A 220,563-nucleotide genomic window follows, 5' to 3' on the forward strand; every position below is an offset into this window, starting at 1 on the left:
CCAGGGCGCGGCCCTCGGAAAACTGCGGGTGCTGCACCAGGCTGCTGAGTTCGCGCAGGTTGACCTTGTCCACCCGCAGCGGCTCGGGCTCGTCACCCGGCAGGCTTTCCTCGTACAGGTCGCGGGCCAGCACCACCTGGATCTTCTGGCTCATGTAACCGGGCGACAAACTCAGCTCGGCGATCAGCTCGAGGCGGTGGGCGCCGAAGCCGGCTTCTTCCTTGAGTTCGCGATTGGCCGCATCGAGCACGTCTTCGCCGGGCTCGACCAGGCCCTTGGGCAGCGACAACTGGTAGTCGTCGGTGCCGCCACAGTATTCCTCGAGCAGCACCGCGTGCTCGGCATCGAGCAGTGCCACGATCATCACCGCGCCATAGCCCGAGCCTTTGCCGACCAGGCGTTCGTAAGTGCGCTCGACCCCGTTGGAGAAGCGCAGCTGCAGTTCTTCGACGCGGAACAGGCGGCTGCTCGCGACTATCTCGCGGGCCAGCACGACAGGTTTCTCACGCATGGGCTCACTCCTTGATACGAACGGGTATCATACCCCGCCCACCCGAATTGTCCGCGTGGGATATTGCAGCGCGACACACTCCGTCACCTTTCACGCCAGAATCCGCCATGCCGTTACTGCCCTGGGCCGACATCGACAGCGTCCTCCTCGACATGGACGGCACCCTGCTCGACCTGCACTTCGATAACCATTTCTGGCTCGAGCACCTGCCGCAGCGCTACGCCGAGCTGCATGGCATCAGCCGCGCCGCCGCCGATGCCGAGCTGCTGCCGCTGTTCCGCCAGCATGCCGGCACCCTGCCCTGGTACTGCACCGACTTCTGGAGCCGCGAGCTGAACCTCTCGGTGCGCGATCTCAAGCGCGAAGTCGCCGAGCTGATCGCCCTGCGCCCGCATGCCGACACCTTCCTCGCCGCCCTGCGCGCCGCCGGCAAGCGCGTGGTGCTGATCACCAACGCGCACCGCGACTCGCTGTCGCTGAAGCTGGAAAAGGTCGAGCTGGCGCCCTGGTTCGATCGCCTGATCAGCTCCCACGACTATGGTTTTCCCAAGGAAGACCAGCAGTTCTGGTTTGCCCTGCAGCAGGACTGCCCCTTCGACCCGGCACGCAGCCTGTTCATCGACGACAGCCTGCCGATCCTGCGCAGCGCCCAGCGCTTTGGCGTCGCCCACCTGCTTGGCATTCGCCAGCCGGATAGCCGCAAGGCGCTCAAGGATACCGAGGAGTTTGCCGCCGTGGATGACTACCGGCAGCTCTGTGAAGGGCTCGCCCAAGGCCTGCAGAAGACCTCGGGCTAAGTCTGGCTGACCCCACACAAGCCGCACAGTTCGCTGCCTGCGGCTTTTTTTTCGCCGGTTGTGAAGGCATTCGCAGGGTCGGCAGCCAGAGCTTGTCGGCAGCGCTGACGCTGGCAGGATCTGCTGCGAGTTCCCTCGGAGGTCTGTAGTCATGAAGTATTCCTCGCTGTTCCTGCTCACTCTCAGCCTGGCCAGTGCCAGCGCCTTCGCCGGCAACACCTCGGCGGGGGTCGGCGGCGCCCTCGGCGGCGTGCTGGGCTCGGTAGTAGGCCAGCAGATCGGTGGCAGCACCGGTGCCACCATCGGTGCTGGCGTCGGTGGCGCAGCCGGTGGCGCAGTTGGCGCCGACAAGCACAGCCGCACCGAAGCGGCGATCGGCGGCGGCCTGGGTGCAGCCGGCGGCAGCGCCATCGGCCAGCAGATGGGCGGCACCACCGGAGGCCTGATTGGTGCGGCGCTGGGTGGCGGCGCCGGTGGCGCACTGGGCAACAACTACGGTGATGGCAACCGCGACGATGACGACCATGATGGCTACCGTCGGCATTACCACGAGGACAACGGCCACCACTATGGCGAACGCCGTCACCACCACGGGCGCAAGCACAAGCACTGGCACGACTGACCCGGCCGTCGCGCGCGGGTACGCGCGGCTTGCCTTGGCGCGCCATCTGCGCCACGCTCCGCGCGCATTTTTCCTGAGGTTTTCCCATGCGTAGTTCCCTTTCCCTGCTGGCCCTCGGCGGCCTGCTGCTGGCGCAACCGCTGTACGCCGGCGACACCACCAAAACCGCCATCGGCGGTGCCCTGGGCGGCGCCCTGGGTACCGTGGTCGGCCAACAGGTTGGCGGCAACACCGGCGCAGCCATCGGCGCCGGGGTCGGCGGTGCGGCCGGCAGTGCGGTCACCGCAAAGGACGGCCGCAAGGTCGAGGCAGCCGTCGGCGGCGGCCTCGGCGCGGCCGGTGGCGCCGTGCTCGGCAACAAGGTCGGCGGCTCCACCGGTGCAGTGATCGGCGGCGCCCTGGGTGGCGGCGCCGGCGGCGCCCTGGGCAGCAACTTCGCGGGTGATGACGACGATGACGGCCATAGCCATGGCAAGAAACACAAGAAGCACAAACATCGCGACTAAACGCCAGATATGAAAAAGCCCGCAGATGCGGGCTTTTTCTTGGGCGCTGAACGGCTCGTGGGGAGTCGCCTCAGATACCTTCGCGACGTAGCGCAGCGGCGGTGAAGTCGCCCTTGTTCAGCTTGACGTTGAAGTCGTACATCGGCTCGTTGTTGTCCAGGCCGTCGACGTAGTAGCGGCTGCCCTTGAAGTCGTAGATGGTCTCCAGGGTGCTGCCGAACATCGGTACGTCGTAGTAGCTGATCGGGTGGGCTTCCTGCAGGCCGACCAGTTCGCCGCTCTTGTCGTACAGGTCGACGGCGAGGATCTGCCAGCTGTCCTCGTCCAGGTAGAAGCGGCGCGCGCCGTAGGGGTGGCTGAAGCCGGTACGCAGGTGGGCCTCGACTACCCATACGCGGTGCAGCTCGTAGCGCAGCAGCTCGGGGTTGACGCTCTTCTTCTGCAGGATCTGCTCGTAGGGGATGCCTTTCTGGTGCACGGCATAGCTGTTGTACGGCATGAGCATTTCCTGCTTGCCGATCAGCTTCCACTCGTAGCGATCCGGGGCGCCGTTGTAGGCGTCGACCACGTCGGCGGTGGCCATGCCGTTGGTGTCCGGCTGCATGGCGTCATAGGCCAGCATCGGCAGGCGCCGCACGCGCCGCTCGCCACGGCTGAAGCGCCAGGCCTTGCGGATCGCCAGCACCTGGTCGAGGGTTTCCTGCACCACCAGCGAGGAGCCGGCCAGCTTGCTCGGCGCGGTGACCACGTACTTGTAGTAGAACAGGGTGTTGTCCAGGTCGGCCGGGGTCACGCCTTCGCGACCATAGACGAACATCACGTCACGCTCACGCTTGAGCAGGGTGTAGTCGCCGTTGGCCAGCACTGCCGCCTGGTTGGTGATCATGCGGATCTGGTCGCCGCGGTAGCGGGCGATGTGGTTCCAGATCGCCTCCTGGCCGCTCTGCGGAATCGGGAAGGGAATGCCGGCGGCAGTGCCTTCGATGCCGTTACCGCCGGAAATCAGTCCGGCATTGGTGGCGTTGTAGCGGGTGGCATCGTAGATGCGCTGCGGCGCTGCCGCACTGCGGTGAGTCGGGTAGACGCGCAGGAAGTAGCCCGGGTGCTTCTCCAGCAGCTTCTGGAAGCCCGGCGCCAGCACGGCCTTGTACTGGCCGGCATTGCTCGCATCGACACGGTACAGCTCCTTGTCGGCGGCATAGGGATCGGGGTGGTGCATGCCCGGCTGGTAGCCGCTCGGGCCGGCAGTCAGGCCGCCATCCCAGGCCGGGATGGTGCCGGCAGCATTGCCTGCGCGTTCGCCACCCAGCGGCATCAGGTCTTGCCCCAGGCGAGCGGCCTGAGCGGCATCGACCCGCGCTTGGGCCGGCAGCGCAGCGGCCGCCAACATCAGGACTGCAATAATTCTCAACACAGCGTTCTCCTCGCGGGTTTTTACGCGCCGCCATTCTTATTCGTACGACCAGTGTAGGCCGCATCTGCATATTGCCGTCGGGGTGAGGATGCCTTCCTGGCGCCGGGTGATCCCGGTCATGTTGTAACCCTGCTCCGCAGGGCCTTGATCAGTCGATGCGCTGGAACTTGAGATCCCACACACCGTGGCCGAGGCGTTCGCCGCGTCGCTCGAACTTGGTTACCGGGCGCTCGCTGGGACGCTCGACATAAGTGCTGTCGGCGGACAGGTTATGGTAACCGGGCGCGGCGCTGAGTACTTCCAACATATATTCCGCGTATGGCTGCCAATCGGTGGCCATGTGCAGCACGCCGCCGACCTTGAGCTTGCGGCGCACCAGCTCGGCGAAGCTCGCCTGGACGATGCGGCGCTTGTGGTGACGGGCCTTGTGCCAGGGATCGGGGAAGAACAGCAGGACGCGATCCAGGCTGGCATCGGCAACACAGTCGCGCAGCACTTCCAGGGCGTCGCAGCTGTACACGCGGATATTGCTCAGGTTCTGCGTCAGCATGCCGTTGAGCAGGGCGCCGACGCCCGGCTTGTGCACTTCCACACCGATGAAGTCCTGCTCGGGGGCGGCAGCGGCCATCTCCAGGGTGGCGTGGCCCATACCGAAGCCGATCTCGAAGGTGCGCGGCGCGCTGCGGCCGAACACCTGGTCGAAGTCGCGCAGGCCGTCCTCCAGCTGCAGGCCGTATTTCGGCCAGCCCTGATCCAGGCCACGCTGCTGGCCTTCGGTCATGCGCCCGGAGCGCATGACGAAACTCTTGATGCCGCGCAGCGGCCGCTCGGCAGCGCTTTCGTCTGCCGGCTCGATGATGTCGCTCATGAAATTCTCTTACTTGATCAGGCCGTCCAGCGGCGAGGAGGCGCTGGCATAGAGTTTCTTCGGCATGCGCCCGGCCAGGTAGGCCATGCGCCCGGCGATGATCGCGTGCTTCATCGCCTCCCCCATCAGGATCGGGTTCTGCGCGTGGGCAATAGCGCTGTTCATCAACACCGCCTCGCAGCCCAGTTCCATGGCGATGGTGGCATCCGACGCGGTGCCCACACCGGCATCGACCAGCACGGGAACGGTGGCCTCTTCGAGGATGATGCGCAGGTTGTACGGGTTGCAGATGCCCAGCCCGGTGCCGATCAGGCCGGCCAGCGGCATCACCGCGATGCAGCCCATGGCCGCCAGTTCGCGGGCGATGATCGGGTCATCGCTGGTGTAGACCATCACGTCGAAGCCTTCCTTGACCAGCACTTCGGCGGCCTTGAGGGTCTCGATCACGTTGGGGAACAGGGTCTTCTGGTCGGCCAGCACTTCCAGCTTGACCAGCTTGTGGCCGTCGAGCAGCTCGCGGGCCAGGCGACAGGTGCGCACCGCTTCCTCGGCGTTATAGCAGCCGGCGGTGTTGGGCAGGATGCAGTACTTGTCCGGCGAGATCACGTCGAGCAGGTTCGGCTCGCCCGGGTTCTGCCCGATGTTGGTACGGCGCACGGCCACGGTGACGATCTCGGCGCCCGAGGCCTCGATGGCCAGGCGGGTTTCCTCGAGATCCTTGTACTTGCCGGTGCCCACCAGCAGGCGCGACGCATAGGTGCGCCCGGCCAGGGTGAAGGGTTTGTCGATGATCGCGCTCATGGCTGCTCCTCTCGGGCGACTAGCCGCCGCCGATGGCGTGGACGACTTCCAGCTGGTCGCCGTCGCGCAGGACGGTCGTGGCATGCTGGCTGCGCGGCACGATGTCCAGGTTGAGTTCGACCGCCACCCGCTTGCCCACGGCATCCAGGCGCACGAGCAGCTCGGCGACGGTAGCGCCGTCCGGCAGGTCGAAGGGTTCGCCGTTCAATTGGATGTGCATGGCTGGGCAGTCAGAACATGAAAGGGTCGGCATTCTAGCCCTTTAGCCAGCATCGACCAAGGTACGTGCGTGCCATTTGTCCCTTAGTCGCTCAGCGCGCCCGCCAGGCCGCCAAACCCAGGCACAGCCAGCCAGCGAGAAAGGCCAGGCCGCCGAACGGGGTGATCATGCCGAGCCGGCTGATACCGCTCAGGGCCAGCACGTAGAGGCTGCCGGAAAACAGCAGGATGCCTAGGGCGAACAGACTGCCAGCTGCGCCCAGCAGGCGCCCCGGCAGCTGGCGGGCCAGCAGGGCCACGCCGAACAGGGCCAGGGCATGCAGCATCTGGTAGTGTGCGCCGGTCTGGAACACCGCCAGGTATTCGGCACTCAGCCGCGCCTTGAGGCCATGGGCCGCGAAGGCCCCCAGGGCCACCCCGGTGAAACCGGCAAAAGCGGCCAGCAACAGAAAGATGCGCGACATGAATCACCCCAGACAGACGGAAAGCGGCCGCTATAATGGCCCGCTCATCCCCCGGGGCCAAGCCATCCATGCTGCGCAACCTGTTTCGCCGCCTGTCCAAACTGCTGCTGTGGTTCGCCATCGGCTCGGCATTGCTGGTGCTCGCCCTGCGCTGGATCGACCCGCCGGGCAGCGCGCTGATGGTCGAGCGCAAGATCGAGTCGTGGGTCGACGGCGAGCCGATCGACCTGCAGCGCAGCTGGCGGCCGTGGAAGGAGCTACCGGACAACCTGAAGATCGCGGTGATCGCCGCCGAGGATCAGAAGTTCGCCGAGCACTGGGGCTTCGACGTCGCCGCCATCCGCCAGGCCCTGGCGCACAACGCCGATGGCGGCAGCCTGCGCGGCGCCAGCACCATCAGCCAGCAGGTGGCCAAGAACCTGTTCCTCTGGTCCGGCCGCAGCTGGCCGCGCAAGGCGCTGGAAGCCTGGTTCACCAGCCTGCTCGAACTGTTCTGGTCGAAGCAGCGGATTCTCGAGGTCTACCTCAACAGCGTCGAATGGGGCGACGGGGTGTTCGGTGCGGAAGCCGCCGCGCGCCATCACTTCGGCATCGGCGCGCCCTACCTGTCGCGCCAGCAGGCCAGCCTGCTGGCCGCCGTGCTGCCCAACCCGCGGGCCTGGAACCCGCGCCGGCCGGGCCCGCATGTCAGCCGCCGGGCCGGCTGGATCAGCCGCCAGGCCTACCAGCTGGGCGGCAGCCACTACCTCAACCAGCTGGCGCCGTGGCGGCCCGACTGGCTGCAGAGCCAGCGCTGAGGCGCAGCAGGCCCCAGGCGATCAGGGTCTGGCCGCTGAAGTAGCAGAGCACGATCAGCGTCACCGCATGGGGGAAGGGCTGGATGAACTTGTTCAGCCCGATCAGCGAGTCGGCCAGCAGGAACAGGCTGGCGCCCAGCCACAGCGGCCCCGGCCGCGACTCCACCCGCGCCGCGCTGCACACCATCGCCAGCAGACAGCAGAAATACAGCGCCAGCGGCACCTGCAGCCCCGGCGCCGCCGGCAGCATCCACGCGGCCATGGCCGTGCCGTAGAACAGTGCCGGCACACTCCACAGCAGGCGCCAGGAACGCCCGCGAGCCAGCAGGCCGAAGCCGCGAATAAAGGCCAACTGGGTCAGCAGAAAAGCCCCCAGCGCCTGGCGGAACAGGCCGTCGCGGTTGCCATAGTCGAGAAAGAAGTCACCCAGCCCGGCCGCCACGAACCCCAGAGCCAGCCAGCGCCCTGCGGCGCCCGGCAGGCTGCGCCAGGCCAGCACGGCGTACAGCAGCATCGGCAGGGGCTTGAGCAGCCAGCCCAGCGGGTAGGGCTTGAACGGCAGCAGGACGATGTACAGATAGCCGAGCAGGACGGCCAGGATGAACGCAAAGCGCTGGGCGGCGGGCATGGATGCTCCTCGGGTGGATGACAGCTGAGCCGCATCCTGCCTCGCCGAACCCGCCCGGCGCCACGCCGCACACGCCAGCGCCGGCGGCGCCGGGCGTCAGTGCTGCAGCAGGCTGCGCGGCACCGCGTGGAGCAGCTGCAACTGCTCGGCCGCCAGGTGAGCGGTGAGGCCCAACTGCGGATAGACCCAGGCCTCTCCCGCTGGCAACTGCAGGCGCAGACGCGGCTCACCCAGGCTGGCGGCCAGGCGCGCCGCGCCGATCTCACCCTGCGGGCGCAGCTCCAAGGCACCGATCGGGTAGCCGCCGAGGTGCTCCTGCAGCGCCGCCGCCAGTGGCTGCTCGGCATCGCGCGGGCCCAGCCCGGTGGCCTGGCCCAGACTAGTGCGCTGCGCCTCGCTCAGGGTCAGCTCGGCCTGCAGACGCCAGGATAGGTCGTCCGCCAGCAACTCGCCGCGGTACAGCAGGCGCAGGCCATCCAGCCGCGGCTGTACCCACAGTTCACCATCCGGCAAACGTTCGCGCAGCTGTCCCAGGTTCAGCTGGCCCTCGGCCAGCGGCTGCAGAACCTTGCCCTGCCACTCGCCCAGCCAACCCAGCGGCTCTGCCGGGCGCTGCCACAGGTAATTCAGCCCAAGGGCCAGCAGGCAGGCAAGCAGCGCGACGCCGGTGAACAGCAGCGCGGGTGGGCGACGACGCAAAGCCGGCAGGGCCATGGAAATTCTCCGGACAGAAAAAAGCCGCACCTGGGTGCGGCTTTTCGAGGTGGGGCAATTTACGCTTGGATCGAGCCTTTCAGCTTGTTCATGGCGTTCTTCTCCAGCTGGCGAATGCGCTCGGCGGAGACGTTGTACTTGGCGGCCAGGTCATGCAGGGTCGCCTTCTCCTCGGCCAGCCAGCGCTGGTAGAGAATGTCGCGGCTGCGCTCGTCGAGGCCTTCCAGGGCTTCGTGCAGGCTGGCGGTGGAGCTGTCGCTCCAGTCGGCATCCTCGAGCTGCATGGCCGGGTCGTAACGGTGGTCTTCGAGGTAGTTGGCCGGCGACTTGAAGGCGCTTTCGTCGTCATCTTCCGCTGCCGGGTCGAAGGCCATGTCCTGGCCGGACAGGCGGCTCTCCATCTCGCGGACTTCACGCGGCTCCACGCCCAGGCTCTCGGCCACGGCGTGTACTTCATCGTTGCTCAGCCAGGCCAGGCGCTTCTTCTGGCTGCGCAGATTGAAGAACAGCTTGCGCTGCGCCTTGGTGGTGGCGACTTTGACGATGCGCCAGTTGCGCAGGATGAACTCGTGGATCTCGGCCTTGACCCAGTGCACGGCGAAGGACACCAGGCGCACGCCCATTTCCGGGTTGAAGCGCTTGACCGCCTTCATCAGGCCAACGTTGCCTTCCTGGATCAGGTCGGCCTGGGCCAGGCCGTAGCCGGCGTAGCTACGGGCGATATGCACAACGAAACGCAGGTGAGCCAGCACCAGCTGGCGGGCGGCCTCGAGATCCTGTTGAAAGTAGAGACTTTCGGCCAGCTCGCGCTCCTGCTCGGGCGACAGCAGGGGAATGCTGTTCACCGCATGCACATAAGCCTCCAGGTTCGCGCCTGGGACTAGAGCATGGACAGGTTGCAGAGAAGTGGTCATGAAAAACCTCCGGAATTACAAAGCTCGCGCAGTCTAGCACTGCCGATTCTGAGCAGGGAACCCGTGGAAAAGTTCCCTTACAGTTGAGCAAAATTTGATCTAAATCAATGCTCTTCTAGCGTGGCGCAAGCTCGCTCAGATGCCGCGCCACCGCCAGCCAGGCGCCAATATAGCCGAGCAGCACCGCCCCTGACAGCAGCGACAGACCATCGGCAACCGGTACCCCGTGCAGGGTGAAATCGCTGCCGTATAGCCCAGCCAGGCGCACCACCGCGTCGTTCAGCCAGTCCAGGCCGAAGGCCAGCAGGCCCCAGGCCAGCAGCCCGGCGCCGACGCCATAGAGGGTGCCCATATAGAGGAAGGGCCGGCGTACATAGCCGTCGGTGCCGCCGACCAGCTTGATCACTTCGATCTCGTTGCGGCGATTCTCGATATGCAGGCGGATGGTGTTGCCGATCACCAGCAGCAGAGCCATGACCAGCAGCAGGGTCAGGCCGAAGACGAAGCGATCGCCCAGGTTGAGGATCGCCGACAGCCGCTCCACCCACTGCAGGTCGAGCTGTGCCTGCTCCACGCCGGGCATTTCCGAGAGGTTCTGGCGTAGCGCTTCCAGGGTGGCACGATCGACCTCATGGGGGGTCACCACCACCACGCCGGGCAGCGGGTTGTCCGGCAGCTCGCGCAGCGCCTCGCCAATCCCGGACTGCTGCTGGAATTCGGCCAGGGCCTGCTCGCGGCTGATCCACTGCGCTTCCGCCACGTCGGCCATGCTGGCGACCTCGTCGCGCAGCTGCTGGCCAGCGGCTTCGCTGGTATCGAGCTTGAGGTACAGGGAAATCTGCGCCGCGCGCTGCCAGGAGCCGCCGAGGCGCTCGACGTTGTTCAGCAGCAGCGACAGGCCCATGGGCAGCGATAGGGCCACCGCCATCACCAGGCAGGTGAAGAAGCTGCCAATTGGCTGGGTGGCCAGGCGGCGCAGGCTGTCGACCAGGCTGGCGCGGTGGCTTTCCAGCCAGGCGCGCAGCAGGGTGGAGAAATCCGGGCCTTCCTTGATCGGCTTGTCGGCCTTGCTCTGCACCGCGCCGACCCGCTCGGCGGCCTTGAGGTTGCGTTGCGTCTCGCTCATCAGCTGGCTTCCCCGTCGCCGATCAGGCGGCCACGTTGCAGGGTCAGCATGCGGTGGCGCATGCGCGCGATCAGCGCCAGGTCGTGGCTGGCGATCAGCACCGTGGTGCCCAGGCGGTTGATGTCTTCGAACACGCCCATGATCTCGGCGGCCAGGCGCGGGTCGAGGTTACCGGTGGGTTCGTCCGCCAGCAGCAGGGCCGGGCGGTGTACCACGGCGCGGGCGATGCCGACACGCTGCTGCTGGCCGGTGGACAGGTCGGCCGGGAACTGCTCGGCCTTGTCGCTCAGACTGACCCGCTCCAGCGCCGCGCCGACCCGCTTGGCGATGTCCGGCTTGGACAGGCCGAGGATCTGCAGCGGCAGGGCGACGTTATCGAACACCGAGCGGTCGAACAGTAGCTGGTGGTTCTGGAACACCACGCCGATCTGCCGGCGCAGGAAAGGGATCTGCGCGCTGGTGATGCTCGACAGATCCTGGCCGGCCAGCAGCAGCTTGCCGCTGCTCGGGCGCTCCATCGCCAGCAGCAGGCGCAGCAAGGTCGACTTGCCAGCGCCGGAGTGGCCGGTGACGAAGAGGAACTCGCCCCGGCGCACACGGAAACTCAGTTCGTGCAACCCGACATGGCCGTTGGCGTACCGCTTGCCGACCTGCTCGAATCGAATCATGCGTGCTCCCTTTCGGCGAACAGTGCCTGGACGAAATCCTGCGCCACGAAGGTGCGCAGGTCATCGATACCCTCGCCGACCCCGATATAGCGGATCGGCAGGCCGAACTGCTTGGCCAGGGCGAAGATCACCCCGCCCTTGGCGGTGCCGTCCAGCTTGGTCAGCGCCAGGCCGGTGAGGGCCACGGCCTGGTTGAACTGCTTGGTCTGGTTGATGGCGTTCTGCCCGGTGCCGGCATCCAGCACCAGCAGCACTTCGTGCGGCGCCGTGTCGTCGAGCTTGCCGATCACCCGGCGCACCTTCTTCAGCTCTTCCATCAGGTTGTCTTTGGTGTGCAGGCGCCCGGCCGTGTCGGCGATCAGCACGTCGATGCCACGGGCCTTGGCCGCCTGCACCGCGTCGAAGATCACCGAGGCGGAGTCGGCGCCGGTGTGCTGGGCAATCACCGCGATGTTGTTGCGCTCGCCCCACACCTGCAGCTGCTCGACGGCGGCCGCGCGGAAGGTGTCGCCGGCGGCGAGCATGACCTTCTTGCCCTCGCCCTGCAGCTTCTTGGCCAGCTTGCCGATGGTGGTGGTCTTGCCGACGCCGTTCACCCCGACCACCAGGATCACGTAGGGCTGTTTCTCGGCGGGAATCGTCAGCGGCTGCTCGACCGGTTTGAGCAGGCCGGCCAGCTCTTCCTGCAGCGCCTTGTACAGCGCGCCGCTGTCGGCCAGTTCCTTGCGCGCCACGCGCTTGGTCAGGTTGCTGATGATCGCGCTGGTGGCCTCGACGCCGACATCGGCGGTGAGCAGATGGGTTTCCAGGTCGTCGAGCAGGTCGTCGTCGATCGCCTTCTTGCCGAGGAACAGGCTGGCCATGCCCTCGCCGATACTGGCACTGGTCTTCGACAGGCCCTGCTTGAGGCGGGCAAACCAGCCCCCCTGGTTATCGCCAGGCTTGTTCTGCTCGACTGGCGCGGCAACCGCCGGGGCAGCTTCAACAGCAGCGGCCGGGACTTCGGCAAGCGGAGCCTGCACGGCGTGGGTGACTTCGCTGCCGGCATTGATGGCAAAGCGCGAAACAGCCGGCTTGGGCGGCTCGACCGGTGCGGCCACGGGGGCTGGCTCGCTCGCCAGCGGCGCAACAACCTCGGCCACCACAACGGGCGCCGGCTCGACCGGCGCAGGCGCGGCAACAGCAACGACAGGCTCTGCCGCAGCAGCCGGCGGCTCCACTGGCGTTACCGCCGACGGCTCGGCAGCGGGCGGTGCGACCACTGCAGGCTCGCTCACCGCAACGGGTGCGGCCGACTCCTGGGGCGCAGCGCTAGGCTCCTGCGGTTTCTTGCGCAGCCAGCCGAACAGCGATTTCTTCTCGCCGGCCTCGGCCGGTGCCTGGCCAGCCGGGGCTGGCGACTTCTTATCGTCGTTGGAACCAAACATGGGTCGCGTGCATCTCAGATGAGCTGCGCGGCAGGGCCAGTCAGGCCGCCGCGCCGCCCCGGAAAAGGATGGGGTATCCTAGCACCTCTTCGCCCGCCGGCGGTACGACCGCCCGGGCTGTCCGACAGGTCCCGAATCGATGAATCGACTAGCCCGCCGCTGCGCCGGCCTGCTGCTCCTGAGCTTGTGCGTGTCCGCGACAGCGATCGCTGCCGAAACCCAGCCCACCCACGAGTTCACCCTCGACAATGGCCTCAAGGTCATCGTCCGCGAGGATCACCGCGCCCCGGTGGTGGTGTCCCAGCTCTGGTACAAGGTCGGCTCCAGCTACGAGACGCCCGGCCAGACCGGCCTGTCCCACGCCCTCGAACACATGATGTTCAAGGGCAGCCGCAAGCTCGGCCCCGGCGAGGCCTCGCGCATCCTCCGTGACCTCGGCGCCGAGGAAAACGCCTTCACCAGCGACGACTACACCGCCTTCTACCAGGTGCTGTCGCGCGACCGCCTGGAAGTCGCCTTCGAGCTGGAAGCCGACCGCCTGGCCAGCCTCAAGCTGCCGGCCGACGAGTTCGCCCGCGAGATCGAGGTGATCAAGGAAGAACGCCGCCTGCGCACCGACGACAAGCCCAGCGCCCTGGCCTTCGAGCGCTTCAAGGCGATGGCCTACCCGGCCAGCGGCTACCACACCCCGACCATCGGCTGGATGGCCGACCTCGACCATATGCAGGTCGAGGAGCTGCGCCACTGGTACCAATCCTGGTATGTGCCGAACAACGCCACCCTGGTGGTGGTCGGCGACGTGACCCGGGACGAGGTGCAGACCCTGGCCCAGCGCTACTTCGCCGCCATCCCACGGCGCGACGTGCCGCCGGCGAAGATCCCCTCCGAGCTGGCCGAACCCGGCGAGCGGCGTACCGTCCAGCATGTGCAGACCCAGTTGCCGAGCCTGCTGATGGGCTTCAACGTGCCGGGCCTGGCCACCGCCAAGAACCCGCGCGACGTGCACGCCCTGCGCCTGATCAGCGCCCTGCTCGACGGCGGTTACAGCGCCCGCCTGCCAGCCCGCCTGGAGCGCGGCGAAGAGCTGGTGTCCGGCGCTTCCGCCTGGTACGACGGCTTCGCCCGCGGCGATAGCCTGTTCATGCTCTCCGCCACCCCCAACGTGCAGCTGCACAAGACCCTGAAACAGGTGGAAAGCGGCCTCTGGCAGCAGCTCGACGAGCTGAAGAAGACCCCACCAAGCGCCGAGGAGCTGCAGCGCGTACGCGCCCAGGTGATCGCCGGCCTGGTCTACGAGCGCGACTCGATCACCAGCCAGGCCACCACCATCGGCCAGCTGGAAACCGTCGGCCTGTCGTGGAAGCTGATGGATCAGGATCTCGCCGAACTGGAAGCGGTGACCCCCGCCGATATCCAGCGCGCCGCCCAGACCTACTTCATTCCCACGCGCCTGTCGGTCGCCCACATCCTGCCCGAGAAAGCCGCCATTGAAGGAGCCCAGCCATGAGTGAGCGCAACAGCCTGCGTTACACCCTGCTCGGCCTCGGCCTGATCGTTCTGATCGGCCTGCTGACCTATATCGCCAGCCGCACCGCCCAGGCGCCCGTAACCACCAGCGACTCTGCCGATCACCTGCAGTCCCTGGCCGCCCTCGAAGGCAAGGCGCCGAGCCGGCGCAGCCTGGATATCCAGACCTGGCAGACCGCCGAAGGCGCCAAGGTGCTGTTCGTCGCCGCCCCCGAGCTACCGATGTTCGACCTGCGCCTGACCTTCGCCGCCGGCAGCAGCCAGGACGACGGCGTGCCCGGCCTCGCCGCCCTGACCAACGCCATGCTCAACGAAGGCGTGCCCGGCAAGGACGTCAGCGCCATCGCCGAAGGCTTCGAAGGCCTCGGCGCCGAGTTCGGCAACGGTGCCTACCGCGACATGGCCATCGCCAGCCTGCGCAGCCTGAGCGCGCCGGAGCAGCGCGTACCGGCCCTGCAGCTGTTCGAGCAGGTGATCGGCCAGCCGACCTTCCCGGCCGACTCCCTGGCGCGGATCAAGAACCAGCTGCTGGCCGGCTTCGAATACCAGAAGCAGAACCCCGGCAAGCTGGCCGGCCTGCAACTGTTCGAGCGCCTGTACGGCAACCACCCCTACGCCCACCCCAGCGAAGGCAGCGAACAGTCGATCCCCGGCATCAGCGCCGCCCAACTGCGCGCCTTCCACGCCAAGGCCTATGCCGCCGGCAACGTGGTCATCGCCCTGGTCGGCGACCTCTCACGTGCCGAGGCCGAGGCCATGGCCGCCGAGGTCTCCGCCGCCCTGCCCAAGGGCCCGGCGCTGGCCAAGATCGACCAGCCGCTGGAGCCCAAGGCTGGCCCCAGCCATATCGAATACCCGTCCAAGCAGACCCACCTGATGCTCGCCCAGCTCGGCGTCGACCGCCGCGACCCGGACTACGCCGCACTGACCCTGGGCAACCAGATCCTCGGCGGCGGCGGTTTCGGCACCCGCCTGATGGAAGAAGTGCGCGAGAAGCGCGGGCTGACCTACGGCGTCTACTCGACCTTCAGCGCCATGCAGGCGCGCGGGCCGTTCATGATCAACCTGCAGACCCGTGCCGAACTGAGCGAAGGCACCCTCAAGCTGGTGCAGGACATCCTGCGCGACTACCTGGCCAACGGCCCGACCCAGACCGAACTGGACAACGCCAAGCGCGAGATGGCCGGCAGCTTCCCGCTGTCCACCGCGAGCAACGCCGAGATCGTCGGCCAGCTTGGCGCCATGGGCTTCTACGACCTGCCGCTGACCTACCTGGAAGATTTCGTCGGACAGATCCAGGCGCTCGACGTGGCCCAGGTCAAGGCGGCCATGGCCAAACACCTGAACCCCGATGCGCTGGTCATCGTCACCGCCGGCCCGAGCGTGGCCCAGCAGCCGCTGCCGCCGCCCACCGCCAAACCCGCCGAGCAACCCACCGGCGTTCCGGAGCACTGATGCGCAAGTCCCCAGGCAAGAAACCCGCAGAGCACAACGGCAGCGGCCAGCTGCGCATCATCGGCGGCGAGTGGCGCAGCCGCCAGTTCAGCTTCCCCATGGCCCACGGCCTGCGCCCGACGCCCAATCGCGTGCGCGAAACGCTGTTCAACTGGCTGGCGCCCTATGTCGAGGGCGCCCATGTACTGGACTGCTTCACCGGCAGCGGCGCACTGTTTCTCGAAGCCCTGTCGCGCGGCGCCAGCAGCGCCCTGGCCCTGGACAGCAACAGCAACGCCATCGCCAGCCTGCGGCAGATCCTCACCACGCTGAAATGCAGCAACGGCCAGCTGCTGCAGACCAACGCCCTGCAGCATCTGGAAAACCAGCCGCCGCGCCCCTACGACCTGGTCTTCCTCGACCCGCCGTTCGGCCAGGAGCTGCTGGCCCCGGCCTGCGCCCTGCTGGAAGAAAAAGGCTGGCTGGCCCAGGACGCCTGGATCTACACCGAAAGCGAAGCGGCGCCCTCGAGCCTGGCCATGCCCGGCAACTGGCGCCTGCACCGCGAGCAGAAGGCCGGCCAGGTGTACTACGCCCTGTGGGCGCGCCTGGCCTGACGCCCACCACCTAGAGAGTCCATAGGGTGGATGGCGCCTTGCTCATCCGCCACTACCCGCTCAGTGGATCGATGGGGCCTGGTTAACCCTGCGCTACCCCCAAGCATTCGTCGGGCCAATGGTGCTTCTTTTTTGCCCGACAAGGCTCTAGCCTGAGTCTTCTATCGCTCCAGTACGACCCCCCATGACCGCCGACTTCCAACCCGCCTGGTGGCTGCCCAGCCCGCACCTGCAGACCCTGTGGGGCTCGCTGTGCCGCCGCGCGCCGCAACTCGAGCGCCAGCGCGAACGCCTGTGGCTGGAGGATGGCGACTTTCTCGACCTGGACTGGCACGGCCCGCACGAGGCGGCGGCGCCGCTGGTGCTGGTGCTGCACGGGCTGACCGGCTCCTCCAGCTCGCACTACGTGCTCGGCCTGCAGCAGCAGTTGGCCGCGCGCGGCTGGGCCAGCGTGGCGCTGAACTGGCGCGGCTGCTCCGGCGAGCCCAACCTGCTGCCGCGCGGCTACCACTCCGGGGTCAGCGAGGATGTACTCAGCGTGGTACGCCACCTGCAGGCCCAGCGCCCACTGGCGCCGCTGTATGCGGTGGGCTATTCGCTGGGCGGCAATGTGCTGCTCAAGTACCTCGGCGAGAGCGGCGCCGACTCCGGGCTGCAGGGCGCGGTGGCGGTGTCGGTGCCGTTCCGCCTGGATCATTGCGCCGAACGCATCGATCGCGGCTTCTCCAAGGTCTACCAGGCGCACTTCATGCGTGAACTGGTGGCCTATGTGCGCGACAAGCAGCAACGCTTCACCGACGAGGGGCACCATGAGCGCCGGGCGGCCCTGGAGGCTCTCGGCCCACTACAGGGCATGCGCACCTTCTGGGACTTCGACGGCCGCTTCACCGCGCCGCTGCACGGTTACGCCGATGCCGACGACTACTACCGGCGCGCCTCCAGCCGCTACTTCCTTGGACAGATCCGCACGCGCACGCTGATCATCCAGTCCAGCGACGACCCCTTCGTCTTCCCCCACAGCGTGCCGCAGGCCCACGAGCTGTCCTCCAGCACCCAGCTGGAACTGCATGGGCGCGGCGGGCATGTCGGCTTTATCGGCGGCTCGCTGCGCCAGCCGGAGTTCTACCTGGAGCGGCGCATCCCCGCCTGGCTCAGCAGCGGCCGCTAAAGGTAGTTTGCAACGACCTGCTAATCGGCCCAGGCGTTCAGCCAGGCCCAGCGGTGCGGGAAGCGTGCGACCAGGCCGAGGCGATCGATGCGCCACTGCTCCGGCAGCTCGCCCTGCAGGCGCGCCAGCACCCGCAGGTGGCGGCTCGGCGCACTGAAGGCTGGCTGCAGCTCGGCCGGCACCGCGATGCTGTCCTCGACCCGGCGTACCACCTCGGCCGGCAGAAGGCTGCCATCGGGCATCAGCAGGCGGAAACGCTGGCCGGGCACGGCATACTCGGCGTTGCGCGGGTCGAGATAGACCCACAGCTGCGCCTCGTCCAGGCGATGCTGGCGCAGCAGCAGGGTGCCGGGGCCGACATTCTCGCCCTCGGCCACCAGCACCTCGCTGACCACCCCCGGCGCCGCGGCTTCCAGGGTCAGGCCCTCGAGACGCGCCTGCAGCCAGGCGCGCTCGAGCTGGCGCTGCTGCTCGCCGGCATCCGGCACCGCCACTACCTGTTGCTGGCGCTCGAACTGCAGCAGGTCGCGCTGGCGACGATCACGCTCGTCGCGCGCCGCCTGCACCTCGCCGCGGGTGGCGGCGCCGGCCGCCTGCAGGCCGGCCAGCTGGCTCAGGCGCTGTTCGGCGCTGGCCAGCAGGCGCTGCAAGGCCGCGCGTTCACGGGCGCTCAGGACGTCGTTGGCCGGCACCACCGGCGGTGCCGCCGGCTCGGCCAGCAAGGCCAGGCGCGCGCGCCACTCCGGGTTGTCCAGGCGCACCAGCACCTGGCCTGCCGTCACCCGCTCGCCCGGGCGTACCAACACCTGCTGCACCTGCCCCGGCTCGCGGGCACGCAGCTCGCTGCTGGCCAGTTGCAGCTGGGCCGGTGCCTCGATCAGCCAGACGCTGAGCAGCGCACGCCCGACCAGCCACAGCAGCGGACTGGTGACGGCGAGCAGGATCAGGTACCAGCGCAGCTTGAATGCCAGGCGCTTGCCCGGTGCATAAAGCACCTGCAGGCCGTGATCCTGGGTGGGTTGTTGTTCCTTCGAACTGCTGAAACGGATCTTCATGGAAGGCTCAATGGGGGTAATGAATCCAGTCCTGCCAGTCGATGCCGGTGACACCCACCGGCTGCAGGCGCACACGCCAGCGTTCGACCTGCTGTTGCAACTGGCGCGGCGGTACACCGGCCCAGCTTTCCTCGGCGGGCAGCTGCGGCTCGACGCTCTGCGCCAGGCGGAAGTGCAGGGCCGGCCAGCGCTGGGCGATCTGCTCGGCCAGCTCGGCGCTACGCTCGGCATTGCGCGTGTAGATCATCAGGCTGACCTGCTGCACGCCGCGCTGCGGCAGGGCGCAGGGCACGCAGGTCTGCCCGGCGGCCGGCTCGGCGAACCAGCGATGGTGGCTGGACAGCTCCAGCGGCCAGGGATTGAGGCTGGCCACTGCGGCCAGGGTGTCGAGCCAGTCCTGCAGGCGGCTGTCCGGTACTGGCCAGCCCAGCTGCTCGACTTCCAGATCCAGGTGCAGGGCATCGAACGGCAGGCCTTGCAGCTGACCGAGCAGATCGAGCAGGCCCTGGCGTCCGGCCGGCTCGATCCAGGCCGGGTCACCGAGCAACAGGCCGACCTGCAGACCCTGACCGTGGGCCTCGTCGAGGCTGCTCTGCAGGCGCTGGCGCAGGGCCGGGATATCCGCCACCTGGGCGGCGGACAGGCCGATATAGATGCGCTGCATGCCGGCCCGGCGCAGGTCACGCAGCTCGGTGCGGCGACTGGAGGCCTGCAGCAGGCGACGGCTGTCCCACACATAGGTGCCCTGGCTCCACTCGCCGGTGCTGGCGGCCGCCAGGCTCCAGCGCTCGCGGCTATCACCGAGCAGGCCAGCCAACGCACCGTCGTCCTCGACGAACAGGCGCAGCGCCGCCTCGCGCAACCAGGCCGCGTGCCAGGCAGCAATCAGGCGCAGGCCGGCGCCGTACTGCTCCAGCTCGGCGGCCAACTCGCCCTGCACGCCACGCTCCAGCTCGGCGTCGCGGCGCAGGCCCTGTTCGTGGCGCGCCTGTTCGGCCGTACTCAGCTCTTCGCGGGCACTCGCCAACTCGTCCATGGCCGTGCGCTGGGCACGCAAAGCCTGGCCGAGGCCGAGCAGCAGTTGCTCGCGCTCGGCCTCCAGGCGCGCCAGGGCGGCCTGATGGCGGGCCTCACCCTCGCGACCGCGGGCGCGGCCGTAGTTGAGCAGGTCGAAGGGCGCGCTCAGGTTGATGCTGGCCACCAGGCCGTCACCGGGCTTGTCCGCACCGCTGCGATCTTCATAGCTCTGCGCCAGGCTGAAGCTGGAGTCCACCGCGGAATACCAGGGCGACTGGCGATTGCGCTCGGCCTGGCGCAGCTCGTCCTGGCGCTCGCGCAAGCGCGGGTGGCCGTCCAGTGCCTGCTGCCAGGCCGTGAGCGGGCGCACCTGCGGCGCCAGCGGCTCGGCCTCGGCCTGCTGCCGGGCGTCGATGGCCTGGCCAGCAATGCCGGCAAGCGCGCCACGGGTCTCTTCCACCAGTTCCGGGGCACGCTGGCAACGGCGCTCCAGCACCTGCCACTGCCCCTGCTGCAGGCGCGCCTCGGAGGCCAGCAGCCAGCCTGCGCGCTGGCGCCGCTGCAGCTGCGCGCGGGCCTCGCGGGCGGCCGGCAGCAGGTCGCCGCACCAGCGCTGTTCCTGCTCGGCGCGCCACCAGTCGGCATAGGCGCTGCGCAGGGCCAGGCGCTGCTCGGCGCGGCGCAGCAGGTCGCGGGCCTGCTGGCGCTGCTGTTCCAGCTCGACCGCCTCGACCGCCTGCACCTGGCGGCGCAGGCTGCCGAGCAGCGGGTGGCGCACACCAAGGGCCAGGTCACGGCCGTAGTAGTCGTCGCGCACGTCCTCGGTGACCAGTTCGCGGTAGTGGCCGGTGCTGGCCGAGGAGTACCACTGCCAGCCGGACTCGGCCTCGCGCTGCTCGCGCTGGGCCTCCAGGGCGTCCTGCTCGGCACGCCCGGCGCGGGCCACGGCACCGTCGTCGAGACCGGCCAGCAGGCTCTGCAGCGGCAGCGGTTCGGCCCGTGCCAGGCCGGCGGCCAGCAGCAGGCCGATCAGGGAAAGGGTACGCAGCATCTAGAACCTCTTGGCCTTCTTCAGCACCCACCAGGGCGCCATGCTGCTCTCCTCGTGGCCGCGGCGCAGCGCCTCGTTGAGCATCGCCACGGCACTCCAGCAGCGCATCACCAGCATGAACAGGGGGAATAGGAACACGATAGGCAATAAGCGCAGATCCTGGCGCGGCCGCTCGGAAACCATGGCCAGCATGGCCAGGTACATCAGCAGGGTCGTGCCCAGGTACACCAGGTAGATCAGCCCGCTCAGCGCCAGGTAGTTGGCCAGCGGCAGGACGAACACGCCGGCCACCAGGTAGCCGAAGATGATGAAGGGCAGCACCAGCTGGAAGAAGAAGCCGCTGACCAGGGTCATCAGGAAATTCGGCCAGCCGAGCAGGCGCGGATTGAAGCTGTGGCGGTGCTTGCGGATGTACAGGAAGTACAGGTCGCCGTCCCAGCGCAGGCGCTGCATGAGGAACTGCTTGAAGGTGGTTGGCGCGTCGGTGTGGCCGATGGCACGCGGCTCGAAGGGGATGCGCAGGGGCTGGCGGCCGAAGTAGTTCTTGATCCGCAGGGTGATGTCGAGATCCTCGGCGGTGTGGGTGTCCCAGCCGCCGATCTTGTCGAGGAAACTGCGGCGGAAGGCGCCGAAGGCCCCGGATACGTTATTGACCAGGTTCCACTCGCTGAGGCCGATCTTAGCCATGTGGATCGACAGCAGGTACTCCAGGCCCTGCATGGCCGCGGTCAGCGAGGCTTTCCAGTTGCGCACCCGCAGGCTGCCGGCCACGGCCGGTACACTGGGATCGGCGAAGTGGCGAACGATGTTGACCACCATGTCGTTGTCGAACGAGGTGTCGCCGTCCAGGGCCATGACGATCTCGCCGGTGCAGTGGGCCAGGCCGGAGTTCAGCGACGACACCCGGCCGCCGCGCTGCCACTTGGCAATCGGCCGTAGCAGGCGCCGCGGGTAGAGCACGCGGTCGACGCGGAAATCGCGCACCGCCTGCATGGTCGGCTTGTTCACCGCGGCACCGTCGACCACCGGGATCATCTCGATGTCGCCCTCATAGGTCTGCTCGCACAGACTGCGCAGGGTGCTCTGCACATCCAGCCCTTCGCTGTAGCAGGTGATGATGCAGGACACCCGCGGCCGGTAGCCGTTGCCCGGCGGCAGCTCGAAAGGCTTGCGCACGAACCAGCGCAGCACGCCGAGCAGCACCAGCAGGTTGAGCGGCACTTCCAGCAGCAGGAAGGCCGGCAGCAGGGTGACCAGCAGGCGCACCAGGCCGTCGCTCTTGCCGAGCTCGGCGAACAGCTGCAGCCACTGCTGGACGACGGCTTCCATCGGCTCAGGCCAGCAGGCCGCCCAGGCGGGCGAGGAGCAGCGCGGCGTCTTCCTGCTCGACCAGTTCCTCGGGGGCGACGAAGCCGACCTGGCGCATCTCGACATGCGTGTCGGTATCGGCAGCCAGGCGTTCACTACCCTTGGCCAGACGCTTCTTCACCACCTCGAGGCCGGCCGCATCGGTGTGCGGCATCAGCAGCCACAACACTTCCTCGCTCAATCGGCAGCAGCGGTCGGTCTCGCGCACCGCTTCCTGCAGGCGCTCGACCAGGCCGTCGATCAGTGCATGGCCACGCATCTCGCCGAGGTGTTCGAGAGTTTCCAGCAGGTTGACGAAACGTACCCCGAGCAGGGCGAAAGGCGGTGTCTTGTGTCGCCGCACCAGCTGCAGCTGCCACTCCAGCAGCTCGTGGAAGCTACGCTGCGACAGCAGGTTGAGGCGGCCGAACTGGTCGCTTTCGGCCGGGCTGGTGTTGAAGCCCTGGCGGCAGCGCAGGCGCCCGGCCTCGGCCAGGCGGAAGTGGCGTACCTCGCGCACGCGCAGCTTGTCCGGCGCATGGTGCTCGCCACAGTCGAGGCAGCGCGCCTCCACCGCGGCATCGACGAAGAACGCCTGGCAGCTGCGGCAGCGATAGTTCTCCAGCGGCCGGTCGTAGTCGCTGCCGATGTGGCGCAGGCGGCTCAGGCAGTTGGGGCAGAGCAGCAGGCCGTCCTTGAGGAAGTGCTCCTGGGCGCCGACGTGCCCGCAAGTGAAGCAGTGCAGCGACGGCTGGCGGGAGATGTCCAGGGCCTGGCACTCGGGGCACACGTCGACATAGTTGAGCCGACCGGAACCGCAGTCGGTGCACAGGCGCAGGCGGTCGAGCAGCGCGCCCTCCTCCAGCCAGCCATGCTGCAGCATCAGCTGCAGCCAGGAGAAATCATTGATCGTCTCGCCGTCGCTGAGCACTTCCAGCAACGGGTAGCGGTAGTGCTGAGCCACGCTGGCATCGCGCACCGCGTGCACGTCGCCGCGCGAGCGCAGCCACAGCCAGGCCAGCACCCGTGCCTCGAAACGCTCCGGAGCCACGCCGCGGTTGAACAGGGTGAAACGCTCCTGCCACAGGCGCCACAGCGGTGTGATGGCGCCGAGGTCGGCCGGCGGGCGGCCGTCGCCGAGGGCCTCGCACCAGCTGTCCTGATCCTGGCAGCAGTAGATCAGGGCGAAGCGATAGTGCCGTTCCAGACGCAGGCTGCGCAGCAGCTGGCCGGCAGAAATGCCAGGCAGGTCGATCAGCAGCACGTCGTAGGCGGGAGCTGCCAGCAGGCTGGCCAGGTCGGCAAAACGATCCGGCTCGAGGCCATGAAAACGCGAAAAGGCAGCGCCCAGGACGGCGACTCGGGGCGTGGTGGTCGGCATGCGTGCAACTCGGAGATCGGCAGAGGCGGCTAAACCGCCGCCAGACAATGTCCAAATTTAGCATGGCGCCGGTTTAATGACGATTTTTCTGACGCCTTGTTCAGTTAGTGACGCAGTCGACACGAAACCGACACAGATTCACTCCAGCACCACTGCCGCCATCGGTACGTGCAAACGCTGCAGCAGGGCCTGCACCGCGTCGCGCGCGCCCTCGGTGACATAGCCGCTCTCCAGCGCGAGGATCTGGTACACGCCGCGGCGCATCAGCTCCTCGCTGAGGTCGCCGGGGTTGCTGCGGATGGTGCAGAGAAAGCGCACCCAGGAGGTGAGGATGATCCAGCTGTTGAGCACCAGCGCCTCGATCTGCTGATCGTTCATGGCCAGGATGTCGGCAGCGGCGAAACCGCGGTAGATATCGCCGGCGGCCTGCAGGCAGCGATGGGCGAAGGCCTGGTAGCGGGCGGCCAGTTCGGCGTCGCTTTCCAGCAGGTGTTCGAGGTCGCGGTGGAGGAAGCGGTAGTGCCACATGGCCGCCAGCAATGCCTCCAGGTAGAAGGTCTTGTCGTCCACCGTCAGCGCGCGGCCGGCGGGCGGGCGCAGGAACACGGCGACGCGGTCTTCGTACTGGGCGAACAACTCGGCGATGATCGCCTGCTTGTTGCGGAAGTGGTAATACAGGTTGCCCGGCGAAATGCCCAGGTGCGCGGCGATGTGGTTGGTGGTGACGCTGCGCTCGCCCTGGGCGTTGAACAGCTCCAGGCTGGCTTCAACGATACGGGCGCGGGTGTTGATCTTCGGGGCCATGGTTCGGCTCGGCAAGGCAAAGTGGCAAAAGTACGGCAAAGCGCCGCGCCTGACGACCGTCGGCGCGCCGATTTGACAGTTTAGAGCAATTACTCTAAAAATCGCAGCTACCCAACCTCCATTGTCTCCAGGGAGACTCCGCCATGGTCGCCGACATCGCCTACCTGCAGCAGGCTCAGCAGCAGATCAACCAACTGCAGCCCCTGCTGGCCAGCCAGCGCAACGCCTTTCGCAGCAACCCGATGCCCAGCGCCGAGCAGCGCCGCGCCTGGCTCAAGGCCCTGCGCGAGCTGATCCTGAGCGAGAAGCAGGCGCTGGTCGCCGCCGTCTCCAGCGACTTCAGCAACCGTGCCGAGAGCGAGACCCTGCTGGCCGAGATCATGCCCAGCCTGCACGGCATCGACTACGCCAGCAAAAACCTGAAGAAGTGGATGAAGCCCTCGCGCCGCGCGGTCGGCGTGGCCTTCCAGCCGGCCTCGGCCAAGGTGATCTACCAGCCGCTGGGCGTGGTCGGCATCATCGTGCCGTGGAACTACCCGCTGTTCCTCGCCTTCGGCCCACTGCTCGGCGCCCTGGCCGCCGGCAACCGGGTGATGATCAAGATGAGCGAGTCGACCCCGGCCACTTCGCTGCTGGTCAAGCAGCTGCTGGCCAAGGTCTTCCCCGAGGATCTGGTGGCCGTGGTGCTGGGCGAGGCCGACGTCGGCCAGGCCTTCTCCCAGTTGCCGTTCGACCACCTGCTGTTCACCGGTGCCACCAGCATCGGTCGCCATGTGATGCGCGCCGCCGCCGACAACCTGGTGCCGGTGACCCTGGAGCTGGGCGGCAAGTCGCCGGCCATCGTCAGCCACGACGTGCCGCTGGCCGACGCCGCCGAGCGCATCGCCTTCGGCAAGACCATGAACGCCGGGCAGACCTGCGTGGCGCCGGACTATGTGCTGGTGCCGCAGGAGCGGGTGGAGGACTTCGTGGCCGCCTACCGCGCCGCGGTGCAGCGCTTCTTCCCGCAGCTGACCGACAACCCGGACTACACGGCGATCGTCAACGAGCGCCAGCTCAGCCGCCTCAAGGGCTATATCAGCGACGCCGAAAGCAAGGGCGCGCGCATCGTCCCGCTGTTCCCCCAGGATCAGGGCCGGCGCATGGCCCACAGCCTGGTGCTGGAGGTGAACGACGAGATGAAGCTGATGCAGGACGAGATCTTCGGCCCGCTGCTGCCGATCGTGCCCTACCAGCGCATCGAAGAAGCCTTCAGCTACATCAATGACCGCCCGCGGCCGCTGGCCCTGTACTACTTCGGCTACGACAAGGGCGAGCAGCAGCGCGTACTGCACGAGACCCATTCCGGTGGTGTGTGCCTCAACGACACCCTGCTGCATGTGGCCCAGGACGATATGCCGTTCGGCGGCATCGGCCCTTCCGGCATGGGTCACTATCATGGTCATGAGGGCTTCCTGACCTTCAGCAAGGCCAAGGGCGTGTTCATCAAGCAGCGCTTCAACGCTGCCAAGGTCATCTACCCGCCGTATGGCACCGGCCTGCAGAAGCTGATCCAGAAGCTGTTCATTCGCTAAGGCGCGAGGCCATAACCACAATGAGCGATACCTCACTCACCGCGCCGCCGCTGTCGCGGCGCAACCTGCTCAAGGTCGGCCTGGTCGGCTCGGCCCTGCTCGCCACTGCTGGCGTCACCGCCAGCCTCAGCGGCTGCTCCAGCGCCACCACGGCCGCCGGCTTCCAGGTGCTGCGCGACAGCGACCTGCCCTTTCTGCGCGCATTGATCCCGGTAATGCTGGCCGGCGCGGTAGGCAGCGACGCCATGGCGACGGCCACCCACAGCACGCTCAAGGGCATCGACCACAATCTGCATCACCTGTCGCCGGAGCTGCTCAAGCTCACCCAGCAGCTGTTCGACGTGCTCGCCATGGCCGTCAGCCGCGGCCCGCTGACCGGCATCTGGGGCAGCTGGGACAACGCCGATGCTGCTGCCATCGGCAACTTCCTCAGCCGCTGGCAGAACAGCTCGCTGAGCCTGCTGCGCATGGGCCATGCCTCGCTGCTGCAGCTGGTGATGATGGGCTGGTATGCGCAACCCGAGTCCTGGGCCCACTGCGGCTACCCGGGGCCGCCCCAGTACGTCCTGTAAGCCCGCGCACGCTCCCATAACAAGAGAATCGACATGCCCGTACCTGATGTATTCCGTGACGGCCTGGCCCGCGGCTGGACAACCTACGACGGCTCGCGCCTGGACAAAGACCTGCTGCTGGAAGCCGACGTGGCCATCGTCGGCAGCGGCGCCGGCGGTGGCACCACGGCGGAGATCCTCAGCGCCGCCGGCCTGCGCGTGCTGCTGATCGAGGAAGGCCCGCTGAAGACCAGCAGCGACTTCAAGATGCAGGAGGCCGACGCCTACCCGCAGCTGTACCAGGAAGGCATCGGCCGCATGAGCAAGGACGGCGCCATCACCATCATGCAGGGCCGTGCCGTGGGTGGCACCACCCTGGTCAACTGGACGTCCAGCTTCCGCACCCCGGAGCCGACCCTGCAGCACTGGGCCGAGGCACACGACGTCAAGGGCCACAGCGTCGCCGAGATGGCCCCCTGGTTCGAACAGATGGAACAGCGTCTGGGCGTCGCGCCCTGGGCCATGCCGCCCAACGCCAACAATCAGGTGATCCAGGACGGCTGTACGCAGCTCGGCTACAGCTGGCACGTGATCCCGCGCAACGTGCGCGGCTGCTGGAACCTCGGCTACTGCGGCATGGGCTGCCCGGTCAACGCCAAGCAGTCGATGCTGGTCACCACCATTCCGGCCACCCTCGACAAGGGCGGCGCCCTGCTCTACCTGGCCCGCGCCGAACGTCTGCTGCTGGATGGCGAGCGGGTGGTCGGCCTGGAGTGCCTGGGCATGGACGAGCGCAGCGTGGCGCCCAATGGCCGGCGCATCATGGTCAAGGCACGCCACTACGTGCTGGCTGGCGGCGGCATCAACACCCCGGCCCTACTGCTGCGCTCCCAGGCCCCCGACCCGCACGAGCGGGTCGGCAAGCGCACCTTCCTGCACCTGGTGAACTTCTCCGCGGCGCAGTTCGACAAGGTCATCAACCCCTTCTATGGTGCGCCGCAGTCGGTGTACTCCGACCACTTCCAGTGGCAGGACGGCGCCACCGGACAGATGTCCTACAAGCTCGAAGTGCCGCCGCTGCAACCGGCCCTGGCCGCCACCATGCTCGGCCGCTACGGGGTCGACAATGCTCTGCGCATGGAGCAGCTGCCGCACACCAACGTGATGCTGGCGCTGATGCGCGACGGCTTCCACCCGGACAGCGCCGAGGGCACGGTGGAGCTGCGCGGCGACGGCACGCCGGTGCTCGACTACCGGATGACCGACTACACCTGGGCCGGCATCCGCCGGGCCTTCCACAGCATGGCCGAGATCCAGTTCGCCGCTGGCGCCAAGGCCGTGCTGCCGCTGCACGCCGATGCCGACTACGTGAAGACCCCGGCCGAAGCCAAGGCACTGATCGACCGCCTGAACCTGGAGCTGTACCGCACCCGCCTGGGCAGCGCCCACGTGATGGGCGGCTGCGCCATGGGCGAAGACCCGACCCGCGCGGTAACCGACAGCCTGGGCCGCCACCACCAGCTGGAGAACCTGTCGATCCACGACGGCTCGCTGTTCCCCACCAGCATCGGCGCCAACCCACAGCTGTCGATCTACGGCCTCACCGCCAAGCTCGCCAGCCTGCTGGCACAGCGCCTCAAGGCCTGAGGTCGCAGCCATGAGCAAGCTGATCGCGCTGCTGTTGCTGGTCGCCGGCATCATCCACCTGCTGCCGCTGTCGGGCGTGCTCGGCGGGGCGCGGCTCAGCGCGCTGTACCAGCTGCCGCTCGACGAGCCCAACCTGCAGCTGCTGATGCGCCACCGCGCCGTGCTGTTCGGCCTGCTCGGCACCTTGCTGGTGGCCGCCGCGTTCATTCCGGGGCTGCGCAATCTGGCCCTGCTCGGCGGCCTGCTCAGCGTCGTCAGCTTTCTCCTGCTAGCCTGGAGCGCACCGCTCTACAACGAGGCTTTGCGCCGTGTGGTGATAGCCGACTGGGTGGCCCTGGGCTGCCTGCTGCTGGCCACGGTGCTGCACCTGCGTACGGCCTGAGGCTTTTCCCGCGGGGAAGCGCTGCGCTACCATCCGCGACTCTTACCGCTCCGAGCAGGACGAGACGATGAATCGAGTGTTGTACCCAGGCACCTTCGACCCCATCACCAAGGGCCATGGCGACCTGATCGAGCGCGCTGCGCGCCTGTTCGACACCGTGATCATTGCGGTGGCTGCCAGCCCCAAGAAAAACCCGCTGTTCTCCCTGGAACAACGGGTCGAGCTGGCCCGGGAAGTCACCAAACATCTGCCGAACGTCGAAGTGGTGGGCTTCTCCACCCTGCTCGCGCACTTCGTCAAGGAACAGAACGCCAACGTGTTCCTGCGCGGCCTGCGCGCGGTGTCCGACTTCGAATACGAGTTCCAGCTGGCCAACATGAACCGCCAACTGGCGCCGGACGTGGAGAGCATGTTCCTCACCCCGTCGGAAAAGTACTCCTTCATTTCCTCGACCCTGGTGCGCGAAATAGCGGCCCTGGGTGGTGACATCAGCAAGTTCGTCCACCCCGCCGTGGCCGAGGCCCTGGCTCAGCGTTTCCCGCGCTGAGCCCCGAAGGGGGCTCCGCGCATGGCGCCCACGGCGCCAATCCGGCACAATTCCCCCATCGATTGCTGAAAGTGTCATGGCCGTAGCCATGGCAGGAGTTGTTCCATGTCCCTGAAAATCACCGACGACTGCATCAACTGCGACGTCTGCGAACCCGAGTGCCCCAACGCCGCGATTTCCCAGGGCGAGGAGATCTATGTGATCGACCCCAACCTGTGCACCGAGTGCGTCGGCCACTACGACGAGCCGCAGTGCCAGCAGGTCTGCCCGGTGGACTGCATCCCTCTCGACGAGGCCCATGTCGAGAGCAAGGACGAGCTGATGCAGAAGTACCTGGCGCTCACCGGCAAAAAAGCCTGAGTACACCTCGCCCCATCCCCGGCTACCCCCTCCTGAGCGAACTCCGCTAGGCTGTTGCTCCATCGCGCAGCCTGACGATCACCCGCATGCTCAGAAAAGCCCTTGCCGCCTGCCTGCTGCTGGCCTGCGCCCTGCAGCTCCAAGCTGCCGCGCTCAAGCCCGACCAGGCAGCCGTCGCCACCGCCCACCCGGCCGCCACCGTGGCCGGCCTGGAAACCCTGGCCCTGGGCGGTAACGCCTTCGATGCCGCCGTCGCCATCAGCGCCGCCCTGGCCGTGGCCGAGCCCTATGGCTCGGGCCTCGGCGGTGGCGGTTTCTTTCTCCTGCGCCAGGCCGGCGAACAACCCACCTACCGCTTTCTCGACGCCCGCGAGCGCGCGCCGCTAGCGGCCAGCGCCGACCTCTACCGGCGCGACGGCCAGGTGCAGCCTGAGCTGTCGCTGAACGGCCCGCTGGCCGCCGCCATTCCCGGCCTGCCGGCGGCCCTGGTGGTGCTGGCCGAACGTTACGGCAAGCTGCCGCTGATCGACTCGCTGACCCCCGCCATCCGCCTGGCCCGCGACGGCGTCGGCATCGACAAGGTCTACCGCGAACGCGCGCAATGGCGCCTGGAGGCCCTGCGCGCCGATCCGGCCAGCGCCGCCATCTTCCTCGAACAGGGCAACGTGCCTGGCGAATTCGGCCTGCTGCGCCAGCCACAGCTGGCGCGCACTCTGGAGCGCCTGGGGCGCGACGGCCATGCCGGTTTCTATGCTGGCGAGACGGCGCAGCTGCTGCTGGATGGCGTGCGCCGTGCCGGCGGCATCTGGAGCGCCCGCGACCTGCGCGAATACCAAGTGGTAGAGCGCCAGCCGCTGCGTTTTGCCCTGGCCGACGGCCGTGAGCTGATCAGTGCACCGCCACCCTCGGCCGGTGGCGTGGCCCTGGCGCAGAGCCTGGGCATGCTGCAGCAACTGCCCTGGCAGCAGGCCGGCGAGCTGCAGCGCAGCCACTATGTGATCGAGGTGCTGCGCCGCGCCTACCGCGACCGCGGCCTGCTCGGCGACCCGGACAGCCTGCGCAATCCGCTGCCGCAGCTGCTCGCCCCGACCTACCTGCAGGGCCTGGCCAAGGGCATCGAGCTGCAGAACGCCACCCCCAGCGCCAGCCTGCCGCCGGCACCGGCCTGGCGCGAGGGCGACCACACCACCCACTTCACCGTGCTCGACCGCGACGGCAATGCGGTGGCCGCCACCCTGTCGATCAACCTGCCGTTCGGCGCCGCCTTCACCGTGCCCGGCACCGGCGTGGTGCTCAACAACGAGATGGACGACTTCGCTGCCGACCCGCAGGGCAGCAACGTCTACGGCCTGGCCGGCAGCCAGGCCAACGCCATCGCGCCGGGCAAGCGCCCGCTGTCCTCGATGAGCCCGACCTTTATCGAAAGCCCGGCGGAGCTGGCCTCCTTCGGCACGCCCGGTGGCAGCCGCATTCCCAGCATGGTGCTGCTGGCGATCCTCGACTACCTGGACGGCAAGCCGGTGGCGCAGTGGCCGGCCACTGCGCGCTACCACCAACAGTACCTGCCGGATGTGGTGGAGTACGAACCGGGCGCCTTCACCGCGAGCCAGATCGGCGCCCTGGAAATGCGCGGCTACCGGCTGCAGCCAGTCGACCGCCGCTACGGCAACCAGCAGGTGCTGCGGTGGCGCAAGCAGGACGGCACGGTGGAAGCCGCCAGCGACCCGCGTGGCGTGGGCCGCGCCGAGCTGCTGGGGCCGCTGCCGTAAGCGGCGGTCACTCGACGACGATCAGCGGCGTATTCTCCATCGCCACCTGGCGCAGGCCATACAACGGCCCCTGCTCCTCGGCCAGCAACAGGACATTGCGCAGGCTCTGGAAAATGCGCCCGACGTAGCCCAGATCGTTCATCAGCGAGCTGGTCTGCAGGCCGTCCAGCTGGCCCTGGCGCACCATGGCGAACAGGCGCTCGCGATAGGTTCGGTCGAACTCCGCCGCCTCGTCGTCGAGCAGATGCAGGCGTGCGCTCCAGGCCTCGTCACTCAGCTCGGTACGCGCCAGCTCATGCAGGTCGTGCAGCAACGCCAGCAGGTGTCCGCGCAGCTCGACATAGGCACCGCGCACGGTGGAAGGCGGCTGGCGCAGCTGCTGGCCGAGGTTCTTCTGCAGGTGCTTGGCGTCCTTGACCGCATCCACTAGTTGCAGGGCGGCCAACTGGGCGGCCAGCCAGAACTGCCGGTGCGCCTCGTCCAGCGGCAACTCCAGGCGGCCCATGAAGCTCAGCAGGTCGCCGTACACGCCCTTGATATGGCGCTGGTACAGCGCCTCGGCGTCGAGGGCGCGGGCATCCGGCGCGGCGCGCAGCAGGGCTTCGTCGACACGGGCCTGAGCCAGCTGCGCTACCGGCAGGTACAGGGCGTGGCAGATCACCTCCAAGCTCAGGCGGCCGAGGTGTCGCAGCTCCTGCATCACCGCACTGGCAGCCGCATCCACCGAGTCCAGTGCCTGTTCGCTGAGGTAGCGCGCGCGGGTGAGCGGTGGCTCCTGCGGGCCCGGTGTGGCCAGTTCGGTGATCAGCACCTGCGGCTCCACCGACTCCGGCAGCCAGCGCACCAGCAACTGCGCCAGACGCCCCTGCCAGGGCCAGAACAGCAGCACGCCGAAGGCATTGAACAGGCTGTGGAACAGTGCCAGCTGGATCAGGCTGTTGTCGCCAAAACCCGCCAGCCCGGCCAGCCACAGCACCAGCCCGGTGAAGGGCGCCAGCAGGACGAAGGCCAGCAGCGCAGTAACCACATTGAACAGCACGTGGGCCAGGGCCAGGCGCTGGCCACTGCGGTTGCCGCCAAGCGAGCCGACCACCGCCGTACTGACGCTGCTGCCGACGTTGGAACCGATGGCTATGGCCAGGCTCTGGCCCAGCTCCAGCTGGCCGCCAGCCAGGGCGGCAAGGGTCAGCATCAGGGTGGCATGACTGGACTGCAGCACCACGGTGCCCACCAGGCCGATGGCGCTGAACAGCAGCTGCCCGCTGAGGCCTTCGACCTGGTAAGCGCCCATGTCCAGCTCGCCACCGAAGCTGGCGAAGCCTTCCTTGATCTGGTCGATGCCGAGGAAGATGAAGGCGATGCCCAGCACGATGCGCCCGGCCGCCTTGCTCTTCGCCCCGTTGAAGCCGGCCAGCACGCCGAGTACCAGCAGCGGCAGGGCCAGCGGACTGAGACTGAGGTTCTGCCCGGCCATGGCCAGCAGCCAGATGCCACTGGTGGCGCCAAGGTTGGCGCCGAACAGGATGGCGATGCCGCCGGCCAGCTGGATCAGCCCGGTGCTGATGAAGGCGATGGTCAACAACGACACCAGGGTGCTCGACTGCAGCAGCATGGTGCCGCCAATGCCGAACAGCATGGCCTTGCCCGGGGTCGCCGTGCTGCGCCCGAGCAGCTGTTCCAGTTTGCTCCCCGCCAGCTGGCGCAGGCCTTCTTCCAGGCACTGCATGCCGAACAGGAACAGCGCCAGGCCGGCACACAGCTGCAGCCAGCCGGCGCTGGCCCAGAACGACCAGGCCAGCGCGGCGACCAGCAGTACCAGCAGGATCGCACGTCCGTAGAGTTTCACCCGCACACCTCCCGCTCCACCCTGCCGCCAATACTAGTCGCGGAAACGAAAAAGCCCCCGGCACTCGCATGCCGGGGGCTTGTTCCTGCAGGGCTGAAAATCAGTCCTTCTTGTAGCCGCTCTCGGTGCAACCCAGGCAGCGCACGAAGGCGGACATGCCCGGCTCGATCACCAGCGCCTGACCGGCTTCCTTGACGTTGCCGCCAGCGGCGCTGAACGGCAGGCTGATCAGGAACAGGCCGGCGCCGATAATGGTGCCGGCGATCAGCAGCGGGCGGGCGATGATCAGGTCACCAGCCATGGCATAGCCGGCAGGAGCCTCGACGGTGTAGACGGGGTCGCCGCTGGTGTTCTGCTGCACCACTTCCGCCTGCGCAGGCAGTGCCAGCAGGCCAGTGGTCAGAGCCAAGACAGCGGCGGTGGTACGAAACAGATTCATGGCGCGATCCTTCATTGTGTAGTTATGGCAGAACGATACGGCTAACTATAACAGCGCTCGCGTAAATGTCAGCGTGAACGCCGTCAATCGCCGTGGTATGCGAATTGTGGCTTTTTCGGTACGTAAGGCCGGAAGAATGCCAGCAGCGTGCGCAGATCCGCTTCGGCATCGCCGCTCGGCTGCAACGGCTGGCCGATCACCACGCGGCGGTTCCCGTAGTCCAGGGCCGCCGGCACGATCGGCACGCCGGCGCCCAGGGCGATATGGTAGAAGCCCATCTTCCAGCGCTCCACCTTCTTGCGCGTGCCTTCCGGCGACAGCACCAGGATGAACTCGCGGTTGCCCCGAAAGCCCTGGATCGCCTGTTCCACCATGTTCAGGCGCAAGTGGCGCTGGATCGGGATGCCGCCCCAACTGCGCAGCAGCGCGCCGAACGGCCAGATGAAGATGCTGTGCTTGCCGAACCAGCGGGCATTCAGGCGCAGCACGAACTTCAGCGCGATGAACAGCACGAAGTCCCAGTTGGAGGTGTGGTGGGCGCCGATGGCGACGAACTTGTCGAGGGCCGGGAGCTGGCCCTCGATGCGCCAGCCCATGAGTTTCAGAGCGGTACGCCCGACCCATTCGGCGAACGGGTTGGGCGGCAGGTAATTGCCGTACATCGTGGTTCCTAGTGCTTGTTCTTATTCTGGGGGACTTGCGATCAGGCGCGCAGCGGCCTCAGCGCTGGCATTTCGGGCAGTACACGCTGGCGCGCTGGCCCAGCTTCACTTCGCGCAGGGTGCTGCCGCAGCTCTTGCAGAACTCGCCACCGCGCCCGTAGGCGAACAGCTCCTGCTGGAAGTAGCCCGGCTGGCCATCGCCGCCGACGAAGTCGCGCAGGGTGGTGCCGCCACGCTCGATGGCATGGGCGAGGATGCGCTTGATCTCCAGCGCCAGCGCCACATAGCGCGCCCGCGAGATGGAGCCGGCTTCGCGGCGCGGATCGATGCCGGCGGCGAACAGCGCCTCGGTCGCGTAGATGTTGCCCACCCCGACCACCACCGCGTTGTCCATGATGAACGGCTTGACCGCCATCGAGCGGCTCCGCGACTGCTGGTACAGGCGCTCGCCGTCGAAGGCCTCGGTCAGCGGCTCCGGGCCGAGCTTGCTGAGCAGCTCGTGGTTGAGCGGGTCGCTGCTCCACAGCAGCGCGCCGAAGCGCCGCGGATCGGTGTAGCGCAGCGCCATGCCCGACTCCAGCTCGATGTCGACATGCTCGTGCTTGGCCGCCGGGGTGCCCACCGGCACCAGGCGCAGGTTGCCGGACATGCCCAGGTGGCCGATCAGGGTGCCGCTCTCGGCCTTGATCAGCAGGTACTTGGCGCGTCGTTCGACGGCCTCGATGCGCTGCCCGGACAGGCGCACATCGAGGTCTTCGGGAATCGGCCAGCGCAGCCGGCGTTCGCGCACCAGCACGCGGCTGACACGCTGACCGACGAGGTAGGGGGCGATCCCCCGGCAGGTGGTTTCGACTTCAGGTAATTCGGGCATTCACGCACTCGCGGGGTACAACTGAGCGGAGTGCCACCCTAGCAGGAAAGCTACAGGGCCGGGAGATCCGCTCAGAGCCTGTTTACGATCTTCTGAATTAGAGCCAGACAAGGCAAAAACAGGCGAGGGAGCGGAGTTTACAGTTGTAAATGAGCATCCCAAGCCTGTTTTTAACATCGTATGGCCGCGAGTCAGGAGATCGTAAACAGGCTCTCAGCCGGCACCCAGGTCGTGGATGCTCTCCTTGAGCGTCTGGAAGTCGTACTCGGTGAGGCCGACGTACTCCAGCACGTGCTGCTGGATGCTGTCCCACTCGTGGTCTTCGTCCTGATTGCCCAGCACCCGATAGCTGCCACAGATGTGCTCGGCCATCTTGAGGATCGCCATCAGGGTTTTCAGCTGGGCATCGCGGCCGGTGTCGTCCTCGAAGAACGACAGCGCGTTGTGGTGGTTGGCAATCGCCTCGCACAGGTGCAGCGGCAGGTTCCACGACTTGGCGGTGAAATAGCCGACCACCGCATGGTTGGTGTTGAGCAGGCGGTTCTCGGTGTCCACCACGCGGCGCTCGCTGCTGGCGTTGTAGTACGCCTCCTCCAGCACCGTCATGTAGTCGGGGAAGCGCTTGAGCATCAGCGGGATGCCGCAGTTGTGGAACAGGCCGAGGGTGTAGGCCTCGTCCGGTGCCTGGTAGCCGATGCGCTTGGCCAGGGTCAGGCAGGTCATGGCCACGTCCTGGGCGGTGTCCCAGAAGCGGTTGAGGATGACGATGGTCTCGTCGCTCATCTCGCCCTTGATCGACTGCGCGTTGATCAGGTTGATCACCGAGTTGCAGCCCAGCAGGTTGACCGCCTGCTGGATCGAGGCGATGCGGTTGGACAGGCCGAAGAACGGCGAGTTGACGATCTTCAGCAGCGCGCCGGACAGGCCCGGATCCTGGCTGATCAGCTTGGCGATGGTCTTCAGATCCGGATTCGGCAGGAACTGCTCCATCTGCAGATCGACCATGATCTGTGGCTGCGGCGGTACGCTGATGCCCTGCAGCACCTGCTGGATCTGTTCGGCGGAAAGGTCGTGGGCCATGGGAGCGGCTACTGGAATTGAGAGACTGGGCACAGTTTAGCCAAAGCATTCCCGACTCCGCAGCCAACTTTTGTAACCACTGTGTTGCAGCCACTCACCCTTTCCCGCGCGAGCCCGAACGCTTCGACGCGGACGACCGCCCGCGCAACAATCCGGCGCCACTACCGGTGGCCTTCCAAGGCTATAATTCCGCTCTTTTTCGCGGAGTAGCCCCTGATGTCCCTGCCCAGCCTGCGCCTCAAAGCCAACGCCGATCGTCGCCTGCGCGCCGGCCACCTGTGGGTCTACAGCAACGAGATCGACGTGGCCGCCAGCCCGCTGCACGGCTTCCAGGCCGGCGACCAGGCCATCCTCGAAGCCGCCGGCGGCAAGCCGCTGGGCATAGTCGCGATGAGCCCGAACAACCTGATCTGCGCCCGCCTGCTGTCGCGTGACGTCAAGCACGTGCTGGACAAGTCGCTGCTGGTGCACCGCCTCAACGTCTGCCTGTCGCTGCGCGAGCGCCTGTTCGACAAGCCCTTCTACCGCCTGGTCTACGGCGATTCCGACCTGCTTCCCGGCCTGGTGGTCGACCGCTTCGGCGATCACCTGGTGGTGCAGCTGGCCTCGGCAGCCATGGAGCAGGCCAAGGACGCGGTGGTCGAGGCCCTGGTGCAGGTGCTCAAGCCGCGCGGCATCCTGTTCAAGAACGACTCCGCCGCGCGCGATGCCGAAGGCCTGGAGCGCTACGTCGACACCGCCTTCGGCCAGGTGCCGGACTGGGTCGATCTGGAAGAGAACGGCGTGAAGTTCCAAGCCCCGGTGCTGGACGGCCAGAAGACCGGCTGGTTCTACGACCACCGCATGAACCGCGCGCGCCTGGCGCCCTACGTCAAGGGCAAGCGCGTGCTCGACCTGTTCAGCTACATCGGTGGCTGGGGCGTGCAGGCCGCGGCCTTCGGCGCCGGTGAAGTGTTCTGCGTCGATGCCTCCGGCTTCGCCCTCGACGGCGTGGAGCGCAACGCCACCCTCAACGGCTTCGCCGAGAAGGTCACCTGCGTGGAAGGCGACGTATTCGCCGCCCTGCGGGAGCTGAAGTCCGCCGAAGAACGCTTCGACGTGATCGTGGCCGACCCGCCCGCCTTCATCAAGCGCAAGAAGGACATCAAGAACGGTGAGGCCGCCTACCGCCGCCTCAACGAAACGGCCATGCGCATGCTCAACAAGGACGGCATCCTGGTCAGCGCCAGCTGCTCCATGCACCTGGAGGAAGACCACCTGCAGAACATCCTGCTGACCAGCGCCCGCCACCTGGATCGCAACATCCAGCTGCTCGAGCGTGGCGCCCAGGGCCCGGATCACCCGGTGCACCCGGCCATCGCCGAGACCCGCTACATCAAGAGCCTGACGGTACGCCTGCTGCCCAACACCTGAGCCGGCCCCAGCACCGCCCGTGCAACGCGGGCGGCGCAATGGCAATACGCCACACCACCCGCAATTGTCCTTATACTGCGCGCCCGCCAAGCAGGCGGGAGACGGCGCACGCCCGGATTCGGGCCACAGCAGCCGCCCTACAAGAACAGAAACAGCAGCCAGACCATTGCGGAGATTCATCATGGGGAGCATCAACAAGATCATTGGCGCCAGCCTGGCGCTGGCCAGCCTCGGCCTCGCCGGCGCGCCCGTGCAGGCCGCCGACAATACCCAATGGGAAGGTTTCTACCTGGGTGCTGCCGCCGGTAACCGCGAGCAGAAGATCGACTGGGAACAGCGCGACATCAGCTTGCCGTTCTCGGGTTATCCCTCGATTGAACTGCAGGGCGTGGACGACTCGTCGAAAAGCGACAACGGCTACTTCGCCCTGTATGGCGGCTACAACTGGCTGCTGAGCGAGCGCGTACTGCTGGGCCTGGAGCTCAGCGCCGGCTATGCCGACAGCCAGTCGCAGAAATACGCCGTCGACTTCAGCGAAGGCCAGGGCTACCCAAGCGCGACCACCACCCGCATCCAGGCCGACTGGGATGCCAGCCTGCGAGGCCGCGCCGGCTACCTGATCACCCCGAGCCTGCTGGTCTATGGCGCCGCCGGTATCGCTGCCACCCGCCTGGAGTCGAGCACCACCTGCCCGAGCGACGGCTATGTCTGCAGCCCCTACTCCCCGGCCCGCCATGAAAGCCACGACGAAACCGTGTGGGGCTGGACGGCCGGCCTGGGTCTGGAAGCCAGCCTGAGCGAGCACCTGCTGGCCCGCGCCGAGTACCAGTACAGCGACTACGAAAGCACCTCGTTCGACACCATGAGCCAGGAAGACTACGAGGCCTTCGGGGTCAAGAGCGAAGTGGACAGCCGCAGCCAGACCCTGACCCTGGGCCTGGGCTACAAGTTCTGACCGGCGCCGGCGGGAGGCCCAGGCCGCCCGCAGCACCCCGGCGCCAGCGCGCTCACTCCTCGGGCGGCAGCGGCACCAGCAACTGCTGACCGACCCGCAGGCTCTGGTAGCGCGGCGCCACCTTCTGCACCGTGCCCGCGCGCGCCGCCTCGATCAGCTCCTCGGTCGAGTAGACCTGCTCGAAACGCCCTGCCACTTGCCACTTGCCCTGTTCTGCGCGAGCGAAGAACAACAGCGCGCTGCCATAGTGCTGGGTCGGCAACAGCAGCACCTCGTTGCGGCCGTCGCCATCCATGTCCACGGCCCACAGCAGGCAGCCGGCGAAGTCGCATTCATCCTTCAGGCTCTGCTCGTCCACCACCCGCTGTGTCTCATCCTCGGCCGGGCCGATCCAGGCCAGGGTCTGCGCCGGCATGGCCGGTGACGCATCCGCCAGCTGTCCCGCACGCCCCTGCTCGACCACCTGCTGCATACGCGCCAGCAACTGGCTGCGCTGTTTGCCATCGAACAGCTCGCCAGCCTCCAGCCGCGCCTGCAGGGCATCGAAATGCTGGCGCCCCGGCCGCCCCAGTTCATAGCGCAGATGATCGAGATCGAATGCCTCGGTACTGACCTGCCCAGCCAGCAGGCGCTGCACCTGGCTGCGCGCGCTGAGCTCCAGCGGATTCAGCCAGGGGCTGTGCAGCACCACCAGCAGGGCACACAGCAACAGGGCAATGGGTGGATTGCTGCGGCGCAGGCTGCCCAGCCACACCGCCTGCCGGGGGCGCAGGGCCCAGAGCAGCGCCAGGGCATGCACGCCGCTCACCAGCACCAGCAGGGCGGCATAGACCCGCTGCGGGGTCAGGCCGTACTGGCCGATGCGCAGATACAGCGAATAACCGGCGATGGCAGCCAGCGGCACCAGGCAGAGGATCGCCAGCTCCACCAGCCGGCGCAGCGGACGCGGGTAGGCCTGCGCCTCGCCACCGTCCTGGAACACGCCATTGATGAACAGCAGGTTGAGCAAGACCAGGCACAGCAGGATCGCCGTCGAATGGCCGGTGCTCCAGATCGCCTGCAACCCGGTGAGCGGCAACGCCAGGCTGAACAGCACGGCGATCAACGCACTGAGCGGCAGGAGGAAACGGCACAGCGCCAGCAGCACGCCGCGCAGCAGGCCGATCACCCGCTCATTGGCGTGGCCCATGCGCACGCCCACGGCGAATACCAGCAACGGGCTGATCGCCATGAAGCCGCGGGAGGAGAACAGGTCGCTGAACAGCTCGATGCCGAGCATGACGAACAGCCCGCCCCAGAGCCCCAGCAACAGGCAGAAGATGCCCACCAGCAACAACGCCAGAAGCAGGATGAAGACGTTGTTCCAGGCATGGCGGAACAGATCCTCGTAGCGCAGGCGCCCCTGGGCACGGGTCGGCCAGCTGAGGATAAAGGCGATGCCGATATAGCCCAGCACCTGGGCGCACAGACTCCAGCTGACCAGCAGCTGGGCGTCGTCGCTGCCCGAGTCGTCGAACGGCCGGGCCTGCCAGAACAGCCAGCCGCTGATCAGCGCCATCAGCCCGGCGAGAGCGGCCAGCAGGGTCAGCGCGCCACGCTCGCGACTGTGCCCGCCGAGCAGCTGCAGGCCCAGGCCGCCGACCAGGCTCAGGGTGATCAGCGCGCAGGCCAGGCTGGCCAGCCAGCGCGACGCATCGCCCAAGCTCAGGCCCCACCAGAGCAGCAGGCCCTGGGCCAGGCCGATGGCCAGATAGAAAAACAGGGATCGGGAGGGTGAAACGCTCATGCCGGTCATCCTTGCAGGCGGGATTGTGCAGAGGCGCAGTCTAATCCAGCTGCCGCCGCAGCACTGCGCACTGCCCCGGCAAAGCGGCTGGCGACGACCATTCGGCCTGCGGCCTTTCGTGTTTTCCGCGCCAGGGATTAGAATCGCCACTCCCCTGCCACACCCTCAGGCGGGCCAGTGAGCCCCGGCCGGGCGCGCGGTGATCCCGCGGCGCCATCACGCCATCGCCCACGCAGCGACCATTTATCGCTTGCCGCCGGCACCCACCGCGCTCACCCTAAGACCATCACCTGATTAGCCTGCAGGAACGCCGCAATGCCCGATTACCGCTCGAAGACCTCCACCCACGGCCGCAACATGGCCGGCGCCCGCGCCCTGTGGCGCGCCACCGGGATGAAGGACGAAGACTTCAAGAAACCGATCATCGCCATCGCCAACTCCTTCACCCAGTTCGTGCCCGGCCACGTGCACCTGAAGGATCTCGGCCAGCTGGTCGCCCGCGAGATCGAAAAACACGGCGGCGTGGCCAAGGAATTCAACACCATCGCGGTCGACGACGGCATCGCCATGGGCCACGACGGCATGCTCTATTCGCTGCCGAGCCGCGAGATCATCGCCGACTCCGTGGAGTACATGGTCAACGCCCACTGCGCCGACGCCATCGTGTGCATCTCCAACTGCGACAAGATCACCCCCGGCATGCTGATGGCCGCCCTGCGCCTGAACATTCCGGTGGTGTTCGTCTCCGGCGGGCCGATGGAAGCCGGCAAGACCAAGCTGGCCAGCCACGGCCTCGACCTGGTCGACGCCATGGTGGTCGCCGCCGACGACTCCTGCTCCGACGAGAAGGTCGCCGAGTACGAGCGCAGCGCCTGCCCGACCTGCGGCAGCTGCTCCGGCATGTTCACCGCCAACTCGATGAACTGCCTGACCGAAGCCCTGGGCCTGTCCCTGCCGGGTAACGGTTCGACCCTGGCCACCCACAGCGACCGCGAGCAGCTGTTCCTGCGCGCCGGCCGCCTGGCCGTCGAGCTGTGCCAGCGCTACTACGGCGAAGGCGACGAGTCGGTGCTGCCGCGCAATGTCGCCAGCTTCAAGGCGTTCGAGAACGCCATGGCCCTGGACATCGCCATGGGCGGCTCGACCAACACCATCCTGCACCTGCTGGCCGCCGCCCAGGAGGCGGAAATCGATTTCGACCTGCGCGACATCGATCGCCTGTCGCGCAAAGTGCCGCAGCTGTGCAAGGTGGCGCCGAACATCCAGAAGTACCACATGGAAGACGTGCACCGCGCCGGCGGTGTCTTCTCCATCCTCGGCGAACTGGCCCGTGGCGGCCTGCTGCACACCGACGTGCCGACCGTGCACAGCCCGAGCATGGCCGACGCCATCGCTCAGTGGGACATCACCCAGACCCAGGACGAGAAGGTGCACACCTTCTTCAAGGCAGGCCCTGCCGGCATCCCGACCCAGACCGCGTTCAGCCAGAGCACCCGCTGGGACAGCCTGGACGATGACCGCGAGAACGGCTGCATCCGCTCCGTCGCCCACGCCTACTCGCAGGAAGGCGGCCTGGCCGTGCTGTACGGCAACATCGCCCTCGACGGCTGCGTGGTGAAGACCGCCGGCGTGGACGAGTCGATCCACGTGTTCGAAGGCACGGCGAAGATCTTCGAGAGCCAGGACAGCGCCGTTAAGGGCATCCTCGCCGACGAAGTGAAGGCTGGCGACATCGTGATCATCCGCTACGAAGGCCCGAAAGGCGGCCCGGGCATGCAGGAAATGCTCTACCCGACCTCGTACCTGAAGTCCAAGGGCCTGGGCAAGGCCTGCGCCCTGCTCACCGACGGCCGCTTCTCCGGCGGCACCTCGGGTCTGTCGATCGGCCACGCCTCGCCGGAAGCGGCAGCCGGCGGCGCCATCGGCCTGGTACGCGAAGGCGACAAGATCCTGATCAATATCCACGAGCGCACCATCAACCTGCTGGTCAGCGACGAGGAAATCTCCCATCGCCGCCACGAGCAGGACAAGAAGGGCTGGAAACCGGTAGCACCGCGCGCGCGCAAGGTGACCACCGCACTCAAGGCCTACGCCCTGCTGGCCACCAGCGCCGACAAGGGCGCTGTGCGCAACAAGGCGCTGCTTGACGGCTGAAGCTGCGCCGCCCCACGCCCCCTCTCCCTCCGAGAGAGGGCCGGGGTGAGGGACTAACCAGCCTGCACTCACATAAGCCCGGCCCAGCGCCGGGCTTATGCTTTGTAGGGCGGGTGCAACCCGCGAACAGCAACGTAGGTTGCCCCCTACGCGGAGTCAGCATGAAGATCGGCCTGATCAGCGATACCCACGGCCTGCTGCGCCCCGAGGCGCTGGCGGCGCTGAGCGGCTGCGCGCATATCCTGCATGCCGGCGATATCGGCAAACCCGAAATATTGGACGCACTGCGCCAGCTCGCTCCGCTAAGCGTGGTGCGCGGCAACAACGATGAAGGGCTGGACTGGGCCGCCGGACTGCCCGAGCGGGTCGAGCTGGAGCTGGGCGGCATCGGCATCCACCTGGTACACCAGGCGGATCAGGTGCCGGCACAGCTGGCCGACTCCATCCGCGTGGTGGTCACCGGTCACTCGCACAAGCCGCTGCTCGAGGAACGCGACGGGCGCCTGTGGATCAATCCCGGCAGCGCCGGGCCGCGGCGCTTCAAGCTGCCGATCGGTGTCGGCCTGCTGCATATCGAAGCTGGCGCAGTGCGCGCCGAATTGCTCGAGCTTCAGCTGACCCCGACATAGCGGTCGGAGCGGTGATTGAGCGCCAGCACCAGGTTGAGCATCACCGCGCCCAGCACCGACAGGGCCACCTTGTCCGGCGTCACCACCAGCACCGCACCGAGCACGATAAGCGCATCGAGGCCCATCTGCACCGCGCCGGCGCGCAGGCCGAAGCGCTCCTGAAGAAACAGCGCGAGGATATTCACCCCACCCAGGCTGGCCCGGTGGCGGAACAGCATCAGCAGCCCCAGGCCCATGGCCGCGCCACCGAACAGCGCGGCGTACAGTGCATTGAGGTGGGCGAAGGCGACCCAGCGCGGGGTCAGCTCGGCCAGCAGCGACACCAGCAGCACCGCGCAGCCGGTACGCAGGGTGAAGCCCCAGCCCAGGCGCCAGATGCCGAGCAGGTAGAACGGCAGGTTGACCAGGCAGAACACCAGGCCGAACGGCCAGCCGGCCAGGTACTTGGCCAGAAAGGCGATGCCCACGGTACCGCCGGTGAGCAGCCCGGCATGGCCGTAGAAGGCAATGCCGAGGGCCACCAGGGCGGTGCCGAACAGCAGGGCCAGGGCATCCTCCCACAGCGGGTGGCGGACGAAGATGGCGGCGACGGTGTCCGCCGCAGGCGTTTCGATAGGGTCGGTCATGGGCTGATCTTGGCGGGTAAAGGCAAAAGCATAGAGCGCCGCCTGCGGTGGCAGGCGACCTCGGTCAATGCGCGAGCAGAAAAGCCCTAGCGGCGCTGCCAGGTCTCGAAGCAATAGGCCGGGCTGCTCTCGGCGGCGGCGTGCGCTTCGCTGTCGCTGCGCTGCCAGTCGCCCTCGGCGAAGGCCGGGAACCAGGCATCGCCCTCGGGCTGCAGCGCCACGCGGGTCAGGTACAGGCGCTCGGCCTGGGCCAGGCCCTGTTCGTAGAGCTGCGCACCGCCGATCAGCATCAGCTCGTCGACGCCTTGGGCGCGGGCCCACTCATCGGCACGGACGATGGCGGCAGCCAGCGACGGGAACACTTCGGCGCCCGCAAGCTCAAGCCCGGCCTGGCGGCTGACCACCAGGTTGAGGCGGCCCGGCAGTGGCCGGCCGAGGGAATCCCAGGTCTTGCGGCCCATGATGATCGGCTTGCCGAGGGTCTTGGCCTTGAAGTGCTTGAGATCCGCCGGCAGGTGCCAGGGCAGTTGGTTGTCGCGGCCGATCACGCGGTTTTCCGCGAGGGCAGCGATCAGGCAGAGGGGCAGGGTCTTGTTCATGCCGGCGAGGATACCGGCTCGCCGGCCACGATTGAAGCCTGTCGCCCGATCAGGGCAGGCGTTGCCCCGGGCGCTTGCTCACCACCCGGTTGCGCCCCTGCTCCTTGGCCAGGTACAGCGCCACGTCGGCCAGCCGCAGGCCGTCCTCCAGGCTCTGGTGGGCCTGCGGCACCAGCCAGGCCAGGCCGATGCTCAGGGTCACCACGCTGGCTGCCTCGGACTGCCCATGCACCAGGCCGAGGGCCTCGATCGCGGCGCGGATGTCATCCAGGATCGCCTGGATATCGGCCTCGTCCAGGCCGTACCAGAGGCCGACGAACTCCTCGCCACCGTAGCGCGCGGTGCTGTCCAGCGGCCGCCGCGCATACCCCCCGATCACCTGGCCGACGGCGCGCAGGGCCTCGTCGCCGGCGGCATGGCCGTAGAGGTCGTTGTAGCGCTTGAAGAAGTCGACATCCATCATCGCCAGGGCGATCGCCTGCTCCTCGCGCACCGCCTGGCGCCAGCTGCGCTCGGCGCGCTCGCTGAAGGCACGGCGGTTGAGCAGGCCGGTGAGCGAGTCCTTTTCCGCCAGTTCCTGCAGCAGGCCCTGGGCGATGAAGTTCTGTCGGGTGGCGTATTCGAGGAAATAGCTGCCGAAGCAGCCGATCAGGTTGGCGCTGCCGAGAAATACCGCGTTGTACAGCAGCTCATGCCCAGGCAGGCCGCTGAGCAGCTCTACCAGCAGATAGGCGAAGAAGGTCAGCCAGCCGCACAGCGCAGCGGTGACGAAACGCAGGCCGGTAAGAAAGTAGAAGAACACCGTGACCAGGATGATGCCCTCGTAGGGCAACGGGAAGGCATGTATGCGGGCGATCCAGATGATGCCGTCCACCCCCAGGCCGCAGGCCAGCGCGGCGACCCCGCCAATCAGCTGCAGGTGCGGGCGCAGTGCCCGCCGGTAGGTGGCCAGCCAGGCCAGCAACAGCACCGGCACCATCAGGCCGACCCGCACCAGCAGGGTCTGGCTGCGCACCGGTTGCGGCAGGCTGGCGGCGTCCAGGGCGACGAACAGCGCCATCAGCAGCATCGCCACCAGCAGCGCCCAGCGCATGCGGATCAGGAAAGTGGTGACGTGGTAGCGGTTGAACGCCTCCTCCAGCTCACCGTCGAAACGCAGCAGGCGGAAACCGTCGTGGTGCTGACGCAGGTAGGGGGAGTCCTGGTTGACCCAGGCCAGATGGGGCAGCTTCATGGCAGCGCTCTTCTCGTTCTTTCATGGGCAGACTAGTCCGCCAGCATGGTGCCCTACAACCCGGGTTTTTCCCGATGCCGCTTGCAGGAGTTATGCTTGCCCCTCGACTCGCCAATGGAATCGCGCGTGACCGACAGCTCGCCCGCTCCACTTCCGCGCCTGCAGCGTCTCTGGCTGTGCGAGAGCCTGCGCCTGCGCGAGGAGCACGCCGGCCCCCTGGAAGACACCGAAGCCAACCGCCTGGCGCGCCAGGCCAGTACCGAACTGAGCGGACGCATCGAGGCCCGCGCGCTGTTCCTCGCCCGTCGCGACGGCCAGCTGCAGGCCCTGCAGCACTGGCTACAGGGTGCGCGCCTGGCTCTCGGCCTGCTGCTGGTGCCGGCCTGGCCCTGGCCGCCCTGGGCGACGGCCACCAGCCGGTCAATGTGTTCTGGGCCCTGGGCAGCCTGCTCGGCCTGCACCTGCTTCTGCTGCTCGGCTGGGCCCTCGGCCTGCTGCTGGCCGGCGACTCCGGCGCCAGCCTCGGCCGCCTGTGGCTGTGGCTCAGCGAGAAACTGGCGCGTGACGCCCGCGCCGCCCAGCTTGCCCCGGCCCTGCTGCTGTTGCTGCAACGCCGGCGACTCAATCGCTGGCTGCTCGGCCTGCTGGTGCACGGTCTGTGGCTGCTGGCCCTGCTCAGCGCCGGGCTGATGCTGCTGCTCCTGCTCAGCACCCGTCGCTATGGCTTCGTCTGGGAAACCACCCTGCTCGGCAGCGACAGCTTCGTCACCCTGACCCAGGCCCTCGGCAGCCTGCCGGCCCTGCTCGGCTTCCCGCTGCCCGACGTGGCGACCATCCGCGCCAGCGGCAATGCCGCCCTGGCCAGCGAGGCGGCCCGGCATGCCTGGGCCGGCTGGCTGCTCGGCGTGCTGCTGGTGTTCGGCCTGCTGCCGCGCGCCCTGCTCCTGCTGCTGTGCCTGTGGCGCTGGCAGCATGGCAGCACGCGCCTGCAGCTCGACCTCAGGCTGCCGGGTTACCGCCTGCTGGCCGAGCGCCTGCAGCCAACCAGCGAGCGCCTCGGTGTGATCGATGCAGCGCCGCCGAGCCTGGTGCAGGCCAGCGCTGGCAGCCAGGCCCAGGGCACCAGCAGCGGCGCGCTGCTGGTGGCGATCGAACTGGAACCGCAGCGGCCCTGGCCACCAGCCCTGCCCGGCGGCGTCGCCAATGCCGGCGTGCTGGACAGCCGCGAGCAGCGCCAGCACCTGCTGGAACAACTGACCCGTTTCCCGCCGGCCCGCCTGGCCGTGGCCCTCGACCCGCGCCGCTCGCCGGATCGCGGCACCCTGGCGCTGCTCGGCGAGCTGGCCCGCTGCGCCGCCGCCACACGCATCTGGCTGCTGCCGCCACCGCCCGGCGAGGCCCTCGACAGCCAGCGCCTGGGCGACTGGCACAGCGCCCTGGCGCAGCTGCAACTGGCCTGGGCCGACAGCGCGCCGCTGGCCTGGCTGGAGCACGGCCATGATTAAACCGCTGAAACTGGCCGTGGTCGGCCACACCAACGTCGGCAAGACCTCGCTGCTGCGTACCCTGACCCGCGACCGCGACTTCGGCGAGGTTTCGCACCGCCCCAGCACCACCCGCCATGTCGAGGGCGCACGCCTGTCGGTGGCCGGCAGCGCCCTGCTGGAGCTGTACGACACCCCCGGTCTGGAAGACGCCATCGCCCTGCTCGCCCACCTGGAACAGCTGGAACGTCCCGGCGAACGGCTGGACGGCCCGGCACGGCTGGCCCGCTTCCTCGATGGCAGCGAGGCGCGCCAGCGCTTCGAGCAGGAAGCCAAGGTTCTGCGCCAGCTGCTGGCCAGCGACGCCGGCCTGTATGTGATCGATGCCCGCGAGCCGGTGCTGGCCAAGTACAAGGACGAACTGGCGGTGCTGGCCGACTGCGGCAAGCCGCTGCTGCCGATCCTCAACTTCAGTGCCAGCCCCAGCCAGCGCGAGGCCGAGTGGCGCGACGCCCTGGCCCGCCTGGGCCTGCATGCGCTGGTGTGCTTCGACACGGTGGCGCCGCCGCAGGACGGCGAGCGGCGCCTGTACGAAAGCCTGGCCCTGCTACTGGAGCGCGCCCGCCCGCAGCTGCAGCAGTTGATCGCCGATCACGAGGAACAGGCCGCGGCGCGGCATCAGGCCGGCGCCCGGCTGATCGCCGAGCTGCTGCTCGACTGCGCTGCCTGCCGCCGTAGCGTCGCCACCCAGGCGGCGCAGGAACAGGCCGAGATCGCCGCCCTGCACCAGGCCGTACGCCAGCGCGAACAGCAATGCGTGGAGGCGCTGCTGCGCCTGTATGCCTTCCACCCGGACGACGCCAGCGCCGGCGAGCTGCCATTGCTGGACGGGCGCTGGGGCGACGACCTGTTCAACCCGGAAACCCTGCGCCAGCTGGGCATCCGCGTCGGCAGCGGCATGGCCGCCGGGGCGGCAGCCGGCGCCGGCGTCGACCTGCTGGTCGGCGGCCTCAGCCTGGGCGCCGCAACGGTGCTCGGCGCGCTGGCCGGCGGCGGCCTGCAGACCGTGCGCAGCTATGGCGGGCGCCTGCTCGGCAAGCTCCAGGGGCGGCGCGAACTGAGCGTGGACGACCCGGTGCTGCGCCTGCTCGCCCTGCGCCAGCGCCAGCTGCTGGCCGCCCTCGGCGCCCGCGGCCATGCGGCGACCTCGGCAATCCGCCTGGATAACCCGCAGGACAAGAGCTGGCGCGAGGACAAGTTGCCCGAGCCCCTGCGCAAGGCCCGCGCCCACCCCGAATGGTCATCGCTGAATCCCGGCGCACGCCTGGAGCAGGCCGAGCGCCAGACCCAGGTCGAGCGCCTGAGCGGCGAACTGGCCGCCGCGCCCGCGCGCGACAGCGAGCAACGCTGAACAGAAAAACGCCCGGGGTGGAATGACCCGCCCCGGGCGCTTCAGTCGTGACCTAGGCTGCGCCAGCCTTAGACGGCTACCGGCGCAGCGATATGCGGATGAGCCTGGTAGTTCTGCAGCTCGAAGTCCTCGAACTTGAAGGCGAACAGATCCTTCACCTCGGGGTTGAGCTGCATGGTCGGCAGCGGCAGCGGCTGGCGGGTCAGCTGCAGGTCGGTCTGCTCGATGTGGTTGGCGTACAGGTGGCAGTCGCCGCCAGTCCAGACGAAGTCGCCAGGCTGCAGGCCGCAGACCTGGGCGATCATCAGGGTGAGCAGGGCGTAGCTGGCGATGTTGAACGGCACGCCGAGGAAGATGTCGGCCGAGCGCTGGTACAGCTGGCAGCTCAGGCGCCCCTCGGCGACATAGAACTGGAACATGGTGTGGCACGGCGGCAGGGCCATCTCATCCACCAGCGCCGGGTTCCAGGCGGAGACGATCAGGCGCCGCGAGTCCGGGTTGCTCTTGATCATCTCGAGCAGCTTGCTGATCTGGTCGATCGACTCGCCGTTGGGTGCCGGCCAGCTGCGCCACTGGTAGCCGTACACCGGGCCGAGGTCGCCGTTCTCGTCGGCCCACTCGTCCCAGATGCGCACGCCGTTGTCCTTCAGGTACTTGATGTTGGTGTCGCCCTGGAGAAACCACAGTAGCTCGTGAATGATCGACTTCAGGTGGCACTTCTTGGTGGTCACCAGCGGGAAGCCGTCGGCCAGGTTGAAGCGCATCTGGTGGCCGAACACCGAGTAGGTGCCGGTGCCGGTGCGGTCGCTCTTGAAGGTGCCGGTCTCGCGCACCAGGCGCATCAGGTCGAGGTACTGTTGCATCACGCGGCTCCCTGGACGGATTGGCGACGGTAGGCCCAGACCATCAGGCCCAGGCCGCCGAGGATCATCGGCAGGCACAGCAGCTGGCCCATGGTCAGCCAGCCGAAGGCCAGATAACCGAGCTGGGCATCCGGCACCCGGACGAACTCGACGATAAAGCGGAAGATGCCGTAGCACAGGGCAAACAGGCCGGACACCGCCATGGTCGGGCGCGGCTTGCGCGAGAAGGCCCAGAGGATCAGGAACAGGGCCACGCCCTCGAGGGCGAACTGGTACAGCTGCGACGGGTGGCGCGGCAGCGGCCCGCCGTTGGGGAAGACCATGGCCCAGGGTACATCGGTGACCTTGCCCCACAGCTCGGCGTTGATGAAGTTGCCGATGCGCCCGGCACCCAGGCCGATCGGCACCAGCGGGGCGATGAAGTCCATCAGCTCGAAGAAGCCCTTGTTGTTGCGCTTGCCGAACCACAGGGTGGCGAGGATCACCCCGATCAGCCCGCCGTGGAACGACATGCCGCCCTTCCACACCTGCAGCACGCGCAGCGGCTCGGCGATGTAGCTATGCAGGTCGTAAAACAGCACGTAGCCCAGGCGCCCGCCGAGGATCACCCCCATGGCCACCCAGAACACCAGGTCGGAGAGCTTGTCCTTGCTCCAGCTCGGGTCGAACTCGGCCAGTCGGCGACTGGCGAGGAACCAGGCACCACCGATGCCGACCAGGTACATCAGGCCGTACCAGTGGATCTGCAGGAAGCCCAGGTCGAGGGCCACCGGATTGATCTGGGGATAAGCCAGCATCACAACTCCTTAAATCAGGAAGCTGACGCCCACGCAGAGCAGCAGCAGGGCGAACAGACGTTTCAGTACATGGGCCGGCAGGCGGTGCGCCAGGCGCGCGCCAAAACGGGCGAAAATCATGCTGGTCAGCGCAATGCCGAGCATCGCCGGCAGGTACACGAAGCCCAGGCTCCACGGCGGCAGATGCGCTTCGTTCCAGCCCAGCAGCATGAAGCTGAGGGCACTGGCCACCGCGATCGGCAGGCCACAGGCCGAGGAAGTCGCCACCGCCTGCTGCATGGGCACGCTGCGCCAGGTCAGGAACGGCACGGTCAGCGAGCCGCCACCGATACCGAAGATCGCCGAGGCCCAGCCGATCACCACGCCCGCGCCGGTCAGCCCGGGCTTGCCTGGGACAGCGCGACTGGCCTTGGGTTTCAGGCCCAGGCCCATCTGGATGGCGATGACGATGGCGAACACGCCGATGATCTTCTGCAGCATCGGCCCCTGGATGGCCGCCGCGGTCAGCGCACCGAGCCCGGCGCCGAGCAGGATGCCCAGCGCCATCCAGATGAACACCGGCCACAGCACGGCGCCCTTGCGCTGGTGCTCGAGCACCGAGTTGATCGAGGTGAAGATGATGGTGGCCAGCGAGGTGCCTACCGCCAGGTGGGTCAGCACGGCCGGGTCGAAGCCCTGGGCGGTGAAGCTGAATACCAGCACCGGCACTATGATGATTCCGCCACCGACGCCGAACAGACCGGCCAGCACGCCAGCCGCCGCCCCCAGCAGCAGATAGAGCAGAAATTCCATCGACACCCCCACAAACGAAGCCGGCATGGTAACGGATGGCGTGGCCGGCCTCCACTTGCGGCGACGGATGCAGTAGGCTCGCCCCACCCTGCCAAGGAACCCGCTCCATGTGCCTGATCGTCTTCGCCTGGCGCCCCGGCCACCCACAGCCGCTGGTGCTGGCGGCCAACCGCGACGAGTTCTACAACCGCCCCAGCCAGGCCCTGGCCGAGTGGCCGGATGCACCGGGCGTGTATGCCGGGCGCGACCTGCAGGCCGGCGGCACCTGGCTCGGGGTAAGCGCCGACGGGCGCTTCGCCGCCCTCACCAATATCCGCGACCCGCGCCAGACCCAGGGCCCGCGTTCGCGCGGCGAGCTGCCGGTGGACTTCCTGCGCGGCCAGCTGACGCCGCTGGACTACCTCAGCCAGGTCTGCGGGCGGCTCGACCAGTACAGCGGCTTCAACCTGCTGCTGGGCGATCGCCACGCGCTGTACTTCTTCAACTCCGACGAGGGCCAGCCGCGGCAGCTGGAGGCCGGCCTCTACGGCCTGTCCAACGCCGACCTGGACACGCCCTGGCCCAAGGTGCTGCGCGCCACCGCCTACCTTGCCGAAGCCCTCGACGATGCCCAGCCGCATGCCCTGCTGGAACTGCTGCGCGACCGCAGCCAGCCGCCCCGGGTGCTGCTGCCGGATACCGGTATCGGCGTGGACTGGGAACTGCTGCTGTCGAGCATCTTCATCGTCGGCCCGGGCTACGGCACCTGCGCCAGCAGCGCCCTGCTGCTCGGCGCCGATGGCCGGGTGGAACTGGTCGAGCGCAGCTACGACAGCAGCGGCCAGACCTGCGGCGAAACGCAGGTACGCCTGCCCGCCTAGTCGCTCACCGCGAAGCGCGCGCTGAGGCCGCCCAGGCGCCGGGCCAGGTCGCGCAGACGGGCGCTCTCGCTATCCAGCATGCCGGCGTCGCCGGCATTGCGCTCGGCCACCTGTTGCACACTGCCAAGGTGCTCGCTGACCTCGCCGCTGACAGCCGACTGCTCATGGGTAGCGGCGGCGATCAGCTCGTTCATCTGGCTGATCGCGGCAATCTCCTCGGCCACCACTTCCAGCAGCTCGGCCGTGCGCCGGCTGTCCTCGACGCAGCGGGCCACGCTCTGCCGGCTGTCCTGCATGGCGCTGGCGGCCTGGCGGCTGCCGTGCTGCAGGCGGCCGATGATGTCCTGGATCTCGGCAGTGGAGGCGGCGGTCTTCTGCGCCAGGTTGCGCACCTCGTCGGCCACTACGGCGAAGCCGCGGCCCTGGTCGCCGGCGCGCGCCGCCTCGATGGCGGCATTCAGGGCGAGCAGGTTGGTCTGCTCGGCGATCGTGCGGATCACCTCCAGCACCCGGCCGATCTGTTCCGACTGGCGGGCCAGATCCTGCACTTCCTGATCGGTGCCATCGATGCGCTCGGCCAGGCGCACGATCTCGTTGCGCGTACCGCTGACCGCCGTGCTGCCATCGGCGGCCCGGCCATTGGCCGCGCGCGCCGTCTGCGCGGCGCGCTCGGCATGCCCGGCCACTTCGTTGATGGCGCCGCTCATCTGCTGCATGGCGCTGGCCATGTAGGCGGTCTCGTCCAGCTGGCGCGCCGCGCCGTCACGCAACTGGCGGGTGGCCTGGCCCAGGCTGTCGGCCGTCCCGCTGAGGCCGCGGGTATCGCCGACCACCTCGCTGACCAGTTCGTCGAGCAGGCCGAGGAAATGGTTGAGGCGCTTGGCCAGCGGGCCACTGGCCTGGCTGCGATGGCGCAGGTCGACGCGATCCTCGTGCTCGGTGAGGTAGGCGACCACCTGCATCAGCGCCTCGCCCTCGCGGGCCTCGGCGTAGGCCTGGAGCGCCAGGTAGATGAGGATGGCGCTCTCCAGCACCACGTAGAAGGCATGCAGGAACACCACCGGCCAGGTGCCGTCGCGGATCACGAAGACTCCGGCGCCCTGTTGCTGGAGGGCGAAGAACACCAGGTGATGCACCGCAATCAGCCCGGCCGCGACCACGATCGGCAGCCAGTCGCGGTAGTACACCAGAAAAGCGAGGAAGACGAAGATGCCGAAGTGGATCTCGGCGGTGCCGCTGGCCAGGTTGATGTGCAGCGCCGACATGACCATGAACGCCGCCGCCATGCAGCAGCGCATCAAGCGCCGGCCGGCGATCAGTTGGTTGAGCAGGGTCAGGGTCAGCACCGTGCCACCGCCCACCAGCAGCGCCTGCAGCCAGCGGTCATGCCAGGCAGCCAGGCCGAGGGCATAGAGGAACATCAGCCAGAGCACGCCGAGCATGATGCGGTCGGCTTTGCGGTAATGACCATCGAGGGTAAAGGCGGAGTGGCTCATGGCGGCGTCCCGGGCAAGGGCTCATCCTGAGCAGGCGTTGCAGATAGTTGTACAGAATATACTAATTGTACAACTTAAGAAGACCCTGGCTAGCGCCGCAAGCCCAGCTCAATCCCGCTCGCCATCCGCCCAGGGACAGAAGCAGCCGACCGCCAGGTTGCTCTCGGCGCGCACCGGCCGGCCGGCGCTCAGGGCCTCGAGGATCGGCTCGATGAAGCTGTTGCTGGAGGTGCACAGCGCCCCCTCGCTGTAGGGGCCGAAGTAGGCCAGGCGGCCGTCGCGATCCCAGATCGCCACCGCCGGGCTGGCCGGCAGGCCGGTGCTGCCGGGTAGCTCGGCCAGCGGCTTGAGCGCCTGCAGGTTGTCCGGCAGGCGCCCGTGGCTGCCGGGCTTCTGCACGGCATAGAACGCGACGCCGCGCGGCACGTAGGTCTGCAGCAGCTCGCCGAGGTGCTGCTGGTTGCCGACATTGCACGGGCAGGCCGGATCCCAGAAGTGCACCACGCGAATCGGCCCCGGCCCGGCCAGTTCGTCCGGCAGGCGCAGCTCGGCCCCGGAGAACAGGGTGGCCTGGTCGGCGAACGGGCGGATGTAGCGCACCTCGAACCACCAGTAGGCGGCCAGCATGGCCGCCAGCCAGAGAACGGCAAGCAGGCTGGCGAGAAGGGTCTTGCGGCGCGAGGCAGGCATGGCGGACAGTCGAATGGCGGGCGCATAGCTTGCCACGACGGCCGCCGCAGCTGAATATCCACAGCCTGAACGCCTTGCCGAGCCCTGCCATGACCGCCATGCCCAGCCTGATGCCGGAGCCTTTCCAGGCCGAACGCCTGTGTGCCGAACTGCTGCCCCTGGCCGCCTCCAGCCTGCCGCCCAGTGCCGAACAGCTGGCCTACCAGCGCCATTACGGCCTGGATCTGGGCACGCGCCACCCGGGGCTGCGCAGCCGCCTGGGCTGCTTCACGGTGGACGGCCTGCGCATCGTCAGCCAGCTGTGGCAGCCGGCCGCGCCCAAGGCCACGCTGATCCTGCTGCACGGCTACTACGACCATATGGGCCTGTACCGCCACGTGATCGACTGGGCGCTGGGCGAGAACCTCGCCGTGCTGGCCTGCGACCTGCCCGGCCATGGCCTGTCCGAGGGAGCCCGGGCCAGCATCGACGACTTCGCCGCCTACCAGCGCACCCTGCAGGGGCTGTTCGCCGAGGCTGCCAGCCTCGACCTGCCGCAACCCTGGCACCTGTGCGGGCAGAGCACCGGCGGGGCGATCCTGCTGGACTTCCTGCTGCTCGGCCAACCGCGCCCCGAGCCCGGCGCCTGCATTCTCCTGGCGCCGCTGGTGCGCCCGCGCGCCTGGGCCATGAGCAAGCTCAGCTACCACCTGCTGAGCCCGTTCAAGGCGGAAATTCCCCGGCGCTTCTCGGCCAACTCCGGCGACACGGAGTTCCTCGACTTCGTCCAGCACCGCGACCCGCTGCAGCCGCGTACCCTGCCGACCGCCTGGGTCGGCGCCCTGGCCAGGTGGATTCCACGCCTCGAGGCGGCGCCGCGCAGCCCGCTGCAACCGCTGGTGGTGCAGGGCGATGCGGACATGACGGTGGACTGGCGGCACAACCTGAAGGTGCTGCAGGACAAGTTCGACCAGCCGCAGATTCTGCATCTGCCCGGCGCCAAGCATCATCTGGCCAACGAAAGCGCGGCGATCCGCCAGCGCTACTTCGCCTTTCTCAGCGAGCGACTCAGGTAGGCCCACTACCCCCACTCCGTCGTCCTCGCGCAGGCGGGGCCCCAGAGAAGCTTCAGCCAAAACCGAGATAAGCAGTGCGTGGAATTACGCCCGCTGGATCCCCGCCTACGCGGGGATGACGGGCTTAAAAATCCTGCAGTGGCCCGACACAACGCAGCTGCTCAGCGCAGTGAAAGACTCTACTGCGCGGCCAGACCGGCGCGCAGCGAGGCCAGGGCGGCCTGGTAGTAGGCCTTGCCGTCGGCGGATTCGGCGAAGGTGGTGAACTCTTCCAGCTCCGGATCGGACAGCTCGCGGTAGACATGCAGCAGGGTGTTGTCGATATCACCCTCGATCTGCGCCATCAGGCGCTCGCGCTGGCCCTGCACCAGGGCCTGGGCCTGCTCGCCGCCGAACAGGCCGGGCACCATCGAACTCAGGCTGTCGGCCGCTACCCCGGCCAGGGCCAGACTGACCTCGGCGCCGGCTTCCTTGGCCGGCAGGGCCTGGGCCAGATGGCGGATCAGCAGGCGCCGGGTGGCATCGGCGTCGGTGCGCGGCAGGCCGTTGGCATGCTGGGCCAGTTGATCGCGGCGGGTGGCCCGGGTCTCGGCGGCAACAATCTTGCGCCCCAGTGGCGAGTCGAAGAAGCGCAGCGCCGCCTGCGGATTGGCCAGCTTCCCGCGCAGCGCCGCCTGGCTGCGCTGCTCCATGGCCTGCGGGGCGAAGCGGCGATTGCTGTTGTCCACCAGCGCCTGATACACCGCTGGCGGCAGGCTCTTGCTGTAGCGCTGCTGGGCACCGGCCAGGGCATCGGCGAAATGCGCGTTCTGCTCCGGCCAGCCGGCGGCCTGGTACAGGCGCTGATAATCGTCGGCCATGGCAGTGAAGCTGCACAGCAGCATGAAGCAAGCAAGAACGAAACGCATGAAGAACTCCTGTCTGGCGCGGCTATTGTCGGGGCCACCGCTGGCCTTGTCGAGGCGCGGCACTGATAGAATCGCGGCATGCACAACGACCTTCTCACCCAGCAGCTGCCGCAGATCATCGACGACCTGGCCACCCGTGGCTGGTCGCAGCTGGACAATTTTCTGCCCCAGACTCTGACCCTCGAACTGGCCGAAGAGTGCCGTGCCCGTGCGCAACGTGGTGCCCTGGCGCCCGCCGGCGTCGGTCGCGGCCAGGCCCTGGCCGTGCGCGAAGGCGTCCGCGGCGACCGCATCGAGTGGCTGGAAGTGGGTCAGCAGCCGGCCTGCGACCAGTACCTGGCGGCCATGGACGCCCTGCGCCAGGCCCTCAACCAGGCGCTCTACCTGGGCCTGGAGGACTACGAGAGCCACTTCGCCCTGTATCCGCCCGGCGCCTTCTACCAGAAACACCTGGATCGCTTCCGCGACGACGACCGGCGCACCCTGTCGGCGGTGTTCTACCTCAATGACGACTGGCAGGCCGCACAGGGCGGCGCCTTGCGCATCTACCCGGGCGACGGCGCGCCGCAGGATCTGCTGCCCTGCGCCGGCCGCCTGGTACTGTTCATCTCCGCCGAGCTGCCCCACGAAGTACTGCCGGCCACCCGCGAACGCCTGTCACTGACCGGCTGGTTCCGCCGGCGCTAGAGGAGAGCAACATGGAAAAGCTGCTGGTCAGCCGCTGCCTGCTCGGCCACAAGGTGCGCTACGACGGTGGCGCCCACGGCCCGTACGACCTGCTGCAGCAGTGGCAGGACGAGGGGCGCATCGTCGCCCTGTGCCCGGAAGTGGCCGGCGGCCTGCCAACCCCGCGCCCGCCAGCGGAGATTCCTGGCGGTCAGGGCGTGCAGGTACTCGATGGCAGTCGACCGGTGCTGACCGACCTAGGCATGGATGTCACCGCCGAGTTCGTCGCCGGCGCCGAGATCGCCCTGCGTCTGGCCCGGCAGCACGGCCTGCGCGTCGCCGTGCTCAAGGCACGCAGCCCGTCCTGCGGCAACCTGCAGAACTACGACGGCAGCTTCAGCGGCAACCTGGTCGCGGGCGAAGGGGTCACCGCCGCCCTGCTGCGCCGCAACGGGGTCAGGGTGTTCAACGAAACCCAGCTGGCCGAGGCCGCCGCCGAGCTGGCGCGCCTGGAACAGGGCAGCTGATCGGCTGGCGCCACGGAACCCGCCGCTTCACCTAAGGTCAGTGCTGGACACCCCCGAAAGGAACCTGCCATGACCTCTCTGCGCCCGCTTGCCCTCGCTGCCCTGTTTGCCATCACCCCGCTCGCCGCCCTGGCGGAAATGCCGCGCACGGCAGCCCCGGCCGGCGCCCAGGTGTACTTCATCGAACCACTCGACGGCGCCACGGTCGGCCAGACCTTCACCGTCAAGTTCGGCCTCAAGGGCATGGGCGTGGCCCCGGCCGGAGTCGACATGCCCGCCACCGGCCACCATCACCTGCTGGTGGATGGCACGGAACTGCCGGCGATGGACATGCCGCTGCCGATGAACGACCAGGTGCGCCACTTCGGCAAGGGCCAGACCGAAACCGAAATCACCCTGTCGCCCGGCAAGCACACTTTGCAGCTGCTGATCGGCGACAAGAACCACGTGCCGCTCGATCCGCCGGTGATTTCGGAAAAGATCAGCATCACCGTGAAATAAGCGGCTCGACCTAGCAAACGGAAACGAAAAAGGGAGGCCGAAGCCTCCCTTTTTCTTGCAGTGCGCGGCTCTTAGAACAGAACGCGGCTGCGGATGGTACCGGTGACGTGCTGCAGTTTTTCCAGGGCCAGGTCGGAGTACTCGGCGTCGACGTCGATCACCACGTAGCCGACCTTCTCGTTGGTCTGCAGGAACTGGCCGGAGATGTTGATGCCGTTGTCGGCGAACACCTTGTTGATCTCGCTCATCACGCCCGGCACGTTCTCGTGGATGTGCAGCAGGCGGTGCTTGCCCGGGTGCGCCGGCAGGGCCACTTCGGGGAAGTTGACGGACGAGACGGAAGTACCGTTGTCGCTGTACTTGACCAGCTTCTCGGCCACTTCCAGGCCGATGTTGGCCTGGGCTTCGGCGGTGGAACCACCGATGTGCGGGGTCAGGATCACGCGATCCAGGCCACGCAGCGGGCTCTCAAACTCTTCGTCGTTGGATTTGGGTTCGACCGGGAACACGTCGATGGCAGCGCCGATCAGGTGCTCATCCTTGATCGCGGCGGCCAGGTGCTCCAGCTCGACCACGGTGCCGCGGGCGGCGTTGATCAGGATGCCGCCCTTCTTCATGGCGCGGATTTCCTTCTCACCGATCATCCACTGGGTGGACGGCAGTTCCGGCACGTGCAGGGAGACGATGTCGGCCATGCCCAGCAGCTCGTGCAGGTTGCCCACCTGGGTGGCGTTGCCCAGCGGCAGCTTGGTCACGGTGTCGTAGAAGAACACCTGCATGCCCAGGGCTTCGGCCAGCACGGAGAGCTGGGTGCCGATGGAGCCGTAACCGACGATACCCAGCTTCTTGCCGCGGATTTCGAAGGAGTTGGCCGCCGACTTGATCCAGCCACCGCGATGGCAGGAGGCGTTCTTCTCGGGGATGCCGCGCAGCAGCAGGATGGCCTGGGCCAGAACCAGCTCGGCAACCGAGCGGGTGTTGGAATACGGGGCGTTGAACACGGCGATGCCGCGCTCGCGAGCGGCATTCAGGTCGACCTGGTTGGTACCGATGCAGAAGCAGCCAACGGCGACCAGCTTCTTGGCACAGTCGAAGACCTCGGCGGTCAGCTGGGTGCGCGAGCGGATACCGATGAAGTGGGCGTCGGCGATCTTTTCTTTCAGCTCGTCATCCGACAGCGCGCCCTTGAGGTACTCGATGTTGCTGTAACCGGCGGCCTTCAGGGTGTCGACGGCATTCTGGTGCACGCCTTCCAGCAGAAGGAACTTGATCTTGCTCTTGTCGAGAGAGGTCTTGCTCATCGGAGTACCTGTTGTCCCACGAATAGTGTCAGGAAAAGCGTCAGCGGCGTTGCTGACCGGGCCCGCAGATCGGTGCGGGGGCACGATTCACGGGGGGCGTATGCTAGCATACGAGCCCCGCGAAACACCCACCCCTGGCCGATGAAGCGTGCTCAGGGTGACCATGAATTGTTTGAGAGTTCCCCAGATGACCAATCCTGCCCTGATCGAAGTGCTGAAGACCCTGGTCGAGCCCGGCAAAGTGCTCACCGATGCCGACTCCCTGAATGCCTACGGCAAGGATTGGACCAAACACTTCGCCCCGGCACCGTCCGCCATCGTCTTCCCCAAGACCATCGAGCAGGTGCAGGCCATCGTCCGCTGGGCCAACGAACACAAGATCGCCCTGGTGCCGTCGGGCGGCCGCACCGGTCTGTCCGCCGCCGCCGTCGCCGCCAATGGCGAAGTGGTAGTGGCCTTCGACTACATGAACCAGATCCTCGAATTCAACGAGTTCGACCGCACCGTGGTCTGCCAGCCGGGCGTGGTGACCAAGCAGCTGCAACTGTTCGCCGAAGACAAGAACCTGTACTACCCGGTGGACTTCGCTTCCGCCGGCTCCAGCCAACTTGGCGGCAACATCGGCACCAATGCCGGCGGGATCAAGGTCATTCGCTACGGCATGACCCGCAACTGGGTGGCCGGCCTGAAGGTCGTCACCGGCACCGGCGAGCTGCTCGAGCTGAACCGCGACCTGATCAAGAACGCCACCGGCTACGACATGCGCCAGCTGTTTATCGGCGCCGAAGGCACCCTGGGCTTCGTGGTCGAAGCCACCATGCGCCTGGAGCGCGCGCCGAAGAACCTCACCGCCATGGTGCTCGGCACCCCGGACTTCGACTCGATCATGCCGGTGCTGCATGCCTTCCAGAACAAGCTCGACCTGACCGCCTTCGAATTCTTCTCGGACAAGGCCCTGGCCAAGATCATGGCCCGCGGCGACGTGCCGCCGGCCTTCGAGACCGACTGCCCGTTCTATGCCCTGCTGGAATTCGAGGCCACCACCGAGGAAGTCGCCGAGCAGGCCCTGGCCACCTTCGAGCACTGCGTCGAGCAGGGCTGGGTGGTCGACGGAGTGATGAGCCAGAGCGAGCAGCAGCTGCAGAACCTGTGGAAGCTGCGCGAGTACATCTCCGAGACCATCAGCCACTGGACGCCGTACAAGAATGACATCTCGGTCACCGTGGGCCAGGTGCCGGCCTTCCTCCACGATATCGACCGCATCGTCGGGGAAAACTACCCGGACTTCGAAGTCATCTGGTTCGGCCACATCGGCGACGGCAACCTGCACCTGAACATCCTCAAGCCGGAAAACCTGTCCAAGGACGAGTTCTTCGCCAAGTGCGCCATCGTCAACCAGTGGGTGTTCGAGACCGTACAGAAGTACAACGGCTCGATCAGCGCCGAGCACGGTGTGGGCATGACCAAGCGCGACTACCTGCACTACAGCCGCTCCGAGGCCGAGATCGGCTACATGAAGGCGATCAAGCAGGTGTTCGACCCGAACGGGATCATGAACCCGGGCAAGATTTTCCCGCTCTGAGCCTTTAGCTCCCCTCCCCCCATGGGAGAGGGGCCGGGGGTGAGGGATTGCCAGGCCACACCAGGCCGCCTGAGGCGCCCTCACCCTGACCCTCTCCCGGAGGGAGAGGGAATCAACGCCTTATCCGAGGAGTGGCCCGTGAGCTACCAGCACCAGTACATCGATGGCACGCCGATCCACTTCAGCCTGGGCAAGGTGGTCTGCGTCGGCCGTAACTACGCCGAGCATGCCAAGGAGCTGAACAACCCGATCCCGGCCGAGCCGCTGCTGTTCATCAAGCCCGGCAGCTGCACCGTGCCGCTGAACGACGGCTTCGCCATTCCGCAGGATCGCGGCGTGGTGCACTACGAGGCGGAAATCGCCGTGCTGATCGGCAAGCCGCTGTCGAAGAAACCCTCGGTGGAAGAAGTGCGCGATGCCATTTCCGGCTTTGCCCCGGCCCTCGACCTGACCCTGCGCGACGTGCAGGCCAAGCTCAAGGAAAAGGGCCTGCCCTGGGAGCTGGCCAAGTCCTTCGACGGCGCCTATGTGCTGGCACCGTTCGTCGCCGGCGATGCCTACGCCGACCTGGCCGACATCGGCATCCGCCTGTCGATCAACGGCGAAGTGCGCCAGGACGGCAACAGCCGCGACATGCTCAACCCGATCATCGGCCTGATCCAGCACATCGCCGGGCACTTCAGCCTGCAGCCAGGCGACGTGATCTCCACCGGCACCCCGGTCGGCGTCGGCCCGCTGCACAGCGGCGACAGCCTGGAAATTGCCCTGGGCGGTCAGGAAAGTTTCGCCAGCCGAGTACTGTGATAGAGTCCCCGCTCCCCCCAGCGGAAGGGGCGGAGTGGGGACATTGCCTTCACGGCCATTTCACAGAACTTTCACTCGAGCCGAGTAGTCTCAGGGACTCGTGCCAATCGAGCCGCCCCGATGCCCTTTTCCGCCCGCCTGCGCCGTTCCTGGTTATCCCTGAGCCTGACCGTGCTGCTGGCCGCATCGGCCGCCACCGTCAATTACCTGCACTGGGATGACCGTGCCCTGCTCTGGTTCAAGGAGCACAGCCTGCCGAACGCCGAGCGCGTGGCCAGTATCTGGCTGCCCGGCTACCACGTCACCCTGCAGGGCAAACCGCTGGCCGGCCTGGAAAACGACGAAGCTTCGGATCTGGCCTATAACCCGGTCACCGGCACCCTGTTCACCGTCACCGGCAAGACTCCCATGCTGGTGGAACTGAGCCGTACCGGCGAAGTGCTGCGGCGCATCGCCCTGAAAGGCTTCGCCAACCCGGAAGGAGTGGCGGTGCTGGAAAACGGCAATATCGCGGTGACCGATGAGCGCAAGCGCAGCCTGTCGATTTTCGAGCTGGATCCACTGACCCGCGAACTCAACCTGGCCGACGCCCACCCCTTCGACCTGGGCTTCCCCGATTCCGGCAACAAGGGCTTCGAAGGCATCGCCTGGGATCCGGCGCAGGGTCGCCTGCTGCTGGGCAAGGAGCGCGAACCCACTGCCATGTTCAGCCTCAGCAGCGACGGCAACCAGCATCTCGGCGCCGCCCTGCAGCCACTGCCCGATTACGGCCTGGGGATGCGCAACCTGTCGGCCCTCAGCGTCGACCCGCGCACCGGGCACATCCTGGTGCTGTCGGCGCAGTCCAACCTGTTGCTGGAACTGGATGAGCACGGCCAGCCGCTGAGCTTCATCAGCCTGCTCGGCGGCATGAACGGCCTGGACAAGCGCATCCCGCGTGCCGAAGGCGTAGCCATGGACGAGGAAGGCACCATCTACATGGTCAGCGAGCCGAATCTGTTCTACGTGTTCCGCAAGGGCGACGCCCAAGCGGCACACCAGGCCGACCTCGGCTTCACCCACAGCATGCTGCACATCCGCGGCCTGGTGGCCCGCTAAGCGGATCGCAGCGCCCCGCCCTTCACCTGAGTCGGTGCAGAGCGGGGAACCTGGCCAGTCACCCAGGCCTCATGCCTGGACGCTGTCGAAGCCCTGCAGCACGTTGATCGCGTTGATGCCGATCTCCTCCACCGCATAGCCACCTTCCATGACGAACAGGGTCTGCAGGCCAAGCTTGCCGATGGTCTCGCCCATGCGCAGGTAGTCCGGGCTGTCCAGCTTGAACTGGGAGATCGGGTCTTCCTTGAAGGTATCCACTCCCAGCGACACGATCAGCACATCCGGGCCGTAGGCAGCGATCTGCCGGCAGGCGGCGGCCAGGGCCAGGCTCCACACCGACCAGTCGCTGCCGGCAGCCAGCGGGTAGTTGAAGTTGAAGCCCTCGCCCACGCCCACGCCCTTCTCGTCGGCATAGCCGAGGAAGAACGGATACTCGAAGCGCGGATCGCCGTGGATCGAGGTAAACAGCACGTCGGCGCGGTCGTAGAAGATGTCCTGGGTGCCATTACCGTGGTGGTAGTCGACATCGAGGATGGCCACCCGCGCGGCGCCCTGATCCAGGCAGGCCTGGGCGGCGATGGCGGCGTTGTTGAAGTAGCAGTAGCCGCCCATATAGTCGGCGGCGGCGTGGTGGCCTGGCGGCCGGCACAGCGAGAACACCCCGCGCGCGCCCTTGGCCAGCTCGGCCTGGCCGGTCAGCGCCACGTTCACCGAGCTGCTCACCGCCTGCCAGGTGCCGGCGGTGATGGGTACGCCGGCGTCGAAGCTGTAGTAGCCGAACTTGCCGTCGATGCAGTCCGGGATGGTCTGGCGCAGGCGGCGGTTGGGCCAGGTGAACGGCAGCATGTCGTAGTCGCGGCCCATGGCCTGCCATTCGGCCCAGGCGCCCTTGAGAAAATGCACGAAGCCGCTGTCGTGGACGCGCAGGATCGGCTCCAGACCGAATTCGCGCGGCGCCGCCACGCCCCCCAGGTTCACCTTCTGCGCCCGCGCCAGCACCATGTCGGCGCGGCTGGGCTTCTCGAAGCAGGGGGTGAGCTGGCCATCGATCAGTTCGAACTTGCCGTGGTGCAGGTGATGGTCGTCGCTATAAATCGTCAGCATGCAAAACTCCCCGGACTCCACTGGAGCCCGTGTATGGCAGGAAAAAAGCGGGAGGCGGCCAGGCGCCTCCCGAGGTTGCGGCTTATTTCTTCAGCTTGGTCCAGACCTTGCTGCGCAGCGCCAGGGACTTCGGCGAGCAGAGCTTGAACGGGCGCAGACGGTCGAGCTTGTCGGCCGGGGTGTTGATCGCCGGGTCATCGAACAGCGCCTTGTCCATGAACTTCTCGGAGCCGGCGATGGCGTTGTGGTACTTGGCGAAGTTGGAGGCGGCGGCGATGTTCTCCGGCTGCATCATCCAGTTGATGAACACATGGGCCTCGGCCACGTTGGTGGCGCCCTTGGGAATCACGAAGTTGTCGATGAAGGTGGAGATGCCTTCCTTCGGATAGACATAGACCAGCGAGCCGCGCTGCTCCTTGGCGCGGTGAAAGGCGCCGTTCCACTGCTGGTGCATGGCCACTTCACCGGCCGCCATGCGCTCGATGGTGCCGTCGCTGTTGTACATGGCCAGCATGGGCTTCTGCTTGAGCAGTAGCTCCATCACCTTCTTCATGTCCTGTGGGTCTTCGGTGCAGCGGTCGACGCCCAGGTAGAAGGCCGCCGGCGGAAACAGGTCATCCATCGAGTTGAGCGCCACCACCTTGCCCTTCAACTCGGCCGGCGGGGCGAAGAACGGGCCCCAGCTCTCGTCCAGTTTGCCGCCCGGCACCTGGGCGCTGTCATAGCTGTAGCCGGTGGTGCCCCACAGGTAGGGCACGCTGTAGTCGTGGGCCGGGTCGTAGTCGAGCTTCTGGAAGGTCGGCGCCAGGTTGGCCATGTTCGGCAGCTTGCTCTTGTCGAACTTCTGCAGCAGGTCTTCCTGCACCATGATCTGGATGAAGCTGTCCGACGGCACCACCACGTCGTAGTTGCCGCCACCGGCCTTGAGCTTGGCCAGCAGGGTCTCGTTGGAGTCGTAGGCGTCGAGGGTGGCCTTGATGCCGGTGTCGGCCTCGAACTTCTTCAGCAGCTCCGGCGGGTAGTAGTCCGACCAGTTGGCGAAGTTCAGGCTGCCGGCGGCCTGGGCCGCGCCGGACAGGCCCATGGCGAGCACAACGGAAAGCGCGAGCGGGGTACGACGAATCATGGTCTGGCTCCTTGCGATTGTTGTGGGGCTCAGCGCTTGCGCTGGCCGAGGTAGTACGACAGCACGACGAACAGAATCGAAAGCACGAGGATGATCGAGGAAATCGCATTGATCTTCGGCGATATACCCATGCGAATAGAGCTGAAGATGTAGATCGGCAGGGTGGTCGAGCCGGCCCCGGCAACGAAGTAGGTGATGACGAAGTCGTCCATCGAGATGATGAAGGCCAGCATCGCCCCGGACAGAATCCCCGGCATCAGCAGCGGGAAGCTGATCTTCCAGAACGCCCGCCAGGGCGAGGCGTACAGGTCGGCGGCGGCCTCCAGCAGGCGCGGATCCATGCCCTGCAGGCGGGCGCGGATCGGCATGTAGGCGAACGGCGTACAGAACACGATGTGCGCGATAAGGATGGTGAACAGCGACAGCTTGAGGCCGATAAAGGCGAAGAACATCAGGATCGCCACCGCGCAGACGATGTCCGGCACCAGCAGCGGCAGGCCGAGAATGCCCTGCAGCAGGCCCTGGCCACGGAAGCGCGGGCCGTGCATGCCGAGCGCCGCCAGGGTCGCCAGGCAGGTGGCGATCAGCGTGGCCAGGCAGGCCACGGTCAGCGAGTTCTTCGCCGCGCGGACGATCTCCGCGTCATTCGCCACCACGCTGTACCACTTCAGGCTGAAACCATCCCACAGAGTCGCCGACTGGCCGCCGTTGAAGCTCAGCACCACCAGCACGATGATCGGGATATAGAGGAAGGCGAAGAACAGCCAGGCCATCGGCCGCACACCGGTGAAGCGCCACAGCGAGCCCTGCAGGTTCATACGCGTACCTCCGCCTGGTTACGCTGACGCAGGGCATTGCCCAGCAGGGCCAGCAGCACCAGGCTGAACAGGGCGAAGGCCAGCGCCGAACCGAGCGGCCAGTTGTGCGCCGAGCCGAACTGCAGCTGCACCAGGTTGCCGATCATCAGCGACTTACCGCCACCGAGCAGCTCGGGAATGATGTAGTTGCCCAGCGCCGGGATGAACACCAGGGTGGTGCCGGCCAGCATGCCCGGCAGCGCCAGCGGCAGGATCACCCGCTTGAGCGCCTGGAAGCGGTTGGCGCCGAGGTCGAAGGCGGCCTCCACCAGGCGCCAGTCGAGCTTCTCCAGGCTGGTGTAGATCGGCAGCACCATGAACGGCAGGAAGGTGTAGAGCAGGCCGATCATCACCGCCCAGTCGCTGTAGAGAATGCCCAGCGAGCCTTCCGGCACGCCGAAGAAACCGAGGAAGCCGTCCACCAGCCCGCCGTTACGCAGCAGCAGCATCCAAGCGTAGACGCGCACCAGCAGGTTGGTCCAGAACGGCACAGTGACCAGCAGCATCAGCAGGTTGCGCTTCTTCTCGCTCTGCAGCGCCAGGTACAGCGCGGTGGGAAAGCCGATCAGCAAGCAGCCGGCAGTGGTGCCCAGGGCCAGCCACAGCGAGCGCTCGAAGATGCTGATGTAGTCGGTGTTGAACACCAGGCTGTCGTCGAAATCGCGCTCGTAGAAGAAGCTGACATAGGCCTCGGTGGAGTACTGCCCCCACTTCACCCCGCCGTATTCGCCGGCCTGGAGGAACGACACCAGCAGCATGATGCCCAGCGGCGCCAGCAGGAACACGCCGAGCATCAGCATGCTCGGGCTGATCAGGCCCAGCCGGCGCAGAACCTGGCGGCGGGCGGCAAGCAGGCGTGGGCTGCTCATTCGGTGAGCACCCGTACGGCCGCGGCCGGCACCTCGATGCCCACCTTGCTGCCGCGCGCCAGCACCTCGCGGGCGCCGCAGCGGTTCTGCTGGCGCACGCGGAAGCCGGACTGGCCGGCGACCTTGAGCAGGTACAGGGTATCGGTGCCGATGTAGACCACCTCCTCCACTTCGCCCTGCAGGTTGCCGGACTCGCTCAGCGTCACCCGCTCCGGGCGGATCGCCAGGGTCACCGGAGTGGTCTGCCCGCACGGCACGCTGAGCAGCTGGCCATCGGCCAGGCGCACGCCGCCGGCGAAGGGATCGGCGGCGAGGAAGTTGGTCTCGCCGATGAAGTCGGCCACGGCACGATTGACCGGGCTTTCGTAGATCTCGTTGGGCGTGCCGACCTGGAGGATGCACCCCTTGCTCATCACCGCGATGCGGTCGCTCATGGTCAGCGCTTCTTCCTGGTCATGGGTGACGAAGATGAAGGTGATGCCGGTCTCGGCCTGCAGGCGCTTGAGCTCGATCTGCATCTCCTTGCGCAGCTTCATGTCCAGCGCGGAGAGCGACTCGTCGAGCAGCAGCACCCGCGGCCGGCTGGCCAGCGCGCGAGCCAGGGCGATGCGCTGCTGCTGGCCGCCGGAGAGCTGGTCGGCGCGGCGGTTGCCGACGTCGGGCAGCTTCACCAGTTCGAGCATGCGCCGCACCGTCTCGGCGATCTCGGCCTTGGGCTTGCCCTGCATCTCCAGGCCGAAGCCGATGTTCTGCGCCACCGTCATGTGCGGGAACAGCGCGTAGCTCTGGAATACCGTGTTGACCGGGCGGCGAAACGGCGGCAGCTCCTGCATCGGCTCGCCATACAGGCGGATCACCCCGGCGCTGGGCTGCTCGAAACCGGCGATCAGGCGCAGCAGGGTGGTCTTGCCGCAGCCGGACGGGCCAAGCAGGGTGAAGAACTCGTTGTCGCCGATCTCCAGGGAGATATCGTCGAGCGCCTTGGTGGCGTGCCCGGAGGCGCCGAATTCCATGCTCAGGGATTCGACCGAGATCGCGCAGGTCATTCGCAATTAACTCCTAACCAATTGTTTTTATTGGTAATTAATGGGGAGTCAGAAAACCCGGAAGGGACATGCGATTGATTCTAGGCAGCGCCAGGCGCGGCGCAGAACGATAGTTTCGGACAAAAGGGGATAATTGCGGCCAAGTTGCGCCCGGCAGCCGCAGCACAGGCCGAACGCCGCCCACGCCGCTGCACCAGCGGCTACGGGCTGGCGCGGTGCAGGCGGCGGGGAATGTCTAGCGGCGCAGCTCGCTCGGCGCCAGGCCGCTCCAGCGCTGGAAGGCATGGCGGAAGCTGGCGGTCTCGCTGTAGCCGAGCTGCTCGGCGATCAGGTAGATCGGCAGGTCGGTGGTCAGCAGCAGCTGGCGCGCCTTGTCGTAGCGCACCTCGTCGAGCAGCAGCTGGAAGCTGGTATTGAGCTGCTGCAGGTGGCGGCGCAGGGTGCGCTCGGAGCGGTGCAGGCGGGTCGCGACACGCTCCAAAGTGGAGCATTCGGTCAGGTCTCCAGCCAGCTGCTGGCGAATCAGATCGCGCAGATCGTGGCGGCTGTGCAACTGCGCCTCCAGCTGCATGCACTGCTGCAGGCCCTGCTGGTGGCTGACCGGGTCGGCCAGCGGCAGCGGACGCTCCAGCAGGCACGGGTTGAAACACAGGGCATTGCGCCCGGCGGAGAACTCCACCGGGCAGCCGAGACGTTCGGCGTAGCTGGCGGCATGCGCCGGCGCCGGATAGGCCAGCAGCAGGCGGCGCGGGCGCACCGACTCGCCGAGCAGATCCTGCACCACGGTCAGCAGCGAAGTCAGGCACAGCTCGGTGTTGAACAGCGCCATGGCGGGGTCGTAGCGATAACCGCTGGCGCTCAGCTGCACCTCGTCGCCGACGGCCTGCAGCTCGAGCTGGAAGTAGGTGCCGAGCAGCGCCGGGTGGGCGATGGCCAGCTGCAGGGCCTGGCCCAGGGTGCGACTGGCGAGCATGGTGTAGCCGAGGATGCCGTAGGCCGAGACGTGCATGCACTTGCCCAGGCTCAGGCCCAGCGCGGCATCGCGGCTATAGCCATAGGCGTTGGCCAGCACCCGCAGCTCCTGGGCGTGGTTGACCAGACGGGTGGGGTTGGCCAGCTCGGCGGCCGCGATACCGCTGCCCTCGAGCACCTGCTCGGCCGCTACGCCACTACGACCCAGAGCCTGCACGGCCATGGCAACGGTGTGCAGGGTGGTTAAAACGCGCTGTTCCGGTAACAGTGACATGCCCCCTCGCCCTCCCAGTGGCGATTGGTAACTCGGTTAAGCTTCAATTCAGCTGGCCCTGTTGTGATGCCAGACTTCAGCCCGAGACATTTCCCTATGCGACCTTTCAGCAAACCCACGCTCCTGCTGCTGGCCTTCCTTGGCGCGCTGCTGATTGCCCTGGCAATCGCCGCGCAGCAGTGGCGTCTGTTCGAGCGGGGTCTGTTCATGCTGCAAGAATGGCGCCACGCCGCCGAATGGCGCGACAAGTCGATCTGGCTGCCGGACTACCGTGCCACCGTGCAGGCGCAGCCGATCGAGGGGCTCAGGGATGTCTCGGCGCTGACCTTCGATCCGGATCGGCGCAGCCTGTTTACCGTGACCAACAAGAACTCCGAGATCGTCGAGCTGGCCCTCGACGGTCGCGTGCTGCGCCGCGTGCCCATCGTCGGCTTCGGCGACCCGGAGGCCATCGAGTACATCAGCCGCGATGTCTACGTGGTCACCGACGAGCGCGAGCAGCGCCTGTTCCGCGTGCACCTCAGCGCGGACACCGCCTTCGTCGACGCCGCCGACTCCGAGCAGCTGTCCCTGGGCATCGGTCGCAACGGCAACAAGGGTTTCGAGGGCCTGGCCTTTGATGCCGCCAACCACCGCCTGTTCGCCGCCAAGGAGCGCGACCCGGTGCAGATCTACGAGATCCACGGTTTCCCGCACAGCAACCCGGACAAGCCGTTCGCCGTGCACGTGGTCGACGACCCGGAGCGCGACGCCCGCCTGTTCGTGCGCGACCTGTCCAGCCTCGACTACGACGGCCACACCGGGCACCTGCTGGCGCTGTCGGACGAGTCGCGCCTGGTACTGGAGATCAACTCCGATGGGCGGCCGATCAGCAGCCTGTCGCTGCTCGCCGGTCAGAGCGGCCTGAGCGAGGGCGTGCCGCAGGCCGAGGGGGTAGCGATGGATGACCATAACCGCCTGTATGTGGTCAGCGAGCCGAACCTGTTCTACGTGTTCGAGAAACAGGCGGCGCAGTAGGACGGGGCAACCCGCGCGAGCAGGCAACGCGGGGCACCCGCCCTGCTCCGGTCAACTGTCGTCCTGCAGGCTCGCGCCCGGCGCGCTGTTCTTCACCGACTCGGTACCGGCCTTGGCGCTGGCCTCGCTGGCGTACAGCTGGCTCTGGCCGATCACCTGGCCATTGGTCGCCTTGAGCACGAAGTGATACTTGCCGCCGGCGGCCGCCTTGACCTCGAAGGCGCCGTCGCGCTGGGCGTTCTTGCGCACCGACTCGATGCCGTCCAGGGCTGAGGGCTTGGCCTTGTACTGTTCGCTACTGAGGATGATCTCGCCGTTGCCGGCCAGCAGGTTGAAATGGAACTGCTCGTTGCTGGCTTTCTTCAGGTGGAATTTGCCGGCCATGATCCGACTCCTGTCGTGGGGGAGCCCTAAGCCTAGACGCTCGCCAACCACCCGACAGAACCGCCGGTAAGCCGGCCTAGGCCGGATTGAGCTGCGCCCGCAGCAGGTCGCGGAAGGTCTGGATCAGCGGCTCGCGCCCACGCCCGCGGCGCAACACCAGGGAGAACGGCGCCTGGTAGCCGAAGGTGGTCGGCAGCAGCACCTTGAGCCGGCCCTGCTCGACCCAGGGCTGCGCGTAGTGCTCCGGCAGGTAGCCGATATAGGCGCCGGACAGCACCAGGATCAGCTGCGCCTCCATCGACTCCACCGTCGCTGCGCTGTGCTTGAAGCCGTGCCGGGCCAGCTCGCTCTGGCTCCAGTAGCCGCGGCCGACCATGCGCTGCTGGGTAATCACCTCGGCGGGGATCCGCCGCTGGTCGAACAACGGGTGGCGGTCACTGCAATACAGCCAGTGCTGCTCGCGGTACAGCGCCTGGTAGGTGAGGCCGTTCATCCGTGTGTAGAAGGCGCCGATGGCCAGATCCAGGCGGTTCTCCAGCACCGCCAGCTGCAGCTCGGCCGGGCTCATCACCGCCAGGTGCAGGTGCACAGCCGGGTGCTCCTGGCTGTGCGCACCGATCACTTCGGCCAGCGGCAGCGCCGGGTCGCTCACCGTGGAATCCAGCACGCCGAGGTTGAGGGTGCCGCGCAGCTCGCCCTTGAGCGCCGCCGAATAACGCTCGAAGCCTTCCAGCTCGGCCAGCAGGCGCAAGGCTTCCTGGTGGAACAGCTCGCCCTTGCTGGTCAGGCTGAAACCGCCGCGGCCGCGATGGCACAGGCTCAGGCCCAGCTGGCTTTCCAGCTGGCTCATGTAGGTGCTGATCGCCGAGGTCGACAGGTTCAGCTCCTGCTGGGCGGCGGCGAAACCCTGGCAGCGCACCACGGTGGCGAAGATGCGCAGCAGCTTGATATCGGGCAGGGCGAGGGTCATCGGCGGTCTCCGGCGGACATGCCTTCAGGCTGCCATTAGTTTAGAAATTTCTGAACTAATTATTTCACCGCAGCGATTCTTCCTGCGGCGATTCGCCGCAAGAATCCGGCCCATGCCTTGCCCCGGGACTCGCTCCCCGTGGCTCTAAATTACAACCACAACACCGTGAGGCCACCCCGTGGACAAGATCCTCCACCAGCCCCTGGGCGGCAATGAAATGCCCCGTTTCGGCGGCATCGCCACCATGATGCGTCTGCCCCATATCCAGAGCACCGAAGAGAAGCGCCAGCTCGACGCGGCCTTCGTCGGCATCCCCCTGGATATCGGCACCTCGCTGCGCTCCGGCACCCGCTTCGGCCCGCGTGAAATCCGCGCCCAGTCGGTGATGATCCGCCCGTACAACATGGCCACCGGCGCCGCGCCGTTCGACTCGCTGAACGTGGCCGATATCGGCGACGTGGCGATCAACACCTTCAACCTGCTCGACGCCGTGCGCATCATCGAAGAGGCCTACGACGAGATAGTCGAGCTCGACATCAAGCCGTTGACCCTGGGCGGCGACCACACCATCACCCTGCCGATCCTGCGCGCCCTGCACAAGAAGTACGGCAAGATCGGCCTGGTGCATATCGACGCCCACGCCGACGTCAACGACCACATGTTCGGCGAGAAGATCGCCCACGGCACCACCTTCCGCCGCGCCCAGGAAGAAGGCCTGCTCGACAGCGAGCGCGTGGTGCAGATCGGCCTGCGCGCCCAGGGCTACACCTCCGAGGACTTCAACTGGAGCCGCAAGCAGGGCTTCCGCGTGGTGCAGGCCGAAGAGTGCTGGCACAAGTCGCTGGAACCGCTGATGGCGGAAGTACGCGAAAAAGTCGGCGGCGGCCCGGTGTACCTGTCGTTCGACATCGACGGCATCGACCCGGCCTGGGCGCCCGGTACCGGCACCCCGGAAATCGGCGGCCTGACCACCATCCAGGCCATGGAAATCATCCGTGGCTGCCAAGGCCTGGACATCATCGGTGGCGACCTGGTCGAGGTCTCCCCGCCCTACGACACCACCGGCAACACCTCGCTGCTGGGCGCCAACCTGCTCTACGAAATGCTCTGCGTCCTGCCGGGAGTGCAGCGCAAATGAGTGCCGTGCAACAGGTTCTGCAGGCCGCCGAACAACTGGTGGCGGCCTTCGCCCGCAACGACAGCGAGGCCTACTTCGCCGCGTTCAGCGCCGATGCCAGCTTCCTCTTCCACACGCACCCCGAGGTGCTGCCCTCGCGCGCGGCCTACCGTGAACTGTGGGACAGCTGGCAGCGCGACGGCTTCCGCGTACTGGGCTGCGCCTCGAGCAACCCGCAGGTGAGCCTGCAGGGCGATGTGGCGATCTTCACCCATGACGTCGCCACCCGCCTGCAGCTGGGCGGCGAGCAGATCGACAGCCTGGAGCGCGAGACCATCGTGTTCCGCCAACAACAAGAACAGGGCCGTTGGCTGGCCTGCCACGAGCACTTGTCGGCCATGCCGCAGCAGCTGCCGCCAACCTGATTCAGTCCCGGAGAGTGTCATGCATAACAACAATAAGCAGAACGCCATCACGCAGATAGAAACCTTCGGGGTCGAACAGATCCCGAGCCACGAGCGTCACGCCAAGCCGCTCGACCTGTTCCGCCTGATCTTCGGCGGCGCCAACACCTTCTCCACCGCCGTGCTCGGCAGTTTCCCGGTGATCTTCGGCCTGTCGCTCCAGGCTGGTGCCTGGGCGATCCTGCTCGGCGTGCTGGTCGGTTCGCTGATCCTCGCCCCCATGGGCCTGTTCGGCGCCCTCAACGGCACCAACAACGCGGTCTCGTCCGGCGCCCACTTCGGTGTGCACGGGCGCATCGTCGGCTCGTTCCTCTCGCTGCTCACCGCCATCGCCTTCTTCTCGCTGTCGGTGTGGAGCTCGGGCGATGCCCTGGTCGGCGGCGCCAAGCGCCTGTTCGGCCTGCCGGAAACCGACCTCAGCCTGGGCCTGGCCTACGGCCTGTTCGCCGTGCTGGTGCTGGTGGTGTGCATCTATGGCTTCCGCTTCATGCTGTGGGTCAACAAGATCGCCGTATGGGCCGCCAGCCTGCTGTTTCTGCTCGGTGCCGCGGCCTTCTTCGGCCCGTTCGACGCCAGCTATGCCGGCAGCGTGCAGCTCGGCCAGCCGGGCTTCTGGGCCGCCTTCATCGGTGCCGCCCTGCTGGCCATGAGCAACCCGGTGTCGTTCGGTGCCTTCCTCGGCGACTGGTCGCGCTACATCCCGCGTGAGGCTTCGCAGAAACGCATCATGGCCGCCGTGATCGGCGCCCAGCTGGCCACCCTGATCCCGTTCTTCTTCGGCCTGATTACCGCCAGCATCGTCGCCCTGCGCGCCCCGGACTACATCGCCAGCTACAACTACGTCGGCGGCCTGCTGGCCGTGTCGCCCACCTGGTTCTTCCTGCCGGTGTGCCTGATCGCGGTGATCGGCGGCATGTCCACCGGTACCACTGCGCTGTATGGCACCGGTCTGGACATGTCCAGCGTGGTGCCGCGCCTGCTCAACCGGGTGCAGGCCACCCTGCTGATCGGCGTGCTGTCGATCAGCTTCATCTTCATCGGCCGCTTCGCCTTCAACCTGGTGCAGAGCGTGTCGACCTTCGCCGTGCTGATCATCACCTGCACCAGCCCGTGGATGGTGATCATGCTGCTCGGCCTGCTGACCCGTCGTGGCCACTACCACGCCGACGACCTGCAGGTGTTCACCCGCGGCCAGCGCGGCGGTGCCTACTGGTTCCACCACGGCTGGAACTGGCGCGGCATGGGCGCCTGGGTGCCCAGCGCGGTGGTCGGCCTGTGCTTCGTCAACCTGCCGGGGCAGTTCGTCGGCCCGCTCGGCGAACTGGCCGGCGGCATCGACATCAGCCTGCCGGTCACCCTCGGCCTGGCCGCCGTGCTCTACCTGGCGCTGCTCACGCTGTTCCCGGAACCGGCCGACGTCTACGGCCCGCAAGGCCCGCGCTGGATCAAGGCGGGCAAGCTGCTCAAGCAACCCATCACTCAGGCCACCCCTGAGGCTGCATAACAAGAAATGGCTTTTCCCTGTACTGCCAAATAAACAATGCATCTAGCCTGGAGTTACCGATGAACAAACGCCCCCTGCAACTGGCCAGCGCTGTACTGGCCGCCACCCTGAGCACCGGCCTGCTGGCCGCCGACAAGCCGTCCTTCGTCGCGTCGGGCAGCTTCCAGGTGTGCTCCGACCCGACCTATCCGCCGATGGAGTTCTTCGAGCAGGCCGGCGCCAAGGAGCCGAGCGGCTTCGACACCGACCTGATCCGCGCCCTGGCCAAGCACTGGGGCGTGCAGCCGCGCTTCATCGTCACCGAGTTCACCGGCCTGCTGCCGGGCCTGGAGGCCAAGCGCTGCGACGCAGTGATCAGCGGCGCCCTGATCACGCCCGAGCGCACCCAGAAGCTGAATGCCGTGGGCTACCTGGCCACCGCCACCGTGGTGTTCGGCAGCGGCAAGAGCGAGCTCAAGCTGAACACCCTGGATGACCTGTCCGGCAAGGTCGTGGCCGTACAGTCGGGCACCCAGTACGTGGCCATCATGGAGAAGCTCAACGCCGACCTGAAGGCCGCCGGCAAGACCCCGGCCACCCTGCAGACCTACCCCAAGGGCAGCGACGTGGCCCAGCAGGTACTGGTCGGCCGCGCCGCCGCCGGCCTGTCCCAGGACACCGAGCTGGCCTACCGCGAGCTGCAGACCCCGGGCCAGTTCAAGACCCTGTACAGCTTCCCGGAGAAGGACATCTTCGGCGCCTACATGCGCCCGGATGCGGCCGACAAGGCCGCCGTGCAGGCTGCCGTGGACGCACTGAAAGCCGATGGCACGCTCAAGGCCATCGCCGAGAAGTGGAAGCTCGATCCGGCCAACCTGGCCCCCGCCCAGTAAGGCCGCACGCCCGCCCGGCAACGGGCGGCTTCAGTCCGCTCCAGTGTGCCCGCCCGGTCGTGGCGGGCACTCGCTTCCCTTCATGCAGGACACGCACATGAACTTCGATGTTGCCGTCTTCTGGGACGCCCTGACGTCCTACCATTTCTTCAAGGGCGCCTGTATCACCCTGCTGCTGGCCCTGCTGGCGCACTCGGTGGGCATCCTCATCTCGATCCCCGCCGCCCTCGCCCTGGACGGCCCGAACAACCCGGCCCGCGCCACCCTGCGCGGCATCCTCAGCGTCTTCCGCGGCGCACCGACCCTGCTGCAGCTGCTGTTCGTGTGGAACGCCCTGCCGCAGTTCTTCCCGATTTTCCGCGAGGAATGGTTCACCCCGTTCTTCGCCGCCTGGATCGCCCTGTCGATCAACGAGGCGGCCTACCAGGTGGAGATCAACCGCGCCGCGCTGAAATCCGTGGATCGCGGCCAGTACGCCGCCGGCCATGCGCTGGGCCTGTCGCGCTGGCAGATCTTCCGCTACGTGATCATGCCGCAGGCCGCGCGCATCGCCATTCCGCCGACCTCCAACGAATTCATCACCCTGCTCAAGATCACTTCGCTGGCCTCGGTGATCTCCCTGCAGGAACTGATGGCGGTGACCTCGCAAACGGTCTCCACCACCTTCCAGTTCTCCGAGTACTACGCCGTCGCCCTGGTCTACTACCTGGCCATGGTTTACACCCTGACCTGGCTGCAGGGCGGCCTGGAGCGGCGCCTGTCGTGGGACTCGGTGGCCGTCGCCGCCTCCCCGGTGGGCCTGGTGCAACGTACCCTGGCGCGCATGCGCCGTATCTGAGGAACCTGTCATGAGCGAAATCATCCGTCTGCACAACGTCGGCAAGCGCTACGACAGCTTCCAGGTGCTGCAGGGCATCGACCTGTCCGTCGAACAGGGCGAGAAGATCGTCATCTGCGGCCCATCGGGCTCCGGCAAGTCGACCCTGATCCGCTGCATCAACCGCCTCAACCCGCACGACACCGGCAGTATCACGGTCGAAGGCCAGGACGTCTCGACCAAGGCCGGCGGCGACCATGTGCGCCGCGAAGTGGGCATGGTGTTCCAGAACTTCAACCTGTTCCCCCACCTGACCGTGCTGGAGAACTGCACCCTGGCGCCAATGAAGGTGCGCGGCCTGTCGCGCAAGGCGGCCGAAGACCTGGCGATGAAGTACCTGAGCCGCGTGCATATCGGTACCCAGGCGCACAAGAAACCCGGCCAGCTCTCCGGCGGCCAGCAGCAGCGGGTGGCCATCGCCCGCGCGCTGTGCATGAGCCCCAAGGTGATGCTGTTCGATGAGCCGACTTCGGCGCTCGACCCGGAAATGGTCGGCGAAGTGCTGGAAGTGATGACCGAGCTGGCCCAGGACGGCATGACCATGCTCTGCGTAACCCACGAGATGGGCTTTGCGCGCAAGGTCGCCGACCGCGTGGTGTTCATGGACGCCGGCCAGATAGTCGAGACCGCCAGCCCGGCCGAGTTCTTCGACAATCCCCAGCACCCGCGCAGCCGCGCCTTCCTGTCGCAGATCCGTCACTGATGGACATGCCCAGCGAAGCCACCCTGCGCCGCGACCTGGCGGCTGCCTACCGCCTGGCCGCCAAGTTCGGCTGGGACGACACCATCTACACGCACTTCTCGGTGCGCCTGCCAGGTGTCGCCCCACGCTTTCTGATCAACCCCTTCGGCCTGCTGTTCGAGGAAGTGCGGGCCAGCGACCTGATCGTGGTCGACATGGAAGGCCGCGTGCTGGAAGGCGAGGCCGACTACAACATCGCCGGTTTCACCATCCATAGCGCCGTGCACATGGCCCGCGGCGATGCCCACTGCGTGCTGCACACCCATACCCTGGCGGGCATGGCGGTGGCCGCGGCGGACAACGGCCTGGCCCAGCTCAACCAGATCAGCGCCGAGTTCCACCGCCGCGTCGGCTATCACGCCTACGAGGGCATCGCCCTCGACCTCGGCGAGCGCGAACGCCTGGTGGCCTCGCTGGGCGACAACATCGCCCTGATCCTGCGCCACCACGGCCTACTCAGCGTCGGTGCCAGCGTGGCGGATGCCTTCTACGTCATGTACTACCTGAACAAGGCCTGCGAGATCCAACTGGCCGCCGCCACGCTCGACAGCGTGCGCGAGATGCCGGAGGCCCTCAGCCAGCATGCCTGCGGCCAGTTCCAGGGCTGCGAATGGCAGCGCCCGCTGCTGTGGCAGGCCTGGTTGCGCAAGCTGGAACGCGAGTGCCCGGAGTACCGCAGCTGAATCCGTGTTTGCCGGCCCATCCCCCACACGTGGTGGCCGGCCCTGGCGATTCCGGCCTGACTGGAATCGCATTTTTATTTCGCATCATCGCAAGGAACAGACCATGACCACCTGCGGCGAATTTCTTGTCAAACAACTGGAAGCCTGGGGCGTCGACAGCGTGTTCGGCATCCCCGGCGTGCACACCGTCGAGCTGTACCGCGGCCTGCCGGGCAGCAAGATCCGCCATATCACCCCGCGCCACGAACAGGGTGCCGGCTTTATGGCCGATGGCTACGCCCGCGTCAGCGGCAAGCCAGGCGTGTGCTTCATCATCACCGGCCCGGGCATGACCAATATCCTCACCGCCATGGGCCAGGCCTACGCCGACTCGATCCCCATGCTGGTGATCTCCAGCGTCAACGAGCGCGCGCGCCTCGGCCATGGCAACGGCTACCTGCACGAGCTGCCCAACCAGAGCGCGATGGTGGCCGGCGTATCCGCCTTCAGCCACACCCTGATGAGCGTGGAGGAACTGCCGGCGGTGCTGGCCCGCGCCTTCGCCGTGTTCGAGGGCGAGCGCCCGCGGCCGGTGCATATCGAGCTGCCGCTGGACATCATCACCGCCGACGCCTCGCACATGCGTGTGCAGCCCAAGCCACGCCAGGCCCGCCCGGCACCCAATCGCAGCCTGCTGCGCGAAGCCGCCGGCCTGCTCAAGGGCGCCCAGCGCCCACTGCTGCTGCTCGGAGGCGGCTGCGTCGCGGCCCAGGCCGAAGCGCGCGCCCTGGCTGCCGCGCTGGACGCACCAACCGCGCTGACCATCAACGCCAAGGGCCTGCTGCCGCCGGGCCACCCGCTGCTGCTGGGCAGCAACCAGGCGCTGGTGCCGGTGCGCCAGCTGGTCGAGGACGCCGACGTGGTACTGGCCATCGGCACCGAGCTGGGCGAGACCGACTACGACGTGGTGTTCGACGGCAACTTCCGCATTCCCGGCCGCTTGATCCGTATCGATATCGACCCGCAACAGCTGCATCGCAACCATGCGCCGACCCTGGCCATCCAGGGCGACGCGCGCCTGGCCATGCGCATGCTGCTGGCCGAGCTGCAACCGGGCGAGGCCCGTGCCGACAGCCCTGGCGCGCAACGCACCGCTGCCGTGCAGGCCGAGCTGGCCGAAGGCTTCAGCGGCTGGGCGCACTACCGCGCGCTGTTCGACGCGGTACTGGAAGTGCTGCCCGAGGCGCGCTTTGTCGGCGACTCGACGCAGACCGTGTACAGCGGCAACCACCTGGTCGAGCTGGACGGCGCGCGGCGCTGGTTCAACGCTTCCACCGGCTACGGCACCCTCGGCTACGGCTTGCCGGCAGCGCTCGGCGCCAAGCTGGCCGAGCCGGCGCGCCCGGTGATCAGCCTGATGGGTGACGGCGGTATCCAGTTCACCCTGCCCGAGCTGGCCAGCGCGGTGGAGGCCGGCATCGGCATCATAGTGCTGCTGTGGAATAACAGCGGCTACGGCGAGATCAAGCGCTACATGGAGCGCCGCGACATTACCCCGATCGGCGTGGATATCTACACCCCGGACTTCCTCGCCATTGCCCGTGGCTTTGGCTGCGCAGCGGAGCGGGCGCGCGACCTGGGCCATCTCAAGCAGCTGCTGCAAGACGCACCGAGCAACCGGCCGCTGATCATCGAGGTGCTGGAAGCGCCGCCCTTCGCCCCCTGAAACGAAAAACCCGGCCTAGGCCGGGTTTTTCTTGGTGGGGCGGGTGAAACCCGCGCAAGTGGGTCACACGGGTTTCACCCGCCCTACAATCAAGCCTTGAGGCTCTTCACGCCTTCGCTAGTGCCGAGCAGCAGCAGATCGGCCGGGCGCGCGGCGAACAGGCCGTTGGTGACCACGCCGACTATGGCGTTGATCTCACGCTCCAGGGTCACCGGATCGGTGATGCTCAGGTTGAACACGTCGAGGATGATGTTGCCGTTGTCGGTGACCACGCCCTCGCGGTACACCGGATCGCCGCCCAGCTTCACCAGCTGGCGCGCCACATGGCTGCGGGCCATGGGGATGACTTCCACCGGCAGCGGGAAGGCCCCGAGTACCGGCACCAGCTTGCTGGCGTCGGCGATGCAGATGAAGGTCTTGGCCACCGCCGCAACGATCTTCTCGCGAGTCAGCGCGGCACCGCCGCCCTTGATCAGGTTGAGGCGCTCGTCGCTCTCGTCGGCACCGTCGATGTAGAACTCCAGCTCGCTGACGCTGTTCAGGTCGTACACCGGGATGCCGTGGCCCTTGAGGCGCGCGGCAGTGGCTTCGGAGCTGGCCACGGCGCCGTCGAAGGCCATCTTGTGCTGGGCCAGGGCGTCGATGAAGCAGTTGGCGGTGGAGCCGGTGCCGACGCCGATCACGCTCTTGCTGTCGAGGAAGGGAAGGATATGGTCGACGGCGGCCTGGGCCACGGCCTGCTTGAGCTGATCCTGGGTCATCGCGGGGTTCTGCGCCTGGGAAATACGGGAAGGGGCGAATTATAGCCTCCTGCCCGGCGCAATCGGCTGCGTTTTATCGCCACAGTCCTACTGATATGCGGCTTTTGCTGCGGACTGTCGGTGGCCGCCGGTCAGAGCGCTGGGGTAGACTCCAGAATCCGTGAAAAGCCCGCCAGTGAAGCCGTGATGCTCGAACAGTACGTAAAGAAGACCCTCACCTCGCGCGTCTACGACGTCGCCGTGGAAACCCCGCTGCAACCCGCCCGCCAGCTCTCCGAGCGCCTGGGCAACCAGATTCTGCTCAAGCGCGAGGATCTGCAGCCGGTCTACTCGTTCAAGATTCGCGGCGCCTACAACAAGCTGGCCCAGCTCAGCCCGGAAGAACTGGCACGTGGCGTGGTCACCGCCTCGGCCGGCAACCATGCCCAGGGCCTGGCCCTGGCCGCCAAGCACATGGGGGTGAAAGCCACCATCGTGATGCCGCGCACCACCCCCGAGCTGAAGGTGCAGGGCGTACGCTCGCGCGGCGGCAAGGTGGTGCTGCACGGCGACGCCTTCCCCGAGGCGCTGGCCTACTCGCTGAAGCTGGTCGAGGAAAAGGGCTACGTCTATATCCACCCCTATGACGACGAGCACGTGATCGCCGGGCAGGGCACCGTGGCCATGGAGATCCTGCGCCAGCAGCCGGGCCAGCTGGACGCCATCTTCGTCCCGGTCGGCGGCGGCGGCCTGATCGCCGGCATCGCCGCCTACGTCAAATACCTGCGCCCGGAAATCAAGATCATCGGCGTCGAACCGGACGACTCCAACTGCCTGCAGGCGGCCATGGCTGCCGGCGAGCGTGTGGTGCTGCCGACCGTGGGCCTGTTCGCCGATGGCGTGGCCGTGGCGCAGATCGGCCAGCACACCTTCGATATCTGCAAGGACTATGTCGACGAGGTGATCACCGTCAGCACCGACGAGATCTGCGCGGCGATCAAGGACATCTACGACGACACCCGCTCGATCACCGAGCCGGCCGGCGCCCTGAGCGTGGCCGGGATCAAGAAGTACGTGGAGCGCGAAGGCCTCAGCGGCCAGGTGCTGGTCGGCATCGACTCGGGCGCCAACGTCAATTTCGACCGCCTGCGCCATGTCGCCGAGCGCGCCGAACTGGGCGAGAAGCGCGAGGCGATCATCGCCGTGACCATCCCCGAGCAGCCGGGCAGCTTCAAGGCCTTCTGCGAGGCGATCGGCAAGCGCCAGATCACCGAGTTCAACTACCGCTACCACACCGACAAGGAAGCGCACATCTTCGTCGGCGTGCAGACCCACCCGGAATCCGACCCGCGCGCGGCGCTGGTGGAGAACCTGCGCAGCCAGGGTTTCCCGGTGCTCGACCTGACCGACAACGAGCTGGCCAAGCTGCATATCCGCCACACCGTCGGCGGCCATGCGGCGGCGGTGGCCGATGAAGTGGTGCTGCGTTTCGAGTTCCCGGAGCGCCCGGGCGCACTGTTCAACTTCCTCACCAAGCTGGGCGGGCACTGGAACATCACCATGTTCCACTACCGCAACCACGGCGCCGCTGACGGCCGCGTACTGGCCGCGCTGCAGGTGCCGGCCGACGAACGCCAGCTGATCCCGGCCGCCCTGGACGCCATCGGCTATCCCTACTGGGACGAGAGCGACAACCCGGCCTACAAACTGTTTCTCGGCAAATAACTCGACTACAGAGAGCCCGTGATGGAGCACTACCAGCTACTGAAATACGCCCACCTGATTCCCGCCGTGCTGATCCTGGCCGGCTTCATTGCCCACGCCTTCATGCTGTGGAAAGCCAACAAGAGCGGCGACGCTGCCGTGCTGACTCGCAAGCTGCGCATCACCCGCCTGTACAGCCTGCCGGCCATCGGCCTGGTGACGCTGAGCCTGCCCATCAGCGGCTGGTGGCTGGTGCACACGGTCGGCCTGCCGCTGGGCGCCAGCTGGCTGCTGTACAGCGCCGTGCTGTTCGCCCTGCTGGTGCTGTGCGGTCTGCTCCTGCACGGCCGCCTGGGCGCCTGGCAGGCAGCGGTGGGTGGCGCGGTGCCGGTCAAGCTGCTGCGCTTCGTGATCGCCTATGGCGTGCTGATGCTGGTTCTGCTGCTGGCGATCTTCGCCCTGATGGGGGCCAAGCCGGCCTGATGCCTTGCGCAAAATCGTGCGAGCTAGAGCCAAACGGCGGCGGAAAGGGCCGAAGAAGCGGAGTTTATGTGTGATAAATAAGCATTCTGAGGCCATTTCCAACTCCGTTTGGCCGACGCGCAGCAGATTTTGAGATGAGCCTGTACCTGCTGCTCAAGACCCTGCACATCCTCTCTTCCACCCTGCTGTTCGGCACCGGCCTGGGCTCGGCCTACTACGCCCTGCGCGCCTGGCGCAGCGGCGAAGTGCAGGTGATCGCCAGCACTTTCCGCCACCTGGTCACCGCCGACTGGCTGTTTATCGCCACCACGGCCGTATTCCAGCCGCTTAGCGGCCTAGCCCTGGCAAAGATCGCCGGCTGGCCGCTGAACCAGTGGTGGTTGCTGTGGAGCGCCGGGCTGTTCGTGTTCGCCGGGCTGTGCTGGCTGCCGGTGCTGTGGCTGCAGATCCGCGTGCGCAACATGGCGGCCCAGGCGCTGCGCGATGGCACGCCGCTGCCGGAACGGGCCAACCTCTATATGCGCATCTGGTTCGCCCTGGGCTGGCCGGCGTTCCTGGCCTTTATCGCGATCTTCTGGCTGATGGTGGCCAAGCCGCTGTGATTGCGTAGGGCGGGGGCAAGCCGCGCAGCGTGGCTTACGCGGGTTGCACCCGCTCTACACGACGCTCTTAGCGCAGGCTGAGCACCGGCCAGCCCCGTTCGGTGGCAATGGCGCGCAGGGTGTCGTCCGGATCGACCGCCACCGGGTGAGTCGCCGCCTGCAGCAGCGGCAGGTCGTTGCGCGAGTCGCTGTAGAAGTAGCTGCCGTCCAGGCTAAAACCGGTCTCGGCCAGCCACTGGTTCATCCGCGTGACCTTGCCTTCCTGGTAGCAGGGCACGCCGGCGACCTGCCCGGTGTAGCGACCATCCTGCATGCCGCATTCGGTGGCCAGCAGGGTATCGACGCCCAGGCGCGCGGCAATCGGCGCGGTGATGAAGCGGTTGGTGGCGGTGATGATCACCAGCTTGTCGCCGGCCTCGCGGTGCTGCTGCAGCAGCGCCTCGCCCTTGGCCAGGATGATCGGCTCGATCACCTCGCGCATGAACTCGGCCTGCCAGCGCGCCAGTTCGTCAGCCTCGGTACGGGCAAGAATGGCCTGGGTGAAGCTCTGGTAGGCCACCACGTCGAGCTTGCCGGCGCAGTAGTCGGCATAGAAGGCATCGTTGCGCGCGCGGTACTCGACGGCGTCGACACGACCGCTGTCGCAGAGGAATTCGCCCCAGCTGTGATCGCTATCGCCGGCCAGCAGGGTGTTGTCGAGATCGAAAAGGGCAAGGCGCACGTCGGAATACCTGAATCGCAATGGTCACGAAGGGGCGCCAGAATAGCCGCTTTCGCCCCCGCTGCCCATTAGCCGAGCCGCGCGTTTGCTGCGCCCGCGGGCTTTGTGGAACAATGCCGAAACATGCGTTTTCGAGGTGTTGTGCCGTGATCGACTCCGATGGTTTCCGCCCTAATGTCGGCATCATCCTGACCAATGATATCGGTCAGGTGCTGTGGGCCCGCCGGATCAATCAGGATGCCTGGCAATTTCCCCAGGGCGGCATCAACCCCAAGGAATCGCCGGAACAGGCGCTGTACCGGGAACTGCACGAAGAAGTCGGGCTCGAAGAGCAGGATGTGAAGATTCTCGCCTGCACCCGCGGCTGGTTGCGCTATCGTCTGCCCCAGCGACTGGTGCGCACCCACAGCCAACCGCTGTGCATCGGGCAAAAACAGAAATGGTTTCTCCTGCGCCTGACCGGCGCGGAAGAGCGAGTGCGCATGGATGTCACCGGCAAACCCGAGTTCGACGGCTGGCGCTGGGTCAGTTACTGGTACCCGCTGGGCCAGGTCGTCACATTCAAGCGCGAGGTCTATCGCCGCGCGCTCAAGGAACTAGCCCCGCGCCTGCTGGCGCGCGACTGATCACGGAGTTCGACCCCGAGCCATGCTCAACACGCTGCGCAAGATCGTCCAGGAAGTAAACGCCGCCAAGGATCTCAAGGCGGCGCTGACGATCATTGTGCAACGGGTCAAGGAATCCATGGGCAGCCAGGTCTGCTCGGTCTACCTGCTCGACCCGGAGAGCAACCGCTTCGTGCTGATGGCCACCGAGGGCCTCAACAAGCGCTCCATCGGCAAGGTCAGCATGGCCCCCAACGAGGGTCTGGTCGGCCTGGTCGGCACCCGCGAGGAGCCGCTCAACCTCGAACACGCCTCCGAACACCCGCGCTACCGCTACTTCCCGGAAACCGGTGAAGAACGCTACGCCTCCTTCCTCGGCGCGCCGATCATCCACCACCGGCGGGTGATGGGCGTTCTGGTGGTGCAGCAGAAGGAACGCCGCCAGTTCGACGAGGGCGAAGAAGCCTTCCTGGTGACCATGAGCGCCCAGCTCGCCGGGGTTATCGCCCACGCCGAAGCCACCGGCTCGATCCGTGGCCTGGGCAAGCAGGGCAAGGGCATCCAGGAAGCCCGTTTCGTCGGCGTGCCCGGTGCCCCGGGTGCTGCCGTCGGCCGCGCCGTGGTGGTACTGCCGCCGGCTGATCTGGACGTGGTGCCGGACAAGGCGGTGGACGACATCGCGGCCGAGCTGGAGCTGTTCGGCAAGGCCCTGGAGTGGGTACGCGAGGACATGCACGAGCTGTCCGCCAAGCTCGCCACCCAGCTGCGCAAGGAAGAGCGCGCGCTGTTCGACGTGTACCTGATGATGCTCGACGACGCCGCCCTCGGCCTCGAAGTGCGCAACGTGATCAAGACCGGCCAGTGGGCCCAGGGCGCCTTGCGTCAGGTGGTCGGCGAGCACGTCAGCCGCTTCGAGCTGATGGACGACGCCTACCTGCGCGAGCGCGCCGCCGACGTGCGCGACCTCGGCCGCCGCCTGCTCGCCTACCTGCAGGAAGAACGCAAACAGAACCTGGTGTACCAGGACAACACCATCCTGGTCAGCGAGGAGCTGTCGCCGGCCATGCTCGGCGAAGTACCGGAAGGCAAGCTGGTCGGCCTGATCTCGGTACAGGGCTCGGGCAACTCGCACGTGGCCATCCTCGCCCGCGCCATGGGCATTCCCACGGTCATGGGCGCGGTCGACCTGCCCTACTCCAAGCTCGACGGCATCGAACTGATCGTCGACGGCTACCACGGCGAAGTCTTCACCAACCCCAGCGACCTGCTGCGCAAGCAGTACGCCGAAGTGGTCGAGGAAGAACGCCAGCTGGCCCAAGGCCTCAGCGCCCTGCGCGAGCTGCCGTGCGAGACGCTGGACGGCCAGCGCCTGCCCCTGTGGGTCAACACCGGCCTGCTGGCCGACGTGAAGCGCGCCCAGGAGCGTGGCGCCGAAGGCGTCGGCCTGTACCGCACAGAAGTGCCGTTCATGAACGGCGAGCGCTTCCCCAGCGAGAAGGAACAGCTGGCCAACTACCGCGAGCAGTTGGCCGCCTTCCATCCGCTGCCGGTGACCATGCGCACCCTGGACATCGGCGGCGACAAGGCGCTGAGCTATTTCCCGATCAAGGAAGACAACCCCTTCCTCGGCTGGCGCGGCATCCGCATCACCCTCGACCACCCGGAGATCTTCCTGGTGCAGGTGCGCGCCATGCTCAAGGCCAGCGAAGGCCTGAACAACCTGCGCATCCTCCTGCCGATGATTTCCGGCATCCAGGAAATGGAAGAAGCGCTGCACCTGATTCACCGCGCCTGGGGCGAAGTGCGCGATGAGGGCGTGGACATCCCCATGCCGCCGGTGGGGGTGATGATCGAGATTCCCGCCGCGGTCTACCAGATCCGCGAGCTGGCGCGCCAGGTCGACTTCATCTCGGTCGGCTCGAATGACCTGACGCAGTACCTGCTGGCGGTGGATCGCAACAACCCGCGAGTCGCCGACCTCTATGACTTCCTCCACCCGGCCGTGCTGCACGCGCTGAAACTGGTGGTCGACGGCGCCCATGCCGAAGGCAAGCCGGTGAGCATCTGCGGCGAGATGGCCGGCGATCCGGCGGCGGCCGTGCTGCTGCTGGCGATGGGCTTCGACAGCCTGTCGATGAACGCCACCAACCTGCCCAAGGTGAAGTGGCTGCTGCGCCAGATCAGCTCGAGCAAGGCCCGCGAACTGCTCAACCACCTGCTGCTGATCGACAACCCGCAGGTGATCCACAGCACCCTGCACCTGGCCCTGCGCAACCTCGGCCTGGGCCGGGTGATCAACCCGGCGGCGACTATCCAGAGCTGAGCCGGCACCGCCCCGCCCCCTCTCCCGTAACCGCCAACCCGCCGATTGCCGCGGCTGCGCCTGGCGCAGCCTAGGCAGCCCTGGGCAACCCTACGCCGGCTCCCTGAGCAACTTCGCCCGGTAGGCCTCCGGGGTCACCCCGTACCAGCGGCGAAACGCCCGGTAGAACGGCGACAGCTCGGCAAAGCCACAGGCCCTGGCCACCTCGCGAATGCTCTGTCCGCCCTGCAGCAGCTCATGGGCACGGGCCTGCTGCACCGCCTCGCGCACCTGGCGCAGGTTGCCGCCCTGGGCCGCCAGGGCGCGCTGCAGGGCGGCCGGGCTCAGCCCCAGCTCCGCAGCGCAGGCCTGCAGCGAGCACGGCGCCTGCCCCAGGCGCAGCCCCAGCAGATAGCGCAGGCGATTGAGCAGGTCGTTCTCCACCAGCTGCGCCAGCTGCTCCTCGGCATGCTCCCAGAGCAGGCGGTGCAGGCTCGGATTGGCCGTGCGCGACGGCCTGCGCAGCAGCGCGGCGGGGAAACACAAAGCGTCATGGGCACAGGCGAAACTCGGCAGCAGGCCGAACAGCCGGCGGTGTTCGCCGAGGCGCCGCGGGCGGGCATGGCGGAACTCCACGGCGCTGAGCTGAAACTCGTCATCGGTGATGAAGCACAGCAGCTTGAGGAACAGCAGCGCCAGGCACTCCATCTGCTGGCGCAGCGGGGCAAAGGCCTGGTAGTTGAGGTCGAGCACCAGGCGCGCCTGCTCGCCATCCAGCTGCAACTGGGCGACAAAGCCACCGGCGAGGATGTGCTGGAAGCGCAGGAAGCTGTGCAGCGCCTCGTCCAGGTCGCGGCTGGCCAGCAGCAGGTAGCCGACCACGTCGAGCAGGCGCGGCTTCATCACCTCGCCCAGGTGCAGGCCGATGTCCGGGTCGCCGGTCAGGCTGTCCGCGGCCATCCAGAACAGCGGCGCCTCGTCGTGGCGCAGGCGCCCTTCCAGCGGCGGCGGCACCAGGCGGCGGTACTGGTTGGTGCTGCGATAGATCGCCGTGGGGTCGTAACCGAGCACGCCCAGCGCCTCGTAGAGCAGGCGGCGCAGGGTGGCGGAATGGGTCAGCGGCAGGTCGGCCTGGGGACTGGACATGGCGGCTCCTCGATTGACCGGAGAATTCCATCCTTCTGATGTTTGGTCAATGTCCGAGTCCGGCCGACTGCGCAGAATGGCGGCACAACAATAAGGAGAGCTTCATGAAACGCAGTCTGACTGTCCTTGCCGTCGCCGTAGCTGCAGTCGCCGCCGGCGCCACCTGGTATAGCCACAGCAAGCAACCGCTGCGCGATGGCGAACTGAGCCTGGCCCACCTGCAGGCGCCGGTCAGCGTGCGCTACGACGAGCGTGGCGTGCCGCATATCCAGGCGCAGAACGAGGCCGACATGTACCGTGCCCTGGGCTTCGTGCATGCCCAGGATCGCCTGTTCCAGATGGAGATGCTGCGCCGCCTGGCGCGTGGCGAACTGGCCGAGGTGCTGGGCGCCAAGCTGGTCGATACCGACCGCCTGTTCCGCACCCTGGGCATTCGCGAGCACGCCGATCGCTATGTGCAGACCCTCGACCGCAACAGTCCGGCGGTCAAGGCGCTGCAGGCCTACCTGGACGGCATCAACCAGTACCAGGAACAGCGTCCGGCACCGGTGGAGTTCGACCTGCTGGGCATCGACAAGCGCCCCTTCACCCTGGAAGACACCGTCAGCGTCGCCGGCTACATGGCCTACAGCTTCGCCGCCGCCTTCCGCACCGAGCCGGTGCTGACCCATGTGCGCGACCAGCTGGGCGCGGCCTACCTGAACGTCTTCGACCTCGACTGGCACCCCGGCGGCGCCCTCGCCACCCGCCTCGGCGATAGCGACTGGCAGGCCCTCAACAGCCTCGCCCAGCTCAGCCAGCAGGCGCTGGTGGAAGCCGGCCTGCCGCAGTTCGAGGGCAGCAACGCCTGGGCCGTGGCCGGTAGCCGCACCGCCAGCGGCAAGCCGCTGCTGGCCGGCGACCCGCATATCCGCTTCGCCGCCCCGGCCGTGTGGTACGAGGCGCAGCTGAGCTATCCGGGCTTCGAGCTGTACGGCCACCACCAGGCGCTCAATCCCTACGCCTCGCTCGGGCACAACCAGCAGTTCGCCTGGAGCCTGACCATGTTCCAGAACGACGACCTCGACCTGATCGCCGAGAAGGTCAATCCGCACAACCCCAACCAGGTGCAGATCAACGGCCAGTGGGTCGAGCTGCAAAGCCGCGAGGAGACCATCCAGGTCAAGGGTGGCGAACCGGTCAAGCTGACCCTGCGCCGCTCGCCGCACGGGCCGATCGTCAACGACGCCCTCGGCGCCCATGCCGGCAAGACGCCGATCGCCATGTGGTGGGCCTTCCTCGAGACCGACAACCCGATTCTCGAGGCCTTCTACCAGCTCAACCGCGCCGACAGCCTGGACAAGGCCCGCGCCGCCGTCGAGAAGATCGAGGCCCCCGGCCTCAACGTGGTCTACGCCAACGCCAGCGGCGATATCGCCTGGTGGGCCGCCGCCAAGCTGCCGCAGCGCCCGGCCGGGGTGAACCCGAGCTTTATCCTCGACGGTAGCAGCCACGAGGCCGACAAGGCCGGCTACCTGCCCTTCAGTGCCAATCCGCACGAGGAGAACCCGGAGCGCGGCTATATCGTCTCGGCCAACTTCCAGCCGCAGTCACCCACCGGCGTGGTGATTCCCGGCTACTACAACCTGGCCGATCGCGGCGCCCGGCTGAACCAGCGCCTGGCCCAGCCGGACGTGAAATGGGACACCCAGAACAGCCAGGCCCTGCAGCTGGACGACGGCACCGGCTACGGCCCGCGCCTGCTGGCGCCGATTCTTGGCGACCTGCGCGCTGCTGCCGCCGATGACGGCGAACGTGCCCTGGTCGAACAGCTGGCCAACTGGAACGGCGAACATCCGCTGGACTCCATCGCCGCCAGCCTGTTCAACCAGCTGACCTTCGAGCTGGCCAACCAGGCCATGCACGACGAGTTGGGTGATGCCTTCTTCGACAGCCTGCTGCAGACCCGCGTGCTCGACGTTGCCCTGCCACGGCTGACCGCCGACGCCGGCTCGGCCTGGTGGGACAAGCGCGGCACCGACGCCGTGGAGAGCCGCGCCGACACGGTCAAGGCGGCCTGGCAGGCCAGCCTCGCCCACCTGCGCCAGACTTTCGGCAACGACAGCAGCCAGTGGGCCTGGGGCAAGGGCCACACGCTGACCCACGAGCATCCGCTGGGCAAGCAGAAGCCCCTCGACTTGCTGTTCAACGTCGGCCCGCTCGCCGCGCCGGGCGGCCATGAAGTGCCGAACAACCTGTCGCACCGGGTCGGCCCGGCGCCCTGGTCGGTGGTCTACGGCCCCTCGACCCGGCGCCTGATCGACCTCGCCGACGCCGCCCACGGCCTGGGCATCAACCCGGTCGGGCAGAGCGGCGTGCCGTTCGACAGGCACTACGCCGACCAGGCCCAGGCCTATATCAGCGGCCAGTACCAGCCGATGCACTACGCCGAGGACGAGGTCAAAGCCAACAGCCGCGAGACCCTGCTGCTGACCCCGGCGCAGTAAGCCAGCACGATCCACACGTAGGGCGGGTGCAACCCGCGTGCCTGTCCTTCGCGGGTTGCACCCGCCCTACGCCGGATCTCCATCAACTAGTCACCAGTCGCAGAAAAAACAAAGGCCACCCGAAGGTGGCCTTTGTCGTTGCAGCAGCTGTCTGGCAGTGCTTACGCCGGCTTCCAGTTGGAGCTGGCGGCCTCTTCGGCCATCGACTCCATGGCCTGCTGGATGGCGCGCTTGCGGCGCTCCTCGGCACGGCGGGTGGTGTACCAGGCGACGAAGGTGAACAGCGACACGGTCAGCAGGATCAGGCTGGCCACGGCGTTGATCTCCGGCTTAACGCCCAGGCGTACGGCGGAGAACACTTCCATCGGCAGGGTGGTCGAGCCGGGGCCGGACACGAAGCTGGCCAGCACCAGGTCGTCCAGCGACAGGGCGAAGGACATCATGCCGCCCGCTGCCAGCGACGGCGCGATCATCGGGATGGTGATCAGGAAGAACACCTTCCACGGCTTGGCGCCCAGATCCATGGCCGCCTCCTCGATGGACAGATCCAGCTCGCGCAGGCGCGCCGACACCACCACCGCCACGTAGGCCGCACAGAAGGTGGTGTGGGCGATCCAGATGGTGACGATGCCACGCTCCTGCGGCCAGCCGATCAGCTGGGCCATGGCCACGAACAGCAGCAGCAGGGACAGACCGGTGATCACTTCCGGCATTACCAGCGGCGCGGTGACCAGGCCACCGAACAGGGTACGGCCCTTGAAGCGCGGGATACGGGTCAGCACGAAGGCTGCCAGGGTACCCAGCGCCACTGCGGCCACCGCCGTGTAGCAGGCGATTTCCAGGGAGCGCACCACCGAGCCCATCAGCTGGGTGTTGTCGACCAGGCCGACGTACCACTTCACCGACCAGCCGCCCCATACCGTTACCAGCTTGGAGGCGTTGAACGAGTAGATGACCAGGATGACCATCGGCGCGTAGATGAAGGTCAGCCCGAGCCAGAGCATCAGGGTGGAAAAACTGAAGCGCTTCATACCTTGCCCTCCAGCTCTTTGGCTTGGTTGCGGTTGAACCAGATGATCGGGCCCATGAGGATCGCCAGCATCACCACTGCCAGGGCGGACGCCACCGGCCAGTCACGGTTGTTGAAGAATTCCTGCCACAGCACCTTGCCGATCATCAGGGTCTCCGGACCGCCGAGCAGTTCGGGGATCACGAACTCACCCACGGCCGGGATGAACACCAGCATGCAGCCGGCGATGATGCCGTTCTTCGACAGCGGCACGGTGATCTTCCAGAAACTGTTGAAGGTGCTCGAACCCAGGTCGGAGGCGGCCTCCAGCAGGCTCGGGTCGTGCTTCACCAGGTTGGCGTAGAGCGGCATGACCATGAACGGCAGGTAGGAGTAGACGATGCCGATGTACACCGCGAAGTTGGTGTTGAGGATCTGCAGCGGCTCGTTGATCACCCCCAGCCACAGCAGGAAGGCGTTGAGCAGACCGTTGTTGCTGAGAATGCCCATCCAGGCATAGACGCGGATCAGGATCGCCGTCCAGGTCGGCATCATGATCAGCAGCAGCAGGGTGGTCTGCGCTTCCTTGCTGGCGCGGGCAATGGCGTAGGCCATCGGATAGCCGATCAGCAGGCACATCAGGGTGCTGATGAAGGCCATCTTCAGCGAGCCCAGGTAGGCCGCCAGGTACAGCTCATCCTCGGAGAGGAAGATGTAGTTGCCCAGGTTGAGGACGATCTGCAGCTGATTCTCCGCCCAGCTGTAGATTTCCGTGTAGGGCGGAATGGCCACGTCGGCTTCGGCGAAGCTGATCTTCAGGACGATGAAGAACGGCAGCAGGAAGAACAGGAACAGCCAGAAGAAGGGAATGCCGATAACAGCATGCCTCCCTCGCGGCAAATAGCGCTGGAGTTTGGAGATTTTCATGCTTGCAGTACCACGCCGCTGTCGTCTTCCCAGTACACCACTACCGCGTCGTCCCAGGTCGGACGCTTGCCGCGGCGCTCGGCGTTGGCGATGAAGCACTGCACCACCTGACCGGAGGTCAGCTTGACGTAGTACACCGAGTGACCACCGAGGTAGGCGATGTCGTGCACGTGGCCGTTGCACCAGTTGTAGTTCGGGTGCTCGTGGTCATCCGGCAGAGCGGTGGCCATCAGCAGTTTTTCCGGACGCAGGGCGTAGCTGACCGCCTTGTTCTCGGCACGGGTGGTAACGCCGTGGCCGATGTAGATCGGCTTGTCCAGCTGCGGGCAGCTGATCACTGCGTGGTCGGCCTCGTCAGTGGTGATCTGGCCGTCGAACAGGTTGACGTTGCCGATGAACTCGCAGACCAGGCGGCTGGCCGGAGTCTCGTAGATGTCCACCGGGCTGCCGGTCTGGGCGATCCAGCCGAGGTGCATGATGGAGATGCGCTGGGCCATGGTCATGGCCTCTTCCTGGTCGTGGGTCACCATCACGCAGGTCACGCCTACGCGCTCGATGATCTCCACCAGTTCCAGCTGCATCTGCGAACGCAGTTTCTTGTCCAGTGCGCCCATCGGCTCGTCGAGCAGCAGCAGCTTGGGACGCTTGGCCAGCGAGCGGGCCAGGGCCACGCGCTGACGCTGGCCACCGGACAGCTGGTGCGGCTTGCGGCGCGCGTACTGGGTCATGTGCACCAGCTTGAGCATCTCGGCCACGCGCTCGTCGATCTCGGCCTTGGGCAGGCCGTCCTGCTTGAGACCGAAGGCGATGTTCTGCGCCACGGTCATGTGCGGGAACAGCGCGTAGGACTGGAACATCATGTTGATCGGCCGCTCGTAGGGCGGCATGTCGGTGATGTCCACGCCATCGAGCAGAATGCGCCCTTCGGTCGGTCGCTCGAAGCCGGCGAGCATGCGCAGCAGGGTCGACTTGCCCGAGCCGGAGCCACCGAGCAGGGCGAAGATCTCGCCCTTGTTGATGGTCAGCGAAACGTCGTCCACGGCGATGGTTTCATCGAACTTCTTGGTGACGCGATCGATCTTCACCAGCACTTCTTTCGGCTGCTGGTTGCCCTCTAGGGCTTTCTTGTAGGCGCTGGAGGCGACTGCCATTTCCAAAACTCCCTGGGGAAAAAAGGGTCACGGGACCCGAACAATTAGCGGCTGCGCCGGACGCAGCGATCCCGCGCAGGTGGCTCGCTGGCCTCGCTTGTGGCGAGGCGGCGCGGCCAGCCGTGCACGGTGGTGTTGAGTGTCTGTTACTTGCCCGACTTGATCTTGCTCCAGGAGCGAGTCATCTGACGCATGATCTTCGGCGGCAACTCGGTGGAGACGTAGAGTTTGTCCAATACCGCCTGCGATGGGTAGACCGAGGGGTTGTTGCGCACTTCCTGATCCATCAGTTCGCCAGCCTTGGGGTTGGGGTTGGCGTAGCCGACGTAGTCGCTGACCTTGGCGATCACCGCCGGGTCGAGCAGGTAGTTGATGAAGGCGTGGGCTTCCTTGACGTTCTTCGCGTCGGCCGGGATGGCCAGCATGTCGAACCACAGGTTGGCGCCTTCCTTGGGAATGCTGTAGGCGATGTTGATGCCCTTGCCGGCCTCTTCGGCGCGTGCCGCGGCCTGGAACACGTCACCGGAGTAACCGAAGGCCACGCAGATGTCGCCGTTGGCCAGGTCGCCGATGTACTTCGAGGAGTGGAAGTAGGTCACGTAGGGACGCACGGCCTGCAGTTTGGCTTCGGCCTTGGTGTAGTCGTCCGGGTTGGTGCTGCGCGGGTCGAGGCCCATGTACTTGAGCACGGCCGGGAACATCTCGTCCGGCGAGTCCATGAAGGCGACGCCGCAGGCGCTCAGCTTCTTCAGGTTCTCCGGCTCGAACAGCACGGCCCAGGAGTCGATGCTGTCGACGCCGAGCGCGGCCTTGACCTTCTCGACGTTGTAGCCGATGCCGTTGGTGCCCCACAGGTAAGGGACGGAATACTGGTTGCCCGGGTCGTTGGCCTCGAGCTGCTTGAGCAGCGCCGGGTCGAGGTTCTGCCAGTTGGGCAGCAGGGAACGGTCGAGCTTCTGGAAGGCGCCCGCCTTGATCTGCTTGCCGAGGAAATGGTTGGACGGCACCACGATGTCGTAGCCGGAACGGCCCGCCAGCAGCTTGCCTTCCAGAGTCTCGTTGGAGTCGAAGACGTCGTAGCCCGGCTCGATGCCGGTGGCCTTCTGGAAGTCGGCCAGGGTGGTTTCACCGATGTAGTCGGTCCAGTTGTAGATATGCACCACCTGCTCGGCCTGGGCGGCACAGGCCAGACCCAGCGTCGCGGCTGCGGTTATCAGGGTTTTGCGGAAGGGAATTCGCACACGTTGATCCTCATTTCTTGTTGATATTGGCAGGCCGCTGCGGGCAGCCGGGAGTAGTGAGTACGTTTCTGCCTGATCCTTGGCACCCTAACCGTCGTCCAGCCGCACGCGCACGGAGCTGTGTGGGGCTCGTGGGTAACGGTAGACAGGTTGAGGGTGGAACATGCGGCCTCCTGCGGGGCTCCGGCGGGAGCACCCGCCGGAGGGTGTCGCTGTATTACTTGCCGGACTTGATGGTGGTCCAGGTTCGGGTCATGACGCGCTGCACTTTCGCCGGCAGATCCGGGAAGGCGTAGAGCTTCTTCATGGTTTCTTCGGTCGGGTAGACACCCGGGTCGTTGCGGATCGCCTCGTCAACCAGCGAGGTAGCCGCCGCGTTGCCGTTGGGGAACTGCACGAAGTTGGTGATTTCGGCCATCACTTCCGGCTTCATCAGGAAGTTCATGAAGGCATAGGCCGCTTCGGTGTTCTCGGCATCCTTCGGCATGGCGATCATGTCGAAGAAGGTACCGGCGCCTTCCTTGGGTATGTTGTAGGCAACGGTCACACCGCCCTTGGCCTCTTCGGCACGGGACTTGGCCTGGTACACGTCACCCGAGTAGCCGACGGCCACGCAGATGTTGCCGTTGGCCAGGTCGCCGATGTACTTGGAGCTGTGGAAGTAGGTGATGTACGGACGGATCTTGAGGAACAGCGCCTCGGCTTCCTTGAGTTCCTTCGGATTCTGACTGACCGGGCTGTAGCCCAGGTAGTGCAGGGCGATCGGCAGGATCTCGGTCGGCGAGTCGAGGAACGACACACCGCAGGCCTTCAGCTTCTCGATGTTTTCCGGCTTGAACAGCAGATCCCAGGAGTTGACCGGAGCGTTGTCGCCCAGCACGGCCTTGACCTTATCCGGGTTGTAGCCAATGCCGATCGAGCCCCACATGTAGGGGAAGGCGTACTGGTTGCCCGGGTCGCTGACTTCCAGGGTCTTCATCAGGTTGGTGTCGAGGTTCTTCCAGTTCGGCAGCTTGGACTTGTCCAGCGGCTGATAAACGCCGGCCTTGATCTGCTTGGCCAGGAAGTTGTTGGACGGCACCACGATGTCGTAACCGGACTTGCCGGCCAGGAGCTTGGCTTCCAGGGTTTCGTTGGAGTCGAAGACGTCGTAGACGACCTTGATCCCGGTTTCCTTGGTGAACTTCTCGACGGTATCCGGCGCGATGTAGTCCGACCAGTTGTAGACGTGCAGCACTTTGTCGTCGGCCTGCGCCATGCCGGCCACTGCGCCGGCCAGGGTCATGGCCAGCAGTGTTTTACCGAAGGTCTTGATCATGCGGGTAAGCTCCATTGTCGTTTGAAGTATCCGGGGCTGCGTCGCCTTAGCGACGCACCCACCGGTGAGCCTGGCCAACGCACCGTGCAGTCTGGCAAGGTCGAGCCCTGGGCTCAAGCCTTAAACCAGCACCGCGCGGGCGGTCAGATCGAGGCACTTGCGTGCCTTTTCTACCAGTTCGTCGATCTCGGTTTTGCTGATCACCAGGGGCGGAGCAATGATCATGGTGTCGCCCACGGCGCGCATGATCAGACCGTTGTCGAAGCAGTGGCCGCGGCAGATCATGCCCACGCCCAGCTCGCTCGGGAAACGCTCGCGGGTCTGCTTGTTCTTCGCCAGTTCGATGGCGCCGAGCATGCCCACACCGCGGACTTCGCCCACCAGCGGATGATCCGCCAGCTCACGCAGACGTTTCTGCAAATACGGTGCCGTTTCTGCCTTGACCTGTTCGATGACCTTCTCATCCTTGAGGATGCGCAGGTTTTCCAGGCCCACCGCCGCCGCCACCGGGTGACCGGAATAGGTGAAGCCGTGGTTGAAGTCGCCACCTTCATTGATGACCTTGAACACCTTGTCGCTGACGATCAGGCCGCCCATCGGCACGTAGCCGGAGGTCAGGCCCTTGGCGATGGTCATCAGATCCGGCTTGTTGCCGAAGTAGTCGCTGCCGAACCACTCGCCGGTACGGCCGAAACCGCAGATCACTTCGTCAGCCACGAACAGGATGTCGTACTTGGCGAGGATCTCGCGGATGCGCGGCCAGTAGCTGTCCGGCGGAATGATCACGCCGCCGGCGCCCTGGATCGGCTCGGCGAGGAAGGCCGCGACATTCTCTTCGCCGACTTCGAGGATCTTCTTCTCCAGCTGATCTGCGGCCCACACGCCGAAGGCCTCCGGAGTCATGTCACCGCCTTCGCCGAACCAGTACGGCTGCGGAATGTGCACGATGCCGGGGATCGGCAGATCGCCCTGCTCGTGCATGTACTTCATGCCACCCAGGCTGGCACCGGCCACGGTGGAACCGTGGTAGCCGTTGTGCCGGCTGATGATGACCTTCTTGTTCGGTTTGCCCTTCAGCGCCCAGTAATGGCGAACCATGCGCAGCATGGTGTCGTTGCCTTCCGAACCGGAGCCGGTGAAGAACACGTGATTCATGCCAGCCGGCGCCACATCGGCGATGGCCTTGGCCAGTTCCAGTACCGGCGGGTGCGCGGTCTGGAAGAAGGTGTTGTAGAACGGCAGCTCACGCATCTGCTTGCTCGCCGCCTCGACCAGTTCCTCGCGACCGTAGCCAACCGCTACGCACCACAGGCCGGCCATGCCGTCGAGAATCTTGTTGCCTTCGCTGTCCCACAGGTAAACACCGTCCGCCTTGGTGACGATACGCGGCCCCTTCTCGTGCAGCTGCTGGTAGTCGCTGAACGGCGCGAGATGGTGGTCGCGGCTCATGGCCTGCCATTCGCGGGTTTTCGGGTTGTTTACTTGGTTAGTCATACATCACCTCTGTATTACGCAGTCGGTCGGGGCCGGGCGGCAAAGCCCGGCCCCCACCCCCATCAGACGGAGAGCAGCAGGAACTCGCGTTCCCAGGAACTGATCACCCGCTTAAAGTTTTCATGCTCGGCACGTTTGACCGCGACATAGCCGCGGACGAACTTCTCGCCCAGGTACTGCTCGGCGGCCTTGCAGGCCTCCATGCGTTCCAGGGCGCTTTCGATGGTCACCGGCAGGCGCAGGTTGCGCCGCTCGTAGCCACGGCCCTTGACCGGCGCGCTGGGCTTGAGGCCCTCGACCATGCCGATGTAGCCGCACAGCAGCGAGGCCGCCAGCACCAGGTACGGGTTGGCGTCGGCGCCGGCCAGGCGGTTTTCCACGCGGCGGTTCTGCGGCCCGGCTTCCGGTACCCGCAGGCCCACGGTGCGGTTCTCTTCGCCCCACTCGACGTTCACCGGTGCCGAGGTATCCGGCAGGAAGCGGCGGAACGAGTTGACGTTCGGGGCGAACAGCGGCAGCACCTCGGGGATGTACTTCTGCAGGCCGCCGATGTGGTTCATGAACAGTTCGCTCATGGTGCCGTCGGCATTGGAGAACAGGTTCTTGCCGGTCTTCATGTCCACCACGCTCTGGTGGATGTGCATGGCGCTGCCCGGCTGATCGGTGATCGGCTTGGCCATGAAGGTGGCTGCCACGTCATGCTTGAGCGCGGCTTCGCGCATGGTGCGCTTGAACACGGTGATCTGGTCGGCCAGGTGCAGCGCGTCGCCGTGACGGAAGTTGATTTCCATCTGCGCCGGGCCGTCTTCGTGGATCAGCGTGTCGAGATCCAGATCCTGCAGCTCGCACCAGTCGTAGACGTCTTCGAACAGCGGGTCGAATTCGTTGGCCGCGTCGATGGAGAACGACTGGCGACCGACTTCCGGGCGCCCGGAGCGGCCCATCGGCGCTACCAACGGGAAGTCCGGGTCGCTGTTGCGCTTGGTCAGGTAGAACTCCATCTCCGGCGCGACGATCGGCTTCCAGCCCTTGTCCGCGTAGAGCTTGAGGATGTTCTTGAGGATGTTGCGCGGCGACAGCTCGATCGGGTTGCCCTGCTTGTCGAAGGTGTCGTGGATCACCATCGCAGTGGGCTCGATGGCCCAGGGCACGAGGAACACGGCGTTCTCGTCCGGACGGCAGAACATGTCGATGTCCGCCTCGTCGAGCAGCTCGTAATAGATGTCGTCCTCGACGTAGTCGCCGGTCACGGTCTGCAGCAGCACACTCTCGGGGAGGCGCATGCCCTTCTCGTCAAGGAACTTGTTGGTCGGCGAAATCTTACCGCGGGCAATGCCGGTAAGGTCGCTGATCAGGCATTCAACTTCGGTGATTTTGCGTTCTTTCAGCCAGCTGGTGAGCTGGTCGAGCTTGCTAGTCATAAAGACCTCAGGTTGGTAGAGCGGCTTCTGCGGACCGGTTAAAGCCTAGCGAAACCTCCCAGTTCCGCCTGCCGGTTGCCTCACCTACTCAGCGTTGTCCCGCCCTCTCCCTGCAAGCCTCACCAAAGGCCTGGAAGATGGCGAGATAATTCGGGTTGGAGCGCACCTGCCACTCGGGGTGGAATTGCACCCCAAGGGCGAAGCTAGGCGCACCTTCGACAGAGAAGGCTTCAACCAACCCGTCAGGCGCCAGTGCTTCTACGCGAAGGCCCGGCGCCAGACGCTGAACGCCCTGGCCATGAATGGAATTGACCTGAATCTCGTCCGGCAAGCCGAGGCCGGCGAGCACCCCACCCGCCTGCACGCGCACGGCGTGGCGGGGGGCATATTGCACTTCGACCGGCTCATCGGCCGGTTCGCGATGATCGAGCATGCCGGCGATGTCCTGCACTTTCTGGTGCAGGGTGCCGCCGAAGGCTACGTTCATTTCCTGGAAACCACGGCAGATACCGAGCACCGGTATACCGGCGGCGACTGCCTGGCGAATCAGGGGTAGAGTGGTCTGATCCCGTGCAGGATCGTGGGCGGTGCCAGGCTCGCTGGCAGGGCCACTATAATGCTGAGGTTCGACATTGGACGGCGAACCGGTGAACAGCAGGCCATCGAGACTGGCCAGCAGGGTGCCCTGGTCGATCACTTCGCCCAGCGCCGGAATCACCAGCGGCAGGCCGCCGGCCCCGACAGCCACGGCGCGAACATACTTGTCGCCCGCGATGTGCCAGGAATGAAGACCGATCTGCTTGGTGCAGGCGGTGACGCCGATCAACGGCAGGCGCGACATGGAACACCCGTTTTATTGCTGTTATGTGGTTGAGGCCGAGATTAGCGTTGTTCATTTTTTTACACAATAGGGCTGTAAAAAATTGAACACAGGACGCTGAGCATCAGGCGGGCAAAGGCTGACCAGCCGGTCGCATCAGCCCGAAATGCCCCAAAACTGGCCATCAGGCCCCATTTCAGGGCAAAATGGGCGGCTATTGACAGCCTTGGGTGTTTGAGATTGACTCACAGCTGTGCAATTGCATGATTGAAATTTTTAACAAAAAAGGTGTTGCATCATGTCGGTACCCCCGCGTGCCGTTCAGCTCAACGAAGCGAACGCGTTCCTTAAGGAACATCCTGAGGTCCAGTTCGTTGACCTTCTAATTGCAGACATGAATGGGGTAGTGCGCGGCAAGCGCATCGAACGAAACAGCCTCCACAAAGTGTACGAGAAAGGCATCAACCTGCCGGCCTCGCTGTTTGCCCTCGACATCAACGGTTCCACCGTGGAAAGCACCGGCCTCGGCTTGGACATCGGCGACGCCGATCGCATCTGCTTCCCGATCCCCAACACCCTGTGTAACGAACCCTGGCAGAAGCGCCCCACCGCGCAGCTGCTGATGACCATGCACGAACTCGATGGCAAGCCGTTCTTCGCCGACCCGCGCGAAGTGCTGCGCCAGATCGTGGCCAAGTTCGACGAGATGAACCTGCGCATCTGCGCCGCCTTCGAACTGGAGTTCTACCTGATCGACCAGGAGAACGTGAACGGCCGCCCGCAGCCGCCGCGCTCGCCGATGTCGGGCAAGCGCCCGCAATCGACCCAGGTGTACCTGATCGACGACCTCGACGAATACGTCGACTGCCTGCAGGACATGCTGGAAGCCGCCAAAGAGCAAGGCATCCCGGCCGACGCCATCGTCAAGGAAAGCGCCCCGGCGCAGTTCGAAGTCAACCTGCACCACACCGAAGACGCGATCAAGGCCTGCGACTACGCCCTGCTGCTCAAGCGCCTGATCAAGAACATTGCCTACGACCATGAGATGGACACCACCTTCATGGCCAAGCCCTACCCGGGCCAGGCGGGCAACGGTCTGCACGTGCACATCTCGCTGCTCGACAAGACCACCGGCAAGAACATCTTCACCAGCGATGACCCCCAGGAGAACGCCGCACTGCGTCACGCGATCGGCGGTGTCCTGGAGACCATGCCGGCGTCGATGGCCTTCCTCTGCCCCAACGTCAACTCCTACCGCCGCTTCGGCGCACAGTTCTACGTGCCCAACGCACCGAGCTGGGGTCTGGACAACCGTACCGTGGCCGTTCGCGTGCCGACCGGCAGCGCCGATGCGGTACGCATCGAGCACCGCGTGGCCGGTGCCGATGCCAACCCGTACCTGATGATGTCGGCGATCCTCGCCGGTATTCACCATGGCCTGACCAATCAGGTCGAGCCGGGTGAGCCGATCGAAGGCAACTCCTACGAACAGCTGGAACAAAGCCTGCCGAACAACCTGCGCGATGCCCTGCGCGAGCTGGACGACAGCGAAGTGCTGAACAAGTACATCAGCCCGGATTACATCGACATCTTCGTCGCCTGTAAGGAAGCCGAGCTGGAAGAGTTCGAGACCACCATCTCCGACCTCGAATACAACTGGTATCTGCATACCGTATAAGCCCCACCCCGACGCCGGCCTTGCAGCCGGCGTCGTTTTTTCTGCTGCCAGCGTTCCATTGCCGCACCCGGCCCTTACCGCGGAGCGGTCGAGCCATGCCCGGCATGGCAACATCACACCAAGGAGGTCGTCATGTTTCGCTGTCTTGCTCCACTCCTGCTCACGCTCGTCTCGGGATTCGCGAGCGCGGCCGATAGCATCCGCGTGTACAACTGGAACGACTACATCGCCCCCGCGGTGCTGGAGAAGTTCACCCAGGACACCGGCATCGCCGTCGAGTACCACACCTACAGCTCGGCCGAGGAGCTCGACAAGGCCCTCAACAGCGGCGAGAGCATCGACGTCGCCGTGCCCTCGCACAACGACCTGCCGCGCCTGATCAAGGACGGCCTCCTGCAGCCGCTGGACTTCGCCCGCCTGCCCAACCGCAAGCACCTAGACAAGCAGTTGCTGAGCAAGCTGGCCGCGGTCGACCCGCAGAACCAACACGCCGTGCCCTACCTGTGGGGCGCCGTCGGCCTGGCGATCAACACGCCGAAGGCCGAAGCGGCCTACGGCGGGCCACTGCCGGACAGCTGGAGCCTGCTGTTCGACCCGAGCCAGAGCAGCAAGCTGGCCAGCTGCGGCATGAGCGTGCTGGACGCGCCGGACGAAGTGCTGTCGACCCTGATGAACTATCAGGGCAACAGCTTCACCCACAGCTCGCCGGGGCGCATCCGCCGCGCCGGCAAGGTGCTCGACGGCCTGCGCCCGAGCCTGCGCTACGTCGACAGCGAGCGCTACATCGAGGATCTCAACCAGGGCAAGCTGTGCGTTGCCGTGGCCTGGGTCGGCGACGCCCTGGCCGCTGCCCAGGCCGGCCAGCCGGTGCGCTTCGTGGTGCCACAGGAAGGCTCGGTGGTGTTCATCGACAACCTGGTGATCCCCAGCAGCGCACGCCGCGCCGACCTCGCGCACAAGTTCATCGACTACCTGATGCAGCCCCAGGTGGCCGCCCAGATCACCACCGAGACCCTCTACCCCAACGGCAATGCCGACGCCCGCGAGTTCCTCGACCCGGCCCTGCGCGACCAGCCCGGGCTCTATCCGGATCGCGACACCAAGCGCCGCCTGTCGGCCCTCGACGCCCTGCCGGACAAGCTGACCGGCACCCGCGACGAGGTCTGGGCACAGTTCCGCGGCGGCAGCTAAGCCCACCCGCCCTCGCTAGCTGCCCCTCCCGCGGGTAGCCGCGGCTTGCCTCTCCTGCCCGTCTGGCGTCCAATAGCGCCTGCCACGGACAGGAGATCGGCATGACGCGCACCGCTACCACCCGCAAACCCCGCGCCAGCAGCCAGGCCCGGATCACGGTGATCCTCGATGCCGCCCGCGCGCTACTCAGCGAACAGGGCTTCGCCGGCCTGTCGATCTACAGCGTGGCCGAGCGTGCGGCCATCCCGCCGTCCTCGGTGTACCACTTCTTCGCCAGCGTGCCGGCCCTGCTCGAAGCACTCACCGCCGACGTCCATGCCGCCTTCCGCGCCTGCCTGCAGCAGCCGGTGGCCCACGACAGCCTGCACGAATGGCGCGACCTGTCGCGCATCGTCGAGCAGCGCATGCTGGCCATCTATGCCGCCGACACCGCCGCCCGCCAGCTGATCCTGGCCCAGCACGGCCTCTCCGAAGTGACCCAGGCCGACCGCCAGCATGACCTGGAACTGGGCCGCCTGATGCAGGCCCTGTTCAACCGTCATTTCCCCCTGCCGCAACTGCCGGACGACGTCGACGTGTTCGCCCTGGCCATGGAACTGGGCGACCGCGTGTATGCACGATCGGTGCAGCTGCACGGCGAGATCACCCCACGCATGGCCGAAGAAGGCATGCGCGTGTTCGATGCCTATGTCGGGTTTTATCTGCCAGTCGCCCTGCCCAAGCGCAACACCCCGCTGCCCTGATTCCAGCCCTTCGCCGTACCCCTGGCCGCCGCCCCGCGTAGGCGCGATGCCCGCCCATGCCCGCTCGCCAGGATCGCCCAGGCCGCTCAGCGCCAGGCCATAACCTCACTCGCCGGATAAAAGACCGGGTTTTATCCGATATAAATCCGACAAAAAGCGCTTTAAAGGCGATATTACGCTTCTAAAACCGATTTTTATCGGATATAAATTGGCCATTCGCTACCGCAGCCCCGCCAGGCCGCACCAGCGCACTCGGTCCCTGCCCAGGGCAGACGACCTTCTTCTTCCGTTTCTGCGAGGTGTTTCATGTCGCGTATCGTTACCGTCGCCGCTACCCAGATGGCCTGTTCCTGGGACAGCGCCGCCAATATCGCCAATGCCGAGAAACTGGTACGCCAGGCGGCTGCCAAAGGGGCGCAGATCATCCTGATCCAGGAACTGTTCGAGACCCCCTACTTCTGCCAGAAGCCCAACCCCGACTACCTGCAGCTGGCCACCCCGACCGAGGAAAACCCGGCCATCCTGCATTTCCAGAAAGTTGCCAAGGAGCTGCAGGTCGTCCTGCCGATCAGCTTCTTCGAGCGCGCCGGCCGCGCCCGCTTCAACAGCATCGCGATCATCGACGCCGACGGCAGCAACCTCGGCGTGTACCGCAAGAGCCACATCCCGGACGGCCCCGGCTACCACGAGAAGTACTACTTCAACCCGGGCGATACCGGTTTCAAGGTGTGGAACACCCGCTACGCCAAGATCGGTGTGGGCATCTGCTGGGATCAGTGGTTCCCCGAGTGCGCGCGCAGCATGGCCCTGCTCGGCGCCGAAGTGCTGTTCTACCCGACCGCCATCGGCAGCGAGCCGCATGACCCGAGCATCAGCTCGCGCGACCACTGGCAGCGCGTGCAGCAAGGCCACGCCGGGGCTAACCTGATGCCGCTGGTGGCGTCCAACCGCATCGGCCGCGAAGACCAGGATGGCTACCACATCAACTTCTACGGCTCCTCCTTCATCGCCGACCAGTTCGGCAAGAAGGTCGAGGAACTCAACGAGACCGAAGAAGGCGTGCTGGTACACAGCTTCGATCTCGACCAGCTGGAGCACATCCGCAGCGCCTGGGGCAGCTTCCGCGACCGCCGCCCGAACCTCTATGGCCCGCTGAAGACTCTCGACGGCGCGCTCGAATCCTAATATGTCATCCTTGGACGGGTGCACCACTGCCCCGTCCGCTGCCGAACAGGTACCACCCATGAGCACACTGAATAGCACCCCCCGCGCCGACGGCTTCCGCATGCCGGCCGAATGGGAAACCCACAGCCAGACCTGGATGGTCTGGCCCGAGCGCCCGGACAACTGGCGCCTCGGTGGCAAGCCGGCACAAGCCGCCTTCACCGCCGTGGCCAAGGCCATCGCCGGCTTCGAGCCGGTCACCGTCTGCGTCAGCGCCGGCCAGTACGAGAACGCCCGCGCGCGCCTCGACCACGCCAATATCCGCCTGGTCGAGATCAGCACCGACGACGCCTGGGTGCGTGACACCGGGCCGACCTTCGTCACCAACGCCAGCGGCGCAGTGCGTGGCGTGGACTGGACGTTCAACGCCTGGGGTGGCTTCGATGGCGGCCTCTACGCCCCGTGGAACCGCGACGACCAGGTGGCCAGCAAGATCCTCGAGATCGAGCGCTGCGACCGCTACCGCACCGAGGACTTCGTCCTCGAAGGCGGCTCGATCCATGTCGACGGCGAAGGCACCCTGATCACCACCGAGGAATGCCTGCTCAACCGCAATCGCAACCCGCACCTGAGCCGCGAGCAGATCGAGCAGATCCTCAACGAGCACCTGGCCATCGACACGGTGATCTGGCTGCCGGACGGCCTGTTCAACGACGAGACCGACGGCCACGTCGACAACTTCTGCTGCTACGTGCGCCCCGGCGAAGTGCTGCTGGCCTGGACCGACGACCAGAACGACCCCAACTACCCGCGCTGCCAGGCCGCCATGCGCGTGCTGGAAACGGCACGCGATGCCAAGGGCCGTCAGCTGGTGGTGCACAAGATGCCGATCCCCGGGCCGATTCACGCCACCGCCGCCGAGTGCGCGGACGTCGACCTGGTCGCCGGCAGCCAGGAGCGCAGCCCCGAGGTGCGCCTGGCCGGCTCCTACGTCAACTTCCTGATCGTCAACGGCGGCATCGTCGCGCCGAGCTTCGACGACGCCAAGGACGAGGAAGCCCGTGCCATCCTCCAGCGCGTGTTCCCTGAACACCGCGTGGTGATGGTGCCCGGCCGCGAGATCCTCCTCGGCGGCGGCAATATCCACTGCATCACCCAGCAGCAACCGGCGCCGCAACAGCGCTGAGTGCCAGCCATGAAAAAGCCCGCCAATCGGCGGGCTTTTTCATGCACTCAATGTTCTCGCCTAGGCGGCGCGACGGGCATTGAGGATCGACACCTGGGTGTTGAGCGTCCAGAAGTCATAGAGCACGCCAAGGCCACAGAAGCCCAGGGTCAGCAGGTAGAGAATGCCGCTGATCCACTTGCCCTGGTACATGCGGTGCACGCCAAAGGCACCGAGAAAGGTCAGCAGGATCCACGCCACGTTGTAGTCGGTGTCGCCGGCGGTGAAGCGCAGATCGGCCTCGCGATCCATCGCCGGGATCAGGAACAGGTCGATGATCCAGCCCACGAACAGCAGGCCGAAGGTGAAGAACCAGAGGGTGCCGGTTACCGGCTTGCCGTAGTAGAAACGGTGCGCACCGAGAAAGCCGAAGATCCACAGCAGATAGCCGATGGTCTTGCTATGGGTGTCCTGTCGGGGACTGTTCATCATGCACTCCTTGTCAGATTGAATTAGCTGAGACCGGCAACTGCGGACAAGGTTGCCGACCAAGAAAAAGCCCGCACAAGCGGGCTTGATCGCAGCGCTGGGATCAGCGGAAGCGGCGCCCCGGGTCTTCCTCGCTGACCTCCAGGGACAGCCCCTGACTCATGCTGGCCAGGTGGTCGCCGTCGGTCTCCGAGCCGAGCTTGATCATCAGGCGCAGATCGTTCGCCGAGTCGGCGTAGAGCAGCGCGTCTTCGTAGGTGATTTCGCCCTGGGTGTAGAGGTTGTACAGGGCCTGGTCGAAGGTCTGCATGCCCAGCTCGGTGGAGCGCTTCATCAGCGCCTTGAGCTCGTGCACTTCGCCCTTGCGGATCAGGTCGGCGGCCAGCGGGGTGTTGATCAGCACCTCGATCACCGCGCGGCGGCCCTTGCCGTCCGGCGTCGGCACCAGCTGCTGGGCGACGATGGCCTTGAGGTTGAGCGACAGATCCATCCACACCTGGTTCTGCCGATCCGGCGGGAAGAAGTTGATGATCCGATCCAGCGCCTGGTTGGCGTTGTTGGCGTGCAGGGTAGCCAGGCACAGGTGACCGGTTTCGGCGAAGGCCACGGCATGATCCATGGTCTCGCGGGTCCGTACCTCACCGATCAGGATCACGTCCGGCGCCTGGCGCAGGGTGTTCTTCAGCGCCACTTCGAAGGACTCGGTGTCGATGCCCACTTCACGCTGGGTGACGATGCAGCTCTGGTGCTGGTGGATGTATTCGATCGGGTCTTCGATGGAGATGATGTGGCCGCTGGTGTTCTTGTTGCGGTAGCCGATCATCGCCGCCAGCGAGGTCGACTTACCGGTACCGGTGGCACCGACGAACAGCACCAGGCCGCGCTTGGTCAGGGCCAGCTTCTTCAGCACCTCGGGCAGCTTGAGGTCGTCGATGGTCGGGATGTTGGTCTCGATGCGGCGCAGCACCATGCCTACCAGGTTGCGCTGGTAGAAGGCGCTGACGCGGAAACGACCAATGCCACGGGCGCTGATGGCGAAGTTGCACTCGTGGTTCTCGGCGAAGTCGCGGCGCTGCTGCTCGTTCATCACCGACAGCACGGTCTCGCGGGTCTGCTCCGGCGACATGGCGTTCTTGGTCACCGGCATGATCTTGCCGTTGACCTTCATCGACGGCGGTACGCCTGCGGTAATGAACAGGTCGGAACCACCCTTTTCCACCATCAAGCGCAGCAGCTTTTCAAATTCCATCTTTCCCGCCCGTGTTGCCTGTCAGCAGCTGCCGCATGCGCGGCAGCGTAGGTTCTTAGAAGTTTTCCGGAGTCTTGGCTTTTTCGCGGGCCGCTTCGCGACTGATCAGGCCCTTGGCCACCAGGCCCTTGAGGCACATGTCGAGGGTCTGCATGCCCAGCGAGCCACCGGTCTGGATCGCCGAGTACATCTGCGCCACCTTGTCCTCGCGGATCAGGTTACGGATCGCCGGGGTGCCGATCATGATCTCGTGGGCCGCCACGCGGCCGCCGCCGATCTTCTTCAGCAGGGTCTGCGAGATCACCGACTGCAGCGATTCGGAGAGCATCGAGCGCACCATGGATTTTTCCTCGGCGGGGAACACGTCGACCACCCGGTCGATGGTCTTGGCCGCGGAGGTGGTGTGCAGGGTGCCGAATACCAGGTGACCGGTTTCCGCGGCGGTCAGCGCCAGGCGGATGGTTTCCAGGTCGCGCATCTCACCCACCAGGATGATGTCCGGGTCTTCCCGCAGGGCCGAGCGCAGGGCTTCGGAGAAGCCGAGCGTGTCACGGTGCACCTCGCGCTGGTTGACCAGGCACTTCTTCGACTCGTGAACGAATTCGATCGGGTCTTCGATGGTGAGGATGTGGTGGTACTTGTTGTTGTTCAGGTAGTCGAGCATCGCCGCCAGGGTGGTCGACTTGCCCGAACCGGTCGGCCCGGTGACCAGTACCAGGCCGCGCGGTACGTCGGTGATCTTCTTGAACACCTCGCCCATGCCCAGCTCTTCCATGGTCAGTACCTTGGAAGGAATGGTACGGAATACCGCACCGGCACCACGGTTCTGGTTGAAGGCGTTGACCCGGAAACGCGCCACGCCCGGCACTTCGAAGGAGAAGTCGGTTTCGAGGAATTCCTCGTAATCCTTGCGCTGCTTGTCGTTCATGATGTCGTAGATCAGCGCATGCACCTGCTTGTGATCCAGCGGCGGCAGGTTGATCCGGCGTACATCGCCATCGACGCGAATCATCGGCGGCAAGCCCGCCGAGAGGTGCAGGTCCGACGCGCCTTGCTTGGCGCTGAAGGCGAGCAGCTCGGTAATATCCATGGGACTCCCCAATCACATGCAAGCAGGTAGAATGCCGCAGACCCCTGACGGGCGGGCTATAGAGCGCAAGTAATGTCCACCATAGCAGAGAATATTGCAAAGGTTCGCGAGCGTATCCGTGAGGCGGCGCAAGCCTCGCAGCGCGATTTTGCCAGCGTCGGCCTGCTCGCCGTGAGCAAGACCAAGCCGGCGGCGGCGATCCGCGAAGCGCATGCCGCCGGCCTGCGCGACTTCGGCGAAAACTACCTGCAGGAAGCCCTGAACAAACAGGCGGAACTGGCCGATCTGGACTTGATCTGGCACTTCATCGGCCCCATTCAATCGAACAAGACCAAGGCGATTGCCGAACACTTCGCCTGGGTGCACTCGGTGGATCGCCTGAAGATCGCCGAGCGCCTGGCCGCACAGCGCCCGGCGCACCTGCCGGCACTGAATATCTGCCTGCAGGTCAACGTCAGCGGCGAGGCCAGCAAATCCGGCTGCAGCCCGGAACAACTGCCCGCGCTGGCACAGGCGGTTACACAACTGCCACACCTGCGCCTGCGTGGATTGATGACAATCCCCGAGCCAACCGAGGACGCGGCCCAGCAGCATGCCGCCCTGGCTCGCCTGCGCCAGTTGCGCGATGCCCTGGATCTGCAGCTCGACACCCTGTCCATGGGCATGAGCCAGGATCTGGAGGCCGCCATCGACGAGGGCGCCACCTGGGTACGTATTGGCACCGCACTGTTCGGCGCCCGCGATTATGGCCAGCCTTGAGCCAGGCCGGTCACACTGAATAAAGGAAGCACTGAGATGAGTCACCCACGTATCGCCTTCATCGGCGCCGGCAACATGGCCGCCAGTCTGATCGGCGGCCTGCTCGCCCAGGGCATCCCGGCCAGCCATATCCGCGCCAGCGATCCGGGCGCCGAGCAGCGCGCCAAGGTTGCCAGCGAACACGGCATCGAACTGTTCGAGAGCAACGCCGAGGCCATCGCCGGCGCCGACGTGGTGGTGCTGGCGACCAAGCCGCAGGTGCTCAAGGGCGTATGCCAGGCCCTGGCGCCGAGCCTGGGCCAAGACCAGCTGATCGTCTCCATCGCCGCCGGCATCAGCTGCGCCAGCCTGAACGCCTGGCTGGGCAACGTGGCCATCGTGCGCTGCATGCCCAACACGCCGGCACTGCTGCGCCAGGGCGCCAGCGGCCTGTACGCCAACGCCGCGGTCAGCCCGGCCCAGCGCCAGCTGGCCGAGCAGCTGCTGGGCGCCGTCGGCCTGGCTCTGTGGCTGGACGAGGAACAACTGATCGACGCGGTCACCGCCGTATCCGGCAGCGGCCCGGCCTACTTCTTCCTGCTGATCGAGGCGATGACCGCCGCCGGCGAGCGCCTCGGCCTGCCGCGCGCCATCGCTGCCCAGCTGACCCAGCACACCGCCCTCGGCGCCGCACGCATGGCCACCGAGAGCAACGTCGACGCCGCCGAACTGCGCCGCCGGGTCACCTCGCCCAACGGCACCACCGAAGCAGCGATCAAAGCCTTCCAGGCCGGCGGCTTCGAAGCACTGGTACAACAGGCGCTGGACGCCGCCGCCAACCGCTCGGCCGAACTGGCCGAACAACTGGGTCAATAAGGAGCATTCATGTCCGGATTCGCCGAAGCCCTCATCTATATCATCCAGACCCTCGGCAGCCTGTACCTGCTGATCGTGCTGCTGCGCTTCATCCTGCAACTGGTGCGCGCCGACTTCTACAACCCGCTCAGCCAGTTCACGGTCAAGGCCACCCAGCCGTTGCTCAAACCGCTGCGCCGCATCATTCCCGGCTTCGGCGGGCTGGATCTGGCCTCGCTGCTGCTGGCGATCCTGGTGCAGCTGCTGCTGATGGTGGTGGTGATCCTCCTCGCCGGCGCCAACCCAGCCGCCGCCGGCCTGCTCCTGCTGGTGTGGGCGATCATCGCGGTGACCTCGCTGTTCCTGAAGATATTCTTCTTCGCCATGATCATCAGTGTGATCCTCTCCTGGGTCGCCCCCGGCAGCTACAACCCGGGCGCACAACTGGTCAACCAGATCTGCGAGCCACTGCTGGCACCGTTCCGCCGCCTGATCCCCAACCTCGGCGGCCTGGATATCTCGCCGATCTTCGCCTTCATCGCGTTGAACCTGCTCGATCGCTTCGTCATCGGCAACCTGGCGGCGATGAGCCAGATGCCGAGCCTGCTCAGCCCCTTCATCTGAATGGGCTGGTACCGCTGGGATGGCGAGGATCTGCTCCTCGACTGCCATCTGCAGCCCAAGGCCAGCAAGGATGAATTCGCCGGGCTGCACGGTGAGCGGCTGAAGATCCGCCTCACCGCACCGCCAGTGGAGGGTAAAGCCAATGCCCAGCTGCTGGCCTTCCTCGGCAAGGAGTTTGGCGTGGCCAAGAGCCAGGTCAGCCTGGAAAGCGGCGAACTCAACCGCCACAAGCGCGTGCGTATCCGTGCCCCGCAGCGTCTGCCGGCGCTGCCCGGACTGACCGATCGGTCACTCTGAGCGACCTTCAGGCCGAAGTTGTGAACGGCAGCGATTGACGCCACCACCTCCCCCCGCATAATGCAGGCATCTCCGGCAAAGCCTCGGGTATTGTCGTGGAGCAGCTCGTTGTACGTGTCGCCGCCGTCGGCGGCCACTGAACCGCCCCTATCACCGCAGGATGCGTTAGCCCAGAGGAGAGCCTGGATGAGCATGGAACGACTCAGTCAGCAGGTCGATGCCTACGTCGCCTGGAAGCGCGAGCTGATGCGCGAGATCACTCGCTACCGCAGCTGGCTGGCGCACAACCGGCTCGGCTCGGAGGCGATGGATACGCGCCTGGAGCGCGCGCTCAAGCTGCTGCGCACCGACCACATCACCCTGGCTTTCGTCGGCGAGTTCTCCCGCGGCAAGACCGAGCTGATCAACAGCCTGTTCTTCTCCGAGTACGGCCAGCGCATGCTGCCGTCGCACGCCGGGCGCACCACCATGTGCCCCACCGAGCTGTTCTTCGACCCGCGCTCGGAGCGTTCCTACATCCGCCTGCTGCCGATCGAGACCCGCGTGGCCGAGGCCAGCGTGGCGCAGTTCAAGCGCATCCCGCGGCACTGGGTGAACATCCCGCTGGATCTCAGCGACCCGGACAACATGGCCCTGGCCTTCGCCCAGGTGGCCAAGACCAAGCCGATGCCGGTGGAGCAGGCGATCCAGCTCGGCTTCCTGCCGGACATGCTGGAATCCGCCGGCAAACCCGGCCAGGTGCTGGTGCCGGCCTGGCGCCATGCCATGGTCAACTTCGACCACCCGCTGCTGCGCCAAGGCCTGCGCATCCTCGACACCCCCGGCCTGAACGCCCTCGGCAGCGAGCCGGAACTGACCCTGTCGATGCTGCCCAACGCCCAGGCCATCCTGTTCCTGCTGGCCGCCGACACCGGCGTCACCGCCAGCGACATGGCCATCTGGCAGCAGCATATCCGCCAGCTCGACGAAGACACCCAGTCCAGCCTGTTCGCCGTGCTGAACAAGATCGACGTGCTGTGGGACGACCTGGCCGGCGAGGAATACGTGCAGAAGGCCATCGGCCTGGTGCGCAACAACACCGCCAAGCAGCTCGGCATCAGCCCGGCCAACGTGCTGCCGCTGTCGGCCAAGCAGGCCCTGCTGGCCAAGGTGCGCAAGGACGAGCCGCTGCTCGCCCGCAGCCAGCTGGCCGACCTGGAAAACCTGCTGTGCGAGCGTATCGTCGCGCAGAAGGAGCGCCTGCTCGAAGAACGCGTGGTCAACCAGGTACTGGCCCTGCTCAACAACAGCCAGCACGTGCTCAACCTGCGCCTGGAGAAAGTCCGCGAGCAGCAGCAACTGCTCTGCGGCCACCAGCAGGACAACGGCCAGATGCTCTTCGAGCTGACCGCCAAGACCAAGGAAGACCACAGCCAGCACCACAAGCGTCTGCTCGGCCTGAAGACCAATCAGCGTCTGCTCAAGCGCCAGGGCGACCTGCTGCGCGCCGCGGTGCGCCCGGAGCGCCTGGAAGAACACCTGGAGCGGGTGCGCAGCGGCCTCACCGGCAGCTGGACGACCCTGGGCATCAACCAGGCGATCCTCAACTTCTTCCGCGCCGTCGGCCATGACCTCGGCAGCCTGGCCCAGGAAGCCGAGATGGCCAACAAGATGGTCGCCGCCATCTACCGCCGGCACAACGAAGAGAACCCGCTGCACGGCGTCGATGCGCCGCAGTTCAACAGCCAGCGCTACCAGCGCGAGTTGCGCCAGCTGGAGAAGAAGGCCGACCAGTTCCGCCTGCACCTGAAGACCCTGCTCACCGAGCAGCGCAGCCTGACCCGGCGCTTCTTCGCCACCCTGGTGCAGGAAGTCATCGGCCTGCACCAGCGCCTGCGCCACGAGGCCGAGCAGTGGGCCAACGATGCACTGATGCCGCTGATGCAGCACACCCTGGAACACAAGCAGATGCTGGAAACCCACATGCTGCGGCTCAAGGCCCTGGCCCAGGAAACCCAGCAGGCGCGCCAGCGCGGCGAGCAGCTGACGCGCTACATCGGCGAACTGGAAACCCAGCTCGGCCAGGCCAACGACATGCTCCGTGCCCTGCGCCGGCCAGCGCCGATCCAGCGCCAGGGCAAGGTGGTCACCCTGCCGGGCACGCCCCGCGCGCAAAGCGCCGCCGACCCCGCCTGAGCCCGACCGCAGCTAGCCTCGACCACGGCCCCCGCGCTTGCTGCCGGGGGCCGTGCTCTTTAGACTGCCGCTCTCCCCCGATCAAGAGCAGGCTCGATGCCGACTGTCTTTCCCGCAGATTCCGTAGGTCTGGTCACACCACAGACCGCGCATTTCAGCGAGCCGCTGGCGCTGGTCTGCGGCCGCAGCCTGGCCGACTACCAGCTGGTCTACGAGACCTACGGCACGCTCAACGCCACGGCCAGCAACGCCGTGCTGATCTGCCACGCGCTGTCCGGCCACCACCATGCCGCCGGCTACCATAGCGTGGATGAGCGCAAGCCCGGCTGGTGGGACAGCTGCATTGGCCCGGGCAAGCCAATCAACACCAACAAGTTCTTCGTCGTCAGCCTCAACAACCTGGGCGGCTGCAACGGCTCCACCGGCCCGTCCAGCCTCAACCCGGCCACCGGCAAGGTGTATGGCGCCGACTTCCCGGTGATGACGGTGGAAGACTGGGTGCACAGCCAGGCACGCCTGGCCGACCTGCTCGGCGTACAGCAGTGGGCCGCGGTGATCGGCGGCAGCCTCGGTGGCATGCAGGCCCTGCAGTGGAGCATCAGCTACCCCGAGCGCATCCGCCACTGCCTGTGCATCGCCTCGGCGCCCAAGCTGTCGGCGCAGAACATCGCCTTCAACGAAGTGGCACGCCAGGCCATCCTCACCGACCCGGAATTCCATGGCGGGCACTTCCAGGAGCAAGGGGTGATCCCCAAGCGCGGCCTGATGCTGGCGCGCATGGTCGGCCACATCACCTACCTGTCGGACGACGCCATGGGCGAGAAATTCGGCCGCGAGCTGAAGACCGACAAGCTCAACTACGACTTCCACAGCGTGGAATTCCAGGTCGAGAGCTACCTGCGCTACCAGGGCGAGGAGTTCTCCGGACGCTTCGATGCCAATACCTACCTGCTGATGACCAAGGCGCTGGACTACTACGACCCGGCCGCGGCCCACGGCGGCGACCTGGCCAAGACCCTGAGCGCGGCCAAGGCCGACTTCTGCCTGATGTCCTTCACCACCGACTGGCGCTTCTCGCCGGCGCGCTCGCGGGAAATCGTCGACGCCCTGCTGGCGGCGAAGAAGAACGTCTGTTACCTGGAAATCGATGCGCCGCAGGGCCACGACGCCTTCCTTATGCCGATCCCGCGTTACCTGCAGGGTTTCAGCGCCTACATGAACCGGATCGAGGTGTAAGTCATGCGTGCGGATCTGGAAATCATCCAGGAATGGATCGCCCCCGGCAGTCGCGTGCTCGACCTCGGCTGTGGCGACGGCGCCCTGCTGGCCCACCTGCGCGACCACAAGCAGGTCGGCGGCTACGGCCTGGAGATCGACCCGGAGAAGATCGCCAAGTGCATCGAGTGCGGGGTCAACGTAATCGAGCAGAACCTCGACGAAGGCCTGGGCAACTTCGCCGACAACAGCTTCGACGTGGTGGTGATGACCCAGTCGCTGCAGGCCCTGCGCTACCCGGACAAGGTGCTGGCGGAAATGCTGCGGGTCGGCAAGACCTGCATCATCACCTTCCCCAACTTCGGCCACTGGCGCTGCCGCTGGTACCTGACCACCAAGGGTCGCATGCCAGTGTCGGAGTTCCTGCCCTACACCTGGTACAACACGCCGAACATCCACTTCTGCACCTTCGCCGACTTCGAGCGCCTGTGCCACGCCCAGGGCGCGCGGGTCGAAGAGCGCCTGGCAGTGGATCACGCCCACCGGCACAACCTCGGCAGCCGGCTTTGGCCTAATCTGTTGGGAGAGATCGGCATCTATCGCGTCAGCGGCGCCGGCCTGGCCGATCACCGCGTAGCCGTCTGAACCGCCTGACGCCCCGGAGGTACACCATGCTTCGCTTCGCATCCCTGATGCTCTGCCTGCTGTTCACCCTGCCCGCTTTCGCCGAGCGCAAAGAGAGTTTCGGCGACCTCGACGTGCACTACAGCGTGTTCAACTCCAGCTTCCTGCAGCCGGACATCGCCGCCGCTGCCGGGCTGACCCGCAGCAAGACCGGCGGGGTGCTCAATGTCGCCGCGCTCAAGGCCGGCAAGAACGTGGCCGCCAAGGTCAGCGGCCAGGTGAAGAACCTGCTCGGGCAGAGTACCGAGCTGACCTTCAAGCAGGTGCCGGAAAGCGGTGCCGTGTACTACCTCGCCGAATTCCCCATGCATGAGCGCGAAGTGCTCAAATTCAGCCTCAGCGTGCAGGTCGGCGACGGCGCGCCGAATACCTTCAGCTTCGACCAGGAAGTGTTCCCAGACGAATGAAGCCGCTCACCGAACTCGTACTCGCCAGCCACAACGCCGGCAAACTCAAGGAACTCCAGGCCATGCTGGGCGACAGCGTACGCCTGCGCTCGATCGGTGAATTCTCCAGCGTCGAGCCGGAAGAAACCGGCCTGTCGTTCGTCGAGAACGCCATTCTCAAGGCGCGCAACGCTGCCCGCCTGTCCGGGCTGCCGGCGCTGGCCGACGACTCCGGCCTGGCGGTGGACTACCTCGGCGGCGCCCCCGGCATCTATTCGGCACGCTACGCCGATGGTCAGGGCGATGCGGCCAACAACGCCAAGCTGCTGGATGCCCTGAAAGACGTGCCGGACGCCGAGCGCGGCGCCCAGTTCGTCTGCGCCCTGGCCCTGGTGCGGCACGCCGACGACCCGCTGCCGATCCTCTGCGAAGGCCTGTGGCATGGCAGCATCCTGCACGCCGCCCGCGGCGAACATGGCTTCGGCTACGACCCGCTGTTCTGGGTTGCCGAGAGCAACTGCTCCAGCGCCGAGATGCCGGCCGCCGAGAAGAACCGCCTCAGCCATCGCGCCCGCGCTATGGTTCTGCTCAAGCAACGCCTGGGGCTGGCATGAACACGCCCGCCGGCGGGGGCTTCCAGCTCCCGCCCCTTGCACTGTACGTGCACATCCCCTGGTGCGTGCGCAAATGCCCGTACTGCGACTTCAACTCCCACGCCGCCGGGCCGAGCCTGCCGGAAGAGGAGTACGTCGATGCCTTGCTGGCCGACCTGGATGCCGACCTCGGCCATGTCCACCGCCGTGAACTGACCTCGATCTTCTTCGGCGGCGGCACCCCCAGCCTGTTCTCGGCCAAGGCCCTGGGCCGGCTGCTGGAAGGGGTGGAGCAGCGCGTCGGGTTTGCCGGCGATATCGAGATCACCCTGGAAGCCAACCCCGGCACCTTCGAGCAGGCCAAGTTCCGCGACTACCGCAGCCTCGGCATCAACCGCCTGTCGATCGGCGTGCAGAGCTTCCAGGAAGCCAAGCTCAAGGCCCTCGGCCGCATCCACGACGGCAGCGAGGCGATCCGCGCCGCCGACATGGCGCGCAATGCCGGCTTCGACAACTTCAACCTCGACCTGATGCACGGCCTGCCCGAGCAGAGCATCGAGGACGCCCTGTTCGACCTGCGCACCGCCATCGACCAGCAGCCCACGCACCTGTCCTGGTACCAGCTGACCATGGAGCCCAACACGGTGTTCTGGAGCCAGCCGCCAGTGCTGCCGGAAGACGACCTGCTGTGGGACATCCAGGAGGCCGGCCAGGCCCTGCTGGCCGCCGAGGGCTACGCCCAGTACGAGGTTTCCGCCTACGCCCAGAGCGGCCGCGCTGCGCGGCACAACCTCAACTACTGGACCTTCGGCGACTTCCTCGGCATCGGCGCCGGCGCCCACGCCAAGCTGAGCAGCCCGGACGGACACATCCTGCGCAGCTGGAAGACCCGCCTGCCCAAGGATTACCTGGCCACCACCAAGGCCTTCCAGGCCGGCAGCCGGGCGCTCGACGCCGAGGAGCTGCCCTTCGAGTTCCTGATGAACGTGCTGCGCCTCACCAACGGCGTGCCCGCGGCCCTGTTCAGCCAGCGCACCGGCCTGCCGTTGGCGCAACTGGCCGCAGCGCGGCGCGAAGCCGAATCGCGCAAGCTGCTGCTGGACGACCCCGAACGCCTGGTCGCAACCCGCGAAGGCCAGCTGTTCCTCAACGACCTGCTGCAGCATTTCCTGCCCTGACCCCCACTCCCGCCGCCCCTCGCCGTGACGCGCTTGGCAGCCGTGCCGCTGCGGCGCCGGCCGCACCTATACTGAGTGATCCAGCCCCGCTCGCTCAGGAACCACCATGAAACGCTCCACTACCCTGCGTCTTGGCGTCTCGGCCCTGCTGGTCGCCCTGACCCTTCCCCTCCTCGCCCAGGCCGGTACCTATGGCTCGGAACGCCGCCAGGATCGCCGCAGCGACCGCTACGACGCCCGCGACAACCGCCAGAGCGGCCGCGAGGAAGCCCGCGATCTCAAGCAGGAATGCCTCGACTCGGAAGACAGCCGCATGGACTGCCGCCAGCTCAAGCGCAGCACCAAGCAGGACACCCGCCAGGAATCGCGCGCGATTCGCCGCGACGACTGACCTCCCGCTCAGCCCGCCGCCCCGGCAGGCGGGCGGAAACCATGGCGCAGCCGAAATGTGAGCTGCCCCAGCGGTTTTTCAAGCGAACCTCCGGCACAGTGGCGCAACGCCACAGTCACGCTTTGCATTCGTGCCCCGACTAGGGTGCAATGGCCGCCTCACACCCCGCCCCAAGGACTTCCGATGGATCTGCTGCTCGACCTGATCGCCACCCTGTCGCGCTGGTGCCGCGGTCACCTGTACGACATTTCCCTGGCCATCATGGCCACCCTGTTCGTGCTGTTCGGGCCCGGCATCAATGCCTGGGTACAGCGCTCCATCGGCGGCTTCAACTTCTTCCTGCGCACCCTGATCTTCGTCCTGGTCTGCGCGGTCGGCTACGGCCTGGCCATCGTCTTCCTCACCCCCTGGCTGTCCCATGGGCTGGGTTATTTCAACAACTTCACCCTGGCGCCGGTGCTGCTACTAGTCTTCTTCCTGATCGGCGTACTGGCCGACCGCAGCTGATCCCCGCCGGCACCTCCGTGCGGGCCAGCCGCCCGCCCACGGAGGAGCCATGATGAAACCCCTCAAGCACCTGTATCTGTACTTCCACGACGGCCAACGTCTGGCTCTGCGCTTTCCCCAGCAGAACGAAGACCCGGCGGTGATCGCCCGGGCCTTGCGCAAACAGCTCGAATCGCCTTATCTGAGCATCGAGGTGGACGGCGACCTGCTGATGATCCCGCGCGAGAGCATCAAGTACCTGCAGATCTGCCCGATGCCCATGGCGCTGCCCGAGCTGACCATCCAGGGCGCGCAGGTGATCGACTAGAACAACAAGAGCTGTCCCCGATCCACGGAGGCACCATGAAGCGCATCGCCCCCCTGTTGCTGATCCTCGCCAGCCTGCTCAGCCCCGGAGCCCTGGCGGAAACCGTTGCCCGCGAAGGCCACCGGGCCATGCTGCCGGGCGCCGACTAGGCACAGCAGGCCAAGCCGGGCCGCTGCCAGGGCTGCGGCCACAGGCAGCTGCGCCGCAGCGAAAGCGGCTAGCACCTCTCGACGCTATCGCTAATCCGTCTAACCCCCCCACCCCCGCCGATGTAGATTGAAAGCAACGAAGCGATAGAGGAGAAGGGTATGCAAGTGTCCGGGTATAGCAGCAACCTGCCGCTCTCGACCCAGGTCATCAACAAGTACGGCCCGACCAGTCCCGAACAGGTAAACAAGGTCGTCGACGCTGCTTCAGACCGAGTGGACGAGCGCCAGGCAAGCAACGAACTGAGCCAGGCCACCAAGCGTGACGCCGCCGCACAGATCTACAGCGCCAACACCCAGCAACGGCAAATCGAGACCTATCTGGCGGTAGCCAGCGAAAGTGAAGTCGACAGCCAGCCGAGTCCGTTGGAGACCGCTACGGAACTGCGCGAGGCGCAACAGCGCTACGACCGGGCGCAGAACATCGACGATCTACCCAGCCGCCCCGAGCGGCCTGAGAACCAACCGGTATATCCGGAGCAACATGTTGAAACCCGTGCCTGACTGCTAAACGACAGCGCACAAAAAAGCCGCCCGTAGGCGGCTTTTTCTTTGGCCTGAACTCTTGCTTAGAGTTGCGGGCCGGCGTTGCGGATGGCGTCGGAGACGTCGAACTTCTTGAAGTTCTCGACGAACTGCTGGGCCAGGCCCTTGGCCGCTTCGTCGTAGGCGTTCGAGTCGCTCCAGGTGTTGCGCGGGTTGAGCAGGTTGGTCTCGACGCCCGGCACGGCCTTCGGCACGCTCAGGTTGATGATCGGCAGCTGCTCGGTTTCGGCACCGATCAGCGCGCCGCTCTGGATGGCCGCGATCACGCCACGGGTGGTGGGGATGTTGAAGCGCTTGCCCACGCCGTAGCCACCGCCAGTCCAGCCGGTGTTGACCAGGTAGACCTTGGAACCGAAGCCACGGATGCGCTTGATCAGCAGCTCGGCGTATTCGCCGGCCGGACGCGGGAAGAACGGCGCGCCGAAGCAGGTGGAGAAGGTCGACTTGATGCCGCCGCCGCTGCCCATTTCGGTGGAACCGACCAGCGCGGTGTAGCCGGACAGGAAGTGGTAGGCCGCCTGCTCTTCGCTGAGGATCGACACCGGCGGCAGCACGCCAGTCAGGTCGCAGGTCAGGAAGATCACGGCATTCGGCTCGCCGCCGAGGTTCTTCTCGGAGCGCTTCTCGACCAGCTCCAGCGGGTAGGCCGCACGGCTGTTCTGGGTCAGGCTGTCGTCGGTGTAGTCCGGCACGCGGTTGTCGTCGAGCACCACGTTTTCCAGCACGGCGCCGAACTGGATGGCTTTCCAGATTACCGGCTCGTTCTTCTCGGACAGGTCGATGCACTTGGCGTAGCAGCCGCCTTCGATGTTGAACACCACGCCCACGCCCCAGCCGTGCTCGTCGTCACCGATCAGGTAACGGCTCGGGTCGGCGGACAGGGTGGTCTTGCCGGTGCCGGACAGGCCGAAGAACAGGGTCACGTCGCCTTCTTCGCCGATGTTGGCAGCGCAGTGCATCGGCAGCACGTCGGCTTCCGGCAGCAGGAAGTTCTGCACGGAGAACATGGCTTTCTTCATTTCACCGGCGTAGCGCATGCCGGCGATCAGGACTTTCTTGGCGGCGAAGTTAATGATCACGCAGCCATCGGAGTTGGTGCCGTCACGCTCCGGCACGCACTCGAAGTTGGCCACGTTGAGGATCTGCCACTCGGCCTTGGCGCCCGGGTTGTAGGTTTCCGGGTTGATGAACAGGCAACGGCCGAACAGGTTCTGCCAGGCGGTCTGGGTGGTCATCTTGACCGGCAGGTAGTGCGCTTCGGCGGAGCCGACGTGCACGTAGGAAACGAAATGATCCTGGGCCTGGTTGAAGGCTTCAACGCGATCCCACAGGGCATCGAACTTGTCGGCCGGGAACGGACGGTTGATGTTGCCCCAGGCGATTTTCGCCTCGGTGCTCGGCTCCTGGACGATGAAGCGGTCGGCCGGGGAACGGCCGGTACGGTGGCCGGTGCGCACGACCAGAGAGCCGTTGGCGGCCAGCTCGCCTTCGCCCCGACGGATGGCCTCTTCGACCAGTTGGGCAGCGCTGATATCGGTGTATACGGCGGTGTTGGCTTGCGTCATGAGGATCCCCGTCGGCCGCTGGCCGAGTCTTCCGAACATTGTGTAGTGACGGTCAAATGCCACTACAGCGATAAAAAAGTCGCGGGAGTATGCCAGAAAAGCACCTCCCTTGGCAGCCTCTGATCTCTTCGTGCATCCGATAGACGCACACTATCGATCAATGGCGGGTTGCCGATGGCTTCTGACTGCCGGCGCCAACGAAGAGTTGCGTGACGTCGGCAGCATCGAAGGCATAGCGCTGGTTGCAGAACTGGCAGTCGATCACCACCTGTCCGCCATGCTCGGCCAGCAGCGCTTCGGCATCGGCCTGGCCGAGGCTGACCAGGGCACGCGACGAGCGCTCACGCGAGCAGCTGCAGCGGAACTGCAGCGGCGCGGCATCGAACAGGCGCACCGACTCCTGGTGGTAGAGGCGATGCAGCACCGTCTCGTTGTCCAGGCCGAGCAGCTCTTCGGCGCTCAGGGTGTTGGCCAGGGTCAGCAGGTGTTCCCAGCTGGCAGCGCGCTCGTCCGCTTCGCGCAGGCGATCCGCCGGCAGCTGTTGCAGCAGCAGGCCGCGGGCACGCTGGCCGTCGGCATGCAGCCAGAAACGCGTGGGCAGCTGCTCGGAAGTGGCAAAGTAGGCGGACAGGCAGTCGGCCAGGCTGTCGCCTTCCAGGGCGACTATGCCCTGGTAGCGCTGGCCCTGCTTGGGATCGACGGTCAGCGCCAGGGTGCCTTCCGGCATCAGCTCGGCCAGACCAGCGGCGGCGCCGATCTGCTCGGCGTGGTAGCGGGCGATGCCGCGCACCTCACGCTCGCTGGAGATCTCGATCATCAGCAGCGGCACCGGCCCGGCGGAGCGCGCCTGCAGGATCAGCAGGCCGTCGAACTTCAGGGTGCCGACCAGCAGCGCGGCGGCGGCGAGCATCTCGCCGAGCAGCTGGGCCACCGGCTGCGGGTAGGGATGCTTGGCCAGCACATGCTGGTAGCTCTCACCGAGGCTGGCCAGTTCGCCACGCACGTCGGTGTCGTCAAACAGAAAACGCTGGGTGAAATCGGACATGTCCGGATTCCGCTTGATTTCAGGGCCGGCGATTTTAGGCGCAAAGGCCGGCGCGACCAAGCGCCGGTTGTCTAGCCGTGCCGTTCAGTCCTGTCCGCCGCGGAACTGCTGGAGCTGGCGGCGCTGTTTCTTGCTCGGCCGGCCGTCGGTCTGCAGGCCGATGGCGCCGGCACGGCGCAGTTCGGCGGCGGCCTCGCGGCGGGCAATGCTGTCGGCCGTCTCGCGATAGAGCAGCTGCGCCTCGGGCGCACCACGACGCACCATGGACAGGGCCAGAACCACCACGGTGCGCTCGTCGAACCCGGCGCGGATCACATATTCATCGCCCAGCCGAGGCTCCTTGGCCGGCTTGCAGCGCTCGCCGCGGCAATGCACCTTGCCGCCCTCGATGGCCTCCTTGGCCTGGGCCCGGGTCTTGTAGAAGCGCGCCGCCCACAGCCACTTGTCCAGGCGCACCTTGTCGTCGTCTTTATCGCTCATCGTTGGCTCGAAAAAAGTCCGCTATGGGTGCGGATTTTGCCTGATGCAGTTGTCACATGGCGCATCTAGAATGCCTGCATCGCTGATGGAAGCCTGTATTGAAGACTTTCGACCAACTTTCCGTGATCGGTTTGCGCGAATGGATCAACCTGCCGGAGCTCGGCATGGTCGGCCTGCGCGCCAAGATCGACACCGGCGCCAGCACCTCGACCCTGCATGCCAGCGACATCGTGTCCTTCGAGCGTGACGGCGCGCCCTGGGTACGCTTCACCGCGCACTTCGGCACCCTGGTGCAACGGCGTCACCGCTGCGAGGCGCCGCTGGTAACGGTGAAGACCATCAAGAGTTCCAATGGCCAGACCCAGAGCCGCTACGTGATCCGTACCGCGCTGATGCTGGGCGACCGCCAGTGGCTGGTGGAATTCACCCTGGCCTGCCGCAAGACCATGCGCTACCGGGTGCTGCTCGGCTCCAAGGCGTTGATCACGGGCCAACTGGTGGTCAACCCGGCGCTCACCTACGTGCAAGACAAACCGCAACTGCCCTCCTCCCCCGGTGCCCCATGAAGATCGCCATTCTGTCGCGCAATCCGCGCCTGTATTCGACTCGCCGCCTGGTGGAAGCCGGCGAGGCACGCGGCCACGAGATGGTGGTGATCGATACCCTGCGCGCCTACATGAACATCGCCAGCCACAAGCCGCAGATCCACTACCGCGGCAAGCCGCTGGAGGGTTTCGACGCGGTGATTCCGCGCATCGGCGCATCGGTGACCTTCTATGGCTGCGCGGTGCTGCGCCAGTTCGAGATGCAGGGCGTGTTCCCGCTCAACGAGTCGGTGGCGATCAGCCGCTCGCGTGACAAGCTGCGCTCGCTGCAGCTGCTGTCGCGCAAAGGCATCGGCCTGCCGGTGACCGGCTTCGCCCACTCGCCGGACGACATTCCCGATCTGATTCAGATGGTCAACGGCGCGCCGCTGGTGATCAAGGTGCTGGAAGGCACCCAGGGCATCGGCGTGGTGCTCTGCGAGACCGAAAAAGCCGCCGAGTCGGTGATCGAGGCGTTCATGGGCCTCAAGCAGAACATCATGGTGCAGGAGTACATCAAGGAAGCCGGCGGCGCCGACATCCGCTGCTTCGTGGTCGGCGACAAGGTGATCGCGGCGATGAAGCGCCAGGCCAAGCCCGGCGAGTTCCGCTCCAACCTGCACCGCGGCGGCGTGGCCAGCCTGATCAAGATCACCCCGGAAGAACGCATGACCGCCATCCGCGCGGCCAAGGTCATGGGCCTGTCGGTAGCCGGGGTCGACATCCTGCGCTCCAACCACGGTCCGCTGGTGATGGAAGTGAACTCCTCGCCCGGCCTGGAGGGCATCGAGACCACCACCGGCAAGGACGTGGCCGCCATCATCATCGAGTACCTGGAAAAGAACGCCGAGCCCGGCCAGACCCGCACCAAAGGCCGCGGCTGACTAACCCACGACTAAACCGGCCTGGCGCTGCTCCAGCCAGGCGACGAACTGCGCCTCGACCAGCGGCCGGCCGAAGTGATAGCCCTGGCCCAGGGCACAGCCCTGGCGCTGCAGCCAGGCGAGCTGGGCGGCACTCTCGACGCCCTCGGCCACGCACTCCAGGCCGAGGTTGCGGGCGATCATCAGGATGGTTTCCACCAGCATCTGGCCACTGGCCTCGCCCTCCAGGTCGTGGATGAAGCTGCGGTCGATCTTCAGCCGATCCAGCGGCAGGCGCTTGAGGTAGGTCAGCGACGAATAGCCGGTGCCGAAGTCGTCGATGGCGAAGCGGATGCCCAGGGCCTTGAGCGTCTGCATGGCGGCGATGCACTGCTCGACATCCTCCAGCAGCACCCCCTCGGTGATCTCCAGCTCCAGGGTGCTGGCCGGCAGGCCATGGCGCTGCAGGCTGGCGCTGATGCGCTCGGCGCAGTCGGCCTGGCGCAGCTCACGCGGGCTGAGGTTGACCGCCAGCACCAGTTGCGGCCAGCGCGCCTGCCAGCGCGCCAGGGTGGCGCAGGCGTGTTCCAGCACCCACTGGCCGAGCTCCTGGATCAGCCCGGTTTCCTCGGCCAGGGCGATGAACTGGGTCGGCGCGATATCGCCGCGCTCCGGGTGCTGCCAGCGCAGCAGCACTTCGGCGCCGACCACGCTGCCGTCGTGCAGCGCCAGCTGCGGCTGGAACACCAGGTACAGCTGGTCACGGGCCATGGCCTGGCGCAGGTCGCTCTGCAGCTGCAGGCGCTGGTCGATCACCGCCTGCATTTCCGGGGCGAAGAAGTGCAATGCGTTACGCCCGCCCTGCTTGGCCTGGTACATGGCGGTGTCGGACTGCTTGAGCACATCGGCGGCGCCCTGGCCCGGCAATGGGTGCAGGGTGATGCCGATACTGGCCGTCACCGCCAGGTCGTGGCCGTCCACCCGGTAGCTGCCCTGCAGGCTGGCGAGCAGCTTGTCGCCCACTTCGGCGGCATGCTCGGCCGCCAGCTCGGGGCTCTCGGCCAGGCCTTCGAGCAACACCACGAACTCGTCGCCGCCGAGCCGGGCCAGGGTATCCTCGGCGCGCAGGCACTGCCCCAGGCGCGCGGTGACCTCGCGCAGCAGGGCGTCGCCGACCGGGTGGCCGAGGCTGTCGTTGACCGTCTTGAAGTGGTCGAGGTCGATGAACAGCAGGGCACCGAAGCGGTTGTCGCGCTGCTCGCGGGTCATCGCGTGCTGCAGACGATCCTGCAGCAGGCGGCGGTTGGGCAGGCCGGTCAGCTCGTCGCTGTAGGCCAGCCGCTCGATCTCGCGCTGGTAGCGCTGGCGCTCGGAAATGTCGGTGATGCTGGCGCGGATCAGCAGCGGCTTGCCGGGCATGCGCACCAGGCGCACTTCGCAGGGTAGCTGGCGGCCACCGCTGTCGCGGTGCAGCCACTCGAATACCGGGGTACCGCCGGCAATGGCTGCATCCAGATGCTGCCGCGCCGCGGCCTTGGAGGCCTGGCCGTCGGCCTGGCGCGGCGGGCTCATCGCACTGGGCAGGCGGCCGAGCAGCTCGGCATGGCTCATGCGGAACAGCCGCTCGGCATTCTCGTTGGCGTCGATGATGCCGGTCTTCGGGCTGAACAACAGGATCGCCTCCGGCGCATGCTCGACCAGGGTGCGATAGCGCGCCTCGGCATCGTGGCGCGCGGTGATGTCCTCGATCAGCGCCAGGCAGGCCTCCAGGCGGCCCTTGTTCCCGCGCACCGCGCGCAGGCTGAGGCGGGTGTAGGCCAGACTGCCGTCGCGGCGCAGGAAGCGCTTCTCCAGCTCGCAATCGTCGCGCGCGCCTTCGCGCATGGCGTCGAACAGGCGATCCTCGCGCTCGATGTCGTCGACATGACTGATCTGCAGCCAGGACTGTTCGCGCAGTTCCTCGCGGCTGCGGCCGAGGATCTCGCACAGCTTGTGGTTGACCTCCAGCCACTGGCGCTGCGGGCCGACCATGGCCATGCCGATCAGCGGCGCCTCGAAGAACAGCCGCAGCCATTCGTCGCGCTCGCGTAGCTGCTGCTCGGTACGCTTGCGCGCGCTGATGTCCTGGATCGCCCCGTACAGGCGCACCGGCCGCTCGCCGTCGAGCTCGGGAAAACCCTTCAGGCGCACCCAGCGCTGGGTACCCTTGGCGCCGATCAGGCGCACCTCCAGGTCGTAGGGCTGGCCGGTGCGCAGCACCTGGGCCAGGGTTTCCTCCATCAGCTGGCGGCTTTCTTCGTCGTAACGAGCCAGGGCGGCCTGCATGTCCGGCGCGCCGCCGGCCGGATCCAGCTCGTTGAGGCGGAAGCAGCCGTCGGTCCAGTACATGCGCTGGTCGGCCATCTCCAGCACCCAGCCACCGATATCGGCCACCGCCTCGGTCTGCGACAGCAGGTGGGTCTGGCGCAGCAGTTCCTCGCGGCGCTGGGTCAGCTCGCCGGCCAGGCGCTCGCGCTCGGTCACGTCATTGTTCAGCGCGACTATATGGCTGACCTCGCCGTGCTCGTCGAGCAACGGGGCGACCGTCACCTCGTTCCAGAAGCGCTGGCCGTCCTTGCGGTAGTTGCGCAGGGTTTCCTGGTGCACGATGCCGCGGCGGATCGCCTCGCGCACCCGTAACAGGCCGCTCTGCTCCTCGTCCCGGTTGAGCAGCAGGCGGCTGGGGCTGCCGAGGATCTCCTCGCGCGAGTACCCGCTGATGCGCTCCAGCGCCGGGTTGCAGTAGATGAACGGGGTATTCGGCTGGCGCACGTCGGAGATCGACACCCCCAGCGGGCAGGATTGCAGCGCCAGGTTGGCCAGGGCCAGCTCCTTCTGCATGCCGGCGCTGAGCTTGAGGGTCTGGCGCAGGTCGCTGAGGGCACGGCCGACCAGCAGGGTGGCGATCATCAGCACCAGCACGCTGAGGTGCAGCTCGCTGCGCTGCGGGCCCAGCCACTCGCCGTTGAGAGCGGCCTCGCCGAACAGCGGCAGCAGGGTCACCAGGGCGGTCAGACCAAGGCCGCAGAGGGCCCCGGGAAAGCCCCAGACCAGCGCCAGGCTGAGCATCGACAGGCCGATCAGCGGCAGGGTCAGGGCCAGCGGCAGCAGCCCCACCAGCCAGGGCAGGCCGACCAGCAGCGCCAGCAGCAGCGGCCAGGGCGGCAGGTGGCGCCAGGCCGGCGCCCGCCCCTGCTCGCCGGCCACGGCCGGCAGCACCCAGCCCCGGCTGCGCAAGCTCGGGGTGATCGCGGCCAGCGCCGGCGTGGCGATCAGCAGGCTGCTCAGGCCGTAGGCCAGCCACAGGCCCAGGCTGTCGCGGGCCCAGGCGGCAGCCGGAGCCTGGCCGCCGAGCAGCTTGCCGGCCTGCATGGCCAGGGCCATCAGCGCCGCCGGCAGCAGCACGCCGAGCAGGATGAAGCGCAGCAGGTGCGGCAGGCGGCACAGGGTCGCCTCGACCCGGCGCTGCCGGAGCAACGCCCAGGCCAGCGCCACACCGAGGGTTTCCGGCAGCCCGTGCAGCGCCGCCAGCGGCCACGCCACCCCCCACAGCAGGGCGCCGAGCAGCGCGTTGAGGTACACCGCCAGCAGCACCCGCGGCCCCCACCAGAGCACGCAGACCAGGCCGAGGGCAAACGGCACATAGCCGAGAGCCACCCCGCCCACGGTACCGAGGGCAAGGTTCAGCCAGGTGCCCAGGTGCAGCAGTGGCAGAGGCAGCCACCAGCTCCAGAGCGGCAATCGGTTGGGTACGGCGGGCATGCTGACCTCAGAAAAGCTTCCTGAGCAGCATAGATCAGCAGGCCGCCGGGCAGCGGCCTAGAGCGACCTTCTATGCCGCATCGCGCGGCAGCAGCAGGCCCAGCGGCAGGCAGATGCGTGCTTCCAGTCCGCCGCCGGAGCGGTTGCGCAGCTCGACGCTGCCGCCATGCAGGGCGGCAATGCGCTTGACGATGGCCAGGCCCAGGCCGGCGCCCTTGCCACCACGGGCCTGATCGCCACGGATGAAGGGGTTGAACAGGTTGCCCTGCTCGGCCGGGTCGATGCCCGGGCCACGATCCAGCACGCTGAGCACCACATAGGGCGCGGCGCAATCGCCGGACAGGTTGGCCACCACTTCGACGCCCTGGCCGCCGTAGCGCAGGGCGTTGTCCAGCAGGTTGGCCAGCAGGCGCTTGATCGACACCCGCCGCAGCGGGAACGGCGGCACGCTTTCCAGGTACAGGCGCACCTGTTCGCCCTGCTGGTTGTAGGGCGCCACCACTTCGCGCACCAGCTCGCCAAGGTCACTGGTTTCGGGGGTTTCGTCGCGGCCGTCGCGAATGAAGGCGAGGAACTGGTCGAGGATGGCATTCATGTCCTCGATGTCGCGCACCATGTCCTCGGTCAGATCCGAGTCGCTGCCCAGCAGCTCCAGCGACAGGCGCAAGCGGGTCAGCGGCGTGCGCAGGTCATGGGACACCCCGGCCAGCATCAGCTCGCGCTCGCGCGCGGCCTGCTCGACGTCCTCGGCCATCTGGTTGAAGGCGCGGTAGACCTCGGTCATCTCGCTCGGCGTATCGCTCACCGGCAGGCGCACGCTGCTGCCCTGGCCGAGCTGGCGGGCGGCGAACACCAGGCGCTTGAGCGGCGCATTGAGCTGACGCACGAAGATCCAGGCCGCCGCGGTGGACAGCAGGCCGATACCGAGGAACCAGCCGAGCACGCTCCAGATCTTCTGCCCGCGCAGCGGATGCGGATAGAGCGGCACCTTGAGCCAGTCCGCGCCCAGGCTCGGCGCGCGCACCCAGAGCGCCGGCGGGCTCTGCACCCGTACCCGCACCTCGGTGTCCGGGCCCAGCTCACTCTGCATCTGGCGCAGGAAGATTTCCGAATACGGCCAGTGCTGCTCGGTCGGCGGCACATCCTCGCCGGCGACCCGCTGCAGGGTTGCCGCCTCGGCGATATGCGCGCGCTCGGCCGGCGTCGCCGCCCAGTAGGCACGCAGGGTCAACGCCGCGCCATGGCTGTACTGGCGGTCGACCAGCATGTCCTCGTTCATCATCAGATAAACCAGGGTCAGCGCCTTGGAGAACAGCACCACCACCAGCACCAGCCAGAGGGTGCGGGCGAAGAAGCTTTGCGGGAACCAGAGCGGGGTTTTCATCGAACGTCACGAATTCCGTAGGAGCGAGCGCTGCTCGCGAACCGGGCCATGCACAGCGCCGCGAGGCCGCGCTTACTTGCTGCCGTCCGGCACGAACACGTAGCCCACGCCCCACACCGTCTGGATATAGCGAGGCTTGGACGGATCGGGCTCGATCAACCGGCGCAGACGCGAGATCTGCACGTCGATGGAGCGCTCCAGGGCGTCCCATTCGCGGCCGCGAGCCAGGTTCATCAGCTTGTCGCGGGTCAGCGGCTCGCGAGCGTGCTGCACCAGGGCCTTGAGCACGGCGAACTCACCGGTGGTGAGCATGTGCACTTCCTCGCCCTTCTTCAGCTCGCGGGTGGCCAGCGACAGCTGGTACTCGCCGAAGCTCACCGTTTCATCCTCGCTGGCCGGCGCGCCGGGTACCACCGGGGCCTGGCGGCGCAGCACGGCCTTGATCCGCGCCAGCAGCTCGCGCGGGTTGAACGGCTTGGCCAGGTAATCGTCGGCGCCACCTTCCAGGCCCTGGATGCGGCTGGCCTCGTCGCCCTTGGCGGTGAGCATGATGATCGGCAGCTGGTTGTTCGCCGCGCGCAGGCGGCGGCAGGCGGACAGGCCGTCCTCGCCGGGCAGCATGAGATCCAGTACCAGCAGCTGGAACAGCTCGCGGGCCAGCAGGCGATCCATCTGCTCGACATTCTCCACCGCGCGCACGCGGTAGCCCTGCTCGCTGAGGAAGCGCTCCAGCAGGCGGCGCAGGCCAGGGTCGTCATCGACAATGAGGATTTTTTCGCCTTCGGCTACCGGTGTGCTGCTCATGATTTCTCCTGTTCGTAGGGCCGGCATTATCGCCCAGCCCCGATCATTGGCGGCCTGCCCATTGTTAGCAGATTTTTCCCCGAACGGTTCCCATCGCCTTCCAAGGCGGTGTTTATAATGCGGCGCTTTCGTGCCGGGCCGCTCATGAGGCGGTCGGCTGGTGTTCGCCATCAGGTGTTTTAAATGGACAGTATCAACACTCGCATCGCCGAAGAACTGGGCGTGCGCCCGCAACAGGTCGCCGCCGCCGTGGCGCTGCTCGATGAAGGTTCCACCGTGCCCTTTATCGCCCGCTACCGCAAAGAAGTGACGGGCAGCCTGGACGATACCCAACTGCGTACCCTGGAAGAACGCCTGCGCTACCTGCGCGAACTGGATGAGCGCCGGGCGGCGATCCTCGCCAGCATCGAGGAACAGGGCAAGCTGACTCCCGAGCTGACCCGCGAGATCAACCTGGCCGACACCAAGACGCGCCTCGAAGACCTCTACCTGCCGTACAAGCAGAAGCGCCGCACCAAGGGACAGATCGCCCTGGAAGCCGGTCTCGGCGAACTGGCCGACGGCCTGTTCAACGACCCAAACCTGAATCCCGAGAGCGAAGCCGAGCGCTTCATCGACGCCGAGAAAGGCTTCGCCGACGTCAAGGCCGTGCTCGAAGGCGCCAAGTACATCCTCATGGAACGCTTCGCCGAAGACGCCACCCTGCTCGAGCGCCTGCGCAGCTTCCTCAAGGACAACGCCACCCTCAGCGCCCGCGTGGTCGCCGGCAAGGAGGCCGAAGGCGCCAAGTTCAGCGACTACTTCGAGCACGACGAACCACTCAAGGGCGCGCCGTCGCACCGCGCCCTGGCGATCTTCCGCGGGCGTAACGAAGGCATTCTCGGCGCCAGCCTCAAGGTCGGCGACGAAGCGCCCGGCACCATGCATCCGTGCGAGCTGATGATCGCCGAGCGCTTCGCCATCGAGCAGCGCGGCCGCGCCGCCGACAAATGGCTGGGCGAGGTGGTGCGCTGGACCTGGAAGGTCAAGCTCTACACCCACCTGGAAACCGACCTGCTCGGCGAGCTGCGCGAGAAGGCCGAGGACGAGGCGATCAGCGTGTTCGCCCGCAACCTGCACGACCTGCTGCTGGCCGCCCCGGCCGGCCCGCGCGCCACCCTGGCACTCGACCCGGGCCTGCGCACCGGCTGCAAGGTGGCGGTGGTCGACACCACCGGCAAGGTGCTGGAAACCACCACCGTCTACCCGCACGCGCCGCGCAACGACTGGGACGGCACCCTGGCGATCCTCGCCAGGCTGTGCGCCAAGCACGCCGTCGACCTGATCTCGATCGGCAACGGCACCGCCAGCCGCGAGACCGACAAGCTGGCCGCCGACCTGATCAAACAACTGCCGGGCCTCAAGCTGACCAAGATCATGGTCAGCGAAGCCGGCGCCTCGGTGTACTCGGCCTCGGAACTGGCCGCCAAGGAATTCCCCGACCTCGATGTGTCGCTGCGCGGCGCCGTGTCCATCGCCCGCCGCCTGCAGGATCCGCTGGCCGAGCTGGTGAAGATCGACCCGAAATCCATCGGCGTCGGCCAGTACCAGCACGACGTCTCCCAACTCAAGCTGGCGCGCTCGCTGGATGCGGTGGTGGAAGACTGCGTGAACGCCGTCGGCGTGGATGTAAACACTGCGTCCGTGGCTCTGCTCACCCGCATTTCCGGGCTCAACGCCAGCCTGGCGCAGAATATCGTCTCGCATCGAGACCTGAATGGCGCGTTCAAGAACCGCGACGAGCTGAAGAAGGTCTCGCGCCTGGGCGAGAAGACCTTCGAGCAGGCCGCCGGCTTCCTCCGCGTGATGAACGGCGACAACCCGCTGGACGCCTCCGCCGTGCACCCGGAAACCTACCCGCTGGTGCAGCGCATCGCTGCAGACACCGGCCGCGACGTACGCTCGCTGCTGGGCGACTCCAGCTTCCTGCGTAGCCTCGATCCCAAGCGCTTCACCGACGAGAGCTTCGGCCTGCCGACCGTCACCGACATCCTCAAGGAACTCGACAAGCCCGGCCGCGACCCACGCCCGGAGTTCAAGACCGCCGAGTTCCAGGAAGGCGTGGAAACCCTCAAGGATCTGCAGCCGGGCATGGTGCTGGAAGGCGTGGTGACCAACGTCACCAACTTCGGCGCCTTCGTCGACATCGGCGTGCACCAGGACGGCCTGGTGCATATCTCGGCGCTGTCGGAGAAGTTCGTCAAAGACCCCTATGAGGTGGTCAAGGCCGGCGACATCGTCAAAGTGAAAGTCATGGAAGTGGACATCCCGCGCAACCGCGTCGGTCTGTCCATGCGCATGAGCGACACCCCCGGCGAGAAGGTCGACGGCCCGCGCGGTGGCCAATCCCGCGGCGGCAACCGTGGCAACGGCGGCGCCCAGCCGCGCAGCGAGCGCCACTCCAGCCAGGACAAGCCGGCCCCGGCCAACGCCGCCATGGCCGCACTGTTCGCCAACGCCAAGAGCCTGAGGAAGTAAGCCATGAGCAGTCAGTCGGCCGCCGGCCAGGACAGCAACTTCAGCAAGCTGCTGGGCATCGTCATCGACAAGGCCGAGAACGGCGAAGCCCAGGCGCGCATGAGCATGCAGGAGCACCTGCTCAACCTGCACGGGCGCATGCACGGCGGCGCGCTGTTCTCGCTGCTCGACACCACCCTAGGCCAGGCCAGTCACAGCCTGTTCGGCGGCGAGGCCGGCAGCATGACCCTGGAGTGCAAGGTCAACTACATCCGCGCGGTCGAGCAGGGCGAGATTCTCTGCACGGCCCGGGTGCTGAATGCCGGACGCAAGGTGCACGTGCTGGAAGCGCGCATCGAGCAGGCCGGCAAGCTGATCGCCACCGCCCAGGCCACCTTCATCTGCAAATAGCTGCCGGACAGGCGCAGCCCGTTATGCGCCCATTCCGCCAGACAGCAGAAAGTCGCTGGGAGATCACCCAGCGCCTTTCTCAGGATTGCGCCGCCCCCCACTGTCGGCGCATTCTCCCTTTCCGGTCAGGCCACCCGGCTAATCCGTGTTCCGACTTGCAAGCGCCGTATCCACCCCCATATAGGGGCGACCGTCGCGTAAAGGAATCACCATCTTGAGCGAGCTTTTCTCCCGCCGCCTGGCGTTGCTCGGCGAGGCTGCCGCCCTGCCCCTGCTGACCCAGAATCTGCACGGCATCGAACGCGAATGCCTGCGCGTCACCGCCGAAGGCAACCTGGCGCAGAGCGAACACCCGCGCGCCCTGGGCTCGGCCCTGACCCATCCGCAGATCACCACCGACTATTCCGAGTCGCTGCTGGAGTTCATCACCCCAGCCGAGCCTAATCCGGCCGATACCATCGCCGAGCTGGAACGCATCCACCGTTTCGCCAGCAGCCAGCTGGATGGCGAATACCTGTGGAGCCCGTCGATGCCCGGCCTGCTGCCGGACGAGGCGGACATCCCGATCGCCCGCTACGGCAGCTCCAATATCGGCCGCCTCAAGTATGTCTACCGCCAGGGCCTGGCCCTGCGCTACGGCAAGACCATGCAGTGCATCGCCGGCATCCACTACAACTTCAGCCTGGCCGAAGGGCTGTGGCCGCTGCTACAGCAGCTGGATGGCGATACCCAGAGCGCCCGCGACTACCAGTCGGCCAGCTACATCGCGCTGATCCGCAACTTCCGCCGCTACAGCTGGCTGCTGATGTACCTGTTCGGTGCCTCGCCGGCGCTCGACGCCAGCTTCCTGCGCGGCCGCCCGCACCAGCTGCAGCAGCTCGACGCCGACACCCTGTTCCTGCCCTACGCCACCAGCCTGCGCATGAGCGACCTGGGCTACCAGAGCAGCGCCCAGTCCGGCCTCACCCCCTGCTACAACGACCTGGCCAGCTACACCGAGAGCCTGCGCGCGGCGGTGGCCACGCCCTACCCGGCCTATGCCGAGATCGGCACCAAGAACGCCGCCGGCGAGTGGCTGCAGCTCAACAGCAACATCATCCAGATCGAGAACGAGTACTACTCGAGCATCCGCCCGAAACGCGTCACCTATTCCGGCGAACGGCCGATCCAGGCCCTGATGAGCCGTGGCGTGCAGTACGTGGAAGTACGCTGCCTGGACATCAACCCCTACCTGCCGCTGGGCATCGACCTGGATCAGGCGCGCTTCCTCGACATCTTCGTACTGTTCTGCGCCCTGCAGGACAGCCCGCTGCTGGCCAGCGGCGTGTGCCGCGCCAGCACCGAGAACTTCCTCAAGACGGTCAAGGAAGGCCGCCGCCCGGGCCTGCACCTGCAGCGCGACGGCGAGCAGGTTGAACTCAAGGTGTGGGCCGGCGAGCTGCTGAACAGCTTCGCGCCGATTGCCCAGCTGCTCGACCGCGCCTATGGCGGCGACGCCTTCCAGACCGCCCTGCACCTGCAGCGGCGCAAGGTCGACGACCCGGCACTGACCCCCTCGGCCCAGGTACTGGCCGAACTGCGCGAAACCGGTGAAAGCTTCCGCGCCATGGCCCTGCGCCATAGCCAGGAGCACGCGGCGACCTTCCGCGCCCAGCCGCTGAGTGCCGAGGAGCGCAGCGCTTTCGAAGCGATGGCCCGTCAGTCGCTGGCCGAGCAGGCCGAACTGGAAAGCGCCGAGGCCGGCGACTTCGATACCTTCGTCGCTGCCTACCAGGCCAGCATTCTCGGCATAGGCGTTTGAAATCAACGGGATGACTGACGGGCATGGGCAATTAAGGGCAGCCCGTCACAAAACCGCCAGTTTGACCGTTCGGCGCTGACCAGCGGCACGCGGCGCTCTGCGCCGGGGGCTAACCTGTGTGGGAAACCCGCATTGGCCACGCCCGATGACGCCGCCCGACGAACACGACAGCGAAGACCGCCACTGGAGCCTGGAAAGCCTCAACAAGGCCTACCAGCAAGGCTACATGAGCGGCCTTACTGGCCAACCGCAACACCAGCAACCCTACCCGGCCGAGGTCATGGCCGCGGCCTGGGAAGCCGGCTGGGACGATGGCAACGAGCAGTTCAAGCTGCACCAACGCCGCAGCGCCTGAACCGCCTACAGCCGACGCCACAAAAAGGGCCGCAATCGCGGCCCTTGGTATTTCTGCCTGCACGGCATCAGGAAGCTTCTTCAGACAGTCAGCGATTTGGTGACACAGCCTGCCTGTCTATTGCCGGACTCTGGATTCCCGCCTTCGCGGGAATGACGAGGCACGGGGATAGCACAAAAGTAAGCCCCCCACTCCGTCATTCCCGCGCAGGCGGGAATCCAGGAAGACCCCAACCAGCCTCTACAGCGCCTTCTCGAAGATCTTTGAATTGCGCTGATAGTTGTACAGCGAGGCCCTGGCCGCCGGCAGGCGCTCGACGCTGCTCGGCTCGAAGCCGCGCTCCTGGAACCAGTGGGCGGTACGGGTGGTGAGCACGATCAGGGTCTTCAGGCCCTGCTCGCGGGCGCGCTCCTCGATGCGCTCGAGCAGCTCGTCGCCACGCCCGCCATGGCGGTATTCCGGGCTCACCGCCAGGCACGCCAGCTCGCCGGTGGCCGAATCGGCAATCGGATAGAGCGCGGCGCAGGCGATGATCAGGCCGTCGCGCTCGACGATGCTGAACTGCTCGATCTCGCGCTCCAGCACCTCGCGCGAACGGCGCACCAGGATGCCCTGATCCTCCAGCGGGGTGATCAGGTCGATCAGCCCGCCAACGTCCTCGATGGTCGCCTCGCGCAGCGACTCGAACTGTTCCTGGTCGACCAGGGTGCCGCCGCCGTCGCGGGTGAACAGTTCGGTGAGCAGCGAACCGTCCTCCATGTAGCTGACGATATGGCTGCGCTTGACCCCGGCCCGGCAGGCCTGGGCGGCAGCATCCAGCAATTCGGCCTGGTAGCAGGCACCGAGCCGCGCCAGGTGCGCCGGCACCTGTTGCGGGCGCAGCTCGCGCACCAGCTTGCCGCTCTCGTCGATCAGCCCGCGCTCGGCGGAAAACAGCAGCAGCTTGTCGGCCTGCAGGTCGATGGCGGCGCGGGTGGCGACGTCCTCGCAGGCCAGGTTGAAGATTTCCCCGGTGGGCGAATAGCCGAGCGACGACAGCAGGACGATGCTGCGCTCGTCGAGCAGGCGGTTGATGCCCTTGCGGTCGACCCGCCGTACCTCGCCGGTGTGGTGGTAGTCGACGCCATCGAGCACGCCGATCGGCCGTGCGGTGACGAAGTTGCCGCCGGTCACCCGTAGGCGCGAGCCCTGCATCGGCGAGGCGGCGATATCCATCGACAGGCGCGCCTCGATAGCGATGCGCAGCTGGCCGACGGCGTCGATCACGCACTCCAGGGTCGGCCCGTCGGTGATGCGCAGGTTGTTGTGGTAGCGCGGCGTCAGGCCACGTTCGGTCAGGCGCGCCTCGATCTGCGGGCGCGAGCCGTGCACCAGCACCAGGCGTACGCCGAGGCTGTGCAGCAGCACCAGGTCGTGGACGATATTGCCGAAATTCGGGTGTTCGACGCCTTCGCCGGGCAGCATGACCACGAAGGTGCAGTCCCGGTGGGCATTGATATAGGGCGTGGCGTGGCGCAGCCAGTTGACGTAGTCGTGCATGAAAAAGCCTGTCGAGCGAAGGGTGGACGAGCGATGGAAAGCCTCCCCGCGGGGGGAAGAGGGAATCGACCTAGCTTCGTCGCAACATCAGAGGCTCCTTCATGGCTCAGACAGATGACAGGCAGTAGTGCTGGATCAGTTGGCGCAGCAGGCGCACCGTCGGCTCCAGGCGCGCCAGCTCGAGAAACTCGCCGGGCTGGTGGGCACAGGCGATATCGCCGGGGCCGAGAACGATGGTCTCGCAACCGAGCTGCTGAAGATACGGCGCTTCGGTACCAAATGCCACCGCCTGCGCCGCATGCCCGGTGAGCTTCTCGGCCAGGCGCACCAGCTCGCTGTCGGCGCTCTGCTCGAAGGGCGGCACGTTGGCGAACAGCGGGGCGAAGTCGATCTTGACCTGGTGCCGTTCGGCCAGCGGCTGCAGGCGCGTACGGATCGCCGCGCGCAGCTGCTGCGGATCCATGCCCGGCAGCGGGCGCAGGTCGAACTCCAGCGAACACTGGCCGCAGATACGGTTGGGGTTGTCGCCGCCGTGGATGCAGCCGAGGTTGAGGGTCGGTTGCGGCACGCCGAACTGCGGGTTGTTGAACTCGCGCTGCCACTGGGTGCGCAGGGCGCGCAGCTCGCCCATGGCGTCGTGCATGGCCTCCAGGGCGCTGTGGCCGAGACTCGGGTCGGAGCTGTGGCCGCTCTGGCCGAGGATATCGATGCGTTCCATCATCACGCCCTTGTGCAGGCGGATCGGCTTGAGTCCGGTCGGTTCGCCGATCACCGCAGCGCGGCCCAGCGGCTTGCCGGCAGCAGCCAGGGCCCGGGCGCCGGCCATCGAACTCTCCTCGTCGCAGGTGGCGAGGATCAGCAGCGGCTGCTTGAACGGCTGGTCGAGCAGGCCGCGTACCGCCTCGATCACCAGCGGGAAGAAGCCCTTCATGTCACACACGCCGAGACCGACCCAGCGATCACCCTGCTCGGTCAGCTGGAGCGGGTCGCTCTGCCATAGGGCGGCGTCGAAGGGCACGGTGTCGCTGTGGCCGGCCAGCACCAGGCCACCAGGGCCGCTGCCATAGCTGGCCAGCAGGTTGGCCTTGCCCGGCGCGATCTCCTGGATCTCGCAGGCGAAGCCCAGATCGCCAAGCCAGCCGGCCAGCAGGTCGATCACCGCGCGGTTGGACTGATCCCAGTGCGGCTGGGTGCAGCTCACCGACGGCGTGGCGATCAGCGCGGCGAATTGATCCTTGAGGCTAGGCAATGGCATCGGCGTTCTCCTTGAGAACCTGTCTAAAGTCTGCTGCGCGTCGGCCCTGCTGCGTTAAAAACAGACTCGGAATGCTCATGTACAAAAGTACACTCCGCTTCCTCGCCTGCTTGACCAGCCGGAGGCTGTTACTAACGTAGCGCCTTGCATGGCTCTAGCTCGCGAGACTTTCAACAGGTTCTGATAGCCCATCATAGGGCCAGTGGCGCCCCGACGAAACCGCCAGCGCGGCGCGCCGGCGCCTTGTCCTGTAAACTGCACGGCACTGGCAGCCACCTCCGCGCTGCGTCCGAATGCGCCCCTTCCCATGCAGAAAGAAACCGAAATCAAGCTGCGCGTCAGCCGCGAAACCCTCGCCGCCCTGCGCGACCACCCGCTGCTGAAGAAGCGCAACAAGTCCGGCTGGGAGCAGCGCGAGCTGTTCAACCAGTATTTCGACACCCTCGACCGTGACCTGGCCCAGGCCAAGGTGGCGCTGCGCCTGCGCCGTGACGGCGAGCAGTTCATCCAGACCCTGAAGACCCGCGGCCAGAGCATGGCCGGTCTGTCCGAGCGCAACGAGTGGGACTGGTACCTGCCCAAGGCCAAGCTGGACATCAAGAAGCTCGACGCCGAGTGCTGGCCGGCCAGCCTGGCCGAACTGGACAAGAAGCAGCTCAAGCCGATCTTCACCACCGACTTCGTCCGCCAGAAGGCCGAGATCGCCTGGGGCCGCGGCAAGGCCAAGGTGGTCATCGAGGCAGCCCTCGACCTAGGCAAGGTGATCGCCGGCGAAGGTGAGGAAGAAATCTGCGAACTGGAGCTGGAGCTGCGCGAAGGCGACCCGGCCGCCCTGCTGGAACTGGCCGCCGAGCTGGCCGCCGACCTGCCGCTGATGCCCTGCGATATCAGCAAGGCCGAGCGCGGCTACCGCCTGTTCGACTCCGCCAGCTACAGCCTGAGCCTGCCGGCGCCCGAGCTGAATCCCGAGCAGAGCCTCGACGACGCCTTCTGCGCTCTGGCCTGGCACCTGCTCGGCAGCAGCCAGCGCCTGGCCGAGCAGTACCGCTTCAACGGCCACTGGAAACTGCTCAGCCAGTGGCTGGAGAAACTGGTGGAACTGCGCGCCCTGCTCGGCAGCCTCGGACAAGCCGCACCACGCGCCTCCAGCCACGCCCTGCGCGAAGCGCTGGACGCCCTGCTGAGCGACTGGCGCCCACGCCTGCTGGCCGGCCAGGACAACGACAGCCTGCGGCAGAACGCCCCGGCGCTGTTCGCTGCCGAGCTGCAGGGCAACCGCTGGGGCCTGTTCTCGCTGAATCTGGCGCGCTGGCTGCTGGGCCGCACCTGGACGGTGGAGCGCAACAACCGCGGCAACCGCCAGGGCGCCGCCGTGCTGGGCAACTGGCTGCCGCACCTGCTTGCCGAAGAAGGCGCGGCGCTGCAGCTCAAGCGCTACCAGCAGCAACCGGAAGACCTCGCCGAACAGGTGCCGCGCATCGAGCGCATCCAGGTCTGGCTGCACCTGGCCCGGCATATCCTCGAGGTGCCCGAGCTCGACCGCCTGTACGGCGAGCTGGGCAAGCTGCACGCCCTGGCCCAGCAGGCGCTGGATGCCGAGGTGCTGGCCGCTCGGGTGGCACAGGCCCATACTGTGGCGACGCTCAAACCCTGGAAGCTGCTGGTGAAATAAGCTGCGCAGTCCACCTGCCACCGCATAGGGAGTCCCATGTCCGCTCTTGCTTCGCCTGCCCAGGATCGCTGGCTGGATCTCAACGACATCCTGCGCGACCTGGTTGCCCAGGGCCGGGTCTCCCAGGAGAGTGCCGAGAAATGCCTGATGCTGCGCCGTGGCTCGGGCAATGCGCAGCTGCATCCGCTGGAATTCCTCGCCGCCCAGCAGATCGACGACCTGCTGCGCCCGGGCAAGAAGCATGACCTGGAAGGCCTCACCGTGTGGCTGGCCAACCACGTCAACCAGCCCTACCTGCGCATCGACCCGCTGAAGATCGACGTCGCCGCCGTCACCCCGCTGATGTCCTATGCCTTCGCCCAACGGCACAAGATCCTTGCCGTGGCGGTAGACAGCGAGGCGGTCACCATTGCCAGCGCGCAGCCCTTCGTGCACGCCTGGGAAGCCAACCTGATCCACGTGCTCAAGCGCCCGATCAAGCGCGTGGTGGTCAACCCGGCCGACCTGCAGCGCTTCACCACCGAGTTCTACCGCCTGGCCCGCTCGGTCAGCGGCGCCAGCGCAGCCGACCAGAAACTCAGCGGCGTCGGCAACTTCGAGCAGCTGCTCAACCTCGGCGCCAGCGACCAGGAGCCAGACGCCAACGACGCGCACATCGTCAATATCGTCGACTGGCTGTTCCAGTACGCCTACCAGCAGCGCGCCAGCGACATCCATATCGAGCCACGGCGCGAGGCGGGTACCGTGCGTTTTCGCATCGACGGCGTGCTGCACAACGTCTACCAGTTCCCACCGCAGGTAACCATGGCGGTGGTCAGCCGCCTGAAGACCCTCGGGCGGATGAACGTGGCCGAGAAGCGCAAGCCGCAGGACGGCCGGATCAAGACCAAGACCCCGGACGGTGGCGAAGTCGAGCTGCGCCTGTCGACCCTGCCCACTGCCTTCGGCGAGAAGATGGTAATGCGGATCTTCGACCCCGAGGTGCTGCTGAAAAGCCCGGATCAGCTTGGCTTCTCCCCGGACGACCTGCGCCGTTGGGAAAGCATGACCTGCCAGCCCAACGGCATCATCCTGGTCACCGGCCCCACCGGCTCGGGCAAGACCACCACCCTGTACACCACGCTCAAGCAACTGGCCACCAGCGAAGTGAACGTCTGCACCATCGAAGACCCGATCGAGATGATCGAGGGCGCCTTCAACCAGATGCAAGTGCAGCACAATATCGACCTGAACTTCGCCGCCGGCGTGCGCGCGCTGATGCGCCAGGATCCGGACATCATCATGGTCGGCGAGATCCGCGACCTGGAGACCGCCGAGATGGCCATCCAGGCAGCGCTCACCGGTCACCTGGTGCTGTCCACTCTGCACACCAACGATGCCCCCAGCGCCATCAGCCGCCTGCTCGAGCTGGGCGTGCCGCACTACCTGCTCAAGGCCACCATCCTCGGCGTCATGGCCCAGCGCCTGGTACGTACCCTGTGCCCGCACTGCAAGGAGCCGGTACAGCTCGACGAGGCCGACTGGCAGAGCCTGACCGCGCCCTGGAGCGCGCCACTGCCAACCCAGGCGCACCGCGCCGTGGGCTGCCTGGAATGCCGCGAAACCGGCTACCGCGGGCGCGCCGGGGTGTACGAGATCATGCTGCTCAACGACGCGATCAAGCCGCTGATCAGCGCCGACACCGACCTCATCAGCCTGCGCCGCCACGCCTTCAAGGACGGCATGCGCAGCCTGCGCCTGTCCGGCGCGCAGAAGGTCGCCGCCGGCCTGACCACCATCGAGGAAGTGCTGCGCGTCACCCCGCAGAGCGAACAGAAGTAAGCGCTCGCGCCCAGGCGGGCGCGATCGTCATCATCCGTGCGAGAAAAAGGAGTCTTTCATGCAGATCGGCAGCTTCGTCTTCCTCTTCGTCGGCCTGGCCGTGGCCATCGTGTTCATGGGCTTCAAGGTGGTGCCGCAAGGCTACGAGTGGACGGTGGAACGCTTCGGCCGCTACACCAACACGCTCAAGCCGGGGCTGAACATCATCGTGCCGGTGATGGATCGCATCGGCCGCAAGCTCAACGTCATGGAAAGCGTGCTGGATATCCCGCCGCAGGAAGTGATCAGCGCCGACAACGCCATCGTGCAGATCGACGCCATCTGCTTCTTCCAGGTGATCAACTCGGCACAGGCGGCCTACGAGGTGAACAACCTCGAACACGCCATCCGCAACCTGGTGATGACCAATATCCGTACCGTGCTCGGCTCCATGGAGCTGGACGCCATGCTCAGCCAGCGCGACTCGATCAACGAGCGCCTGCTCAAGACCGTGGACGAAGCCACCGCGCCCTGGGGCATCAAGATCACCCGTATCGAGATCAAGGACATCACCCCGCCCACCGATCTGGTCGAGGCGATGGCCAGCCAGATGAAGGCCGAACGCCTCAAGCGCGCGCAGATCCTCGAAGCCGAAGGTTCGCGTTCGGCAGCCATCCTCACCGCCGAAGGCCACAAGCAGGCGCAGATCCTCAAGGCCGAGGGTGACCGCCAGGCTGCCTTCCTCGAGGCCGAGGCCCGCGAGCGCTCGGCCCAGGCCGAGGCGGCGGCGACCCAGGTGGTGTCCGCGGCCATTGCCGGCGGCAACGTGCAGGCGGTCAATTACTTCGTCGCGCAGAAATACGTCGAGGCCCTTGGCCAGCTGGCTTCGGCCAACAACAGCAAGGTGATCTTGATGCCACTGGACGCCAGCCAGGTGATCGGCGCGGTCGGCGGCATCGGCGAGATCGTCAAGGCCACTTTCGGCGACAAGAAAGCATGATCAGCTACCTGCAGCACCTCTCCTCCTGGGACTGGCTGGCCCTCGGCACCCTGCTGCTGATCCTCGAGGTGTTCGGCGCCGGCGGCTACCTGCTGTGGGTCGGCCTGGCCGCCGCCAGCCTCGGCGTGCTCACCTACCTGTTCCCGGCGCTGCCCTGGGCCTGGCAGTTCCTCCTGTTCGGCGTGCTCTCGGTGCTCACCGCGGTGTTCTGGTGGCAACGCCAGCGCAGCACCACGAAACCCTCGGACGCACCGGGGCTGAACCAGCGTGGCAGCGAGTTCCTCGGCCGCACCTTCGTGCTGCACGAGGCAATCGTCGGCGGGCGCGGCAAGATCAAGGCCGGCGACAGCCTGTGGCTGGTCAGCGGCGCCGACCTGCCGGCCGGCAGCGAGGTGCGGGTGATCGGCCAGGACGGTGTGCTGCTGCGGGTCGAAGCCGTCTAGGCGAGGACAGCCCATGCACGAACGGCAGCCACGCACGCCACAGGGCGCCCAGACCGGACTGGAAGACAGCGACCGGCGTGCGCTGATGAGCCTGATCTGCAAGGCCACCGGACTGACCATCGGTGCCTTCTCGCTGCTGCAGTTCAGCTCCGGCAACCACCTGTTCGCCAGCCTCGAGGTCATCACCTGCCTGGTTCTGCTGCTGGCCGGGCGCGGCATCCACAGCGCCCGCCGCCTGGAGCTGTGGATCTACCTCTACCTGCTGCCGACCTTCGCCTTCATCCTCTACATCAGCCTGATGCCGCGGGCCTCGGCCGTCGCCTTCGTGTGGATCTACCTGATGCCGGTGCTCTCCTACCTGCTGCTCGGCAAGCGCCGCGGCATGCACCTGGCCCTGCCCTTCATGCTCGCCGGCCTGCTACTCTACTACCTGCGCCACCCGTTGCCGGGCAGCGCGATGCAGTGGATCGATGCCGGCAACGCCATCCTCTGCGGCGCGCTGATCGTGGTCTTCGTCCACCTCTACGAGACGCGCCGGGCGGCGGTGTTCAGCGAGCTGCAGCGCCAGGCACAGACCGACCCGCTGACCGGTGCCGAGAGCCGCGGCCATTTCACCGCCGAGCTGCTGCGCGCACTCAAGGAAGCCGGGCGCAGCCAGAGCCCGCTGGTGGTGGCACTGATGGACATCGACCATTTCAAGTGCGTCAACGATCAGCATGGCCACGAGGCCGGCGACCATGCCCTGCGCCATGTCTGCGAGTTGCTCCAGGGGCGTCTGCGCAGCACCGACAGCCTCGGCCGGCTGGGCGGCGAGGAGTTCGGCCTGCTGCTGCGCAGTACCGATTCCGCCAGTGCCCTGGCATTGCTGGAGGATCTGCGCCAGCTGCTCTGCGCGCAGCCGCTGACCTACGCCGGCGCGACCATCGAGCTGTCGGCCACCTTCGGCCTCGCCGAATGGCCACGGGACGGCCAGAGCCCGGACGAGCTGTACCGCTGCGCCGACCGGCGCCTGTATCGCGGCAAGGAGCAGGGGCGCAACCGGGTAATCGGTGCCAGCCTGGCCGAGGCGACCTGAGCCAGCGCGGCAACTCGTCCGAAAACCGGAACTCCAGGCCGGCGCGGCACCTCTGAAGTCATAGGTACCGCTCACCAGGAGCTGCCCCATGTGCCCGTCCCGCCGCCTCGCCGTTCTCCTCCTGCTCGCCCTGCTCATCGCCCCGGTTCTGGCACACGCCGGATTCTGGCGCGACGTACTGTCCTCGGGCGCCCTCACCGCCTCCACCTACCTGACCGTCAAGGACGACAAACAGCGCCTGGCCACCCGCGACGAGGCCAGCGCCTTTGTTGCCAGTGCCGGGCAGATCCGCGGCGCCCACCTGCAGGCCGCGCTGCAGCGGCTGCGCGCCGAGCATCCGCAGTTGCAGGCCAGCGACGAGGAACTGGCCCAGGCCCTGCTGATCCAGGGCAGCGCGCCGCCGACGCACTAGTGATCGACTAGACTCCGGCGGTCGGATGCGCATGGAGAACAGGGATGTCGAAATCGATGCTGTGGCTGCTGCTAGCCGCACTACTGAGCGGCTGCGAGCTGCTGGCGCTGGATCGGCAGATGCGCACCGCGCAACAGACCCAGGTGCTGATTCCCGGCCACCTGGATGCGGCCGCCAGCCAGCCGGCGCTGGTCGCCCTGCTCAGCGACGGCCATCTGCAGGCCTACCGCAGCGTGCGCCCCGGCGGGTTGTTCTACTTCAGCGTGGCCGCTGGCGACTACCAGCTGCTGGCCTTCGAGGATCGCAACGGCAACCTGCGCCTGGATGCCGACGAGCCGCGCCACTGGCTGCCCAAGCCGCAGACCGCCCCCTTCCAGGTGCAGCCCAGCGCAGCCGAGCGCACTGCCCTCGGCCAGCTAAATCTGCTGCAGCCAACAGCGGCCGACGGCAGCCCGCTGCCAGCCATCGACCTCAGCCTTGATGCGCTCTATCGCGAGCTGCCGCGGGTGCGCCACAACTACCTGCAGGTGGTCGACTTCGACGACCCGCGCTTCTCCGCCGAGCGCACTGCCCAGGGCGCCTGGCAGCCGCTGGATTTCCTCAGCGAGGTCGGCTACGGCCTGTACCTGCTGGAGCCCTGGGACGCACACAAGGAACCGATCGTGCTGCTGCACGGCATCAACAGTTCACCGACCATCTGGCGCGAGCTGGCCGCCGGCATCGACCGTTCGCGCTTCCAGCTGCTGCTGTTCCACTACCCCTCGGGCCTGCCGCTGAACAACAGCGCCTACCTGCTCAGCGAGGCACTGCGCGACGTGCAGCTGCGCTTCGCACCCACCCGCCTGCACCTGTTCGCCCACAGCATGGGCGGCCTGGTGGCGCGGCGTACCGTGCAACTGCTGGAACCGGGCGGCGGCGCTGAGCCACTGTGCCTGCTGCTGACCCTGGCCACGCCCTGGGGTGGCCATCCATCGGCGGCTACCGGGGTGTCGCGGGTACCGCTGGACGTGCCGGTGTGGCGCGACATGGCGCCCGGCAGCCCCTATCTGCAGCAGCTGTTCGCCAAGCCACTGGACGAGCATATCCGCCAGTGGCAGCTGGTCGCCTATGCCGGCAACAGCCGGATGATCGCCCAGCCCAACGACGGCACCGTGCCGCTGGCCAGCGAGCTGCTGCCGGCCGCCCAGGACGAGGCCGAGCGCCTGTACCTGGTGGAGGAGAACCACACCGGCATCATGCACAGCGCGCGCAGCCAAGCCCTGCTGCAGCGGGCGCTGGATTCATTGCCCGCGGATGGCTGCGCGCCCGGGCGATAGACGACCTTGTAGGAGCGAGCTCTGCTCGCGAAACGGGCAACGGCGGTACCGTTCGCGAGCAGAGCTCGCTCCTACAGAACAATGATGCGCTGTGGCGGAAACAAAGAGGCCGCCCAGTGGGGCGGCCTCTTTGTCAGCGCGACGGTTTACTCGCGGTAGTCATCCATCGGCACGCAGGCGCAGAACAGGTTGCGGTCGCCGTAGACGTTGTCCACCCGGTTCACCGCCGGCCAGTACTTGTGCGCACGGGTGTGCGCAGACGGCGTCACCGCCACCTCGATGCTGTACGGGCGCTCCCATACCCCGGTCACGTCGGCCAGGCTGTGCGGCGCGCGCTTGAGCGGGTTGTCCTCGGCCGGCCATTCGCCGCTGGCGACTTTGCCGATCTCGGCGCGGATGCTCAGCATCGCCTCGATGAAGCGATCCAGCTCTTCCTTGGACTCGCTCTCGGTCGGCTCGATCATCAGCGTGCCCGGTACCGGGAAGCTCATGGTCGGTGCGTGGAAGCCGTAGTCCATCAGGCGCTTGGCCACGTCTTCCTCGCTGATCCCGGTTTCCGCCTTGAGCGGACGCAAATCCAAGATGCATTCATGCGCGACACGGTCGTTACGGCCGGTGTAGAGCACCGGGAAGGCGCCGGTCAGCTGGCTGGCCAGGTAGTTGGCGTTGAGGATCGCCACTTCGGTGGCGTCGGCCAGTTGCGGGCCCATCATGGCGATGTACATCCAGCTGATCGGCAGGATGCTCGCGCTGCCCCAGGGTGCGGCGCTGACTGCCGTGTTCTGCGGATTCGGGCCTTGCAGCTCGATCACCGGGTGGTTGGCCACGAAGGGCGCCAGGTGCGCGCGCACACCGATCGGGCCCATGCCCGGGCCGCCACCGCCATGCGGGATGCAGAAGGTCTTGTGCAGGTTCATGTGCGACACGTCGGCGCCGATATCGGCCGGACGGGCCAGACCAACCTGGGCGTTGAGGTTGGCGCCGTCCATATACACCTGACCGCCGGCGGCGTGGATCACCTCGCAGATTTCGCGAATGCCTTCCTCGTACACACCGTGGGTGGACGGGTAGGTGATCATCAGGCAGGCCAGCTTGTCGCCGGCCTCGGCCACCTTGGCCTTGAGGTCGTCCATGTCGACGTTGCCGGCGGCGTCACAGTCCACCACCACCACGCGCATGCTCAGCATCTGCGCGGTGGCCGGGTTGGTGCCGTGGGCCGAAGCCGGGATCAGGCAGATGTCGCGGTGCTCGTCGCCGCGGCTCTGGTGGTACTTGCGGATCGCCAGCAGGCCGGCGTACTCGCCCTGGGCGCCGGAGTTGGGCTGGGTGCAGATGGCGTCGAAGCCGGTGATGGCGCGCAGCCACTCTTCCAGCTCGTCGATCATCAGCTTGTAGCCGACAGCCTGCTCGACCGGCACGAAGGGGTGCAGGTTGGCGAATTCCGGCCAGGTGATCGGAATCATCTCGCTGGTGGCGTTGAGCTTCATGGTGCAGGAGCCCAGCGGGATCATCGACTGGTTGAGCGCCAGATCCTTGTTCTCCAGGCGCTTGAGGTAGCGCAGCATGGCGGTTTCGCTGTGGTGCGTGTTGAACACCGAGTGGCTCAGGTAGGCCGAGCTGCGCAGCAGGCCGCTGGGGATGCCCTGCGGCAGTTCACCGGCGTCCAGCTCGGCCACCGACAGGCCGTGATCGGCGCCGAGGAAGATCGCCAGCAGTTGCTCGACGGTCTGCTCGTCGCAGGTCTCGTCCAGGCTCACGCCGAGCTTGCCGCGACCGAGGATGCGCAGGTTGATGCGCGCCGCCTTGGCCGACTCCAGCACAGCGGTCTGGATGCCGCCGACGTCCAGGGTCAGGGTGTCGAAGAAGTGCTGGTTGACCCGCTGGATGCCCTTCTGCTGCAGGCCGGCGGCAAGGATCGCAGTCAGCCGGTGCACGCGCTGGGCGATGCGCTTGAGGCCTTGCGGGCCGTGGTACACCGCGTAGCAGCTGGCGATGTTGGCCAGCAGTACCTGCGAGGTACAGATGTTGGAGTTGGCCTTCTCGCGGCGGATATGTTGCTCACGGGTCTGCAGGGCCATGCGCAGCGCGGTGTTGCCACGGGCGTCCTTGGACACGCCGATGATGCGCCCCGGCATGGCGCGCTTGTAGGCGTCGCTGGTGGCGAAGAATGCCGCGTGCGGGCCGCCGTAGCCCATCGGCACGCCGAAGCGCTGGGCCGAACCGAACACCACGTCGGCACCCAGCTCACCCGGCGGGGTCAGCAGCAGCAGGCTGAGCAGGTCGGCGGAGACGCAGGCCAGGGCGTTCTGCTCGTGCAGCTGCTGGATCAGCGGGCGCAGGTCATGGATTTCGCCGTGGGTGTCCGGGTACTGCAGCAGGGCACCGAATACCTGATGCTGGCCCAGTTCGCTCAGCGGGCCGACCACCACCTCGAGACCGAAGCCATCGGCGCGGGTCTGTACCACCGAGATGATCTGCGGGTGGCAGTTCTCGTCGACGAAGAACAGATTGCTCTTCGACTTGGCCACGCGCTTGGCCAGGGCCATGGCTTCGCCGGCGGCGGTGGCTTCGTCGAGCAGCGAGGCGCTGGCCAGATCCAGGCCGGTGAGGTCGATGGTCAGCTGCTGGAAGTTCAGCAGCGCTTCCAGGCGGCCCTGGGCGATTTCCGGCTGGTAGGGGGTGTAGGCGGTGTACCAGCCCGGGTTCTCCAGCACGTTGCGCAGGATCACCGTCGGGGTGAGAGTGCCGTGGTAGCCCATGCCGATCAGGCTGGTCCACTGCTGGTTCTGCTCGGCATAGCCCTTGAGCTTGGCCAGGGCAGCGCGCTCGTCCAGCGCCACCGGCAGATCCAGCGGGCGATTCAGGCGAATGGCCGGCGGCACGGTCTGCACGATCAGTTCGTCGCGGCTGGCCACGCCAAGGGCGGACAGCATGGCCTGCTGCTCGCCGGCGTCCGGGCCGAGGTGACGACGAAGGAAGGCATCGGGCTGGTGCAGCTGGGCGAGACTGGGCGTCTGGGACATGGCGGGACTCTCGGAAAATGACAGAGCCTCGACTAGCGAGGCTCGACAGCGGAAATCGTCAGGCCGCGCAGCAGGCGCGGCGCTTGAACTCAGGCGTCGGCGGAGCTGGCGGCTTGATAGCCGGCGGCGTCGAGCAGGCCGTCCAGGTCGGCGGCGTTGTTCGGCTTGAGCTTGAAGAACCAGGCGTTGTAGGGCTCGCCGTTGACCAGCTCGGGGCTGTCGGACAGCGCCTCGTTGACCGCGACCACTTCACCGGCGATCGGTGCGTAGATGTCCGAGGCGGCCTTCACCGACTCCACCACACCGGCTTCCTGGCCAGCGGCCAGTTGCTTGCCAACTTCCGGCAGCTCGACGTAGACCACGTCGCCCAGGGCTTCCTGAGCGTGGTCGGAGATGCCCACGGTGACGGTACCGTCGGCTTCCAGGCGGGCCCACTCGTGGCTGGCGGCGTAACGCAGATCGGCGGGGATATTGCTCATGTCGGATTCCTCGAAATCAGGGAGCGGAAGACCCGCCCGGAAAAATTAGCAGTTCAAAGCCAGTCACGATTTAGCGAGCTAGAACCAGGCAAGGCAGCAACGAGTGAAGAAGCGCAGTTTACTAGTGTAAATGAGCATTCTGAACTCGCTGCCAACGCCGCATGGCCGACGCGCAGCAAATCGTGGAGTCAGATAACGGCCTTGCCGTTGCGCACGAAATTCGCCTGCACGACGCGTACCGGGTACCACTTGCCGCGAATTTCCACCTCGGCGCGTTCGCCGGTAGCGGCCGGCACGCGGGCCAGGGCGATGGATTTGCCCAGGGTCGGCGAGAAGCTGCCACTGGTGATCTCGCCTTCGCCGACGCCGTCGATGCGCACCACCTGGTGGGCACGCAGCACGCCGCGCTCTTCCAGCACCAGGCCGACCAGCTTGGGCTGGTCGCCGGCAGCGCGCTGGCTTTCCAGGGCGCTGCGGCCGACGAAGTTGCGCTCGGCCGGCTCCCAGGCGATGGTCCAGGCCATGTTGGCGGCCAGCGGCGACACATCGTCGGTCATGTCCTGGCCGTACAGGTTCATCCCGGCTTCCAGGCGCAGGGTGTCGCGCGCACCGAGGCCGATCGGGGCGATGCCGGCGCCGACCAGTTCGGCGAGGAAACCGGCGGCCTCGGCGGCCGGCAGCATGATTTCCAGGCCGTCTTCACCGGTGTAGCCGGTGCGGGCGATGAACCAGTCGCCTTCCGGCAGGCCCTGGAACACCTTGAGTTCGTTGATTATCGCGGCACGCGCAGCACTGACCAGCTCGGCGGTCTTGGCGCGGGCGTTGGGGCCCTGGATGGCGAGCATGGCCAGCTCGGCGCGCTCGCTCAGGGTGACGTCGAAGCCGGCGGTCTGCTGCTGCATCCAGGCCAGATCCTTGTCACGGGTGGCGGCGTTGACCACCACGCGGTAGCCCCAGTCGGTGAGGTAGACGATGAGGTCGTCGATCACCCCGCCATGCGGGTTGAGCATGCCGCTGTAGAGCGCCTTGCCCGGGGTCTTCAAGCGTTCGACGTCGTTGGCCAGTAGGTACTGCAGCCAGGCCTTGGCCTGGGGGCCGGTGACGTCGACCACGGTCATGTGGGATACGTCGAACACGCCGCAGTCACGACGCACCTGATGGTGCTCCTCGACCTGCGAGCCGTAGTGCAGTGGCATGTCCCAGCCACCGAAATCGACCATCTTGGCGCCGAGCGCCAGATGCTGTTCGTACAGAGGGGTACGCTGTCCCATGGAAAACTCCTTGTGCTAGACGCCCGCCCGCGCCGGCCGTGGCCTGCAGCGGAAGCGGGTTGCATGGTCGGGCTGCGTCGGCAGGCGCGCATTGTAGCCCCGCAAAGGCGTCTGGTCATCTCGCAAAATGACCGCCCAGTCCGCTCGCGCCAGGCCTAGTGCCCCGGCTGGCGGGCCGAGCGACGAATCAGGCCGATCACCGGCAACAGGCCGACCAGCACCAGGCTCAGCGCCGGCAGTGCGGCACGCGCCCATTCGCCTTCGCTGGTCATCTCGAAGATGCGCACCGCCAGGGTGTCCCAGCCGAAGGGGCGCATCAGCAGGGTGGCGGGCATTTCCTTGAGCACGTCGACGAACACCAGCAGCGCGGCGGACAGCGCGCCCGGTACCAGCAACGGCAGGTAGACCCGCAGGAACAGCGCCGGGCCGCCGACGCCGAGGCTGCGCGCGGCCTGCGGCAGCGACGGGCGAATCCGCGCCAGGCTGCTTTCCAGCGGCCCGTAGGCCACCGCCATGAAGCGCACCAGGTAGGCCAGCAGCAGCGCCACCAGGCTGCCCAGCAGCAGGGGCTGGCCGGCACCGCCGAACCAGTTCGACAGCGGGATCACCAGCTGTTTGTCGAGGTAACTGAAGGCCAGCATGAGCGCCACCGCCAGCACCGAGCCGGGCAAGGCATAGCCGAGGTTGGCCAGGCTCACCGCGCCGCGCACCGGGCGGGTCGGCGCCAGGCGGCGGGCGAAGGCCAGCAACAGCGCCACCGCCACCGTGACCAGCGCGGCCAGGCCGCCAAGGTAGAGGGTGTGCAGGATCAGGCCGACATAGCGCTCGTCCAGGTCGAAGCGGCCACGCTGCCAGAACCACACCAGCAGCTGCAGCAGCGGCACCACGAAGGCGCAGGCGAACACCAGGCCGCACCAGCCGCTGGCCAGCACCGCCTTCCAGCCATGCAGGTGATACAGCACCTGGCCGCGCGGGCGCTCGTTGCTGGGCCGGCTGGCACCGCGGGCACGGCGCTCGCCATACAGCACCAGCAGCACGGCGAGCAGCAGCAGGCTGGCCAGCTGGGTGGCGCTGGACAGGCTGTAGAAGCCGTACCAGGTCTTGTAGATGGCCGTGGTGAAGGTATCGAAGTTGAACACCGCCACCGCGCCGAAATCGGCCAGGGTCTCCATGATCGCCAGCGCCAGGCCGGCGCCGATGGCCGGCCGCGCCATCGGCAGGGCGACGTGCCAGAACGCCTGCCAGGGGCTCTGCCCGAGCACCCGCGCCGCCTCCATCAGGCCCTTGCCCTGGGCCAGGAAGGCGCTGCGCGCGAGCAGGTAGACATAGGGATAGAACACCAGCACCAGGACGATGATCACCCCGCCGGTGGAACGCACCCGCGGCAGGCGGATGCCCATGCCGAACCACTCGCGCAGCAGGCTCTGCAGCGGCCCGGAAAAATCGAACAGGCCGATGAAGACGAAGGCCAGCACATAGGCGGGGATGGCGAACGGCAGCATCAGCGCCCAGTCCAGCCAGCGCCGCCCGGGAAACTCGCAGAGGCTGGTGAGCCAGGCCAGGCTGACGCCGAGCAGGGTCACCCCGCAACTGACGCCCAGCACCAGCACCAGGGTGTTGCCGAGCAGGCGCGGCATCTGGGTGGCCCACAGGTGCGCCCAGATTTCCTGATCGATCTGCTGCCAGGACAGCAGCAGCACCGACAGCGGCAGCAGCACCAGCGCGGCGATGGCGAAGCTGATCGGGTACCAGCGGCGCTGAACGGAATGGGCCACGCAGACTCCTTGGCGGTACAAACGAAACGCCCCGGCGGGCCGGGGCGTCGAGTATAGCGACTGGCAGAACTCGCGATTGAACGAGCCGAGGCCATTTTTAGCCCAGAATGGGCAACCCGCGGCTTAGTTCCAGCCGACCCGATCCATCATCTTGATCGCCTCGGCCTGGCGCTTGCCGGCCACCTCGACCGGGATGGTGTCGGCCTTGAACGCACCCCAGGCCTGTACTTCGGCAGACGGCTTGACCGCCGGGTTGGCCGGGAACTCCTGGTTGATGTCGGCGAACAGGCTCTGCGCCTCGGCCGTGGTCATCCACTCCACCAGCTGCTTGGCCGCTGCGGCGTGCGGCGCGTGCTTGGTCAGGCCGACACCGGACAGGTTGACGTGCACCCCGCGGTCACCCTGATTCGGCCAGAACAGCTTGGCGCGCAGTTCGGGATTGGCCTGGTGCAGGCGCCCGTAGTAGTAGCTGTTGACGATGCCGACGTCGCACTGGCCGGCATCCACGGCGAGGATCACCGCGTTGTCGTCGGCAAACACGTCGGTGGCCAGGTTGTTGATCCAGCCCTGCAGGATCTGCTCGGCCTTGGCCGCACCGTGGGTCTCGATCAGGGTGGCGGTGAGCGACTGGTTATAGACCTTCTTGCCGGTGCGCAGGCACAGGCGACCTTCCCAGTTGCTGTCGGCCAGCGCCTCGTAGGTGCTCAGCTCGCTCGGCTGCACGCGGTCGGTGGAATAGACGATGGTGCGCGCACGCAGCGACAGGCCCGCCCAGGCATGGCTGCTGGAGCGGTACTGCGGCGGAATGTTGGCATCGATCAGCGGCGACTCGATGGGCTGCAGGATGCCCATCTGCTCGGCCTGCCACAGGTTACCGGCATCCACGGTGATCAGCAGGTCGGCCACGCCGTTGTCGCCCTCGGCCTTGATGCGCTGCATCAGCGGCGCCTCCTTGTCGGTGATGAACTTGATGTTCACCCCGGTCTTGGCCGTGTAGGCGTCGAATACCGGCTTGATCAGCTCGTCGATGCGCGAGGAATACACCACCACTTCCTCGGCAGCGTGCGCGGCGGTGACGGCAGCACTCAGGGCCAGGGCGGCGAACAGGCGTGGGCGAAGCGACATGGGCAGGACTCTCGTGGCTGCGAAAGCCATGAATGATAGTCAGTCTCAGCTGCGAGCTGTAGGGCTATCTTAAAACCAAGTGTTTCGCCGAGGCGGCGCAGTGCCGCAGGGCGGGTGAAACCCGCACTTGCCGCACCCGCAGAAATCTCCGCCCGCGGGCTTCACCCGCCCTACAGGCTGGCCAGCGGCGGCAGATCACCAACCAGACCGAGGGCCTGGCGGACGAACAGGGCCTTGGCCTCCGGCAGCTCGTCGACCCAGTTCAGGCCACTGTTGCGCAGCCAGCGCAGCGGCAGCGGGTCGGCCTGGAACAGGCGCTCGAAGCCTTCCATCGCCGCCATCATCGCCAGGTTGTGCGGCATGCGGCGGCGCTCGTAACGGCTCAGTACACGTACGTCATTCGGCTGCTCGCCACGCTCCAGCGCATGCAGCAGCACATCGGCCAGCACTGCGGCATCGAGGAACCCCAGGTTGACCCCCTGCCCCGCCAGCGGGTGGATGCTGTGGGCGGCGTCGCCGATCAGTGCCAGGCCGCTTTCCACATAGCGCTTGGCATGACGCTGGCGCAACGGGATGCACAGGCGCGGGTCGACCTGGCTGACTTCGCCCAGGCGCCATTCGAAGGCCTTGCCCAGTTCATGGCGGAAGGCCAGGTCATCCAGCGCCATCAGGCGCTCGGCCTCGGCCGGTACGGTCGACCAGACGATCGAGCACCAGTGCTGGTCGTCGCCGCGCTGCAGCGGCAGGAAGGCCAGCGGGCCGTCGTCGGTGAAGCGCTGCCAGGCCGTGCGCTGGTGCGGGCGGGCGCAGCGCACGCTGGTGACGATGGCGTGGTGCAAGTAATCCCACTCGCGGGTAGCGCAGCCGGCCAGGCGGCGTACCGCCGAGTTGGCGCCGTCGGCGGCCACCAGCAGCGGTGCGCGCAGCTCGCGACCGTCGGCCAGGGTCAGCAGCCAGCCGTCGCCGCTGCGACGCAGCTGTTCCAGGCGGGCATTGGCGAGCAGGCCGATATCGCTGTCATGCAGGCGCTCGAGCAGGGCGTCCTGCACCACGCGGTTCTCGACTATGTGGCCGAGCGATTCGGCATGCACGCTGGCGGCGGAGAAATGCACGCTGCCGGTGCCGGAGCCGTCCCACACCTGCATGTCGCGGTAGGGCGAGGCGCGCCGCGCGACGATGCCATCCCAGACGCCGAGGCGTTCGAGAATGCGCTGGCTGGCGGCGGACAGGGCGCTGACCCGCGGCTCGAAGGCCGCATCGGCGGCAAACGGCTTAACGCTGAGCGGGCCGCCATCGACCACCAGGATCTCCAGGCCGCTGTGCTCCAGGGCCAGGGCCAGGGCACTGCCGACCATGCCGGCACCAACGATGATCAGATCCGCTTGCATGGGCTGTCCTTATCCCGCCTGCCGCACACGCGGCTTGAGGCGTACGTAGAGGGTCTTGTGCGCGGTGGCCACCAGGGTGCCGGCCGCGTCGCGGATATCCACCTGCAGCTCGGGCAGGTATTTCTCGCCACCGGCGGTCTTCTCGCGGATCTGCGCCAGCAGGGCGTCGTCGATACGGAAGTCGGCATACACCGGGCCCTTGCCCGGAGTGATGAAGTCGATGCTGGCGGCCTTGTCCCAGACGATGTAGTCATCGCCCAGCAGCGGCATCAACAGCAGCATGTAGAAGGGGTCGACCATGCTGTACAGCGAACCGCCGAACTGGGTGCCGACGAAGTTGCGGTTGTACCAGCGCAGCGCCATCTTCACCCGCGCCTGGCGGCAGTCCGGGCTGATCTGCTGCACGCGGATGCCGGCGCCGATATAGGGCGGGTAGAGGTTCAGGCCCAGGCGCAGCAGGCGGGCGCGGCGCGCCAGTTTACGGTCACTCATCAAACAGTCTCACAGCGAACGGGTACCCAGGCCCATGGCCTGGCGAGCGAACCAGCGCTTGGCTGGCGGCAACAGATCGAGGCCGAGCAGACCGAGGGTACGCCCGGCAACTAGCAGCGACTCGCCACGGCCGAACAGGCGCGGCAGACGGTCGGAGAAACCCACGGTCAGCGCCTGATCCTGCTGCTGGCGCGCCAGGTAGCGCTGCAGAGTGGCGAAGTCGCCGAGCGGCGCCGGGCTGTCCAGCAGGGTCTCGGCCAGCACCAGGGTGTCGCGCAGCGACAGGTTGTAGCCCTGCCCCGCCACCGGGTGCAGGCTGTGCGCGGCATTGCCCAGCACCACCAGGTGCGGGCGGGCCTGCTCGCTGGCCTCGACCAGCGCCAGTGGATACAGATGGCGGGCGCCAACCTGGCGCAAGGCGCCCAGGCGATAGCCGAAGGCTTCCTGCAGTTCGCCGAGGAAGGCCGCATCAGGCAGGTTGAGCAGACGCTCAGCGTCTACCGGCGGGCGCGTCCACACCAGCGCGCAGCGGTTGTCGGCCAGTGGCAGCAGGGCCAGCGGGCCGTCGCTGGTGAAGCGTTCGAAGGCCTGGCCGCCGTGGGGCTCGGCCGGGCTGACGTTGGCGATCAGTGCGCACTGGTCGTAAGGCGTGTGTTTGACTGCAATGCCCAGCTGCTCGCGCAGGCCGGAGCGGCCGCCATCGGCCAGCACGGCCAGATCGCAGTCGATCTGGCTGTCGTCGTTCAGGGTCAGGCGGTAGCCGTCACCCAGCGCCTGCAGGCGGGTGACTTCGGCCGGGCAGCGCCAGCTCACCACTTCGGGGTCGAGGGCCTGCCACAGACAGTGGCCGAGCCAGGCGTTCTCCACCACATAGCCCAGCGCCGGCACGCCTTCGTCCGTCGCCTGCAGGCGGGTGGCGCCGAGACGGCCGCGATCGGAAACGTGGATCTGGCTGATCGGCTCGGCGCGCTGGCCGATCGCGCCCCACAACCCCAAGCGCTCGTAGAGCTGCCGGCTGCCGTAGGACAGTGCAGTGGAACGGGCATCGTAGCTGGGCTGGTAACCCTCGCCGGGAGCGAACGGCTCGACCAGCAGGATGCGCCAGCCACGCGCCTTGGCGCCGGCCTGCAGGGCCAAGGCCAGGCTGGCGCCAACCAGGCCACCGCCAACGATGGCCAGTTGCACGCGACTCATGGGCTCAGGCGGCCTGGCTGCGCGCAGCCGCCATCAGCGCTTCGATCTCGGCGACCGTTTTCGGCACGCCGGTGGTGAGGATTTCGCAACCGCTCTTGGTCACCACCACGTCGTCCTCGATGCGTACGCCGATGCCGCGCCACTTCTTGGCCACGTTCTGGTTGTCGACGGCGATGTAGATGCCCGGTTCGACGGTCATGCACATCCCCGGCTCGAGCACGCGCCACTCGCCGCCGACCTTGTATTCGCCGACATCGTGCACGTCCATGCCCAGCCAGTGGCCGGCACGGTGCATGTAGAAAGGCTTGTAGGCTTCGCTGGCGATCAGCGCCTCAACCTCGCCTTCGAGCAGGCCCAGATCGACCAGGCCGGCGGTGATCACCCGCACAGTGGCCTCGTGGGCCTCGTTCCAGTGCTTGCCCGGGGCGATGTGCTTGAACGCCTCCTCGTTGGCCTTGAGCACCAGCTCGTAAATGGCCTTCTGCTCGGCCGAGAAACTGCCGCTGACCGGGAAGGTGCGGGTGATGTCGCTGGCGTAGCAGTCGATCTCGCAGCCGGCGTCGATCAGCACCAGGTCGCCATCCTTGAGCGGCGCGTCGTTCTCGCGGTAGTGCAGGATGCAGGCGTTCTTGCCGGCGGCGACGATCGAGCCATAGGCCGGCATCTTCGCCCCGCCCTTGCGGAACTCGTAGTCCAGCTCGGCTTCCAGGTGGTACTCGGCGAGGCCGGCACGGCTGGCCTGCATGGCGCGGATATGGGCACGGGCGGAGATTTCCGCGGCCTCGCGCATGACTTTCACTTCATTGGCCGACTTGTACAGGCGCATGTCGTGCAGCACATGGTCGAGGGCGACGAATTCGTTGGGCGGCGTCGCACCCTGGCGCGCCTTGGAGCGGATCACGTTGATCCACTCCATCAGCCGGTGGTCGAATTCCTGGTTGCGACCGATGCCGTAGTAGACCCGCTCGCGGCCTTCGATCAGCCCCGGGAGGATGTCGTCAATATCGCCGATGGGGAAGGCATCGTCGGCGCCGAAGGCACTGATGGCGCCATCCTGGCCGGCGCGCAGGCCGTCCCACAGCTCACGCTCCGGGTCGCGCTCGCGGCAGAACATCACGTATTCGCCATGGGCCCGGCCGGGGATCAGCACCAGCACCGCTTCCGGCTCGGGGAAGCCACTGAGGTACTGGAAGTCGCTGTCCTGGCGGTAGATATGCTCGACATCGCGGTTGCGGATGTACACCGGCGCCGCCGGCAGGATGGCGATGCTGTTGGGCTCCATCTGCTCCATCAGCGCCTTGCGCCGACGGGCGTATTCCGACTTGGGGATGCTGACCATGGCGTTGATGACCTTAATGCAGGGAAGGTTTGGCGGCCGCGGCCGGAGCCTTGGCACACTCGGTGAACAGCAGCAGCGGCGCGACGCGCAGGTACTCCATCACTTCCATGTAGTCGTTCTCGCCGTCCTCGGACTCTTCCAGGGCGCTCTGCACCTGGGAAATGGCCGACAGATCCTGCAGCACTTCCATCGCCTCGGCGCTGAGCGCGGCATTGCCGAGGGTCATGCCGAAACCGTCGATGAAACCCTGGCACCACTGGCCCAGGGCCTTGGCCCGCTCGACCAGCGGCGCCTCGTCAGCGGGCAGCAGCAGCACCAGGGTGATGTCGCTGCCGGACAGTTCGCCTTTGACCATTTCCTGCAGGCCGATCAGCGCCTGGCGCACGCTGTCCGCCGGTTCGCCACCGAGCAGTTCGGCGGCATCCTGCAGCCAGGGCTCGGCCTCGAAGCCGGCACCGGCGCAGCTGCGACCGAGCAACAGGCCGTGCAGTTCGGCCGGGGAAACGGGTTTGCCGGTGCTTGCCAGAAGGGCGGCAAAGGCGTCGTAAGGGGAGTTCGAAGTCGACATGGGCAACTAGGCGCTGCGAGGCGCAATCACTAGAATGGAGGCTTCGTATCCTAGCACCGGCAGGCGCGGCAAGACCATCGAAGGCATGCGGCAGCCAGTCGCGCCCGGCCTCGAGAATCGCGACCCGGTCGCCTCTTGGCGCAGACAATCCTTTATAGTTCCGCCACTCATTGCCCAGGTAGGGAGCCCATGGAAGACGTCGAACTGCAAGCCCTGACACGCAAACTGGGTCTGCTGATCCAGCGCGTCGAGCAGCTCAAGTCGCAAAACCTTGCCCTCTTGGCCAGCGAGAAGGCCTGGCGCGAGGAACGCGCCCATCTGATCGAAAAGAACGAAATGGCCCGGCACAAGGTCGAATCGATGATTTCGCGCCTCAAGGCCCTGGAGCAGGACACATGAGCCAAGCCAATACCGTCACCGTACATATCCTCGACAAGGAATACTGCATCGCCTGCCCGGCAGACGAGCGGGCCAACCTGGAAAGCGCTGCGCGCTACCTGGACGGCAAGATGCGCGAGATCCGCAGCAGCGGCAAAGTCATCGGCGGCGACCGCATCGCGGTAATGGCCGCGCTGAACATCACCCACGACCTGCTGCACAAGCAGGAGCGCCTGGATCAGCAGGCCAGCGCGGCCCGCGAACAGGTGCGCGACCTGCTCGATCGCGTCGACCACGCCCTGGCCGCCGATCAGGATGGCCCGGGAAGCTGATTGCAGAGCGGTCGATTCGGGTATACTCGCGATCAGCTCCCTGGTGTGTTGGCCAGTCGGTGATGTCCCTGAGCCGATACGCACAACCACGGGGGTTGCAAGTGGGGCCGGTGTGCATGTCCGCCTGACGGAAAGCCTTAACGCCCCCTGCAATCTCCACCTTGAACTTTCGGGTTCAAGGGCTAACCCGACAGCGGCACAACCGGGGAGTCCTCATTTCCATGCATGAAGCCGGCACCCTCTCCCGCCCGGCCCTGCGCCGCCAGCTACGCCAGGCGCGCCGCCAACTCTCGCCCCTGCAACAACGCCGTGCCGCCCGCGAGCTGTATCGTCAGCTGGCGCAGCATCCGCTGTTCCGCCGCGCCCGCCATGTCGCCCTGTACCTGCCCAGCGATGGCGAAATCGACCCGCGCCCGCTGCTGCGCGCCGCCCAGCGCCGCGGCAAGGCCACCTACCTGCCGGTACTGAGCCGCTGGCCGCGCACGCGCATGAGCTTCCAGCGCACCCACGCCGGCGAGGCCATGGGCCGCAACCGCTTCCGCATCGCCGAGCCGCGCGCCTGCCAGGCCCGCCAGCGGCCCGCCTGGGCACTGGATCTGGTGCTGCTGCCGCTGGTGGGCTTCGATGAACAGGGTGGCCGCCTGGGCATGGGCGGCGGCTTCTACGACCGCAATCTGGCCTATCGCCATTTGCGCAAAAATTGGCACAAACCGACGCTGCTGGGCCTGGCCCATGAATGTCAGAAAGTCGATCGCCTGGCGCTGGCCAGTTGGGATGTACCGCTGCAGGCGGTGGTCACGGACAGGCGCTGGTACGCCTGAAGAGAAGGGTGGAACGGCCGCGATCCCTGCGGCATTCGCGAGCCGGGCTTACTGCTGCGTCAGCTCGACCGATGGGCCGCTCTGGCGATCCCACAGACTCTGGGTGTAACCGGTAGTAACCATCCCCAGACTGAACAGGATGACCAATACCCACAATAGATCTGGCTTGCGTTTCATGTGTCTGCCTCCCCCTTCCCAGGCACACTGCTCGATTGACCGGCGGCGGTTTTATTATTTTGCCGTTAAAGCGGCGTCTAGCCTGAACCTTCTGCCGCCCGAGAGCAGCGAAGAACTACACAGTTTTTGGCGCCAACCAGCTGTCAGTTACGGGAACGAGATTCAATCCCAGCGCAAAGACCGGCAAACAGGAGCAAAGTTCATGCCTTTTTGGCTGATGAAATCGGAACCCGACGAACTGTCGATCCACCACCTGCAACAACTCGGCCGCGCCCGCTGGGATGGCGTGCGCAACTACCAGGCGCGCAACTTCCTGCGCAGCATGCAGGTGGGCGAGCTGTTCTTCTTCTACCACTCCAGCTGCCCGGAACCGGGCATTGCCGGTATTGCGCGGATTGCCGGGCCGACCTACCCCGACCCCACGGCACTGGATCCGCACAGCCACTACTTCGACGCCAAGGCCAGCCACGCGAAGAATCCGTGGAGCGCGCTGGACGTCGAATTCGTCGAGGCCTTCCCGCGCGTGCTACCCCTGGCGCGCCTGCGCAACGAGCCGGCACTGGCCGACCTGGCCCTGGTGCAGAAGGGCAGCCGCCTGTCGGTAATGCCCGTCAGCGACGCCGAATGGACGGCCATCCTCGCCCTGCGTTGAGTCGCCCCGCGCACTGTGTTATCACGGAGGTACGCCCCTCCCCGGAGATAGCCCATGCGCGCACGCCCCATCTGGCCGGCCCGCCTGGCGCTGGCCTTGCTATTGCTGACGCTGTGCCTGGCCAGCCTGATGCTGTGGCGCCAGCTGGAAAACGACCAGCAGGCGCGTCTCGAGGAACGGCTCGGCTACCAGGCGCGCGCCCTGGCCCGGCAGATGGAAAGCAAGCTGCACGGTGAAGTGGACAGCCTGGAGCGTATCGCCCGCCTGTGGAACAGCCTCGGCCGCCTGCCGCGCCAGGCCTGGGAAGAGGAAGCTGGCCTGGCCCTGGCCGATTTCCCGGCCTACCAGTCGGTGCAGTGGGTCGGCCCCGATCTGCACATGCGCTGGCTGCTGCCGCTGCAGGGCAACGAGGCGGCCGTCGACTTCCAGCTCACCGCCCAGCACCCCAACTACCCACTGGCCATGCAGGCCCGCAGCAGCGGCGAACAGCGCTTCTCCAACAGTTTCCAGCTGGTACAGGGCGGCCGTGGCTTTATCCTCTACACCCCGCTGTACCTGCGCGACGACAAGGGGGCGCGGCAGTTCGACGGCTTCCTGCAGGGCGTATTCCGCGTCGAACCGCTGATGGACGAGCTGCTGACCAACCTCGACAGCAGCGAGTTCAGCGTGCGCCTGCTGGAAAACGGCCAGAGCATCTACAGCCGCGAACAACCGGGCGGGCTTGCCCGCCTGACCCAGCAGGTACCGATCGAACTGCTCAACAACCGCAGCTTCAGCCTGCAGCTGAGCCCCACCACCACCCTGCTGCAGCGCCTGAGCAACCCGCTGCCGCAGGTGGTACTGGGCGCCAGCCTGACCATCAGCCTGCTGCTGATCGCCGCCCTGGCCCTGGCCCTGACCAGTGCCCAGCGCGCCCAGGCCCTGCAGGCGGCCAACCAGCGCCTGCAGGTCGAGGCCAAGCGCCGTGAAAGCACCGAGCAGGAGCTGCGCGACAGCCGCGAGCGCCTGCAGCTGGTGCTCGACCTCACCGACTCCAGCCACGACAGCCTGTTCATCTTCGAGACCCAGAGTCGCGAGCTGCTGCACATGAACCAGGCCACCTACGCCAGCCTGGGCTACCGCCCCGAGCAGTTCGCCCAGCTCCTGCGCGAACACCCGGAGCAGCTCCTGCCCGGCTTCCACAGCTGGCTGGAACTGGTGCGCAACGCCCAGCGCGACAACCAGTCACGGATCTTCCAGCGCGAGATGCGCCGCCGCGACGGCAGCAGTCAGCCGGCCGAGATCAACACCCAGCTGGTGCAGTTGAACGGCCGCGAATACCTGATCGGCCTGGCCCGCGACAACAGCGAACGCCTGCAACTGGAGGCGCGCCTGCAACGCCTGTCGCAGCTGGACGGCCTGACCGGCCTGTACAACCGGCGTTTCTTCGACCAGCAACTGCAGGGCGAATGGCGCCGCCTGCGCCGGATCGGTGCACCGCTGACCCTGCTGATGCTCGATATTGACCACTTCAAGGCCTACAACGACGCCCTCGGCCATCTGGCCGGTGACGACGCCTTGCGCAAGGTCGGGGCCTGCCTGCAGGACTGCCTGCAGCGTGAGGGTGACGTGGCCTGCCGCTACGGCGGCGAGGAATTCGCCATCATCCTCGCCAACACCGGCCTGGACGGCGGCGAGCATGTGGCAGCGCGGGTGCACGAACTGATCGCCAACCTGGAACTGAACCACCCCGCCAGCCCCCTGGGCCGGCTCACGGTGAGCATCGGCCTGGCGGTGGCCGCGCCGGTCAGCGAGGAGCAGCCCAGCAGCCTGACCGCCCACAGCGACCAGGCGCTGTACCAGGCCAAGCACCAGGGGCGCAACCGCACCTGCGTGTGGGGCGAGACCAGCGCGGCCAACCCCCTGCCCGTCTGAGCCAGGCTCGCGCCGGCCGGGCTTACTGGATGATCAGGTTGTTGAACAGCAGGTCTTCCACCAGCGGTTTGCCTTCTTCCGCGGTGAGCACTTCCTGCACCTGCTTGAGCGCCTCCTGGCGCAGGGTTTCCTTGGCGTTCTGGTCGCCCATGCTGGCCTCGGTCTGCTGGGAGAACAGCATCACCAGCTGGTTGCGGATCAGCGGCTCGTGATGCTCCACCGCCTTTTCGGCATCGGCACCGGTGACGCGCAGGGCGATGTCGGCCTTGTAGAACTTCAGCTTGGGCCCGGCGCCGAAGTTGCCCACCAGCGCCGGGGTCAGGCTGTAGTAGGCCACCTGGGGAGCGGCGCCTTCTTCGCCCTCTTTCTTTTCTTCCTCGGCCAGGGCGGTGAAGGGCAGACTCAGGGCCAACAGCAGGGCAATCCAGGTTTTCACAGGGCAATCCTCGAACGGTGATGCCGCCTAGCATAGCCATAGCCGGCGACGTACCCAAGCCCGGCGCTTATGCAGCGCCATCAGGCGCGGGCATGCTCGTTGACCCTCCAGACCCGCCACCTACACTGCCAGACCACCCCCATCTGCCAAGAGACGCCGCCATGAAAGCCGTTCTGTGCAAAGCCTTCGGCCCGGCCGAAACCCTGGTGCTGGAAGAAGTCGCCAGCCCCGAACCGAAGAAGAACGAAGTGCTGATCGAGGTGCACGCCGCCGGGGTCAACTTCCCCGATACCCTGATCATCGAGGGCAAGTACCAGTTCAAGCCGCCCTTCCCCTTCTCCCCGGGCGGCGAGGCGGCCGGCGTGGTCAAGGCGGTGGGCGAGAAGATCACCCACCTCAAGGCCGGTGACCGGGTCATGGCGCTGACCGGCTGGGGCAGCTTCGCCGAGGAAGTGGCGGTGCCCGGCTACAACGTGATGCCGGTACCGGCCGACATGGACTTCGCCAGCGCCGCCGCCTTTGGCATGACCTACGGCACCTCGATGCATGCGCTGAAGCAGCGCGCCAACCTGCAGCCGGGCGAGACCCTGCTGGTGCTCGGTGCCTCCGGTGGCGTCGGCCTGGCCGCGGTGGAAATCGGCAAGGCCATGGGCGCCAAGGTGATTGCCGCGGCGAGCACCGCGGAGAAGCTGGAAGTGGCGCGCAAGGCCGGCGCCGACCACCTGATCAACTACAGCGAGCAGAGCCTCAAGGAAGAGCTGAAGAAGCTCACCGGCGGCCAGGGCGTGGACGTGATCTACGACCCGGTGGGTGGCGAACTGTTCGAGGAAGCCTTCCGCTCCATCGCCTGGAACGGCCGCTTCCTGGTAGTCGGCTTCGCCGCCGGCGGTGGCATCCCGGCCCTGCCGGCCAACCTGCCACTGCTCAAGGGCGCCGCGCTGATCGGCGTGTTCTGGGGCTCCTTCGCCCAGCGCCAGCCGCAGGACAATGCCGCCAACTTCCAGCAGCTGTTCCAGTGGTTCAGCGCCGGCCAGATCAAGCCACTGGTGTCGCAGACCTTCCCGCTGGCCCAGGCCGCCGCGGCGATCAACCACCTCGGCCAGCGCAAGGCCGTGGGCAAAGTGGTGGTGCAGGTTCGCTGATGATCCCCTCTCCCGCCGGGAGAGGGTGCCCGCAGGGCGGGTGAGGGTATTACCGGCAACTCGGCGTCGGCCCTGTCACCCTCACCCCCGCCCCTCTCCCAAGGGGAGAGGGGAGCCAAGCTCCGCTCAGTTCCTGGGCGCGTAGGCAAACACGTCGGAATGCATCTGCGTCGCCGGCAGGCCGGCCGCCACCAGCGCGTCGAGGGTGGCATAGACCATTGCCGGCGAACCGCTGACATACACCCGCAGGTTCGACAGGTCGGCGAAATCCTCGCACACCGCCTCGTGCAGCAGGCCGCAGCGCCCTTCCCAACCGCACAGATCGCTGACCACCTGATGCAGGTGCAGGCCGGGCTGCTTCTGCCAGTCGCGCCAGTGCGGCAGCTGGTAGAAGTCCTCGGGGCGGCGCACGCCCCAGTACAGGTGCAGCGGATGGGCGAAGCCGACGGCCCGGCAGTGCTCGATCAACCCGTGGATCTGGCCCATGCCGGTGCCGGCGGCGATCAGCACCAGCGGGCCGTCCGGCAGCTCGGCCAAGTGCGTGTCGCCGAACGGCAGCTGCACGCGGGCGAAGCCCTGGCGGCGGAGGAAATCCAGCAGGCTCAGAGTGCTCTCGTCGCGGGCCAGGATGTGCAGCTCCAGCTCACGGCCGCTGTGCGGCGCCGAGGCCAGGGAAAAGGCCGTCCACTCGCCGTCTTCGCGCTGCAGCAGCAGGTATTGCCCGGCGTGGTAGCGCGGCGGCTTGCCGGCCGGGGCGCGCAGGCGCAGGCGGAACACATCGCCGCCGACCGCCTGGCACTCGATCAGCTGGCAACTAAGGGTGCGCAGCGGCAGCTCGCCGGGCGCCAGCACGCCATCCCAGTGCAGCAGGCAGTCTTCCAGCGGCTCGGCCAGGCAGGTGAACAGTTCGCCCGTGGCGCGCTCCTCACCGGCCTGACGCACCCGCCCGGCCAGCAGCTGCGCCGCGCAGATATGGCAGTTGCCGTTGCGGCAGCTCTGCGGGCAGTCGTAGCCAAGCCGGCGCGCGGCATCGAGGATGCACTCGCCGGCCTGCACCTCGAGCACCGCACCTGAGGGTTGCAGGGTGACCTTCATGACATGAATGCCTTCAGCTGCGTCGCGAGCGAAGGGTGGGCGAGGCGAAAGGACGCGAGGGCGCGGAGTTTACATCGAGTAAATGAGCAGCCCGAGCGGCCTTTCAGCACAGCCCAAACGAGCGCAGCAGCAGATGATGCGTTCATCAGTCGATCCCGAGGCCGGCCCAGAGCTCATCAACCCGCGCCGTCACGGCCGCATCCTTCTCGATCACCCGGCCCCACTCGCGACTGGTCTCGCCCGGCCACTTGTGGGTGGCATCGAGGCCCATCTTCGAGCCCAGGCCGGACACCGGCGAGGCGAAGTCGAGGTAGTCGATCGGCGTGTTGTCGATCATTACCGTGTCGCGCTTGGGGTCCATGCGCGTGGTAATGGCCCAGATCACGTCGTTCCAGTCGCGGGCGTTCACATCGTCGTCGGTGACGATGACGAACTTGGTGTACATGAACTGACGTAAGAAAGACCAAACCCCGAGCATCACCCGCTTGGCGTGACCGGGGTACTGCTTCTTCATGGTCACCACCGCCATGCGGTAGGAGCAGCCTTCCGGCGGCAGGTAGAAGTCGGTGATCTCCGGGAACTGCTTCTGCAGGATCGGTACGAACACTTCGTTGAGCGCCACGCCGAGAATCGCCGGCTCATCCGGCGGCCGCCCGGTATAGGTGCTGTGGTAGATCGGCTTTTGCCGGCGGGTGATGCGCTCGACGGTGAACACCGGGAAGGTGTCGACCTCGTTGTAGTAGCCGGTGTGGTCGCCGTACGGGCCTTCCGGCGCGGTCTCGCCCGGATGAATCACGCCCTCGAGGACGATCTCGGCACTGGCCGGCACCTGCAGATCACTGCCGATGGCCTTGACCAGCTCGGTGCGGTGGCCGCGCAAGAGTCCTGCGAAGGCGTACTCGGAAAGGGTGTCCGGCACCGGGGTCACGGCGCCGAGGATGGTCGCCGGGTCAGCACCGAGGGCCACGCATACCGGGTAAGGCCTGTCCGGATACTTCTGGCACCACTCGCGGTAGTCCAGCGCGCCGCCACGGTGGCTGAGCCAGCGCATGATCACCTTGTTGCGGCCGATCACCTGCTGGCGGTAGATGCCGAGGTTCTGCCGTTCCTTGTTCGGCCCCTTGGTGATGGTCAGGCCCCAGGTGATCAGCGGCGCCACGTCGCCCGGCCAGCAGTGCTGGATCGGCAGCTTGCCGAGGTCGACGGCGTCGCCCTCCTCGATCACCTCGTGGCACGGCGCATCCTTGAGCACCTTGGGCGCCATGCTGATGACCTTCTTGTAGATCGGCAGCTTGCTCCAGGCATCCTTCAGGCCCTTGGGCGGCTCGGGCTCCTTGAGGAAGGCCAGCAGCTTGCCGATCTCGCGCAGCTCACCGACATCCTCGGCGCCCATGCCCAGGGCCACGCGCCCCGGTGTGCCGAACAGGTTGCCGAGCACCGGCACGTCGAAGCCGGTGGGCTTCTCGAACAGCAGCGCCGGGCCGCCACGGCGCAGGGTGCGGTCGCAGATTTCGGTCATTTCCAGCACGGGCGAGACCGGGGTCTGGATGCGCTTGAGCTCGCCACGGCTTTCCAGCTCGCGGATGAAGTCGCGCAGGTCGCGGTACTGCATGCTTGGGCCTCACAGGTCGGGGCGCAAAGTTTAGCGCCGAACTGGGTTATTCAGAAGGCTGCACAAACGCAGAGGCCGGGTTTCCCCGGCCTCTGTGGCAACACTTGAATCACTTCCGCTTCATGGAGAGGAAGAATTCGTCGTTGGTCTTGCTGTCTTTCAGCTTGTCGAGGAGGAACTCGATGGCGGCGATTTCGTCCATCGGGTGCAGCAGCTTGCGCAGAATCCACATGCGCGACAGCTCTTCCTCACCGGTCAGCAACTCTTCGCGGCGGGTGCCGGAACGGTTGATGTTGATGGCCGGGAACACGCGCTTCTCGGCGATGCGGCGATCCAGCGGCAGCTCCATGTTGCCGGTGCCTTTGAATTCCTCGTAGATCACCTCGTCCATCTTCGAGCCGGTTTCCACCAGCGCGGTGGCGAGAATGGTCAGCGAACCGCCTTCCTCGATGTTACGTGCGGCACCGAAGAAACGCTTGGGCTTCTCCAGGGCGTGGGCGTCGACACCACCGGTGAGCACCTTGCCGGAGCTCGGGATCACGGTGTTGTAGGCACGCGCCAGGCGGGTGATGGAGTCGAGCAGGATGACCACGTCCTTCTTGTGCTCGACCAGGCGCTTGGCCTTCTCGATCACCATCTCGGCGACCTGCACGTGGCGGGTCGGCGGCTCGTCGAAGGTCGAGGCGACCACTTCGCCGCGCACGGTGCGCTGCATCTCGGTCACTTCTTCCGGGCGCTCGTCGATCAGCAGGACGATCAGGTGGCACTCGGGGTTGTTGCGGGTGATGTTGGCCGCGATGTTCTGCAGCATGATCGTTTTACCGGCCTTCGGCGGAGCGACGATCAGGCCGCGCTGGCCTTTGCCGATCGGGGCGCAGAGGTCGATCACCCGACCGGTGAGGTCTTCCTTGGAACCGTTGCCGGCTTCCATCTTCAGACGCTCGGTGGGGAACAGCGGGGTGAGGTTCTCGAACAGGATCTTGTTCTTGGCGTTTTCCGGGCGGTCGAAGTTGATCGAGTCGACCTTGAGCAGGGCGAAGTAGCGCTCGCCTTCCTTCGGCGGGCGGATCTTGCCGACGATGGTGTCACCGGTACGCAGGTTGAAGCGGCGGATCTGGCTCGGCGAAACGTAGATGTCGTCCGGGCCGGCCAGGTAGGAGGAGTCGGCGCCGCGGAGGAAGCCGAAACCGTCCTGGAGGATCTCCAGCACGCCGTCGCCGGAAATTTCTTCACCGCTTTTAGCGTGCTTTTTCAGCAGGGCGAAGATGACATCCTGCTTGCGCGAACGGGCCATGTTTTCCAGACCAGCCTGGTCGGCCATGTCCAGCAGTTCGGCAATCGGCTTTTGCTTGAGTTCGGTCAGATTCATAGGAATGACGTTATAGATATGAGGGAGGGACAAAGCATTCAGCTTTGGAGGCCGTGCCGCGGAGGAGGCGACTTGATCGCTCGAATATCGGCTAGGGATGCGTCGGCGACGGCGTAGGAGGGCTGCGGAGAAATGCAGCAGGGCCGAATGTAACACCAGGCTTCGCGCGACGTCCAGCCTGCGGCCAAAGAAAAAGCCCCGCACGGAGCGGGGCTTCTCACATCAGTGGCGGATGCCTCAGATGTTGGCGTCGAGGAAGGCGGCCAGCTGCGACTTGGACAGGGCGCCGACCTTGGTCGCTTCGACGTTGCCGTTCTTGAACAGCATCAGGGTCGGGATACCGCGCACGCCGTACTTCGGCGGGGTTTCCTGGTTGTCGTCGATGTTCAGCTTGCAGACCTTCAGCTTGCCCTGATAGGTCTGGGCGATCTCGTCAAGAACCGGGGCGATCATTTTGCACGGACCGCACCATTCGGCCCAGTAGTCGACCAGGACCGCACCTTCGGCCTTGATCACGTCGTCTTCGAAGCTGGCATCGCTGACGTTGGTGATGAACTCGCTCATGGATAGTCTCCGGGGTCGAAAGCGAAAAGTGGCGCCATGATAGCCCGCCACGGCCCATGCTGAAAGCCGCTAACCATTGAGCTTGACTATCAATGGTTTTGATACAGCCGATGAAAGACTACGGCAACCTGACCCCGGCCGGTTAACATGGGCGTCATTGGAGCCCCTGCCGCAACATGGCAGGATGCCTGCCTAACGTCTCGAGACCCCTGACGATGCCACAAGCCGCCAAGCAGTATCCCCTGATCGCCGCCATCGACCTTGGCTCCAACAGCTTCCATATGGTGCTGGCCAAGGCCGACCACGGCGAAGTGCGCATCCTCGAGCGCCTGGGCGACAAGGTACAGCTGGCCGCCGGCCTGGATGACGCGCGCGTGCTCAGCGAAGAGGCCATGCAGCGCGGCATCGACTGCCTGAGCCGCTTCGCCCAGCTGACCCAGGGCCTGCCGCCCGGCGCGGTGCGCATCGTCGGCACCAACGCCCTGCGCGAGGCGCGCAACCGCGCCGAATTCATCCGCCGCGCCGAAGCGGTGCTGGGCAGCCCGGTGGAAGTCATTTCCGGCCGCGAGGAAGCACGCCTGATCTACCTCGGCGTGTCGCACAGCATCGCCGACACCCCGGGCAAGCGCCTGGTGGTCGACATTGGCGGCGGCAGCACCGAATTCATCGTCGGCCAGCGCTTCGAGCCGCTGCTGCGCGAGAGCCTGCAGATGGGCTGCGTGAGCTTCACCCAGCGCTACTTCAAGGACGGCAAGATCACCCCGGCGCGCTATGCCCAGGCCTACACCGCCGCCCGCCTGGAACTGATGAGCATCGAGCAGGGCCTGCAGCGCCTGGGCTGGCAGGAAGCAGTGGGCGCCTCCGGCACCCTGCGCGCGGTAGGCCTGACCATCAAGGCCGCCGGCCTCGGCAATGGCGAGATCAACCCCGAGGGCCTGGCCTGGCTCAAACGCAAGGTGTTCAAGCTGGGCGAGGTGGACAAGCTCGACCTCGACGGGATCAAGCCGGATCGCCGGCAGATCTTCCCGGCCGGCCTGGCCATCGCCGAAGCCATCTTCGACGCTCTCGACCTGCAGCGCATGGATCACTCCGAAGGTGCCCTGCGCGAAGGCGTGCTCTACGACCTGCTCGGCCGCCACCACCACGAGGACGTACGCGAACGCACCCTCGGCGCGCTGATGGAGCGCTACCACGTCGACGTGCAGCAGGCCGCGCGGGTCGAGGCCAAGGCCCTGCAGGCCCTGGAGAAGGTCGCAGTGGCCTGGCAGCTGGACGACGACTGGCACCGCGACCTGCTGCAGTGGGGCGCGCGGGTGCACGAGATCGGCCTGGACATCGCCCACTACCACTACCACAAGCACGGCGCCTACCTGATCGAGCACTCCGACCTGGCCGGTTTCTCGCGCAAGGATCAACTGATGCTGGCCCTGCTGGTGCGCGGCCACCGGCGCAACATTCCCAAGGACAAGTTCGCCGAGTTCGGCGACGAAGGCATCAAGCTCACCCGCCTGTGCGTGCTGCTGCGCTTCGCCATCCTGTTCCACCACATCCGTGGCAGCCAGGAAATGCCCAAGGTGCAGATGCAGGCCGGGCCGCAGAGCCTCGACCTGACCTTCCCCGCCGGCTGGCTGGAAGCCAACCCGCTGACCCAGGCCGACTTCGAACAGGAAGCCGAGTGGCTGGCGCGCATCGGCTTCAGCCTCAAAGTGCGCTGAAGGCGATTGTCAACGCCCAAGAAAAAGCCCCGCAGTGCGGGGCTTTTTCATTTCAGTCAGACAGACTCGCTTAGAACCTATTTACGATCTCGCGAGCTAGAGATAAACGGTGGCGGGAGCGGCCGAGGAAGCGGAGTTTACGAGTAGTAAATGAGCATTCCGAGGTCGTTTCCAACACCGTTTAGCCGACGCGCAGCAGATCGTAAACAGGTTCTTAACGCAGCACCTGCAGCGCGGTCAGCTTATCCAGCAGCGCAGTCTGCGCACTGCGCGGGTTGGCGTTGCCGCTGGGGCTGGTGCGCAGGTAGCGACCGTCCGGCTGCAGCACCCAGGCCTGGGTGTTGTCGCTCAGGTAGGACTCCAGCTCCTTCTTGACCCGCGTGGTGAGCTTTTTGCCCTCCACCGGGAAGCAGGTCTCCACCCGCTTGTCGAGGTTGCGCTCCATCCAGTCGGCACTGGACAGGAAGATCTTCTCGTCGCCGCCATTGAGGAAGTAGAACACCCGGGTGTGTTCGAGGAAGCGGCCGATGATCGAGCGCACCTGGATGTTGTGCGACACCCCCGGAATGCCCGGGCGCAAGCAGCACATGCCGCGCACCACCAGGTCGATGCGCACGCCGGTCTGGCTGGCCTTGTACAACGCGCGGATGATCTTCGGATCGGTCAGCGAGTTGAACTTGGCCATGATGTGCGCGGCCTTGCCCTCGCTGGCCTGTTGGGTCTCGAAGGCGATCAGGTCGAGCAGGGTCTTCTTCAGGGTGAAGGGCGCGTGCAGCAGCTTCTTCATGCGCAGGGTCTTGCCCATGCCGATCAGTTGGTTGAACAGCTTGGATACGTCTTCACCCAGGGCCACGTCGGCAGTCAGCAGGCTGTAGTCGGTGTACAGCTTGGCGTTGCCGGCGTGGTAGTTGCCGGTGCCGAGGTGGGCGTAGCGGCGCAGCTCGCCGGCCTCGCGACGGAGGATCAGCATCATCTTGGCGTGGGTCTTGAAGCCGACCACGCCGTAGATCACCACCGCGCCGGCAGCCTGCAGGCGGCTGGCCAGCTGCAGGTTGGACTCCTCGTCGAAGCGCGCGCGCAGCTCGATCACCGCAGTGACCTCCTTGCCGTTGCGCGCCGCCTCCACCAGGGCGTCGACGATCTCCGAGTTGGCCCCGGAGCGGTACAGGGTCTGCTTGATCGCCAGCACGTGCGGGTCTTTCGCCGCCTGGCGCAGCAGGTCGACCACCGGGGTGAACGACTCGAAGGGGTGCAGCAGCAGCACGTCCTGCTTGCCGACCACGTTGAAGATGTTCTCGCTGTTCTGCAGCAGCTTGGGGATCACCGGGGTGAACGGCGCGTACTGCAGCTCCGGGTGGCTTTCCAGCCCGGTGATGGCGAACAGGCGGGTCAGGTTGACCGGGCCGTTGACCCGGTACAGCTCGCTGTCACTGAGGTTGAACTGCTTGAGCAGGTAGTCCGACAGGTGTTTCGGGCAGGTGTCGGCCACTTCCAGGCGTACCGCATCACCATAGCGACGACTGAACAGCTCGCCACGCAGGGCGCGGGCCAGGTCTTCGACGTCCTCGGTGTCCACCGACAGGTCGGCGTTGCGGGTCAGGCGGAACTGGTAGCAGCCCTTGACCTTCATGCCCTGGAACAGGTCGTCGGCGTGGGCGTGGATCATCGAGGAGAGGAACACATAGTTGTCCCCCGCGCCGCCAACTTCCTCCGGCACTTTGATGATCCGCGGCAGCAGGCGCGGCGCCGGGATGATGGCCAGGCCGGAGTCGCGGCCGAAGGCGTCGACGCCTTCCAGCTCGACGATGAAGTTGAGACTCTTGTTCACCAGCAGCGGGAACGGGTGCGTCGGGTCGAGGCCGATCGGGGTGATGATCGGCGCGATCTCGTCGCGGAAGTAGCGGCGCACCCAGGTCTTCAGCTTGACCGTCCAGTAGCGGCGGCGGATGAAGTTGACCTGGTGCTTGGCCAGGGCCGGCAGCAGCACGTCGTTGAGCAGGGCGTACTGGCGGTCGACCTGTTCGTGGGCGATCTCGGAGATGCGCGCCAGCACCTGGCTGGGCAGCAGGCCATCGGCGCCGGCTTGCTCGCGGGCGAAGTTGATCTGTTTCTTCAGGCCGGCGACGCGGATCTCGAAGAACTCGTCGAGGTTGCTGGAGAAGATCAGCAGGAACTTGAGCCGCTCGAGCAGCGGGTAGGACTCGTCCAGTGCCTGTTCCAGCACGCGGATGTTGAACTGCAGCTGGGACAGCTCGCGGTGGATGTACAGGCTGCTGTCATCCAGGCCGGGAATCGGCGGTGCCACCGGCGCCGGTGCCTGCGGCTCCGGCTCGACGGCGGCGACCACTTCGGCCACCACCGCCACGGGCAGCGCCTGCTCGCTGTCGAGCGCGGCGTCCGCCACCTGATTCTTGCTGAGTCCCTCGGTGTTCATGCCAGCTTCCCTGGGGCGCCTCAGCGCCCCGCTTTGATCAGTTCTGCCGCACGTGCGGCGAAGTAGGTGAGGATGCCATCGGCTCCTGCACGTTTGAAAGCGGTCAGCGATTCCAGGATCACCGCCTCGCTCAGCCAGCCGTTCTGGATGGCGGCCATGTGCATGGCGTACTCGCCGCTGACCTGATAGGCGAAGGTCGGCACCTTGAAGGCCTCCTTCACCCGCCAGACGATGTCCAGGTAGGGCATGCCCGGCTTGACCATGACCATGTCGGCGCCTTCGGCGAGATCCGCCGCGACTTCATGCAGGGCCTCGTCGCCGTTGGCCGGATCCATCTGGTAGGTGTTCTTGCTGCCCTTGCCGAGGTTGGCCGCCGAGCCCACCGCATCGCGGAACGGCCCGTAGTAGGCGCTGGCGTACTTGGCCGCGTAGGCCATGATGCGCACGTTGACGTGGTCGGCCAGCTCCAGCGCCTCGCGGATCGCCTGGATGCGCCCGTCCATCATGTCCGAGGGTGCCACCACCTGGGCGCCGGCCTCGGCATGCGACAGCGCCTGCTTGACCAGCGCGTCGATGGTCACGTCGTTCATCACGTAACCAGACTCGTCGAGGATGCCGTCCTGGCCGTGGGTGGTGAACGGGTCGAGGGCCACATCGCTGATCACCCCCAGCTCGGGGAACTTGGCGCGCAGGGCACGGATGGCGCGCTGGGCGATGCCGTCCGGGTTCCAGGCTTCGCTGCCGTCGAGGGATTTCTTCTCCAGCGGGGTCACCGGGAACAGCGCCAGGGCCGGAATACCCAGCTCTACCCAGCGCTCGGCGGCCTGCAGCAGCAGGTCGATGGACAGGCGCTCGACGCCGGGCATCGACGGGATGGCTTCGCGACGGTTGTCACCATCGAGGACGAACACCGGCAGGATCAGGTCGTCGACCGTCAGCACGTTCTCGCGCACCAGGCGGCGGGAAAACTCGTCGCGGCGGTTGCGGCGCAGGCGGGTAGCGGGGAACAGGCGATTGGCGGGGGTAAAGCTCACGACGGACTCCAGAACCCGCACGGCGGGCGAGTGTGACAGTTGTACCCGGCTATTATGACCAAATAATGACTGTCACACCCAGACTGCGACGGGTAGCCGCAGTTCCGTTGCCGCACAAAAATCCGTTCTTCTTGCCCCCGCGCTGCCGTCTGGCGGCTGCCCTCAGGCCGGTTGCGCCTGTATCCGCCGCGGCCACAACAGCCAGGCCAGACTGAGCAGGCTCCAGGTCGCCAGCAACAGCCAGGGCAGCGTGCCGTCAAGCAGACCGGCCTGCTGAGCCCAGGCCAGCGCCGGCAGGTTGAGCAGCAAGCGCAGGGCCTCCAGCCCGCGGGCAAAGGCACGGTTCTCCAGCCAGGCGCCAATGCAGTAGAGGCCGAAGGCCAGCCACAGGCAGCCCAGGGTCGCCGCCAGCAGGTCGAGCTGTCCGGCCAGGGCCACCAGGCCGGCAGTGGCCGGCACGTAAGGCAGGAACTGCAGGCCGATGTACCACTGGCTGGAACGCGGCAGCGTCACCTCGAACTTGCGGAAGGCACTCAGATCCGGCTTGTCGATCGGGTAGCGTGCCGCCACATCGGCCGGGCGCCAGCCGGTGGGCATCAGCCAGATACGCAGCTTGTCCCACCAGGAGCCGGCACGCACTGCATCGCGCCACAACTGCACGTAGAACTGCAGGTTGGCCCACAACGGGTTCCAGCTGCGCAGCGGCACGGTCACGCCGAAGATCACCGGCTGCTCGTCCAGCTCCTCCTGGAAGGTACCGAACAGGCGATCCCAGAGAATGAACACGCCACCGTAGTTGCGATCCATATAAACCGCGTTCTGCGCATGGTGCACGCGGTGGTTGGACGGGGTGATGAAGAACCACTCGTACCAGCCCAGCTTGGGCACGTGGCGGGTATGCACCCAGAACTGGTAGAGCAGATTGAGCGCCGCCACCGTGGCGAACACCAGCGGCGGCACCCCGACCACGGCCATCGGCAGGTAGAAGATCCAGCTCAGCAGGAAGCCCATGCTGGTCTGGCGCAGGGCGGTGGAGAGGTTGTACTCCTCGCTCTGGTGGTGCACCGAGTGGGCGGCCCAGAACACGTTGCGCTCGTGGCCGATGCGGTGGTTCCAGTAGTAGCAGAAGTCGTAGAAGACAAAGGCCAGCAGCCACACCCACGGCTCGTTGGGCAGGGTCAGCAGATGCAGGTGCTCGAAGGCGAAGGCGTAACCGATCAAAGCGATCGACTTGGTCAGCAAGCCGGTGACCTGGTAGACCATGCCGGTGCTCAGGCTGTTGAGCGCATCGGCAAACCTGTAGGTGCTGACACCGCGCCAGCGATCGACCAAAAGCTCAAGCGCGATCAACAGAAGAAAGAAGGGAATGGCAAGAAGGATCAGGTTCATGGTTCGGCACTGCCTGGTTGACCTAAGCTGATCCTAGACTCACCCGCCGCGCCACTCGCGACAGCCAATGCCAGCCCGTGTGGCATTTGGCGACACAGCGTCACTCGACGCTGTGCCCGGCGATCGGCGAAACTGAGCCATCGACTTACCGCTTGGCCAATGGAGAACAGCATGCATAAACGAGTCGCGGTCATCCTTTCCGGTTGTGGCGTCTACGACGGCGCAGAAATCCACGAGAGCGTGATCACCCTGCTGCGTCTCGACCAGCGCGGCGCCCAGGTGCAGTGCTTTGCGCCGAACGTGGCGCAGATGCATGTGATCAACCACCTCACCGGCGAGGAAATGCCGGAAAGCCGCAACGTGCTCACCGAGTCCGCGCGCATCGCCCGCGGCAATGTCGAGGACGTGCGCACCCTGGCCGTCGAGCACTTCGACGCGCTGATCCTGCCGGGCGGCTTCGGCGTGGCCAAGAACCTCTCCAACTTCGCCACCGAAGGCGCCGCCTGCAGCGTGCAGCCGGACGTGCTGGCCGCCGCCCAGGCCTTTGCCAAGGCCGGCAAGCCGGTGGGCCTGGTGTGCATCTCGCCGGCCCTGGCGGTGAAGATCTACGGCCCCGGCGTGATCGCCACCCTGGGCAGCGCCGAAGACCCGGCTGCCGCCGCGCTCACCGCCATGGGCGGCAGCCACACGGAATGCGCAGTGGAAGACATAGTCGAGGACAAGGCGCACAAGCTGGTCAGCACCCCGGCCTACATGCTCGCCCAGTCGATTGCCGAGGCGGCGGCCGGGATCAACAAGCTGGTCGACCGCGTGCTCGAGCTGGCTCAGGCGCACTGAGCCGCACCGGCCTGGGTTGCGCGCAGCCACCCAGGCTAGGCCGATCCCGCCAATCGCCGGGACTGCCAGGCCACGGCGCTGGCCAAGCACGCCGGATTGCGGCAGCGTGGCGAACAACTCCCGTGCAGGACGCCGTGTCATGAGCCACACCCCCTTCGAACTCACCGCCGAGCTGCGCGACGCCGTCAGCGCCTTCTTCCAGCGCATCCCGTTCAACCAGGTACTGGGCATCCAGCTCGACGAGCTGTCCGTGGACAAGGTGGTGATGAGCCTGCCGATGAAGCCCGAGCTGATCGGCAACTTCGTCCAGGGCATCCTGCATGGCGGGGTGATTTCCTCGCTGCTCGACGTGGCCGGCGGCGCCATGGCGCTGATCGGCGCCTTCGAGCGGCACCAGCACCTGCCCACCAGCGAACGCATGGCGCGGCTGTCCAAACTGGGCACCATCGACCTGCGCGTCGACTACCTGCGCCCCGGGCGCGGCCAGGCGTTCACCGCCACCGCAGTGCTGCTGCGTTCCGGCAACAAGGTGGCGGTGGTGCGCACCGAACTGCACAGCGACGACGGCACCCTGGTGGCGGTAGGCACCGGCACCTATCTGTGCGGTTAGCGGCAACCGCGTAGGGCGGGTGCAACCCGCGTCGGCCATCGTGCGAGGGCTCGCTCAGCCTTGGCGTAGCAACCGGGTGAGGATGCGATCCAGCGAATTGGCAAAGGCCTGGCGATCCTTCTCGCCATAGCCGGCCTGGCCGCCGCCGACCTGGCCCTGCTCGCGCAGGTCGGTGAACAGGTTACGCACGGCCAGGCGCTCGCCCATATTGCGCTCGTCGAACTCGCGGCCACGCGGATCGAGGGCGCTGACGCCCTTCTTCACCAGGCGGTCGGCCAGCGGCACGTCGCTGCAGATCACCAGCTCGCCGGGCACCGCGTGCTCGACCAGATAATCGTCCGCCGCATCCGGCCCGCTGGGCACCACGATCAGGCGCACGCAGGCGAAGTTGGGGCGGGCCACCGCCTGCCCCGCCACCAGCACCACCTCGAAGCCGCGCTTCAGGGCGAACTTCACTACCTGGTCACGCGCAGCGCGCGGGCAGGCATCGGCGTCGATCCACACACGCATCGGCGTCAGGCACCGACCTGGGCGCGACGGCGCTCGCCCAGCCAGCTACGCCCGTAGAGCACGGCGATGCCGGCCAGCGCCAGGGCCTGGGCCGAGAGGCTGTAGGCGTCGGCGTGGATGCCCAGCCAGTCGAAGTCGAAGAACGCCACCGGCCGCGTGCCGATTACCCCGGCTTCCTGCAGGGCCGCCACGCCATGCCCGGCGAACACCACCGAGAGCACGCACAGCAGCACCGCGTTGGCGCTGAAGAAGGTCGCCAGCGGCAGCTTGCGCGAGCCGCGCAGGATCACCCAGGCCAGGCCGAGCAACAGCAGCAGGGCAGCAGCGGCGCCGGCCAGCACCATGCCGTGACCGGCCGTGCCGGCCTGTAGCCAGAGGGTTTCGTAGAACAGGATGACCTCGAACAGCTCGCGGTACACCGAGAAGAACGCCAGCACGGCGAAGCCGAAGCGCCCGCCGCCGCCGACCAGGCTGCTCTTGATGTAGTCCTGCCAGGCTGCAGCATGCCGGCGGTCGTGCATCCACACGCCGAGCCAGAGCACCATGACGCTGGCGAACAGCGCGGTGACGCCTTCCAGCAGCTCGCGCTGGGCGCCGCTGACGTCGATTAGGTAAGCCGCCAGGCCCCAGGTGGCGACGCCGGCGAGCAGCGCCAGGCCCCAGCCGATATGCACGCTGCGCACCGCCTGCGGCTGCCCGGTATTGCGCAGGAAAGCGAGGATCGCCGCCAGCACCAGGATTGCCTCCAGGCCCTCGCGCAGCAGGATCAGCAGGCTGGAGAAGAAGGTCAGCGAGGCATTCATCGCCCCGCCGGCCAACAGCTTGGCCGCCTTGTCCAGTTCGACCTTGGCTACTTCCAGCGCCTGTGCGGCCTGGGCCACGCTGGCGCCATCCTGCAGCGCCTGACGGTAGGCCATCAGGGCTTTCTCGGTGGTCTTGCGCTGCACCGCGTCGAGGTTATCCAGGGCGCTCTCGACCAGCTCGAAGCCTTCCAGGTAGGCGGCCACGGACAGGTCATAGGCCTGCTCGTGATCGCCATTGCGGTAGGTCTGCAGGCTCTGCTCCAGGGTGCTGCGGGTATGTTCGATCAGCTCCTGCGGGCCGCGCTGCTGCTGCGGCGGCTGGGCACGCTGGGCGCGGAAGGCGGCAGCGGCAGTGGCGCCCTGCTCGGCAGTCACCTCTGCCGGGGTACGGCGGGCCAGCTCGGCCAGGTTGAAACGGGCCGCCTGGGCCTGGCCCGGATCGGCGCTGAAGGAGGCAATGTAGCTGGCCAGATCCCAGCGCTGCCGCTCGTCCAGCTGGTCGGCGAAGGACGCCATATCGGTGCCGTCGATGCCTAGGGTCAGGGTATTGAACAGGTCGTACAGGCTCAGCCGATCCAGTCGCGCCAAGTCGCGCAGGTTGGCCGGCGGCGGCTCCAGGCCGAGCCCCGCGGGGCCGTCGCCGGCACCGCTGTCGCCATGGCAGACCGCACATTGCTGGGCGTACAGAGGCGCGCCACGGGCCGGATCCGGGGTGATCGCCGGAGTCTGCCGCACCTGGTACAGCTCGACCAGCTTGGCCGCCAGCTGACGGGCTTGGTGCGCCACCAGCGGGCCATCGGCGCGCTGTTCGACCTGGCTGCGCAGCTGCGCCACGCCTTGCTCCAGCTCGGCACGCCCGGCATTGGCCGGCAGGGCGACGATCAGCCCCTGCAGTACGCCGAGAAATTCCAGCTGTTCACGGTATTCGGCCGGATCGACCACCTGACCGCCAGAGACCGTGGCGGGATAGTCGGCACCGAGATAGCCCAGCAGGTGCAGGGCCTGGGCACTGCCCGCGGCGGGCTCGGCCAGGGCCGACAGGCTGCACAGCAGAACGAACGGCAACAGCAGCCAGGCAAGAAGAGAACGGTTGTAAAACATGAATGCATCCCAAACAAGAATGGGTGGCATTAATTGTTACCGTCCTAACGATTTCGCTCAAGCAGAATCGCAGGCCGTGGCCAAGCAGAAGACGAACAGACTGTTCGAAGAGCGGCCGGGAACCTTGGCCGGCTGGCGCCGTCGCAGCCGGTGCCAGCCCCTTGCGCGGCTCAGGCGGCGGCGCGGCGCACGCTGGCGAGCAGCGCGGCGGCCAGCACGAACAGGCTGGAGAAGGTACGGTTCATCACGCGCTGCTGGCGCGGCGTGCGCAGGGCGCGCAGCACCCGCGCGGCGAGGCCGGTGTAGCCGGCCATGACGATCAGATCCACCGTGATCATGGTCACGCCCATGATCAGGTACTGCGCCAGCAGTGGCTCCTGCGGGTGGATGAACTGCGGCAACACGGCGAGCATGAACACCACCGCCTTGGGGTTGCTGACGTTGACCAGGAAACCGCGCAGCACCAGGCTCAGCGGCCGGCCGATGGGGCGCTCGGCGGATTCCAGGCTCATGTCGCTGGGCAGCGCGCGCCATTGGCCGATAGCCAGCCACACCAGGTAGACCACGCCGAACCACTTGATCAGGCTGAAGGCCAGGGCCGAAGTCGAGAGAATCGCGCCGACCCCGGCGGCGACGATGGCGATCTGCAGGGCCAGGCCGATCTGCAGGCCGAGGGCGTTCCAGTAGCCGCGCCAGAAGCCGTACTGCAGGCCGCTGGACATCGAGGCGATGGCGCCGGCGCCGGGCGACAGGCTGATCACCCAGCAGGCGACGAAGAAAGCGAGCCAGGTTTCCAGTGCCATGGCGGGTACCTCAGAAAGCAAAAGGGGCAGGCCGTAAAGCCTACCCCTCCCGCTCACGCCTGCACAGTAGCAGTCAGTCCGGCGAACCCTTGCGCAACTGTACTGGTTCCTGCTCCTTGCCCTTGGCCAGGGCGCCGCGCAGGCGGATGTTGATCGCCTCCACTGCCAGGGAGAAGGCCATGGCGAAGTAGACGTAGCCTTTCGGGATATGCACTTCGAAGGCTTCGCCGATCAGCACGGTGCCGACCACGATGAGGAACGACAGCGCCAGCATCTTCAGCGACGGGTGCTTGTCGATGAAGGCGCTGATGGTGCTGGCCGACAGCATCATCACGCCGACCGAGATGACGATGGCCGCCACCATCACCGGCACGTGCTGTACCAGGCCGACCGCGGTGATCACCGAGTCGAGACTGAAGACGATGTCGATGATGGCGATCTGCACAATGATGCCCATGAAGCCGTAGGCCTTCTTGCCACCGCCCTGCTGCGCCTCTTCGGCACCTTCCAGGCTGTGGAAGATTTCCATGGTGCTCTTGAACAGCAGGAACAGGCCGCCGAAGAACAGGATCAGGTCGCGCCCGGAAATACCGTGGCCCATGATGCTGAACAGATCGTTGGTCAGGCGCATCACCCAGGTGATCGACAGCAGCAGCAGGATGCGCGTGCCCATCGCCAGCGCCAGGCCGAAGAAGCGCGCCTTGGGCTGCTGTTCGACCGGCAGGCGACTGACCAGGATCGAGATAAAGATGATGTTGTCGATGCCGAGGACAATCTCCAGGGCGGTCAGGGTGAGAAAGGCGACCCAGATTTCCGGGCTCATCAGCCATTCCATAGTGTTTGCCTCAGTGGTTGAGTGAATGCGTTCAGTCGGCCTGGGCCAGCTGTTGTTCCAGGCTTTCCAGCTGCTCCAGGGCTGCCATCCAGCTTTCCTCCAGCTCGCCTTCGCGGCTCTTCAGACGCGCCTGTTCGGCCAGCAGCTCACGCAGTTCGTCCTTGCGCGCAGCCTCGTAAAGGCCACTGTCGCCAAGCTGCTGCTCGACGCCGGCGAGCTTCTCGTGGAGCTTGCCCAATTCCTTCTCCAGCTTCTCCGCCTCGCGCTTGTGCGGCGCCAGCTGCTGGCGCAGCGCCGCCGCGGCCTGACGCTGGGCACGCTTGTCGGTCTTGTCGGCGGCCGGCGCAGCAGCACTCTGCGGCAGCTGACGGGCGCGGAAATCGACCAGCCAGCGCGCGTAGTCGTCGAGGTCGCCATCGAACGGCTGCACGCGGCCATCGGCGACCAGGAGGAACTCGTCGGTGGTGCTCTTCAGCAGGTGGCGATCGTGGGAGACCACCAGCACCGCACCGGCGAATTCCTGCAGAGCCATGGTCAGGGCCAGGCGCATTTCCAGGTCGAGGTGGTTGGTCGGTTCGTCGAGCAGCAGCAGGTTGGGCTTGCCCCAGGCGATCAGCGCCAGGGCCAGGCGCGCCTTCTCGCCACCGGAGAAGTTCGCTACCGCCTCGTCGCAACGGGCGCCGCGGAAGTCGAAGCCACCGAGGAAGTCGCGCAGGGTCTGCTCGCGCTCTCCCGGGGCGATGCGCTGCAGATGCAGCAGCGGACTGGCCTTGGCATCCAGCGAGTCGAGCTGGTGCTGGGCGAAGTAGCCAATCGACAGGTTCTCGCCGCGCGCCAGGCGTCCGGACAGCGGGCTGAGTTCGCCGGAGAGGGTCTTGATCAGGGTCGACTTGCCGGCGCCGTTGGGGCCGAGCAGGCCGATGCGCGCGCCAGGGGTCAGCTGCAGCTTGACCTGTTGCAGCACCACCTTGTCGCCATAGCCGAGCTGCACCTCGGCCATATCCAGCAGTGGGCTGGAGATCTTGTCGGCCTCGCGGAAGACGAAGTCGAACGGCGAATCGACATGCGCCGGTGCCAGCTCTTCCAGGCGCTCCAGGGCCTTGATCCGGCTCTGTGCCTGGCGGGCCTTGGTCGCCTGGGCCTTGAAGCGGGCGATGTACTTTTCCATGTGCGCGCGCTGCGCCTGCTGCTTCTCGTACGCCTGCTGCTGCTGCGCCAGGCGTTCGGCGCGGGTGCGCTCGAAGGCCGAGTAACCGCCGCGGTAGAGGGTCAGCTTCTGCTGTTCGAGGTGCGCCACATGGTCGACCACTGCATCGAGGAAGTCGCGGTCGTGGGAGATCAGCAGCAGGGTGCCGGGATAGCCTTTCAGCCACTCTTCCAGCCAGAGAATGGCGTCGAGGTCGAGGTGGTTGGTCGGTTCGTCGAGCAGCAGCAAGTCGGACGGGCACATCAGCGCCTGCGCCAGGTTCAGGCGCATGCGCCAGCCACCGGAGAAGTCGCCGACACGGCGATCCATCTGCTCGTTGCTGAAGCCGAGGCCGGCCAGCAATTTGCGCGCGCGGGCATCGGCGGTATAGCCGTCGGCAGTGTCCAACTCGCTGTGCAGGCGGGCGATGGCGGTGCCGTCGTGGGCCGCCTCGGCGGCGGCCAGCTCGCGCTGCACCTGGCGCAGGTGAATGTCGCCATCCAGCACATAGTCCACGGCCAGGCGCTCAAGGTCGTCGACCTCCTGACGCATGTGGGCGATGCGCCAGTCCGGCGGCAGGTTGCAATCGCCGGCGTCGGGGCCGAGCTCGCCACGCAGCAGGGCGAACAGACTGGATTTGCCGGCGCCGTTGGCACCGATCAGGCCGGCTTTGTGGCCGGCGTGCAGGGTCAGCTCGGCGCCTTCGAGCAGGCGTTGCGGACCACGCTGTAGAGTGAGGTTCTGGAGTCGGATCATAATGGCCGCGGAGTCTACCAGCTTCGCCCCGCCATCGCCTGGAGAGCCGCATGCCTTCTGACCTGTGGAGTTTTGCCAGTTGTTGCTATGCCCGTCCCGGGGTGGAAGCCGCCTGCCTGCAGCTGCAGGCGCAGGGGGCGGATGTCTGCCTGCTGCTGTGCGGCCTGTGGCTGGAACAGCGCGGCGTGGACTGCAGCGACGAACGTCGGCAGCAGCTGGTGGCGATCAGTGAACCCTGGCAACGCCAGGTCATCTGTCCGTTGCGCGAGCTGCGCCAGGGCTGGCGTGCGGCAGCCCAGCTCGACGCTGTGCAGTTGCGTCTGCGCGAACAGATCAAGGCTATGGAACTGGAGGCGGAGCGCGAACTCTTGGCGCGCCTGGAGCGCCTGGCGGGAGACTGGCCAACCCGGGCCGACCAACAGTCGGCCTGGCTGGAAGCGTTAAGCGGTGTGGCGGCTACAACATGCCGCGACGCGCTGCAGCTGCTGCGCGCCGCGGCAACTCCGACTTAAGCGCTGGCCGGCGGCGTGCTGCCATTGCTGGCGGCAGGAGCGGCAGCCGGTGCGGCCGGTGCGGCAGCAGGAGCCACAGCCGGCTTGGCGGCCGGTTTGGCTGCTGGCTTGGCGGCGGCAGGCTTGGCCGCCGGGGCCTTCTTCGCGGCCGGCTTGGCAGCAACCGGTTTAGCCACTGGCTTGGCCGGGGCCTTGGCAGCCGCTGGCTTGGCGGCTGGCTTGGCTGCAGCCGGTTTGGCAGCGGCCGCGCTCGGTGCCTTGGCAGCAGGTTTGGCCGCGGGCTTAGCCGCCGGTTTGGCAGCAACTGGTTTCTTCGCTACCGCCGGTTTGGCAGCAGGTTTAGCGGCGGGCTTGCTCGCTGCTTTCGCGGCCGGCATGGCTGCCGGTTTAGCGGCGGGCTTGGCGGCGGGTTTAGCCGCCGGCTTGGCAGCTGCCACCGGTTTCTTCGCAGCGGGCTTGGCTGCGGCTTTGGCGGCTGGCTTGGCAGCCGGTTTAGCCGCGGGCTTGGCCGGCGCCTTGGCGGCAGCCGGTTTGGCGGCGCTGGCGGCTTTCTTCACGGCGGGTTTGGCGGCGGCTTTCACCGGAGCCTTGGCGGCCGGTTTGGCAGCAGGCTTGGCTGCCGGTTTGGCGGCGACCTTGGCAGCGGGTTTGGCCGCCGGCTTCGCAGCCGGTTTGGCGGCCACTGCGGCGCGGCTGCTCAGTGCCTTGCTCGCCGCTTCGCGCACCTTGCCGACACCCTGGGCCAGTTTCAGGCTTTCCTGGGCATCACGTTTGAGTTGCACGATGTAGCTGCGGGTCTCGGTCTGACGAGCCTTGAGGCCGTCGAGCAACTCTTCCAGCTCGCTCACTGCAGCCTTGGCTTTTTCCTGTGCCTTGGCCTTGCCGGCCTTGGCTGCTTCCTGCAGCTTGGTGCGAGTTTCGTGCAGTTTTTCCTGCGCCTTGCCACGCTGCTTTTCCAGCTTGGTCAACAGTTCCTCGGCCTCGACCAGAGCCTGCGAGCAGGCCTTTTCCAAATGTTCAAGCAGGCTGTGGGAGAGTTGCTGAAGCAGATGCAAAGGGGTGCTAACGGACTTCTTATTGTTGGTCGGCATGACGGCCTCCTAACGGACGTTGGTGACCCCATACTAGACGCCTGATTCGCCCGTCGCTAGCACCTGCATTGAGTCGCGTGCAACTACAGGCATAATCGCCGGCGAATTTCCGCGGAGACCCGATCCATGTTGCGCTTCTCGCTGCTGTTGCTCTGCCTGTTTTCCAGCCTGTCACAGGCCGCCCAGCAGGACGAAGATCTGGCCTACAGCATGGGCGTGCGCCTGGGCGAAAGGCTGCGCAGCGAGATGCCTAGCCTGCGGCTCGAAGCCCTGCTCGACGGTCTGCGCCAGGCCTATCGCGACGAGCCGCTGCGCCTGCCGCCGGAGCAAATCGAACAGCTGCTGGATGCCCACGAAGCGCAGCTGGCCAAGCAGGCGGAAAGCACCCGACGCGAACAGGCGAGCGTGGCCGAGGGACGTTTTCTCGCCCGCGAAAAATCCCAGCCCGGAGTGCGCGAACTGGCCGGCGGCGTACTGGTGCGCGAACTGCACGCCGGTCACGGAGAGCAGCCGCAGGCAAGCAGCCGGGTGCGGGTCAATTACCGCGGCGAACTGGCCGACGGCAGTCTGTTCGACCAGAGCGAAGGGCCGCAGTGGTTCCGTCTGAACGCACTGATTCCCGGCTGGCAGACCGCGTTGCGGGCCATGCCAGTGGGGGCGAAATGGCGGGTGGTGATTCCAGCGGCACAGGGCTATGGCCATGAAGGCGCCGGCGATCTGATTCCGCCGGATGCACCGCTGGTGTTCGAGGTGGAGTTGCTGGACGTCGCCCGCTGAGGTCGACGTCCACCGTACTCAGAGCGGGGCGACAGCCTGGTGCTGATGCGAGGTGTGCAGCACCTCGATCAGGCAGTCTTCCAGTTCGAAGCGCTCGTGCAGCAACTGCCCCAGACGCTTCAGCTCGGCCACCAGGGACGTGGCGTCACGGCAGTCGCCGTTGTCGCAGCGATCGTTGAAGGCCAGCGCCACTTCGGTGATGGCTTCGATGCGCGGGTAGATCTGCTTGGCCAGCTCCAGGCCGCGCTGGTCGCCGAAGGTCTTGGCCTCGGCGGTCAGCTGCTCATAGACCTCGAAGTGACCGGCCGACACATAGTCGACGAGGATCTGGCAGAAGCGCTGCAGGTCTTCGGCATTGGCCGCCGGCGCGGAAGGTTTGTCGCTCAACGCGGCAAAGGCGCTCACCAGTTCGTGACGCTCCTGCAGCCAGCGGTCGATCAGCTGGTGTACTCCACCCCAACGTTCCTGGGCGTTCTGGCAGCTCTCGAGCATGATGTCCTCACTTCCCTACTGGTGAATGCTGGTGTCACGCAGCCCCGAGCCGATTTTTTGGCAACTTGGGCAGCCTTGGAAAAACACCCGGCGAAGCGCCGGATTACTGACGAGGCGTTGGGCCAGAGTATTCCCGCCCGCCTCCAGCTTCAAGTCACCTTGATCGGGAATTTGCCCCACGCCGTGATTTCCGCGGCGTGGGCGGCACGCTGCGCCATCAGTTGCGGCGCAGCAGCTGCAGCAGGCTGAACAGAATCATCCCGGCGAAGGCCAGCAGGCTCCACTCCGGCACGCTCATGCCGAACAGCGTCCAGGTCACCTCGGCGCAATCGGCGGTGCCATGGAACACCAGGCGCACGATTTCCTGCAGCGGCAGGGCTTCCATCATGAATTCCAGGCTCGGCAGGCAGGCTTCCAGCTGATCGGCCGGTACGCTCTGCAGCCAGACCTGGCGGGCAGCGGTACCGGCGCCGCCGATGGCGCACAGCAGCGCCAGCAGCGCATACAGGCGCCGCCCGCGGGAAGCCGGGCCGTGGATGGCGGCGATCAGGCAGATCACGGCGAAGAGCACAACGAAGATGCGCTGCACGATGCACATCGGGCAGGGTTCCAGCCCGACCACATGCTCCAGGTAAAGGGCCCCGCCCATCAGGGCCAGGCAGCCGATAAAGGCGATGAGGAACAGCGAACGCGGGGTGGCCAGCGCCATGGGAACTCCGATGCGGCGGGAAGGAGGAAAGGCGGTACGGTAGAGGAAAGCGCGGCGGGCTTTCAAGGCGCCGTGCGACACCTCGTCCGTGACCAGGTGCCGCACGTCTGCCGGGATCACACCGGCGTCGGCTGGGGCAGCTCGGGCAGGCGCTGGCCCTGCAGGGCGAGGCTCTCCTCGAACAGCTGGTTGCTCGCCTGCAGCTCACCCTGGCGGGCCAGCAGGCGCGCCAGCTCGGCGCAGGTCTCGGCGCTGCGCGCCTGCTGCAGGCTGAGCTCGAAGTACTCCTGGGCCTTGCCCCACAGCTGGTTCTGCAGGCACAGGCGGCCCAGGCACAGCAGCAGCTGCGGATCGTCCGGCTGCTGGCGCAGCAGCGCCTCGGCCGTTTGCAGCTGACGCGCCGGATCGCTGCCACGCTGCAGGCCATAGAGCTGCACCAGGCGGCTGTCATAGGTCTGCTTGAGTGCCTTGCGCAGCACCGTCTCGGCCTCTTCCTCGGCGCCCAGCGCGTGCAGCTGCGCGACATAGGCGGCCAGCAGCTCGGGGTCGCTGCGCTGCGCCGCAGACAGCTGCTGCCAGGCCGCGGAGAGCGGCTGCAGGGCGGTCTCGCCACGCTCCAGCCCGGCCTCGCCGGCCGCGCCCAGGCGCACCCGCCAGACCTCACGCTCCAGGCTGGCCAGCTCCTCGCCGGCCAGCACCTTGCCCTTGCGCAGCTCGGGCAGCAACTCCAGCAGGGCCGCCCAGTCGCCGCGCGCCAGCAGCAGACGCTGCAACTGGCGCAGCACATGGCGATGCTGCGGATGGCGCGCGCGCATGGCCTGCAGGGTTTCCTGCGCCCCAGCGAGATCGCCACGGGCCTGCTGCAGTTCGGCATGGCTCAGGGCAATCGCCAGCTCGGCCTGCGGCTGGCGCTGCAGGGCGCGCTCGAGGAATGCGTCGCTCTCGGCGTAGCGCCCCAGCTTGTTGGCCGCGCGGGCCGCCCCCAGGTAATGCAGAAGCGGCTGGCGCTCGCCTTCGGCCGCCCGCTGCAGATGGCGCATGGCACGCTCCCAGCGGCCCTCGGCCAGATCCAGCAGGCCCTTGTCGGCCGACAGCTGGGCGCGCCGGCCATGGTTGCGCTGCGACCAGGGATTGACCAGTCCGCCCGAGGCGCGCAGCAGCCGCCAGCCCCAGCGCAGGGCATGGAACAGCAGCCAGGCCAGCCCGACCAGGAACAGGAACACCCACAGGCTGGACTCGTAGCGCAGGCCCTTCCAGGCGATCAGCACATAGCCGCTGTGCTCGGCGATGGCCAGGCCGAGCAGGGTGGCGGTGGCCACCACCAGAAGCAGGAGGAGGATGGCGCGGATCATTGCCCGCCCTCCTCGAGCGCCGGCGCGGCGTCGTCCGGCATCAGGGCGCTGGCCTCACGCTGCTTGAGGTAGGCCTGCAGGGTATTGAGCGCGGCATCCAGCTTCGGCAGCTCGGCGACCACCGGCTGCCGGTCGAGCTCGCCGATGCGCTGCTGCATCGCCTTGACCGCCTGATTGTCGCGGTCGAAGTAGCTGTCGAGCACCTCGTGGGCCGAGGCCAGCGCCTGGCGGTAAACCTCCGGCTGGGCGTTGAGGGCCGCCCACTGGGCCTGTTCCAGGGCCAGGGCCAGGGTCAGGCGCACCTGCGCCAGGCTCTGCCCGGCCAGCTGCGGGCGCACGTCCTGGTCGGCATGCAGGTCGAGGCGCACATAGCGCGACAGCTCGGCCCAGAGGTCGGCCCAGCGGCTGCTGTCACTGGCCGTGACCGTGCTCTCGGTCTCGGCGGGGAGGATGTATTCGGGCGCCAGCATCTGCAGCTGGGCGACCTGCCCGCGCAGGGCGCCGAGCTGCAGGAACAACCCGCTGCGGTCGACCTGCGGCAGGCTGCGCAGGGCCTCCAGCACCTTGATCAGCTCGCCGCGGGCGGCGAATGCCTGAGGATCGTCCTGGGCCTTCAGGATGTCGTCGGCGCCCTGCACCAGGGCGGTGGCGCTGGCCACGTCCTGTAGCGCACTGAGGCGCAGCATGGCCAGGCGCAGCAGGTGCTCGGCCTCGGCCAGGCGCCAGTCCTCGCGACTCTTGCCGAGCACGCTGGCAAGGTTCTGCGCCAGGCGCTGCTGCTCGCCCTGCAGGCTTACCAGCAGGTCGCGCTGGGTGGCCAGCTCATCCGCCGTGGGCAAACCCGCCAGGCGCTTGGCGACATGCTCTTCGCTCGCCTTGACGCGCTCCTGGGCGGCTTCGCCGGCCTGCCGGAACTCGCTCAGCTGCCGTGCGGCCTGCGCCTGCTGCTGATACAGCTGCCAGCTGCTCCAGCCGGCAGCGCCGAGGGCGGCGGCGGCCAGCAGCAGGGCCAGCCCGGCCAGGCCACGGCCCGGGGCCTTGGGTGCGGTGGTCGCTTGCGGAGTCGCTTCGATGTTCTGCGGGGCTGTTTCGCTCACGTGTCCTTCCTTTGCATCAGAGAGTCGGCGCCGGGCTTGCGCCCAGGGCCGTCAGCACAGCCGCAGCATGGACGCCGCGACAATCGATGGGCTGCCGGGCACCGGCCGCACGCGCCAGTTCGGCAACCCGCGGGCTGGGCACCAGCAAGGGTAGCCGAGCCAGCTCCGGCCAGGCATCGCCAGCCAGCTGGCACAGGTGTTCGAGCCCCTGCGCACTGCTGACCAGCAGGGCGTTCAGTTGTTCCCCGCGCACCCGCTGCAGCAGGGCATCGGCCGGATAGCTCGGCAGCACGCGGCGATACAGTTGCAGATAATCCACCATCACGCCACGTTCGCGTAGGGTCTCGGCGAGCAGCTCGCGCCCCCCCTCGCCACGCAGGATCAGCACCCGCGGCGCAGCGCCGGCCAGCGCCTGACGCAGCTGCGGCAGGGCCAGCAGCGCCTCGCTGTCGTCGCCGCTGGCCGGGTAGCAGGCGGCCAGGCCATGGGGCGTCAGGTAGGCATCGAGCAGCTGCGCGGTGCCGGCGCCGACGCTGAACCAGCACTGCCCAGCCGGCGGCTGCGGCCAGACCTGCTGGATCAGTTCCAGGCCAAGGCGCGCGGCCGGCTTGCTGACCACGATCAGCGCGTTGTAGCGCCCGAGGTCGGCAAGCAGGGCGCGCTGCTCCGGGGTCGGCGCCAGCGCTTCGATTTCCAGCAGTGGCAGGCTGCTGCTGAACACCCCGGCAGCGGCCAGGGCCGTAGACAGTGCCGCGTTCTCCGCGGCCGGACGGGTCAGCAGCAGGCGCCAGCCGGTCACGCCTCGCCGGCCTCGCCGTACACCGCCTTGAGGATTGCCGCAGCGCCTTGCGCCAGCAGCTGCTCGGCGACCTGCACGCCGAGGGCTTCGGCGCTCTCCGCGCCGGCCCGCCCTTCGGCGCGCAGCAGCTGACCGCCGTCGGGCTGGCCGACCAGGCCGCGCAGCCACAGCTGCTCGTTCTCGAGCAGGGCGTAGCAGGCAATCGGTACCTGGCAGCCGCCGTTGAGGTGCTTGTTCAGGGCGCGCTCGGCAGTGACCCGCAGGGCGGTTTCGCGATGGTGCAGCGGCGCCAGTAGGGCGTGGACTTCACTGTCTGCCGTGCGGCACTCGATGCCCACGGCGCCCTGGCCACCGGCCGGCAGGCTGTCGTCGACGCTGATCGAGGCGCGGATGCGGTCGGCGAAGCCGAGGCGGATCAGGCCGGCGGCGGCGAGGATGATGGCGTCGTACTCGCCGGCATCCAGCTTGGCCAGGCGGGTATTGACGTTGCCACGCAGGAACTGGATTTTCAGATCAGGCCGGCGCGCCAGCAGCTGAGCCTGGCGGCGCAGGCTGGAAGTGCCAACCACGCTGCCGGCCGGCAGCGCGTCGAGGCTGGCATAGGTATTGGAGACGAAGGCATCACGCGGGTCTTCGCGCTCGCAGATGCAGAACAGGCCCAGGCCCGCGGGGAAGTCCATCGGCACATCCTTCATCGAATGCACGGCGATGTCGGCTTCGTTCTCCAGCAGGGCGGTTTCCAGCTCCTTGACGAACAGGCCCTTGCCACCGATTTTCGCCAGCGGCGCGTCGAGCAGCTTGTCGCCGCGGCTGACCATCGGCACCAGGCTGACGATCAGACCGGGATGGGCCTCTTCCAGGCGAGCTTTGACGTATTCGGCCTGCCACAGGGCCAGGGCGCTCTTGCGAGTGGCGATGCGAATTTCGCGGGACATGATCATTTCCGGAAACAGAACTGCCGGGAATGATAACAGGCCGGGAGGGCTCGGGTCGGTGCGGGATTGCCGCGCCCCGGAGCCGGGGCGCGATGGCGGCCTACAGGTTGTGCATCAGCTTGCGCACGCCGGCGACGTGGCGGCGGCTGACGGTCAGGGCCTCGCCGCCCATGCCCTTGAGGAACAGCTGGAAGTGGCCCAGCGGGGTGCGCTGCAGGCGCTCGATGCGCTCGCGGGCGACCAGGGCGTTGCGGTGGATGCGCACGAAGCGCTCACCGAATTCGTCTTCCAGCGCCTTCAGCGGCTCGTCCAGCAGCACTTCGCCGCCCTCGTGGCGCAGGGTCACGTACTTGTGGTCGGCAATGAAGAAGATCACCTGCTCCAGCGGAATCAGCTCGATGCCTTTGCGCGTGCGCGCACTGATATGGCTGCGCGGGCCGCCGCTGCCATTGGCCGCGGCCGGGCGGGTCAGGGCGGCGAGCTGCACGCGGTTGGGCCGCTCGGCCTTCTTCAGCGCCTCGGCCAGGGACTCCGGGCGCACCGGCTTGACCAGGTAACCGACCGCGCTGACCTGGAAGGCCTCCAGGGCGAACTCGTCATGGGCGGTGCAGAAGATCACCGCCGGCGGCGCCTCGCGCTCGCACAGCTTGGCCGCCACCTGCAGGCCATCGAGGCCGGGCATGCGGATGTCCAGCAGCACCACGTCGGGACGCAGGCTGTCGATCAGGGCCAGGGCCTCTTCACCATTGCTAGCCGCGGGCTCGAGGACACGATAACCCTCGAGATCGCCAACCAGTCGGCTGAGGCGCTCGCGGGCAAGGGGTTCGTCATCGACGATCAGCACATTCATATTGCTCTGGCTTCCTGCGTGAGTCTCGCACAAGGATAGCGTAGACAGGTGAAGTGGCGCCCGTCACGGCGATCCACGCTGAGACTAGCCCGCGGCCCGAAAAGTGCCGCCAGGCGCGCATCAATGTTCACCAATGCCTGATGGGTGCCACGCGACGGCTGCTGCTCGGCGCCCGCCTCATAGGGATTGCTCACACAGAGCTGGAATACCCCATCCGCATACTGCGCCTCGACCCGCACCAGACCACCTTCGATGCGCGGCTGGATGCCATAGATCAGGGCATTCTCCAGCAGCGGCTGCAAAGTCAGTTGCGGAATCGGCAAATCATCCGGTACTGCGTCCACCTGCCAATCCAACTGTAGCCGTTCGCCGAGCCGATAGTGCTCGATCGACAGATATCGTTTGGCCAGCTCCAGTTCCTCGCGCCAGGGCACCAGGGTGCCGGGCTTGGCCAGGCTGGCGCGGAACAGGTCGGAAAGATCGAGCACCGCCTGCTCGGCCTTGTTGGGATCGACCACCACCAGGCTGGCGATGCTGTTCAGGCTGTTGAACAGGAAATGCGGGCGAATGCGCGCCTGCAGCGACTCGATGCGCGCCCTGAGTTCGGCCTGCTGCTGTCGGCGCCACTGGCTCTGCAGGTAGAAATAGCGCAGCAGCAGGGCCGACATGATCAGCGCGATCAGCCCGTGACGCAGGTACAGGTTGACCTCGCCGTCGCGCGGCAGCGGCCCGCCCAGGTCGTAATAGTCGGCTACCGCCGTGCAGGCCAGGGCCAGGGCCACCACCAGGGCGCAGCACAGACAGCCGGCCAGCGCCGCACGCAGGCGCGCCAGCCACGGCCGCAGGCGACACAGCAGGGCGGCGGACAGCAGCACGATCCACTGCACGAACAGCGAGGTCAGGGCCAGGCGTACCCAGTTGAAGCCCGGTAGCATCGGCTCGGCCAGCACCAGTACCAGCACCAGCAGCTCGGCCAGCAGCACCATGCTCAGCAGGGCCTCGGGCAGGCACAGTTCCGGCAGGAAGAAGTCGTCGTCCTGGGCGAGCAGGCGCCCTTTGTTGAACCATTCGATACGCATCCGGGCAGTTTCCTTGTGCGCCCCGCAGCCGGCAAGCCAGAGCGCTCCGGCCGGGCTAAATGAGTGGCCAAAGGGTCATCTGGACAGCAAAAGTGTGAGCCCGGCGACAATTTGCCGCCGGCCCTTACGGTCACCGGTTTTGCCGGCAACGCTGTTATTATCGGCACACTTTGTCCGATCCGCAGGCGCCGCGCCTGCCTTGTCCGCGAGTTCTGCCATGAGCCTTGAGAAGACCAACCAGTCCTGGGGCGGCCGCTTCAGCGAGCCAGTCGACGCCTTCGTCGCCCGCTTCACCGCCTCCGTCGAGTTCGACAAGCGCCTCTATCGCCACGACATCATGGGCTCCATCGCCCATGCCACCATGCTGGCCAAGGTCGGCGTGCTGACGGCCGAGGAGCGCGACGCCATCGAGGCGGGCCTCAAGCAGATCCAGGCCGAGATCGAAGCCGGCCAGTTCGACTGGCGCGTCGACCTGGAAGACGTGCACATGAACATCGAGGCACGCCTGACCGACCGCATCGGCGTCACCGGCAAGAAGCTGCACACCGGCCGCTCGCGCAACGACCAGGTGGCCACCGATATCCGCCTGTGGCTGCGCGACGAGATCGACCTGATCCTCGCCGAAGTCACCCGCCTGCAGCAGGGCCTGCTCGGCCTGGCCGAGGCCGAAGCCGACACCATCATGCCCGGCTTCACCCACCTGCAGACCGCCCAGCCGGTGACCTTCGGCCATCACCTCTTGGCCTGGTTCGAGATGCTGTCGCGCGACTACGAGCGCCTGGTCGACTGCCGCAAGCGGGTCAACCGCATGCCGCTCGGCTCGGCCGCCCTGGCCGGCACCACCTACCCGATCGCCCGCGAAATCACCGCCGAACTGCTGGGCTTCGACCAGGTCGGCGGCAACTCCCTGGATGGCGTGTCCGATCGCGACTTCGCCATCGAATTCTGCGCCGCCGCCTCCCTGGCGATGATGCACCTGTCGCGCTTCTCCGAAGAGCTGGTGCTGTGGACTTCGGCGCAGTTCCAGTTCATCGACCTGCCGGATCGCTTCTGCACCGGTTCCTCGATCATGCCGCAGAAGAAGAACCCGGACGTACCCGAGCTGGTACGCGGCAAGACCGGTCGCGTGTTCGGCGCCCTGACCGGCCTGCTGACCCTGATGAAGGGCCAGCCGCTGGCCTACAACAAGGACAACCAGGAAGACAAAGAGCCGCTGTTCGACGCCGCCGACACCCTGCGCGATTCGCTCCGTGCCTTCGCCGACATGGTGCCGGCGATCAAGCCCAAGCGCGAAATCATGCACGAGGCGGCCCGCCGCGGCTTCTCCACCGCCACCGACCTGGCCGACTACCTGGTACGCAAGGGTCTGCCCTTCCGTGACTGCCACGAGATCGTCGGCCACGCGGTGAAGTACGGCGTGCAGACCGGCAAGGATCTGGCCGAGATGAGCCTGGACGAACTGCGCCAGTTCAGCGACCAGATCGGCGACGACGTGTTCGCCGTGCTGACCCTGGAAGGCTCGGTCAACGCCCGCGACCATATTGGCGGCACTGCGCCGAACCAGGTACGCGCTGCCGTGGCACGCGGCAAGCAGCTGCTCGCCGGCCGCTGACTCAGCTGACGCCGGGCCGCCTGGGCCCGGCTCTTTCAAGGAAGAAACGATGTCCCTGCATATCCGCCCCGCCAGCGCCGACGACGCCGCGCTGATCCTGCGCTTCATCACCGACCTGGCGATCTACGAGAAAGCCGAGCACGAGGTGAAGACCGATGTCGCCGGCATCCGCGACAGCCTGTTCGGTGCCGATAGCACCACTCACGGTCTGATCTGTGAGCAGGACGGCGTGCCGATCGGCTTCGCCGTGTACTTCTTCAGCTACTCGACCTGGCTGGGCAAGCACGGCATCTACCTGGAAGACCTCTACGTCAGCCCCGAACACCGCAAGCTCGGTGCCGGCAAGGCGCTGCTGCGCCATCTGGCCCAGCTGGCCGTGGCCAAGGGCTGCGGGCGCATGGAATGGGCGGTGCTGGACTGGAACACCCCGGCCATGGAGTTCTACGAAGCCTTCGGCGCCAAACCCAAGGATGACTGGATCAGCTACCGCCTCACCGGCCAGGCCCTGCTCGACTTCGCCGCCGGCTGAGCCACCCGCCACGACCGCCCGGCGCCCGCCACTTGGGGGCCGCGCGGCGCTCGGCTATGGTGAGCGCGACTTTCCGCCGTAGTCAGGCCGCCGCCATGCGCATGCTGTTCGCCCTGCTTGCCCTGCTGTCTTCCGCCTTCGTCCTCGCCGCACCGCTGGCCATCCCCGCCACCAGCAGCTGGCACCTGCAGCTCAACGGCAGCCTGCAGACGCCCAACCGCCGGGTCTACGACATCGACCTGTACGACACGCCGAAGCAGACCATCGCCAACCTCAAGGCCCAGGGCCGCATCGTCATCTGCTACTTCAGCGCCGGTACCTGGGAAGACTGGCGTCCGGATGCCGCCAGCTACCCCAAGGCGGCGCTGGGCCAGGCCCTGCCGGAATGGCCGGGTGAACGCTGGCTGGACTACCGCCGCAGCGACGTTCGCGCGCTGCTGGCCAAGCGCCTGGACAAGGCGCGCAACAAGGGCTGCGACGGCGTCGACCCGGACAATGTGGATGGCTATGCCAATGCCAACGGCCTCAAGCTGACTCGCGCCCAGCAGCTCGACTTCAACCGCTGGCTGGCCAGCGAGGCGCATCGGCGCAACCTCAGCGTCGGCCTGAAGAACGCCGTCGAACTGCTGCCGCAGCTGGCCAGCCAGTTCGACTTCGCGGTCAACGAGAGCTGCTACCAGTACAACGAGTGCGCCGGCTACGCGTTGCTGCGCAGCCAGGGCAAGCCGGTATTCATCGCCGACTACCGCACCTACAGCGCTGCGCTGTGCAACCAGGCCAAGGCCGCAGGCTTTCGCCTGCAGTTCTTCCAGCTGGAACTCAGCGGCGTCGGCAAGCCCTGCCCCTGATCAGCCGCGGGCCTTGATGAAGGCCAGGAACTCGGCCATGCCGGCCTGCTTCTCGGCAGCCAGGGCCTGCACATGGGGGTTCTGCTCCAGCAGCTGGAACAACGCCCGGGCCGCCGGGAAGTCGGCCAGCAGGTCGAGGGCAAACAGCTTCTTGGCCACCACGCAGGCCAGATCCAGGCTGTAGAGGAAGTACAGGTCGGCCAGGCTGAACTGCTCGCCCGCCACATAGGGCGCGAACTTGCCGTGGCGCTTGAGGGTGGCGACCCCGGCCAGCAGATCGGCCTTGGCCTTGTCCTTGATCGCCGCATCGACCTGGCCGCCGAAGAACGCCTCCAGGTAGCAGCTGCGCGCCGGCAGCTCGATGTACAGCTCGATCTCCTTCACCAGCGCACGCACCTGAGCCCGGGCGAAGGGCGCGGCCGGCAGCAGCGGGCGCCCTTCGCCGCGCTCTTCCAGGTAGTCGAGGATGGCGCTGGTCTCGCTGATGTAGCCCTGCTCGGTCTGCAGCACCGGCACCTTGCCGCGCGGGCTGATGGCGAGAAATTCCTCGCTCTGGTTGCCATGCACGGTGACCACCTCGAAGGGCAGGCCCTTTTCCAGCAGGGCCAGCTTGACCATGTTGAAGTAGTTGCTGACGGCGAATCCATGGAGCTTGAGCATGAGTCTGTACCAGCGGCAGGGGAAACCACTGTTATAGCCGCAGCGGGGTCGGCCTGTCGCCTTATCAGCCGGCTGAATGTTCTGCTCCCGCCCGGCGTGGCACACTGCCGGCCTGCCATCGAGGAGCCGCGCCATGAGCGAGCATGACGACAACGAAGAAGAAAACTTCGCCGAACAGACCCTGATCCAGGCCATCGAGAACCAGCTGGAGGCGGACAGCCCGCCAGCGGCCAAGGCCACCTACAACAAGCTGACCCTGGTCGGCTACGAGCGCGAGGAAATCCTCCAGCTGATGGCCCTGGTGCTGGCCCACGAGATCGACGCCATGCTGCGCGCCGACCGCCCCTTCGACACGGCCTGGTACGAGCAGGCCCTGCGCGCACTGCCGGAGCTGCCCGAGGAAGACTGAGGTTTATTGACCGGGGTCTATTCCGTGCACGGCCATCACGCTGTTAAGTTGGCGTGACCAGCCGGTCGCAGGAGGCCCCTTGGACAAACCAGCATGCCGTCGGGCGCCGTTGTGGCTGCTGCTCGCCCTGCTTGGCCTGGGCCTGGCGCAGGCGGTTCGCGCCGACGAGATCTTCCGCATCGGCGCCGAAGACGACTGGTACCCCTTTACCGCCTATCGCGCCGGCCAGGTCGTCGGCCTGTCGGCCGATATCGTGCGCGCTGCCTTCGCCGCCAGCGACACCCGTATCGAGCTGCAACCCTACCCCTACTCGCGCTGCATGGAGCTGACCCGCACCGGCCAGCTGGCCGCCTGCTTCAACACCGCGCCGGATGCGCGCATCGCCGCCGAATACCGCCTGCCCAGCCAGCCGCTGTTCAGCGACGACATCCTGCTGTGGGCCAACCATGAGCTGGCCGCACCCGTCACCGACCTGGCCCAGCTGGCCAAACATAGGGTGGCGGTGACCATCGGTTACGAATACGGCAGCGCCTTCGACAGCCTGCAGAACATCCAGCGCATTCCCGTGCGCCGCGACTACAACGGCTTCCTCATGCTGCAGCACGGCCGGGTCGACTTCACCGCCGCCTACCGGGGCACCGCCGAGAACCTGTTCCGCGAGCACCCGGAGCTGGCCGGGCAGTTCGCTCCGGTCGCCACCCTGCACCAGCCGCAACTGTTCCTCAGCTTCTCGCGCTACCACCCGCAGGCCGAGCTGCTGCTGGAGCGCTTCGACCAGGGCATGCGGCGGATCAAGCACGACGGCCGCTACCAGCAGATCCTCCAGCAATGGCAGCAGCCGCAGGCGGCAGACTGAAAGCGTTTCACTACACTGCTGTAACCCCATAACAAGAAAGCGGAGTCCCCATGGCCTACACCCCCGAACTGATCGCCGAGCTGGAAATCCTTGCCCTGTACAACCTGGACAACCACCTCGAAGGCCTCAAGGTGCACAACAACGCCACGCCCAAGTTCCAGGCCGCCATCGGCCGCCTGCACCACAAGGGCCTGGTCACCCAGGCCGACGGTGGCTACCTGACCAGCCTCGGCCTGGACGCCGCCGAGCATGCCCAGGCCCTGCTCACCATTCTCAGCCCCCAGCCCGCCTGAGCCCGATCCTCAAGCACGGCGGCATGCAGGCCGATAAGCGGGACAGGAGACTGCCCCGCATGGGAGGCGGCTGGTAGTCTTGGCCCATCCCTCGGCTCGAGCAGTACATGACGCGCACTCTGGAAATCCGCCCCGACATCAATGACGGCATCGACCGCAAGGTGCTGGCCCAGCTGCGCGCACGCTTTCTCAAGGTCAACGACGGCCGTCTGCAACGGGCCATGCAGGCCCTTTCGAGCCGCCAGCAGCTGGTGCTCAAGCTGCTGCCGCTGCTGTTCCATGTGAACCACCCGCTGCTGCCGGGTTATGTCTCCAGCACCACCCCGGCCGGGCTGTGCGGCTTCGAGCCGAGCGACGCGCTGCTGGCCGAGGCCACGCGCCTGACCCGCTCCTTCGCCTACAAGCCACGGCGCAGCCATGCGCCGCTGCCGATCCACGGCCTGTTCCTGATGGGCAGCCTGGGCACCGTGGCCCAGGCCGAACAGAGCGACATGGATCTGTGGGTCTGCCATGACCCGCACCTGCCCGCCGCCGATGTGGCCGAGCTGCAGAAGAAGTGCAGCCTGCTGGAAGCCTGGGCAGCCACCCTGGGCGCCGAGGTGCACTGCTTCCTGATCGACCCGGCGCGCTTCACCCTCGGCGACCGCGAAGATGCCCAGCTGACCTCCGACGACTGCGGCACCACCCAGCACTACCTGCTGCTCGACGAGTTCTACCGCACCGCCATCTGGCTCGGCGGGCGCACCCCGCTGTGGTGGCTGGTGCCGGTGTACGAGGAAGCCAACTATGCCGGCTACACCCACGCCCTGCTGAGCAAGCGCTTCGTGCGCGCCGAGGAGGTGCTCGATCTCGGCCACCTGGCACGCATTCCGCCCAGCGAGTTCATCGGCGCCGGCATGTGGCAGCTGTTCAAGGGCATCGAGTCGCCCTACAAGTCGGTGCTCAAGCTGCTGCTCACCGAGGTCTACGCCAGCGAGCACCCGCAGGTCGAGTGCCTGAGCCTGCGCTTCAAGCAGGCGATGTACGCCGGGCGCCTGGATCTCGACGAGCTGGATCCCTACATCGTGGTGTACCGCCGTCTGGAGGAGTACCTCACCGAGCGCGGCGAGCTGGAGCGCCTGGAGCTGATCCGCCGCTGCCTGTACCTCAAGGTCAACAAGAAGCTCAGCAACCCGCCGCGCCACCGCGCCAAGAGCTGGCAGCGTCTGCTGCTCGAGCGCCTCACCGGCGAATGGCGCTGGAGCCCGCGCGAGCTGGCCATGCTCGACAGCCGCAGCCAGTGGAAGGTGCGCCAGGTCAGTGCCGAACGCCGTGCCCTGGTCAACGAGCTGACCTACAGCTACCGCTTCCTCTCGCAGTTCGCCCGCAGCGAACAGACCGGCACCCAGCTCAACAGCCGCGACCTCGGCGTGCTCGGCCGGCGCCTGTACGCCGCCTTCGAGCGCAAGGCCGGCAAGATCGAATTCATCAACCCCGGCATCGCCCCGGATCTGGCCGAAGACACCCTGACCCTGGTGCACAGCCCCAGCGCCGAGGCCCAGGGCGAAACCCAGTGGGCGCTGTACAACGGCAGCCTGAATGGCCAGGAATGGCCGGACTTCGCCCCGCTCAAGCGCTCCCGCGAGCTGATCGAACTGCTCGCCTGGTGCCACCGCAACGGCGTGATCGACAGCAGCACGCGGCTGTCGCTGCACCCGGGCGCCAGCGACCTCACCGAGTTCGAGCTGTCCAACCTGCTCAGCAGCCTGCAGCAGGCGGTGCCGCTGCCGCTGCCACCGGTGGCCGAAACCGCCCTGCTGCATGCCGCCGAGCCGGGCGAGGTGCTGCTGCTGGTCAACGTCGGCCTCGACCCGCTCAAGGCCCACAGCCACCTCAACGTGCACATGACCACCGGGCGCACCGACTCGCTGGGCTACTCCGGGGTACGCGAGAACCTGGTGCTGACCCTCGACCAGGTCAGCCTGAACAGCTGGAACGAACTGCTGGTCAGCCGCTACGACGGCCCCCACGCCCTGCTCGACTGCCTGCGCGACTTCCTCAACAGCCTGCCGACCGACGGCCGCCGCCCCGAGCTGAAGGTGCGCTGCTTCTGCCGCAACCGCGCACCGGCCATCGCCCAGCGTGTCGAGGAGCTGTTCCGCGACGCCCTCAGCCACCTCGGCGGCCGCCACAACCGCTACCTGCTGCAGGTGCAGCAGCACTTCCACGTGCTCGAGCTGCAGCCCGGCCAGGTCAGCCATGCCGCCCTGCACGACCTGCCGGCGCTGATCGAACACCTGGGCGAGGAACAATCTGCCTACAGCCCGCTGCACCTCGACCGGCATGCCCTGGAGGGCGAGGATCTGGCGCTGATCCTGCCGCTGGGGCGGCCCGAGTGCATCCAGGTGTTCTACCGCCTGGACGGCAACCAGGCCGAACTCAGCGTGCTCGACGAATACAACGCGCTGTGGCGCCAGCGCGTGCCCTACCGCGACGAGCAGAGCCTGCTGACCCCGCTGCAGCGCTTCCTGCAGTCGCTGCTGTACCGCCGCAACGCCCTGCTGCCGCTGGACAGCCCGCTGCCGCCGGCCGCCCTCGAGGTGCTCTACTACGAGGTGCTGCCGGCGCCGCCGCAGCGCGCCCGCCACCTCGAACGGCGCGCCCCACCGCAGGCGCCGGTGAGCCACCCGTTCTACGACGTGCAAGCCATCGTCGAACCCGCCGAGGGCGACCGGGTGCACGTCACCCTGTACTGCAACCACCGCGAGTTCTCCGAACTGGAGTATGGCGACGAGCTGTTCAGCGCCGTGGCCCGACATATCCTCGCCCAGCGTCGCACCAACGAGCGCTACCCCTGCTACATCACCGACCTTGATCTGTCGCGCATTCTCGGCGACGGCCAGGCGCAGACCATCCATTACCTGCGCTATAAGGCCGAGCTGGAAACGGCGCTGAACGACGCGCTGCAGAAGGCCTGAACGGCCCAACGGACAAGGACACGGCATGACCACCACCTCCACCCTGCTGGCTGTCGCACTGCTGGGCGCCGGCTTCTGGGGCTGGCGCCTGCAGCTGGAGCGCCAGCGGGCGCGCTTCATCGCCACCTTCGGCTTTCCCCAGCGTCTGCGCAGCAAGCTCAGCGAACGCTACCCGCACCTCAGCGCAGAACAGGTCAGCCAGGTGCTCCACGGCCTGCGCGAATATTTCCAGCTATGCCGCCTGGCCAAGCGCCAGCTGGTGGCCATGCCCTCCCAGGCAGTGGACGTGGCCTGGCACGAATTCATCCTCTACACCCGCCAGTACCAGGGTTTCTGCCGCCGCGCCCTGGGCCGTTTCCTGCACCACACGCCGAACGACGCCATGCCCAGCCAGCGCGCAGCCAGCGAGGGCATCCGCCGCGCCTGGCGACTGTCCTGCGCCCGCGAGAACCTGGCCCGCCAGGCGCCACAACGCCTGCCGCTGCTGTTCGCCCTGGACGCCGAACTGGGCATCGCCGATGGCTTCCACTACAGCCTCAACTGCGGCGCCCTGCCCGGCAGCTATCGCCAGGGCGATGCCTACTGCGCCAGCCATATTGGCTGCAGCTCGGGTTGTGGCGGGGGCAGCAGCTGCGGAGGCGGCGGCGATGGCAGCGCTGGCGGCAGCAGTGACAGCAGCAGCGGCAGTAGCGACGGCGGCGGCTGTGGTGGGGGTTGCGGGGGCGGCGACTAGCCGGCGGCTCAACCGCGCATCGGCGCCTCGGGATTGGCCAGGGCATAGCAGTAGCAGTCGGCCAGGCTGTGGTTGGCGGCCACCCCGGCGTAGCTGGCGGTGAAGCTCACGGCCAGGCCCAGGTGCTGGTAGAGCAGGCTGTCGGCCACCGCCGGCGGCACCTCGGGCACCAGGTCGCTGTCGTTGACCAGGCGGTAGGTCGGCACGCCGAGGGCGTTGTAGGCCGCGGCGAAGTCCGGGGCCGCCAGCCGCGGGCTGGCGAAGTTGTAGTGCTGCAGCGGCTGATCCGGCCAGCGCTCGCGCAGGTCGAGCAGCGCCATGCTGCTCAGCGCGGCGCCCAGGCTATGCCCGCACAGCCACAGCGAACCGCGCGGCTGCAGGCTGTCCAGCGCCGCCAGGGCGAGGTCGCGCAGGGAGCCGTAGAGCTTGAGGAAACCGCCGTGCACCTGGCCCTGCCCATCATGCCAGGGCCAGGGCTTCTGCTCGGCCTCCAGGTTGTCCAGCCAGTCCTGGGCCGACTCGGTACCACGCAGCACCAGGAAGGTCTCGCCCTGGTCGTTGGCCGCAGCGAAGCCGAAGGGCTCTGATTCGTTGAGAAAATGCAGCTCGCTGAGGATGCTCCACACCGCGGCGGAGAAGCGCCAGCCGGGCATGCTCGGCGGCGTCCAGTGGAAATCCTGGGGCCGGTGCGGTTTGTCCTGGGCCAGCCACTGCTGGTACTGGGCATAGGCCTGGTTGACCAGCTCGGCGCACAGCCGGGCACGCTCCAGGGAGAAACCGGTGGGGAAGTACAGGGGCAGACTGGACATGCTAAGGCCTCCTTGCCAATTGCCTGTGACTCTAGCCGATCACCGAGCGGGCACCCAAGGGCTTGCTAGCCATCGGCTCAAGTATCGATTTCGCTGATTATTAGTACGCTGCGGCCGCATTATTCAATCGAATCGCCTTGAGCGAACCTGACGCCACTCCATCCCTGGCTCAGGAATCCACGCCATGGCCCGTCTCATTCAGCACCACGCCCATAACGGCGGCCTGGCCGGCGTCGGCCTGCTGGGCATCGCCGCCAGCATCGTGCTGGCCCTGAGTCTCGGCATCGCTCACCCGGCCGCCCACGGCAGCAGCAACGGCACGCTGCCGGCGGGCCTGCGCAGCCTGCTCGCCAGCCTGCACACGGGCGCCTGAACATGCACCTGCGTACGCCCCAGGCCCTGCTGCTGGCCGCCCTGCTGGCGCTGCTCAATGCCCCGGCGCTGCTCGGCCAGGGCACGGTGGTCGGCGGCGGCGTGGCGCGCACCATCGAATGCAACCACAGCCTGGCCCGTGGTCTGGAACTGGAAGAACGGCTGCGCCAGCTGCCTGGCGAGCCGCCCGGTAAACGCCCGCGCCGCCACGGAACGCCCTGGCTGGCCTGAACGCCAGCTTCAGCGGCGGTAGGCGCCAGCAGCCTCCGGCTGATATTCCACCGCCAGCAGAGTCAGGCGCAGGGCCTTGCCGGCCGGGCCCGGCCAGTCGATCTGCTGGCCGACCGACAGGCCGAGCAGGGCGCAGCCCACCGGCGCGAGGATCGACACGCAGCCTTCGCCGCCGGCGTCCTGCGGGTAGACCAGGGTCAGGTGGTAGTCCTTGCCGCTGCCCTCCTCGCGGCAGTGCACCCGCGAGTTCATCGTCACCACCCCGGCCGGCACCTCGTCGTGCCCCACCACCTGGGCGCGGGCCAGCTCTGTTTCCAGGGCTGCCGCGGCGGGGCCGAAGTCCTCCTGGCTGTCGAGCAGGCGCTCCAGGCGCTGCAGATCGAGGCGGGTGATGATGATCGAAGGGGTGCTGCTCATGGCGTCCGGCTATCTCCTGTATGGCCCGAAAAAGCAAAACCCCGCCCGGAGGCGGGGTTTTGCGAAGTGTCGTCCGACCGTACCACAGCCCGGCGAATAAACAAGACCGAATGGTCAGCTTTTTAGCCCCGGGCGGCGCCGCTGCTGCGCCGCCTGGCAGATTTCCCGGCGCCGCGCGCTGTCCGCCCGGCCCCATTCGAGGATCTCCGCCAGGGTGCGGCCGCAGCCCAGGCACTGGTCATGCTGATCCAGGCAGCACTGCCGACGGCAGGGCGACTCGACCGTGTCAGAGGTCTTCGAACTCGAGCTGCTCACCGGCCTGCTCCTGGGTCACTCGCGCCAGCAGCTCGCCCAGCGGCTCCTCGCTGGTGTCGCAGATCCACAGCCCCTGGGCCTCGTCGAAGTCGAAGTGGAAGCCGCCGGAGCGCGCCGCCACCCACAGCTGGCGGATCGGCTCCTGGCGGCTGAGGATCAGCTGGGTACCATTCTCGAACCGCACGGTGAGCACGCCGGCGGAGTTCTCCAGATCGAGATCCAGATCGCTGTCATCGAAAATGTCTTCCACGGCTTGCTGGGCGGCATCGACCAGGTCATGGAAACGGGCTTCGCTCAAACTCATTACAGGTACCTCAGGGAAGGGATGCGGGGTCGGCCAGACTCTGCCGATAGGCGCCGGGGCTCTGCCCGGTCCAGCGGCGAAACGCACGGGCCAGCGAGCCGGCCTCGCTGAAGCCGACGAGGAAGGCGATTTCCGCCAGTTCCAGCGCCGGGTCGCGCAGATAATGCAGCACCAGCTGTTCGCGCGTCTCGTCGAGCAACTGGCTGAAGGATAACCCGGCCTCGCGCAAACGCCGCTGCAAAGTGCGCGCACTGAGCTCCAGGGTCTGCGCCAGCAGCTCCAGGTCGGCGCCCTGCTCGGGCAGCTGGCGGGCCAGTTCGTGGCGCGCCCGGTCGATCACGTTGTGGCCCTGGCGCAGCTGGCCGAGCAGGCGGTCGGCATGGGCATCGAGCAGCTGGCGCAGCTGCGCGTCGGCCTGGCCCAGCGGCGTGGCCAGCAGGCGCTTGGGAAATACCAGGGCGTTGTCGGCCTGGCCGAACAGCACCGGGCAGCCGAAGATGCGCTGGTGCTCGGCAGTGTCGGCCGGCGCTGCATGCTGGAAGCGCACCTCGGTGGGCGGGATCTGCAGGCCGCTGATCCAGTGGCCGAAGGTCAGCCAGCCGGCCAGGGTCTCCTCGCTGTGCTGGCGCTGCTGCTGGCTCACCAGCGGGTGCCAGCTGTGCACCACCTGCGCCTCCTGGCCGGGGCGCGCCGGCTCCTCGTCCAGCTCGACGCGGCCCAGGTTGCCCACCAGCGCGGCGTAGCGAGCCTGGCGATGGAGGGCGTCGGCGAGGGTCGCGCAGCTCATGATCAGGTAGCCGAGCACCCCGTAGTAGCCGGGGCGGATGGCCTCGCCCAGGTGCAGGCCGAGGTTGTCGTCGCCGGTCAGGCGCACGCCTTCGGCCAGCAGCTCCAGGTAGGCGCTGACGGCGATGCGCTGGTCGCGCTGGGTCAGCACTGCCGGGCTCAGCTGCACCTTGGCCAGCAGCGTCTCGCTGGCGAAGCCCTGGCGGGCGAGATAGTCCAGCAGGCCCTGCAGGTAGGCGACCGAGACTGAACTGGCGAGAGGGGCGGGCTCTTCCATCACGACTCCGTTTTTACCGCGCATGCTAGCCGCAAACATACCGCCGCGGGCAAGCCCGACGCGCCAGAGCAACGGAGCCTGGCTCTGAGCCAGCGAGCTAGAGCCAGGCCAGGAAAGAATGGCTGAGGGGGCGGAGTTTACGTTTTGTAAATGAGCACCCCGCAGCCATTTTTGACGCAGGCTGGCCGCCGCGCAGCGGTTCAGAGCCAGGCTCCAAGGCCCGCCGGACGTGCATAGGCAAGGGGGCGGGGGGTCGGTATACTCCGGCTCATTCTCGTTTTCGCAAAGGATTTGACCATGAAGCGCCTGCTGCTGCCCTTCATCGCGCTCGCCGTGCTCTCTGCCGCCCTCGCCGGTTGTGGCCAGAAAGGCCCGCTGTACCTGCCCGACGATCAGAAAACGTCCGAAAAACGCGACAAAGACGTCTTCCTCTAAGGGGGTTCCATGCAAGCCTTTACCTACCGCGACGGGCAACTGTTCGCGGAGGGCGTGGCCCTGTCCGCCATTGCCGAGCGCTTCGGCACGCCCACCTACGTGTACTCCCGCGCCCATATCGAAGCCCAGTATCGCGCCTACGCCGATGCCCTGGCCGGTATGCCGCACCTGGTCTGCTTCGCCGTCAAGGCCAACTCCAACCTCGGCGTGCTGAACGTGCTGGCACGCCTCGGCGCCGGTTTCGACATCGTCTCCCGCGGTGAGCTGGAGCGCGTGCTGGCCGCCGGTGGCGATGCCGCCAAGATCGTCTTCTCCGGCGTCGGCAAGAGCCGTGACGACATGCGCCGCGCCCTGGAAGTCGGCGTGCACTGCTTCAACGTCGAATCGGTGGACGAGCTGGAGCGCCTGCAGCTGGTCGCCGCCGAACTGGGCAAGACCGCGGCCATCTCGCTGCGGGTCAACCCGGACGTGGATGCCGGCACCCACCCGTACATCTCCACCGGCCTGAAGGAAAACAAGTTCGGCATCGACATCGAGCAGGCCCCGGCCGTCTACGCCCGTGCCGCTGCCCTGCCAAACCTGCAGGTAGTCGGTGTCGACTGCCATATCGGTTCCCAGCTGACCAGCCTGCCGCCCTTCCTCGACGCCCTCGACCGCCTGCTGGCGCTGATCGATCAGCTCGCTGGCCAGGGCATCCAGATCAAGCATCTGGATCTCGGCGGCGGCCTCGGCGTGCAGTACCGCGACGAGCAGCCACCACTGGCCGGCGACTACATCAAGGCCGTGCGCGAGCGCATTGCCGGCCGCGACCTGGCCCTGGTGTTCGAGCCGGGCCGCTACATCGTGGCCAACGCCGGCGCGCTGCTGACCCGCGTGGAATACCTCAAGCACACCACGCACAAGGACTTCGCCATCATCGATGCGGCGATGAACGACCTGATCCGCCCGGCGCTGTACCAAGCCTGGATGGACGTCAGCCCGGTGCAGCCGCGCGACGGCGCGACGCGCAACTACGACCTGGTCGGGCCGATCTGCGAGACCGGCGACTTCCTGGCCAAGGGCCGCGAGCTGGCCCTGGCCGAGGGCGACCTGCTGGCCGTGCGTTCGGCCGGTGCCTACGGCTTCGTCATGAGTTCCAACTACAACACCCGCGGCCGCGCCGCCGAGGTGCTGGTAGACGGCGAGCAGGCCTTCGAAGTGCGCCGTCGTGAAACCCTCGCGGAACTCTATGCCGGCGAAAGCCTGCTGCCGCAGTGAGGGCGTGACCATGCTATTGCGCTTCACCAAGATGCACGGCCTCGGCAACGACTTCATGGTGCTCGACCTGATCAGCCAGCACGCGCACATCCAGGCCAAGCACGCCAAGGCCTGGGGCGACCGCCACACCGGTGTCGGCTTCGACCAATTGCTGCTGGTGGAAGCGCCGACCAACCCGGACGTCGACTTCCGCTACCGCATCTTCAACTCCGACGGCTCGGAAGTGGAGCAGTGCGGCAACGGTGCGCGCTGCTTCGCCCGTTTCGTCATCGACAAGCGCCTGACGGTGAAGAAACAGATCCGCGTCGAGACCAAGAGCGGCATCATCGAGCTCAACCTGCGCCCGGATGGCCAGGTCACCGTCGACATGGGCGCGCCGCGCCTGGTGCCGGCGCAGATCCCCTTCCAGGCCGACAGCGAAGCCCTCAGCTACCCGGTGGAGGTCGACGGCCAGACCGTCGAACTGGCCGCCGTGTCCATGGGCAATCCCCATGCGGTGCTGCGCGTCGAGGATCTCGACAACGCCCCGGTGCACAGCCTGGGGCCCAAGCTGGAACACCATCCGCGCTTCCCGCAGCGGGTCAATGTCGGCTTCCTCCAGGTGCAGGATCGCCAGCATGCGCGCCTGCGCGTGTGGGAGCGCGGCGCCGGTGAGACCCAGGCCTGCGGTACCGGCGCCTGCGCCGCCGCGGTGGCGGCGATCCGCCAGGGCTGGATGGATTCGCCCCTGCAGCTCGAACTGCCGGGCGGCAAGCTGTGCATCGAGTGGGCAGGTCCGGGCCAGCCGGTTATGATGACCGGACCCGCCGTTCGCGTGTACGAAGGACAAGTCCGTCTATGAGTGACCAGGATCAGCCCGTTCCGCTCGACTCCGCCAGCGTTGCCGCCTACCTGCGGCAGCACCCGGAATTCTTCGTCGACCACGAAGAGCTGATCCCCGAGTTGCGCATCCCGCACCAGCCTGGCGAAGCTGTCTCGCTGGTGGAGCGCCAGGTCAAGCTGCTGCGCGAGCGCAACATCGAGATGCGCCACCGCCTGGGCCAACTGATGGACGTGGCCCGCGACAACGACCGCCTGTTCGACAAGACCCGCCGCCTGGTGCTCGACCTGCTCGATGCGAGCAGCCTGGAAGAAGTGGTCGGTACCCTGGAAGACAGCCTGCGCCATGAATTCCAGGTGCCCTTCGTCAGCCTTATCCTGTTCAGCGAGACGCCGCTCGGCGTCGGCCGTGCGGTGACCAGCGCGGAAGCCCACCAGGCCATCGGCGGCCTGCTCGCCGGCGGCAAGACCACCTGCGGCGTGCTGCGCCCGCACGAGCTGCAGTTCCTCTTCGGTGAAGCAGAGCACGCCCAGGTCGGCTCGGCCGCGGTGGTCAGCCTGACCCACCAGGGCCTGCACGGCGTGCTGGCGATCGGCAGCCCCGACCCGCAACACTACAAGAGCAGCCTCGGCACCCTGTTCCTCGGCTACGTCGCCGAAGTGCTGGCCCGCGTCCTGCCACGCTTCGCCACGCCGCTGCGCTCGGTACGCTGAGCCGCCGGCCAGCCGCAGAATTTCGCGAGCCGAACTCGCGCCTACCCGCATCGCCGCGCCTGGAGCCATCCATGCAGGAGCAACTGGACGCCTTTCTCGAACACCTGCGCCGCGAGCGCCAGGTGTCGCCGCATACCCTCGACGGCTATCGTCGCGACCTGCTCAAGGTGCTCGAACTCTGTGGGCGCCAGGGCATTGCCCAGTGGCCCGAGCTCGACACCCGCACCCTGCGCAGCCTGATCGCCCGCCTGCACGCCAGCGGGCAGTCCAGCCGCTCGCTGGCACGCCTGCTCTCGGCCGTGCGCGGGCTCTACCAGTACCTCGGCCGCGAAGGCCTGTGCCGGCATGATCCGGCCGTCGGCCTCAGCCCGCCCAAGGGCGAACGCCGCCTGCCACGCGCGCTGGACGCCGACCGCGCGGCCCAGCTGCTCGACGGCGCGGTGGAAGACGACTTCATCGCCCGTCGTGACCAGGCCCTGCTCGAACTGTTCTATTCCTCCGGGCTGCGCCTGGCCGAGCTGGTCGGGATCAACCTCGACGGCCTCGACCTGGGCGCCGGCCTGGTGCGCGTGCTCGGCAAGGGCAACAAGACCCGCGAACTGCCGCTCGGCAGCAAGGCCCGCGACGCCCTCGAACAGTGGCTGCCGCTACGCGCCCTGAGCAACCCGGCCGATGGCGCCCTGTTCGTCAGCCAGCAGGGCCGCCGCCTCGGCCCGCGCGCCGTGCAGCTGCGCGTGCAACAGGCCGGCGTGCGCGAGCTGGGCCAGCGCCTGCACCCGCACATGCTGCGCCACAGCTTCGCCAGCCATATGCTGGAATCGTCGCAGGATCTGCGTGCGGTGCAGGAGCTGCTCGGCCACGCCGACATTGCCACCACCCAGGTCTACACCCACCTGGACTTCCAGCACCTGGCCAAGGTCTATGACGGCGCCCACCCACGCGCCAAGCGCAAGAGCGAGACCCCATGAGCATTCGCCTGATCACCTTCGACCTCGACGACACCCTGTGGGACGTGGCGCCGGTCATGCACGGCGCCGAGGCGGCGCTGCGCGACTGGCTGGCCGCCGAGGCGCCGCGCCTGGGCCCGGTGCCGATCGAACAGCTGTGGGCGATCCGCAGCCGCCTGCTGCACGCCGAGCCCTTGCTCAAGCACCGCCTCAGCGAGCTGCGCCGGCGCATCCTCTACCACGCCCTGAGCGAAGCCGGGTACCCGCAGGCCGAAGCCGGCGAGCTGGCCGAACTGGGCTTCCAGGTCTTCCTCGCCGCGCGTCATCAGGTGCAGCTGTTTCCCGAAGTGCACCCGACCCTGGAGCACCTGGCCGACCGCTTCATCCTCGGGGTGATCACCAACGGCAACGCCGACGTACGCCGCCTGGGCCTGGCCGACTACTTCCAGTTCGCCCTGTGCGCCGAGGAGCTGGGCATCGGCAAGCCCGACCCGCATCCGTTCCACACCGCCCTGCAGCGCGCCGGCGTCGAGGCCGCGCAGGCCGTGCATATCGGCGACCACCCCAGCGACGACATCGCCGGCGCCCGCGCCGCCGGAATGCGCGCGATCTGGTTCAACCCGCAGGGCAAGGCCTGGGACGACGAGGTCGCGCCGGATGCGCAGATCGCCAGCCTGGCCGAGCTGCCGGCGCTGCTGCACAGCTGGCAATAGGTGGATCACGGCCATGAAAAAGCCCGCCAATCGGCGGGCTTTTTCATGAACCGGGCGGCCTCAGATGGGGCGGCTACCGTACTTGCTGTCGGGCTTCTTGGGCGGATCCGCCACCACATTGGGCTCGATCTCCTGCACCGCGCCGCCGCGCGAGAGGAACTCTTCCATGGCCTTGGCCAGGGCATCGCGTTCCTTCTGCTTGGCTTCTACGCTGGGCAGTTCCTCGACATCGTCGGCCGCCTTGGCCTTCTTGCCGGCCTTGCCGGAGGGGGCTGAAGAGTCGCCATCGTCGTCCTCGGCGTCGCCGTCATCGGCAGCAGCCATTTCCTCGCCTTCGTCCTCGTCGCCCGCTTCGAGTTCGTCTTGTTCCAGTTCTTCGTCGCTCATGTTCTACCTCATGACTTGCGAAAAGCAGGTTACTTATAGCCCAGCGGCGCGCTTTGCAAAAACGCCGCTGGAAAAATCCTTGTTCCCGGTCGAGTCAGTCGGACTCGCCCTGGAGTGTTGCCACCACCCGACGCGCGCCGCCTTGGTCGCGGTGCTCGCCGAGATAGATACCTTGCCAGGTGCCCAGCGCCAGACGCCCGGCACTTACCGGCAGGCTGAGCTGGCAGCCCAGCAGGCTGGACTTGAAGTGCGCCGGCAGATCGTCCGGCCCTTCGTAATCGTGCTCGTAGCCGCCTTCGCCCTGGGGCACAAGACGGTTGAAGAAGCGCTCGAAGTCACGTCGTACCGCACCATCGGCGTTTTCGTTGATGGTCAGCGAAGCCGAGGTGTGCTGCAGCCAGAGGTGCAACAGACCCACCCGGCACTGCGCCAGTTCCGGCAGCGCCGCCAGCAGCTCATCGGTCACCAGATGGAAACCGCGACTGCGCGCACGCAGGGTGATCATCCGTTGTTGCCACATCGCCGCCACCCGCCGCACCCGTTGCGGGCGCATTTTAGAGCCTGTCTGCGCGCTTTTCACCTAGGTGATGATGAAGAAATCGCTTGCCCTGGCCATGAAAAAGGGCGCCGTAGCGCCCTCTCCGACCGTACCCCCGGTTATTTGCGGGTGAACTCCGGGTAGGCCTCCATGCCGCACTCGGCGATGTCGACCCCTTCGTATTCGTCCTCCTCGCTGACACGCAGGCCCATGGCCAGCTTGATCAGCGCCCAGACCAGCAGGCTGGCCAGCAGCACCCAGGAGAAGATGCAGGCGGCGCCCATCAGCTGCGCGCTGAAACTGGCCGCCGGATTGGTCAGCGGCACGGCCAGCAGGCCCCACAGGCCGCCGGCGCCATGCACCGAGATGGCCCCCACCGGGTCGTCGAGACGCAGGCGATCAAGCAGCAGGATGCTGAACACCACCAGCACGCCGCCGACCGCCCCGATCAGGGTCGCCTGCACCGCCGTGGGCGTGCCCGGCTCGGCGGTGATCGCCACCAGGCCGGCCAGGGCGCCGTTGAGCACCATGGTCAGGTCGGCCTTGCCGAACAGCAGGCGCGCCACCACCAGCGCCGCCAGCAGGCCACCGGCTGCGGCCAGGTTGGTGTTGACGAACACCGCCGCCACCGCGTTGGCATCGGCGATGCTGCTGATCTTCAGCTGCGAGCCGCCGTTGAAACCGAACCAGCCGAACCAGAGGATCAGGCAGCCAAGGGTCGACAGCGGCAGGTTGGCCCCCGGGAAGGCGTTGATCTGGCCGTTGGGGCCGTACTTGCCCTTGCGCGCGCCGAGCAGCATCACCCCGGCCAGGGCCGCCGTGGCGCCCGCCAGGTGCACCACCCCGGAGCCGGCGAAGTCCTTGAAGCCGGCGTGCTTGAGGAAGCCGCCGCCCCAGGCCCAGTAACCCTCGAGCGGGTAGATCACCCCGCACATGAGCACCGCGAAGGCGAGGAACGCCCACAGCTTCATGCGCTCGGCCACCGCCCCGGAGACGATCGACATGCAGGTGGCGGTGAACACCACCTGGAAGAAGAAATCGGCGCGCTTGGCAAAGACCGGCGCACCCTCGCCACCGGCGGCCACCGTCGCCACCGCGTGTTCGTCGCCAATCAGGAAGCCCAGACCGGGCAGCACGCCGCCCGGGGCGCCGCTGTACATCAGGTGGTAGCCCAGCAGCAGGTACATGACGCAGGCCAGGGCATACAGGACGATGTTCTTGGTGAGGATCTCGGCAGTGTTCTTGGCCCGTACCAGACCCGACTCGAGCATGGCGAAACCGGCCGCCATCCACATCACCAAGGCACCGCAGATCAACAGGTAGAAGGTGTCGAGCGCATACTGCAGGGGAATCAAAGCCGTACTTTCCATGGGCACTCCTTTGTACCTAAGGCCCCGCACCGCCATTGGCGCGGACAAAAAAACGCCCGGCGTACCGGGCGTTCTTCAACTCAGCTAAGGCTTACAGGTTGTAGCCGCGCTCGTTGTGCTCGGCGAGGTCGAGACCCACGGTCTCGACTTCTTCGCTCACGCGCAGGCCCATCACCAGATCCAGCACCTTGAGGATGACGAAGGTCACCACGGCGGTGTAGACCACGGTGAAGGCGACACCCTTGAACTGGGTGAAGACCTGGGCACCGATGTCTTCCACGGTACCGAAGCCGCCCAGGGCCGGAGCGGCGAACACGCCGGTCAGGATGGCACCGACGATACCGCCGATGCCGTGTACGCCGAAGGCGTCCAGGGAGTCGTCGTAGCCCAGCTTGCGCTTCAGGCTGGTGGCGCAGAAGAAGCAGATCACGCCAGCGGACAGACCGATCACCAGGGCACCCATCGGGCCGGCGGTGCCAGCAGCCGGGGTGATGGCAACCAGGCCGGCAACTACACCGGAGGCGATGCCCAGGGCGCTCGGCTTACCGTGGGTGATCCACTCGGCGAACATCCAGCCCAGGGCGGCAGCAGCGGTGGCGATCTGGGTAACCAGCAGGGCCATGCCGGCGGTGCCGTTGGCGGCCACTGCGGAGCCGGCGTTGAAGCCGAACCAGCCGACCCACAGCATGGCGGCGCCGACCAGGGTCAGACCCAGGTTGTGCGGAGCCATCGGGGTGGTCGGGTAGCCTTTGCGCTTGCCCAGTACCAGGCAGGCCACCAGGCCGGCGATACCGGCGTTGATGTGCACCACGGTGCCGCCGGCGAAGTCCAGCACGCCCCAGTCCCACAGCAGGCCGCCGTTACCGGACCAGACCATGTGGGCGATCGGTGCATAGACCAGGGTGAACCACACGCCCATGAAGATCAGCATGGCGGAGAACTTCATGCGCTCGGCGAAGGCACCGACGATCAGCGCCGGGGTGATGATGGCGAAGGTCATCTGGAAGGTGATGAACACGCTTTCCGGAATCGCATAGGTCAGGCTGGAAGTGGTCAGGCCGCTAAGGAAGGCCTTGGACAAACCGCCGACGAAGGAGTTGAAGTTGACGACGCCCTGCTCCATGCCGGTAACGTCGAAAGCCACGCTGTAGCCGTAGATGACCCACAGCACGCTGATCAGACCGGTGATGGCGAAGCACTGCATCATCACCGACAGAATGTTCTTGGATCGCACCATGCCGCCGTAGAACAGCGCCAGGCCGGGGATGGTCATGAACAGCACGAGGGCGGTGGCGACAATCATCCACGCGGTGTCACCGCTGTTCAGTACAACCTCGTCCGCCATGGCGATGCCGGGGGTAACGAGGGACAAAAGGGCTCCAAGCCCTGCGAATTTACGCAGAGTCATAGTTGTTCTCTCCTGGGGCGTGTGGGGTGCTGGGCTTAAACTGCGTCGGTGCCGGTTTCGCCGGTACGGATGCGGATGGCCTGTTCCAGATTGACTACGAAGATCTTGCCGTCACCGATCTTGCCGGTGTTGGCCGCCTTGGTAATCGCCTCGATGACGCGATCCAGCTGGTCATCGGCGATAGCCACGTCGATCTTCACCTTGGGCAGGAAATCGACCACGTATTCCGCGCCGCGGTACAACTCGGTGTGGCCCTTCTGCCGGCCGAAGCCTTTGACTTCGGTCACGGTGATGCCCTGCACGCCGATCTCCGACAGCGACTCGCGCACGTCGTCGAGCTTGAACGGCTTGATGATGGCAGTGACTAGCTTCATGAAACTCTCTCCCGTATTGGTGGACTCGCCCCAGGAAAAACGAACCCGGGCCCAGTCTAAGCGCAGTGTCTGGCTTTTGAAACGCATCGGCCGCCATGCCTCGGCCGGGCCGATGCCAACCAACCGCATACGGTGAAGCACTCCCCCGCCTCACCCTGCGCACCGGAACTGCATCGGTGCACGCGTCACAGGCAGCTAAGCAGAAAGCTTGCCAGCTATCTCAAAAGCAGGTGATTTCATGCAGTTAGCCCCATGATCCGGGCCCTGCAGGGATTTCTCGCCAACGCGACCGCACAGTCATGGTGCACCATGCGCCCCCTTCGTGAGCTAAAACCGTGCACCCGCGCCACGCTCGGCTCGGTGCCGGGCCTGCGTGCTACACTGCCGGCCGTCTGTATCCGGAACCCTCGCCATGCTGCCACCCAAAGCCCTCCTCGACGCCCTTGCCAGCCACGCCTCGCGCCTGTTCAGTGGCGATGCCGCACTGCCCCGCAGCGAGTTCGAGGCGCAGTTCAAGGTGTTGCTGCAGAGCGCCTTCAGCAAATTGGATCTGGTCAGTCGCGACGAGTTCGACAGTCAGATGGTCGTCCTCGCCCGCACCCGCGCACGCCTCGAGGCCCTGGAGGCCCGGGTCGCCGAACTGGAAGCCCAACCCACTCCGCCACCGGGCGAGTAATCCCGCCCGGCACGGCGGCATGCGATCAAGGAGTGATCCATGTCCCTGGCCATAGTCCACAGCCGCGCCCAGGTCGGCGTCGAGGCGCCCGCCGTCACGGTCGAGGCGCACCTGGCCAACGGCCTGCCGAGCATGGCCCTGGTCGGCCTGCCGGAAACGGCCGTGAAGGAAAGCAAGGATCGCGTACGCAGCGCCCTGCTCAATGCCGGTTTTGATTTCCCGCCCCGCCGCATCACCCTGAATCTGGCGCCCGCCGACCTGCCCAAGGACGGCGGGCGCTTCGACCTGGCCATCGCCCTCGGCGTGCTCGCCGCCAGCGGCCAGATCCCCGCCGCCGGCCTGGCCGAACTCGAATGCCTGGGCGAGCTGGCCCTCTCCGGCGAACTGCGTCCGGTGCAGGGCGTGCTGCCGGCGGCGCTGGCCGCCCGCGCCGCCGGCCGCACCCTGGTGGTGCCGCGGGCCAATGCCGAGGAGGCCAGCCTGGCTTCCGGGCTGCCCATCCTGGCTATCGACCATTTGCTGCAGATCGCCGCCCACCTCAGCGGCCAGACACCGCTGGCGCCGTATCAGGCCAGCGGCCTGCTGCGCAGTGCCGCGCCCTACCCGGATCTGGCCGACGTGCAGGGCCAGCTGGCTGCCAAGCGCGCCCTGCTGATCGCCGCCAGCGGTGGGCACAACCTGCTGTTCAGCGGCCCGCCGGGCACCGGCAAGACCCTGCTGGCCAGCCGCCTGCCCGGCCTGCTGCCGCCACTCGACGAGGCCGAAGCCCTGCAGGTCGCCACCATCCACTCGGTGGCCAGTGCCACGCCACTGACCAGCTGGCCGCAACGGCCCTTCCGCCAGCCGCACCACAGCGCCTCGGGGCCGGCCCTGGTCGGCGGTGGCTGTCGGATTTTGAATTAGCTGCGAAATTATCGAAATAAATGCGAGCGCCAGAAGGGGTCACAGACCTCCTGAAGCCTTGCTGCTGCCGAGGACCAGCTGATCCGTCGCGCCTTGCAACGCCTTAGCTATCCAGTCTTCTCCTGGCGGTTGGGTGTGTGGGCCTACTCGACCATGTCTATTAGTAAAAAACTGCCTGGAGGTTATTTGCGCCAGCCGCAAAAGGGTTGTATTTTTATACAGTAAATGTCCGAATTTCAGACACAGCCATGCCTACTCTTAAGCAGCAAATCGAAGATGTGCTCGGGAATTTCTGGGATGAACGTGAAATTTCGATCACCAGCGATCCCGCAACTGTCGATGAATTGGGAGCGCCACTCGATTCCTTGACAGCCTGCGAAGCCATGATTGAGATCGACGCACTGGTTCAAAGAAAAGTCCCAGTTGATGTAGTGATCCGAAACGGCGGCTATGAGTCAAAAGAGCAATTCATTCAGCAGATCACTGAAGGGGTACTCAAGTACCTGGGTGAGAACAATGGGTGATAGCGGCGTTGAAGACGATAGAGTACAACTCGCCGAGCGGCTCCGTGCTGCGCGCGAGTATGTTGGCCTTTCGCAAGCCGATGTAGCTCAAGTCCTCGGAGTGGGGCGCACCGCTATCACTGGCATTGAAACTGGTACGCGGAAGGTTGAAGCAGTCGAATTAAAGACCTTGTCACGCCTATACCGACGCTCAGTAGATTACTTGCTGACCGGCGGAGAACCTGAGCACTCTGGCCCAGAGCAGCTGGCTTTTCTCGCCCGTGCGATCAATGGACTGACAGAAAAAGATGTAACCGAAGTGGCTCGGTTTGCTGATTTCTTGAGGGCTTCGAAAGTCAGTTAGGAGAAATGGATGCTCTCATCAGCTCAGATCGCAGCGGCCACCAACCGCGCCGCCGAAGTACTGAGAGACTCAGGCGCGAAAGAGCGGATCGAAAAGGACGGCTACACAAGAATTAATCCTTTTCGTGTCGCAGAGTTTGCCGATGTTTTAGTGATGCTGCGCCCGATGGATAAGCTCTTGGGAGCTTTTATTCGCCAGGAGCAATCCGGAATCCTTTTGAACTCCGAGCGGCCGGCGGGCCTGGTCCAGATGACCTGTGCCCATGAGCTGGGACATTTCTTCCTGAATCACGGCACCACGGCTGATGACCGGCTGGACTATGCGCCAACAGCAGGCAGGCAGGAACTGGAAGCCGATTGGTTTGCGTACAGCTTGATCGCACCTCGGTGGGCTATCGCGCGCATCATGCGCAGAAAGAATTGGTCTCGAAATCATCTCTGCCACCCTTTCTACCTGTATCAACTCTCTTTGCGGCTTGGGATCAGCTACAAGGCCGCAGCATGGTCACTGAACCGCCTAAAATTGCTGGAGCGCACAGAGGTCGACACGCTTCTGAGGACGCAGCCAGCAACCATCAAAAAGTCCTTACTCCATTCTCCATTGGAGAATCCTCATAGAGATGTGTGGCTGATCGATGAGGCGGATCAGGACCTGATACTCGAACCGCGCGTGGATGATCAGATGCTTGTGCGCCTGAGGAACCATTCTTCTGCAGGCTACGTCTGGACAGCCGATGAGGCTATGTCCGAGGGGTTCTTGATTGAGCCGCTACTTATTCCGCCAGGCCAACGAGCTGATAAAGACTCGACAATAGGCGGCGGGGTTAGCGTTCAGGATTACTTGATCACGCAGGCCCCCCTCGCAAAACCAGAGCCGGCTCAGCTGAATCTTTCGGAGCGAAAACCTTGGAGCCCGGATTCTGGAGCGATTGCTAACTACAGCACCCAGGCCAGCTTCGAACACCTTGATCCAGGGCTCTCCCCGGCAGCCAAGGAAAGTCTGCTCCGGAGTGCAAACCAATCGTGATTCACTCTTACGCGCAGCTGCAGATACCCGCACGCGATCAAGGTGCAAGGCAGACCTGTGTGGCATTTTCTATCGCAGGTATCCAAGGCTACTTTGCTCAGCACTGCCTCAGCCCAGAGTTTGCCTACCATGCTACTGCTCTGCAGTCTCCAAGCTGGCAGCCTGACCAGGGATTGGATGTGCGGGTAGCCGTAGTTGCAACGGCTCCGGGACTACCGGAGGAACAGTACGTCCCGTACCAACCTACCGATCCTGTTCCTCCGATACCGCCATTGCCCACTGTGCAACGCTTGCATGGGCCTCAGTTGACTCTAACGCGCGTAATTCCTGCCGCCATCACCGGATGTATACAGGCAGGCTTCCCTGTCGGTGTCCTGATTGCGCTTACCCAATCATTTATGACGCCCGTAGATGGGGTGGTGGCATTCCAACCCAACGTCTATCCAGGGTTACACGCCGTTGTGATCATCGGGCATGGGGCGGATAACGAAACTGGGGAGCCGCACTATCTGATTTGCAACAGTTGGGGAACCGGCTGGGGTCTCAATGGACACGCGTGGATCTCGGAAACCTATCTCGTGCAGCACGCCACTTGGGCATACGGAGTGATTTGATGGCAGAGGTCTTTAAACGGTCCAGAGTGGTGCCCGCTTGGTTAGCGGCTTCTCGCCATCTAGCTAACCGACCTGATCAGGAGGATCGCAACGTCATCCTTGAGATTGCCTCTCCACAAGAGATCACGGCAGAAGACTACCGAGTCATTGCCGCGGTGAATCAAGCGCTGCAGCAGGTTCGTGCCGACAGGACCGTGATGACTGCCGCTGGCACAATTTTTCCCCAACGAATCTACCAATACTATGGGCGCCCCCAATGGTATGAAAAATACGAGGAAATAATTGCCCACGGAAAGGCCAAGAATACCTGGGGTACCTATGCGCACCGCATGATCAGCAGATCAGCGCCTGATGGCACCACCTTCAATCCACTGGAGAAGATCATCGAGAAGCTCGCTTCTCGTAAGGATCCTGCTCAAACCCAGTTCAAAGCCGCGTATGAGCTGAGCACAACGGATATAGGCGCAGACCTGTTTGATGCGGGATTCGAACTACCCACCTATGACCCTGCCATAGATCGCGCTAGCTATATGGGCTCGCCGTGCTTGAGCCATCTAACGTTCAAGATGATAGGCGACAAGATTGATCTGACCGCTATCTACAGATCCCACTACTACGCGGAGCGAGCGCTAGGAAATCTAATCGGCCTGGCTCAATTGCAAGGGTACGTTGCTAAAGAGGCGGGATTCGAAACCGGCGTTCTCACGTGCGTATCGACACACGCCAAATTGGACAAAGGGCTGGGAGGGATCGTCTCGGCGCGCCGGCTGCTCGCGTCTTCGCCAGAGGACATTGACGTTAGAGCAGCTGCGCCTGCGCAGCCCGCTTAGTGCCTAGCAAGCCATCGGATATTCCGTAGATCTTGCTCATCCCCGCTCGGAAGTCTTTCACTCCGCCGTAACTAGGATGGCGCACACAAACTACTTCAACACCAAAGGCCGCCGCATAAGCAGCAGCGTCCTGTCCAATGGCTACGATACGACGAACCTTCAACCACTTGATTAGGGCCTTGTTGAGATCACGCACGGCGTCCAGCTCACGGGCAGTAAACCGACGGTTAGTGAACGGATTCTGGGCTTCATGGGGGTGGAAGGGGAACACATTCCATAGCAATGGCGGCGCGTCGATAGCCTTCAACACCCCCCATATTTCTGCCGCGGTTCGCTCAGCAATAGCCGGCCCGCGAGTAGCCTGGCGCGAGGCACAACCTGGATAGACCTTCGCCATCTCCGGCAGGTGGTATTCATCCGTCAGCGCCAACCCAGTCCTACGCCCTCCTCGGTAGCCGAGGTCACGCCCCATCCAGATCGTGTCCACTCCAATGTCAGCTGAAGCAGCAAGATACGCACGTAAATTCGCTCGGCGAAATGCAGCGGCATCGGATCGGTCATGCACCGGACAAGTGTCCGAGTAGGGATTGAACACGTTATCCAGAGACAGGCCGGCAAGCGCTTTGACGAATGAGGTCGGGGTCATTGATTTGCGGTTACTTTCGGTTTGAAGGTCAATTCGTGGTTGACCATATCAACGATGACTGTACCCGTGCGTGCACTCTGCAACTCACGGAAAATCTCAAAGCCCTTAAGGATGGCCAGCTCCCATTGCCAGAGTGGGCACTTGTGAACCTCGTACCCTTCGACCATCGAGTGAATCTGCTTAAGCAGACCGTATTCGAGTGATCCTACCTTGATTCCCTTGTAGAAACGTCGACGCTTCGCGTGATTGAAAATCCAAGTCGCGATGCCCTCTTCGATGATCATTGCGCGGGCGCCATCCTCATTCTCGTCCACGCTGGGGACCGACTTACGCTTGCGTTTCAGAAGGCCACGCAGAACGGGCGACCATCCCAGATAGGCTATGTAGGCGAGGTGGAAAACGTCATGGAAGCGGTAGTCATCCGGCTCGTTACTATTATCCGTCAAACGGTCGCCGATGAAGACACCGTTCAGCTGCTGAACGACGTAAGTACCCCCACTGCTGGCTCGCTCGATGAAATCCATTTCGAGTCTGCGAGGAAACTGCTCATAGTCGTGGAAGAGCTCGTCAGGATCAAAGAATGGGTAGAAGACCGGGTTCTCACCGGGCCATCGGCTCTTGATCTTTTCGAGGTTGTCTCTAGCCACATCCTCAATATGAAGGTTGAAGCTTGCACAACAGAGCGCCAGTTCGGTGAGCAGCGTGCCGAAGTGGTTGAGCAATGTTGGAGTCGGGGTCGCCTGCAGCTGGGTGTCCGTCGAGAAGGTAAAAGCTCCGGCCGCATGAGCCAGAGCACTCATCTGGACGGTTCGCTTGATCGTTCCATCTTCGCGCCGGGTATCGATAAGCGCGTCAATCTGACGAAAGCTGATAGGAATGATCGGCTCGCGTTCATTCTCCTTGAAGCGACGCCGTAGCTCCTTCAGGCAATAAATGCCTAGGTCGTCCGGAGTGATGTTGAGGTGTGTTGCCGCACTGACGAGGTACCAAAGAGCATCGCCAAGCTCCTCAGCCGCGACCTCACTTTGAGTGTCCTCAAGGCGATCTCGATCAGCTTTCTTCACTGACGACAGAAGACCACCAACCTCACCAAAAAAACCAAATCTCAGGCTTTGGAAGCCAGTAGGTTTGTCCTTCAGACGCGAGCTTTCATTTGCCTTAAGGGAGTATTCGGGTAGGGAAAGAGGCTCGACTTGCTGCTTGGCTACAGGTGCCATGGATCCCTCCTGGTTCGAGCAGCAACGATTGCTGCTGTGTCCTTTGAGCAAGCATTTCAGCTCGCATCTGCTTGCAGCATCCAATAATAGTTTTCCGGTCAGCGTCGATAGCGCCAAGCTGAATCGCGCGCGCTCTGACTGACAAGGTCACGTCGTAGTGAGGGTAAAAGCTTTTGCTTTGGAACCATTTGCGCTGCAAGCCCAACTGAGCCGCAAAGTGATGGAGCTCGTCAAGGGTGTCGGCAACTAGGTGGCACCAGGAACGTCCTTTCCAGCGCACTTCCTCGGAATCAACGTAAACAGGCATGGCATGGCTTGTCCGTGCAAAATGTGCATTTAATATGCACATTATGACACAAAGACTCAATGCCGCAGCTGCGCAAAATCTAGGATTGCGCATCCGCGAAGCACGAATTAATCGAGGGCTAACGCTTACAGAGCTTGGCTTTCTGACGAACGTGCACCACTCACAGCTCTCGCGCGCCGAGCAAGGCAGATTCTCGCTCGTCAGCAAAAACATTTCTGCAGCTTGCACATTTTTGCAAATTTCACCTCAAGCCATCACCAGTGATCTACCAGAACACCTGATCGCTCGGGTGAAGCACCTGGTAACTTCATCTCCTTCGCACGCACGGGTGCTTGAGCGAATCCTGGATGCTCTTGAGGAACTCCCCCTGGCGTCGACTGCTGAGTAAACACCCCATCTCGACACCAATGCTTCGTCAGCCAGCGTCTGCAAAGCTTGGTGGCAGTAGGTGCCCCGCGAAACTAGAACGCCGGCACCTCGCTAGGGTCACGGACCTGCAGGTTACGTGAACAGGGGCGGAAAGCCATGTTGGACGTTCCTGGCGGAGAAACGCACAGAGTGAGTACCGCTCCGTAGGGCATCTCGACACCACGCACCACGCCATAGGGGATCTCGGCTACTCGATTAATTTCCCCATCCCCCGTCAACACATCTACACCCGGTGCAACTGCTTGGCCCAGGCTGTGCCCGAATGCCTCGCGCCTGACCTCCTTGCTAATTTGGTAGGTAAGTGCGACTTGAATTTTCGCGCTAGAAGGACCCACATCGAGAATGGTGATTCTGCTGAAGAGGTCCAGGATGCCGGTGGCACATGCAGTCATCTCGGCATTGCAGTGTCTAACTGCCAGAGGCTGGTAACGAAGCTCCCGGCTTGCATCCGCAATCCCAACAAGGGTCTCGTTCATTCCGAGCCCTGCCGAAGCTGGGCCCGACAGCTCTGTTGTTCCTCCGAAGAAGTCGACTACTACAGCCTGCTGAGCAGCAGACTTAACGCCCGCACATCCTGAAAGCGCAGCCAGCGCAATGGCAATTCCGACACCAACCATGTGTTGCATGTGATTTCCTTACAAAGGGATCTTGTTTATCAGGGCGAC

Annotated in this window: 220 protein-coding genes, 1 other RNA gene and 2 pseudogenes (1 of these 223 running past the window's edge); 112 read left to right on the forward strand and 111 right to left on the reverse strand. The window is 66.5% G+C overall.

From position 1 onward, the window contains the following. On the reverse strand, positions 1 to 511 hold the 5' portion of the coding sequence (nudE, locus tag A9179_RS20590; RefSeq protein WP_187808056.1) for an ADP compounds hydrolase NudE. The gene continues 56 nt to the left of window position 1, outside the view; only the first 511 of its 567 coding nucleotides appear in the window; the start codon lies at positions 509 to 511; the stop codon falls past the left edge of the window. Positions 512 to 618: 107 nt separating this feature from the next. Between nudE and yrfG the strand changes: the two genes are divergently transcribed. From yrfG to A9179_RS20605, 3 genes are all read left to right on the forward strand, one after another. After that, a complete protein-coding gene (gene yrfG, locus A9179_RS20595) occupies positions 619 to 1,308 on the forward strand; it encodes a GMP/IMP nucleotidase (RefSeq protein ID WP_187808057.1) in 690 nt (229 codons plus the stop codon). 151 nt (positions 1,309 to 1,459) lie between these two features. Next, the gene (locus A9179_RS20600) at positions 1,460 to 1,930 is read left to right on the forward strand and encodes a glycine zipper domain-containing protein (protein ID WP_187808058.1); all 471 of its coding nucleotides are present in this window, start codon (positions 1,460 to 1,462) and stop codon (positions 1,928 to 1,930) included. Positions 1,931 to 2,016: 86 nt separating this feature from the next. After that, on the forward strand, positions 2,017 to 2,436 hold the full coding sequence (locus A9179_RS20605) for a glycine zipper domain-containing protein (protein WP_187808059.1): 420 nt from the start codon (positions 2,017 to 2,019) through the stop codon (positions 2,434 to 2,436). Between the two features lie 70 nt (positions 2,437 to 2,506). Here the strand turns inward: A9179_RS20605 and A9179_RS20610 are convergent, their stop codons facing one another. From A9179_RS20610 to A9179_RS20630, 5 genes are all read right to left on the reverse strand, one after another. Beyond that, complete coding sequence (locus tag A9179_RS20610) at positions 2,507 to 3,826, reverse strand: DUF1329 domain-containing protein (RefSeq protein ID WP_223123454.1); 1,320 nt, start codon at positions 3,824 to 3,826, stop codon at positions 2,507 to 2,509. Positions 3,827 to 3,998: 172 nt separating this feature from the next. Then, entirely contained in the window at positions 3,999 to 4,718 is a 720-nt protein-coding gene (gene trmB, locus A9179_RS20615; protein ID WP_187808061.1) for a tRNA (guanosine(46)-N7)-methyltransferase TrmB, read from the reverse strand. 9 nt (positions 4,719 to 4,727) lie between these two features. Continuing rightward, entirely contained in the window at positions 4,728 to 5,519 is a 792-nt protein-coding gene (locus A9179_RS20620) for a thiazole synthase (protein WP_187808062.1), read from the reverse strand. 19 nt (positions 5,520 to 5,538) lie between these two features. Then, positions 5,539 to 5,739 carry a sulfur carrier protein ThiS gene (gene thiS, locus A9179_RS20625; RefSeq protein ID WP_187808063.1) on the reverse strand — a complete coding sequence of 67 codons (201 nt, stop codon included), beginning with the start codon at positions 5,737 to 5,739 and terminating at the stop codon, positions 5,539 to 5,541. 91 nt (positions 5,740 to 5,830) lie between these two features. Next, complete coding sequence (locus A9179_RS20630; RefSeq protein WP_187808064.1) at positions 5,831 to 6,202, reverse strand: DUF423 domain-containing protein; 372 nt, start codon at positions 6,200 to 6,202, stop codon at positions 5,831 to 5,833. 68 nt (positions 6,203 to 6,270) lie between these two features. Between A9179_RS20630 and mtgA the strand changes: the two genes are divergently transcribed. Next, positions 6,271 to 6,999, forward strand: coding sequence for a monofunctional biosynthetic peptidoglycan transglycosylase (mtgA, locus tag A9179_RS20635; protein ID WP_187808644.1), 729 nt, complete (start codon positions 6,271 to 6,273; stop codon positions 6,997 to 6,999). On the opposite strand, the gene A9179_RS20640 is transcribed toward mtgA, so the two are convergent. From A9179_RS20640 to ftsY, 6 genes are all read right to left on the reverse strand, one after another. Continuing rightward, positions 6,950 to 7,627 carry a lysoplasmalogenase gene (locus A9179_RS20640; protein ID WP_187808065.1) on the reverse strand — a complete coding sequence of 226 codons (678 nt, stop codon included), beginning with the start codon at positions 7,625 to 7,627 and terminating at the stop codon, positions 6,950 to 6,952. The genes mtgA and A9179_RS20640 overlap by 50 nt on opposite strands. Positions 7,628 to 7,723: 96 nt before the next feature. After that, positions 7,724 to 8,341, reverse strand: a complete 618-nt coding sequence (locus A9179_RS20645; protein WP_187808066.1) for a hypothetical protein — start codon at positions 8,339 to 8,341, stop codon at positions 7,724 to 7,726. 59 nt (positions 8,342 to 8,400) lie between these two features. Then, a complete protein-coding gene (gene rpoH, locus A9179_RS20650) occupies positions 8,401 to 9,255 on the reverse strand; it encodes an RNA polymerase sigma factor RpoH (RefSeq protein ID WP_187808067.1) in 855 nt (284 codons plus the stop codon). A 115-nt stretch (positions 9,256 to 9,370) separates the two neighbouring features. Continuing rightward, positions 9,371 to 10,381: a permease-like cell division protein FtsX gene (gene ftsX / locus A9179_RS20655; RefSeq protein ID WP_187808068.1), complete on the reverse strand. Its 1,011-nt coding sequence runs from the start codon at positions 10,379 to 10,381 to the stop codon at positions 9,371 to 9,373. Beyond that, positions 10,381 to 11,049 carry a cell division ATP-binding protein FtsE gene (ftsE, locus tag A9179_RS20660; RefSeq protein WP_187808069.1) on the reverse strand — a complete coding sequence of 223 codons (669 nt, stop codon included), beginning with the start codon at positions 11,047 to 11,049 and terminating at the stop codon, positions 10,381 to 10,383. The genes ftsX and ftsE overlap by 1 nt, the downstream gene beginning before the upstream one ends. Then, entirely contained in the window at positions 11,046 to 12,476 is a 1,431-nt protein-coding gene (gene ftsY, locus A9179_RS20665; RefSeq protein WP_187808070.1) for a signal recognition particle-docking protein FtsY, read from the reverse strand. Before ftsY ends, ftsE begins: the two co-directional genes overlap by 4 nt. A 139-nt stretch (positions 12,477 to 12,615) precedes the next feature. Here ftsY and A9179_RS20670 point away from each other — a divergent pair, with 139 nt between their 5' ends. The 4 genes from A9179_RS20670 (at position 12,616) to A9179_RS20685 (ending at position 17,222) form a co-directional block, all read left to right on the forward strand. Next, complete coding sequence (locus tag A9179_RS20670; protein WP_187808071.1) at positions 12,616 to 13,983, forward strand: M16 family metallopeptidase; 1,368 nt, start codon at positions 12,616 to 12,618, stop codon at positions 13,981 to 13,983. Further along, the gene (locus tag A9179_RS20675; protein ID WP_187808072.1) at positions 13,980 to 15,458 is read left to right on the forward strand and encodes a M16 family metallopeptidase; all 1,479 of its coding nucleotides are present in this window, start codon (positions 13,980 to 13,982) and stop codon (positions 15,456 to 15,458) included. The genes A9179_RS20670 and A9179_RS20675 overlap by 4 nt, the downstream gene beginning before the upstream one ends. Next, positions 15,458 to 16,054 (forward strand): 16S rRNA (guanine(966)-N(2))-methyltransferase RsmD, encoded by a 597-nt coding sequence (gene rsmD / locus A9179_RS20680; protein ID WP_187808073.1) that lies wholly within the window; start codon positions 15,458 to 15,460, stop codon positions 16,052 to 16,054. Before A9179_RS20675 ends, rsmD begins: the two co-directional genes overlap by 1 nt. A gap of 184 nt (positions 16,055 to 16,238) precedes the next feature. Further along, the gene (locus A9179_RS20685) at positions 16,239 to 17,222 is read left to right on the forward strand and encodes a hydrolase (RefSeq protein WP_187808074.1); all 984 of its coding nucleotides are present in this window, start codon (positions 16,239 to 16,241) and stop codon (positions 17,220 to 17,222) included. Between the two features lie 20 nt (positions 17,223 to 17,242). Here A9179_RS20685 and A9179_RS20690 read toward each other — a convergent pair whose 3' ends face one another. The 5 genes from A9179_RS20690 to A9179_RS20710 form a co-directional block, all read right to left on the reverse strand. Next, entirely contained in the window at positions 17,243 to 18,277 is a 1,035-nt protein-coding gene (locus tag A9179_RS20690) for an efflux RND transporter periplasmic adaptor subunit (RefSeq protein ID WP_187808075.1), read from the reverse strand. A 7-nt stretch (positions 18,278 to 18,284) separates the two neighbouring features. Continuing rightward, positions 18,285 to 20,345: a TolC family protein gene (locus A9179_RS20695; RefSeq protein ID WP_187808076.1), complete on the reverse strand. Its 2,061-nt coding sequence runs from the start codon at positions 20,343 to 20,345 to the stop codon at positions 18,285 to 18,287. Then, positions 20,346 to 21,674: a glycosyltransferase family 2 protein gene (locus tag A9179_RS20700; RefSeq protein ID WP_187808077.1), complete on the reverse strand. Its 1,329-nt coding sequence runs from the start codon at positions 21,672 to 21,674 to the stop codon at positions 20,346 to 20,348. 4 nt (positions 21,675 to 21,678) lie between these two features. After that, positions 21,679 to 23,073, reverse strand: a complete 1,395-nt coding sequence (locus A9179_RS20705; protein ID WP_187808078.1) for a TackOD1 domain-containing metal-binding protein — start codon at positions 23,071 to 23,073, stop codon at positions 21,679 to 21,681. A gap of 138 nt (positions 23,074 to 23,211) precedes the next feature. Beyond that, entirely contained in the window at positions 23,212 to 23,877 is a 666-nt protein-coding gene (locus A9179_RS20710) for a TetR/AcrR family transcriptional regulator (protein ID WP_187808079.1), read from the reverse strand. 143 nt (positions 23,878 to 24,020) lie between these two features. Here A9179_RS20710 and A9179_RS20715 point away from each other — a divergent pair, with 143 nt between their 5' ends. The 7 genes from A9179_RS20715 to ggt all read left to right on the forward strand — a co-directional run bounded on the left by A9179_RS20715 (position 24,021) and on the right by ggt (position 30,707). Then, positions 24,021 to 25,451: a coniferyl aldehyde dehydrogenase gene (locus A9179_RS20715; RefSeq protein WP_187808080.1), complete on the forward strand. Its 1,431-nt coding sequence runs from the start codon at positions 24,021 to 24,023 to the stop codon at positions 25,449 to 25,451. A gap of 20 nt (positions 25,452 to 25,471) precedes the next feature. Further along, entirely contained in the window at positions 25,472 to 26,023 is a 552-nt protein-coding gene (locus A9179_RS20720; RefSeq protein ID WP_187808081.1) for a twin-arginine translocation pathway signal protein, read from the forward strand. Positions 26,024 to 26,056: 33 nt separating this feature from the next. After that, the gene (locus tag A9179_RS20725; protein WP_187808082.1) at positions 26,057 to 27,649 is read left to right on the forward strand and encodes a GMC family oxidoreductase; all 1,593 of its coding nucleotides are present in this window, start codon (positions 26,057 to 26,059) and stop codon (positions 27,647 to 27,649) included. 10 nt (positions 27,650 to 27,659) lie between these two features. Next, positions 27,660 to 28,031 carry a phosphopantetheine adenylyltransferase gene (locus A9179_RS20730; RefSeq protein WP_187808083.1) on the forward strand — a complete coding sequence of 124 codons (372 nt, stop codon included), beginning with the start codon at positions 27,660 to 27,662 and terminating at the stop codon, positions 28,029 to 28,031. Positions 28,032 to 28,098: 67 nt separating this feature from the next. After that, positions 28,099 to 28,578 carry a pantetheine-phosphate adenylyltransferase gene (gene coaD / locus A9179_RS20735; protein WP_187808084.1) on the forward strand — a complete coding sequence of 160 codons (480 nt, stop codon included), beginning with the start codon at positions 28,099 to 28,101 and terminating at the stop codon, positions 28,576 to 28,578. A gap of 105 nt (positions 28,579 to 28,683) precedes the next feature. Next, on the forward strand, positions 28,684 to 28,938 hold the full coding sequence (locus A9179_RS20740; protein WP_187808085.1) for a YfhL family 4Fe-4S dicluster ferredoxin: 255 nt from the start codon (positions 28,684 to 28,686) through the stop codon (positions 28,936 to 28,938). Positions 28,939 to 29,024: 86 nt separating this feature from the next. Beyond that, positions 29,025 to 30,707, forward strand: coding sequence for a gamma-glutamyltransferase (gene ggt / locus A9179_RS20745; RefSeq protein WP_187808086.1), 1,683 nt, complete (start codon positions 29,025 to 29,027; stop codon positions 30,705 to 30,707). Positions 30,708 to 30,714: 7 nt separating this feature from the next. Here ggt and A9179_RS20750 read toward each other — a convergent pair whose 3' ends face one another. From A9179_RS20750 to A9179_RS20770, 5 genes are all read right to left on the reverse strand, one after another. Beyond that, the gene (locus A9179_RS20750; protein WP_187808087.1) at positions 30,715 to 32,553 is read right to left on the reverse strand and encodes a Na/Pi cotransporter family protein; all 1,839 of its coding nucleotides are present in this window, start codon (positions 32,551 to 32,553) and stop codon (positions 30,715 to 30,717) included. 100 nt (positions 32,554 to 32,653) lie between these two features. Continuing rightward, complete coding sequence (locus A9179_RS20755) at positions 32,654 to 32,992, reverse strand: multidrug transporter (RefSeq protein ID WP_187808088.1); 339 nt, start codon at positions 32,990 to 32,992, stop codon at positions 32,654 to 32,656. An 83-nt stretch (positions 32,993 to 33,075) separates the two neighbouring features. Further along, positions 33,076 to 33,654 carry a lysophospholipid acyltransferase family protein gene (locus tag A9179_RS20760; protein ID WP_187808089.1) on the reverse strand — a complete coding sequence of 193 codons (579 nt, stop codon included), beginning with the start codon at positions 33,652 to 33,654 and terminating at the stop codon, positions 33,076 to 33,078. Positions 33,655 to 33,712: 58 nt separating this feature from the next. Continuing rightward, entirely contained in the window at positions 33,713 to 34,525 is an 813-nt protein-coding gene (mutM, locus tag A9179_RS20765) for a bifunctional DNA-formamidopyrimidine glycosylase/DNA-(apurinic or apyrimidinic site) lyase (RefSeq protein WP_187808090.1), read from the reverse strand. A gap of 213 nt (positions 34,526 to 34,738) precedes the next feature. Beyond that, positions 34,739 to 35,605 (reverse strand): HDOD domain-containing protein, encoded by an 867-nt coding sequence (locus tag A9179_RS20770; RefSeq protein WP_187808091.1) that lies wholly within the window; start codon positions 35,603 to 35,605, stop codon positions 34,739 to 34,741. A 216-nt stretch (positions 35,606 to 35,821) separates the two neighbouring features. Here A9179_RS20770 and A9179_RS20775 point away from each other — a divergent pair, with 216 nt between their 5' ends. After that, on the forward strand, positions 35,822 to 37,018 hold the full coding sequence (locus A9179_RS20775; protein WP_187808092.1) for a class I SAM-dependent rRNA methyltransferase: 1,197 nt from the start codon (positions 35,822 to 35,824) through the stop codon (positions 37,016 to 37,018). A gap of 181 nt (positions 37,019 to 37,199) precedes the next feature. Beyond that, a complete protein-coding gene (locus tag A9179_RS20780; RefSeq protein ID WP_187808093.1) occupies positions 37,200 to 37,973 on the forward strand; it encodes an outer membrane protein in 774 nt (257 codons plus the stop codon). A gap of 52 nt (positions 37,974 to 38,025) precedes the next feature. Here A9179_RS20780 and A9179_RS20785 read toward each other — a convergent pair whose 3' ends face one another. Beyond that, entirely contained in the window at positions 38,026 to 39,759 is a 1,734-nt protein-coding gene (locus A9179_RS20785) for a DUF4153 domain-containing protein (protein WP_187808094.1), read from the reverse strand. Positions 39,760 to 40,074: 315 nt separating this feature from the next. Between A9179_RS20785 and ilvD the strand changes: the two genes are divergently transcribed. Next, complete coding sequence (ilvD, locus tag A9179_RS20790; RefSeq protein WP_187808095.1) at positions 40,075 to 41,913, forward strand: dihydroxy-acid dehydratase; 1,839 nt, start codon at positions 40,075 to 40,077, stop codon at positions 41,911 to 41,913. A 161-nt stretch (positions 41,914 to 42,074) separates the two neighbouring features. Beyond that, positions 42,075 to 42,542, forward strand: a complete 468-nt coding sequence (locus A9179_RS20795) for a metallophosphoesterase family protein (RefSeq protein WP_187808096.1) — start codon at positions 42,075 to 42,077, stop codon at positions 42,540 to 42,542. Here the strand turns inward: A9179_RS20795 and A9179_RS20800 are convergent. From A9179_RS20800 to A9179_RS20810, 3 genes are all read right to left on the reverse strand, one after another. After that, positions 42,524 to 43,168 carry a YitT family protein gene (locus A9179_RS20800; protein ID WP_187808097.1) on the reverse strand — a complete coding sequence of 215 codons (645 nt, stop codon included), beginning with the start codon at positions 43,166 to 43,168 and terminating at the stop codon, positions 42,524 to 42,526. The two genes, A9179_RS20795 and A9179_RS20800, sit on opposite strands and share 19 nt — an antisense overlap. A gap of 86 nt (positions 43,169 to 43,254) precedes the next feature. Next, a complete protein-coding gene (locus tag A9179_RS20805; protein ID WP_187808098.1) occupies positions 43,255 to 43,767 on the reverse strand; it encodes a dihydrofolate reductase in 513 nt (170 codons plus the stop codon). A 49-nt stretch (positions 43,768 to 43,816) separates the two neighbouring features. Then, a complete protein-coding gene (locus tag A9179_RS20810) occupies positions 43,817 to 45,001 on the reverse strand; it encodes a GGDEF domain-containing protein (protein ID WP_187808099.1) in 1,185 nt (394 codons plus the stop codon). Between the two features lie 114 nt (positions 45,002 to 45,115). On the opposite strand from A9179_RS20810, the pseudogene A9179_RS20815 reads away from it, so the two are divergent. Together A9179_RS20815 and A9179_RS20820 are read left to right on the forward strand one after the other, a co-directional pair. Continuing rightward, positions 45,116 to 46,506, forward strand: a pseudogene (locus A9179_RS20815) (DUF2868 domain-containing protein). Next, positions 46,499 to 47,896, forward strand: coding sequence for a GTPase/DUF3482 domain-containing protein (locus A9179_RS20820; protein ID WP_187808100.1), 1,398 nt, complete (start codon positions 46,499 to 46,501; stop codon positions 47,894 to 47,896). The pseudogene A9179_RS20815 and the gene A9179_RS20820 overlap by 8 nt, the downstream one beginning before the upstream one ends. A 68-nt stretch (positions 47,897 to 47,964) precedes the next feature. Here A9179_RS20820 and A9179_RS20825 read toward each other — a convergent pair whose 3' ends face one another. Genes A9179_RS20825 through A9179_RS20835 form a run of 3 tightly spaced genes read right to left on the reverse strand, consistent with a single transcriptional unit; the run spans position 47,965 to position 50,348 of the window. After that, entirely contained in the window at positions 47,965 to 48,759 is a 795-nt protein-coding gene (locus A9179_RS20825; RefSeq protein ID WP_187808101.1) for a thymidylate synthase, read from the reverse strand. Beyond that, entirely contained in the window at positions 48,759 to 49,556 is a 798-nt protein-coding gene (gene lgt, locus A9179_RS20830) for a prolipoprotein diacylglyceryl transferase (protein ID WP_187808102.1), read from the reverse strand. The genes A9179_RS20825 and lgt overlap by 1 nt, the downstream gene beginning before the upstream one ends. A gap of 9 nt (positions 49,557 to 49,565) precedes the next feature. Further along, the gene (locus tag A9179_RS20835) at positions 49,566 to 50,348 is read right to left on the reverse strand and encodes a sulfite exporter TauE/SafE family protein (protein ID WP_187808103.1); all 783 of its coding nucleotides are present in this window, start codon (positions 50,346 to 50,348) and stop codon (positions 49,566 to 49,568) included. A gap of 107 nt (positions 50,349 to 50,455) precedes the next feature. Here A9179_RS20835 and A9179_RS20840 point away from each other — a divergent pair, with 107 nt between their 5' ends. Further along, positions 50,456 to 51,208 (forward strand): NRDE family protein, encoded by a 753-nt coding sequence (locus A9179_RS20840; protein ID WP_187808104.1) that lies wholly within the window; start codon positions 50,456 to 50,458, stop codon positions 51,206 to 51,208. On the opposite strand, the gene A9179_RS20845 is transcribed toward A9179_RS20840, so the two are convergent. Continuing rightward, entirely contained in the window at positions 51,205 to 52,704 is a 1,500-nt protein-coding gene (locus A9179_RS20845) for a methyl-accepting chemotaxis protein (protein WP_187808105.1), read from the reverse strand. The genes A9179_RS20840 and A9179_RS20845 overlap by 4 nt on opposite strands. Before the next feature lie 108 nt (positions 52,705 to 52,812). Further along, positions 52,813 to 53,394 (reverse strand): DUF6436 domain-containing protein, encoded by a 582-nt coding sequence (locus tag A9179_RS20850; protein ID WP_187808106.1) that lies wholly within the window; start codon positions 53,392 to 53,394, stop codon positions 52,813 to 52,815. A gap of 110 nt (positions 53,395 to 53,504) precedes the next feature. Between A9179_RS20850 and bipL the strand changes: the two genes are divergently transcribed. Then, positions 53,505 to 54,449 (forward strand): phospholipase BipL, encoded by a 945-nt coding sequence (gene bipL, locus A9179_RS20855; RefSeq protein ID WP_187808645.1) that lies wholly within the window; start codon positions 53,505 to 53,507, stop codon positions 54,447 to 54,449. A 179-nt stretch (positions 54,450 to 54,628) separates the two neighbouring features. Here bipL and A9179_RS20860 read toward each other — a convergent pair whose 3' ends face one another. Next, the gene (locus A9179_RS20860; RefSeq protein WP_187808107.1) at positions 54,629 to 55,357 is read right to left on the reverse strand and encodes a DUF2059 domain-containing protein; all 729 of its coding nucleotides are present in this window, start codon (positions 55,355 to 55,357) and stop codon (positions 54,629 to 54,631) included. A 78-nt stretch (positions 55,358 to 55,435) separates the two neighbouring features. Between A9179_RS20860 and A9179_RS20865 the strand changes: the two genes are divergently transcribed. The 3 genes from A9179_RS20865 to A9179_RS20875 all read left to right on the forward strand — a co-directional run bounded on the left by A9179_RS20865 (position 55,436) and on the right by A9179_RS20875 (position 57,051). Further along, the gene (locus A9179_RS20865; protein WP_187808108.1) at positions 55,436 to 56,044 is read left to right on the forward strand and encodes a 2OG-Fe(II) oxygenase; all 609 of its coding nucleotides are present in this window, start codon (positions 55,436 to 55,438) and stop codon (positions 56,042 to 56,044) included. An 11-nt stretch (positions 56,045 to 56,055) separates the two neighbouring features. Continuing rightward, a complete protein-coding gene (locus A9179_RS20870) occupies positions 56,056 to 56,550 on the forward strand; it encodes a 2-thiouracil desulfurase family protein (RefSeq protein WP_187808109.1) in 495 nt (164 codons plus the stop codon). Positions 56,551 to 56,619: 69 nt separating this feature from the next. Beyond that, a complete protein-coding gene (locus A9179_RS20875; protein WP_187808110.1) occupies positions 56,620 to 57,051 on the forward strand; it encodes a DUF4399 domain-containing protein in 432 nt (143 codons plus the stop codon). A gap of 71 nt (positions 57,052 to 57,122) precedes the next feature. Here the strand turns inward: A9179_RS20875 and serA are convergent, their stop codons facing one another. Then, positions 57,123 to 58,352, reverse strand: coding sequence for a phosphoglycerate dehydrogenase (gene serA, locus A9179_RS20880; RefSeq protein WP_187808111.1), 1,230 nt, complete (start codon positions 58,350 to 58,352; stop codon positions 57,123 to 57,125). 187 nt (positions 58,353 to 58,539) lie between these two features. On the opposite strand from serA, the gene A9179_RS20885 reads away from it, so the two are divergent. From A9179_RS20885 to A9179_RS20895, 3 genes are all read left to right on the forward strand, one after another. Next, entirely contained in the window at positions 58,540 to 59,934 is a 1,395-nt protein-coding gene (locus tag A9179_RS20885) for an FAD-binding oxidoreductase (protein WP_187808112.1), read from the forward strand. A 138-nt stretch (positions 59,935 to 60,072) separates the two neighbouring features. Then, positions 60,073 to 60,738, forward strand: a complete 666-nt coding sequence (locus A9179_RS20890; RefSeq protein WP_187808113.1) for a fumarylacetoacetate hydrolase family protein — start codon at positions 60,073 to 60,075, stop codon at positions 60,736 to 60,738. Between the two features lie 120 nt (positions 60,739 to 60,858). After that, positions 60,859 to 61,836, forward strand: a complete 978-nt coding sequence (locus A9179_RS20895) for an SdiA-regulated domain-containing protein (protein ID WP_187808114.1) — start codon at positions 60,859 to 60,861, stop codon at positions 61,834 to 61,836. 69 nt (positions 61,837 to 61,905) lie between these two features. Here the strand turns inward: A9179_RS20895 and A9179_RS20900 are convergent, their stop codons facing one another. From A9179_RS20900 to A9179_RS20925, 6 genes are all read right to left on the reverse strand, one after another. Further along, positions 61,906 to 62,940 (reverse strand): histone deacetylase family protein, encoded by a 1,035-nt coding sequence (locus tag A9179_RS20900; RefSeq protein ID WP_187808115.1) that lies wholly within the window; start codon positions 62,938 to 62,940, stop codon positions 61,906 to 61,908. A gap of 82 nt (positions 62,941 to 63,022) precedes the next feature. After that, the gene (locus A9179_RS20905; RefSeq protein ID WP_187808116.1) at positions 63,023 to 64,066 is read right to left on the reverse strand and encodes an ABC transporter substrate-binding protein; all 1,044 of its coding nucleotides are present in this window, start codon (positions 64,064 to 64,066) and stop codon (positions 63,023 to 63,025) included. Between the two features lie 29 nt (positions 64,067 to 64,095). Next, positions 64,096 to 64,884 (reverse strand): ABC transporter permease, encoded by a 789-nt coding sequence (locus tag A9179_RS20910; RefSeq protein ID WP_187808117.1) that lies wholly within the window; start codon positions 64,882 to 64,884, stop codon positions 64,096 to 64,098. After that, on the reverse strand, positions 64,881 to 65,792 hold the full coding sequence (locus tag A9179_RS20915) for an ABC transporter permease (protein WP_187808118.1): 912 nt from the start codon (positions 65,790 to 65,792) through the stop codon (positions 64,881 to 64,883). The genes A9179_RS20910 and A9179_RS20915 overlap by 4 nt, the downstream gene beginning before the upstream one ends. Beyond that, on the reverse strand, positions 65,789 to 66,838 hold the full coding sequence (locus tag A9179_RS20920; RefSeq protein ID WP_187808119.1) for an ABC transporter ATP-binding protein: 1,050 nt from the start codon (positions 66,836 to 66,838) through the stop codon (positions 65,789 to 65,791). The genes A9179_RS20915 and A9179_RS20920 overlap by 4 nt, the downstream gene beginning before the upstream one ends. Positions 66,839 to 67,073: 235 nt before the next feature. Beyond that, positions 67,074 to 68,084, reverse strand: coding sequence for an AraC family transcriptional regulator (locus tag A9179_RS20925; protein WP_187808120.1), 1,011 nt, complete (start codon positions 68,082 to 68,084; stop codon positions 67,074 to 67,076). 96 nt (positions 68,085 to 68,180) lie between these two features. Here A9179_RS20925 and A9179_RS20930 point away from each other — a divergent pair, with 96 nt between their 5' ends. Beyond that, complete coding sequence (locus tag A9179_RS20930; RefSeq protein WP_187808121.1) at positions 68,181 to 69,101, forward strand: SdiA-regulated domain-containing protein; 921 nt, start codon at positions 68,181 to 68,183, stop codon at positions 69,099 to 69,101. Between the two features lie 51 nt (positions 69,102 to 69,152). Here A9179_RS20930 and A9179_RS20935 read toward each other — a convergent pair whose 3' ends face one another. Both A9179_RS20935 and A9179_RS20940 read right to left on the reverse strand, forming a co-directional pair. Next, positions 69,153 to 69,485: a YegP family protein gene (locus A9179_RS20935; protein WP_187808122.1), complete on the reverse strand. Its 333-nt coding sequence runs from the start codon at positions 69,483 to 69,485 to the stop codon at positions 69,153 to 69,155. A 76-nt stretch (positions 69,486 to 69,561) separates the two neighbouring features. Further along, a complete protein-coding gene (locus A9179_RS20940) occupies positions 69,562 to 70,455 on the reverse strand; it encodes a LysR family transcriptional regulator (protein WP_187808123.1) in 894 nt (297 codons plus the stop codon). Between the two features lie 178 nt (positions 70,456 to 70,633). Between A9179_RS20940 and speB the strand changes: the two genes are divergently transcribed. The 8 genes from speB (at position 70,634) to A9179_RS20980 (ending at position 78,419) form a co-directional block, all read left to right on the forward strand. Then, positions 70,634 to 71,593: an agmatinase gene (gene speB, locus A9179_RS20945; RefSeq protein WP_187808124.1), complete on the forward strand. Its 960-nt coding sequence runs from the start codon at positions 70,634 to 70,636 to the stop codon at positions 71,591 to 71,593. Further along, positions 71,590 to 71,997, forward strand: coding sequence for a YybH family protein (locus A9179_RS20950; protein ID WP_187808125.1), 408 nt, complete (start codon positions 71,590 to 71,592; stop codon positions 71,995 to 71,997). The genes speB and A9179_RS20950 overlap by 4 nt, the downstream gene beginning before the upstream one ends. A gap of 19 nt (positions 71,998 to 72,016) precedes the next feature. After that, positions 72,017 to 73,540 carry a purine-cytosine permease family protein gene (locus A9179_RS20955; protein ID WP_187808126.1) on the forward strand — a complete coding sequence of 508 codons (1,524 nt, stop codon included), beginning with the start codon at positions 72,017 to 72,019 and terminating at the stop codon, positions 73,538 to 73,540. A 59-nt stretch (positions 73,541 to 73,599) separates the two neighbouring features. After that, a complete protein-coding gene (locus tag A9179_RS20960; protein ID WP_187808127.1) occupies positions 73,600 to 74,412 on the forward strand; it encodes a transporter substrate-binding domain-containing protein in 813 nt (270 codons plus the stop codon). 97 nt (positions 74,413 to 74,509) lie between these two features. Beyond that, positions 74,510 to 75,250 (forward strand): amino acid ABC transporter permease, encoded by a 741-nt coding sequence (locus A9179_RS20965; protein ID WP_187808128.1) that lies wholly within the window; start codon positions 74,510 to 74,512, stop codon positions 75,248 to 75,250. Positions 75,251 to 75,260: 10 nt separating this feature from the next. Continuing rightward, complete coding sequence (locus A9179_RS20970) at positions 75,261 to 75,992, forward strand: amino acid ABC transporter ATP-binding protein (protein ID WP_223123246.1); 732 nt, start codon at positions 75,261 to 75,263, stop codon at positions 75,990 to 75,992. Beyond that, the gene (locus A9179_RS20975) at positions 75,992 to 76,714 is read left to right on the forward strand and encodes a class II aldolase/adducin family protein (protein ID WP_262410629.1); all 723 of its coding nucleotides are present in this window, start codon (positions 75,992 to 75,994) and stop codon (positions 76,712 to 76,714) included. The genes A9179_RS20970 and A9179_RS20975 overlap by 1 nt, the downstream gene beginning before the upstream one ends. 103 nt (positions 76,715 to 76,817) lie before the next feature. Continuing rightward, positions 76,818 to 78,419: a 5-guanidino-2-oxopentanoate decarboxylase gene (locus tag A9179_RS20980; RefSeq protein ID WP_187808129.1), complete on the forward strand. Its 1,602-nt coding sequence runs from the start codon at positions 76,818 to 76,820 to the stop codon at positions 78,417 to 78,419. 89 nt (positions 78,420 to 78,508) lie between these two features. Here the strand turns inward: A9179_RS20980 and rpiA are convergent, their stop codons facing one another. Continuing rightward, on the reverse strand, positions 78,509 to 79,180 hold the full coding sequence (gene rpiA, locus A9179_RS20985) for a ribose-5-phosphate isomerase RpiA (protein WP_187808130.1): 672 nt from the start codon (positions 79,178 to 79,180) through the stop codon (positions 78,509 to 78,511). Positions 79,181 to 79,336: 156 nt separating this feature from the next. On the opposite strand from rpiA, the gene ilvA reads away from it, so the two are divergent. The 3 genes from ilvA (at position 79,337) to A9179_RS21000 (ending at position 81,948) form a co-directional block, all read left to right on the forward strand. Beyond that, positions 79,337 to 80,884 carry a threonine ammonia-lyase, biosynthetic gene (gene ilvA, locus A9179_RS20990; protein ID WP_316851857.1) on the forward strand — a complete coding sequence of 516 codons (1,548 nt, stop codon included), beginning with the start codon at positions 79,337 to 79,339 and terminating at the stop codon, positions 80,882 to 80,884. Between the two features lie 21 nt (positions 80,885 to 80,905). Next, positions 80,906 to 81,346: a DUF2269 family protein gene (locus tag A9179_RS20995; RefSeq protein ID WP_187808132.1), complete on the forward strand. Its 441-nt coding sequence runs from the start codon at positions 80,906 to 80,908 to the stop codon at positions 81,344 to 81,346. A gap of 134 nt (positions 81,347 to 81,480) precedes the next feature. Further along, positions 81,481 to 81,948, forward strand: a complete 468-nt coding sequence (locus A9179_RS21000) for a DUF2269 family protein (RefSeq protein WP_187808133.1) — start codon at positions 81,481 to 81,483, stop codon at positions 81,946 to 81,948. A gap of 67 nt (positions 81,949 to 82,015) precedes the next feature. On the opposite strand, the gene A9179_RS21005 is transcribed toward A9179_RS21000, so the two are convergent. After that, positions 82,016 to 82,669, reverse strand: a complete 654-nt coding sequence (locus tag A9179_RS21005; protein ID WP_187808134.1) for a histidinol-phosphatase — start codon at positions 82,667 to 82,669, stop codon at positions 82,016 to 82,018. 146 nt (positions 82,670 to 82,815) lie between these two features. On the opposite strand from A9179_RS21005, the gene A9179_RS21010 reads away from it, so the two are divergent. Beyond that, on the forward strand, positions 82,816 to 83,295 hold the full coding sequence (locus A9179_RS21010) for an RNA pyrophosphohydrolase (RefSeq protein ID WP_187808135.1): 480 nt from the start codon (positions 82,816 to 82,818) through the stop codon (positions 83,293 to 83,295). Positions 83,296 to 83,317: 22 nt separating this feature from the next. Beyond that, positions 83,318 to 85,597, forward strand: coding sequence for a phosphoenolpyruvate--protein phosphotransferase (gene ptsP / locus A9179_RS21015; RefSeq protein WP_187808136.1), 2,280 nt, complete (start codon positions 83,318 to 83,320; stop codon positions 85,595 to 85,597). A gap of 90 nt (positions 85,598 to 85,687) precedes the next feature. On the opposite strand, the gene A9179_RS21020 is transcribed toward ptsP, so the two are convergent. Next, complete coding sequence (locus A9179_RS21020; protein WP_187808137.1) at positions 85,688 to 86,722, reverse strand: AraC family transcriptional regulator ligand-binding domain-containing protein; 1,035 nt, start codon at positions 86,720 to 86,722, stop codon at positions 85,688 to 85,690. Between the two features lie 104 nt (positions 86,723 to 86,826). On the opposite strand from A9179_RS21020, the gene A9179_RS21025 reads away from it, so the two are divergent. Beyond that, on the forward strand, positions 86,827 to 89,208 hold the full coding sequence (locus tag A9179_RS21025; protein WP_187808138.1) for a penicillin acylase family protein: 2,382 nt from the start codon (positions 86,827 to 86,829) through the stop codon (positions 89,206 to 89,208). Positions 89,209 to 89,369: 161 nt separating this feature from the next. Here A9179_RS21025 and A9179_RS21030 read toward each other — a convergent pair whose 3' ends face one another. From A9179_RS21030 to A9179_RS21065, 8 genes are all read right to left on the reverse strand, one after another. Further along, positions 89,370 to 90,239, reverse strand: coding sequence for an ABC transporter permease subunit (locus tag A9179_RS21030; protein ID WP_187808139.1), 870 nt, complete (start codon positions 90,237 to 90,239; stop codon positions 89,370 to 89,372). Then, positions 90,236 to 91,144: an ABC transporter permease subunit gene (locus tag A9179_RS21035; protein WP_394354746.1), complete on the reverse strand. Its 909-nt coding sequence runs from the start codon at positions 91,142 to 91,144 to the stop codon at positions 90,236 to 90,238. The genes A9179_RS21030 and A9179_RS21035 overlap by 4 nt, the downstream gene beginning before the upstream one ends. Next, complete coding sequence (potA, locus tag A9179_RS21040) at positions 91,141 to 92,295, reverse strand: polyamine ABC transporter ATP-binding protein (RefSeq protein WP_187808140.1); 1,155 nt, start codon at positions 92,293 to 92,295, stop codon at positions 91,141 to 91,143. The genes A9179_RS21035 and potA overlap by 4 nt, the downstream gene beginning before the upstream one ends. Before the next feature lie 146 nt (positions 92,296 to 92,441). Continuing rightward, positions 92,442 to 93,536, reverse strand: coding sequence for a polyamine ABC transporter substrate-binding protein (locus A9179_RS21045; RefSeq protein WP_187808141.1), 1,095 nt, complete (start codon positions 93,534 to 93,536; stop codon positions 92,442 to 92,444). Between the two features lie 217 nt (positions 93,537 to 93,753). After that, positions 93,754 to 94,854, reverse strand: coding sequence for a polyamine ABC transporter substrate-binding protein (locus A9179_RS21050; RefSeq protein ID WP_187808142.1), 1,101 nt, complete (start codon positions 94,852 to 94,854; stop codon positions 93,754 to 93,756). A 120-nt stretch (positions 94,855 to 94,974) separates the two neighbouring features. Beyond that, positions 94,975 to 96,348, reverse strand: coding sequence for an aspartate aminotransferase family protein (locus A9179_RS21055; protein ID WP_187808143.1), 1,374 nt, complete (start codon positions 96,346 to 96,348; stop codon positions 94,975 to 94,977). 62 nt (positions 96,349 to 96,410) lie between these two features. After that, a complete protein-coding gene (locus A9179_RS21060; RefSeq protein WP_187808144.1) occupies positions 96,411 to 97,769 on the reverse strand; it encodes a glutamine synthetase family protein in 1,359 nt (452 codons plus the stop codon). A gap of 88 nt (positions 97,770 to 97,857) precedes the next feature. Beyond that, positions 97,858 to 98,610 carry a gamma-glutamyl-gamma-aminobutyrate hydrolase family protein gene (locus A9179_RS21065; RefSeq protein ID WP_187808145.1) on the reverse strand — a complete coding sequence of 251 codons (753 nt, stop codon included), beginning with the start codon at positions 98,608 to 98,610 and terminating at the stop codon, positions 97,858 to 97,860. A 277-nt stretch (positions 98,611 to 98,887) separates the two neighbouring features. Here A9179_RS21065 and A9179_RS21070 point away from each other — a divergent pair, with 277 nt between their 5' ends. The 5 genes from A9179_RS21070 to aguA all read left to right on the forward strand — a co-directional run bounded on the left by A9179_RS21070 (position 98,888) and on the right by aguA (position 104,551). After that, a complete protein-coding gene (locus A9179_RS21070; RefSeq protein ID WP_187808146.1) occupies positions 98,888 to 100,267 on the forward strand; it encodes a glutamine synthetase family protein in 1,380 nt (459 codons plus the stop codon). A 132-nt stretch (positions 100,268 to 100,399) separates the two neighbouring features. Beyond that, entirely contained in the window at positions 100,400 to 101,458 is a 1,059-nt protein-coding gene (locus A9179_RS21075) for a polyamine ABC transporter substrate-binding protein (protein ID WP_187808147.1), read from the forward strand. Between the two features lie 101 nt (positions 101,459 to 101,559). Next, positions 101,560 to 102,201 carry a TetR/AcrR family transcriptional regulator gene (locus tag A9179_RS21080; protein WP_187808148.1) on the forward strand — a complete coding sequence of 214 codons (642 nt, stop codon included), beginning with the start codon at positions 101,560 to 101,562 and terminating at the stop codon, positions 102,199 to 102,201. 306 nt (positions 102,202 to 102,507) lie between these two features. Further along, entirely contained in the window at positions 102,508 to 103,386 is an 879-nt protein-coding gene (gene aguB, locus A9179_RS21085) for an N-carbamoylputrescine amidase (protein WP_187808149.1), read from the forward strand. Positions 103,387 to 103,444: 58 nt separating this feature from the next. After that, positions 103,445 to 104,551: an agmatine deiminase gene (aguA, locus tag A9179_RS21090; protein ID WP_187808150.1), complete on the forward strand. Its 1,107-nt coding sequence runs from the start codon at positions 103,445 to 103,447 to the stop codon at positions 104,549 to 104,551. A gap of 60 nt (positions 104,552 to 104,611) precedes the next feature. On the opposite strand, the gene A9179_RS21095 is transcribed toward aguA, so the two are convergent. The 3 genes from A9179_RS21095 to pilT all read right to left on the reverse strand — a co-directional run bounded on the left by A9179_RS21095 (position 104,612) and on the right by pilT (position 107,358). Beyond that, the gene (locus A9179_RS21095) at positions 104,612 to 105,019 is read right to left on the reverse strand and encodes an NINE protein (RefSeq protein WP_187808151.1); all 408 of its coding nucleotides are present in this window, start codon (positions 105,017 to 105,019) and stop codon (positions 104,612 to 104,614) included. Between the two features lie 103 nt (positions 105,020 to 105,122). Beyond that, positions 105,123 to 106,268 (reverse strand): PilT/PilU family type 4a pilus ATPase, encoded by a 1,146-nt coding sequence (locus tag A9179_RS21100; RefSeq protein WP_187808152.1) that lies wholly within the window; start codon positions 106,266 to 106,268, stop codon positions 105,123 to 105,125. Positions 106,269 to 106,323: 55 nt separating this feature from the next. Beyond that, complete coding sequence (gene pilT / locus A9179_RS21105; RefSeq protein WP_187808153.1) at positions 106,324 to 107,358, reverse strand: type IV pilus twitching motility protein PilT; 1,035 nt, start codon at positions 107,356 to 107,358, stop codon at positions 106,324 to 106,326. Between the two features lie 72 nt (positions 107,359 to 107,430). Here pilT and A9179_RS21110 point away from each other — a divergent pair, with 72 nt between their 5' ends. From A9179_RS21110 to A9179_RS21175, 14 genes are all read left to right on the forward strand, one after another. Beyond that, the gene (locus A9179_RS21110; RefSeq protein ID WP_187808154.1) at positions 107,431 to 108,117 is read left to right on the forward strand and encodes a YggS family pyridoxal phosphate-dependent enzyme; all 687 of its coding nucleotides are present in this window, start codon (positions 107,431 to 107,433) and stop codon (positions 108,115 to 108,117) included. A gap of 36 nt (positions 108,118 to 108,153) precedes the next feature. Next, entirely contained in the window at positions 108,154 to 108,972 is an 819-nt protein-coding gene (gene proC, locus A9179_RS21115; RefSeq protein ID WP_187808155.1) for a pyrroline-5-carboxylate reductase, read from the forward strand. 9 nt (positions 108,973 to 108,981) lie between these two features. Then, on the forward strand, positions 108,982 to 109,575 hold the full coding sequence (locus tag A9179_RS21120; protein WP_187808156.1) for a YggT family protein: 594 nt from the start codon (positions 108,982 to 108,984) through the stop codon (positions 109,573 to 109,575). Beyond that, entirely contained in the window at positions 109,576 to 109,872 is a 297-nt protein-coding gene (locus A9179_RS21125; protein ID WP_187808157.1) for a DUF167 domain-containing protein, read from the forward strand. Positions 109,873 to 110,058: 186 nt separating this feature from the next. Continuing rightward, positions 110,059 to 112,047, forward strand: a complete 1,989-nt coding sequence (locus A9179_RS21130; RefSeq protein ID WP_187808158.1) for a dynamin-like GTPase family protein — start codon at positions 110,059 to 110,061, stop codon at positions 112,045 to 112,047. Between the two features lie 96 nt (positions 112,048 to 112,143). Continuing rightward, complete coding sequence (metX, locus tag A9179_RS21135) at positions 112,144 to 113,283, forward strand: homoserine O-succinyltransferase MetX (protein ID WP_187808159.1); 1,140 nt, start codon at positions 112,144 to 112,146, stop codon at positions 113,281 to 113,283. A gap of 3 nt (positions 113,284 to 113,286) precedes the next feature. Continuing rightward, the gene (gene metW, locus A9179_RS21140; RefSeq protein WP_187808160.1) at positions 113,287 to 113,907 is read left to right on the forward strand and encodes a methionine biosynthesis protein MetW; all 621 of its coding nucleotides are present in this window, start codon (positions 113,287 to 113,289) and stop codon (positions 113,905 to 113,907) included. A gap of 26 nt (positions 113,908 to 113,933) precedes the next feature. Continuing rightward, complete coding sequence (locus A9179_RS21145; protein WP_187808161.1) at positions 113,934 to 114,353, forward strand: DUF4426 domain-containing protein; 420 nt, start codon at positions 113,934 to 113,936, stop codon at positions 114,351 to 114,353. After that, on the forward strand, positions 114,350 to 114,946 hold the full coding sequence (gene rdgB, locus A9179_RS21150; protein WP_187808162.1) for an RdgB/HAM1 family non-canonical purine NTP pyrophosphatase: 597 nt from the start codon (positions 114,350 to 114,352) through the stop codon (positions 114,944 to 114,946). Before A9179_RS21145 ends, rdgB begins: the two co-directional genes overlap by 4 nt. Next, the gene (gene hemW, locus A9179_RS21155) at positions 114,943 to 116,103 is read left to right on the forward strand and encodes a radical SAM family heme chaperone HemW (RefSeq protein WP_187808163.1); all 1,161 of its coding nucleotides are present in this window, start codon (positions 114,943 to 114,945) and stop codon (positions 116,101 to 116,103) included. The genes rdgB and hemW overlap by 4 nt, the downstream gene beginning before the upstream one ends. 106 nt (positions 116,104 to 116,209) lie before the next feature. Next, positions 116,210 to 116,494 (forward strand): hypothetical protein, encoded by a 285-nt coding sequence (locus A9179_RS21160; protein WP_187808164.1) that lies wholly within the window; start codon positions 116,210 to 116,212, stop codon positions 116,492 to 116,494. A 183-nt stretch (positions 116,495 to 116,677) separates the two neighbouring features. Further along, the gene (locus A9179_RS21165) at positions 116,678 to 117,001 is read left to right on the forward strand and encodes a DUF3392 domain-containing protein (RefSeq protein WP_187808165.1); all 324 of its coding nucleotides are present in this window, start codon (positions 116,678 to 116,680) and stop codon (positions 116,999 to 117,001) included. A gap of 52 nt (positions 117,002 to 117,053) precedes the next feature. Beyond that, the gene (locus A9179_RS21170; RefSeq protein ID WP_187808649.1) at positions 117,054 to 117,308 is read left to right on the forward strand and encodes a hypothetical protein; all 255 of its coding nucleotides are present in this window, start codon (positions 117,054 to 117,056) and stop codon (positions 117,306 to 117,308) included. A 308-nt stretch (positions 117,309 to 117,616) separates the two neighbouring features. Further along, positions 117,617 to 118,018 carry a hypothetical protein gene (locus A9179_RS21175; RefSeq protein ID WP_187808166.1) on the forward strand — a complete coding sequence of 134 codons (402 nt, stop codon included), beginning with the start codon at positions 117,617 to 117,619 and terminating at the stop codon, positions 118,016 to 118,018. A gap of 65 nt (positions 118,019 to 118,083) precedes the next feature. Here A9179_RS21175 and A9179_RS21180 read toward each other — a convergent pair whose 3' ends face one another. The 3 genes from A9179_RS21180 to A9179_RS21190 all read right to left on the reverse strand — a co-directional run bounded on the left by A9179_RS21180 (position 118,084) and on the right by A9179_RS21190 (position 121,150). After that, complete coding sequence (locus tag A9179_RS21180) at positions 118,084 to 119,625, reverse strand: phosphoenolpyruvate carboxykinase (RefSeq protein WP_187808167.1); 1,542 nt, start codon at positions 119,623 to 119,625, stop codon at positions 118,084 to 118,086. Between the two features lie 157 nt (positions 119,626 to 119,782). Continuing rightward, positions 119,783 to 120,670, reverse strand: coding sequence for an Hsp33 family molecular chaperone HslO (gene hslO, locus A9179_RS21185; RefSeq protein ID WP_187808168.1), 888 nt, complete (start codon positions 120,668 to 120,670; stop codon positions 119,783 to 119,785). 84 nt (positions 120,671 to 120,754) lie between these two features. After that, a complete protein-coding gene (locus tag A9179_RS21190; protein ID WP_187808169.1) occupies positions 120,755 to 121,150 on the reverse strand; it encodes an RNA-binding S4 domain-containing protein in 396 nt (131 codons plus the stop codon). Between the two features lie 98 nt (positions 121,151 to 121,248). On the opposite strand from A9179_RS21190, the gene rimB reads away from it, so the two are divergent. Then, positions 121,249 to 121,716, forward strand: coding sequence for a retropepsin-like aspartic endopeptidase RimB (rimB, locus tag A9179_RS21195; protein WP_187808170.1), 468 nt, complete (start codon positions 121,249 to 121,251; stop codon positions 121,714 to 121,716). Then, positions 121,713 to 122,618, forward strand: coding sequence for a 30S ribosomal protein S6--L-glutamate ligase (gene rimK / locus A9179_RS21200; protein WP_187808171.1), 906 nt, complete (start codon positions 121,713 to 121,715; stop codon positions 122,616 to 122,618). Before rimB ends, rimK begins: the two co-directional genes overlap by 4 nt. Here rimK and A9179_RS21205 read toward each other — a convergent pair whose 3' ends face one another. From A9179_RS21205 to ompR, 3 genes are all read right to left on the reverse strand, one after another. Next, entirely contained in the window at positions 122,619 to 126,398 is a 3,780-nt protein-coding gene (locus A9179_RS21205; protein WP_187808172.1) for a bifunctional diguanylate cyclase/phosphodiesterase, read from the reverse strand. 70 nt (positions 126,399 to 126,468) lie between these two features. Then, a complete protein-coding gene (locus A9179_RS21210) occupies positions 126,469 to 127,782 on the reverse strand; it encodes an ATP-binding protein (protein WP_187808173.1) in 1,314 nt (437 codons plus the stop codon). Positions 127,783 to 127,854: 72 nt separating this feature from the next. Next, positions 127,855 to 128,586, reverse strand: coding sequence for an osmolarity response regulator transcription factor OmpR (ompR, locus tag A9179_RS21215; RefSeq protein WP_187808174.1), 732 nt, complete (start codon positions 128,584 to 128,586; stop codon positions 127,855 to 127,857). 183 nt (positions 128,587 to 128,769) lie between these two features. On the opposite strand from ompR, the gene A9179_RS21220 reads away from it, so the two are divergent. From A9179_RS21220 to rmf, 4 genes are all read left to right on the forward strand, one after another. Further along, the gene (locus A9179_RS21220) at positions 128,770 to 131,103 is read left to right on the forward strand and encodes a Tex family protein (RefSeq protein WP_187808175.1); all 2,334 of its coding nucleotides are present in this window, start codon (positions 128,770 to 128,772) and stop codon (positions 131,101 to 131,103) included. 3 nt (positions 131,104 to 131,106) lie between these two features. Then, positions 131,107 to 131,493 (forward strand): PaaI family thioesterase, encoded by a 387-nt coding sequence (locus A9179_RS21225; RefSeq protein ID WP_187808176.1) that lies wholly within the window; start codon positions 131,107 to 131,109, stop codon positions 131,491 to 131,493. A 214-nt stretch (positions 131,494 to 131,707) separates the two neighbouring features. Then, positions 131,708 to 133,294 carry a glutamate--cysteine ligase gene (gshA, locus tag A9179_RS21230; RefSeq protein WP_187808177.1) on the forward strand — a complete coding sequence of 529 codons (1,587 nt, stop codon included), beginning with the start codon at positions 131,708 to 131,710 and terminating at the stop codon, positions 133,292 to 133,294. 145 nt (positions 133,295 to 133,439) lie between these two features. Continuing rightward, on the forward strand, positions 133,440 to 133,649 hold the full coding sequence (gene rmf, locus A9179_RS21235; RefSeq protein ID WP_187808178.1) for a ribosome modulation factor: 210 nt from the start codon (positions 133,440 to 133,442) through the stop codon (positions 133,647 to 133,649). 240 nt (positions 133,650 to 133,889) lie between these two features. On the opposite strand, the gene argA is transcribed toward rmf, so the two are convergent. Both argA and argE read right to left on the reverse strand, forming a co-directional pair. Then, complete coding sequence (gene argA, locus A9179_RS21240) at positions 133,890 to 135,188, reverse strand: amino-acid N-acetyltransferase (RefSeq protein ID WP_187808179.1); 1,299 nt, start codon at positions 135,186 to 135,188, stop codon at positions 133,890 to 133,892. Positions 135,189 to 135,294: 106 nt separating this feature from the next. After that, positions 135,295 to 136,443, reverse strand: coding sequence for an acetylornithine deacetylase (argE, locus tag A9179_RS21245; RefSeq protein WP_187808180.1), 1,149 nt, complete (start codon positions 136,441 to 136,443; stop codon positions 135,295 to 135,297). A 307-nt stretch (positions 136,444 to 136,750) separates the two neighbouring features. Between argE and A9179_RS21250 the strand changes: the two genes are divergently transcribed. The 7 genes from A9179_RS21250 to A9179_RS21280 all read left to right on the forward strand — a co-directional run bounded on the left by A9179_RS21250 (position 136,751) and on the right by A9179_RS21280 (position 144,161). Next, positions 136,751 to 138,115: a CYTH domain-containing protein gene (locus A9179_RS21250; protein ID WP_187808181.1), complete on the forward strand. Its 1,365-nt coding sequence runs from the start codon at positions 136,751 to 136,753 to the stop codon at positions 138,113 to 138,115. A 36-nt stretch (positions 138,116 to 138,151) separates the two neighbouring features. Further along, positions 138,152 to 139,936 carry a type IV pilus assembly ATPase TfpB gene (gene tfpB, locus A9179_RS21255; RefSeq protein ID WP_187808182.1) on the forward strand — a complete coding sequence of 595 codons (1,785 nt, stop codon included), beginning with the start codon at positions 138,152 to 138,154 and terminating at the stop codon, positions 139,934 to 139,936. A gap of 58 nt (positions 139,937 to 139,994) precedes the next feature. Continuing rightward, positions 139,995 to 140,915 carry an SPFH domain-containing protein gene (locus A9179_RS21260; RefSeq protein WP_187808183.1) on the forward strand — a complete coding sequence of 307 codons (921 nt, stop codon included), beginning with the start codon at positions 139,995 to 139,997 and terminating at the stop codon, positions 140,913 to 140,915. Further along, positions 140,912 to 141,358 carry an NfeD family protein gene (locus A9179_RS21265; protein ID WP_187808184.1) on the forward strand — a complete coding sequence of 149 codons (447 nt, stop codon included), beginning with the start codon at positions 140,912 to 140,914 and terminating at the stop codon, positions 141,356 to 141,358. Before A9179_RS21260 ends, A9179_RS21265 begins: the two co-directional genes overlap by 4 nt. A 13-nt stretch (positions 141,359 to 141,371) precedes the next feature. Then, positions 141,372 to 142,433, forward strand: coding sequence for a GGDEF domain-containing protein (locus A9179_RS21270; protein ID WP_187808185.1), 1,062 nt, complete (start codon positions 141,372 to 141,374; stop codon positions 142,431 to 142,433). An 88-nt stretch (positions 142,434 to 142,521) separates the two neighbouring features. Next, positions 142,522 to 142,845, forward strand: a complete 324-nt coding sequence (locus A9179_RS21275; RefSeq protein ID WP_187808186.1) for a DUF2388 domain-containing protein — start codon at positions 142,522 to 142,524, stop codon at positions 142,843 to 142,845. 44 nt (positions 142,846 to 142,889) lie between these two features. Continuing rightward, a complete protein-coding gene (locus A9179_RS21280) occupies positions 142,890 to 144,161 on the forward strand; it encodes an esterase/lipase family protein (RefSeq protein WP_187808187.1) in 1,272 nt (423 codons plus the stop codon). Between the two features lie 146 nt (positions 144,162 to 144,307). On the opposite strand, the gene gcvP is transcribed toward A9179_RS21280, so the two are convergent. The 10 genes from gcvP to A9179_RS21330 form a co-directional block, all read right to left on the reverse strand. Next, positions 144,308 to 147,184, reverse strand: coding sequence for an aminomethyl-transferring glycine dehydrogenase (gene gcvP / locus A9179_RS21285; RefSeq protein ID WP_187808188.1), 2,877 nt, complete (start codon positions 147,182 to 147,184; stop codon positions 144,308 to 144,310). Positions 147,185 to 147,273: 89 nt separating this feature from the next. Next, positions 147,274 to 147,663, reverse strand: coding sequence for a glycine cleavage system protein GcvH (gcvH, locus tag A9179_RS21290; protein WP_187808189.1), 390 nt, complete (start codon positions 147,661 to 147,663; stop codon positions 147,274 to 147,276). Between the two features lie 188 nt (positions 147,664 to 147,851). Then, positions 147,852 to 148,934, reverse strand: coding sequence for a glycine cleavage system aminomethyltransferase GcvT (gcvT, locus tag A9179_RS21295; RefSeq protein ID WP_187808190.1), 1,083 nt, complete (start codon positions 148,932 to 148,934; stop codon positions 147,852 to 147,854). A gap of 155 nt (positions 148,935 to 149,089) precedes the next feature. Next, positions 149,090 to 150,709 (reverse strand): ABC transporter permease, encoded by a 1,620-nt coding sequence (locus A9179_RS21300; protein WP_187808191.1) that lies wholly within the window; start codon positions 150,707 to 150,709, stop codon positions 149,090 to 149,092. Positions 150,710 to 150,832: 123 nt separating this feature from the next. After that, entirely contained in the window at positions 150,833 to 151,834 is a 1,002-nt protein-coding gene (locus tag A9179_RS21305) for an extracellular solute-binding protein (protein WP_187808192.1), read from the reverse strand. A gap of 170 nt (positions 151,835 to 152,004) precedes the next feature. Next, entirely contained in the window at positions 152,005 to 153,222 is a 1,218-nt protein-coding gene (locus A9179_RS21310) for a 2-octaprenyl-3-methyl-6-methoxy-1,4-benzoquinol hydroxylase (protein ID WP_187808193.1), read from the reverse strand. 9 nt (positions 153,223 to 153,231) lie between these two features. Further along, positions 153,232 to 153,717, reverse strand: coding sequence for a DUF4442 domain-containing protein (locus tag A9179_RS21315; RefSeq protein WP_187808194.1), 486 nt, complete (start codon positions 153,715 to 153,717; stop codon positions 153,232 to 153,234). Positions 153,718 to 153,723: 6 nt separating this feature from the next. Then, entirely contained in the window at positions 153,724 to 154,908 is a 1,185-nt protein-coding gene (gene ubiH / locus A9179_RS21320) for a 2-octaprenyl-6-methoxyphenyl hydroxylase (RefSeq protein ID WP_187808195.1), read from the reverse strand. Between the two features lie 4 nt (positions 154,909 to 154,912). Next, positions 154,913 to 156,247 carry a Xaa-Pro aminopeptidase gene (gene pepP, locus A9179_RS21325; protein WP_187808196.1) on the reverse strand — a complete coding sequence of 445 codons (1,335 nt, stop codon included), beginning with the start codon at positions 156,245 to 156,247 and terminating at the stop codon, positions 154,913 to 154,915. 13 nt (positions 156,248 to 156,260) lie between these two features. Next, the gene (locus tag A9179_RS21330; protein WP_187808197.1) at positions 156,261 to 156,815 is read right to left on the reverse strand and encodes a YecA/YgfB family protein; all 555 of its coding nucleotides are present in this window, start codon (positions 156,813 to 156,815) and stop codon (positions 156,261 to 156,263) included. Positions 156,816 to 157,004: 189 nt separating this feature from the next. Between A9179_RS21330 and A9179_RS21335 the strand changes: the two genes are divergently transcribed. The 4 genes from A9179_RS21335 to A9179_RS21350 all read left to right on the forward strand — a co-directional run bounded on the left by A9179_RS21335 (position 157,005) and on the right by A9179_RS21350 (position 158,346). Next, complete coding sequence (locus A9179_RS21335; protein ID WP_187808198.1) at positions 157,005 to 157,214, forward strand: TIGR02449 family protein; 210 nt, start codon at positions 157,005 to 157,007, stop codon at positions 157,212 to 157,214. Continuing rightward, positions 157,211 to 157,525, forward strand: coding sequence for a cell division protein ZapA (locus tag A9179_RS21340; RefSeq protein WP_187808199.1), 315 nt, complete (start codon positions 157,211 to 157,213; stop codon positions 157,523 to 157,525). The genes A9179_RS21335 and A9179_RS21340 overlap by 4 nt, the downstream gene beginning before the upstream one ends. A gap of 34 nt (positions 157,526 to 157,559) precedes the next feature. Beyond that, a non-coding RNA gene (gene ssrS / locus A9179_RS21345) (6S RNA) lies at positions 157,560 to 157,738 on the forward strand. A gap of 8 nt (positions 157,739 to 157,746) precedes the next feature. Continuing rightward, the gene (locus A9179_RS21350; protein WP_187808200.1) at positions 157,747 to 158,346 is read left to right on the forward strand and encodes a 5-formyltetrahydrofolate cyclo-ligase; all 600 of its coding nucleotides are present in this window, start codon (positions 157,747 to 157,749) and stop codon (positions 158,344 to 158,346) included. 48 nt (positions 158,347 to 158,394) lie between these two features. Here A9179_RS21350 and A9179_RS23070 read toward each other — a convergent pair whose 3' ends face one another. Next, a complete protein-coding gene (locus A9179_RS23070) occupies positions 158,395 to 158,523 on the reverse strand; it encodes a hypothetical protein (protein WP_262410633.1) in 129 nt (42 codons plus the stop codon). Between the two features lie 202 nt (positions 158,524 to 158,725). Here A9179_RS23070 and A9179_RS21355 point away from each other — a divergent pair, with 202 nt between their 5' ends. Both A9179_RS21355 and A9179_RS21360 read left to right on the forward strand, forming a co-directional pair. Continuing rightward, entirely contained in the window at positions 158,726 to 159,175 is a 450-nt protein-coding gene (locus A9179_RS21355) for an EVE domain-containing protein (protein ID WP_187808201.1), read from the forward strand. Positions 159,176 to 159,229: 54 nt separating this feature from the next. Beyond that, positions 159,230 to 161,089 carry a sensor domain-containing diguanylate cyclase gene (locus tag A9179_RS21360; protein WP_187808202.1) on the forward strand — a complete coding sequence of 620 codons (1,860 nt, stop codon included), beginning with the start codon at positions 159,230 to 159,232 and terminating at the stop codon, positions 161,087 to 161,089. Positions 161,090 to 161,111: 22 nt separating this feature from the next. On the opposite strand, the gene A9179_RS21365 is transcribed toward A9179_RS21360, so the two are convergent. After that, complete coding sequence (locus tag A9179_RS21365; RefSeq protein WP_187808203.1) at positions 161,112 to 161,525, reverse strand: flagellar basal body-associated protein FliL; 414 nt, start codon at positions 161,523 to 161,525, stop codon at positions 161,112 to 161,114. Between the two features lie 161 nt (positions 161,526 to 161,686). Between A9179_RS21365 and A9179_RS21370 the strand changes: the two genes are divergently transcribed. Next, entirely contained in the window at positions 161,687 to 162,667 is a 981-nt protein-coding gene (locus tag A9179_RS21370; RefSeq protein WP_187808204.1) for an NADPH:quinone oxidoreductase family protein, read from the forward strand. Positions 162,668 to 162,793: 126 nt separating this feature from the next. Here the strand turns inward: A9179_RS21370 and A9179_RS21375 are convergent, their stop codons facing one another. The 4 genes from A9179_RS21375 to trxA all read right to left on the reverse strand — a co-directional run bounded on the left by A9179_RS21375 (position 162,794) and on the right by trxA (position 167,307). Beyond that, positions 162,794 to 163,762 carry a CDP-6-deoxy-delta-3,4-glucoseen reductase gene (locus tag A9179_RS21375; RefSeq protein WP_187808205.1) on the reverse strand — a complete coding sequence of 323 codons (969 nt, stop codon included), beginning with the start codon at positions 163,760 to 163,762 and terminating at the stop codon, positions 162,794 to 162,796. A 145-nt stretch (positions 163,763 to 163,907) separates the two neighbouring features. Next, positions 163,908 to 165,374 (reverse strand): 4-hydroxy-3-polyprenylbenzoate decarboxylase, encoded by a 1,467-nt coding sequence (ubiD, locus tag A9179_RS21380; protein WP_187808206.1) that lies wholly within the window; start codon positions 165,372 to 165,374, stop codon positions 163,908 to 163,910. Positions 165,375 to 165,483: 109 nt separating this feature from the next. After that, a complete protein-coding gene (gene rho, locus A9179_RS21385; RefSeq protein WP_187808207.1) occupies positions 165,484 to 166,743 on the reverse strand; it encodes a transcription termination factor Rho in 1,260 nt (419 codons plus the stop codon). 237 nt (positions 166,744 to 166,980) lie between these two features. Continuing rightward, entirely contained in the window at positions 166,981 to 167,307 is a 327-nt protein-coding gene (gene trxA / locus A9179_RS21390) for a thioredoxin TrxA (RefSeq protein WP_187808208.1), read from the reverse strand. A gap of 215 nt (positions 167,308 to 167,522) precedes the next feature. Between trxA and ppx the strand changes: the two genes are divergently transcribed. Further along, entirely contained in the window at positions 167,523 to 169,022 is a 1,500-nt protein-coding gene (gene ppx / locus A9179_RS21395; RefSeq protein WP_187808209.1) for an exopolyphosphatase, read from the forward strand. 214 nt (positions 169,023 to 169,236) lie between these two features. On the opposite strand, the gene ppk1 is transcribed toward ppx, so the two are convergent. From ppk1 to A9179_RS21410, 3 genes are all read right to left on the reverse strand, one after another. Beyond that, positions 169,237 to 171,456: a polyphosphate kinase 1 gene (gene ppk1 / locus A9179_RS21400; protein ID WP_187808210.1), complete on the reverse strand. Its 2,220-nt coding sequence runs from the start codon at positions 171,454 to 171,456 to the stop codon at positions 169,237 to 169,239. Positions 171,457 to 171,476: 20 nt separating this feature from the next. Beyond that, positions 171,477 to 172,490 carry a porphobilinogen synthase gene (gene hemB, locus A9179_RS21405; protein WP_187808211.1) on the reverse strand — a complete coding sequence of 338 codons (1,014 nt, stop codon included), beginning with the start codon at positions 172,488 to 172,490 and terminating at the stop codon, positions 171,477 to 171,479. A gap of 162 nt (positions 172,491 to 172,652) precedes the next feature. Further along, positions 172,653 to 173,879: a sterol desaturase family protein gene (locus A9179_RS21410; RefSeq protein WP_187808212.1), complete on the reverse strand. Its 1,227-nt coding sequence runs from the start codon at positions 173,877 to 173,879 to the stop codon at positions 172,653 to 172,655. Positions 173,880 to 174,050: 171 nt separating this feature from the next. On the opposite strand from A9179_RS21410, the gene elbB reads away from it, so the two are divergent. Next, on the forward strand, positions 174,051 to 174,716 hold the full coding sequence (gene elbB / locus A9179_RS21415; RefSeq protein ID WP_187808213.1) for an isoprenoid biosynthesis glyoxalase ElbB: 666 nt from the start codon (positions 174,051 to 174,053) through the stop codon (positions 174,714 to 174,716). 139 nt (positions 174,717 to 174,855) lie between these two features. Next, complete coding sequence (locus tag A9179_RS21420; protein ID WP_187808214.1) at positions 174,856 to 175,326, forward strand: thioesterase family protein; 471 nt, start codon at positions 174,856 to 174,858, stop codon at positions 175,324 to 175,326. A 54-nt stretch (positions 175,327 to 175,380) separates the two neighbouring features. Here A9179_RS21420 and A9179_RS21425 read toward each other — a convergent pair whose 3' ends face one another. The 5 genes from A9179_RS21425 to A9179_RS21445 all read right to left on the reverse strand — a co-directional run bounded on the left by A9179_RS21425 (position 175,381) and on the right by A9179_RS21445 (position 181,320). After that, positions 175,381 to 175,836: a YaiI/YqxD family protein gene (locus A9179_RS21425; RefSeq protein ID WP_187808215.1), complete on the reverse strand. Its 456-nt coding sequence runs from the start codon at positions 175,834 to 175,836 to the stop codon at positions 175,381 to 175,383. Positions 175,837 to 175,841: 5 nt separating this feature from the next. Continuing rightward, complete coding sequence (locus tag A9179_RS21430; RefSeq protein WP_187808216.1) at positions 175,842 to 177,740, reverse strand: cytochrome c/FTR1 family iron permease; 1,899 nt, start codon at positions 177,738 to 177,740, stop codon at positions 175,842 to 175,844. A 170-nt stretch (positions 177,741 to 177,910) separates the two neighbouring features. Next, the gene (gene rhtB / locus A9179_RS21435) at positions 177,911 to 178,543 is read right to left on the reverse strand and encodes a homoserine/homoserine lactone efflux protein (RefSeq protein ID WP_187808217.1); all 633 of its coding nucleotides are present in this window, start codon (positions 178,541 to 178,543) and stop codon (positions 177,911 to 177,913) included. A 73-nt stretch (positions 178,544 to 178,616) separates the two neighbouring features. Further along, positions 178,617 to 179,378, reverse strand: coding sequence for a TerC family protein (locus A9179_RS21440; protein WP_187808218.1), 762 nt, complete (start codon positions 179,376 to 179,378; stop codon positions 178,617 to 178,619). A gap of 31 nt (positions 179,379 to 179,409) precedes the next feature. Continuing rightward, on the reverse strand, positions 179,410 to 181,320 hold the full coding sequence (locus tag A9179_RS21445) for an ATP-binding cassette domain-containing protein (protein ID WP_187808219.1): 1,911 nt from the start codon (positions 181,318 to 181,320) through the stop codon (positions 179,410 to 179,412). Between the two features lie 50 nt (positions 181,321 to 181,370). On the opposite strand from A9179_RS21445, the gene A9179_RS21450 reads away from it, so the two are divergent. After that, positions 181,371 to 181,832 carry a TIGR02444 family protein gene (locus A9179_RS21450; RefSeq protein WP_187808220.1) on the forward strand — a complete coding sequence of 154 codons (462 nt, stop codon included), beginning with the start codon at positions 181,371 to 181,373 and terminating at the stop codon, positions 181,830 to 181,832. Here the strand turns inward: A9179_RS21450 and A9179_RS21455 are convergent. Beyond that, positions 181,829 to 182,923: an AlgP family protein gene (locus tag A9179_RS21455; RefSeq protein WP_187808221.1), complete on the reverse strand. Its 1,095-nt coding sequence runs from the start codon at positions 182,921 to 182,923 to the stop codon at positions 181,829 to 181,831. The genes A9179_RS21450 and A9179_RS21455 overlap by 4 nt on opposite strands. Positions 182,924 to 183,049: 126 nt before the next feature. Here A9179_RS21455 and A9179_RS21460 point away from each other — a divergent pair, with 126 nt between their 5' ends. Beyond that, positions 183,050 to 183,700, forward strand: coding sequence for an FKBP-type peptidyl-prolyl cis-trans isomerase (locus tag A9179_RS21460; protein ID WP_187808222.1), 651 nt, complete (start codon positions 183,050 to 183,052; stop codon positions 183,698 to 183,700). Between the two features lie 18 nt (positions 183,701 to 183,718). On the opposite strand, the gene rsd is transcribed toward A9179_RS21460, so the two are convergent. From rsd to A9179_RS21500, 8 genes are all read right to left on the reverse strand, one after another. Next, positions 183,719 to 184,192 (reverse strand): sigma D regulator, encoded by a 474-nt coding sequence (gene rsd / locus A9179_RS21465; protein WP_187808223.1) that lies wholly within the window; start codon positions 184,190 to 184,192, stop codon positions 183,719 to 183,721. A gap of 217 nt (positions 184,193 to 184,409) precedes the next feature. Beyond that, on the reverse strand, positions 184,410 to 184,901 hold the full coding sequence (locus A9179_RS21470; RefSeq protein ID WP_187808224.1) for a disulfide bond formation protein B: 492 nt from the start codon (positions 184,899 to 184,901) through the stop codon (positions 184,410 to 184,412). 116 nt (positions 184,902 to 185,017) lie between these two features. Further along, positions 185,018 to 186,253 (reverse strand): heme biosynthesis HemY N-terminal domain-containing protein, encoded by a 1,236-nt coding sequence (locus A9179_RS21475; protein WP_187808225.1) that lies wholly within the window; start codon positions 186,251 to 186,253, stop codon positions 185,018 to 185,020. Next, a complete protein-coding gene (locus A9179_RS23130; RefSeq protein WP_187808226.1) occupies positions 186,250 to 187,350 on the reverse strand; it encodes a uroporphyrinogen-III C-methyltransferase in 1,101 nt (366 codons plus the stop codon). The genes A9179_RS21475 and A9179_RS23130 overlap by 4 nt, the downstream gene beginning before the upstream one ends. Before the next feature lie 16 nt (positions 187,351 to 187,366). Next, positions 187,367 to 188,149, reverse strand: coding sequence for a uroporphyrinogen-III synthase (locus tag A9179_RS21485; protein ID WP_187808227.1), 783 nt, complete (start codon positions 188,147 to 188,149; stop codon positions 187,367 to 187,369). Further along, positions 188,146 to 189,087, reverse strand: coding sequence for a hydroxymethylbilane synthase (gene hemC, locus A9179_RS21490; RefSeq protein WP_187808650.1), 942 nt, complete (start codon positions 189,085 to 189,087; stop codon positions 188,146 to 188,148). Before hemC ends, A9179_RS21485 begins: the two co-directional genes overlap by 4 nt. A 97-nt stretch (positions 189,088 to 189,184) precedes the next feature. After that, a complete protein-coding gene (locus tag A9179_RS21495) occupies positions 189,185 to 189,934 on the reverse strand; it encodes a LytR/AlgR family response regulator transcription factor (protein WP_187808228.1) in 750 nt (249 codons plus the stop codon). Then, positions 189,931 to 191,013, reverse strand: coding sequence for a sensor histidine kinase (locus A9179_RS21500; protein ID WP_187808229.1), 1,083 nt, complete (start codon positions 191,011 to 191,013; stop codon positions 189,931 to 189,933). Before A9179_RS21500 ends, A9179_RS21495 begins: the two co-directional genes overlap by 4 nt. A 217-nt stretch (positions 191,014 to 191,230) precedes the next feature. Between A9179_RS21500 and argH the strand changes: the two genes are divergently transcribed. The 3 genes from argH to A9179_RS21515 are packed head-to-tail and all read left to right on the forward strand — an operon-like array spanning position 191,231 to position 194,002. Beyond that, positions 191,231 to 192,625, forward strand: a complete 1,395-nt coding sequence (gene argH / locus A9179_RS21505; RefSeq protein WP_187808230.1) for an argininosuccinate lyase — start codon at positions 191,231 to 191,233, stop codon at positions 192,623 to 192,625. A 49-nt stretch (positions 192,626 to 192,674) separates the two neighbouring features. After that, positions 192,675 to 193,154 (forward strand): GNAT family N-acetyltransferase, encoded by a 480-nt coding sequence (locus A9179_RS21510; protein WP_187808231.1) that lies wholly within the window; start codon positions 192,675 to 192,677, stop codon positions 193,152 to 193,154. 56 nt (positions 193,155 to 193,210) lie between these two features. Continuing rightward, the gene (locus A9179_RS21515; protein ID WP_262410634.1) at positions 193,211 to 194,002 is read left to right on the forward strand and encodes an endo alpha-1,4 polygalactosaminidase; all 792 of its coding nucleotides are present in this window, start codon (positions 193,211 to 193,213) and stop codon (positions 194,000 to 194,002) included. Here A9179_RS21515 and A9179_RS21520 read toward each other — a convergent pair whose 3' ends face one another. Then, positions 194,003 to 194,662, reverse strand: coding sequence for a glutathione S-transferase family protein (locus tag A9179_RS21520; RefSeq protein ID WP_187808232.1), 660 nt, complete (start codon positions 194,660 to 194,662; stop codon positions 194,003 to 194,005). 133 nt (positions 194,663 to 194,795) lie between these two features. On the opposite strand from A9179_RS21520, the gene A9179_RS21525 reads away from it, so the two are divergent. From A9179_RS21525 to A9179_RS21545, 5 genes are all read left to right on the forward strand, one after another. Next, the gene (locus A9179_RS21525; protein ID WP_187808233.1) at positions 194,796 to 195,071 is read left to right on the forward strand and encodes a hypothetical protein; all 276 of its coding nucleotides are present in this window, start codon (positions 194,796 to 194,798) and stop codon (positions 195,069 to 195,071) included. Between the two features lie 79 nt (positions 195,072 to 195,150). Next, positions 195,151 to 195,927, forward strand: coding sequence for a substrate-binding periplasmic protein (locus A9179_RS21530; RefSeq protein WP_223123251.1), 777 nt, complete (start codon positions 195,151 to 195,153; stop codon positions 195,925 to 195,927). A gap of 50 nt (positions 195,928 to 195,977) precedes the next feature. Next, a complete protein-coding gene (locus A9179_RS21535) occupies positions 195,978 to 196,220 on the forward strand; it encodes a TIGR02647 family protein (RefSeq protein WP_187808234.1) in 243 nt (80 codons plus the stop codon). Positions 196,221 to 196,327: 107 nt separating this feature from the next. Then, complete coding sequence (locus A9179_RS21540; protein WP_187808235.1) at positions 196,328 to 199,177, forward strand: class I adenylate cyclase; 2,850 nt, start codon at positions 196,328 to 196,330, stop codon at positions 199,175 to 199,177. Positions 199,178 to 199,202: 25 nt separating this feature from the next. Further along, positions 199,203 to 199,910, forward strand: a complete 708-nt coding sequence (locus A9179_RS21545; protein ID WP_187808236.1) for a glycine-rich domain-containing protein — start codon at positions 199,203 to 199,205, stop codon at positions 199,908 to 199,910. A gap of 8 nt (positions 199,911 to 199,918) precedes the next feature. On the opposite strand, the gene A9179_RS21550 is transcribed toward A9179_RS21545, so the two are convergent. After that, positions 199,919 to 200,719: a lipase family protein gene (locus A9179_RS21550; protein ID WP_187808237.1), complete on the reverse strand. Its 801-nt coding sequence runs from the start codon at positions 200,717 to 200,719 to the stop codon at positions 199,919 to 199,921. 184 nt (positions 200,720 to 200,903) lie between these two features. Between A9179_RS21550 and A9179_RS21555 the strand changes: the two genes are divergently transcribed. Continuing rightward, a complete protein-coding gene (locus tag A9179_RS21555; protein WP_187808238.1) occupies positions 200,904 to 201,092 on the forward strand; it encodes a hypothetical protein in 189 nt (62 codons plus the stop codon). Between the two features lie 2 nt (positions 201,093 to 201,094). Continuing rightward, positions 201,095 to 201,322, forward strand: coding sequence for a hypothetical protein (locus A9179_RS21560; protein WP_187808239.1), 228 nt, complete (start codon positions 201,095 to 201,097; stop codon positions 201,320 to 201,322). A 9-nt stretch (positions 201,323 to 201,331) separates the two neighbouring features. On the opposite strand, the gene rnk is transcribed toward A9179_RS21560, so the two are convergent. From rnk to A9179_RS21580, 4 genes are all read right to left on the reverse strand, one after another. Beyond that, positions 201,332 to 201,739, reverse strand: coding sequence for a nucleoside diphosphate kinase regulator (rnk, locus tag A9179_RS21565; RefSeq protein WP_187808240.1), 408 nt, complete (start codon positions 201,737 to 201,739; stop codon positions 201,332 to 201,334). 114 nt (positions 201,740 to 201,853) lie between these two features. Next, positions 201,854 to 202,054 (reverse strand): DUF1289 domain-containing protein, encoded by a 201-nt coding sequence (locus tag A9179_RS21570; protein ID WP_187808241.1) that lies wholly within the window; start codon positions 202,052 to 202,054, stop codon positions 201,854 to 201,856. After that, positions 202,026 to 202,358 (reverse strand): iron donor protein CyaY, encoded by a 333-nt coding sequence (cyaY, locus tag A9179_RS21575; protein WP_187808242.1) that lies wholly within the window; start codon positions 202,356 to 202,358, stop codon positions 202,026 to 202,028. The genes A9179_RS21570 and cyaY overlap by 29 nt, the downstream gene beginning before the upstream one ends. A 10-nt stretch (positions 202,359 to 202,368) precedes the next feature. After that, positions 202,369 to 203,421 (reverse strand): AraC family transcriptional regulator, encoded by a 1,053-nt coding sequence (locus A9179_RS21580; protein ID WP_187808243.1) that lies wholly within the window; start codon positions 203,419 to 203,421, stop codon positions 202,369 to 202,371. 297 nt (positions 203,422 to 203,718) lie between these two features. Between A9179_RS21580 and lptM the strand changes: the two genes are divergently transcribed. From lptM to A9179_RS21610, 6 genes are all read left to right on the forward strand, one after another. After that, positions 203,719 to 203,856 carry an LPS translocon maturation chaperone LptM gene (lptM, locus tag A9179_RS21585; protein WP_187808244.1) on the forward strand — a complete coding sequence of 46 codons (138 nt, stop codon included), beginning with the start codon at positions 203,719 to 203,721 and terminating at the stop codon, positions 203,854 to 203,856. 9 nt (positions 203,857 to 203,865) lie between these two features. Continuing rightward, positions 203,866 to 205,113 (forward strand): diaminopimelate decarboxylase, encoded by a 1,248-nt coding sequence (gene lysA / locus A9179_RS21590; RefSeq protein ID WP_187808245.1) that lies wholly within the window; start codon positions 203,866 to 203,868, stop codon positions 205,111 to 205,113. A 10-nt stretch (positions 205,114 to 205,123) separates the two neighbouring features. Continuing rightward, complete coding sequence (gene dapF / locus A9179_RS21595) at positions 205,124 to 205,954, forward strand: diaminopimelate epimerase (RefSeq protein WP_187808653.1); 831 nt, start codon at positions 205,124 to 205,126, stop codon at positions 205,952 to 205,954. Next, a complete protein-coding gene (locus tag A9179_RS21600) occupies positions 205,951 to 206,646 on the forward strand; it encodes a DUF484 family protein (RefSeq protein ID WP_187808246.1) in 696 nt (231 codons plus the stop codon). The genes dapF and A9179_RS21600 overlap by 4 nt, the downstream gene beginning before the upstream one ends. A 71-nt stretch (positions 206,647 to 206,717) precedes the next feature. Next, positions 206,718 to 207,614: a tyrosine recombinase XerC gene (gene xerC / locus A9179_RS21605; RefSeq protein ID WP_187808247.1), complete on the forward strand. Its 897-nt coding sequence runs from the start codon at positions 206,718 to 206,720 to the stop codon at positions 207,612 to 207,614. Further along, complete coding sequence (locus A9179_RS21610; protein WP_187808248.1) at positions 207,611 to 208,306, forward strand: HAD family hydrolase; 696 nt, start codon at positions 207,611 to 207,613, stop codon at positions 208,304 to 208,306. Before xerC ends, A9179_RS21610 begins: the two co-directional genes overlap by 4 nt. Positions 208,307 to 208,366: 60 nt before the next feature. Here A9179_RS21610 and sutA read toward each other — a convergent pair whose 3' ends face one another. The 5 genes from sutA to glnK form a co-directional block, all read right to left on the reverse strand. Then, on the reverse strand, positions 208,367 to 208,693 hold the full coding sequence (gene sutA / locus A9179_RS21615) for a transcriptional regulator SutA (protein ID WP_187808249.1): 327 nt from the start codon (positions 208,691 to 208,693) through the stop codon (positions 208,367 to 208,369). Between the two features lie 94 nt (positions 208,694 to 208,787). Next, positions 208,788 to 209,213 (reverse strand): secondary thiamine-phosphate synthase enzyme YjbQ, encoded by a 426-nt coding sequence (locus tag A9179_RS21620; RefSeq protein WP_187808654.1) that lies wholly within the window; start codon positions 209,211 to 209,213, stop codon positions 208,788 to 208,790. A 137-nt stretch (positions 209,214 to 209,350) separates the two neighbouring features. Continuing rightward, on the reverse strand, positions 209,351 to 210,601 hold the full coding sequence (locus A9179_RS21625) for an ammonium transporter (protein WP_187808250.1): 1,251 nt from the start codon (positions 210,599 to 210,601) through the stop codon (positions 209,351 to 209,353). A 91-nt stretch (positions 210,602 to 210,692) separates the two neighbouring features. Next, entirely contained in the window at positions 210,693 to 212,009 is a 1,317-nt protein-coding gene (locus A9179_RS21630) for an ammonium transporter (RefSeq protein ID WP_187808251.1), read from the reverse strand. Positions 212,010 to 212,044: 35 nt separating this feature from the next. Beyond that, entirely contained in the window at positions 212,045 to 212,383 is a 339-nt protein-coding gene (gene glnK / locus A9179_RS21635) for a P-II family nitrogen regulator (protein WP_021700071.1), read from the reverse strand. Between the two features lie 412 nt (positions 212,384 to 212,795). Here glnK and A9179_RS21640 point away from each other — a divergent pair, with 412 nt between their 5' ends. From A9179_RS21640 to A9179_RS21670, 7 genes and pseudogenes are all read left to right on the forward strand, one after another. Continuing rightward, positions 212,796 to 213,059, forward strand: a complete 264-nt coding sequence (locus tag A9179_RS21640) for an accessory factor UbiK family protein (protein ID WP_187808252.1) — start codon at positions 212,796 to 212,798, stop codon at positions 213,057 to 213,059. Between the two features lie 39 nt (positions 213,060 to 213,098). After that, a pseudogene (locus A9179_RS21645) lies at positions 213,099 to 213,950 on the forward strand (YifB family Mg chelatase-like AAA ATPase); the annotation flags it as partial. Between the two features lie 260 nt (positions 213,951 to 214,210). After that, positions 214,211 to 214,486: a hypothetical protein gene (locus tag A9179_RS21650; RefSeq protein WP_187808253.1), complete on the forward strand. Its 276-nt coding sequence runs from the start codon at positions 214,211 to 214,213 to the stop codon at positions 214,484 to 214,486. Next, positions 214,479 to 214,829, forward strand: coding sequence for a helix-turn-helix domain-containing protein (locus A9179_RS21655; protein ID WP_187808254.1), 351 nt, complete (start codon positions 214,479 to 214,481; stop codon positions 214,827 to 214,829). Before A9179_RS21650 ends, A9179_RS21655 begins: the two co-directional genes overlap by 8 nt. Positions 214,830 to 214,838: 9 nt before the next feature. Then, positions 214,839 to 215,855 (forward strand): ImmA/IrrE family metallo-endopeptidase, encoded by a 1,017-nt coding sequence (locus A9179_RS21660; protein WP_187808255.1) that lies wholly within the window; start codon positions 214,839 to 214,841, stop codon positions 215,853 to 215,855. Between the two features lie 281 nt (positions 215,856 to 216,136). Beyond that, positions 216,137 to 216,469 (forward strand): C1 family peptidase, encoded by a 333-nt coding sequence (locus A9179_RS23210; protein ID WP_394354772.1) that lies wholly within the window; start codon positions 216,137 to 216,139, stop codon positions 216,467 to 216,469. Beyond that, a complete protein-coding gene (locus tag A9179_RS21670) occupies positions 216,469 to 217,299 on the forward strand; it encodes a thymidylate synthase family protein (protein WP_187808257.1) in 831 nt (276 codons plus the stop codon). Before A9179_RS23210 ends, A9179_RS21670 begins: the two co-directional genes overlap by 1 nt. On the opposite strand, the gene A9179_RS21675 is transcribed toward A9179_RS21670, so the two are convergent. From A9179_RS21675 to A9179_RS21685, 3 genes are read right to left on the reverse strand one after another with little or no spacing between them, the layout of a single operon-like run. After that, the gene (locus A9179_RS21675; protein WP_187808258.1) at positions 217,268 to 217,945 is read right to left on the reverse strand and encodes a uracil-DNA glycosylase; all 678 of its coding nucleotides are present in this window, start codon (positions 217,943 to 217,945) and stop codon (positions 217,268 to 217,270) included. The two genes, A9179_RS21670 and A9179_RS21675, sit on opposite strands and share 32 nt — an antisense overlap. Continuing rightward, positions 217,942 to 219,162, reverse strand: a complete 1,221-nt coding sequence (locus A9179_RS21680; RefSeq protein ID WP_187808259.1) for a nucleoside triphosphate pyrophosphohydrolase family protein — start codon at positions 219,160 to 219,162, stop codon at positions 217,942 to 217,944. Before A9179_RS21680 ends, A9179_RS21675 begins: the two co-directional genes overlap by 4 nt. Further along, positions 219,104 to 219,562 (reverse strand): DUF4031 domain-containing protein, encoded by a 459-nt coding sequence (locus A9179_RS21685; protein WP_316851846.1) that lies wholly within the window; start codon positions 219,560 to 219,562, stop codon positions 219,104 to 219,106. The genes A9179_RS21680 and A9179_RS21685 overlap by 59 nt, the downstream gene beginning before the upstream one ends. Here A9179_RS21685 and A9179_RS21690 point away from each other — a divergent pair. Next, positions 219,468 to 219,857, forward strand: coding sequence for a helix-turn-helix domain-containing protein (locus A9179_RS21690; protein WP_187808261.1), 390 nt, complete (start codon positions 219,468 to 219,470; stop codon positions 219,855 to 219,857). The two genes, A9179_RS21685 and A9179_RS21690, sit on opposite strands and share 95 nt — an antisense overlap. Before the next feature lie 73 nt (positions 219,858 to 219,930). Here A9179_RS21690 and A9179_RS21695 read toward each other — a convergent pair whose 3' ends face one another. After that, on the reverse strand, positions 219,931 to 220,524 hold the full coding sequence (locus A9179_RS21695; protein ID WP_187808262.1) for a hypothetical protein: 594 nt from the start codon (positions 220,522 to 220,524) through the stop codon (positions 219,931 to 219,933). Positions 220,525 to 220,563 lie beyond the last annotated feature (39 nt).

Origin of the sequence: Pseudomonas alcaligenes (genome assembly GCF_014490745.1) — a bacterium.
Taxonomy (GTDB): domain Bacteria; phylum Pseudomonadota; class Gammaproteobacteria; order Pseudomonadales; family Pseudomonadaceae; genus Aquipseudomonas; species Aquipseudomonas alcaligenes_C.

Bases quoted from the DNA above. Each gene is read 5' to 3' on its own strand.
- yrfG (WP_187808057.1), top strand. From the start codon at position 619: ATGCCGTTACTGCCCTGGGCCGACATCGACAGCGTCCTCCTCGACATG.
- A9179_RS20600 (WP_187808058.1), top strand. From the start codon at position 1,460: ATGAAGTATTCCTCGCTGTTCCTGCTCACTCTCAGCCTGGCCAGTGCC.
- A9179_RS20605 (WP_187808059.1), top strand. From the start codon at position 2,017: ATGCGTAGTTCCCTTTCCCTGCTGGCCCTCGGCGGCCTGCTGCTGGCG.
- A9179_RS20610 (WP_223123454.1), bottom strand. From the start codon at position 3,826: ATGTTGGCGGCCGCTGCGCTGCCGGCCCAAGCGCGGGTCGATGCCGCT.
- trmB (WP_187808061.1), bottom strand. From the start codon at position 4,718: ATGAGCGACATCATCGAGCCGGCAGACGAAAGCGCTGCCGAGCGGCCG.
- A9179_RS20620 (WP_187808062.1), bottom strand. From the start codon at position 5,519: ATGAGCGCGATCATCGACAAACCCTTCACCCTGGCCGGGCGCACCTAT.
- thiS (WP_187808063.1), bottom strand. From the start codon at position 5,739: ATGCACATCCAATTGAACGGCGAACCCTTCGACCTGCCGGACGGCGCT.
- A9179_RS20630 (WP_187808064.1), bottom strand. From the start codon at position 6,202: ATGTCGCGCATCTTTCTGTTGCTGGCCGCTTTTGCCGGTTTCACCGGG.
- mtgA (WP_187808644.1), top strand. From the start codon at position 6,271: ATGCTGCGCAACCTGTTTCGCCGCCTGTCCAAACTGCTGCTGTGGTTC.
- A9179_RS20640 (WP_187808065.1), bottom strand. From the start codon at position 7,627: ATGCCCGCCGCCCAGCGCTTTGCGTTCATCCTGGCCGTCCTGCTCGGC.
- A9179_RS20645 (WP_187808066.1), bottom strand. From the start codon at position 8,341: ATGGCCCTGCCGGCTTTGCGTCGTCGCCCACCCGCGCTGCTGTTCACC.
- rpoH (WP_187808067.1), bottom strand. From the start codon at position 9,255: ATGACCACTTCTCTGCAACCTGTCCATGCTCTAGTCCCAGGCGCGAAC.
- ftsX (WP_187808068.1), bottom strand. From the start codon at position 10,381: ATGAGCGAGACGCAACGCAACCTCAAGGCCGCCGAGCGGGTCGGCGCG.
- ftsE (WP_187808069.1), bottom strand. From the start codon at position 11,049: ATGATTCGATTCGAGCAGGTCGGCAAGCGGTACGCCAACGGCCATGTC.
- ftsY (WP_187808070.1), bottom strand. From the start codon at position 12,476: ATGTTTGGTTCCAACGACGATAAGAAGTCGCCAGCCCCGGCTGGCCAG.
- A9179_RS20670 (WP_187808071.1), top strand. From the start codon at position 12,616: ATGAATCGACTAGCCCGCCGCTGCGCCGGCCTGCTGCTCCTGAGCTTG.
- A9179_RS20675 (WP_187808072.1), top strand. From the start codon at position 13,980: ATGAGTGAGCGCAACAGCCTGCGTTACACCCTGCTCGGCCTCGGCCTG.
- rsmD (WP_187808073.1), top strand. From the start codon at position 15,458: ATGCGCAAGTCCCCAGGCAAGAAACCCGCAGAGCACAACGGCAGCGGC.
- A9179_RS20685 (WP_187808074.1), top strand. From the start codon at position 16,239: ATGACCGCCGACTTCCAACCCGCCTGGTGGCTGCCCAGCCCGCACCTG.
- A9179_RS20690 (WP_187808075.1), bottom strand. From the start codon at position 18,277: ATGAAGATCCGTTTCAGCAGTTCGAAGGAACAACAACCCACCCAGGAT.
- A9179_RS20695 (WP_187808076.1), bottom strand. From the start codon at position 20,345: ATGCTGCGTACCCTTTCCCTGATCGGCCTGCTGCTGGCCGCCGGCCTG.
- A9179_RS20700 (WP_187808077.1), bottom strand. From the start codon at position 21,674: ATGGAAGCCGTCGTCCAGCAGTGGCTGCAGCTGTTCGCCGAGCTCGGC.
- A9179_RS20705 (WP_187808078.1), bottom strand. From the start codon at position 23,073: ATGCCGACCACCACGCCCCGAGTCGCCGTCCTGGGCGCTGCCTTTTCG.
- A9179_RS20710 (WP_187808079.1), bottom strand. From the start codon at position 23,877: ATGGCCCCGAAGATCAACACCCGCGCCCGTATCGTTGAAGCCAGCCTG.
- A9179_RS20715 (WP_187808080.1), top strand. From the start codon at position 24,021: ATGGTCGCCGACATCGCCTACCTGCAGCAGGCTCAGCAGCAGATCAAC.
- A9179_RS20720 (WP_187808081.1), top strand. From the start codon at position 25,472: ATGAGCGATACCTCACTCACCGCGCCGCCGCTGTCGCGGCGCAACCTG.
- A9179_RS20725 (WP_187808082.1), top strand. From the start codon at position 26,057: ATGCCCGTACCTGATGTATTCCGTGACGGCCTGGCCCGCGGCTGGACA.
- A9179_RS20730 (WP_187808083.1), top strand. From the start codon at position 27,660: ATGAGCAAGCTGATCGCGCTGCTGTTGCTGGTCGCCGGCATCATCCAC.
- coaD (WP_187808084.1), top strand. From the start codon at position 28,099: ATGAATCGAGTGTTGTACCCAGGCACCTTCGACCCCATCACCAAGGGC.
- A9179_RS20740 (WP_187808085.1), top strand. From the start codon at position 28,684: ATGTCCCTGAAAATCACCGACGACTGCATCAACTGCGACGTCTGCGAA.
- ggt (WP_187808086.1), top strand. From the start codon at position 29,025: ATGCTCAGAAAAGCCCTTGCCGCCTGCCTGCTGCTGGCCTGCGCCCTG.
- A9179_RS20755 (WP_187808088.1), bottom strand. From the start codon at position 32,992: ATGAATCTGTTTCGTACCACCGCCGCTGTCTTGGCTCTGACCACTGGC.
- A9179_RS20760 (WP_187808089.1), bottom strand. From the start codon at position 33,654: ATGTACGGCAATTACCTGCCGCCCAACCCGTTCGCCGAATGGGTCGGG.
- mutM (WP_187808090.1), bottom strand. From the start codon at position 34,525: ATGCCCGAATTACCTGAAGTCGAAACCACCTGCCGGGGGATCGCCCCC.
- A9179_RS20770 (WP_187808091.1), bottom strand. From the start codon at position 35,605: ATGGCCCACGACCTTTCCGCCGAACAGATCCAGCAGGTGCTGCAGGGC.
- A9179_RS20775 (WP_187808092.1), top strand. From the start codon at position 35,822: ATGTCCCTGCCCAGCCTGCGCCTCAAAGCCAACGCCGATCGTCGCCTG.
- A9179_RS20780 (WP_187808093.1), top strand. From the start codon at position 37,200: ATGGGGAGCATCAACAAGATCATTGGCGCCAGCCTGGCGCTGGCCAGC.
- A9179_RS20785 (WP_187808094.1), bottom strand. From the start codon at position 39,759: ATGAGCGTTTCACCCTCCCGATCCCTGTTTTTCTATCTGGCCATCGGC.
- ilvD (WP_187808095.1), top strand. From the start codon at position 40,075: ATGCCCGATTACCGCTCGAAGACCTCCACCCACGGCCGCAACATGGCC.
- A9179_RS20795 (WP_187808096.1), top strand. From the start codon at position 42,075: ATGAAGATCGGCCTGATCAGCGATACCCACGGCCTGCTGCGCCCCGAG.
- A9179_RS20800 (WP_187808097.1), bottom strand. From the start codon at position 43,168: ATGACCGACCCTATCGAAACGCCTGCGGCGGACACCGTCGCCGCCATC.
- A9179_RS20805 (WP_187808098.1), bottom strand. From the start codon at position 43,767: ATGAACAAGACCCTGCCCCTCTGCCTGATCGCTGCCCTCGCGGAAAAC.
- A9179_RS20810 (WP_187808099.1), bottom strand. From the start codon at position 45,001: ATGAAGCTGCCCCATCTGGCCTGGGTCAACCAGGACTCCCCCTACCTG.
- A9179_RS20820 (WP_187808100.1), top strand. From the start codon at position 46,499: ATGATTAAACCGCTGAAACTGGCCGTGGTCGGCCACACCAACGTCGGC.
- A9179_RS20825 (WP_187808101.1), bottom strand. From the start codon at position 48,759: ATGCAACAGTACCTCGACCTGATGCGCCTGGTGCGCGAGACCGGCACC.
- lgt (WP_187808102.1), bottom strand. From the start codon at position 49,556: ATGCTGGCTTATCCCCAGATCAATCCGGTGGCCCTCGACCTGGGCTTC.
- A9179_RS20835 (WP_187808103.1), bottom strand. From the start codon at position 50,348: ATGGAATTTCTGCTCTATCTGCTGCTGGGGGCGGCGGCTGGCGTGCTG.
- A9179_RS20840 (WP_187808104.1), top strand. From the start codon at position 50,456: ATGTGCCTGATCGTCTTCGCCTGGCGCCCCGGCCACCCACAGCCGCTG.
- A9179_RS20845 (WP_187808105.1), bottom strand. From the start codon at position 52,704: ATGAGCCACTCCGCCTTTACCCTCGATGGTCATTACCGCAAAGCCGAC.
- A9179_RS20850 (WP_187808106.1), bottom strand. From the start codon at position 53,394: ATGCCTGCCTCGCGCCGCAAGACCCTTCTCGCCAGCCTGCTTGCCGTT.
- bipL (WP_187808645.1), top strand. From the start codon at position 53,505: ATGCCGGAGCCTTTCCAGGCCGAACGCCTGTGTGCCGAACTGCTGCCC.
- A9179_RS20860 (WP_187808107.1), bottom strand. From the start codon at position 55,357: ATGCGTTTCGTTCTTGCTTGCTTCATGCTGCTGTGCAGCTTCACTGCC.
- A9179_RS20865 (WP_187808108.1), top strand. From the start codon at position 55,436: ATGCACAACGACCTTCTCACCCAGCAGCTGCCGCAGATCATCGACGAC.
- A9179_RS20870 (WP_187808109.1), top strand. From the start codon at position 56,056: ATGGAAAAGCTGCTGGTCAGCCGCTGCCTGCTCGGCCACAAGGTGCGC.
- A9179_RS20875 (WP_187808110.1), top strand. From the start codon at position 56,620: ATGACCTCTCTGCGCCCGCTTGCCCTCGCTGCCCTGTTTGCCATCACC.
- serA (WP_187808111.1), bottom strand. From the start codon at position 58,352: ATGAGCAAGACCTCTCTCGACAAGAGCAAGATCAAGTTCCTTCTGCTG.
- A9179_RS20885 (WP_187808112.1), top strand. From the start codon at position 58,540: ATGACCAATCCTGCCCTGATCGAAGTGCTGAAGACCCTGGTCGAGCCC.
- A9179_RS20895 (WP_187808114.1), top strand. From the start codon at position 60,859: ATGCCCTTTTCCGCCCGCCTGCGCCGTTCCTGGTTATCCCTGAGCCTG.
- A9179_RS20900 (WP_187808115.1), bottom strand. From the start codon at position 62,940: ATGCTGACGATTTATAGCGACGACCATCACCTGCACCACGGCAAGTTC.
- A9179_RS20905 (WP_187808116.1), bottom strand. From the start codon at position 64,066: ATGATTCGTCGTACCCCGCTCGCGCTTTCCGTTGTGCTCGCCATGGGC.
- A9179_RS20910 (WP_187808117.1), bottom strand. From the start codon at position 64,884: ATGAACCTGCAGGGCTCGCTGTGGCGCTTCACCGGTGTGCGGCCGATG.
- A9179_RS20915 (WP_187808118.1), bottom strand. From the start codon at position 65,792: ATGAGCAGCCCACGCCTGCTTGCCGCCCGCCGCCAGGTTCTGCGCCGG.
- A9179_RS20920 (WP_187808119.1), bottom strand. From the start codon at position 66,838: ATGACCTGCGCGATCTCGGTCGAATCCCTGAGCATGGAATTCGGCGCC.
- A9179_RS20925 (WP_187808120.1), bottom strand. From the start codon at position 68,084: ATGTCACTGTTACCGGAACAGCGCGTTTTAACCACCCTGCACACCGTT.
- A9179_RS20930 (WP_187808121.1), top strand. From the start codon at position 68,181: ATGCGACCTTTCAGCAAACCCACGCTCCTGCTGCTGGCCTTCCTTGGC.
- A9179_RS20935 (WP_187808122.1), bottom strand. From the start codon at position 69,485: ATGGCCGGCAAATTCCACCTGAAGAAAGCCAGCAACGAGCAGTTCCAT.
- A9179_RS20940 (WP_187808123.1), bottom strand. From the start codon at position 70,455: ATGACCCTCGCCCTGCCCGATATCAAGCTGCTGCGCATCTTCGCCACC.
- A9179_RS20950 (WP_187808125.1), top strand. From the start codon at position 71,590: ATGAGTGCCGTGCAACAGGTTCTGCAGGCCGCCGAACAACTGGTGGCG.
- A9179_RS20955 (WP_187808126.1), top strand. From the start codon at position 72,017: ATGCATAACAACAATAAGCAGAACGCCATCACGCAGATAGAAACCTTC.
- A9179_RS20960 (WP_187808127.1), top strand. From the start codon at position 73,600: ATGAACAAACGCCCCCTGCAACTGGCCAGCGCTGTACTGGCCGCCACC.
- A9179_RS20965 (WP_187808128.1), top strand. From the start codon at position 74,510: ATGAACTTCGATGTTGCCGTCTTCTGGGACGCCCTGACGTCCTACCAT.
- A9179_RS20970 (WP_223123246.1), top strand. From the start codon at position 75,261: ATGAGCGAAATCATCCGTCTGCACAACGTCGGCAAGCGCTACGACAGC.
- A9179_RS20975 (WP_262410629.1), top strand. From the start codon at position 75,992: ATGGACATGCCCAGCGAAGCCACCCTGCGCCGCGACCTGGCGGCTGCC.
- A9179_RS20980 (WP_187808129.1), top strand. From the start codon at position 76,818: ATGACCACCTGCGGCGAATTTCTTGTCAAACAACTGGAAGCCTGGGGC.
- rpiA (WP_187808130.1), bottom strand. From the start codon at position 79,180: ATGACCCAGGATCAGCTCAAGCAGGCCGTGGCCCAGGCCGCCGTCGAC.
- A9179_RS20995 (WP_187808132.1), top strand. From the start codon at position 80,906: ATGGAGCACTACCAGCTACTGAAATACGCCCACCTGATTCCCGCCGTG.
- A9179_RS21000 (WP_187808133.1), top strand. From the start codon at position 81,481: ATGAGCCTGTACCTGCTGCTCAAGACCCTGCACATCCTCTCTTCCACC.
- ptsP (WP_187808136.1), top strand. From the start codon at position 83,318: ATGCTCAACACGCTGCGCAAGATCGTCCAGGAAGTAAACGCCGCCAAG.
- A9179_RS21020 (WP_187808137.1), bottom strand. From the start codon at position 86,722: ATGTCCAGTCCCCAGGCCGACCTGCCGCTGACCCATTCCGCCACCCTG.
- A9179_RS21025 (WP_187808138.1), top strand. From the start codon at position 86,827: ATGAAACGCAGTCTGACTGTCCTTGCCGTCGCCGTAGCTGCAGTCGCC.
- A9179_RS21030 (WP_187808139.1), bottom strand. From the start codon at position 90,239: ATGAAGCGCTTCAGTTTTTCCACCCTGATGCTCTGGCTCGGGCTGACC.
- A9179_RS21035 (WP_394354746.1), bottom strand. From the start codon at position 91,144: ATGAAAATCTCCAAACTCCAGCGCTATTTGCCGCGAGGGAGGCATGCT.
- potA (WP_187808140.1), bottom strand. From the start codon at position 92,295: ATGGCAGTCGCCTCCAGCGCCTACAAGAAAGCCCTAGAGGGCAACCAG.
- A9179_RS21050 (WP_187808142.1), bottom strand. From the start codon at position 94,854: ATGATCAAGACCTTCGGTAAAACACTGCTGGCCATGACCCTGGCCGGC.
- A9179_RS21055 (WP_187808143.1), bottom strand. From the start codon at position 96,348: ATGACTAACCAAGTAAACAACCCGAAAACCCGCGAATGGCAGGCCATG.
- A9179_RS21060 (WP_187808144.1), bottom strand. From the start codon at position 97,769: ATGACTAGCAAGCTCGACCAGCTCACCAGCTGGCTGAAAGAACGCAAA.
- A9179_RS21065 (WP_187808145.1), bottom strand. From the start codon at position 98,610: ATGTCGCGCCTGCCGTTGATCGGCGTCACCGCCTGCACCAAGCAGATC.
- A9179_RS21070 (WP_187808146.1), top strand. From the start codon at position 98,888: ATGTCGGTACCCCCGCGTGCCGTTCAGCTCAACGAAGCGAACGCGTTC.
- A9179_RS21075 (WP_187808147.1), top strand. From the start codon at position 100,400: ATGTTTCGCTGTCTTGCTCCACTCCTGCTCACGCTCGTCTCGGGATTC.
- A9179_RS21080 (WP_187808148.1), top strand. From the start codon at position 101,560: ATGACGCGCACCGCTACCACCCGCAAACCCCGCGCCAGCAGCCAGGCC.
- aguB (WP_187808149.1), top strand. From the start codon at position 102,508: ATGTCGCGTATCGTTACCGTCGCCGCTACCCAGATGGCCTGTTCCTGG.
- aguA (WP_187808150.1), top strand. From the start codon at position 103,445: ATGAGCACACTGAATAGCACCCCCCGCGCCGACGGCTTCCGCATGCCG.
- A9179_RS21095 (WP_187808151.1), bottom strand. From the start codon at position 105,019: ATGAACAGTCCCCGACAGGACACCCATAGCAAGACCATCGGCTATCTG.
- A9179_RS21100 (WP_187808152.1), bottom strand. From the start codon at position 106,268: ATGGAATTTGAAAAGCTGCTGCGCTTGATGGTGGAAAAGGGTGGTTCC.
- pilT (WP_187808153.1), bottom strand. From the start codon at position 107,358: ATGGATATTACCGAGCTGCTCGCCTTCAGCGCCAAGCAAGGCGCGTCG.
- A9179_RS21110 (WP_187808154.1), top strand. From the start codon at position 107,431: ATGTCCACCATAGCAGAGAATATTGCAAAGGTTCGCGAGCGTATCCGT.
- proC (WP_187808155.1), top strand. From the start codon at position 108,154: ATGAGTCACCCACGTATCGCCTTCATCGGCGCCGGCAACATGGCCGCC.
- A9179_RS21120 (WP_187808156.1), top strand. From the start codon at position 108,982: ATGTCCGGATTCGCCGAAGCCCTCATCTATATCATCCAGACCCTCGGC.
- A9179_RS21125 (WP_187808157.1), top strand. From the start codon at position 109,576: ATGGGCTGGTACCGCTGGGATGGCGAGGATCTGCTCCTCGACTGCCAT.
- A9179_RS21130 (WP_187808158.1), top strand. From the start codon at position 110,059: ATGAGCATGGAACGACTCAGTCAGCAGGTCGATGCCTACGTCGCCTGG.
- metX (WP_187808159.1), top strand. From the start codon at position 112,144: ATGCCGACTGTCTTTCCCGCAGATTCCGTAGGTCTGGTCACACCACAG.
- metW (WP_187808160.1), top strand. From the start codon at position 113,287: ATGCGTGCGGATCTGGAAATCATCCAGGAATGGATCGCCCCCGGCAGT.
- A9179_RS21145 (WP_187808161.1), top strand. From the start codon at position 113,934: ATGCTTCGCTTCGCATCCCTGATGCTCTGCCTGCTGTTCACCCTGCCC.
- rdgB (WP_187808162.1), top strand. From the start codon at position 114,350: ATGAAGCCGCTCACCGAACTCGTACTCGCCAGCCACAACGCCGGCAAA.
- hemW (WP_187808163.1), top strand. From the start codon at position 114,943: ATGAACACGCCCGCCGGCGGGGGCTTCCAGCTCCCGCCCCTTGCACTG.
- A9179_RS21160 (WP_187808164.1), top strand. From the start codon at position 116,210: ATGAAACGCTCCACTACCCTGCGTCTTGGCGTCTCGGCCCTGCTGGTC.
- A9179_RS21165 (WP_187808165.1), top strand. From the start codon at position 116,678: ATGGATCTGCTGCTCGACCTGATCGCCACCCTGTCGCGCTGGTGCCGC.
- A9179_RS21170 (WP_187808649.1), top strand. From the start codon at position 117,054: ATGAAACCCCTCAAGCACCTGTATCTGTACTTCCACGACGGCCAACGT.
- A9179_RS21175 (WP_187808166.1), top strand. From the start codon at position 117,617: ATGCAAGTGTCCGGGTATAGCAGCAACCTGCCGCTCTCGACCCAGGTC.
- A9179_RS21180 (WP_187808167.1), bottom strand. From the start codon at position 119,625: ATGACGCAAGCCAACACCGCCGTATACACCGATATCAGCGCTGCCCAA.
- hslO (WP_187808168.1), bottom strand. From the start codon at position 120,670: ATGTCCGATTTCACCCAGCGTTTTCTGTTTGACGACACCGACGTGCGT.
- A9179_RS21190 (WP_187808169.1), bottom strand. From the start codon at position 121,150: ATGAGCGATAAAGACGACGACAAGGTGCGCCTGGACAAGTGGCTGTGG.
- rimK (WP_187808171.1), top strand. From the start codon at position 121,713: ATGAAGATCGCCATTCTGTCGCGCAATCCGCGCCTGTATTCGACTCGC.
- A9179_RS21205 (WP_187808172.1), bottom strand. From the start codon at position 126,398: ATGCCCGCCGTACCCAACCGATTGCCGCTCTGGAGCTGGTGGCTGCCT.
- A9179_RS21210 (WP_187808173.1), bottom strand. From the start codon at position 127,782: ATGAAAACCCCGCTCTGGTTCCCGCAAAGCTTCTTCGCCCGCACCCTC.
- ompR (WP_187808174.1), bottom strand. From the start codon at position 128,586: ATGAGCAGCACACCGGTAGCCGAAGGCGAAAAAATCCTCATTGTCGAT.
- A9179_RS21220 (WP_187808175.1), top strand. From the start codon at position 128,770: ATGGACAGTATCAACACTCGCATCGCCGAAGAACTGGGCGTGCGCCCG.
- A9179_RS21225 (WP_187808176.1), top strand. From the start codon at position 131,107: ATGAGCAGTCAGTCGGCCGCCGGCCAGGACAGCAACTTCAGCAAGCTG.
- rmf (WP_187808178.1), top strand. From the start codon at position 133,440: ATGACGCCGCCCGACGAACACGACAGCGAAGACCGCCACTGGAGCCTG.
- argA (WP_187808179.1), bottom strand. From the start codon at position 135,188: ATGCACGACTACGTCAACTGGCTGCGCCACGCCACGCCCTATATCAAT.
- argE (WP_187808180.1), bottom strand. From the start codon at position 136,443: ATGCCATTGCCTAGCCTCAAGGATCAATTCGCCGCGCTGATCGCCACG.
- A9179_RS21250 (WP_187808181.1), top strand. From the start codon at position 136,751: ATGCAGAAAGAAACCGAAATCAAGCTGCGCGTCAGCCGCGAAACCCTC.
- tfpB (WP_187808182.1), top strand. From the start codon at position 138,152: ATGTCCGCTCTTGCTTCGCCTGCCCAGGATCGCTGGCTGGATCTCAAC.
- A9179_RS21260 (WP_187808183.1), top strand. From the start codon at position 139,995: ATGCAGATCGGCAGCTTCGTCTTCCTCTTCGTCGGCCTGGCCGTGGCC.
- A9179_RS21265 (WP_187808184.1), top strand. From the start codon at position 140,912: ATGATCAGCTACCTGCAGCACCTCTCCTCCTGGGACTGGCTGGCCCTC.
- A9179_RS21270 (WP_187808185.1), top strand. From the start codon at position 141,372: ATGCACGAACGGCAGCCACGCACGCCACAGGGCGCCCAGACCGGACTG.
- A9179_RS21275 (WP_187808186.1), top strand. From the start codon at position 142,522: ATGTGCCCGTCCCGCCGCCTCGCCGTTCTCCTCCTGCTCGCCCTGCTC.
- A9179_RS21280 (WP_187808187.1), top strand. From the start codon at position 142,890: ATGTCGAAATCGATGCTGTGGCTGCTGCTAGCCGCACTACTGAGCGGC.
- gcvP (WP_187808188.1), bottom strand. From the start codon at position 147,184: ATGTCCCAGACGCCCAGTCTCGCCCAGCTGCACCAGCCCGATGCCTTC.
- gcvH (WP_187808189.1), bottom strand. From the start codon at position 147,663: ATGAGCAATATCCCCGCCGATCTGCGTTACGCCGCCAGCCACGAGTGG.
- gcvT (WP_187808190.1), bottom strand. From the start codon at position 148,934: ATGGGACAGCGTACCCCTCTGTACGAACAGCATCTGGCGCTCGGCGCC.
- A9179_RS21305 (WP_187808192.1), bottom strand. From the start codon at position 151,834: ATGTCGCTTCGCCCACGCCTGTTCGCCGCCCTGGCCCTGAGTGCTGCC.
- A9179_RS21310 (WP_187808193.1), bottom strand. From the start codon at position 153,222: ATGCAAGCGGATCTGATCATCGTTGGTGCCGGCATGGTCGGCAGTGCC.
- ubiH (WP_187808195.1), bottom strand. From the start codon at position 154,908: ATGAGTCGCGTGCAACTGGCCATCGTTGGCGGTGGCCTGGTTGGCGCC.
- pepP (WP_187808196.1), bottom strand. From the start codon at position 156,247: ATGGTCAGCATCCCCAAGTCGGAATACGCCCGTCGGCGCAAGGCGCTG.
- A9179_RS21330 (WP_187808197.1), bottom strand. From the start codon at position 156,815: ATGTCGACTTCGAACTCCCCTTACGACGCCTTTGCCGCCCTTCTGGCA.
- A9179_RS21335 (WP_187808198.1), top strand. From the start codon at position 157,005: ATGGAAGACGTCGAACTGCAAGCCCTGACACGCAAACTGGGTCTGCTG.
- A9179_RS21340 (WP_187808199.1), top strand. From the start codon at position 157,211: ATGAGCCAAGCCAATACCGTCACCGTACATATCCTCGACAAGGAATAC.
- A9179_RS21350 (WP_187808200.1), top strand. From the start codon at position 157,747: ATGCATGAAGCCGGCACCCTCTCCCGCCCGGCCCTGCGCCGCCAGCTA.
- A9179_RS23070 (WP_262410633.1), bottom strand. From the start codon at position 158,523: ATGAAACGCAAGCCAGATCTATTGTGGGTATTGGTCATCCTGTTCAGT.
- A9179_RS21355 (WP_187808201.1), top strand. From the start codon at position 158,726: ATGCCTTTTTGGCTGATGAAATCGGAACCCGACGAACTGTCGATCCAC.
- A9179_RS21360 (WP_187808202.1), top strand. From the start codon at position 159,230: ATGCGCGCACGCCCCATCTGGCCGGCCCGCCTGGCGCTGGCCTTGCTA.
- A9179_RS21370 (WP_187808204.1), top strand. From the start codon at position 161,687: ATGAAAGCCGTTCTGTGCAAAGCCTTCGGCCCGGCCGAAACCCTGGTG.
- A9179_RS21375 (WP_187808205.1), bottom strand. From the start codon at position 163,762: ATGAAGGTCACCCTGCAACCCTCAGGTGCGGTGCTCGAGGTGCAGGCC.
- ubiD (WP_187808206.1), bottom strand. From the start codon at position 165,374: ATGCAGTACCGCGACCTGCGCGACTTCATCCGCGAGCTGGAAAGCCGT.
- rho (WP_187808207.1), bottom strand. From the start codon at position 166,743: ATGAATCTGACCGAACTCAAGCAAAAGCCGATTGCCGAACTGCTGGAC.
- trxA (WP_187808208.1), bottom strand. From the start codon at position 167,307: ATGAGCGAGTTCATCACCAACGTCAGCGATGCCAGCTTCGAAGACGAC.
- ppx (WP_187808209.1), top strand. From the start codon at position 167,523: ATGCCACAAGCCGCCAAGCAGTATCCCCTGATCGCCGCCATCGACCTT.
- ppk1 (WP_187808210.1), bottom strand. From the start codon at position 171,456: ATGAACACCGAGGGACTCAGCAAGAATCAGGTGGCGGACGCCGCGCTC.
- A9179_RS21410 (WP_187808212.1), bottom strand. From the start codon at position 173,879: ATGAACCTGATCCTTCTTGCCATTCCCTTCTTTCTTCTGTTGATCGCG.
- elbB (WP_187808213.1), top strand. From the start codon at position 174,051: ATGCATAAACGAGTCGCGGTCATCCTTTCCGGTTGTGGCGTCTACGAC.
- A9179_RS21420 (WP_187808214.1), top strand. From the start codon at position 174,856: ATGAGCCACACCCCCTTCGAACTCACCGCCGAGCTGCGCGACGCCGTC.
- A9179_RS21425 (WP_187808215.1), bottom strand. From the start codon at position 175,836: ATGCGTGTGTGGATCGACGCCGATGCCTGCCCGCGCGCTGCGCGTGAC.
- A9179_RS21430 (WP_187808216.1), bottom strand. From the start codon at position 177,740: ATGTTTTACAACCGTTCTCTTCTTGCCTGGCTGCTGTTGCCGTTCGTT.
- rhtB (WP_187808217.1), bottom strand. From the start codon at position 178,543: ATGGCACTGGAAACCTGGCTCGCTTTCTTCGTCGCCTGCTGGGTGATC.
- A9179_RS21440 (WP_187808218.1), bottom strand. From the start codon at position 179,378: ATGGAATGGCTGATGAGCCCGGAAATCTGGGTCGCCTTTCTCACCCTG.
- A9179_RS21445 (WP_187808219.1), bottom strand. From the start codon at position 181,320: ATGATCCGACTCCAGAACCTCACTCTACAGCGTGGTCCGCAACGCCTG.
- A9179_RS21450 (WP_187808220.1), top strand. From the start codon at position 181,371: ATGCCTTCTGACCTGTGGAGTTTTGCCAGTTGTTGCTATGCCCGTCCC.
- A9179_RS21455 (WP_187808221.1), bottom strand. From the start codon at position 182,923: ATGCCGACCAACAATAAGAAGTCCGTTAGCACCCCTTTGCATCTGCTT.
- A9179_RS21460 (WP_187808222.1), top strand. From the start codon at position 183,050: ATGTTGCGCTTCTCGCTGCTGTTGCTCTGCCTGTTTTCCAGCCTGTCA.
- rsd (WP_187808223.1), bottom strand. From the start codon at position 184,192: ATGCTCGAGAGCTGCCAGAACGCCCAGGAACGTTGGGGTGGAGTACAC.
- A9179_RS21470 (WP_187808224.1), bottom strand. From the start codon at position 184,901: ATGGCGCTGGCCACCCCGCGTTCGCTGTTCCTCATCGCCTTTATCGGC.
- A9179_RS21475 (WP_187808225.1), bottom strand. From the start codon at position 186,253: ATGATCCGCGCCATCCTCCTCCTGCTTCTGGTGGTGGCCACCGCCACC.
- A9179_RS21495 (WP_187808228.1), bottom strand. From the start codon at position 189,934: ATGAATGTGCTGATCGTCGATGACGAACCCCTTGCCCGCGAGCGCCTC.
- A9179_RS21500 (WP_187808229.1), bottom strand. From the start codon at position 191,013: ATGCGTATCGAATGGTTCAACAAAGGGCGCCTGCTCGCCCAGGACGAC.
- argH (WP_187808230.1), top strand. From the start codon at position 191,231: ATGAGCCTTGAGAAGACCAACCAGTCCTGGGGCGGCCGCTTCAGCGAG.
- A9179_RS21510 (WP_187808231.1), top strand. From the start codon at position 192,675: ATGTCCCTGCATATCCGCCCCGCCAGCGCCGACGACGCCGCGCTGATC.
- A9179_RS21515 (WP_262410634.1), top strand. From the start codon at position 193,211: ATGGTGAGCGCGACTTTCCGCCGTAGTCAGGCCGCCGCCATGCGCATG.
- A9179_RS21520 (WP_187808232.1), bottom strand. From the start codon at position 194,662: ATGCTCAAGCTCCATGGATTCGCCGTCAGCAACTACTTCAACATGGTC.
- A9179_RS21525 (WP_187808233.1), top strand. From the start codon at position 194,796: ATGAGCGAGCATGACGACAACGAAGAAGAAAACTTCGCCGAACAGACC.
- A9179_RS21535 (WP_187808234.1), top strand. From the start codon at position 195,978: ATGGCCTACACCCCCGAACTGATCGCCGAGCTGGAAATCCTTGCCCTG.
- A9179_RS21540 (WP_187808235.1), top strand. From the start codon at position 196,328: ATGACGCGCACTCTGGAAATCCGCCCCGACATCAATGACGGCATCGAC.
- A9179_RS21545 (WP_187808236.1), top strand. From the start codon at position 199,203: ATGACCACCACCTCCACCCTGCTGGCTGTCGCACTGCTGGGCGCCGGC.
- A9179_RS21550 (WP_187808237.1), bottom strand. From the start codon at position 200,719: ATGTCCAGTCTGCCCCTGTACTTCCCCACCGGTTTCTCCCTGGAGCGT.
- A9179_RS21555 (WP_187808238.1), top strand. From the start codon at position 200,904: ATGGCCCGTCTCATTCAGCACCACGCCCATAACGGCGGCCTGGCCGGC.
- A9179_RS21560 (WP_187808239.1), top strand. From the start codon at position 201,095: ATGCACCTGCGTACGCCCCAGGCCCTGCTGCTGGCCGCCCTGCTGGCG.
- rnk (WP_187808240.1), bottom strand. From the start codon at position 201,739: ATGAGCAGCACCCCTTCGATCATCATCACCCGCCTCGATCTGCAGCGC.
- cyaY (WP_187808242.1), bottom strand. From the start codon at position 202,358: ATGAGTTTGAGCGAAGCCCGTTTCCATGACCTGGTCGATGCCGCCCAG.
- A9179_RS21580 (WP_187808243.1), bottom strand. From the start codon at position 203,421: ATGGAAGAGCCCGCCCCTCTCGCCAGTTCAGTCTCGGTCGCCTACCTG.
- lptM (WP_187808244.1), top strand. From the start codon at position 203,719: ATGAAGCGCCTGCTGCTGCCCTTCATCGCGCTCGCCGTGCTCTCTGCC.
- lysA (WP_187808245.1), top strand. From the start codon at position 203,866: ATGCAAGCCTTTACCTACCGCGACGGGCAACTGTTCGCGGAGGGCGTG.
- dapF (WP_187808653.1), top strand. From the start codon at position 205,124: ATGCTATTGCGCTTCACCAAGATGCACGGCCTCGGCAACGACTTCATG.
- A9179_RS21600 (WP_187808246.1), top strand. From the start codon at position 205,951: ATGAGTGACCAGGATCAGCCCGTTCCGCTCGACTCCGCCAGCGTTGCC.
- xerC (WP_187808247.1), top strand. From the start codon at position 206,718: ATGCAGGAGCAACTGGACGCCTTTCTCGAACACCTGCGCCGCGAGCGC.
- A9179_RS21610 (WP_187808248.1), top strand. From the start codon at position 207,611: ATGAGCATTCGCCTGATCACCTTCGACCTCGACGACACCCTGTGGGAC.
- sutA (WP_187808249.1), bottom strand. From the start codon at position 208,693: ATGAGCGACGAAGAACTGGAACAAGACGAACTCGAAGCGGGCGACGAG.
- A9179_RS21620 (WP_187808654.1), bottom strand. From the start codon at position 209,213: ATGTGGCAACAACGGATGATCACCCTGCGTGCGCGCAGTCGCGGTTTC.
- A9179_RS21625 (WP_187808250.1), bottom strand. From the start codon at position 210,601: ATGGAAAGTACGGCTTTGATTCCCCTGCAGTATGCGCTCGACACCTTC.
- A9179_RS21630 (WP_187808251.1), bottom strand. From the start codon at position 212,009: ATGACTCTGCGTAAATTCGCAGGGCTTGGAGCCCTTTTGTCCCTCGTT.
- glnK (WP_021700071.1), bottom strand. From the start codon at position 212,383: ATGAAGCTAGTCACTGCCATCATCAAGCCGTTCAAGCTCGACGACGTG.
- A9179_RS21640 (WP_187808252.1), top strand. From the start codon at position 212,796: ATGCTGCCACCCAAAGCCCTCCTCGACGCCCTTGCCAGCCACGCCTCG.
- A9179_RS21650 (WP_187808253.1), top strand. From the start codon at position 214,211: ATGCCTACTCTTAAGCAGCAAATCGAAGATGTGCTCGGGAATTTCTGG.
- A9179_RS21655 (WP_187808254.1), top strand. From the start codon at position 214,479: ATGGGTGATAGCGGCGTTGAAGACGATAGAGTACAACTCGCCGAGCGG.
- A9179_RS21660 (WP_187808255.1), top strand. From the start codon at position 214,839: ATGCTCTCATCAGCTCAGATCGCAGCGGCCACCAACCGCGCCGCCGAA.
- A9179_RS21670 (WP_187808257.1), top strand. From the start codon at position 216,469: ATGGCAGAGGTCTTTAAACGGTCCAGAGTGGTGCCCGCTTGGTTAGCG.
- A9179_RS21675 (WP_187808258.1), bottom strand. From the start codon at position 217,945: ATGACCCCGACCTCATTCGTCAAAGCGCTTGCCGGCCTGTCTCTGGAT.
- A9179_RS21680 (WP_187808259.1), bottom strand. From the start codon at position 219,162: ATGGCACCTGTAGCCAAGCAGCAAGTCGAGCCTCTTTCCCTACCCGAA.
- A9179_RS21690 (WP_187808261.1), top strand. From the start codon at position 219,468: ATGGCATGGCTTGTCCGTGCAAAATGTGCATTTAATATGCACATTATG.
- A9179_RS21685 (WP_316851846.1), bottom strand. From the start codon at position 219,562: ATGCGCAATCCTAGATTTTGCGCAGCTGCGGCATTGAGTCTTTGTGTC.
- A9179_RS21695 (WP_187808262.1), bottom strand. From the start codon at position 220,524: ATGCAACACATGGTTGGTGTCGGAATTGCCATTGCGCTGGCTGCGCTT.